Raw genomic sequence first — 230686 nt, 5'->3', positions numbered from 1 at the left:
GTATCAACGCAGCGCGGATGCGCAAAGGCAGGAACAAATGAAGAAAAGTTCACGCAAGGATGAGGTTTCGATCTCTGATGAAGCAATTCAGCTCTTGCAAGCACAGAATTCTGGTAATGATGCTGAACGTGCGCTTAAGATCGACAGTTTGAAGCAACAGGTCTCCGCAGGTACCTATCAAGTAGATGCAGCTAAGCTAGCAGAGAAACTCGCCCCTTACTTTAAGCAATCCTCCGAGAATTAGGTGAAACCATCCATGGCATTGACGACATTAATAGAACTATTGGAGCGGCTGGACGAAGTGCATAACCAAATGCTGGAGCTGGCCGCTGAGAAAAAACAGACGATTATGGACAACAAGGTGGATGCCTTAATCGACATCCTGAACCGTGAGTCCAAGCTAATGAAGCTGATTGGGCAGCTCGAGGAACAGCGAATCGCGGCAGCGTATACCGTTCTACAAGGCGTAGGTATTCGTTCCAACCTGAACCTGAACCTAACTGAGCTGTCCAGACTTATATTTGACCCTGAAGACAAGGCACGACTGCTGCATATTCAGCAGAAGCTTTCTGGCACTTTGCACCGCTTGAAAGAAGCAAATGAGCTAAATCAGAAGCTGATAGAGCAGTCGCTTACTTTTATAGATTATTCTTTGGATCTGCTGGTCGGAAGACCGAATCAGGATATCACATATCATCGTCCGTCCGATAAGGGCATTGGCGTAAATCGGTCGGGGATTTTTGATGCACGAGGCTAGAATTGTACTGATGAAGTGTTCTGCTGGAGCAGAACATAAGGAGGAGTAAGAAGCATGACATCCACATTTCACTCGATAGAGACCGCGAGACGTAGCCTTTTTACTCAGACCGCAGCTCTTAATACGACTGGACACAATATCGCAAATGCGAATACCGAGGGTTATACTCGTCAACGTGTTAATATGAAGGCCGCTTTACCTATTGAAGCGTACGGATTTAATAAATCTACCGTTCCTGGTCAAATGGGTACAGGGGTGGAATTCTCATCTATCGATCGGATTCGGGAAATGTTTCTGGATGATCAGTACCGTGGTGAGAATTCATCATTTGGAAACTGGAAACTTCAAGCAGATACCCTCTCTAAACTAGAAGCGATTGTTAACGAACCATCGGATACAGGTATTCGTACGGTGCTGGACAACTTCTGGAAATCCTGGTCAGATCTTAGTAAGAACCCTGAAGATCCTACTGCTCGTAAGATTGTAGTGCAGACTGCACAATCTTTGACAGATGCCATGAACTATATGAGCACACAGCTAAATAATCTGGATCGAGATCTAACCACTAATATTGAAGTTAAGGGAAAAGAAGCCCAAGGCTATCTAACCGCTATCGCTGACTTGAATAAATCGATCTATAAGATCGAAGGTATGGGCGATCAGGCGAATGATTTACGCGACCAACGCGATCTGATGGCAGACAAGCTATCCAAGATTGCTAATATTACTGTTGTGGAAACGGAAGCTGGTTATAACATTTCTCTGGGTGGACAGCCACTGGTAGAGGGTGGAGAAGTGACTGCAACCGTAGATAGTGCATTTCTTAATAATGCTTATGCCGCTGGAACTTTGAAGGGCGGCGAGGCTTACGGAATGATTTTCTCCAAAAATACTTATGTTACCGACTACAAGAAACAACTCAATGATATGGCTAGTACGATTGCTACTGGCAACGTTGAAATTACAATACCGGGAGGTTCCAATCTTCCTGAGGGTACGGTGTTGACTAATGATGCCAAGATTACTCAAGTGGATGGCACCGTGGTTACTTTAGCCGCTGGTCAGGCAATGCCAAAGGGAGCAACGATGTATGAGGACGCTAAGACCATTGTCAAAGGTTTGAACGGACTTCACAAGTTAGGTTATGCGATGGATGGAAGCGCTGGTCGTGATTTCTTTGTAACCTCTGGTGATGCTGGAACGATCAAATTGAATCCGGAAATTGCTGCGGATGTAAACTTATTCGCAACCTCGCTACGTACAACTGTTGATGCTGATGGCAACACGCAGGTTGTTAAAGGAAATAACACCTTGGCTCTTTTATTGACAAACCTCAAGGATAGTAAATTCACTACGCCGGACGGTAAAGTTAGCAATACTGTTGGTGGACTTCTAGGCTCTATGGTTGGCCAGTTGGGTATTCAATCGCAGGAGGCAGCGCGTCAAACCGATAACTCAGATTATCTGGTAGAGCAGGTTAACTCCCGCCGTCAATCTGTCAGTGGTGTATCGCTGGATGAAGAAATGTCGAATATGCTAGTATTCCAGCATGCTTATAGTGCCGCAGCGCGTTTTATGACTACTTTTGATGAACTGCTTGACAAATTGATTAATTCCACCGGCACAGTCGGCAGATAAAAGGAGATATAGCGTATGTTGAGAGTAACCTCTAACATGATGAATTCACAGCTTCTGCTTAACTTAAACCGTAATGCACGTACAATGAACGATACACAGTTACAGCTTTCAAGTGGACAAAAAATTAACAAGCCTTCCGATGATCCAGTAGGGATCACGTATTCCCTACGCTACCGTGCGGAGCTTTCCTCTAATGAGCAATATACAAAGAATGTAGATAGCGCGCTTTCATGGTTAGATTATAATGATACGGTCCTAGGTCAAGCGGGAGATGTTGTTCAAAAAATTCGTGAATTGACAGTACAAGCAGGGACAGGAACTAATCCGCAGTCCGCACTTGATAGTATCAATTCAGAAGTGTTGCAATTGAAAGAACAGCTTGTGGATATTGCTAACAGCACACTAAATGGTAAATATATCTTTAATGGTGAACAATATAATACCAAACCTTATGATTTTGCTAAAGGTGCAGATGGTACCTATGATGTAACTAAGCCGATTACTACAGATACTGGGCAGATTCAGTTTATTGTAGGTGAGGGTGTACGTATGCCTATTAGTACTAGTGGCAATGACGTATTTGGAAGAACTGGTGAAGCGGATAATTTATTTACCATTATTAATAATATTTCGGGTGCCTTAAAAGCGGGTGATATTACTGCAATATCTAATCAACTTACAAATATTGATACGCGCATGGAGAACCTATTAACGGTCCGTTCAGAAATAGGAGCCAAGACCAATCGGGTAGAACTAATGCAGGAGCGTTTGAGCGATTTGAATCTCAATCTTACTGATTTGCAGGCCAAGACGGAAGATGCCGATTACGAAGGTTTGATTATGCAGTCGAAGATTCAAGAAAATATCTATAACGCCTCATTATCTGTAGGTGCAAAGATTATATCTACAACTCTCGTGGACTTTATCAGATAACGGAGGTGGTTTTCGTTGCTTCAGCCGATATTGCAAATCCGTCAGACGCCTGCTGTGATTGGGATTGATGCTGATCCGGGTACCTATTCGATTTCTCAGCCTAAAGCTGAGGTCAATGTAAATACCACACCCGGACAACTAACGGTTCAATCCACTCGGCCTGAGCTTACCATAGATCAATCTCGTGCATGGGCAGCCTATAATGGCGGTAATTTGTTTGATATGAACAAACGAATCTATTCCGGCATTCAGCAGCTGTATCTTCAGGGTATAGCTAGAAAGGTTGAGCAGGGGAATCGGATGGCAGAGTTTTTTAAACCAGGTAATACGATTGCAGAAGTGTACGGCACTGATACCGAACCTAATTCATTTCCAGAGATTCGTGGACCAGCATCATATGATAATGTCGATATTCATTTTGAGACTAGAGCCCCCAAAATTAATTTTCGGGCCGCCCATGTTGATATACAGGTGGAAAGACGTAGTCCTGAGATTGAGTATACCCGAGGCAAGTTAAATATATATATGCAGCAATATGCAACCATACAGTTTTTTTTACCTGAAATTAACGTTCAATTGTAGGTCTTTAAGCTATAGATGTGCTGGGAAGCACCTCTATAGCTTTTGTGCTATATATGGTTTGGTAGTAGTATTTTTATGATGCCAGTTATTTTGAGGAGTGAACAACTTTGATTATAGAAACACTATCTTGGGGCGAGATTGATGTAGATGAGGAACAGTTATATCATTTCCCTAAAGGATTACCCGGTTTTGATGAAGAAACAGACTTCGCTTTGATTGCTGTGGAGGAGACACCTTTTTGGTACTTACAGTCTGTGAAGGAAAAGGGATTGTCCTTTTTGCTAAGTGATCCATTTGTTTTTTATCCATCTTATGAATTTGATCTTCCAGATGATGAGGCGGAAGAACTAGGGATCGACAAAGAGGTTGTCGTTCGTTGTATCATTACTCTGAAGGAACAAGTTGATCAGTCTACGATTAATCTTCTTGCACCCATTGTATTGAATCCAGTGAAGCATGCTGGGAAACAAATCGTTCTGCATAGAGCTCCTTATCATACTAAGCACAGCCTTTTGCTGGAACAGTCGGTTATCGATGGAAAGGACGGTGTATGATATGCTTGTACTTACCCGCAAAAAAGGTGAATCCATCGTTATTCAGGAGCAGATAGAGTTGACGATCCTAAGTGTGGAAGGTGATATAGTAAAGGTGGGCATCTCGGCGCCTAAGCATGTCGATATTTTCCGAAAAGAGGTATATCTTTCTATTCAAGAGGCTAATCGTGAGTCTGTTGCTCCTATACAGACTGATTTGAATGCCTTGATCCATCGATTTCGTGGAGAGAAGAAGAGCGATTAATAGACGTATTTAAATACGTAGAATCTAGAACCTAGGGCTGCCCAAATGCAGACTTAGGTTTTTTTTTTGGTTTTAGAAATATTTTTGAAAAAACTTCGAATTACTCTAAACTGTTGGGCATACGCCGTCGATATATGTAGTAGACGTTGAACCTGCAGGGCGGCCGACCTTAAAGGTTCGGCGTTTACCACATGGATGTGGAACTAACTTAATTTCAGGGAGGAAATATCAAATGATTATCAACCACAATATCGCCGCAATGAACACACACCGTCAGTTGGGTGTAAACACTGCCGCAACTAGCAAAAATATCGAAAAGTTGTCTTCCGGTCTTCGTATCAACCGTGCAGGTGACGATGCAGCTGGTCTCGCAATCTCCGAAAAAATGCGTGGACAAATCCGCGGTTTGGATCAAGCTACTCGTAACGCTCAAGATGGAATCTCTTTGATTCAAACAGCTGAAGGTGCATTGAACGAAACTCACTCTATCCTGCAACGTATGCGTGAGTTAGCGGTACAATCTTCGAATGATACGAACACTGATGCCGATCGTACAGAGCTTCAAAAAGAAGTTACAGCTCTTACGGCAGAAATTGATCGTATTTCTACTGATACAGAATTCAATACTCAAAACCTACTTAACGGTAAGTTTAGTGGTAAAAAAATTCACATCGGTGCGAACGCTAGTCAGACTTTGTCCGTGAGTATTACAACTATGGGAGCAAAAGCACTTGGCGTAGATGCTATCGATTTGTCAAAACAAAGCTTAGCCAATAAAGCTATCACTTCTATCACTAAGGCGATTTCACGTGTGTCTGCACAACGTTCATCTTTAGGTGCGATTCAGAACCGCTTGGAGCACACAATTAACAACTTGGGTACATCTTCTGAAAACCTATCGGCTGCTGAATCCCGTATTCGTGACGTTGATATGGCGAAAGAAATGATGAACCAAACTAAGAACTCTATCTTAGCTCAAGCAGCACAAGCAATGTTGGCTCAAGCCAACCAACAACCTCAAGGAGTTCTTCAACTTCTTAGATAATAGTTTGAGTTAAGATTATAATGAGGTAGATGGCGTAATCGCTATCTACCTTGTTTGCTAAAGAGGAGAATGAAAAATGACCTATTATATTAATGGAGAAAAGTTCAACCAGAAGGAAAGCCTCCAAGAAACTTATCAAGATGTGGTTTTGTATCTAAATCAAATTTCATCAATAATTGTGGATAATGCGGGAGTGCCTCTCGATGAATTGGATATTAAGGATCTTTTGAAAGGACATAACAATCCAATCTTTGAAACAAAGTTAATTATTGAGCATGAACAAGAAGTGCTTCAAAACGTGCATCAGTTTTCAAAAGAACTTTTATTAACAATTGAGAACTTGAATTTGAAAAGTATTGAAGATATATTGTCAGCGTTTTCTGAGTTGTCTGCTACATTATTAGAGTTATCGAATGTGGATAGTTATTTTAAGTTTAATAAGATTAGCAAGACAAATATAGAATTAACTGTGAGACAAGCGGAACAAAAAATAGTGGAAAATGATTACTCATCTATTACTGAGATTATCGAACTAATCTACTCAGAATGGATTGAGGATTTTATAGAGGAATTAGAAACCAGAAAGGGAATCAATCAGTGAGTATGTATGAAATAACAAGTGGAACAGCAGATGATGGAAGTCAGATATACATTTATAAATCAGAGGGTATAAATCTGCCGTTAAATTCTAAAATCTCTCCTAAGAGAGAGATAGCTAAACTTTTGAAAAAGGAAATATCAGAGAAGAATAAAATTACTTTTGTAATAGGCATTGGAAATGGTGAGATTATAGAAGCCCTTCATGCAGATTATCAAGATATTCCGAAAGTAATTATCATAGAGCCTTTCAATGAAGTTGTATTGAATGAATCTACATTGAATACAATTAAAATCAGTAAAAATATAGAATTCTACTATTTTAGAGACTTGCTGCCTATAATGATAACCACTATTATAGAGCAGTTTAGAGGTCTCTCTTCGCAAATCATTATTCATCCTAAATATGATCAAACGGAATCCCAATTCATAAATGATACTTTGAAATTAATAGAGAAAAGTTTAAGTCTGTATGTAATCAATAATAATACAGTGAATTTTTTTAAGAAAAATTGGATCATAGAGCCGATATTAAACGTAGTTTACACCTATGAAATGGATCCGATAGATAAGTTGTTGAGAGAGTTTCGAGGAAAAGGAGCTATACTAGTCTCTTCTGGACCATCCTTAACGGATAATATTGATCTTATCAAAAAAGCAAAAGATCATATGTATGTTTTTTGTGTAGGCTCTGCTTTAAGGGCGTTGTTGAAATATGATATTCATCCCGATTTTGTTGTTTCGATTGACGCTAGTTTAACAAATTATGAAGCTCACTTCAAAGGACTTAATTATGAAGGTATTGCTATATTTGATACGATGACTCATCATTTAATTTTGGAAAACCATCAAGGACCGGCTCTGAAAATGTTAAGTGAGATGGATGGTATTACGGGAAGTTTATTTCCTGAGATGACTCGATTCATATCCGTCGCTTCGGTCGCTATTTCTACCTTAAACCTAATTTATCAACTTGGATTTGAAGAAGTGTATTTAGTTGGGCAGGATTTATCTTTTATTGATAAGAAGTACTATGCCGAAGGTATAACAATACATGAAGGAGTTAGGATAGAAGAAGAATTGTGGGTAGATAGTAATGATGGGGCAAAGGTTTTAACTTCTGAAACATTATACGCACAGATAGATTCATTCAATCAATTAACGAATCTTATAAAGGACCATATCAAAATCTATAACGTTTCGGCAAAAGGTGCAAAGATTAACCATGTTCCATATATCCATTCTGAGAAGATTAATTATCAGAGGTTTGAAAAAAATGTTTCTTTCACTGTTAATCAAAACATAACGAAAATCAAAGGGAAAGAAAAAGCGATTGAAGTAATAAAAAATCTATATCAAATTCTTGATTTAGTAAAAGTAGAAGAAAGAAAAATGAAAAAAATACGTGAAAATGTAGTCAATATTTCCGATATAAGAACATTGTTGAAAAGCGTGAAGAAGCTTAGAAAAGAGCCGCTCGTTGAAGATTCTCTATTAAATCAGCTAATAGACGATGTTCAAAGAATTAATAATCATTTTGAATATAATTACAATGAGTCTCGGACGACAAATGATCAAAGAAAAGAAATGAGAGATAGTATTCACGTACTGTTTATCAAATTAAAGAATTATTTAGAGTTATTATTAAACGATGAAGAGATTCAAAAGTTTTATTCTAAAGGGTGAATGTAAATGAAGAATAAGGTATTAATAACAGGAGCGGACGGATTTATCGGCTCGCATTTAGTAGAAGAACTTATACGCCAGGGATATGATGTACGAGCTTTCGTCTATTATAACTCATTCAACTCGTGGGGATGGCTTGACTCATTATCAGGTGATGTTAAGAGAGAGTTAGATGTATTTTCAGGTGATATTCGTGATCCACATGGAGTAAAAGAAGCCATGAAGGGGTGCGATATGGTTTTGCATCTGGCCTCGTTAATTGCAATTCCTTATTCCTACCATTCTCCAGATACGTATGTAGATACAAATATAAAAGGAACATTAAATATACTTCAAGCAGCACGCGAGCTTGGTGTATCTAAAGTAATTCATACGTCAACTAGTGAAGTATATGGAACTGCTCAATATGTACCTATTAATGAAGAACATCCTTTACAGGGACAATCACCGTATTCTGCATCGAAAATTGGTGCGGATCAAATGGCGTTATCTTTTTATCGTTCGTTTGAAACGCCAGTAGCAATTATCAGACCGTTTAATACGTATGGGCCACGTCAATCTGCACGTGCTGTTATCCCGACGATTATCACACAGCTTGCATCGGGTAAGGAGAAGATCAAACTGGGTGCTTTAAGTCCGACGAGAGATTTTAATTATGTTAAAGATACTGTCAGTGGGTTTATTTCAATTATGAATAGTGAAAAAGCACTTGGTGAAGTGATTAATATAGGTAGTAATTATGAGATTTCAATAGGAGACACAGTTAAGGCTATTGCTGATGTAATGGACAAAAAACTTGAAATTGAAACAGATGAAGTTCGCTTTCGTCCTGAAAAAAGTGAAGTGGAACGATTGTGGGCAGATAATCAAAAAGCGAAAGAATTGCTCGGCTGGGAACCATCATACGGTGGAATAGAAGGATTTAAACGTGGATTGAAAGAGACAGTTGATTGGTTTACAGATCCCACGAATTTATCAAAATATAAGGCAGATGCATATAACATATGAACAAGCAGTGGCAGGAAATAATTCAGGGCATAAAAGAAATTTATGGTAATAAAGATTTTATTCCCTTACATGAGCCGACCTTCAGTGACAAAGAAGTTGAGTATGCAACGGACTGTATTCGAACAGGGTGGGTCTCATCTGTTGGTAAATATGTCGATGAGTTTGAGAAGAGGCTTGTAGAATATACAGGTGTGAAGCGAGCTGTTGCTGTTGTTAATGGTACTGCTGCTTTGCATATTGCGTTAAAAATTGCTGGTGTGCAGGCGAATGATGAGGTTTTTATGCCGGCGCTTACGTTTATAGCAACAGCAAACGCGGTTTCATACTTACAGGCAGTTCCTCATTTTATTGATGTTTCTGAAGAAACATTAGGCATTGATCCCAAAAAACTTGAAGAATATATTCGAGAGATTGGTGAGATACACAATAATCAGCTCATTAATAAAGTGACGGGCCGTGTAATACGGGCTATAGTTCCCATGCATACATTTGGTCATCCTGTAGATATTGATCCGTTAATTGATGTTTGTAAACGGTATAATCTTGTTCTTGTCGAAGATGCAGCGGAATCACTGGGTTCTTATTATAAGGGAAAGCACACGGGGGGATTTGGCCTTGTAGGCGCGCTCAGTTTTAATGGTAACAAAATCATGACCACTGGTGGCGGTGGAGCGATATTAACGAATGACGAACAACTTGCAGATTATGCAAAACATATTACTACAACTGCCAAAATACCGCATCGTTGGGAATACCGTCATGATGAGATAGGGTATAATTACCGAATGCCCAATATTAATGCGGCTCTAGGATGTGCTCAAATTGAAAAGATGGATGTATTTCTTGCGAAAAAAAGAGCGTTAACTCAAAGTTATAAAAAGTTATTTGAGCAAATAGATGGAGTAGATTTATTTGTAGAACCTGCTTTTGGAACGAGTAATTACTGGCTTCAAACCATTATCCTTGATTCGGAGCAACACAGTCGTGATGACGTGCTAGATTTATTGAATAAGGATGGAGCAATGGCAAGGCCAATTTGGACGCCAATGAATGAGTTAACTCCTTATATGCATTGCCCAAAAGGTGATTTGACAGTGACAAATGAGCTGAATAAAAGAGTTATTAACATTCCATCGACTCCTCTTTGAAAGGGGTAATCAACTATGAATAAACGTAAAATTTGTGTTGTCACTGGAACACGATCTGAATATGGGTTGTTGTATTGGTTGATGAAAGAAATCCATTCTGATGCTGAATTGGAACTACAATTAGTTGTTACTGGGATGCATTTATCTCCTGAATTTGGCCTAACTTATAAGCAAATTGAGGAAGATGGATTTACAATTGATAAAAAAGTAGAGATACTCTTGTCATCAGATACCTCTGTAGGTGTAGTTAAATCAATTGGAATTGCAACAATAGGATTTGCGGATGTACTTGATCAATTAAAGCCTGATTTAATTGTTATCTTAGGAGATCGATTTGAAATGTTGGCTGTGTCACAGGCTGCACTAATCATCGGTATCCCGATTGCACATTTACATGGTGGAGAGTTAACCTTTGGCGCATTTGATGACTCTATTCGTCACTCTATCACGAAGTTGGCTACGTGGCATTTCACTAGTACCGAAGAACATAAACAACGAGTAATTCAACTTGGTGAATCACCAGATCGAGTGTGGAATGTTGGTGCGTTAGGAATTGAGAATATTTTAAAGGTGCCACTTTTATCAAAAGATGAGCTATACAATCAGTTAAGTCTTGATAAAAACAAGTCACTTTTGCTTATTACATATCATCCTGAAACACATGGAGATAGGGATGGAATTCATCCGTTATTAAGGGCTTTAAGTGAATATTCAAATGTGAACTTGCTCTTTACAAAAGCGAATGCCGATAATGGTGGACGTTATATTAACGAAGAGATCGAAAAGTATACTAAACAAAATGAGACTGCCTTCTTGTTTGATTCGCTAGGGCAATTGCGATACTTGAGTGCAGTTAAACATGCTGATTCTGTTATTGGTAATTCATCCAGTGGGCTCATTGAAGTCCCCTATCTACAAACGCCTACTGTAAATTGTGGTAATAGGCAGGCGGGGAGACAAAGACCGTCATCGGTTTTTGATGTTGAGTTAGATGAAGGATCTATTAAAAATGGCATTGAACAAGCTCTGCAATATGCTGGGCCTTATGAACAGATCTTTGGTGATGGAAATGCTTCTCACAAAATAGTGGAAATTTTTAAAGAAATACCTTCCTATTTGATTCAGAAGGAGTTTTATGACTTATGAACAATCAAGTATATATAATCGCCGAAGCTGGTGTAAATCATAATGGTTCTCTTGATCTTGCTTTTAGACTAGTTGATGCAGCAGTGCAAGCTGGAGTAGATGCGGTAAAATTTCAAACCTATAAGACAGAAAATCTTGTCACCAAAAATGCAAAACAGGCAGAGTATCAAGTGGAGAACATTGGAGAAGAGACATCACAATTTGCAATGTTAAAGAAATTAGAACTTTCGTATGAAGAGTTTTTTCAAATTAAGGCTTATTGCGATGAGAAAAAAATTGAATTTCTATCTACACCCTTTGATCGTGAAAGTATCGATTTTTTAGTAGATGAACTCGCGATTCGTACTGTGAAAATTTCGTCTGGTGAATTAACAAACACACCGTTCGTTCATTATATTGCTACAAAACGTAAACCAATAATTTTATCAACAGGTATGGCAACTATTGAGGATATACATGAATCTTTGTCCTTCATTGCTTACGGTCTGGCGTATCCAACAGATGAAGTGAAAATAGAAGCTGTGCAAAAGTTTTACCCCTCCTCTGAGGCAAAGAAGTGGTTGAAGGATTATGTAACGGTATTGCACTGTACAACTGAATATCCAACTCCGTACGGAGATATTAATTTGCAGGCGATTGATCATTTAACAAGAGAGACCCAATTAGATGTGGGTTTATCTGATCATTCAGAGGGGATATACGTGCCTGTAGCTGCGGTTGCCCGTGGTGCTCTGGTTATTGAAAAACATTTTACAATAAGTAGGCTTTTGCCCGGACCAGACCACCTCGCATCCTTAGAACCAGATGAATTACAAGAGATGGTGAAGGCAATCCGCATTATTGAACTCTCATTAGGAGATGGAAATAAAAAGCCAACTATCAAGGAACAGATAAATCAAATCGCTGCTCGTAAAAGCTTAGTAGCTGCGAAGTCAATTATGATTGGAGATACTATTACTAAAGAAAATTTAACTGTCAAAAGACCGGGAAGTGGTATGGCTCCTTCACAATATTGGTCACTAATCGGTAAAAAGGCATCGAAAAGCTATAGTGAGGATGAACTAATTGATGAGTAAGCCTGTTATCCTTATTGGAAACGGTGGCCACGCCGCGGTCATAACTGATATTTTGTTACAGCAAAAACGCTCAATTATGGGTTTCACAGCACCGGAAAAACAAGAGAATCGTTTTGGACTTTCATATCTTGGCACAGATAAAGTCATTGACTCATACAATATTTCTGATATTGAACTTGTACTTTGTTTAGGTTCTATTGGAGTACCTTATATTAGAGCGGATATATTTCAGCAATTTAAAACAAAGGGTTATACATTTTCCTCAGTCATTCATCGAAATGCAATTATTTCTCCTTACTCAAAATTAGGTGAGGGTGTGCAAATTATGGCGAGTGCTGTTATTGAATCTTTTGCAAGTGTTGCCGATAATACTATTATAAACACATCTTCAAGTATCAACCACGACTGCTCAGTTGGAAGAAGTTGTCATATTGCGCCGGGAGTTACACTTTCTGGAAGCGTGATAGTCGGTGATTTAACACATATTGGAGCAGGATCGACAATTATTCAAAACGTTCAGATTGGAAGTCAAGTAATAATTGGAGCAGGATCGCTAGTTTTGCAAACGATAAAGGATAGAAGCAAGGCATACGGAACTCCCGCTAAGGAAGTGTAGAATAATGACAAAGTGGAGAAAAATTTTGATAAGCCCTCAAGTAACGATTTTGCAAACTATGAAATTAATTGATGATTCTGCACTACAATTCGCAATAGTCGTGGATGAAAACAGGTGTTTACTTGGGACGGTTACAGATGGCGACATTCGCCGAGGACTCCTAAAGGGTTTATCTTTAGATACTTCAATTCAAAAAGTCATGAATGAAACTCCTATATACGAAAACGCTGGAAAGAAGCAGTTTTATTATAAAGAAGTAATGAAAAAGTTGAAATTAAAGCAGCTGCCGATTGTAAATCAAGAAAAGCAGATTCTAGATGTTATTTTTGTGGATAATGTAGTAGAAACGTCGCAAAAAGAGAACACCGTTATATTAATGGCTGGCGGTCTTGGGACGAGACTTCGTCCTTTGACGGATCATGTGCCGAAACCTATGTTGAAAGTTGGAGACAAACCTATTTTAGAAACAATTATTGAAAGTTTTAAAGGTTTTGGATTTACTAATTTCATTTTGTCGGTAAATTATAAGAAGGAAATAATTAAAGATTATTTTCAAGATGGATCTCATCTCGATGTAAATATATCATATATAGAAGAAACAAAGAGGCTCGGTACAGCAGGTGCATTGTCACTTATAGTGGAGAAGCCCGAGCATCCTTTTTTTGTGATGAATGGAGATCTTTTGACTAAAGTTAACTATGAGCAGCTACTCAATTTTCATAGTGAAACCAATTCTGTTGCGACAATGTGTGTAAGGGAGTATGAGTATCAGATACCATATGGTGTTTTAGAGATGGAGAATCACCGCTTGTTATCAATTGAAGAGAAACCGATTCATAAAAGTTTTGTTAATGCAGGTATTTACGTTTTAAGTCCTGAGGTTTTAAAAAATATTCCTCAAAATGAATTTTATGATATGCCGGATCTTTTTAAGAAATTGATGAATGAACAAATAGAAGCCTCAGCTTTTCCCTTGAGAGAGTATTGGCTTGATATAGGGCGCTTGGATGATTATGAAAAGGCTAACTATGAATTTTGTGGAGGCTTAGTATGATAAATAATAAAAAAATACTAGCCATTATCCCCGCACGCGGTGGCTCAAAAGGGCTTCCAAGAAAAAATATTCGTGAATTAGCAGGGAAGCCTTTGATTGCATGGACGATAGAGGCTGGGCGAAAATCTAAATATATTGATAGGTTAATTGTATCATCAGAAGATTTCGAAATAATCGAAGTAGCAAAGAAATATGGAGCAGAGATCCCTTTTGTTCGCCCAAAGCATCTTGCAGAGGATGAATCCTTAGGATTGGATCCGGTGTTTCATGCATTGAGAGAGTTACCTGGCTATGATATTGTAGTTCTACTACAACCGACATCACCATTGCGCTTAACTGAGGATATTGATGCTTGTATTGAACAACTAATAGATTCAGGGGGGCCTGCATGCGTCAGTATGACGGAGACAGAAATATTACCCTATTGGATGTATACTTTGCAAGATAGCGGATTAATGAAACCTATTATTACAAAAAAAGAAATCGGAATTAGACGGCAAGATTTACCACCTGTTTATATTTTGAATGGTGCGGTTTATGTTGCAGAGACAGAATGGTTGTCTAGAGCAAAGTCATTTATAACAGAAGAAACCTCAGCGTTTATTATGCCTAATAACAGATCTTATGATATTGATACCGAAGAAGACTTCTTGTTGTGTGAGTGGAAGATGAACAAGGATTAGGTATATTGTTTTTTTGTGGAGCATTATGTTTAAGAATAATATATATCTAATCACCTTTTATGGCTTCTCTACGGAGAGGCTTGTTTTGTTTTTATGTTCAAAAAATAAGCTCCCATAAAGAAAACTACTAACCTTGACAATATTACCTATATTCAGACTCGACGATCCGGAGATTATAAGTTGATCCATTATCTAGAGAAACATATATTTCTATATTCTCAAGGATAAGTCCTAAAGTATCCCTGAAACTAGCCGATATATAAAGTATAATATGAGCGTTGTTGGAGGTCGGGGTATATGAATGTACAGTTTTCTTTTTCTGCTAGTTCTATGTCGGTCGGACAAAGCAGGCATGAGGTAACATCTAGCGCTGAATCGGAAAAGGTCCAAAGTAATCCGGTTACTATTCGAGATGCTAAAGATATCAGTCTGAAAGAGAAGCAAGGTGATAACATAACTGTTGCTGAGGAACAGCTTATCCGCACCATAGAGCGAGCAGTGAAATCTCTACAGGGGCCCCAAACCGCGCTAGCAATCAGTATCCACGAGAAAACGCATGATATTATTGTCAAAGTGCTTAATAAGGAAACCGGAGAACTTATTCGTGAAGTGCCACCAGAGAAGACTCTTGATTTAGTGGCTAAAATGATGGAAATTGCAGGTATTCTTGTAGACGAAAAAATATAATGTAGGGGGTACTAATTTGGTTACAAGAATTAATGGGTTTTCAGGGATGGACATAGATAGTATGGTCAAGAGTATGATGGCCGTCAAGCGTGCCCCCTTGGACAAACTATATCAACAAAAAGAAATTTTAAATTGGACCAGAGATAGCTACCGTGAGATTAGTAGTAAACTATATGATTTTAGAGTTAATAAGTTATCGGATAAATATAATTTGTCATCTGCATTAAACTCAAATAAAGCAATTGTTACTGGTAATACCGGTGCAGTAAAGGCCGAGTCGACAGCTACCGCGAACGGAATAGATATGGATGTCACAGTAAAGCAGTTAGCAACAAGTACTACGTTGGAGACAAATGGAGTAGGGCTAAATAAAACTGGGAAAACTACATTGGCAGAACTGGCAACAGGCAAAGCTTTCAGTGACCTTACTGATGCAGAAAAGGAAAAAGACTATACTATAAATATTAATGGTGTCAGCTTCAGTAGCTTGAATGATGCAACGAAATCTTTATTCACCGGAGCTACCTCTATTTCTACTTTAGTTTCAACAATTAATGCTGACAGTAAAGCCGGTGTAATAGCTAGCTTTGATGAGATTACAGGAAAGTTGGTAATTCGATCTAAGACAAGTGGTGCTCCGAGTAATGATCCGACAAGTGTAGATGGTAAAATAGTGTTAGGATCAGATAACACTATACTTAGTGATGTATTTAAGGGCATAAAGCAATATACCAATCAAGATGGAAGTTTGTCGGACACAAAACCTGGACAAGATGCTGTTATTAGCATAAATGGTTCAAACGATATAAAACAAAAGAGTAATACGTTCACTATAAATGGGGTACAACTAACACTACTCGCTGAAACTGGTACAAATGGAACCTCTAAGATCAGTAACCAATCCGATCCAGATAATTCTATTAAAACAATAAAAAGTTTTATCGAAGATTATAACAGTTTGCTTGGATTGTTTAACAAGAAAGTGAATGAAGCTAAATATAGTGATTTTACTCCTCTGACGGATGAACAAAAGAAGGAAATGAAAGAAAGTGAAATTCTAACTTGGACTCAGAAGGCCCAAAGCGGGCTTCTTAAAAATGATGACATCTTAAGATCAACCATATCGTCCATGCGTATGGTTATCTCTGAAAAAATGGGTAAGCTGAGTGAGTTGGGCATTACAACGGGGAGTTATTCTGAGGGCGGAAAATTAATAATTAATGAAGCGAAGCTCAAACTAGCGATTAGTAATAATCCTCAAAGTGTAATAGATTTATTCCAAGGTTCTGCTAGTCAGCCCAATGAGGGGCTTTTTGATAAATTAGGAGATACATTAGCTAAGCCATTGGAAAGTATCTCTATACGTGCGGGTACTAACAAGTATACTGCTGACGTCACTAGTACATTCAAAGAAGAGAGTGTTATGGGCAAAAAGCTCAAAGACTACAATACTCGAATAAACAACATGCTGACAATATTAACAAATACTGAAAAACGTTATTATAAACAGTTTTCAGCGATGGAGACAGCCATGAATAAACTAACGACACAATCTTCCAGTCTGTTCTCCAGTTAATATAATTATTATAAAGAGGGTGAGTTTTTTTGATTAGATCTCCATATGAGACATACCGCAAGTCTTCAGTCCAAACCTCAACCCCTGCGCAGTTGGTGATCATGCTGTATGATGGAGCGATCCGCTTTGTTAGAACGGCAATTGATGGACTTACAAAACAAGACTTTGAGAAAACAAATCTTAATTTCGGTAAGGCCCAGACAATTATGAGTGAGCTGATGTCTACATTAGATCATTCCTATGAAGTTTCTAAGAATTTGTTCTCACTTTACGAATATACAAATCATCTATTAATTGAAGCCAACATCCGCAAAAGCCCAGAAAAAGCGGAAGAGGCCATCGGCTACCTTACAGAACTTCGGGAAACTTGGCTACAAGCATCCAAAATCGCTGCAGGCCAGGGACAGGCTGAAAGTGCCCATGGATGAGTTAATTCAGAGCCTGAAGGAACTGACCTTAGGCATCACTGACAGACTCGATGAGACTACCTATGAGGAGTTAGAGCTTTTTGTCGAGGATCGTCAGGAGCTTGTCGATTCTATTGCAGAACAAGCCGAAATTTGTAAGTCGACGCCCGCACAAAAACAAGAAATTAATCGAATTCTGGAATACGATAATGTGATTTTAGATAGAATGAACGCTCTTCGTTTGGAAGCCCAAGACTGGTTGCAGAAGCGCAATCAGTCCAAGGTACAGCGTAGCGCATACGAGGCTGCTTATACTCCAGATAGTTTTCTAATGGATCGCAGAAAATAATTCATTTCGGTGTTTCACTATAGGAGTAGACGGGTATTAAATACCGTCTGCTCTTTTTTTGATCCTTACGCCTCAACTATTTCTTGATTATGGAAAATTAAACGTCCTATTTTACGTGGTAAATTATTGCATGTAAACATTTACTTTTCCAATTGACAATGAAGAAGTTACGGTGGTATAGTCGATTTGTGAGCAAGACTCACGTTCATCTGATGACGAAGGGAATGTTTAATCAATGGAAGGTAAAGTAAAATGGTTTAACGCAGAAAAAGGTTATGGTTTTATCGAGACTGCAGACGGTGGCGACGTATTCGTACACTTTTCCGCGATTCAAACTGATGGTTTCAAGACTTTGGATGAAGGCCAATCCGTAGAGTTCGATATCGTTGAAGGTGCACGCGGACCACAAGCAGCTAACGTAATCAAATTATAATCATACGGCTAAGCCGACCTACATATAAGTAGATGGTTAGCAATTTAGACAGCGCTAGCAAGGATCTTGGGATTTCTCCCAAGGTCCTTTTTTTGTGTGCTTGGGGCCCCCGCAAAGTACCTGAGTATGCATCAAAGTAAAGCTCCACTTTGTGGGGATATTTTGTGCTCTCAAAAGCCTCTATCAAGGCTGTTAATAGAAAGAAAATAGCGTACTTTGTAAATTTATAATATGGAAAATGTTAGAACTCTTCGAAATGTGGGTAATAGGTATACGTTGAGCTGTTTATCTTACCTCGACGCACACTATGTTAGCCTAGGCCAATACTTCCAAGAAGAGATTCATATAGCCTACGCTATCAAAACTTTTAGGAGGATGATTAGCAGGATGAAAAAGAAGTTGCGCGGTCTTATGACCGGAGTTTTAGGAGTTAGTATGTTATTAGGATCTCTTGGCAGCGTATCTGCCGCCTCCGTACCTAAGGATATTCAAGGTCACTGGGCCCAAGCTCAGCTACAGGAATGGCTAGATAGTGGATACCTTGGAGGATACCCAGACGGTACAGTTAAACCAAACAAGGCAATTACACGTGGAGAGTATGTGACTCTGGTAAATCGCCTGTTCGGTTTTAAAGAAAAAGCCACTGTAAGCTTTAAAGATATGAAAAGCACAAACTGGAACTACAGTGAAGTGGCTAAAGCCGTGGAAGCTGGCTATATCGGAGGATACGAGGACAATACGTTCCGTCCTAATAGTCCGCTCACAAGACAAGAGGCAGCAGTAATGGCTGCGAAATTACTTAAATTGAGCACCAATAGCACTACTAGCAAATTTAAAGACAACGCACAAATTGCAGCATGGGCAAAAGGTGCAGTAGCCGCTGCAGCGGATAAGAAGATTATTAACGGTTATCCGGATGGAACCTTCGGTCCTAAGAGATCGTTAACACGTGCAGAGGCTGTAGGTATCATCAACACCTCAGTCATCTATTACCCAGGTAGTGGTACAGGTGGTGGAGTAGTTCCTACCCCAACGCCAACGGCTACTCCGACACCAACCGCTACGCCAACGCCAACAGCTACTCCAGGTGGTAGTACAGGTGGTGGATCTGGCGGCGGTAACGGTGGTGACGGAAATGTCACAACACCAACCGTAAGTGGGGCAACCTATGGTAACGTTGGTTCGGTAACAGCCGATGTATACCTGACATCTTCCGTAACTGGCTCAGTGTACTATGTTGTAGCTCCTTATACTGCTAACGTAAGTGCACCGAGTGCATTGCAGGTAGAAAAAGGACAGATCAGCAATGGAACTGCAAGCGAACAACATGGTAGTGTTGCAACTGTAGCCAACACAACGGTTACATTCTCGGTTTACGGATTGAATCCTGGGACGGAATATGCAACATATATCGTAGCAGCGGATGCATCTGGCAATCTGTCTACTGTAACAACAGTTCGATTAACTACTGCTCAGGCAACAGCAAACTCGATTACGCTTTTTGAACCAGGACAAGTAGGTACAGTTACAGCAGATGTGTATGTTAAATATGGCGTGACTGGTGGCACTCCAACACCGGTAAGATATGTAGTATTGCCGGCAAATGAAAAAGCACCTAGCGCAACACAAATTTCTTTAGGGCAGAATAGTGCGGGTACAGCATTGACTGCTCCATGGACGAACACACTTACGTTCGCTCCTGGTGTAAAATATACGCATACATTGACTGGATTGACAGCCAATACTGCCTATAAGGTATACGTTATTAAAGGAACAGGTACACAATTGTCACCTGTAGAAATCATTCAAATTCATACCAAGTAACTTAATCTTATACTGTCTCAGTTTGGGAATATAAGAATGGAATTCGTACTATAATAACGACAGGTTTACAATTGGTCCGGTGAGGCGAATAGTTGCTCTTACCGGACTTGTTTTATTTGTGAACACAAGGACAATATTTGTTATCTAATTGTAAGGGCTGTAAGGAATTACTTTTTACTTAGCCTTAACAATTTGGTATAATGAAGGTGTAACTAAAGGAGGAGTGGCCATGCAATTCACCATTCGAGGTCAACAAATTGACGTGACCGACGCTTTGAGAGAGTATGTTGATAAGAAGCTCAGCAAACTTGAGAAGTATTTCGAAGCACCCCCTACCTCTGAAGGGTCTGTGACGCTTGGCGTAGTTCGCGGCCTTCATACGGTGGAAGTAACCATTCCGCTTGCTGGCGTGACGCTTCGTGCGGAAGATCGCAGCGATGACATGTATGCTTCCATAGATGCCGTTGTGGACAAGCTGGAACGTCAAATTCGCAAACACAAAACGAAGATCAATCGTAAGTTCCGTCAAGAGGGACTGAAGACGCTGTTTGTGGATGGAGCTAGTACCGCTGTTGCTGTAGAAGAACAAGATTATGATGATTTAGAAGTTGTGCGGAACAAACGCTTTACAATGAAGCCGATGGATGTGGAAGAAGCAATTCTTCAAATGAACATGGTAGGACATAATTTCTTTGTGTTTTCCAATATCGACACCTCGGAAGTAAGCGTAGTTTACAAACGTGATGATGGTAAATATGGACTGATTGAACAGGGCTAAGATACAATGATGCCAGTTATGCTCTAAGTATAAAGGGCCTCGAGAGTTAGTCAGAACCTAAGAAATTTAAACCGAGCCCCTATTCGCTTGCAGCGAATAGGGCTCTTGTGCGTATAAGCGACTATATTTGAAAAATGTGGCTGATACACCTTGTATTGCGGCATCTCTTACAAACTGTTACAATTTATGAAGCAGCGGAATCGAATTTATAAATGGCCCTTTCAATTTTGTGAGGATGGGCTCGGTTCCACCATCTGTGTTGCATGAAAGGGGTTAACCATGCTAGGACTTGTAAAGAAAATATTCGGAGACACCAACGATCGTGACGTTAAACGTCTCATGAAGACAGTCGATGTAATTAATGGATTGGAACCGGAATTTGTAAAGCTATCTGATGAACAGTTACAAGCTAAGACAGCAGAATTCCGTGCCCGTATTGAAAAAGGCGAAACTCTGGAAGAAATTCTTCCTGAGGCATTTGCAACCGTACGTGAAGCTTCCAAGCGGACACTTGGTATGCGGCATTTTGATGTGCAGTTAATTGGTGGTATGGCTCTGCATGAAGGCCGAATCTCCGAGATGAAGACTGGTGAAGGTAAGACACTAGTAGGTACATTGCCAGTGTATTTGAATGCTTTGCTAGGTAAAGGCGTACACGTAGTAACGGTCAATGACTATTTGGCTCAGCGCGACAGCGCACAAATGGCACAAATCTATAACTTCCTGGGCATGACGGTTGGGGTTAACCTAAGCGGTATGGACCATGCTGATAAACAAGCTGCTTATGCCTGCGATATTACGTATGGCACAAACAACGAATTTGGTTTTGATTATTTGCGTGACAACATGGTGCTTTATAAAGAGCAAATGGTTCAGCGCCCTCTGTATTTCTGTATTATTGATGAAGTGGACTCTATTCTTATTGATGAAGCACGTACACCTCTTATTATTTCCGGACAAGCTGAGAAGTCTACAGAATTGTATTTTTCAGCAGACCGTTTCGTGAAAAAGCTTAAGGCTGAAGAAGACTACACAGTTGATATTAAGGTGAAGTCTGTTGCCTTGACTGAAAAAGGTGTGGCTACTGCTGAGCGCGCTTTTGGTATTGAGAACTTGTATGATCACAGTCATGTAACTTTGAATCACCATATCGTCCAAGCCCTAAAAGCAAATGTAATTATGCGTCGTGACGTAGATTACGTTGTAAACGAGGGTGAGGTCGTTATTGTTGATGAATTTACAGGACGTCTAATGTCAGGTCGTCGCTATAGCGATGGGCTGCACCAAGCGATTGAAGCGAAGGAAGAAATCGAAGTACAGAATGAGAGTATGACTCTTGCAACGATCACATTCCAGAACTACTTCCGTATGTATCGCAAACTGGGCGGTATGACAGGTACAGCGAAGACTGAGGAAGAGGAATTCAAGAAGATTTATGGTCTTGAAGTTCTTCAAGTACCTACGAACAAACCAAATCAGCGCGTAGATATGCCGGATGTTGTCTACAAGAGTGAGAACGGTAAGTTCAAGGCTGTAGTGGAAGAAATTGTAGAACGTCACAAAAAGAACCAGCCGGTACTGGTTGGTACAGTGTCGATCGAGAATTCAGAGCTCGTATCTGAAATGCTGAAGCGCAAAGGCGTTAGACACCAAGTGCTTAACGCGAAGCATCACGCTGCGGAAGCAGAAATCATTACCCATGCAGGTCAGCCAGGTACAGTTACGATTGCTACCAACATGGCTGGACGTGGTACGGACATCGTGCTGGGTGAAGGTGTGACAGATCTTGGAGGTCTGCATATCATTGGTACAGAGCGTCATGAATCACGCCGGATTGATAACCAGCTGCGCGGTCGTGCGGGTCGTCAAGGTGACCCTGGTTCTACACAGTTCTACTTGTCGCTTGGCGATGAGCTTATGAAGCGTTTTGGTGCTGACAACGTTCTGACTATGATGGATCGTCTCGGATTCGAGGAAGATCAGCCGATTGAGAGTCGTATGATCACACGTGCTGTAGAATCTGCTCAGAAACGTGTTGAAGGTAATAACTTTGATATCCGTAAAGTCGTATTGCAATATGATGACGTGATGAATCAGCAGCGTGAAATTATTTATAAACAACGCCGTGAGATTCTGGAGTCCGATAATATTAAAGATGTCGTGCTTGAAATGATCAAGCCAGTAATTGAGCGTATCGTTCTTGCACACTGTAGCGATGATATTCCTGAGAACTGGGAACTGCAAGAAGTTGCTGATTACGTAAACAGCAAGCTGCTTGAAGAAGGTGCTTTGACCCGTGATATTCTATGGGGCAAGGAAGCAGAGGAAATCATCGAGTTCATTTTTGAACGTGTGCTTGAGAAATATGCTGCTCGTGAAGAACGCCTGGGCTCAGAACTCGTACGTGAATTCGAAAAAGTAATCGTGCTTCGTTCCGTAGATAGCAAATGGATGGATCATATTGATGCAATGGATCAATTGCGTCAAGGGATTCACTTGCGTGCTTACGGTGGTACGGATCCACTTCGCGAGTATCAATTCGAAGGCTTTGAGATGTTTAATACTATGACTGCTACGATTCAAGAAGAAGTAGCTACTTATATTATGAAGGCTCACATCGAGGCGAATCAGGAACGTCAATCCGTTATTGATGAAGACAAGATCTCTACAAACAGCGAACCTGTTGAGAAACGTCCGGTTCATGTTGAGGCTGTGACTGGCCGTAATGATCTTTGCCCTTGCGGAAGCGGCAAGAAGTACAAGAATTGCCACGGTCAAAACGCATAAGACAAACGTTTAGTAGCGCTCATATTCAGGTGTTGAAGATGTAAGTCTTTAACCCTGATCTCTATGGGTATACTAACCATAAAGAGCGGCTGGGCCCGGGGGTATCCCCCGTTTACGGCCCAGTCGCTTTTTTGGATATTTAGTATTCGAGCGAATGAGGAATGGAGAGAAGGTTTGGAACTGGAGAAGCGTAGCGCTCGCCTTTATCTTCAGATTCCAACCGCAAGTGCGGTTATCTAATCAAGGAATCTGAGGATAACAGCAATCGGAAGTCCAATCCTTCTCGGAATGGCTGAACATTCACTCATTACTAATTTTCCAATAGCGAAGACCGTAACAACCCATTTTGAAAGGTGAAGTGACCTATGATAGAACCAAATGTAAAGCAGGATCTGCGTGAAATAGGCAAGAAACTAACTGACCTTAGGGGGTCTCTTTGACTTAGATCTTAAGCAAGAGATGATTTCTAACTTTGAAGAGAAAATGGCGGCTCCAGGATTCTGGGATAATAGTGAGCAAGCGCAGAGTGTAATCGCTGAGATGAACGCTGTGAAATCTTCCGTAGATCAATACGAGAAGCTTCAACAGGAATACGATGATGCTGCTATGATGGCAGAGCTTGCGGATGAAGAGGGCGATGAGGATCTGGCAACAGAAATCGGAGAGACGATCCGTAGCCTAGGCAGTAAAGTGGATGAATTCGAGCTGCAATTGCTGCTTAACCAACCGTACGACAAGTTAAATGCTATTCTTGAGCTTCATCCGGGTGCAGGCGGAACAGAATCTCAAGACTGGGGACAGATGTTGCTGCGTATGTACACACGTTGGGCTGAGAAACGTGGATTTAAGGTTGAGGTGCTTGATTATTTACCGGGTGATGAAGCAGGGATTAAGAGTGTCACACTGCTCATCAAGGGTTTCAACGTCTACGGATATTTGAAAGCCGAAAAGGGTGTACACCGACTGGTGCGGATATCCCCGTTTGACTCTTCTGGCAGACGCCACACCTCTTTTGTGTCCTGTGATGTTGTTCCGGAAATTACGGATGATGTTGAAGTTGAGATCCGCACCGAAGATCTTAAGATCGATACGTATCGCGCGAGTGGTGCCGGTGGACAGCATATCAATACTACGGACTCTGCTGTACGGATTACTCACTTGCCGTCGGGCGTAGTGGTAACCTGCCAGAACGAACGTTCACAGATCAAGAACCGGGAACAAGCCATGAAAATGCTGCGTTCCAAGCTCTATGAGCGCAAGCTGCAAGAGCAGCAGCAGCAATTGGATGAGATTCGCGGCGAGCAATCGGAAATCGCTTGGGGCAGTCAGATTCGTTCCTATGTATTCCATCCGTATAACATGGTCAAGGATCACCGTACTTCCGTGGAAACAGGTAATGTGGGTGCAGTAATGGACGGAGACCTGGACGCATTCATTGATGGGTACTTGCGTAGCCAGATCAAGGTTGAGGCGGATTAAGGGATTTTTTCGGGAATATAGGAAAGTATAAGCTTACTCCATACTTTATCTTTATATTTTTTTAGGGGAAACGGATACCATTCTTTGATATGGATGGAATACCCGTTTCTTCTTACGTAGAGCAAGATGACACTTTAAGGAGCGCCATGAAATGCAAAAAATCAATTCTCGTAATAAACCCCCGCTGATTCCACTGAATGGACCCGTCCGTCATGTGGTGGATACAATGCTTATTCTGATCGGTTCGCTAATCACGGCATTGGGGTTTAATCTTTTTTTTCTGCCTAATCATATAGCTTCTGGTGGTGTATCGGGTCTTTCTGTATTGGCTGAAGCTTGGTTTGGGGCTGAACCGGCATTTACGCAATGGGCACTTAATATCCCGCTGTTTGTGCTCGGAGTAATCTTCCTGGGTAAACAATACGGCGTTCGCTCGTTGCTCGGGAGCTTTGTATTGCCGCTATTTATCTTGTTGACAAAAGATTTGCCTACACCGACAACCAATCCACTTTTAGCCTCCATTTATGGCGGTATCTGTGTGGGGGTGGGACTTGGCGTTGTGTTCCGCGGACGGGGCTCAACAGGTGGACTTACGATTTTGGCGCAAATCATTCAAAAGATATCTGGTCTCAGCTTCTCGGTTTCCGTTGTGTTGCTGGACGGGACGGTTATTGTGCTGGCTGCATTTATACTCGGCATGGAGCAGGCGCTGTATGCGCTGATCGGATTGTTTGTTACGGGTAAGGCCATTAATGCAATAGAGGTAGGCTTCCGTTATACGAAGGTTGCTTATATTATCTCGGATAAGACAGATGAAATATCTGCGGCGATATTAAATGATCTGGATCGTGGTTTGACGAAGCTGGACGCACATGGCGGGTACACTGGAGATGCACGTACTGTTCTGATGGTTGTGGTAGGTCAGAATGAAGTATCAAGGCTAAAGGCGATTGTCCAATCCGTAGATACAAGTGCATTTGTTATTATTACCGAAGCACATGAAGTGTTAGGCGAAGGATTTAAAAGAGAAGCGTAATCTCTCCTACGGGGGAGGCGACGCTTCTCTTTTTTTTTAAATGAGGTTATATTTAGGATGAATAAAGTTCACATATTGTGTTGTATTTATATTAATAGGGATGTATAATAATACATATTTCTAAGACGGTATGCATTATATTAAATAATTTATTCATGATAAGCAGGAAGTGGGGATGACAGTGGAAGGCAAGCTGAGGGCGGCGATTGTTGGATCAACGGGTTATGGAGGCGTAGAGCTGATTCGGCTACTACAAAGTCATCCTAAAGTAGAGATTACTTCGGTAATTTCCTCATCTAGTGCAGGGGATGCGATAGAGGAAGGGTTTCCTCATTTGACGGGCATTATTGACCGAAGGCTGGATGGCGTTGATCCGGCGCAGATGGCTGAGCGGGCGGATGTGGTTTTTACGGCTACGCCGTCTGGTGTAAGTGCAAAGCTGGTGCCGCAGCTGCTGGAAGTTGGACTTAAGGTCGTAGATCTATCCGGTGATTTCCGATTGAAGGATGGCGCAGAGTATGAGCACTGGTACAAACATACAGCTCCTGCTGATGAGTACCTAGAACAAGCTGTGTACGGACTTTGCGAGGTGTTCGGAGAGCGTGTGGCTGGGGTTGATTTTATATCTAATCCAGGCTGTTATCCTACGGCTACACTTCTTGGACTAATTCCTGCGATTCAGGCAGGCTGGATTAAGCATGACAGTATTATTATTGATGCGAAATCAGGGGTTACCGGAGCTGGACGCGGAACGAGCCTGATGGTGCATTATGCAGAGATAAACGAGAACTTAAAAACTTATAAAATAAATAAACATCAACATATACCAGAAATCGAGCAGACACTCACGGAGATTGCTGGAGAAAAGGTAACCGTAACGTTCACCACACATCTCGTGCCGATGAGCCGAGGAATCATGAGTACGATGTATGCAGGAATGACTGGCAATTATACGGAACAGGATTTTGTGGATTTATATCGTGAATATTATGCGGGCAGACCTTATGTGCGGGTGCGCGATGTAGGTGTGATTCCAGCGACAAAAGAAGTTAGCGGCTCTAATTATTGTGATATCGGATTTGCGACAGATGCTCGTACAGGGCGGGTGACCATAGTCTCCGTCATTGATAACGTTGTAAAAGGTGCGGCAGGTCAGGCAATACAGAACCTTAATTTGATGATGGGATGGGAGGAAACCCTTGGCCTCGGCTACACACCTGTGTATCCATAAGGATCAGCGGTACAAATAACATGAGCGAGATTGAATTATTTACTGCCTTGGAAGGTGGAAGCATTACCTCACCTAAAGGATTTAAGTCCGGAGGACTGCACTGTGGATTGAAAAAAACAGACCGCAACGATCTCGGAGTGATTCTTTGTGAGGTTCCAGCTACGGCTGCTGCCGTGTATACGACAAATGTTTTTCAGGCGGCTCCTCTGAAGGTGACGCGTGAAAGTCTTGTGAACGGAACGTTGCAGGCGGTAGTCGTGAACAGCGGAAATGCTAATGCCTGCACAGGCGAACAAGGCGAGTCCGATGCTTATGAGATGCGCGCTGCTGCGGCTCAACATTTGGGTGTAGAGGTTAATGATGTTGCTGTCGCCTCGACTGGTGTGATCGGTGAGCTGCTGAAGATGGATTGCGTACGTAGCGGTATTGCTGCAATACCAGAAAAGCTGGACGGTGGGGCTGCTGGAGCGGAGGAATTCTGTCAGGCCATACTTACAACTGATTTAGTTAAAAAAGAGGTTGCCGTGAAGGTGCTTGTTGGCGGTGTAGAAGTTATTATTGCTGGAGCTGCAAAGGGCTCCGGGATGATTCATCCTAACATGGCTACCATGCTCGGTTTTATGACTACAGATGCTGATATTTCAGCGGAAGATTTACACAGTCTACTTCGTTCTGCTACGAACGTTACTTTTAATATGATTACAGTGGATGGAGATACAAGCACGAATGATATGCTAGTCTCGATGGCTAGTGGGCTTGCAGGTAATGAGAAGCTGACTCGACTGCATCCGGATTGGGACGCTTTTGCCGCTGGATTCACGTATGTCTGCCAGACGCTTGCCAAGGCGATTGCACGTGATGGAGAAGGTGCGACTCACCTGATTGAGGTTCAAGTGAATGGTGCTGTTCATGACGAAGCTGCTGCAGCGATTGCCAAGACAGTGGTGGGTTCTAGCCTAGTGAAATCTGCTATTTTTGGAGCGGATGCGAACTGGGGACGGATCATTGCTGCAGTTGGACGCGCGGGTGTTCCAGTATCTCCGGAGCGTGTGAACATTTCGTTAGGTGATATCGAGGTGCTACTGCATTCGAAGCCGGTTGCTTTTGATGAGGAGAAGGCTTTGGCCTATTTGCAAAAAAGTGAAACTGTGCTGATCACTGTAGATTTGCATGATGGAACCGGAAAGGCTACAGCTTGGGGCTGTGACCTAACTTACGATTATGTGCGTATTAACGCTGCATACCGTACCTAATTTGTGGCGGCTTAAGCCCACAAGGGAAGGATACCGAACTTATGACGCTAAATAGCGAGCTTGAACTTATAGATGCATTAGATGGTAGTGGATTGTTTGTGATGAAATGCGGCGGCAGTACGCTGGCTGCTCTTCCTGATTCTTTTTTCGAAGATTTACGAGATTTGCAGCAGGAAGGCATTCAGCCTGTAATTGTTCATGGCGGAGGGCCAGCCATTTCAGAGAATCTAGCAAAGCTGGGCATTGAAAGCAGCTTCGTGAACGGTCTGCGAGTAACCACCGAGGCAGTACTAGATGTCGTAGAGATGACACTGGCAGGGAGTATCAACAAGGCGATTGTAAGGCGAATTCAAGGAAGTGGTGGTCTAGCTCTAGGGCTATCCGGCATCGATGGAAATATGATTACTGCTAGACCCGTAGCTAATAGCGCTGAAGTAGGGTTGGTAGGCGAAGTAATGGAAGTAAAAGCTGATATCGTAACAGGGATTATAGGTATGGGATATATTCCTGTCATTGCACCTATTGGTGTAGATGCTGCAGGTCAGCGCTACAATATTAACGCAGATACAGCAGCAGGGGCAGTCGCTTCTTATATAGAGTCTCCCCAAATGATCGTAGTCACTGATGTGCCTGGCATTATGAGTACGGTGGAGGGGCGAAAGGTTGTGCTTCCATCCGTTACCGTACAGGAAATCGAAGCTTTAATTGAAAGTGGAGAAATCTACGGCGGCATGATCCCAAAAGTACGGGCAGCTATCGATTGCATTCAAGGCAGCGTTTCAGAGGTTATTATTGTGGATGGAAAAGAACCGCGGGTGCTTAGCCGAGTACTACAAGGTGAAGCGATAGGCACACGTATTATTCGTTCGTAGAATCATAGATGAATATCATTTAGAGGTGCAGCCTGGTACACAGGAGCACAAGGTGGGAGAGTGACTTAGAATGAGCAAGCTTACACAAGTTGAATTGGATTCGCAAGCAGGGGCACAGCAGACCGATACAGTAGGATCAGGTACACCGGATGTTGCAGCAGGCAAGCTTAGCGCGGTATTCCCTTCTTACGCCAGATATGATCTCAGCTTAGTTAAAGGCAAAGGCACCTGGGTATGGGATGATAAGGGCAATAAGTATCTTGATTTCACAAGTGGATTAGCTGTGACCAGTCTAGGTCATGCTCCTGAAAAAGTCGGTGCGAAGCTAAAGGGTCAGATTGATACGCTCTGGCATGTCTCGAACCTGTTCCATATTCCTGGACAGGACAAAGTTGCAAACCTTTTGACAGAGAATAGCTGCGCTGATCAAGTGTTTTTCTGCAATAGTGGGGCAGAAGCGAATGAGGCTGCTATTAAGCTGGCTCGTCGTTACCACCAGAAGATTAAAGGTGTGGATCGTTATGAGGTTATCACATTTGAACAATCCTTCCATGGACGTACATTAGCCACACTAACAGCTACAGGTCAGCAAAAGGTAAAAGAAGGATTCCTGCCGCTTCCAGCAGGCTTCAAGACTGTGCCCTTGCATGATCTCCCGGCGTTGGAAGCTGCTATCGGTGATCATACCGCTGCTATCATGCTGGAGATGGTGCTTGCAGAGGGTGGCGTGCTAGAGGTAGAACCAGAGTTCTTGAACGCTGTAGTAGCCTTGTGCAAGAAACACGGATTGCTTCTGATTGTAGATGAAGTACAAACAGGAATGGGACGTACAGGCAAGTTGTTCGCTCATCAGCATTATGGAATTGAACCAGATATCTTCACTTTGGCTAAAGGGATTGCTAGTGGGTTCCCAGCGGGTTTAATGCTTGGCAAAGGATATTTGCGTGATGCTTTCTCACCAGGCAGCCATGCGTCCACCTTCGGGGGAACACCACTCGCAACAGCGGTTATGGCAGCGACAATTGAAACGATGCTGGAGGATGAGCTTCCACAACGCGCTGAAGAAATGGGTAAGTACCTGACAGGTCTTTTGAAAGAGAAGCTGGCGGATAGTTCTTTTGTGAAGGATATCCGTGGTAAAGGACTGTTGATCGGGATTGAATGTCAATCACCAGTGGGCGATATTGTTTTGGCTGGACAAAAGAAAGGCCTGTTGTTCGTGACAGCGGGTCCTAATGTCCTTCGTCTGTTGCCTAATCTATATGTAAGTAAAGAGGAGATCGACCAAGCGGTAGACATCGTCTCCGAACTCATTCATACTTATGCTAAACAAGCAAACGGGGAGGTAAGCTCATGAGTCAGGGCGTACAGAGTAACAAGCACACCATTGCGCAGCAACTGAAAGGCCGTGATTTACTGGAGCTGAACGATTACAGCCCGGAGGAAATTACGTATCTGATTGATTCGGCGATTGAGCTGAAGAAGAAGCAGAAAAATGGCGAAGAATTTCAGCCGCTGAAGGGAAAGACGATTGGTCTTATTTTTGAAAAATCCTCTACTCGTACGCGTGTGTCGTTTGAAGTTGGAATGTACCAGCTGGGAGGGCATGCCCTTTTCTTGAGCAAAAATGACATTCAGCTTGGACGCGGTGAAACGGTTGGCGATACAGCACAAGTAATGTCACGTTACCTCGACGGAATTATGATCCGTACCTTCGGCCATGACAAAGTAGAGGATCTGGCTCGTTATGCTTCTATTCCAGTAATCAACGGTCTGAGCGACCTGGCACATCCTTGCCAAGTGCTGGCGGATTACCAAACCATTTATGAGCACAAAGGAAAGCTCAAAGGCCTGAAGCTGGCTTACATCGGCGATGGCAACAATATGGCGCATTCCTTAATGATTGGCGGAGCTAAGCTGGGCGTGGACGTATCTATTGCCGGACCGGAAGGTTATGAGCCGGATGCAGCAGTTGTCGCAGAAGCTCGTGAGATCGCTAAAGAAACCGGAGCAAAGATTGTGGTCACTCGCAGCCCGCAAGAAGCTGTACAAGACGCTGACGTCATCTATACCGATGTGTGGGCGAGCATGGGCTTCGAAGAGGAGCAAAAGGCGCGTGAAGCGGCATTCAAGGACTATCAGGTCAATGAGGAGCTTGTAAAAGGCGCGAAGAGCGATTATCTCTTCCTGCACTGCCTGCCAGCCCACCGTGAGGAAGAGGTCAGCACAGGCGTGATTGACGGCCCTAACTCGGTCATCTTTGATCAGGCTGAGAACCGCCTGCATGCGCAAAAGGCTTTAATGGCTGCCCTAATTAGTTAAGGAATCATAGATAATTAGGATTGAACTTATATTGGTCTAAGATTATATAAAATACTATATAAGATGAACTTAATAAGTAGCGTTGGAATTCCGGTGCGGAGCAATGAAGTGAAAGTTTGGAACTGTAGGAGCGTTAGCGTTCGCCTTTATAATCAGATTTCATCTGCGAAGGCAGACTACAATCATAGAAATCTGATTATAACAGCGACCGGAAGTCCAAACATTTCACGCAGTTGCGCCTTATTACCGGAGTTCTATAAGCGCATTTTAGCGAATCTTATACCCCCCACACGAAAGGAAGTTGCCACACCATGGCTAAAGAAAAAATTGTACTCGCCTATTCCGGCGGACTAGATACATCCGTTATTTTGAAATGGCTTAAAGAAACTTATGATGCGGAGATCATCGCCTTCACTGCCGATATCGGCCAAAAAGAAGAGCTCGACGGTTTGGAGGAAAAAGCACTAGCAACCGGCGCTTCGAAAGTATACATCGACGACCTGCGCGATGAATTCGCTAGCGATTTCATCTACCCTATGTTCCAATCTGGCGCACTTTATGAAGGCCAGTACTTGCTCGGAACTAGTATTGCTCGTCCACTGATCGCTAAGCGCATGGTGGACATCGCCATCGCTGAAGGCGCAACGGCTATCGCACACGGTGCGACAGGTAAAGGGAATGACCAAGTGCGTTTTGAGCTTGGTGTAGCTGCATTAGCTCCGAACATCAAGGTGATTGCACCTTGGCGTCTGGAAGAGTTCCGCAATCAATTTCCAGGCCGTGCGGAAATGATCGCTTATGCGGAAGCTAATGATATTCCGGTACAAGCATCTGCGGCGAAGCCGTATTCGATGGACCGTAACCTGCTGCACATCAGCTATGAGAGCGGCGTATTGGAAGATCCTTGGTTCGATCCAAGCGCACCTGAGAACAAAGGAATGTTCCTACTGAGCAACGCTCCAGAGGATGCTCCGGATGAAGCGGAATATTTGGAACTCGATTTTGTTAAGGGAGACTGCGTAGCCCTGAATGGTGAGTCCTTAAACCCACTTCAAGTGATGGAGAAATTGAACGAGCTAGGCGGTAAACACGGTATCGGACGTGTGGATATGGTTGAGAACCGTTTTGTCGGCATGAAGAGCCGTGGTGTGTATGAGACTCCGGGTGGAACAATCCTGTTCGTCGCTCATCGCAAAATGGAGTCCATCACGATGGACCGTGAAGTGATGAACCTGCGTGACAGCCTGATCACTCGTTACAGCACTTTGGTGTATAACGGTTTCTGGTTCGCTCCAGAGCGTATTGCACTGCAGGCTCTTGTGACGCAAAGCCAACAAAATGTAACGGGTACTGTTCGTCTTAAACTGTACAAAGGCAATATCATTGGCGCTGGAGTGAAGAGCCCAGTCAGCCTATACAACCCTGAGATTGCAACGATGGAAGCTGATCCTACACAAGCTTATGATCAAGGGGATGCCACTGGTTTTATCCACTTGAACGCTTTGCGCCTTAAAGTTTCTACAGGTGTAAATGGAGCTTCTAAATAGTACGATAACATATACTTAAACGGGCAACCCCGAAGGCCGTTCCTCCCGTCAGGATAGGAGCGGCCCTCTGGCGTCCAAGAGGAGGAAACAACAGGTGAGCAAGCTTTGGGGCGGACGGTTTACTAAAGGAACGAACAAGCTGGTGGAGGAATATACGGCTTCCATTGGCTTTGATAAGGCTTTGGCCAAAGAGGATGTGCAAGGCAGTCTGGCACATGTCACGATGCTGGGCAAATGCGGAATCCTTCCACAAGAAGACGTGGAGACGATTAAGCAAGGTCTGAACAAAGTATTGGACAAGGTTAACGCTGGAGAGGTTGTTTTCTCCGTAGCGGATGAAGACATCCATATGAATATTGAAAAACATCTGATCGAGGAAATCGGTCCGGTCGGTGGTAAACTGCACACTGGACGCAGCCGTAACGATCAGGTGGCAACCGATATGCACCTTTACTTACGCGGCCGTGTAGTTGAGCTAGTTAGCTTGCTGCATGAGTTGCAGGAAGCTTTGATCGAGCAAGCCAAAGACAATGTGGAGACGATCATCCCTGGGTATACGCATTTGCAGCGGGCTCAACCGATCCTGTTTGCTCATCACTTGTTGGCTTACGTCTCCATGTTCCGCCGCGATGCAGAACGTCTGACGGACAGCTACAAACGGATCAACGTTCTGCCACTCGGAGCAGGAGCGCTTGCGGGAACGACCTTCCCGATCGACCGCCATTTTGTGGCGGAACAACTGGGTTTTGACAGTGTGTATGAGAACAGTCTGGATGCTGTCAGCGACCGCGATTTCATCGTGGAGTTCTTGGCAAATGCTTCGCTTATCATGACACATCTATCCAGACTCAGTGAGGAACTGGTGCTGTGGAGCAGCACGGAGTTCAGCTTTGTAGAACTGGATGATGCTTTCTGCACAGGCAGCAGCATTATGCCGCAGAAGAAGAACCCGGACGTACCAGAACTGGTACGGGGCAAAACAGGCCGCGTTTACGGCAACCTGATTGGCTTGCTGACCGTACTGAAATCTCTGCCACTCGCCTATAACAAGGATATGCAGGAAGACAAAGAAGGCATGTTCGATACAGTTACTACACTGACTGGTGCACTGCAATTGTTCGCGCCGATGATCTCCACCATGAAGGTGAACAAGGGACGTATGCGTGAAGCCGTGAACACGGACTTCTCGAATGCAACCGATATCGCCGACTTCTTGGTAGGCAAAGGTCTTCCTTTCCGCCAAGCACATGAAGTAATCGGAAAAACAGTGCTCTACTGCATTAACGAAGGCAAGTTCCTGCTGGATCTGACGCTGGAAGAGTTCAAGCAATTCTCACCGTTGTTCGATGAGAATATCTATGCTGTTCTCCAACCGGAAGCTGTAGTTAACGCTCGTAACGTTTATGGCGGCACAGCCACCGTTCAAGTGAAAGCTGCAATCGAACGGGCGGAGCAGGCATTGCACGAAGCTAATGAATGGGTAGTACAACACGGTGACGCTATATTGTAAGTAAAATTAAACATAAATCCCGCCTCGCATACCTTGTAAGGTTGTGCGGGCGGGATTTTTTATTTATAAGCATTTTTTTAGTTATTTATTAGAATAGCCATATATGCCATGGAGGTGTATTCATTTCTCTTAAGCAATTCAATAACCCTATTTAAGTACAAGGAGTCGTGCTCAACCGTCTTAGCAAAGGATTGAACTAATTTAATCACGTGGTTTACTCCGAAGTCTCCCTTATGATGACCTGCCATGCCAATCAAATGTAATTTGATTAAAGAATAATGAACCACAAGCAGAATATAGGAGTCGAAAATATCCGTATTATTTGTACTTGGGAATAGGTTCTTGTATACATAATTCACTAAATAATTCTCTAGTATATATTCATTAGGTGTCATAAAGGGGGCATAGTATTCACTGTACGCCAGTTGGTATCTTTTTGTAACTTCTTCAACTGTTGAATCTTTCGTATATTGAATCCCTTCAAGTAATTCACTAAAGCATTCTATATATCGATAACTCTGTACCCCTGTGTTCATACGAATATCAGTCAGTTCTTTTAAGAGCTGCATTTGAATAGTTGTTGATGTGGTGATACCTGCCAAAGCATCCTGGAAGCTTCCATCTTCGATCAAGCTACTGTAGGAAGAAATTTGTTGAGGGATATCATCTAGTCGTCCTTCTAAATGGTATCCCTGTATTTTCTGGTAGAACATTCCAAGGATTATTAATCTATGTGCTATGGAATAACTTCGATTCTGTAAGACTTGTATTGTGAAAATTCGCAGATCCCAAAAATAACCATCTATTTTTTTTGAAGACATTTCTCGGTTTGTATTTATTTGCTTATTCATAAAATTTCGGACGTTTATGGATTCTTCAATCTCATTAAATTGAATACCAATTGGGTTTAACAATACCAAACGAGCCACCTCAGGACATGACAACGTGGCCGATTTCTCCAATGTTTCATTAACCTGGTTTGTGGTTCGAGGGTAAGTACTACAAACATTAGACAGATAGTCCTCACCTAGAGTCTTATGAATAGAACATAATTTATCTTCATTTAGAAGGGGGCAAGCTGAATTAGAATCCATCACTATTTTTGCATAATTAATTTCTGATGCATTGGAACGTCTGCGTTTTATATGTTTGTTTAGTAGAGGTTTCATTTCTCTATCGCTTACGTTTTTATATTTCTTATAGGTTTTCTGATCAATATCTACTCGCCAGCCTACGCAGCAAGTATCTTCACAATCAGATCCAATGCAAGAGAACTTCTCTAAGTATTCTGGCACAAGAACAACGCGCTTTTTTTCTATCATGATAGTTTCTCCCTTAAAGTTTAGAATGCCATATAGGTTTATTATCGGCAGATATCATGATCAAATGAAGATGCACCCGAACTCTGAACTATACACTGTTCAATGGCAACCAAGCCAATACATCGCGGATTTTGGTATCCCAATAGCCCCATTCATGGTTGCCAGGACCTTCCTCCTAGGTTTAGTAATGGGGAGTGAAACACGGTGACGCTATTTTGTAAGCCGTATAAATACCAAATCTCGCCTCATACCATAATAGGTGGCAGGCGGGATTTTTTTAAATATAAGAAAGAATAAGTTTTACACCGATACTTTATGTCCAATATCTCTCACTTAAACGCTTACCATCCTTATAAGGACGCCGAAGGCGTTTATGCTTGTTATCTAAATAAGCTAATTACAACATAACTGGATTCGCAGTGTTCTTTACGGTTATCCTTAGATTAGGGATAGGAGGGCACGTAAGTATGAGTAGAGAGCAAATCCTAGACGAGCTTGGATCGCAATTAGAACTGGGGAATCATATTATTGGAGTAGCCACAGGTGCGGGAATAACGGCAAAGTATGCGAAGCAGGGTGGAGCAGACTTCCTTCTGATGTTAAACTCGGGTAAATTCCGCCAGATGGGGAGGAGCTCTCTCGCTGGGATTTTGCCATTTTGCAATAGTAATGATATGGTGATGGACTTTGCGTCTAGAGAGATCATACCTTTGGTAAGAGATATTCCTATTATTTTTGGCCTTAATGCAACCGATCCGACAAAAGATATGGAGACCTATATCAGTGAAATAAAGAATAAGGGATTTTCCGGAATTAATAATTACCCCACGGTTGGATTAATAGATGGTCAATTTGGTGAAGCGCTTGAAGAAGAAGGGAATGGTTATCTACTCGAAGTAGAAGCTATAAGAATAGCTCACGAAAAAGATTTGTTTACCATTGCTTTTGTATTTGACGAAATCCAAGCCGCTCAGATGATCGAGGCAGGAGCAGATATTATTTGTGCACATTTAGGCTTAACCGAAGGGGGATTATTAGGAGCCAAGAAGGTATTCTCTCTAGAAGCTGCCAAGGCTAAGGCGGACAAGATTTTTAACACATGCAATGCGCTAAAGCCAGATTTAATTAAATTGGTTTATGGTGGTCCTGTGAAAACGCCAATTGATGTGCAGTATATGTACAGTAATAATCAAAACTTGATGGGGTATATCGGGGGCTCTGCTTTTGAAAGAATTCCCTCGGAGAAGTCCATTACGAATATAACCAAAGCTTTTAAAGTGTCGGGGACGCTGGATGAAGATGATTTTATGGTCAAAATGTTAGACGGCATCACAAAGCACTATGATTATGTTGAATTTGTAAAAGAATACGTAGCTCAAAATTATATGAATGAGATCTTGTTTGCAGATTTAGCTAAGGTGGCCCATGTATCCCGAAGTTACTTAAGTAGTTTGTTTACCAAAAAAGTAGGCTGCAGCTTTCAAACGTATCTCGTACAATTTCGGATGGATAAGGCGGCAGAAATATTACATAGAGACCATATCCAGTTATCTGAGCTAGCGCCATTAGTTGGGTACCAAGACTATGCGCAGTTTAGCAAAATGTTTAAGAAGTATAAAGGGTTTTCTCCAAAACAATATAAATCTAACATAAACACAAAAACATAAGACATAAAAGCGTTTTCATTAATAAACCAAAGAAGTATGATTAACTCATAAGTTGATCATGCTTTTTTTGTTGTAGATATTTGAAGAGGAGGTTGAAGAAATGAAGACGATTGCCATTGCCGGAACTTTTGACACCAAGGGTGAAGAATATCTCTACATTAAAAATTTGCTGGAAAGCTTGGAGCTAGGTACGTTTACGATTCATACGGGGGTGTTTGAACCCACCTTTACACCGGATATCTCTAACCGAGAAGTAGCAGCAGCTGCGGGTGTAAGTATAGATGAGCTCGTTGCCAAGAAAGATAGAGCACTAGCAACAGAGTTATTAGCCAAAGGTATGGAAAAATTAGTCCCTGAATTATATAAGCAAGGCAAATTTGATGGAATTATCTCCTTTGGGGGCACTGGAGGGACTTCACTTGTAACCCCTGGTATGCGGGCATTGCCTATTGGTGTACCAAAAGTGATGGTTTCGACCGTAGCTTCAGGGAATACTGCTCCATATGTAGGCACTAGTGATATTGTCATGATGCCATCTGTAGTAGACGTTGCTGGACTGAACTCCATTTCAACAAAGATTTTTACCAATGCAGCTTTCGCCATCGCCGGTATGCTTAAATTTGAGAATAAACAAGTGATAGAGAAAAAACCATTAGTAGCTACAACCATGTTTGGGGTAACAACCCCCTGTGTGACGGCAGCCCGTAACTATCTTGAAGCTAGAGGATATGAAGTGCTTGTATTCCATGCAACAGGTGTAGGTGGCCAGTCCATGGAAGCGCTAATCGAGGCTGGTTTTATTGAAGGCGTATTGGATCTGACCACAACAGAATGGGCGGACGAAATTATTGGTGGTGTGCTAAATGCTGGACCTCATCGGTTAGAAGCTGCTGGAAAACATCATATTCCACAGGTTGTGTCGGTAGGTGCACTTGATATGTGCAACTTTGGCCCTTATGATACGGTACCCGAGAAATTTGCTGGACATAAGTTCTATAAGCATAACCCTACAGTTACTTTGATGAGAACAACGGTAGAAGAGAATGAAGCCATCGGCAAAAAGCTTGTCGAGAAATTAAATATGGCCAAAGAAAAAACGGTATTAATGTTGCCTCTTAAAGGGATATCCGGCATTGATGTCGCAGGGGAAGCCTTTTATGGCGTAGAGGAAGATCAAATGTTATTTGATACCTTGAGAAATGGTGTGAACAGAAATGTTGTCGAGGTTATCGAAATGGATTGTGCCATTAATGATGTAGAGTTTGCAGAAGCAGCAGCTCAGAAGCTAATAGATCTCATGAGCAAATAACACTAACACAGAACATTTAAATAATGATGGAGGCGTTACACATGAACAAAAATACAAGAACTGAAATCATGGCGAAGTTTAGAGAAGAAGTTGCAAATGGAAAGATTCTTTTAGGTGTTGGGGCTGGCACAGGGATTACTGCAAAAAGCAGTGAAGCTGGCGGAGCGGATATGCTGATTGTTTATAATTCAGGAAGATACAGAATGGCAGGTCGTGGATCACTCGCGGGGTTATTATCTTATGGAGATGCCAACCAAATCGTAGTCGAAATGGGCTCTGAGGTTTTACCTGTTGTGAAAAATACTCCCGTATTAGCAGGCGTATGTGGAACGGATCCTTTTAGAGTGATGGAGGTTTATTTAAAACAACTTAAGGAACAAGGTTTCAGTGGCGTGCAAAACTTCCCAACCGTTGGTTTGATCGATGGCGTATTCAGACAGAACCTGGAAGAGACAGGAATGGGATATGGTTTAGAAGTAGATATGATTAGAGCAGCACATGAATTGGATATGCTCACAACGCCTTATGTGTTTGATCCTGAACAAGCTAAAGCTATGGCAGAAGCAGGTGCAGATATTCTGGTGGCGCATATGGGCTTGACTACCAAAGGTACAATTGGAGCTAAGACCGCTCTGACATTGGATGATTGTGTAGAAAGAATTGAAGCGATTATTAAAGCAGGGAAAGCAGTAAATCCAGATATCATGGTAATTTGTCACGGTGGACCGATTGCAGAGCCAGAAGATGCGGCGTACGTAATTGAACGGACAGAAGGTATAGACGGATTCTTTGGTGCATCCAGTATTGAAAGATTTGCTGCTGAAAAAGGAATCACAGAACAGACTGGATTATTTAAAAAAATCACCAAATAAGCATAATTGCCTTCGGCGTCCTTATAAGGACGGTAAGCAATTAAGCGAGAAATATAAGGATAAAGTAGTATGAAACTTATACTCTATCCTTATATTTTAAAAGAACCCTCCGAAGAGGGTAATCTGGGTAGAACAGATATTAAGGTGCAGCTTATGGCTGCACCTTTTTGTTGTCTATTAGAAGAAGCTAGTTATTACTCAACGGTAGCCAAGCTAATATATCGCGGATTTTGGCATCCCAGTAGCCCCATTCATGGTTGCCAGGACCTTCATCGTAGGTGAAATCAAGGGAGGTTGCTCGGCATGCATCGCGGAATTTCAAGTTATCTGTGTACAGGAAATCTTCTGTGCCACAGCATTGATACAGCGCTGGTTTCGGTCCCGTGGAGCGGTTCACTTCCTCAAGCAGCCATAGAAGGTCTTCGGGCGTTCCGACGATATCTTCTGTTCCGAAGATCATTTCGTATTCTTTGCTTTTGACGGTAGGATCTTCCGCGTTCATAAAATTATGCGCCATATCAAGTGCTCCTGACAGACTCGCTGCCGCTGCAAAAGACTCCGGTTTACGCAGTCCCAGCTTGATCGCCCCGTAACCACCCATCGACAGTCCAGCTACAAAGTTCTCCTCACGTTTATCTGACAGTGGGAAAAACGAGCGCGCAAGCATCGGCAACTCTTCACTAATAAAGGTCCAATAACTGCCGCCAACCGCCATATCCGTGTAGAAACTGCGATGCACATTTGGCATAACTACAGCTATTCCCATCTCTGCTACATATCGTTCTATAGAAGTCCGGCGAAGCCAGATCGAATCATCGTCTGACAAACCGTGCAGCAAATACAGCGTAGGGTGAAGTTCACCTCTAGTTACGTTGCTCATCCCGATTTGTGTGGTTGTTTTTTGCGGCAAAATTACAGTCATTGAGGTATTCAATCCTAGTACTTCCGAATAAAATTTGCACTCTATTAAAGCCATTTCATCCATCCCCTCTCTTTTCAAATGATAGCACAGAGCAAAAGTGAGAGATATTGTAGAAATATCTGAATTATAAGGGTTTTGAGGATTGCTGTAGCTGGATATGAGAGAATATAATGGAAGTAGAAAATTAAGGAAAAAACGTGCAAATATGAAAGCATTCTCGTAGGCGGGAGGAATAAAGTAGGATGAAATCAGGCCTAAAGCAGGAAAAAGGTTTTACTTTGATCGAAGTGCTGGCCGCTATTGTGATTTTGTCGATAGTATCACTGGTGCTTACGTCTTACTTTACAAACGCCATGAGTTACTCTAAATCGAACCAGAACAAGACGATTATGGTCAATCTGGCGCGGAACGCGCTGTTTTATGTGGAGAAGCAGGATTTTGACAAGATGAAGGAATACTTTAAATCAGAAGAGAACAATTCGCTAGAAGCATCCAAATGTCAAAAGGTTATCGATGCAGACGATTCTGTGAAATGTGACGACTATAGACAACTCGTTGAAGATACTACCATCTTAAATCAGGTTTTAAACCCTTCAATTAATGGGGTGAACTATCGAATCGATATTGAGTACCAGCGTGAGTTACATAAAGAAATTTTAAGTGATTTGGATAAAAAGGATATGGCAGCATATCTATTGCCGGTATTGGTAAAAGTCAGCAGAGTGGATTCTTCTAATGGACCTCAGACCCAATCTGTTGTGGAGGGATATATTACTGATGAGAAAATTCGTTAAGCTTTTCCGCAGAGAAGGTGGCTTTTCATTAGTAGAGTTGATTGTGGCGTTATCATTATTTACGGTGGCTGCTGGAATTATTTCAGGGATCACGATGTTAGGCTTACGCAGCTATCATAAAATATCAATTGAAAACTCTCTACGGGATGAAGGCGATTTGTTGATGTCATCCATTATTACGGAGTTATATACATTTGCACCCGAGAAAGTTACCTCGGCGATCACCCAAAATGGCGAAGAGACGGATAGCTACATTACATTAGAACGGCAAGACGGTATGAAGTCACGAATTCAGATTGCCAATGGAGTTCTTACGATAGCTAACCCCGATGTAATTAATCCTCCAGAGGACGAAAGAACTACAATTCATTCCAAGTTAGCAGAAGGATCCAAAATTATTTTAGAGTGTCAGAACGCCGTTCCGTGTGACAGTGGTCTGATATCGATAGATTTATCACTAGTTCAGAGCTACAACGGAAGGGACTACCCATTGGAGTTGAAAAGCAAATTCGGATTCTAGGAGGAGTAGGAGGGATGAGGAATAACGAAAAAGGATCAGCTCTAGTACTAGTTATGTTTGTTGCTCTTCTACTTACAATACTCGGACTAGCTGTGCTCGGGGCGACGGTGGGCGGGGCACAACGAACGGAGACCAGAGAGAATGATGTGCAAAGTTTACACCTGGCGCAGAAGGGGCTGGATGAAGCGGTCGCTTACATACAGACGAAGCTGGATGGACGAAAGGATATTGATCCTGATCATATGGAGGATGAGATTAAAAATATTGTTAATGAGGTGAGCACCAAAATTGTTGGCGTCAGCAATGACGTAAGTACAGAGTTATCTGGAGCTGGCGGTACGATCAAAAGCATCACCTATGAGAAGCAGGATAAGCAAAAATACTATGTCAATATTGAAGCACAAGCCACAGTTAATGGCGTCATCAGACAGCTGAGACAAAAGATTGTCATTGATACCTATCCTGATTTTCTTAAATATGCTTTTGGATCGGAAAAAGTATTAACATTAAACGGAGCGCCTGGTCTCCATGGCAATATATATGCGGGTAAAGAGTTACACATCAGTGATACGGCCGTATATACATACAAGGGAGTGAAAGATCTAAAAGAAAGGACTCAATATCCTAGAGTGGAATTATTGAAAGACCAAACTATAGCCACTTCTACCGAGCCTCAACCTGAAGTGCATGTGCAATCCCTTGAAAGTATCAAATATTCTGGAAATGGAGTTATTGATGCAGCTGTGAATAAGAATAATGCCTCAAGCATTCTTCCTACTATTTTGGGTATTCATGAAGAACAGGTGTTTATCAAACCGCAGAAAAAGTTCATTCAGATCAATGTGTTGGGATCCTTTCTTGATAAAGTGGAGGAAGCGACAGGGTTGACTGGGAAAAAGTCTGAACTTGAGCATGCTATTAAGGATAATCAACTGGGGAATTATTTAAGCACAACAACATTAGATAAACTACCCGATGAGAATCCACCCTACACTGAGCCAGTACTTAAAGATAATCCAACAGAAGAAGAAAAGGATAATTACAAACTAGAGTACAGCGAATACTTAGAACAATTGAGAATGTATCAGAACTCCTTGTTGGATAAGGATTTGAATAATTCTACGATTTATAACGGTAATCTGCTTATCGATGGAATTGATTACAAACAGTTGAAGTTTAGTGATGAAGCTAAAACAGGTAATCCTTCCAACAAGCCCAAATGGCTTATTGTTAATGGTGATCTGGAGGTAAATAACTATAGCCCAGATATAACTAAATTTTTGGAGATTCAAGCTAATATTCTAGTTACAGGTAATGTTACTATTAAAGGTCAGGTGAAATTCAACTCTACTATGTTTGTTTTAGGGGAAACGAAAGTCGAGGACGCCGTGATCCAAGGCTTAAGTAGTAAGGAGTTAGTCCTTATATCTCAAGGAGATGTGCTCATTAATCGAATTGACACTTTTACGAATCCACCTAAGAAAAAGGATGAGCAGGATTCATTTTATATGAAAGCTTTTTTTTACACGGATAGTGATGCTAACTTGTACGGAGTGGGGTCAATCTTTTGGTTAAACGGAGGTTTTTTCGCTAAAGGGGATCTTACAGTAAACGCAGTACTAGGAGGCGTGACTGAGCCCTTAGATCCGGCACGCGGCTTTACTTTCGATAATCAGGATACGGATCGATATAATTCGGGTCACCGTTTTAAGATTCAATATAATCAGGATGTTTTTACTCATCAGCAGTCTAGCCTCCCGCGTGTACAGCAGGTAAATGTAACCGTGGGGCCTCTGGAACTTGTAAGTCATTAAGACTAGTTGAAAAAAGGGTATCCTTAAGCGATTGCTTAGGGATACCCTTTTTTGTTGGATGTTTCTTGTTGTTTAAATGTAAAGTTTAGTAACGATCGTCATTCTGAGGTGCCACAACCTTAACCGTAATATCTGCTTTTACTGTTGTACCTGTGCTTCCGGTATAAGTCACTGTGATGATTGTGGATCCCTTTTTAATGCCTGTAACAGTTCCCCTGGTATTAATATTGGTTCCATTATTGACGCTGGCAATTGCAGAATTGTCGCTTACCCAACTCAAGTTATCTTTGATTTGATCTATTGAGATGGAGGTTGGGAATGCCCATAAAATATCGGTTAACTGGAAAGTATGGCCTACCTCTAAAGTAATGGACTGATCCCGGAATCTTAATCCAGTTAAATCAACGATATTAACCATGTGTGTTGAAGTGATTTTTTGGAATGAAACCTTAATCAGCAGCCCTTCTTTAGCGGTATCACCAGCCGTCAATTTAGCGGTTGACCCGTCACTAGAAGGCGTAAGTGTAGCCATCTTGTTATCCGTTGATTGCACGAAATCCCAGATTAGCGTTGATGGATCGGAATCAGCAGGATTCCTAATTGCTTTTAGATCAATTTGCCCCCCTACCATTACCGTTATTGGACCTTCAATCGACAGTGACTTTAGCGGGTTAGTGATTACGATTGTCTTATCTGCAGTGATTGGATCACGATTACTAGAATTTACAGTGAGTTTCACCAAGTAAGTTCCTGACTGTGTAGCACTGAATACCTTTTTGGTATCATCACTTGGGTAGTCTGGATTGGTATTAATGACAGCATTGCTTGCTCCAGAGGTGACATTGGTGACCGACCAGGTATAGGTAATATTGGCCTCTGGTCCTTGATTATTTAGGTTGCCTTGCACATAGATAGCACTTAAAGGAATAGAATCGTGAATTTCACCAGTCCCATCTCCATCAATCGTTAAGGATCGTGGAGTTCGCTCAGCTACCGTTATGGTTGCTGTAGCCTGTTTGCCGCTACCATCTAGTGCAGCCACATGAACAGTTGCTGTGCCTTTGGTGAGGCCTGTGATGTAACCACTGCTTGAATCCAACTGTACATAATTAGTATCGGTAGTTGTCCACAGAAACGCCAGATCAGGGATATCTGAAGGAATGACTGTCGGAATTAAACGCATTCCTTCTCCGACATAGATGGTTCTGCTTTCTAATTGTAGAGCCTTAATTTTATATTCGGCTGTAAAGGTTAAGGTCTCAAACGAAATCGTAGTACGCGATAAATTAGCTGATGAAGGATCTGTTGGTGTTGGGACAGGTAGTGGATAGATCTCCGCTGGTAGGTTACCGGTAAAAGGGAAATGGTATAAAGTGGCACTACTCATATTCATTGAAGCTCCAATGATTGTTCCATACACCTGACCTCCATCAAAGTTAATGTTAGATCGTGGTGCCAGAATGGTTCCGTATACGTCGGCTTGGGAAATCCGCAAAGGCTTGGTGCCTGAGAAATTGAATAGCACACGACTACCGTTATTCCCGAGAGGGAAATGAAGGAATGGTTGGTCTGTACCATCTTCTTTTACGTTGACAATTATCGTTGATCCTTGCGGAACTTTAAGCTCGGAGCTGTTAAGCGTATTTAATACTGAAGTGGAAATATTAACAATATTGATAGATGAGCTACCTGTTACCGTAAGTTTTCCATATTCATGAGTCGTTGAAGTATTGGAAGGCAGCTTAGCAATAGCATCAGAGAGTCCAAGGAGATAACTCTCATGCTTGTTGAAATTGAGAAGTTCACCGTATGTGATAGTACCATTTTGAATAGAACCAGGTCGTTGGTCTTTAACGGTGCCCTTAACCAATATGTTTCCGTAAACCGTACCTTCAGGAAGAGAAACATCTCCGCCCGTGACAATACCGTATGGAACTTTGTCTTTGAATTGTTCATTTACTGTAATACCAGCGTTGTTGAAGTTGACTGTGCCCCCGGAAGCTAATGGTCCCTTAATAGTTCCTCCACGAAGTGAGGTTGTCTGAAGGATAAATGCGTTGTATTCACCTGTGATTCCCAGAGGTGGTAATGTGGCATGGATATCGACATAACTAAGCTTGGAGTCATTTAAAGTATAGGTTTGGGTCTGAGTCGGTTTAACTGTGATTTGGAACGTTATAGGTTGCTCAGAGTCTGGTTTATAGATTTGGGCGCCGTTCACCGTTTTTAATGAATAGGTTATGTTATTTAGATTGCGTGTCAATCTAAACCCACTGGTTGCATTTCCAGTGACGATCGTACCGGCTGGTAGTTCTCCTGAAATCTCCAGGTTAGGTGGAAGATTCTCGGTGAATACAATATCCGATATTAATTGTGTGTTAGAGGTCTGGTTGACCGTGCCTACTTTATCAAAAGGTACAGATTTTGGGGTGATGGAATAACTAAGAGTGACCGGTTCTCCCTTTTCTACTTTACCATTCACAACATTCTGAGAGAGAGAGCGTGTTACACTCAAATTGGTGTTCGACGGCAGGACATTTACTCTGATAGTTTTACTTGAGAGAGCTCCATTTTGGTCCCATGCGTTAATTTCGATATCGAGTGCGCCCCCATTTGGAAGCGGATTTTTAACCGTTCTATATATACTTTGCCCTGATTTAATGCTCGTTTTACTCATTTCAATGTCGGTAAAATACGTGCTCCCATTTTTAAAGCGAATTTCAGTTGTCAGATCACGATCGTTAAAGTCCAGATCAGTGACTGTATAGTCGACAAGTATTGTGTTTTGATAAGAAGGAATCGATGAGCCATTAGTCGGTGTATGCACCGTAATCTCAGGAGCATGATTCGCACCAATAAAAGCGCGATACATAGTATTAACGAACAATTTTTGTTCCCAAACTGGGAAATTTCTTAGATTGGCGGGAATATCACTTACTCCAAAAAAATGTCCTGTACCCGAGTAGGTAATATTGCCTTTGGAATATGTGTAATATTGATTCCAACTATCCTCGGTATCACGTTGGTATTGATTATATTCACCATTTGGTTTTATCTTCGTACCTGACGCTTCGCTTTGAATGTTATACCATGATACTACTTCGGGATCTTCCAGATTAAGCGTGAAGTACTGGTTATGTGTTGGTGCAATTTGTGGTGTGGAGATATCGATTTGCTGGTTGCTGTCGTCCCGCTTGCTTAGATAAAAAGGATATTGCATCAAAAGCCCGTCATTCACCGGCTTAACCTTGGTGGAAAGATTGATGGCATTATGGCCTAAGTTGGTCTCCGGATTCATCTGACCGGTAATCCCCATGAAATTATTGATCCAGTTCTTTTTATTTGCATCTAAATTAATGATGGTATCGTGAGTGAACAAGGCGCTTTGCTTGAAGGTACCAGTGAATTGTGTAATCGCGTTGGTTGCATTAGTGTTTAAGTTGGATTTCTTATAGTATTCGTCGACAAAACCAAAGATGAGCATGTCATAGGTGCCGTTTAATCCGTAGCTTTGTGTTGCAGCATATTTTTCATTCACATATGTGTTAAATTGGGTCATAGTTTTGACCGCTATATTAAGTTGATAATCGGTTGTATTCAGAAACAGAGGATCCATATTACTAGTGTTCAGGAGGCTGCTTTCCGTTAGAGTGTCAGGCATAACCTGAAGAATATTTACGATGGTCTTCTCTCCGCGATAACGAATTACCCCGCTGTCAAAATCCTTTAATTGCGATTTATGATAATCATTGATTTCTAGCTTCCAATAGAGTAAGCCGGAGTATGTTTTTGGCAAAGTGTATTCGATAGTTCCGCTGGATGTATTAAGCTCTGTTTCAGCAACGACCTGCTTTTCTCCCATTTTGATGGACTTATCAAGACCGATATATAGTTTGACTGAGAGCGGAGAGCTTTGTAAATTAGGTGCGTTAGTGATATTGAAATTAAAAGAAAGCTTCTCCCCAGGAACATAGATTTTGCTGTTAGTTGCATTAGGGTCATAGTTGGGAATTCTGTTCGTAATTTGAAGGCGGGGACGTTGCTTTAGATCATTTATGTACGTAGAGTTTTGTCTTTTTAAATCGGTAAAGATATTTGCGAGTCCAGCATCATCCACAAATTTAACTTTTGGGTTGGATGAGGAAAGACGGTAACTGTTAAAAGAGCTGTACAGTATACCTTGTTCTGCTTGTGGTTTTTTATCTTTGTCATTAAAGGGTTGGCTATGAAAGAAAACATATAATCCTTTATTAATAAATTCCTTCGTTATTTGATCTGCCTTCAGATGAGTGATATCGTTTTTCATATTTTTGGTGTCCAGTGCCTTAGCTCTATTTTCCTCCGAGGCTGGTTGCTGATTACTCACTTGTGCAGGATTGTAAGTCCCCTTCCCGATATAAATTGCATCATATCTTCCATCCAGATCATCCCGCAGCGCCACAAAGCGCTTCATACTCATTGTATCAATGGTAAGACCAGATATTCCCGTTTTTAGAGACGCAAGCTCACTAACTCCATTCTCCGTAACCTCAAGCATACGAATCTGATAATCATTTGAACTGGCTTCGACATTCGTGAAGTGATTTTTGAGTGGCGGAACAAGCAGAAGGAGAAGCAAGATCGTTACTGTAAAAAGATAGATCCTTTTGTTACTGGCAAATTTCATGTTCATCTCTCCCTGATTGTTAACTATTGGTAGATATGGTCGAAATGTATGTTGTATATGCTAGTTTCCGACAGCTTTTTCAGCTGATTTCATTGTAAAATTATCCAATCTATGTTATATACATTCTAGGACATTCAGCATTGATAGACAACATAAATCTATTGAAATATACCTATAAATTTATTACTAAAGTCCTAAGTCTATTGAAAAATACGCTAGTTTGACAAAAATGATGAATTCGTAATTATGGAAAAAATAATTTTCATATTTTGTAGAAATAGAACTGGTAATTTATCTTTGGTTATTCCTAGTATTATCCATTATTGAGGTCAGTGTAAAAGTATAACCAATAACGGCATACGGAGCTGAACGGACATGGCCATCGCGAAAAAGAGACTTGGCGATTTGCTGGTAGAAAATAATATTATTTCGCAGGAACAGCTGCTTGAAGCGCTTGTGGAACAGCGTAAAAGCAAGCGTAAGCTTGGCGACCTGCTAATCTCTCAAGGCTATATTACGGAGCAGCAGCTGATTGAAGTGCTTGAATTCCAGCTTGGCATTCCGCATGTCAGTTTATTTAAATATCAGATTGATCCTGCGATCACGCAGATTATTCCTGAAAGTATGGCAAAGCGATACCAAGTACTTCCCTTCTTAAAAGAAGGCGGTAAGCTGATGGTTGCGATGGCCGATCCGCTAGATTATTTTGCCATAGAAGATTTACGAATGAGTACAGGGTTCCGAATCGAACCTGCCATTTCCACTAGGGATGAGCTGCAGAGGGCGATTGCACGTCATTATGGAATGCGTGATTCTATGAATCAGATGCTAGTAGAGCTCCCTACACAAGAAGAAATAGAAGAAACGGAGATTACAGACGAGGACTCACCAATCGTTCGTTTGGTCAACCAGATGATTCAGCAGGCTGTTGCTCTGCGGGCGTCTGATATACATATGGATCCAGGTGAGAATAATCTAACGATCCGCTACCGCATTGATGGAACTTTACGGACAGAGCGGATCATTCCTAAGCAGATGCAGGGCTTTATCACTGCTCGTCTGAAAATAATGGCCCGACTGAATATCGCAGAACGCCGTTTGCCACAAGACGGGCGAATCAAAATGCAATTTGATTACAAAATGGTAGATATTCGTGTGTCCTCATTACCTACGATGCACGGGGAGAAGATTGTACTGCGGTTGCTAGATTTAAGCACAGGTGTCAAATCTGTAGATGCTTTGGGATTCAGTGAGGGGAATGCGGAAGCTTTTAAGGAAATGATTGCTCGTCCTTATGGGATTCTGCTAATCACTGGACCTACAGGTAGTGGAAAAACAACGACTTTATATTCAGCGCTGAATCAACTCAATGTAGAAAGTGCAAATATTATAACGGTTGAAGATCCAGTGGAATACCAACTTGAGGGTGTAAACCAGGTGCACGTAAACTCGGCTATTGGGTTAACCTTTGCCGCGGGATTACGTTCGATTCTCCGACAAGATCCGAATATTGTAATGGTCGGTGAGATACGAGATGCGGAAACTGCTGAAATTGCGGTTCGCGCCTCATTAACAGGTCATCTAGTGTTGTCTACTTTACATACAAACGATGCGATTAACTCCGTCTCTCGCTTGCGGGATATGGGAGTAGAGCCTTATTTAATTGCCTCCTCACTAATTGGTGTGGTAGCTCAGCGGCTCGTTCGCAAAATCTGCACCGACTGCAAAGAAACCTACAAACCGTCTGAGCAGGAAGCGATTATGTTGCGTAGCTTAGGGCTGCCAGCAGATGAATTACATCGTGGCCGAGGCTGCGGTAGCTGTAGCAGTTCTGGTTATCGTGGTCGAATAGCGATTCATGAGGTACTCAGCATTGACGATCATTTGCGGCAGCTTATTACGAACACTGCTTCAGTAGAAGAACTGCGTGTCGCAGGTAAAGCGCGTGGACTTGTACAACTGATGGATGATGGACTACTCAAAGTTAGTCAGGGAATCACGACGTTACAAGAGGTCATGCGCGAGACGGTCTCACATTAGGATATATAAGGTGTATTGCATTTTAATCTAGGGGGAGCAGCGGATGCCAACGTATACGCGGGATATTAGACAGCTTTTGCAGACGGCTTACTCCTCCAAAGCTTCCGACTTACATATCTCTGTAGGCTCGCCTCCGGTGATACGTATGGATGGAACGCTTCACCCACTTGAGGAAACACCAGTAACAGCTGATGAAGCTGCAGAAATGGCAGAAGCGCTGCTTAGCAGAGAACGAAACGAAGTGTTTCGGAATGCAGGTGAGGTGGATTTCTCTTATCCGCTGGATGGCGGCGTAAGATTTCGGGTGAATGTCTATCGTCAGCGGGGCGAGATTAGTATCGCTGCCCGGGCGATTGCTGCAGAGATTCCGAGTCTAGAACAGCTGTCGATGCCTCCGATTTTGTCCGCTTTGTCACTCAAACCACAAGGTTTGATTCTAGTTACAGGCCCTACGGGCAGCGGTAAATCCTCTACGTTAGCAGCTATGCTGAATTACATTAACAAGACCGAAAGCAAGCATATTGTGACACTTGAAGATCCTATAGAATTTCTGCATAGTCATGGAACCTGTTTAGTGGATCAACGTGAAGTGGGCAGCGACACAGCTAGCTTTGCGAGCGGACTACGTGCCGCGTTACGTCAGGATCCGGACGTTATTCTCGTTGGAGAGATGCGGGATCTGGAGACCATTACAGCAGCAGTTACTGCCGCGGAGACAGGTCATCTTGTGATGGCAACCTTACATACAACAGACGCACCACAGACAATTGATCGAATTATTGACGCTTTTCCGGGTCATCAGCAGGGACAAATTCGTTCACAGCTAGCCTCAGTATTACTGGCAGTTATCAGTCAGCGGTTGTTTCCAAAGGCAGGGGGACGTGGGCGGATATGTGCAACAGAGATCTTAGTGAATACACCTGCCGTAGCTAACCTCATTCGTACCGAAAAGACACATCAGATTAAAAATGTGATGCAAACCGGACGCTCGCAAGGTATGCATACGTTGGATATGAGTATCCGCGACTATTTATCACAGGGGTTCATTGAACCAGCAGCAGCTAAGTCGTTTATGGCGGAGGTGAGTAGCTGATGCCTCTTTTTGAATATCAAGTGAAGACAACCGCAGGCAAGTCCATTAAAGGAAAGCTAACCGCAACAGATAAGCCTACGGCAATGGAGGAGTTACGTAAGCGTGGCCTTACAGTATTCTCGCTGATCGAACGCAAAACAACGATTCTATCGATGGATATTTATATCGGTAATCCGGTCAAACCGCTTCATTTCATCATTTATTGTAGGCAGTTTGCCACGCTTATGCGTGCTGGAGTGTCGATTGTGGATGCAACGCGTATTTTGGCCGAGCAGACTGAGAGCAAACCGCTCCGTAAAGCACTTGTGGAAGTGAATTCAAGCCTGATGCGCGGGATATCGTTCTCACAAGCCGTTCAGGATCATAAAAAAATCTTCCCACAGTTATTCGTCAGCATGATCCGTGCCGGAGAGGAATCCGGTGATATTGAGGGTACGCTCGACAGACTGGCGATGTTTTTTGAGAAGCAGCATTCCACGACGGAGAAAATCAAGTCTGCGCTCACTTACCCGATTACCGTCGGGGTTATGGCGATTGGAGCGGTTATATACCTCCTATGGGCGATAGTTCCGCAGTTTGTAACGATGTTCGAATCGATGAATGCAGAGCTTCCGGCGATTACGAAGATGGTATTGGCGCTTAGCAAAAGCATTCAAGGTCAATGGTATTTCTGGATACTCGGCGTTCTTCTCCTAGTGATAGCTTTTCAGATTACAAAACGCACAGAAAAGGGTGCCTACGCACTCGATTATGCCAAGCTGAAGATTCCCGTGTTCGGTAAGCTGAATCAAAAAGGCTCGATTGCTCAGTTTACGCGAACTTTTTCATCTCTATATGCCAGCTCAGTTCCGATCCTGCAATCCTTGGTGATTGTAGAAGAGGTAGCAGGAAATAAGGTCATTGGGGGATTTATCCGAAGTGCAGGTGATTCGCTGAGACAAGGAAATCCACTATCTGAACCGTTGAAAAAAGCATGGGTCTTCCCGCCGCTAGTAACACAGATGATTGCGATTGGTGAAGAGACGGGGGCGCTCGACACCATGTTGTCTAAGGTAGCTGATTTCTATGAGATGGACGTAGAAAATACCGTCGATCGTCTGAAGTCACTGTTAGAACCATTGCTGATTGCATTTCTAGCAGGTGTTGTAGGTGTGATTGTGGCCGCTATTATGCTGCCGATGTTCAGCCTGTACGGTAATATGTGAACCTTGTGGTTCCTTGAAGATATTGAGAGGGGTGACGCCCGAGGGAGCGGGGCAGGGTCGCAGATCTTTTGCTAGCGCTAGACAAAGAAGGACGAGCATTGTAGCGGGATTCATGGAAACAAAAGATATAGGCTGTACCATCACATACCACTTAGAGGGGGAAATAAAATGTTAGCACAAGCCATTAAGAGAAGATTGAGCAAAGAGGAAAATCAAAAGGGGTTTACGCTGATCGAGCTATTGGCGGTTATCGTTATTTTGGGGATTATTGCGGTTATTGCGATACCGATGATCGGTAAGATAATTACCAATGCAAAAGAAGATTCTGACCTTGCTACAGCTCGTCAAGTCTATGATGCAGCGAGATTATACGTAATAGGTGAAGAAAACGGCGATTATACTGCAGGAGCAGTAGATGTTTCGAAGATTATAAGTGAGGGTTATTTAGATAAAATTTATCTTCCGAGTACAAAAGAAGTGATTAGTACTGGGTCTGTGAATTTTGATTCTAGTGGTCAATTAACGGATACTGCTGCTACTACTAATGATGCTGTTATCTTAAATTCGAGTAAGTTTAGCGCCGAAAGTGTGTTAAAAGCTGAGAAATAGATCTCAATTTTTACTTAATAACGATTTTATTTGGTGAAAATTATAGAAGATTAACAATTTCAAGAAAATGTTTTTTTGATAATAGAATTGCTTTAATATTAAGCAACCAGACCCTTAAGGAATCGGACTTCCCGATTCCTTTTTTAAAATCCAGAAAGCCAACAGAGGATATCCATGACAATATTCATCGCAAGTTATATCACATTACTGGGTCTGATTCTGGGCTCCTTCTATAACGTAGTGGCACTGCGTGTGCCAGCTAAGGAATCCTTGCTCAATCCACCGTCACATTGCCCGAACTGCAATACGCGGCTAAAGGCGCGGGATTTGTTTCCGGTGATAAGCTACCTGCTGTCAGGAGGCAAGTGTCGTTACTGCGGCACAAAGGTGTCGCCTTTATATCCACTAGGAGAAGCGGCAACGGGTTTGCTTTTTCTATGGGTGTATTTGCAGTTTGGGCTGACGGCGAAGGGGATTCTTGGATTCATTCTGGTGAGTCTGGCGATTATTGTGACGGTTGCGGATTTGAAGTACATGCTGATTCCGAACAAGGTATTGCTATTCTTTTTGCCGATACTGCTCATTCTTGTATTGCTCTATCCAGAGGGGCCGTTATGGCATCACTTGCTGGGAGCTGTGCTTGGGGGAGGGGCTCTTATCCCCTTTGTTCTATTAGGAGGGATGGGTGCCGGGGATGTGAAGCTATTTGCGCTGCTGGGCTTGGTGATTGGATTTCCGAATGTGATTTTGGCTTTTCTAATGGCTTGTCTGCTTGGAAGTGTGGTCGGAGGACTGCTGATGCTGCTCGGAATCATCAAACGCAAACAACCGGTTCCTTTTGGACCATGGTTAGCAATAGGGGCTTTAATTAGTTACGGATATGGTTCAGACATCATTGGCGCGTATCTCTCGCTCATCGGATAGGAGGACATCGACATATGCTTGGATTAGGCCCTAAAGTGGCCGGACTTTCAATTGAAGCTACCGGAATTCGTTATATTAGTTTTAAGAATAAACAGTCATGGGAAGTTCGCAAAAAACGGTATCTCCCGCTCCTTCCAGGCATGATCATAGAGAATCAGGTGGCGGATAGCGAGGCGCTTTATGATCGTGTAAGGCAGTGGGTGAGGAAGGAAGGGTTAAGGGGCAGCAAGGTTTCCTTGTCGATTCCACCTTCGCAGATCATTATTCGCAAAATGAGTATCCCAAGTACCAACGATAAGCAGGTTGAACAGCTCGTAAAGCTCGAAGTGGAGACGGGGCTGCATTTGCCATTTGAAAATCCTGTTTACGACTATGTGACGCTCGAAGTGGATGAGGAACATAGCCATTTGCTTGTATTTGCCGCTCCGCGGAAATCGATACAGGATTATGTAGAGATTTTGGAGCGTGCGGGTCTTCGAATAAGCAGTGTTGAAATTTCGGCTACCGCCTTGGCGCGAAGTATAGCAACTGGACATGGGGAAAGCTTTGCGGAAACGATGCTGATTAATCTAGAGCCATCCGTCATGGACGTTTATATGTTCAGAAATGGTAATCCGGTGTTCATTCGTACGATTAACTTGCTTGATTTGCACAAGGGTAGAAATGTTACGGCATTGGAGTTTATGGCAGACAGTGAAGTTTTGGCAGAAACAGCAGTTGCTGTGGAAGAGCAATTATCACCGGAGCAAATGGTGGAGATTACTGCGGAAATCTCGCGGATGCTCAGCTTCTACCAATATAGCTTGCACGATGGCTCGACTCGTATCAAAAACTTAGTTATAACAGGTGTCCCTTCCATTCGTAAACAGCTAGATCTAGAGCTTCAGCAGTCGCTGGCAGAACTCGACATTACACCGATAAGCCTAGACCAGATGGGTAAAGATGCTGTATCTGATCTTGAGTTAAATGATTACCGAGTAGCGGCCGGGACAGCTCTAAAAAGCACGATCAGCGTAGACACGATTGACCTACTGCCAAGAGAAGATCGGGAGACGTTATTATTCCCCTATGTGACCATGGGTCTTGTGGCGATCTGGCTGGTGGGAACGATTGGGACGGGGATTTATTTTTCGGCTAATAAGGGTCAAATCTCTAATGGTAAAGAGGAGCTGCAAGGCTTGCAGGATCGCAGTTTAATGCTGCAGGTAGAGCTTGGGAAGCTTAAAAACAGTGGACCTGGGCAGTTAGATCGGAAGACGGCAATCGCAGAGATTCAGAACAATAAGGTGATTGCTGTTCCCATACTAGATGAATTAGTCGAAGGGTTGCCACCGGGTTCTCTGCTCCGTGACATTAACTACACCTACCTGACATCGATTGACCTGACTGTAAATGTACCTACTATGGTAGATGCCTCTAATTATTTAAGACAACTGCGTCAGATGTCCTTTACAGTGGATGCTTCTATTTCGAAGCTGAACGAAGGAACTGTGGATCAGAGTGCGGGGCCAACGAATGCAGCCACTTCCTTAAATATGTATACAGCCATTTATAAAGTAAACTTATTAGCAAATAATCAACAGACAAATGGAACGGATGCAAGCCAAGAGGAGGTGAACAGCGATGGAACAGTTCAATAAGTATCGCTCTCCAATCGTACTGGGTGTATTGATTTTGTTCTTGATGCTGTTTGCCTTTTATATGCTGGGTGTTCAACCGACAAATAAAGAAATATCTGCACAGAACGCCGAGATCAGACAGCTGGAAAAAGAAGCAGAGATTCTCCAAACTAAAATTAATGAACTAAAAAGCAGCGCTACTTCTTTAGATTCGGAACAACAGGAGCTTCTGGCAGCACTCCCGAAAGGCGATGACAGCGAAGGCTTGATTGATGATTTACGAGCGGTTGGGATGTCCTCACAGGCACGCTTAAAGGATGTCAGCTTCATTTTGGATGAGGCTAATCCGATTCAGCAAATGACTGGTTCGGCTGAAGTGCTGTTCCCGACGGTCAAACAAGTCAAAATGACTGCTGTAGTAGAGGGCACCTATACAAGCATACGGCAGTGGATGGATGAGCTACAGGCGCTGGCACGTATAGTGAATGTAGACTCATTTAATTTCCAACAGTCCTATGAAGAGCGTTCTGCGAACACTCCAGAAAGTATCTTGACAGCTAACGTAGCTTTCACAGCTTATTATGAGGTTGTTACTCCTTCTTCGAATTAGATCTCTAACCGTTGTAATAACACTATTTCACGACTCCACTTTTCCTGTAAATCAGGAGGGTGGATTTTTTTCGTTACTATAAAATATAAATGCGTTTTCATTCCTCTGTTTATTGGGTATTTTAGCTTGCGGGGTGCATAAGCTGGAACAGTGGCTATCGCCTGTATTTTTCAGATAAAAAAGGAGGAATTCCGAATGAACAAAAAGTGGATGATTGGTTCGTTGGCCCTTTCCATAGGCCTGATCTCAGCAAGTGGGGGAGCTATGGCAGCTTCACCGTCAGCAGGAAGTACGGCAGTCAAGAAGGTGGCTGTGTCTGCGCCTGGGAAAGAGGGCCCTGCTACCATCAATAATTTGACGGTGAAGAGCATCATACCGCTCGTAGTCCATGCAAGAGCTCTTTATTTCTATAGTAATCGAGGCGGAAACATCTTCCCGATAGAAACCTTCACGTATAAAGCGCAGGAGTACCGTTATCTTTCCAGTGACATTGGCACAAAGACGAAGCTGATGAATTACATAAAAAAAGCCTACACTCACAATGCAGCGGCATATTATGTGCAGACTCAATTTTTGGAGTATAACGGAAGAATGTCGCAGGTTAATGCAGATGTGGGCAATTTATTAATGTATGAAAAAGCCACCGCCCGCATGCTCTCTAAAACTGCGACAACCGCTGAATTTGAACTGACCGTTCCTTATCCAGGTGCGCAGGAAAGCAGTGAGTCGGTGTATGTGAAACTGAAGAAAGTGGAGGGATACTGGAGAATCGACACTTCACCGGATATTCTTTTCTGAGGAAATGGGAAGGTATTAGAGGAAAGATGATGGTAGGGGCTATGAACTAACTGCGCTTCAGGTCAGAGATATAAACAACACCTGCGAATTTGCCTTTACGGGTAATGATGACACAGTCATTCTTCATAGGATCTGGGCGGCTCATAACATTAGCTAATACGGATTCAAGTGATGTGGAGATATCAAAAATGAGTGGAGTTTTATTCATAAGCTTCATGGCAGGCTCTTTGTAGAACAGATCTACTCCTGATCTTCCTGTGGCTTTTAAAAAGAAACGGTCGCACATTAACAATCCAAGCGGTTCATTCGTGGCGTTACAGACGACGATGCATTTGGATTCTGGGTGCTGGAACATTACGCGAAGGGCTTCTCTGCAAGTACGTGAGGCAAAAATAGCAGGTGCACTGCGGACAATATTAGAGAGATCATTTACAAGAGCTGTTGACATGGTATTCATCCTTTCTGATTATAGGTCTATTTCTAATGTACCCCCGAATCGTAAATTTTAAAGGCGAAGAAAGGTCATCTACAGGTAAAATAGATGAACAAGCAAAAACGGTCAGAACCTCACGAGGTCTGACCGTTTTTTTTTGTAGGTAATCTATTCACTTCGAACGCCATCCTCTACCAACTGCTTTCTAGGTGCTTCTGGAATAACAGATTTACTTACGCCTCCACGATTGATGGCGATTAACCGTTTTTGTGCGTAATACACGTCACGGGATAATTTCTTTACCTCAGTGGATTTACCGTCAACAATCCGGGTGCTGTAAGTCTCAACAACATATCCGGTCTTCCCATTTTGTATAACGCGTGAGCCTCCACGGGGGAGGGAAGGGTCGTTTACGTACTTGTCGACTGGAGGCAGCACCTCTACGATTTGTGAGTGGACCTTATATGTAACATTTTTCGGAAAAGTACCGAAGAGCTTGATCGATAGTGATCGACCTTGCACAGCAGCTTTAATGACTAGATATTTGCCAGTCGTATTGCGAAAACGGAAGTTGATATAGCCTTCAGCAAAGGTGGCATCCTGGCCTTTGGGTAGATAGTTGACCGGCAAGGAGTGATTGCGGCGCTCCACAATCTCCAGTCCGGTGCGCAAAGCGGCATTGTACAGCGTACTGGAAACTTGGCAGATTCCGCCGCCGACGCCGGCTTGTAGCTTACCGTTCACAATGACTGGTGCTTCGCGGAAGCCGTATTCTATTTTTGCTTTTTCAATAGCTTTGCCATAGTCAAAAACGGCTCCAGGTGGGAGCACGGTTCCGTTCACAGCTTTGGCTGCTGATTCGACGTTGTAGATTCGTCCAGGTCCACTTGCTCCGAGAGAGGTGCTGAATTGCATGATTTTTCGCTCAATGCCTTGCTCCTTTAGAGCGTTTAGAGTGATGTCCGGTTGTAATATGGTTAATGGAACTTCCAAAGTAATCCCCTTCTCTTGCAGCGAGAGTAGACGACTAAAACGAGTGGGGGCAGCGGCCCATAGTGAGGTCACCATTCCTGTCCAGTCCACCTCAAGGGAAGTCTTCTCAGGCGTATACACTACACGATCATCCCCGGTAATTCGCCGCGTAGCATCTACTGGATCTCCGAAGGATTCTCTCTCCCAAGCGGGACTTAGGATGGTCTGTAATTGAGCAATATCCAGATGGGCTTCAAGACTCCAATTCTGGGGGAAGCTGTAGCGGGCTTTTACACGATCCCATAGCCGCCCTTCCGTAAGATCTTGTAGACCTTGCTTAAAAGCAGCGGCTTCATAGGCCATTCCAGCTTGTTTAAGCTTGAGGGTAAGCTCAGAATTCCCTTCGACCTGCAACACAAGGGGGATAGATTCAAGGGCCTGTAGCTTTTTCTCCAGTTCGGAACGTACCTCTGAGATATTCAGCCCGCCCACCTCCCATCCGGCAAGGGTTGTACCTTTTGGAAGCGTGTTTTTATGGCCATATAGTTGAAGTCCCCCATAGATTAATGAACCGATAAGAATGAGTGCAATGACTATTATGAGGGTAAGATGGATTTTTTTCATGAATAATCTCCTTCCTGGATGGCTTCTGCGAGCGGCACAGTAGGTGCTTTTTATATGTATATGTACAGACATTACAAAACTTTCGAATAGTGGGGCAGTTACGGGGTACTCAATCGGTTACAGATTTGTTACAATAGATACATTGCGGAAATATTGAAGTTTATGGAAACTTAAGCTGTACCCTGTCGATTCACACAAGTGGAAAATGTCATAATTGGGAAGTGAGAAAATGATTGAAATGCAAGATGTATGGAAGACGTACCCTAACGGAACTCACGCACTGCAAGGAGTTTCAGTAAAAATTGACCGCAATGAATTTGTGTATGTTGTCGGTCCATCCGGCGCGGGTAAATCTACTTTTATGAAATTGATTTATAGAGAAGAAGTGCCAACTAAAGGTCAAATTTCTGTGGGAGGCTTTAACATAGGGAAGCTTAAACAACGTAAAATCCCATATGTGCGCCGTAATATCGGCGTTGTGTTTCAAGACTTTCGGTTATTACCAAGGATGACAGCGTATGAGAATATCGCTTTTGCCATGGAAGTTATTGAAGCCCCGAAGAAGGTCATCAAGAAACGTGTGAATGAAGTTCTCGATCTGGTTGGACTCAAAAATAAAGCAAATCGCGAGCCCTCACAGCTCTCAGGTGGAGAACAGCAGCGTATTGCAATTGCTCGGGCTATCGTTAATAACCCATCTGTTATTATTGCGGACGAGCCTACAGGTAACTTGGACCCTGAGACTTCATGGGGCATTATGCAGCTGCTGGACGAAATTAATTTTCGTGGAACAACAATTGTAATGGCTACCCATAATAGAGATATCGTGAATAAAATGCGCAAGCGGGTGCTTGCGATTGAGAACGGAAACATTGTGAGAGACCAGGCGAGAGGGGAATATGGCTATGAGTTTTAAGACCTTCTTGCGACACTTGCGGGAAGGCTTCAAAAGCGTATTCCGTAATGGCTGGATGTCGATTGCTTCGATCACTTCCATCGTCGTCTCTCTTTTTGTCCTAGGTGTATTTATTCTTCTTGTTCTTAATGTGAATGCTGTAGCGGATGAGGCAGATAGCCAGGTACAGATTAATGTGCATTTGGCACTAAATGTAGATCAGAAGTTGCGTGAGACTTTGCAGACTGAAATTGGCAATATGCCGGAGGTCAGCAAGATTACGTTCATCTCCAAGGATCAAGGACTTAAAGATCTCCGTGCAGATATGGGTGAGGACGCGGCTGAGCTTCTGGAAGGGTTCGATGAAGACAATAACCCTCTCCCAGATACGCTTAAGGTAGAAGTTGTCGAACCTACTACAGTATCATTTGTGGCTGAGAAGATTGAAGCACTCAACAAGACACATACTGATCAGCCCATTTACAAAGTGAAATATGGCAAGGGCTCAATAGAAACCTTGTTCAAAATAACACGCGCTGTACGAAACATTGGTTTTATTTTTGTAGCAGGTCTGGGGCTCATGTCTATGTTCCTCATCTCTAATACGATTCGGGTTACGATACTTGCTCGTCGTAAGGAGATTGGCATTATGAAGCTCGTAGGCGCGACAAATTATTTTATTCGCTGGCCTTTCTTTATAGAAGGGGCATTGATCGGTCTGATCGGATCGCTCATTACCTCCGTTGTCTTGTATTTGGGTTACAGCACTTTGGAATCGACCGTACAGGGAGATCCTATGCTCCAATTGCAGCTAATTCCGTTCGATAATATTTGGATGCTGGTCGTCGGTGTACTAGTTGGACTAGGCGTGCTGATCGGCGTCTGGGGAAGCACGGTTTCTATTCGTAGGTTCTTGAAAGTTTAATATTAAAAAGTGAAGGATGGGGAGTGCAAGTTGAAGAAGATTGCTGCCGGACTAGCCGTAATGTTACTAGCTGTCACTATATTCCAGCCCTCTGATGGATATGCCAAAAAAACAAGTGTTGCCGAAATCGATAAGCAGCTAAAGCAGCTGCAAAAAGAGGTGCAGGAAGCTAAGGCGCAGCAGGAGAAAGCGGCGTCCCAAACGCAGGAAGCACAGCATTATAAGAATAAGACGAATCTCAATCTGCAGTATGTCTTACAGCAAGTGGATCAAGTTAAGGGCAAAATGACCGAAATCTCTACCCAAATTTCCGATACAGAACAATCTCTGAATGTTACGGCAACGGAATTGGATAAAGCAGAAGCACGAGTCGCCTCTAGAGAGGAAGTCTTAGGATCCCGTGTTCGATTAATGTATACCGATGGAGCGGTTTCTTACTTGGATGTTTTGCTCTCCTCGACAAGCTTTGCTGATTTTCTGGATCGCGCGGATTCACTTAAGATGATTGTGGATCAGGATCAGGAGCTGTTAGTTCAACATAAGCTGGACAAGCAGACGGTGATAGAGAAGAAACAAGAGCTTGAAGGGCAATATGCCCAAGCCAAGCAGCTGTATACTTCTTTGGAACAACAGAGAAGTTTGCTGAAGGAGAAAGAAGCTGAGAAACAGGAGCTTATCGCATTCTATGATAAGCAAATTCAAGAAAGTGATGATTTAAGTGAAGAGCAGAATGAAAAGCTAGTCAAACTGGCAAGCGAACGCTCTGCGCTGGAAACGCAAAAGGATAAGATTAAGGCGGAGGAAGCCGCTCGCAGAGCAGCAGCGGCTAAGGCGGAAGCGGCTCGTAGAGCTGCGGCGGCTGCCAAGAAGGCTGCAGCTGCAGCTGCAGCTAGTAAGGGAAGCAGTAGTTCTAGCTCCAGCTCTAGTGATACGGGATATTCAGGTGGAGATGGGCCGTTTCTACTTCCTGTAGGATCCGCAAGAATCTCATCCCCTTATGGACCACGGACACATCCAATCACGGGTGAGAAGGGGAAAGTACACACCGGCGTCGATTTTGCGGTTCCACAAGGAACCAATATTCATGCGGCGGATTCCGGAACGGTTATCTTGGCTGAATGGTGGAGCGGCTATGGATATTGTGTAATTATTGATCATGGAGGCGGAGTTTGGACGCTCTACGGACATATACGTAAAGGCGGTCTTAGAGTTAGTGCCGGGGATAAAGTCAATCGCGGAGATGTGGTTGCTGAATCAGGTTCCACAGGTAATTCAACGGGTCCCCACCTTCACTTCGAAGTACGGATTGACGGTAAGATTGTAAATCCTATGCCTTATCTCTAATTTTTAACGAACTTATAACTCATATTATTTGATTGTACGGCATATACTGGAAGAGATACCGTACCTTTCAGGACGGACTTAGGATGTTGTTTACAAGATGGACAAGAAGGGACGGTGGGAACATCATGTTAAAAAAAAGCACCGCGGCGTTTATGATTATCGCCGCCCTGCTATGCGGTAGTTTAGTAACCTTGGGCGTGACGGGTTATACTCATGTCTTTGGACAAGCTGCAGGACAAGGATTAGCCTCTGCGTTGCAGGTTGCAGGTCTACAGCAGAAGGAATCCCAGAAGCTTGGGACTGCGCTCAGTTTGATTGAGAGCAATTACTACGAGACGGTAGATCGGGAGAAGCTGATAGATGGTGCTGTCAACGGTATGATGGAAGCGCTAGGCGATCCCTATTCCAACTATATGGGTAAAGAAACTGCTGAGAAATTTGAAGAGAGCATTGAGGGTTCCTTTTCAGGTATCGGTGCAGAAGTCTCTTCGGATAACGGTAAAGTAGTCGTGGTCTCCCCAATCAAGGGTTCACCTGCTGAAAAAGCAGGAATTCAGGCTAAAGATGTCATTTTGTCCGTTAACGGAGAATCGCTAGAAGGCATGGATCTAAATGCTGCTGTTGCGAAGATACGCGGACCTAAAGGCAGTAAGGCTACTTTGAAAATACAACGTTCCGGCTCTGTAGAGCCTCTAGAGTTCGCTCTTACTCGGGATGATGTGAAGCTTGAGACGGTATACTCAACTATGGAAAAAGACGGTGTAGGGGTAATCGAGGTCACTCAGTTCTCCCTAAATACTGCAGAACGATTCAAGGAAGAGCTTGGAAAGCTAGAGAAGCAAGGCATGAAGGGATTGGTCATTGATGTCCGTAATGATCCAGGCGGTGTCCTCCCGATTGTTATTGAGATGGCTGAAGAGTTCATTCCAGCTGGTAAAAACATAGTTCAAATAGAATACAAAGATAAAAAACGCGAAGTTAGCACCTCCAAGGGATCTAGCAAGGCTTATCCAGTGGTAGTGCTAATGAATAAAGGTAGCGCGAGCGCCTCGGAAATATTGGCGGGTGCCTTGCAGCAGTCAGCGGGAGCCAAGCTAATAGGTGATAATTCATTTGGTAAAGGCACGGTGCAGACAAGCTTTGACAAACAGCTTGGAGATGGCAGCTTACTGAAGGTTACCATTGCTAAATGGCTTACACCGGACGGCACATGGATCCACGGCAAGGGAATTAAACCGGATATCGCGGTAGCGCAGCCGGATTACTTCTCAGTGGCTCCGATTAACAAGAGCGTGACGCTGCAATATAACATGAACAACGGTGATGTAAAGAGTGCACAGACGATGCTGGATGGCTTAGGCTACAAGCCTGGACGCAAAGATGGCTATTTCGATACTGGCACTAAGAATGCAGTGAAGAAATTCCAGAGTGAAGCGAAACTTCAAGTCACAGGCATGATTGATGCCAAGACCGCGGAGGCGCTGGAGGTGGCACTGATCAAAGTGATCCAGGACCCTGCCAACGACAACCAACGGAATAGAGGGATTGCTGAGATTCAGAAGGAAATTAAGGCGGCAGCGTCGAAAAAGTAAGAAGGCTGAATTCAGCCTTCTTTTTTTCTAAATATAAGAATCGATCAAGGGTATAGCACACGCATGGTGTAGCTTAAAGCTGCTGATGGTTGACTACTTAGTAAGGATAACCGTCGAATAAACCTGCAATAATACATTTTTTTATGGTACGAAGATGGCCGAAGCGATAATTCCTGCGAATCTGCAGTAATACTTGCCCCATGGGGAGCTTTCGAGCTATAAGTGAGGTTATTCCTGTACATTTGCAGTATTCGCTCCTAATGAAGAGGATATCTGTACAAATGCTGCACTTTTACAGGCTTTCTCTGATCTAGCCAAAGTGAAAGGTATGAATGAATAAGAGGGATGAACAATTTCATTCTGGTATGTGAACAGGGGTTCATGAAAGTTTTTTGGTAGAGTAGGAAGGAGTGTGACGAACAGTTTGAATGTGATTCAGGAATGGTTAGGAAGCTTGGGCACTGCGTTCTTACACTTATTGATCCAGCCATATTACTATATTGCTATTATATTTATTGCGTTGTATTACCGTAGGCAGGTGGCATTAGAACGTAAGCTAATTCATGTGAAGTTACATAGCTGGGGTCAAGAAACGTGGCGAACGGTGTGGAGCGGGCTGGTGATGGGACTAGTGGTTTCTATTGCAGCCATATTGTTAGGAGTATCCTTATCAGGTACAGCTGTGGCCTGCATTTGGGTAGTCAGTATAGTGTTATCGCTATTGCGTGTACGGTATTTGTGCTTCGCTTATTCTATAGGTTTGCTAGGTGTGATTCAATTTGTACTGAATTTCTTTCCAAACGCCTTACATAGCGGAGCGGTTGGGAATATTACAACAGCCATACGGGAGATGGATATTCCCGCATTGCTAGTGCTAGCTGCGCTACTGCACATGGCGGAGGCGCTGCTGGCCCGCTGGCAAGGGGCGAAGCTTGCGACGCCCCTCTTCTTGAAGGGCAAGCGCGGCATGGTTGTCGGCGGCTATCAGCTGCAGGCTTTCTGGCCGCTGCCGCTGTTCCTGCTGATCCCTTCGGGCGCAGGAACGGAGCTGCCGTGGCAGCCGCTGCTGGGCGGCGGGCTTGGCATTGTCTCTCTGCCCGTCATCATCGGCTTCAGCGAGATGACGCAGGGCATGCTGCCCGGGCGCAAGGCGGCCCGCACTTCAGGACGGCTGCTGATGTACAGCTTCGTCCTGCTCGGCTTAAGCCTGCTTGCCGCTTGGTGGAGCCCGCTGACCCTGCTCGCGGCGCTCGCAGCGATGGTGCTGCACGAAGGGTTAAGCTGGTACAGCGCTCTGGAAGAGCGCAGCATCAGCCCCATCTTCGTGCATCCACCGCGCGGCCGCAAGGTGCTGGCCGTGCTGCCGGGCAGTCCCGGGCAGGAGCTGGGCATCCTGCCCGGCGAGATTTTACTGAAGGTCAACGGGGTCCTGTTGACCGATGCCGCGCAGCTACATGAGGCGCTGCGCATGAATCCAGCGTTCTGCAAGCTGGAGGTGCAGAACCGTGAAGGGGAGAGCAAATACCTTCAGAGCCCGATCTACGACGGGGACCATCATCAGCTCGGCATCATTCTGGTACCGGAGACAGATGGAGCGGTTACTGCGGAGGCGAAGCCTTCCAGCATCTTCAGCATCATCGCGATGAAGACAGGTACTCGCAGCCGGCATCTTCCGAACGGCCGACTCAAACGGAACAAAGCTACTGAAGCCAAGAAGGAATCAGCGGAAGGATAACTAAAGTTAAGCCCGGACTCTGGAAATAGAGTCCGGGCTTTTTTGTAGAACTTCTATCCACGCCCACCCTTCAAATAGAAAATAGCGATTTGCGTACGATCTCGCAGCTCTAATTTACTTAGAATATCCGTTATGTAATTTTTGACCGTACCCTCGCTAAGAAACAGCTGTCCGGCGATTTCTTTGTTGGTATGCCCCTCAGCGATAGAGGCGACAACGGCCAATTCCATTTTGGTCAGTCCGAAAGATTCCAGTGGCTGTACCTGTGGAGATTCAGGACGGGCCGCGGGCTGTAGAAATGTGGTTAGTTTGCGCGCGATATCAGGGTGGATTAGCATGTTGCCTTCATTAACTGTTTTGACGCCTTGTATGATACGGTCAGGAGGTATGTTTTTGAGCAAATATCCACTGGCACCGTTCCGCAGCGCCTCAATGATATACTCATCGTCATCGAAGGTAGTTAGCATCAGTATCGAAACCTGAGGAAAAGCCTGCTTAATTTTTTCTGTCCCTTCAACACCACCGCAGCCTGGCATCCGAATATCCATCAAAATCACATCCGCCATATCTCCCGCTTGGAGCAAATTCAAGGCCTCGTTTCCGTCACTTGCAGTTCCGATCACTTCAATATCGGGGTCCATCCCTATCAGTACTTGCAGACTTTGACGAATAAAAGGATCGTCATCTACAATTATCACCTTAATCATTAGCGTGGCTCCTTCTTCATAATATAGATTTCTTTTTTGCTTCAAGTCCTACGTTGCCTATACAATCTCTCCCTGCTTATAAATGGGCAACCGCGTAACAATGGTGAATTGAGGCTCCTGCCGCCATTCCAAGGTTCCGCCGATCAGATGTGTTCGTTCGAACATTCCTTTCATCCCGACCCCTCCACTTTCCGGCAGTTTGGTTAGTTTATTGCCTTCGGGAAGCGTCCCGTTGTTGCTGACCTCCATCGTAACTCCAGTATCACTAAAGTCGACTTTAATCGAAATCGCAGTTGCATTTCCGTGACGTAGGGCATTGGTTATGGCTTCTCGGGCGTTCTTATACAAGATCACCTGAATACTAGGATATAGCGGGTAAGGTATCCCATGCACTTGGTATGAGGTCTCGATTCCCGTATCGCGGCCGATCTCTTCTAGCAGCCGGTCTAACGCATGAGCTCCCTCTAATTGTGGCGTATAGTTGATACGCTTCACTGCAGAGCGCATATCGTCCATGCTGGCTGACAATTGATCTCGAATGAGCTCCATCATCTGCATTCCGCTTTCAGGGGAGGTGGGTAAGGTGAGTAGCGCGGCTTCCATCATCATTTTAATGCGGATGAGGCGGTGGCCGATATCATCATGGAGCTGGCGGGAGATTCGAACCCGTTCTTTGGACTGGGCTGCATCTTCTATTTGGGCGTTAAACTCCAGCAGTCGGTTGCGGGCTTCATCCAGCTCGAAATGCTTTTTTCGCAGCTCATCGTAAAGATTGAGGGTATTCTCACGGCCCCGACCCGCCCTCTGTAACAATTCGTTGAGATAGGCGATGAGCAGAAAAGTAATATTGATGAATGTGATTATAAGCTTTGGAGAATCCCAGAGCGCTATGTTCAAGGTAATCAGATGCACAACCGTAAACACGAGAGGTACTGCTTGGGGCTGAAGTCTAGAATAATAAAGTAATGCTGAAATGGCCGGGAAAATCATTATGCTGCCGTACTGGTAACATAACCAGGCAGTGAACAGTATTTCCACAATGCTTATTAAGGCATGAAAGGAACGGGGTAGCTTTGGCACCATGACCACAAGGAATAGAAGCATCAGAATATGCAACGTGAAGATTCCATAGTCTGCATATGGGTAGATGTAAATGCTAATACAAGCAGGAATTATGATGAGTAGGTATCGCAATAGGGTCAGTTCTCTAGTCACACCTAAGACATCCTTTATAGAGTTTCTTCTAATCTTAGCATATTCGCCTACTTCTTCAGGAGATGACTTAAGTCACCTTCAAAAGATGACTTTTCGTACCTCCGTGGTCAATTCCTTTAAGCTAAAATTGTAAATATAGAAGCGCAAAGACAGGAGCGATGAAAAGATGGCAATCGCCGTATTGACCGATGTGGTGAAACGATATGAAGGTAAATTAACTGTAGATCATGTGAACATGACGATAGAAGAAGGAGAAATCTTTGGCTTGCTAGGCCCAAACGGAGCGGGTAAAAGTACAACGATCAGTATGATCTGCGGCTTGCTTAAGATTGACGGGGGAGACATTGTTATCGACGGTCTGCCCGTTTCCTCGAAATCACTTGAGGTGAAGAAAAGAATTGGTTTGGTTCCACAGGAATTAGCCTTATACGACACGATGACAGCGGCGGATAACGTTACCTTTTTCGGAAGATTGTATGGTTTGCGTGGCAAGCTCTTGAAGGAACGGGTAGATGAGGCTCTTGCGTTCACAGGCCTTAGCGATCGTGCAAAAGAGAAACCCTCAACCTTTTCCGGAGGGATGAAAAGACGTCTGAATATTGCCTGTGCTATTATGCATCGTCCCAAGCTGATTATTATGGATGAACCTACGGTGGGGATTGATCCGCAATCTCGTAATCATATTCTTGAATCGGTTAAGGAGCTCAATCGACTCGGTTCAACGATTATTTATACCAGTCACTATATGGAGGAGGTTGCGGCCATTTGCGATCGAGTAGCCATTATGGATAAAGGGCATATCATTGCTTGCGGCACGGAAAAAGAACTGAGAGAACGCGTTGCCAAGGAAGAAAAAATCGTCATTAAAGCTGCTAATATCACATCGGAGCTTGTTCAGGAGCTGACGCTTCACCCTAGAATTAGACGCGTAGAAGCAAAGGATGAAGTAGTCGAGCTATATCTGCCTTCTTCACAAGGGGAGCTACAGGACATCCTTTTTATTTTTGCCAAGCATAAGGGGATTATCGGCTCGCTAAATATTGAAGAACCTGATCTGGAGACGTTGTTTCTAAACTTGACCGGAAGGACCTTAAGAGATTAAAGGGGGGATTATTCTGATGAATACTTGGACGATTATGATCTATGAGCTGCGAAGACTATTTAGCTCACGTTCTATGATATTAAATATGTTTTTGCTGCCCCTGTTATTGATCTTTCTCTTAGGTGCTTCGCTCTCCGGTGTCGTTGGTGACAAAGGCTCCACTACTATTGATGTTGTGCGAGTGGCTGTTGTTAATCTTTCTGGTGAGGGCTATGAGAGCTCGGTGATGATGGATAGCTTTTTGAAGTCAACAGAGCTTAAGGATATCATTACTCCGGTTATGGTGGGTAGTCGAGAGGCGGCAGAAAGCGGTCTGCGAACAGGAAAATATGGTTATGCGGTTGTTGTTCCTCCCAGCTTTGATAGTAAGGTACAGAGCGGTGAAGCCGCACAGCTGGAATTTATACTGGGCCAAAAAAGTACAGATAACAGGGTGGCAGGGACGGTCTTCGATAATTTTCTGAGGAATCTTAATTATAAACAGTCTGTGGCGATGACACTGGGTCCAGAAGCTTTGAACGTTATGGCACCTAGTTCCACCAGTAATGAGTCTTCCGTAAAGCTTGGAGAACTGAGCGAGGGAGGATATTCATATACTTCTTCCCAGTTCTATGCGGTATCCATGATGCTGATGTTTTTGCTGTATAGCGGCTTGACGGTATGTACTTCTCTTTTTAATGAAAAAGAAAATCATACCCTTTTCCGGATAAATTCAATGCCAGTCAAAGGCTCAGAACTGTTTATTGGCAAAATGCTTGGTGTGGGTGTTGTAAGTATAGTACAGTGCGCAGCGATTATTATTCTGACGAATGTGCTGTTCGGTGTGAATTGGGGAAATCGCCCGGGCTTGTTACTCCTATTTTGCTTGCTGATGATTGTGGCTTCAATGACCTTATCTATCGTTATTTCTATGTTCAGCAAGACTGGAGCAAGCGCAAGAAGTGTGGTTACGGTACTCACTGTAAGCATGACCTTCATTAGCGGGGGAATGGCACCACTTCCAGAATCGTGGGTGAACTCTATAGGGGCGTTTACGATTAATCATTGGGCAATGCAGGCTATTCTGAAAATGATGTTACATGCCGATGTATCGCAAATTATGCCGAATTTGGGAGTGTTATCGCTGATCTGCCTAGTGTTGTTCAGTGCAGCGGCTATTTCGTACCGGAAGGTGGGTTATCATGGATAAAATCTTAACGATTGCCTGGAACATGGTGAAACGAACCATTGGTACTAGGAAGGGGGTGCTCATCTATATTCTGCTTCCTTGTATTGTACTTGCAGGTATTGTTTCCGTTACTGGAACGATGGGAGAGAACCCAGCTGTTGTGCTGTATTCGAATATGGATAACGGGGCAGCAGGTAAGCATTTGCTCACTGAACTAAAGAATTCCGGAGAATATAAATTTGTAGAAAAGACTGACGAGACTGCTTTAAGAGAAGGCGTAGTCGATCAGAATGGAGAAGCGGGGATTCTAATTCCAGCAGGCTTCACTTCGGCACTACTTGCTGGAGAAGAGCCACAAATTAGTGTGTATGAGCTGAAGACGAATGAAACTTCCGTTATGATTAAATTAAAAGCGAGCACAATTGCTGATGAAATGAGGAGTACGGCCGCGATCATAGGGGCAGTTAATAACGGATCTAAGGACGTTGACGCACAATTTACTACGGTTATGCAAAGAGCGGAACAGCACAGTATTGGCAGCATTCGAACTGATTATAATCTATATCCTCGGGAGGGACTGGGAGTCGTTACGGGCTTAACGCTAATGTTTCTCATGAGCCTGGTCACGAGCTCTGTGTCTCTGATTATGGATGATCGGAAAGGCCGGACGATGATGCGAATGTTCAGTGCTCCGGTTCGTTCTTACGAGATTGCTATTGGCAATTTTCTGGGTAGCTTCATGGTCGGACTGATTCAGATCGTCGTAGTGCTCGCCTTAGGTCGCTGGGTGCTGCACTATGATTATGAAGTTCCAATCTATCTATATTTTCTTGTTCTTGCAGCATTTATGCTGGTGTCTATGGGGATCGCGAGTACAGTGGCAGGATTAATTCGTAATCCTAATAATGCTGGTATGCTGAATTCCCTTATCATCACACCGACTTGTATGCTTGGCGGCTGCTTTTGGCCTTTATCCATTATGCCGGACTATATGCAGAAGGCGGCTAACTTTGTTCCGCAAAAATGGGCCATCCAAGCGGTCGACATCGCTGCAACCGGTGGGGGCTGGAATGAGTTGTGGTTACCCTTTGCCATCTTAGGTCTTATGGCTGCTGTGCTACTGGCGATTGGTTCTGCCATTCTCCGCCCAAGTGAAGCTGGAATTAATGCTTAGAAAGCATAAGGCTAGATATTCATAGCTTGGGCTGTTACCTTCAGGTACAATAATAGGTATCAAATGTATTTGATTCTTATTATGTACAATAGAGGACATTTCTAGGAGGATGAACAGATGAGCAGCAATAAATTGGCTTGGACATGGCGGGTGAAGGAAGAATGTCTGGAAGAGTATGTAGCGATGCATTTAAATCCTTGGCCAGAAGTTTTGGAGGAGCACAGTAAAGCTGGTATTTCTAACTACTCCATCTTTCAGAATGGTAATCAATTTTTTTATTGCTTTGAATGTGAGGATACGGAAGCGGCTTTCGATTACATTGCTAAAAGTGACGCCTGCAACCGATGGAATGCCATTACTTCAAAGATGGTTGAAGGGTCATTTGATTTCAATGATGAGGTGCCAATGTTGCCTTTACGTGAAGTGTTCTATCTAAAATAGTGAAGCTGATTCTTTATTAACTAAAATTTGCATAAGGTAAAATATCGGCGTATCTTGTTTACAGTCTTTTATATTACGGTTATAATATATTTAATATTGTTTAATTGAATAATTTTTTGTTTTTTGGAGGAGCCTGTCAACAAGGGCTCCTCTTTGTCTTTTTTTGGCTTGGAGATGTCCCTAGTTGGCAGTTCTTATATACAACAAGGGAGTGGATGAAACATGGAGTTTGTTCTATATCTTATGCTGATTATACTATTCACCAAGCTAGCTGGTGATTTATCTGTACGACTGGGACAACCGTCGGTACTGGGTAAGCTAATTGTCGGTATCATACTGGGTCCTGCGGTACTGGGTTGGATTCAAAATGGAGAGTTTATTCATTATTTTTCGGAGATCGGTGTTCTATTGTTAATGTTTATAGCAGGGCTTGAGACTGATCTGGATCAACTGCGCAAGAACTGGAAGTCAGCTTTCGCAGTAGCCGTCGGAGGTATTGTTTTACCTTTTCTAGGTGGATTCGCCATCGGAGAAATGTTTGGTTTTGCTTATCATAATGCTATGTTTATGGGTGTCATTCTTAGTGCAACTTCAGTCAGCATATCGGTTCAGGTACTGAAGGATATGAATAAGTTGAATACACGTGAAGGTTCTACCATTCTGGGAGCCGCTGTAGTCGATGATATTCTGGTTGTTATTTTGCTCGCTGTATTAATGAGCTTTTTCGGCACAGGAGAATCAGTGTCCATTGGTCTTTTAATTACGAAAAAAGTGTTGTTCTTCGCTGTAGCGCTTGTTGTGGGTTGGTTCGTTGTGCCGCGGGTTATGAAATGGATGGCTCCGTTAAAGGTGACAGAGGCTGTTATTGCAGCGGCGCTAATGATTTGCTTTGCGTTCGCGTATTTTGCTGAAATTATGGGGATGGCAGGCATCATCGGTGCTTTTGCAGCTGGGATTGCTATTTCACAAACCTCCTTTAAGCACACTGTGGAATCTAAGCTTGAGCCTATCGCCTATTCGATTTTTGTTCCGGTCTTCTTTGTCAGTATCGGACTTAATGTTTCCTTTGAAGGGGTTGGCAGTCAACTAGGATTCGTCCTCTTGTTGACGGTGATTGCCATTCTGACCAAGTTGTTTGGTGGCGGCCTGGGGGCGCGTCTTACAGGATTTAATAACCATTCATCGCTTATTATTGGTTCAGGGATGATTTCGCGGGGTGAGGTTGCATTGATCATCGCGGCAACAGGTCTGCAAAGCGGATTGTTGCAGCAGCAGTATTTTACTTCCGTAATTATTGTTGTCATTGTAACTACACTTGTAACACCACCACTCTTAAAATATATGTTCCGCGATCCAGTGCGCGCTAAACAAAAATAATAATCATAGCAAAAGGGTGTCTCGAAAGCCATTTTACATGGCTTTTGGGGTGCTCTTTTTTTGTTTGCTCTAATTCCCTATCCTTCGGAAGGAGAAAGCCCCCCGTCTTAAGACTGAGTATAAAACCAGCCGTAGGGCTGTTTTGACTTCGACCAAAAATGTCTAAACTAAATCTCGGGATGGAAAATAATACATAATGGGGCAGTCATAAGAGGAGTACCAGAAATATACGGGGTGGAAGGGGAAACGATAATGAAATGGTTAACCAAATGGTCGTTCGGTAACAAGGCGGCGGTAGGGCTTTTAGTGGTAATGGCGCTTGTAGTGGGAGGGCTGAGCTACACTTCGCTACCGATGGAATTTATGCCAGAGGCAGATAATCCGCAAGTGACTGTAACGGTGCTCGGTCCGGGTCAGGATGCCCATGCGATGGAGACGAAGGTTACGAAGCCGATTGAGGCTGGGGCCGCATTTGTTAAGGGAAAGAAAGAAATACTGTCCACTTCCGGAGACGGATACGCACAGGTGAATATTTTTTATGACTCAAAAACAAATATGAAGGATGCAGCTGGGGAGGTGCAAAAGGTTGTAGATTCGTTGCAGTTCCCTGAAGGTGTGATGGCCCCTTTTGTACTTCAACTGAATACTTCCATGATTCCTGTGTCGCAGGTCACCCTTTCGTTTGACGAAGGTCTGACTAAAGAAAACCTTAAGCTTGCGGAAGAAACGATCATTCCAGAGATGCAACAAGCAGAAGGTGTAGCCAACGTCGCCTTATATGGGAAAGTAACTCCTCAAGTGCGGGTGAAGCTAGATCCAAAATTAATGGCTGAGAAAGGAATTACGACACCTCAAGTACTAGGGTTACTTCAGGGACGTAATATATCGGCATCCCTTGGAGAGCAGACGATTGGTGGTCAGACAGGTAACGTAAATGTGGTTTCTACAATTGATAGTATCGATACTCTAAAAAAGCTACCCGTATCCTCGGGTGTTAAGCTACAGGATATTGCTGTCATCGAATTGAAGGAAGATCAAGAGAGCGTTAGCCGCTCGAATGGGAAAGATGTTCTTTTCGCCATAGTAACCAAAGAAGCTAATGCGAATGCAGTAAGTGTCGGAGATCATATACAGGATACCGTAGCACATATTAACAAAACCATTCCAAATGCAGAGGCAGCGGTCGTATTCAGCACTTCAGATATGGTGGTTACCTCGGTCAATAGTATGATGCGTGAAGTATTGCTGGGCGCGCTGTTCGCGACGATCGTAATTTTACTGTTCCTACGCAACCTGCGGGCAACCCTGATTACGGCGGTTTCTATCCCGCTTTCTCTAGCAGTTACCTTATATCTGCTTGATATATCCGGCATAAGTCTGAATATTATTACGCTCGGAGGTGTGGCCGTTGCGGTAGGTCGCTTGGTTGATGATAGTATCGTAGTGATTGAGAACATTTACCGTAGGCTGCAAAAAGAACCCTTCTCACGTGAAATGATTATAAGCGCAACTGGGGAAGTGGCTAGAGCGATTACTTCATCTACGATTGCAACGGTAGCGGTATTTCTGCCGATGGGTCTTCTGCGTGGTAGTTTACAGGCGTTCCTACTTCCGTTTGCCTTAACGGTCACGTATTCACTGTTAACTTCACTCGTTGTAGCTTTGACGGTGGTTCCGCTGTTAAGCTCATGGCTGCTGAGAAGAACTTCAATGAAAGAACACGAGCCGTCTAAATGGTTCACCCGATTCCTCGATTGGAATTTGCGCCGGAAATGGATTACTTTATCGCTAGGTCTTCTCCTTCTGATTGGCTCTATCGCTGCTTATGTGACTATGCCAAAAGGTGCGCTTGATGCTTCAGATGCCAGCTATGTCTCTGTTCAGTTGAATTATCCGAAGGATGTTCCTGTCAAAGAGATTTTAGAAAAAGGAAAGCAGTTAGAGCAAGATTTGATGAAACAGCCTGAAGCGGAAACGGTGATCATGCAATCAGGGAACAGTGCAGATGCGGCGCAGTGGGGGTCCGTCAGCTCGGAGACCTTAGTGGACTATACCGTTGTGATGAAAAAAGGTGCGGATGCACAAGGCTTCATCGATCATGTCCGTGATGTGAAGGATTCCTACGCTGGGGCAACACTTGTTGCTAATCAAATGAGTATGATGGGTTCAAGCTCCACTAGCGAATATATTGATATCGTGGGTGATAATCTTACAGATATTACTGCTGTTGCAGCAGAAGTTACGAATAAGTTGAAGACTGTGGAGGGTATTCAGAAGGTCAGTAGTAATATGGAGGATACCAAACCTGTCTTTACATTTAAGGTAGATCCAGCACAGACCAATGCACAAGAAATTACCATGCAATTGTCGGCTATGCTGAATCCGATCCCTATGGGGCAAATCGAACTGGACGGTACACCTGCAGGAGTAGTGTTAGATCCTATGGCTGAGCCTAAGACAGAGCAAGATTTAAAGGCAATGACGCTCATGACTGCTGAAGGTCCAAAGCCGTTGTCACAACTAGCAACCTATGAGGTTCGGAATGAACCAGCACTGTTGTTCCATAAAGATGGGAAGCCATATGCGAGAATTACAGCGGAAGTGGATCCGAAGAAGGTGTCTGAAATCGGAGCGGATATTAAAAAGCAAACCGATAGTCTTACCCTTCCAAAGGGTGTGACTCTATTTGCAGGCGGAGCCTCGGTTGATCAGTCAGAGGATTTCGCTGACCTTGGTATGACAGCGCTGATCTCCATCGGGTTGGTATATCTGATCATGGTCCTCACCTTCAAAACCCTTCGTGCTCCGCTGGCAATCATGTTCTCCTTGCCTTTGGCTGCGATTGGGGCGATTGTTGGACTGATCGTATCCGGCGTAACACCTGATTTCACTGCCCTGTTCGGGGCTCTGATGCTAATTGGTATCGTCGTCACGAATGCGATTGTGCTTATCGACCGTATTAAGCAGAATGAAACGAATATGGGTATTCGCGAAGCCATTCTGGAAGCGGCCGGAACACGGATGCGCCCGATTCTGATGACGGCTATTGCTACCATTTGTGCCATGACTCCACTGCTGTTCGGCCATGCCGAGATGGGCAGCATCGTCTCGCAAAGTTTGGCGATTGTGGTCATCGGTGGCTTGACCGCGGCAACGCTGCTTACGCTGGTTGTAGTTCCAGCGATTTACGAGCTGTTCTACTTCCGTAAATCGGCTAAGGAGCGCAAGGGCGCGGCGAAAGTAGAAACTTCGACGCATGGTGCGTAATATCAAAAAGTTATAGTGATAAACAACTGAAACAGGCCCTTCTCAGACATTTTTAATGATGCTGGGAAGGGCCTTATTATTTTGAAAATGAGAATTTACTTGCGTATTTGTGCGAGAGATCTAAGTTTTGATTTTATAAATAATAAATATTTTCTATGGAAAACATTATGGACAAATTCAAATTTCATAAGGAATACATACCGCTACCCTCGAAATTAGGATATCATAACTCCAGATTTTTGCGAAGGTGCAGGCCGAGTAGATCATAGTGTTGATTTTTATTTACATGCAAAAACGCAGGCGACGATACTTGGTGTCGTGGCCTGCGTTTTTAATACTACTCATTAGCTGTTAACCGCAAGAACAATTCAATACCGGCTTACGCGCAGCCTGTGTCTCATCCAATCGGCTAATTTCTGTGGTATGAGGTGCGTTGATTACGATTTCCGGTGTCTCCTGCGCTTCTTTTACGATCTGGATCATCGTATTTATGAAGCCGTCGAGCGTTTCTTTACTTTCCGTTTCCGTCGGCTCGATCATCATACATTCCTCAACAGTCAGAGGGAAGTACACGGTTGGCGGATGGTAGCCGAAGTCGAGTAATCGTTTAGCAACGTCTAAGGTGCGTACACCATACTGCTTGAGGTTTTTGCCGGACATTACGAATTCATGTTTACATACGCCCGGATATGGGATTTCAAAATACGGCGCCAGACGGTGCATCATATAGTTCGCATTCAGCACAGCATTTTCGGATACCTCACGCAGTCCGTCTGGACCATAGGTGCGGATATAGGCGTAGGCACGAACGAGAATACCAAAGTTGCCGTAAAAAGCTTTCACGCGTCCAATCGATTCAGGACCGCCGAAGTCGAGTGAGAAGCTGCTATCTTCGTTTTTCACCACAGTTGGTTGTGGTAGGAACGGAATCAAGATTGATTTTACGCCGACAGGTCCGGCTCCAGGGCCACCTCCGCCGTGCGGGGTGCTCATTGTCTTATGCAAGTTCAGATGCACCACGTCAAAGCCCATGTCGCCAGGGCGGGTAATGCCCATAATAGCATTGGAATTGGCTCCATCGTAATAGAGTAAGCCGCCTGCTTCGTGCACGATCTCAGCAATTTCGACGATTTGGGTCTCAAACAAGCCGAGTGTGCTTGGATTGGTCAGCATCAATGCGGCTGTGTCACTGCCAACAGCTGCTTTGAGTGCTTCAAGATCAACCATCCCTTTATCTGTGGAAGGGATCGTGATCGTTTCAAGTCCTGCTGCTGAAGCACTAGCAGGATTGGTGCCGTGTGAGGAATCCGGCACGATAACCTTCGTGCGGGTCTCGCCGCGGCTTTCATGGTAGGCGCGGATCATCATGAGGCCGGTCCATTCACCATGAGCACCTGCGGCAGGCTGTAAAGATACAGCATCCATGCCGGTTAGTGCGGATAAGTCATTTTGCAGGGTATACATTAATTCCAGTGCACCTTGAATGCTTTCTTCTGGCTGGTAAGGGTGGATCTTAGCTAGGCCTACGATGCGGGCAACATCTTCGTTAATCTTCGGATTGTATTTCATCGTGCATGAACCGAGTGGATAGAAGCCGTTATCTACACCAAAGTTACGGCGTGACAAGGAAGTGTAGTGGCGAATGACATCCACTTCCGATACTTCTGGAAGCACGACGGGTTCGCTACGGAGTAAACCTGATGGAATCAGAGATTCTAAGCTTTCTTCCTGCGGCACATCGCATAGTGGCAAAGAATAGGCCGAACGGCCGGGACGGCTTAATTCAAAAATTAGACTTTGCTCCGGTTTCATAAACAGCCCTCCAGTGCGCTAGCGAATTGGTCGATTTCGTTTTTGCTTCTTTTTTCCGTAACGGCTACCAGCATATGTCCAGCAAGTTCAGGATAATCACGGCCCAGATCATAACCGCCTAGATAACCTTCCTTCAGCAGCTTCGAATTAATTGCACTTACGCTGCTTCCTTCCGGAAGCTTCACGACAAACTCGTTAAAGAATGGGGAGGAGAAGGTTAGTTCAGCCCCTGTTAGTTCGCTTAGTTTATTAGCGGCGTAATGGCTTTTACGAATGTTCAGCTCGCCTACTTCACGCATCCCTTCTTTACCCATTACGGACAGGTAGACGGATGCGCAGAGTGCGAGCAGCGCCTGATTGGAGCAAATATTCGATGTCGCTTTTTCACGACGAATATGCTGCTCACGAGCTTGGAGTGTCAGAACGAAGCCGCGTTTACCGTTACGGTCAACAGTTTGACCAACGATACGACCTGGCATGCGGCGCATTAAATGCTCTGCTACAGCGAAGAAACCACAGGTTGGACCGCCGAGGGAAGCTGGAATACCGAGTGGCTGAGCGTCACCGACTACGATGTCGGCTCCGAGCTTACCTGGTGTTTCTAGAATGCCAAGAGCGATCGGATTTGCACTGACGACGAACAATCCTTTAACGGCATGGATCAGCGGCTCAACGGAGCTAAGATCTTCGATGCTGCCAAAAAAGTTAGGCGATTGCATCAGTACTGCAGCCGTATCACCATCAATGGCCTCAGCAAGCTTAGCCTGATCGGTAACACCGTCTCTATAGTCAATCTCCACTACCTCAAGACCCCAAGCATTAGCCGATGTGCGTAACACTTGGCGCGCTTCAGGATGAACGGTGCGGGAGACAATTAATTTTTTGCGTTTGGTGGCACCAGCTGCAAGGACTGCTGCTTCGGATAATGCGGTTGCGCCATCATACATACTGGCATTGGCAACTTTCATACCGGTTAGTTCGCAAATGTAGGATTGGAATTCGAAGATCGCTTGCAGTTCGCCTTGGCTGATCTCTGGTTGGTAAGGAGTATAAGCAGTGTAGAATTCCGAACGGGAAATGACATGGTTGATCACCACGGGGATGTGATGGTCGTATAATCCGGCGCCGAGGAAGCTGGCGTGCGAATCGAAGTCAGCATTTCGGTCAGCGAGACCTTTCATGTGACGTAGCAGGGCGTACTCATCGAGCGGTTCAGACATCGGCATAGTGCCTTGATAACGGACGGCTTCAGGGATATCGGAGAACAGCTCATCTATGGACTGAATCCCGACGGTTTCCATCATCTCTACGCGGTCCTGTGCTGTCATGGGCAGATAACGGTGCTTCATTAAGGTTTCACTCCTTGGCTTTTTTAAAATATAAGAAAGTACAATTTTCACGTTATACTTTATCCTTTTATTTCTCGCTTAAAAGTTCACCGTCCTAATATGGACGCTAAAGGCGTTTATACTTGTAAAAAGGGGCCTTAATCACGACAGCTTTAAGCTGCTTGCCACGTATCTCTACGAAAACCTCTGTGCCTATTTCACTGTAAGCTGTATCAAGCAAAGCTAATCCCAGGTTGCGTTTCAGCGTTGGAGATTGGGTTCCGGTTGTGACCTCTCCGATTTTGATGCCGTCCGCATAGACTGGGTAATGGGAGCGTGGAATGCCTCGATCAATCATTTCTAGACCGACAAGACGGCGGGGGAGACCCGCTTCTTTTTGCTGTATCAACGCATCGCGTCCGATGAAATCCGCTTTGTCCAGCTTCACGAAGAACTGTACTCCAGCTTCAAGAGGCGTGATGTCAGCCGACAGCTCCTGACCGTACAGTGGCAATTTTGCCTCGAAACGAAGCGTATCCCGTGCGCCCAGTCCAGCAGGTGTTAATCCGTGAGGAGAGCCAGCTGCGAGAAGGCCGTTCCATAACGTTGCTGCCACATCCAGCGGAGCGTAAATTTCGAAGCCATCTTCACCGGTATAACCCGTACGGGAGATCAGTACTTCTACACCGCAGACGGTTGCGCGTTCGATGAAGTGGAAAGGCTTGAGCGTTGAGATCGGTGCATCAGTAACTTCTGCGAGTATGGTCTCTGCCAGCGGACCTTGCAAGGCGAGCAAAAGCGTCTCGTCAGAGACATTAGTGAGTGTGACTTCACCGAATTCAGAGGTCAGATGTTCTTGCAGCCACTGGAAGTCCTTATCGATGTTGGAGGCATTTACGACAAGCATATAACGGCCTTCACTTAGTCGATACACGAGTAAATCGTCGACCACCCCGCCGTTTGGATAACAGAGCAGCGTATATTGTGCCGCACCATCGGTAAGGCGGCTGACATCGTTGGTCGTCATTTTTTGTAAGAAGGCTTCAGCGCCGCTTCCGATCACCATGAATTCACCCATATGCGATACATCGAACAGTCCAGCCTGCTGGCGAACAGCCTCATGCTCCTTCACGATACCTGTAAACTGTACTGGCAGCTCCCAGCCGCCAAAATCAATGCACCTGGACTCCGCATAAGCGGAATAGAGATCATAAAAAGGCGTTCTTTTCAAAGCATCCATGTCGTCACTCCCCTAGTCTGATTACATACGAAAAAAAGGACAGGCAGAAGCAATCATGCATAAATGCACTAATCGCTTTCTGCTCTGTCCTTTGTACCTGAGAGTTACCCTGCGTAACTAACATGCAAGTTTCCCCGTTGGTGACCTGACGCACTCAGCCTCGCGTCTGATGCTCTCCAGAGGTACGTCCGACAAAGGTCCTTTTGCCTGAGAGATTCACCCCTGTTAGGGCTTACTCCTTCGGCGCCGTCTTCAAGTGAGACAGTCTCTCCCTATGCCATCATCCGCAACTGTATTTGTTTCTTATGTCTCCATTAAACGGGTATAGGAGGGCGCTGTCAACAAGAAAAAGTCAAAAAAACGACAAATTTATTTTACTTTTAGTAATATTGACATTATGCTCCGCGATCACTTAGGCTATAACTAAATTTAGAATTCCAATTTGGAAATGAGGCGGCTTGAAATGAGTGAGGTTTTAGATAACCTTCTTTACAGCGAAGAGCATGAGTGGGCACAGCAAGTGGAAGGACGCGTAGTACGTGTTGGGATTACGGATCATGCTCAGCATTTGTTAGGCGATATCGTATTTGTGGAATTTCCTGAAGTGGGTTCGGCCATTTCAGCTGGCGACAGCGTAGGCAGTATCGAATCCGTTAAGACCGTATCGGAACTCTATTCACCCGTCTCTGGGAAGGTTACCAAGATTAATGATGGTTTAGAAGCTAGTCCAGAGCTAATTAATGATAAGCCGTATGGTGAAGGTTGGATTTTTGAAATTGAAGTGGACGGAGAGTATGCTGATGCTGTAAAAGGACTGCTAGATGCAGCTGGATATCGTGCATTGGTAGGGGAGTAATTCTAATTTTTTTCTGAATATTAATTTCACCGCATGTGATATTTGTAGCAGCAAGTTTCTGTTTTTGGGGACTTGCTCTTTGGTGTTTCTATATAAATAGCGGTCGGGATCTTTGAGTTAAATCCTGGGACTGTTTGGAATTATGGGATTTTATTTAAAAGCGAATCTACTGATTGTGGAATTAGGGAAAACCTCCCTTATTTTAGACGAATATAGCGTGACACTAAGGGTTTTAGGGAATTCTTCCCTAAAATTTCAGTGAAAAGCGCTATTTCTGACTAAATAGGGTATTAATCAGGGAGGAATTCCCTAATTCTGCGCCTGGACAAGGGAATAGGCAGATAATCAGGGAGTATTTCCGTAATAAATAGTGGCGAGCCCATTTTGGTATGTTGATAAGCAGATTCGCTCCCGCACAGGCCTAGCTATTGTAACTAGCTCTGAGTAAAACATTTTTTAGGCACCCTCTTGAAGCTGCCGCAGCACAATGATCTCTACACGGCGGTTCTTTTGCTTACCTGCAGCTGATGTGTTCTCCGCGGTGGGCTGGGTATCAGCATACCCTGCATATTGAAAATTGTCGGGGTTCAACCCTTCATGATCTAAGAAAAAGCGAAGCACTGACAGCGCACGAGCACCAGATAGCTCCCAGTTGTCGTTATAGTGAGAAGCCGAAGATACTGGAGTATTGTCGGTATGTCCTTCAATGCTGATCTTTGCGCCGATATCGCTGAATAAGCCAGATAACTGCTGAAGAGCAGGCAGGGCTGGAGACTTCAGGTCTGCCTTACCTATATCGAAGAGAAAACGGTCACTGAGTGTGATTTCTATCCCCTGCGGTTTGTCGGCAACAAAAATTTGTTCTCCGAGATTATTTTCCTCTACATAGTTCGTAATCACACCCATTAATTCAGCAAGTTTAGCCTCTTGTTCTCGAAAAGCAAGTTCACGTGCCGAAGGTGTTTCGTTCTCCGTTTGTTCAGCAGATCCATCATTCGGTCTCGCAGTTGCAGCTGCATTCCCATTCCCGTCTGTACTTTCCGGTTTGTTCTCAGTTGATTTCCCAGCATCTAAAATGCCGTTCCCACCCTCAAGGACAGTGCTGCCAGATTTGAAGGTCTCGGATAACGAGCCTGTCACGATGTTATATTTGTCAGTATCCAGGCTGCTCATCGCATACAATATAACGAAAAAAATAAGTAAAAGTGTAATTAGATCAGCATAAGTAATCATCCAACGGTCGCGGCTTTCCCGAGCCTCTACACGCCGCTTGCGCCGGTCTCTTTGTCTCATAGAAGACCTCTAGTTTCCGCACGGTCATTCGTGTCCGTGTCTGAGATGAATGAGTTCAGTTTTTTACGCACCAGCAAGGGGTGATCCCCGTTCTGCAAAGAAAGAATGCCGACGAGCAGCATTTCCATACTATGTAGCTGGCTTTGACTGCGGGATTTGATTTTGGAAGCGATGGGTAAAAATATTAAATTAGCGATGGCAACACCGTACAATGTTGCGGTAAATGCCACTGCGATAGATGTGCCCAGATTTGACGGATCTGTAAGGTTGCCAAGTACACGGATGAGCCCCATCACCGTCCCGATAATTCCCATCGTTGGTGCATATCCACCTGCAGCTTCAAAAATCTTAGCATAGTTCTCATGCTTCAATTCTTTAGCATCCATTTCTAATTCAAGGATCTGTCTTACCTGCTCAGGATCAGTGCCGTCGACAATAAGAAGTAGACCTTCACGTGTAAAAGGGTCCGGATGTTCTTCAGCTTGTTTTTCTAACATTAGAACGCCGCCGCGACGGGCCACGGTTGCCATTGCAATAAGTTCTTCTGCTTTTTCTACATCACGATCAGGGTTGCTACCGAAAGCCATGCGTAATGCTGTTGGAATGGAGCGCAGCTTAGATGCCGGGAAACTGATCATAACGGCGGCAAACGTACCCCCGAACACAATCAAAGCTGCATTAAGCTGCAGCAGTCCTGAGAGGCTTCCGCCTTCCCAGAGATAGCCGCCGATTAACGCAGCCAGTCCAGCCAATAGGCCGATTATTGAGGTAATATCCATGCTTCAAGCTCCTAACATTTCTATGTATTATGGTTTGCAACGATCTAGGCAACACTGTATAATGAACGGGAACACATATTCTTATCTTCCATATTTTTTAATTATAAGAAAGTATAAGTTTCACGTTATACTTTAATCCTTATAATTCTCGCACAACAGCTTAACGTCTTTTAGAGACGCCAAAGGCGTTTTAGCTTGCCATCGTATGGAGAGAGAACATTCAGACAACAATTATAATATATTAATCTAGTTTAGACGATAGAGGGGAGACGGGCAAATGAGTGATATTGTCGTCAGTACAAAGACTTTTGAATTGGAGTCCGAGTATACACCCCAGGGCGATCAGCCTCATGCCATAGAGGAATTACTACAAGGCATCCGGCAGGGCAAGAAGCACCAGACGCTGCTGGGCGCGACGGGTACGGGTAAGACGTTTACCGTTGCACAAGTTATTTCCAAATTAAACCGCCCGACGTTAGTTATTGCGCACAACAAGACTTTGGCTGCCCAACTGGCGAGTGAGTTTAAGGAGTTTTTTCCGCATAATTCGGTAGACTATTTCGTCAGCTACTACGACTATTACCAACCAGAGGCGTATATTCCCTCCTCCGATACTTATATCGAGAAAGACTCCAGTATTAATGAAGAGATTGATAAATTGCGCCACTCCGCAACGAGCTCCTTGTTCGAACGGCGTGACGTTATTATTGTGGCGAGTGTGTCTTGTATTTACGGCCTCGGTTCGCCGATGGAATACGGAAGCTTGCTTTTGTCCTTGCGGGTAGGGATGGAGAAGCCTCGAAATGAGATTTTGAGCAGGCTAGTGGATATCCAGTACCAGCGTAATGATATCAATTTTGTACGCGGAACCTTCCGTGTACGTGGTGATGTGGTTGAGATTTTCCCGGCATCTCAGGGTGAGCATGCCATTCGGGTCGAATTGTTCGGTGACGAAATTGAGCGAATCACTGAGATTGATGTACTGACGGGTGAACTGATCGGGGAGCGCGATCATGTCGCTATTTTTCCGGCGTCTCACTTTGTTACCAAGGAAGAAACGATGCGAGTGGCACTGGTCAACATTGAAAAAGAGCTGGAAGACCGCTTAACGGTTCTTCGTGACGCAGGAAAGCTTCTTGAAGCTCAGCGTCTGGAACAGCGGACACGTTATGATATTGAGATGATGAAAGAAGTGGGCTTCTGCTCTGGGATTGAGAACTATTCCGGTCCGCTCACCTTCCGTGAACCAGGGGCAACTCCGTATACATTAATGGATTATTTTCCAGATGATATGTTGATCATTATTGATGAGTCCCATGTAACACTTCCACAGATTCGGGCGATGTATAATGGTGACCGGGCGCGTAAGACGGTACTGGTAGAGCATGGTTTCCGTTTGCCGTCTGCGCTGGATAACCGTCCACTCCAGTTCGAGGAATTCGAAGAAAAAGTGAAGCAGATCGTATATGTTTCAGCGACACCTGGACCCTATGAAATGGAGCACTGCGACACCATGGTGCAGCAGATTATCCGGCCTACAGGTCTTTTGGATCCGATCATTGAGGTTCGTCCTACAGAGGGACAAATCGATGACTTGATTAGTGAAATTCGTGATCGGGTGGAACGAGACGAACGTGTACTCGTCACAACGTTGACGAAGAAGATGTCGGAGGATCTGACGGATTACTTTAAGGAAATTGGGATTAAGGTTCGTTATATGCACTCTGATATCAAAACGCTGGAGCGGATGGCGATCTTACGTGATCTTCGTCTTGGTACATTTCATGTTTTAGTAGGGATTAACCTGCTAAGAGAAGGTCTCGACCTCCCAGAAGTATCGCTGGTCGCTATTCTCGATGCTGATAAAGAGGGCTTCCTTCGTTCCGAACGCTCCCTAATTCAGACGATTGGTCGTGCGGCCCGTAACTCCGAGGGTCGTGTAATCATGTACGGTGATCGAATCACTGATTCGATGGAGAAGGCGATGAGCGAAACGTCGCGTCGTCGCGCCATCCAAATCGCCCATAATGAGAAACACGGCATTACCCCAACCACCATTAATAAAAAGGTGCGTGACATCATCGAGGCTACGAAGGTTGCCGAGACTAAAGCGGATTACCTCATGGGTGTTGGTGGCAAGATGAATAAGAAAGAGAAACAAAGCCTGATCCAGCGTCTGGAAGCTGAAATGAAGGACGCAGCGAAGAACCTGCAATTTGAACGCGCGGCAGAGCTGCGTGACGCATTGTTGGAGCTTCGGGCCGAGTAATAAACCTTAAATGCATCACCGATATTTAAAATAAGTAATTGAACGGTGCTGTCCTGGCCGTTCTTTTTGAATAAATAGAAAACAGCTTTGATATTTGATTTATTAAGGAGAGGTTCCGTTGGCGAACGATAATATTGTAATTAAAGGCGCGAGGGCGCACAATCTCAAAAACATCGATGTGACGATTCCACGTGACCGTTTCGTCGTGCTGACGGGGCTGAGCGGCTCGGGTAAGTCTTCGCTTGCATTTGATACGATTTATGCTGAAGGGCAGCGGCGTTATGTTGAATCTTTGTCAGCTTATGCTCGTCAGTTCTTGGGGCAAATGGAGAAGCCGGATGTGGATTCGATAGACGGATTATCCCCGGCAATCTCTATTGATCAGAAGACAACAAGTCGCAACCCGCGCTCCACAGTTGGTACGGTTACTGAGATCTATGACTATCTCCGGTTGCTTTTTGCTCGAATCGGTCACCCTCATTGTCCTGAGCATGGAATTGAGATTACTTCCCAGACCGTTGAACAAATGGTAGACCGGATTATGCAGTATCCAGAGAAGACTCGTTTGCAAATCCTAGCGCCTATTATTTCAGGACGTAAAGGTGAACACAAAGGACTCTTCACAGATATTTCTAAGCAAGGGTTCGTACGTGTGCGTGTGGACGGTGAGCTAAGAGATCTGTCTGAGGATATTGAACTTGAGAAGAATAAAAAGCACACCATAGAAGTTGTTGTAGACCGGATCGTCGTTAAAGACGATGTGGAGACCCGGCTGACGGATTCACTGGAGACGGCACTTAAACTTTCGGGCGGTAAAATCCTTGTGGATATCATCGGTCAGGAAGAGCTTCTGTTCAGCTCTAATTTTGCTTGTCCGATTTGTGGTTTCAGTATTGAAGAGCTGGCACCACGTATGTTCTCCTTCAACAGTCCGTTTGGAGCCTGCACAGAGTGCGATGGACTTGGAATGAAGATGGTGGTCGATCCAGATCTGCTTATTCCTGATGCTGAGAAATCCATTGAAGAAGGTGCCTTTTTAGCTTGGACTGGAAGTACATCTAATTACTATCCGCAATTTCTGAAGTCCGTGTGTGAGCATTTTAATATTCCACAGAACGTTCCAGTGAGCAGCTTAACACCTGATCATATGAATAAACTACTGCATGGTACAGGTAGTGAGAAGGTTCGCTTCAAATATGAGAATGATTTTGGACAAAAGAAAGATGCGATGGTTGCTTTTGAAGGGATTATTCCGAATCTGGAGCGTCGTTACCGGGAGACCGCATCTGACGGTATTCGTGAATTTATTGAAGGATTTATGAGTGCTAAGCCTTGTCATGTCTGTAAGGGTAAACGTCTGAAGAAAGAAATTTTGGCGGTTACGATCAACGAACAAAATATTTCGGATATTACCGATCTCTCAATTGGTGACTGTCAGCATTGGTTTGAAGAAATAAAGTTAAGTGAGAAAGAGACAGCTATCGCCAATCTTATTCTTAAGGAAATCTGCAATCGTCTGGGATTCCTGGTGAATGTCGGATTGGACTATTTGACACTTAGCCGCGCAGCAGGCTCGCTATCTGGTGGTGAAGCACAGCGTATCCGGTTGGCAACTCAGATCGGTTCCAGTTTGATGGGTGTTCTGTACATTCTGGATGAGCCAAGTATTGGTCTGCATCAACGGGATAATGATCGCCTGATCTCTACGCTTGCTCATATGCGTGACCTAGGCAATACGTTGATTGTTGTAGAGCATGACGAAGATACGATGATGGCAGCGGACTATATTATTGATATCGGACCGGGTGCGGGTATTCATGGTGGACAAGTTATGGCGCAAGGAACACCGGAAGAGATTATGAAAGATCCGAATTCCTTAACCGGTGAATATTTAAGCGGTCGTAAGTTTATTCCAGTTACCGCTAAGCGTCGTGCTACCGATGATCGTTGGATAGAAATTCGTGGCGCTAAAGAGAATAACCTGAAAAATGTGAATGTGAAGATTCCATTAGGTGTGTTTACGGCGGTGACTGGTGTGTCGGGCTCCGGTAAATCTTCACTTATTAACGAAATTCTGTACAAGAGCTTGGCACGGCAGCTGAATAAGGCTGTGAAGGTGCGTCCGGGTCAGCACAAAGAAATTCGTGGCTTGGAAAATCTCGATAAAGTTATTGAGATCGACCAATCACCAATTGGGCGTACACCACGCTCTAACCCAGCAACCTATACTGGCGTATTTGACGACATTCGTGATCTGTTCTCGAAGACAAATGAGGCAAAGGTACGGGGGTTCCAAAAGGGACGCTTTAGCTTTAACGTAAAAGGCGGACGCTGTGAAGCTTGTCGTGGGGACGGAATTATCAAGATTGAGATGCACTTCTTGCCTGACGTATACGTTCCTTGCGAGGTATGTAAAGGTAAACGTTATAACCGGGAAACACTAGAAGTGAAATATAAAGGGAAAAACATTTCCGACGTACTGGAGATGACTGTAGAGGATGCTACAGAGTTCTTCGTGAATATCCCTCGTATTCACCGTAAAATGCAAACGCTGATGGATGTGGGTCTTGGCTACATTAAGATTGGTCAGCCAGGTACAACATTATCCGGTGGTGAAGCGCAGCGTGTGAAGTTGGCTTCTGAGCTATATCGCCGTAGTACAGGCAAGACACTCTATATTTTGGATGAGCCTACAACAGGTCTGCATGTGGACGACATTGGTCGTTTACTTGAAGTATTGCACCGCTTGGTGGATTCCGGAGAATCGGTTCTTGTCATTGAGCATAATCTGGACGTTATTAAGACTGCTGATTATATCATCGATATGGGACCAGAAGGCGGCAGTGGCGGCGGAACTGTACTGGCAACAGGAACACCAGAGAAGCTCATCACCGTTACGGAGTCATACACAGGTAAGTATCTGAAGCCGGTTCTGATTCGTGATACGGAGCGTACTGAAGCGCTTATGCTTGAGACGGCGGAAACTACCTAAGCTATAAATAGCTGGATAGTATAACTACTAAATAATAAAGGTCGCGGCAATTTGCCGTGGCCTTTATTGTTTGTTGTCCAAAATTATTATTTTGGGAAAACAATTGATCGGTACAATTGCTGGTAGTCAGCAGTAAATTAGAGCCTTTATCCGTTCTGATGTGAGTTTTCTAGTAAACGTTATATGACTCCTATAAAAAGAATACTAAATAATAGACGGGATAGGCATATGTAGGGCATGTCCGTCGTAAGATTTAATGAGGAACATGCTGTTGCTGTAAGTATACTTAATGGGTAATAGAATAACTGTAGGCTCGATGGTTCCTTGAAAAATAAATAACTAATTGTAATATACATTTTGATCTATTAAAAGCTTCAGCTACTAGATTGGGGAAGCAGCCTTAGAACTAAAATCAAACCGATAATCGGCTAATTTGAGGGGGGTTAATCCATAACTGATAATTCATTTCATCACCTTCAAAAAATAGAGCATTACTCGTTAGGTTTGTATCGCTTTCTCCAGAAAACACCAAACGTCAATGAACAAAATCATTAATATATCCGATTTTGCAGCGATAAAATATTTTTTTTGCGGCAAATACATAATTTTTCTACAAAACCTATTGCATCGCCCAAATGGTAGCGATAACATAGAAGAGGATATGGGGAATACTGGATCTTGCTTGACAACATTTTTGAGGAGGTAAGGTAATGCTACTTGCAGAAGTTGCCGCGCAAGGACCGTCTAAATTTCATACCTTTGATGTTTTTATGATTTTATTCACTATCCTAATTTTGGTTGGAGTCGTTCGGTTACTGAGAGCTCCCCAAAAGAACAAGTTCGCCATTGCTTTCGGAGCGGTTAGTTTGTTGGTTTTTATAATCTCTGACTATGCCATGGTGATGCATTGGTTAAGTTAACGGAAGAATTAAATTGAACAGCTTTGCACCAAAAGACTCCTTTAACGCCGTGGGCGCATTGAAGGTGTCTTTTTTTCAAATTATATAATGTAAAATTAATCCATTCGCAGAGAGAGGGTCTGGTGAAGGTTGATGAGGATTGGGGAGAAGCTGGTGAAGAAAGGAATGGGCTTGCTGCTGTGCGGTTTGTTGCTGTCAGGAGTATGGAGTGAGTCGGTTTATGCGTTGGGTGATACGACTAAGACGGTTAGCGCGGCGACCACAACCCAGAGAGACAAAATCAAAAATTCAACAGCAGCGGAAGACCCCGTACCAGGGATTATTAAAAGTATCACCCCCTCCGTAGTGGGCATTATCGGCAAAGACGATAGTGGGGGGGCTAGCGGACCGGATGATCGATACAATCTGACGCATGGTTCTGGCATTATTGTGAAATCGAATGGATGGATTGTAACCAATGCACATGTCATCAAAGATCTGCAGAATGCCTTGGTAGTGACGTCGGACTCCAAAACCTACAGCATTAAAGAAACATATCTAGATGAAGTTAGTGATCTGGCCCTGATCAAAATCAATGCAACCTCCCTTAAACCTGCAAAGTTTATTCCATCGACCGGCAAAACCGTTGTTGGTGAGAAGGTAGTGGCCGTCGGAACACCGATTAGCTTTTCTCTAAGGAATTCAGCGACCGTAGGGGTTATAAGTGGCCTTAACCGTGAAGTAGCTGCGGCTTATCGTCTGATCCAAAGTGACACAGCGATTAATCCCGGGAATAGCGGGGGGCCGCTAGTGAATATGAAGGGCGAAGTGCTGGGAATAAACAGCCTGAAATACTCAGCGGTGGGCGTGGAGAATATGGGCTTCTCAATACCGTCGGATACCGTGCAGTATATTATGAACCAGCTTTTTAAGTACGGTGAAGTAAAACACCCGAGTCTTGGATTGGAGTTAGAGCCGAGTTGGTCCTCGATTGTGGGCTTGCCAACGCTTGATCCCCTGACTGTAACCAAAGTGATTTCTGCTGAAGCACGCAAGGCGGGTGTTGCCGAAGACGACGTCTTGTACAGCATTGACGGCCACCGTGTGGTCTCACTAGTTGAGATTAATGAATTGTTTAAAAGCTATTCTCCAGGTACAACGGTACGACTGGTTATGCAAAGTGATGGGGATATCGTCATCCGTAAGCTGGTGCTCACTCAGGGTGATCCCCTATTAAGTGAAGAGGGTGCAGGAGCAGATGGAGACGAGCATACGGAAGAGTGATCAGAAAACTCGAGAGGGGGACGGAAAATGGGCTTTAAAGTTTTAAAACAAGGATTGTGTGCGATGCTGGCCTTATTATTGCTATTTTCTATATTACCGATACCAACCGCACGGGCAGCAGAAACAGATAAGCTGCAGCTGAGTCTTAAAGTTGGCAGTACTTCTGCTACGGTGAATGGCAAGAAGGTGACTATCGAGCGGCCTTATATGGAGAACGGAACGGTTATGGTACCGCTCGGGGTTTTTAAAAAGACATTTGGCAGCACGGTTTCCTTAGAAGGAAATGATGTAGTGAAAGTAACGTACGGCTCTCATACAGGGTTAATGACGATTGGTAGTATTAGTGCCTGGAAGGATGCGACTAAAGTTAAACTCACCTCCGCGCCTCGGATGGTTTCAGGTGTGTTGATGGTGCCGCTGCGTTTTGTGGCGAGTGTACTGGGTGCAACCCTCTCCCAGGGTAACGGTGGTGAGCTGATCATTACCTTAGCTCCTGCTGACAATGAAGGCGATGTGCCAGTGGATACTGGTATTGATAGCGATGTGGGGAAGACGCAAATTGGGAACAGCTATTATCGATGGACACTAAATTATCCGTCTGGACTGATTGCTGGAAATAGCGGTGGTGATGAGAGTGTGGCTACCTTCTCCAGTGCGGACAATCTTTATTATTTGGAGATTCATGCAAGTGATCAGGCAGTTGCTGTTGATGCAGATGGGCTATTAGAACAACTAGTCCGGGAAGTCGAGTTAGGCAGTGAACTGATATTAGACCGGGAGTCGTTCCCGAAAGCCTCTGTACCCTATGCACGATTGGTCAGTAAAGATTCTAGCGGAGCACTCTGGGAAAACAGGCTGATCTATGCTGAAGGTAGACTTTACGAGATTTATTTGACGGATGAGAAAGCCACTAATTATAAGGATTTAGCCAAATATGCGGGGTTACTGAGCTCTTTTCGGCCCTCTTTTGACACTAAAGATAACAAAATCCGTGATCTCTCTACCGTAAAGAATGGCTTAAGTGAAGCCTATAATGAGGACTATGGTATCTCACTACAGGTTCCTGCCGCTTGGACTAAGGATGACCAGCATTTTTATTATGAAAGCAAACATGGAAGTCATTTGAGTGTGGCGATTACATCGGCACCTGCTGGTTCTACACTAGAGAGCTGGGCTGAAGAGTTGAAGACAAAAACGCAGGAGAACTTTGTAGCGGACGCTTATGTTTTTAAGGATAGCATGAAGTCTGAAATCTCCGGCGTACCTGCGCAAATAAGTGAGACACAGCTGAATTTCGGCAACGGTTGGGCGACAGAATATCAGGCAATCGTGCTCAAGAATGGGTACCGTTACTATTTTGAATATGTGACACCTCCTGGACAAGAAGACGATAAGACCAAATTCAATGCTATTATATCCTCCATTGATATTGATTTTGATCTGTTGAAGGAGAACTTCGGGCGACTCGCTAGCGATGACTATAAGACAATCAAGAATAAAACGATAACCAAAGTATCCAAAAGATACGGCTATGCCATCGACATTCCACGTTTATGGACACCCAATCAAGATGTATTCGAGACACAGTTGGTAGAGTATTGGTTCATCGGAGGACGTTTCCAGATTAACTCGAAACCTGAAAGCTCAGTCGATTATGCGGTGAATATGCTCAAAGATTCTTATCAAAATAAAAATAATGATCCTAAAGGTCCTCGCATTGAAAGTATAGTGGAGTCTACCTTTGCCGGTGCTCCTGCTACGATCCTTACTGTGCATCAAATCAAGAATGGTGTTCCTGTCCGCAGTAAGCACGTTGTTTTTGGTAAAAATGAGGTGGTCTACACGATTACTGTTACGCTGAATGATGCCAATGCTACTGCAGAACAGCAAGCATTGTTGGATAAAACGCTGCAGTCGTTTCGGTTTACAGGGAATGAGTAGTTTAGAGGTGATTGGAGTTCATGACTAACTAATAGTAGAGTGTAATTCAATTAGATGAGAACGTCTTTGTAGCCAAAATGGCGTGGGGCGTTCTTTTCTTTATATAAATGTTGGTAAACACATGGCGCTGAGATGTGATATTTGATACAATTATCAAGTTAATCAACTAGAAATGACCCGCCACATGGCGGTTTGGGAGGATATAAATGAAAGAGCAACAAATACGCAGAGAAGACGTGGAGCTATTGGCACCTGCAGGTGACTGGGACTGCATGCGTGCGGCGGTAGCGAACGGAGCGGATGCTATCTTTTTTGGCGTAGAGAAGTTTAATGCACGGGCGAGAGCGAATAACTTTCGCATGGACGAGCTGACGGAAATTATGGCGTTTTTGCATAGCTATGGTGTGAAGGGTTTCCTGACCTTTAATATACTGGTTTTTGAAAATGAATTGTCTGATGCGAAAGAACTGATTGATGCTTGTGTAGATGCTGGCGTGGACGCAGTGATTGTACAGGATTTAGGTTTGGTCAAAATGATTCGTGAAATCTCACCAGACTTCCCGATTCATGGATCGACACAGATGACGATTACTTCCCCGGAGGCGGTTGAGTTCACTAAGCCTTTCAGTTTGGAGCGTGTGGTACTCGGTCGTGAGAACAATCTGAAGCAAATTAAGACGATTGGGGAACAAGCCCGTCTGCCGATGGAAGTATTCGTTCACGGAGCCTTATGTGTCTCTTATTCGGGTCAATGTCTAACTTCGGAAATGTGGGGTGGACGCTCCGCCAACCGCGGAGAATGTGCTCAAGCTTGCCGTCTGCCTTATGATCTGATGGTGGATGGAGAAGTTAAACCAATGGGTGATGTAACTTATTTGCTCTCCCCTAAGGATTTGGCAGCTATTGATCTTATGCCTGAGCTGATCGAGGCGGGTGTAACTTCTTTCAAAATCGAAGGGCGCCTCAAGAGCCCGGAATACGTTGCGAATGTAGTTAGTAAGTACCGTAAGGCAATTGATCGGTATTTTGATGGCGATATGTCCAAACCATCGAAGGAAGAAGTTCGTGAACTGCAACAAAGCTTCTCCCGCGGTTTCACGCATGGTTTCCTAGATGGAACGAACAATAAAAAGCTCGTAGACGGCACTTTCCCGAAAAGCCGTGGTGTATATCTCGGAACGGTTGAACAAATTCTTCGCGATGGTGTAGTCTGCCGCATTCACGCACCGCTTAAGCGGGGAGACGGAATCGTGTTTGATGCAGGGGATCCGACGAAAAAAGAAGAAGGCGGACGCGTATACGACCTTCGTCGTAAAGGTGTGAAGCTCGAAGGTGAAGCCGAAGAAGGCTGGATCATCGACATCGTAGCGGGTCGTAATGATGTGGATCTTCGTCGTTTAAATGTCGGTGACCGCATTTGGAAGACGAATGACCCTGCGCTAGACAAGGCGTTGCGTCAGACTTATGAGACTGAGAAGCCGTACCGGGTATTCCCGGTACATGTGCGAGTGCAGGGCTGCGTCGGCGAGAAGCTGACCACCTGGTGGACGGACGTTCAGAAGAACGTTACCGTCCGTGTGGACTCGGAGCTCGCGCTGGAAACAGCGCAAAAGCGTCCGATGGATGCCGCGCTGCTGGAAGAACAATTCGGCCGCCTGGGCGGAACCGTGTTCCAGCTTGATGCGCTAGAGTCGCATCTGCAAGGCGACGTCATCGTCCCTATGCGCGAGCTGAACAGCATCCGCCGCCAAGCGGTGGAGCTGCTTGCGGGCGAGCGCCCGAAACCGCCCGTGTACGTGAAACGGGCGATCGAGGTCTACGGCGACGCTACCCGCAGGGACGTCGCTCCGCAGCGCGCCGGTGAAGCGGAGCTCACCGCGCTGTGCCGCAGCCTGCCGCAGGTGCAGGCTGCGCTCGAGGCCGGCGTGAGAAACATCTACGCCGACTTCGAGTTTATCAAGCAGTTCCCGGCAGCGGTAGATGCGGTACGGGCTGCAGGGGCCAGCATCGCGCTGGCCACACCGCGCATTCATATGCCGGGCGAGAATGGCTACCACGCCAATATCCTGCGCTTGCAGCCGGATGCCGTGTTAGTACGAAACACCGGCGCGCTGTATTATTATCTGCGCCGCCGCCAAGAGCAGCCTGATGCCGTGCATCCACGCCTGATCGGTGATTTCTCATTGAATATTGCCAATCATAAGGCAGTGGATCTGTTCCTTGAGGCAGGCTGTGACATGGTAACACCGTCCTATGACTTGAACATTCAACAGATGGTCGACCTGCTTGAGCATAGCGATACTTCTCGTATGGAGATCGTAATCCATCAGCATTTGCCGATGTTCCACACAGAGCACTGTGTATACTGTACCTTCATGAGTGAAGGCACAGACTTTACGAACTGTGGCCGTCCATGTGAAGAGCATCGCGCTTCCCTGCAAGACCGTATTGGAATGTCACATCCAGTTCGTGTGGATGAAGGCTGCCGTAATACCGTCTATAATGCTGTTGAACAGTCCGGTGCGGAGTATTTGAATAATTTCCGTGATCTAGGCGTATCCTCGTACCGCGTGGAGTTCCTGGAAGAGACACCAGAGCAAGTGGCTGAGGTAATTAGCCTCTATAGTCGCGCACTGCGTGGTGAGATCTCTGGTACGCAGGTATGGAAGAGCTTGAAGGCTACCAACCAGTTGGGGGTTACACGGGGACAATTGGTTAACGCGAAGTAATAAAGGTTAAAGGAATAGGGCTAGGTGACTACCAGAGTAAATCTGGAGTGCTTAGCCCTTTTTTATAGATACGATCTCGTCCTCTTTGTTACTTGCATATACTAGATAATATATAGGTGAGAGTTAGCAAAGGGGGGGGATCTTGTAAAAGACTTATATAATTTCTCCCTCTCCGATTTGATTGGAATAGATATACAAATATAACAAACACTCTGACATTAATCTGTTATAACTGCTATAATTAAAGGAAATATGCCATTTTACTATACAGAGTATTTAAGATGGAAGAGTAACCGACAGAAGGAGTTAATGTGATGAAGATCCGTAAAGCCATTATCCCCGCTGCAGGTCTTGGTACCCGTTTTTTGCCTGCGACCAAAGCAATGCCTAAAGAAATGCTACCGATAGTAGATAAACCGACGATCCAATATATTGTCGAAGAGGCAGTTGCTTCAGGAATCGAGGATATTATTATCGTGACGGGGAAAGGTAAACGAGCGATTGAAGACCATTTTGATAATTCTTTTGAACTGGAATTTAACTTAGCTGAGAAACAGAAGTGGGAACTTCTTGAATCCGTTCGTAAATCCTCCGAAATGGCTGATATCCATTACATCCGTCAAAAAGAACCAAGAGGTCTTGGACACGCGATTTGGTGTGCTCGTAAATTCATAGGCAATGAACCGTTTGCTGTATTGCTAGGCGATGATATTGTTGAAGCGGATAAACCATGCCTCAAACAGATGATAGATGTTTATGATGAATATAAATCTTCAATTGTAGGCGTTCAACCCGTTCCATGGGAAGAAGTATCGCGTTATGGTGTTGTAGACGCTTCGCCTTTGGCAGAACGTGTCTACAAGGCAAATCGTCTAGTAGAGAAGCCTAAGAGAGAAGAAGCCCCCTCAAATCTAGCGATTTTGGGACGATATATCTTAACTCCACGTATCTTCGATATGCTTGGCGAGCAGCAGGTAGGTGTAGGTGGAGAGATTCAGCTTACGGATGCCATCTCCCGATTAAGTGAAGTGGAGCGGATTATTGCTTATGACTTTGAAGGTAAACGTCATGACGTTGGTGAGAAGATGGGCTTCATTCAGACCACCATTCATTATGCACTTCAGCATGAAGAGCTTAAAGATGATTTACTTCGATATATGAAAGAGCTTATAGATAGCGAAGTTGCTAAGGCAGGGCTTTAAATAGAACTCATATCATTGAAAAAAGCGTGCCGCTGTAATTACAGCGGCACGCTTTTTTGATTTCTTCCTTTTTTAGAATTGTGAATTTGCGATGGCCTCGATTTGTGCTGCTTCCGCGGGATCAGCTGCAATCAGTGAATTGTATATCGCCTGATCTTCGCCACCAGTTTTCGTCAGTGCAGCAAGGTACCAACGAGCAATCTCACGATTGGTTGCATCTGCGAAATCTTGGCTTAAGGCCGGTTTCAAGATGGAGATTGCTTTTTGTATCTGTCCAGACATATACTGCATTTTTGCTATCTTCAGTGTCACATCCGGAGTAAATGTTTTCGAAGGATCATTATCCGCAAGTACCTGATTATAGGCCAAAAGCCCAACGACAAAGCCCGCTTTCATGTTTTCTATTCTATCTGGATTATCTTGTTGTGCATAAGCTGCCTGCCCCAAATCAAATGAACGGCTGATTAGTGAACTGTACCAATTTATATCCCACGGAGTTTCACCGTTCATTATATCCGTGTAATTAGGATCCGAATTAAGCTTCAGAGTTGTCTTGGCTGCATCCTCTTGTCCGGATAAAAGTTGCATTCTACCAACGTTTAAAGCGATAGTTGGCGTTACTGAGAAAGGACGCCCTTGCAGTTGTTCTGGTGGAAGAGTCTTCAGATGTTCTATTCCAGAAAGAACGTGATTGTATGCTTCTTGAGCTTCATTGAAATACTCTTGTTTCTTTGTCTCATCCTTTTGGTTAAGGGCTTGCTGACCTAATGCAAAGGAACGGCTGATGAGAGTATCATACCAGTTGATATCCCAGTTGAACTTGTCAGCATTGTCCAGGTAAACATTATATGCAAGGTCACTTTGCTCCTTTAAATCATAGTAGCTCACCATTTGAGCTAAAAGATATTTGTTGTAAGGCTCATCTTTTAGTGCTCGAGTTAATACATTATGAGCCTCTTCAAGAAATTGCTCATCTTGCGTTTGATTGAATACCGTCATATCCAAAGCAGATAAGGAGATGGCGGATTCAGGATGATTAGGACGGGTTTTTAAAGCTTCAACCAATGGAGCTTTAATTTCTTCGTATGAAGTACTTACTCTAATTAGATTCTTACCCTTAAGAGCAGCATTACTGGAGCCAATATAGCTGATCGAGAGGAATATCAAGAATACCGTTCCTACGGTGAGAATAGCGGAATATCCAATCCGTAGTCCAGCTTTATTCCAACTTTTACGTAGCTGTTTACTATCCATGACAACTGCCATGCCCGCCAGTCCAAGGAAGACGAGTATTCCCATAAAGGCATAACTCATATTGAAATCTAGCAGGCTGTGCACAAGAATGGATAGAGCAATAATTAGGTAAAAGAAACCATTCTCAAAATCATTTTTATCGCGTTTAACATACCCACGAATATACTTATAGAAAATATATAAAATGAAGCCCATAAATACGATAAAGCCAAGAATCCCAACCTCGATCAAAAATTGAAGAAAGAAGTTGTGCACCTGGCGGCTAGTATAAGGGTTGTTCTGATAGTGCTCATATAGTGAGGACCAGCCTCCACCACCAGCACCAAGGATGGGATAATCTTTAACTACCTTCATGGCATCTTTATAAAAAGTAATTCGTTCAAGTACGCTATGTTGTTGGAAATTGATGTTCTCAAGACGAGTCTCCATATTATCAGGCAAGATGCTTTTTGCACTCGTACCGATAAGTAAGAAAGCTAAAATTGCTACTAGAGCGACAGATCCGAGCGGAATCCAAAGGCTTGTCCGTTTACGTGAAGACCAATTACTCAGCTTCTTATGCAGCCATGGAGCGACAAAACGCTGAATGACCCAAGATAGGCCAGCCACAACTAGTGAAGCTCCTAATAGATATGCCCAACCTTTTAAAGCGGAAGAAGAAGTGAAATTTGCGTTTAACTCTATTCCTAGATTAGTTACGGGTGTCGTAATGAGCAAAGATACAATACCGGCAACTCCTAAATGCAGAATCCAAAGGATTTGCTGTGCAGGTTTTAGGAATAGAAGCAGAAGTATGAATACTACAGGTAGCAGGACCAAGCCACCGCGAGACAATGTTAACAAGATCGACACAATGATCGGTACTAACATAAAGCCATGAGTCAAGGTTCCATACCATTTTTTAGAGCGAATAAGCGCGAATATTGCTACAAATAGAAAAGCCATCAAGAATGCAGCGTATGTATTCGCATATTGAAAGATCGAAGTCAAACGAAGTCCATTAGAATCAGTCATAACTGCATCTAAATAGATATCGTTCCGTACAGTGTTTGAGAACCAGCCCACAAGAGCGCCAGCTAATTTGCTGCTGCCTAGCCAATTTAAGAGTCCAAAACCTACAATGAAATATGCGATCACCAATATAGCATTTTGAATGACAACATTTACTTGCTTTTGCTTCAAGAGATAAAAGGCTATAATGAAGACTGCAACATACATGCTCTGAATAAACAGCATATTCATCGCCGTATATTGCGAAACTGCGACAAACAATGATAAAGCGTAGGTCAGAGGCAGTAAGATAGAAGATGAAGCTACTAAGTCCCTCTGTTCATCTAATTTGAATTTTTTGTAGTATAAGCCAAGGCAGACTAGCAGCAAAAGGCCGCTTAGTAGTGCTGATACATAGATTGGCTTCTCGAAGTCTAATTGTTGTCCGTTAAATAATCCCACTTGAAATGGGGCCCAACACAAAAATAAAATAAAAGCAACAACCAAGGCCCATATCGGACTTGCTATCTTTTCAACATTTCTCGACTGAGCGGCGTTTTTACCGTATACTGGTTTCGACACGTTATTATCTCCTTTTCCTGTAATTACATGAGTATTAATAGCATACATGTAGTATTTTACTACAAGACTAGTAAACAGTAACAGTTATTCCTAAAGAATATTAACAATAATTAATGAATGAGGCGATCAATTTTGAAAGGCATAATATTAGCAGGTGGTTCAGGTACTAGATTATATCCATTAACAAGAGCTATATCAAAGCAGATGCTTCCAATTTACGATAAACCTATGATTTATTATCCGCTATCAGTTTTGATGTTAGCTGGTATAAAAGAAGTTTTAATTATATCGACTCCTCGAGACTTACCTTTTTTTGAAAATTTACTAGGAGATGGTTCAGCCTTAGGAATGAAGTTGATGTATAAAGTTCAAAGTGAACCCAATGGATTAGCAGAAGCATTTATTCTAGGTGCAGACTTTATTGATGGTGATGCCGTATCTCTTGTGTTAGGAGATAATATCTTTTATGGTCTTAATTTCTCTAAGATATTGCAAGAGTCCTCTAAACTAGAAGATGGAGCCTTAATATTTGGCTGTTACGTAAACGACCCTAAAGCATACGGGGTGGTCGAGTTTGATCAGGATAAGAGAGTTATTTCAATTGAAGAAAAACCACAAAACCCAAGGTCGAATTTTGCAGTTCCTGGACTCTATTTTTTTGACAAAGATGTTGTGCAGATCGCTCACAATGTCGAACCTTCTGCAAGAGGGGAATTAGAGATAACTTCTGTAATTGAAAAATATCTGGAGCAGGATAAATTAAAGGTTGAACTAATGGGAAGGGGTATGGCGTGGCTAGATACAGGAACGCATGACTCCTTACTACAAGCTTCAAATTTTGTAGAGGCCATTCAGAAAAGACAAGGTCTTTATATATCTTGTGTTGAAGAAATAGCGTTTCGCATGAAATATATTGGGAAAGAACAGTTAATTGCATTGGCGGAGCCTCTTTTGAAAACTGATTATGGAAAATACCTAATTGATGTTGCGGAAGGTAATGTCTGAGATTGTTATATAATTAGCAGAGGGGCACTATATAGTGAGATTTAATAAAAAAAAACTTGCGAAATTCGGAATTGTTGGTCTATTAGCTCTATTTATTTTTTACGCATTTTTCATGGTTTTTATTCAACCATCTAACAAAATGGAATTGGATCTAACTGTAAAGGGTGGAGAAGAAGATTATTTCCAAGTGTATTTTATGCAGAATAATGAGCAGTTAAGTGAGGAACAGTCGGTAGTTGCGAATTATAATAAAGTAGGGGAGTTTGAACGACTCAAGTTCCCTTTAGATGATGATGTGCAAAAATTAAGATTAGATTTAGGTACGAAACCTGGAAATGTATTTATAAGCAATATATCTATTAGTTCACCCTTACACTCTTATGAAATAAACATGAAAGACATTAATTTAAAAAACAGTCATCAAGTAGAAAACTTGAAATATTATCAGGGGGATTTGTCTGTCTCAGTTTTAGGAGAAGATCCTTACATTGAATTTGTTCCTTCAAATGAGATAAAAGGAAAGATAATAGAAGATAATCAAATTATTCAGAAGTTTATTGCTTTTGGTATAGCGTTATTCACAACTATTATTTTTTTGGTGTATGTAAAATTACGTTTTGATATTAAGTATTTGTTTCAAGAGTTGTATCGGAATAAGAAAATGCTCTATTTTTTATCTGTAAATGATTTTAAAACAAAGTATGCAGGTTCATATCTAGGTGTGATTTGGGCATTCGTACAGCCGGTCGTTACTGTTTTAATATATTGGTTTGTTTTTGAAGTTGGATTTAGATCAGGTTCGGTACACAGTGTTCCTTTTATACTATGGCTAGTGGCAGGTATTGTTCCGTGGTTCTTTTTTGCTGAGGCTTGGGGAAGCGCGACAAATTGTCTGATGGAGTACAGTTACTTAGTGAAAAAAATAGTTTTTCAAATTAGGTTACTCCCCTTGGTGAAAATAACATCTTCTTTCTTTGTGCATTTGTTTTTTGTTATCTTGACCTTTATTATCTTTTTGCTATATGGTGTTAATCCTTCAATGTACGCTACTCAGGTAGTGTACTACTCATTGTGTACGATTTGTTTTGTCTTTAGTTTATCGCTCATTTCGAGTTCCCTCATAGTTTTCTTTAAAGATTTAGGACAGATTATTAGCTTGATATTACAGTTTGGAATGTGGTTAACCCCTATTTTGTGGAGTTCCACTATGCTTCCGGCTTCTTATCGTTGGATACTTAAAGTGAATCCTGTATATTATATTGTCGAAGGATATCGTGACGCCCTAATTAATAAGGTTTGGTTTTGGGAGCGATATAACCAATCCATTTATTTTTGGTTACTCACATCAATATTGTTCTTAATTGGTATTACAATTATGAAGAGAATGAAACCACATTTTGCAGATGTGCTTTAGAAAAGGTGAGGGATATGAGCAAAGAGTTGGCTATTAGAGCTGAGAATATAACAAAAGTGTACAAGCTTTATGAGAAGCCTATACATCGTTTGAAGGAGTCATTGAGTATTCGGAAAATGACTTACCATCGCCCTTTCTATGCACTTAACGATGTTAGCATGGAAATTTATAGAGGTGAAGTAGTTGGTATAATTGGGAAAAATGGATCTGGGAAGTCCACGATTCTAAAAATTATTACTGGAGTGTCATCACCTACCTCTGGAGGGGTTTATGTTAATGGGAAAATCTCTGCATTATTAGAACTTGGTGCAGGATTTAACTTGGAGTATACAGGTATTGAAAATATATACCTGAACGGTATGATGATGGGGTTTGGTCGAGAGGAAATGGATGCAAAATTAAATAGTATCTTGGAATTTGCAGATATAGGTGATTTTGTTTATCAACCAGTTAAAGCCTATTCAAGCGGTATGTTCGCAAGGTTAGCTTTCTCAGTAGCTATAAATGTAGATCCAGAAATATTGATAGTTGATGAAGCGTTGGCAGTTGGTGATCTGAAATTCCAAATAAAATGTATGGAAAAGTTTAGTGAGTTTCGAGATAAGGGCAAAACTATTTTATTTGTTTCTCATGATATAAATAGTATAAAGCGTTATTGCAACAGAGCTATTTGGTTGAATTCAGGAAGGATCGAAGCACAGGGTGACACCGACTTAATATGTGATCGTTATACCGATTATCTGAAATATGGCGAAAAATCTTCAAAGTCTAATGAAGATGAGGGGAATAAAGGAAAATTAAAACTGAATGATGATATGATCGGTGTTATTGAAGGGTTTCAGCTTATTGATACTAATGGTAAGGAAATTGATGAAATCGAATATAACTCCAATTTTAATTTGAAGATTGATTTTGAAATGAATACTGATGATTTAGATATAGTTATCGGGGTAGCCATTCATACTATCGATGATATCTACGTCTGCGGTGTTAATACTTTATTAGATAAAGAAAAAATTTCTTACAAAAAAGGTATGAATACAATTTACTTGGAATATGAAGAATTTAATTTATTAGGTGGTAGCTATTATTTTGATGTAGCAATTTTTGAAAACAATGCTCATGTACCTATTGATTATAGAGCAAGAATTAAAGAATTTTTTGTGAGAGCTGCGTATATAGGTGAAGGTATTTGTGTTCTTCCGCATAAATGGAAAATGGATGGTGATTAATAGTGAAATATGATTTCGATTTGGATATCTCGTCTAAAAACTCTTTGTCACTTATTATAAAAAAAATCAGACCAGGATCGACAGTATTAGAATTTGGTCCTGCTGCTGGAAGAATGACAAAGTATTTAAAGGAACAACTGAATTGTAAAGTCTATATTGTTGAGATAGACGAAGTTGCTGCAAAGAAAGCTTCAATTTTTGCTGAAGGTGTAGTAATAGGTAATATCGAAGATTTTAAATGGTTGGAGCAGTATGAAAATGTGAAGTTTGATCACATTATTTTTGCTGATGTATTAGAACATCTCTACAATCCTCAGATTGTTATGAATAAATGCGTAGAACTTCTAGAAATAGGAGGTTCTTTATTGATTTCAGTACCCAATATTGCCCATAATAGTGTCATTATTGATTTGTTGCACAACAAATTTGAATACAGAAAAACGGGTCTACTTGACGATACTCATATACGTTTTTTCACATATACCAGTTTACTAAATATGATATCTACCTGCAATTTAATGGTTAAGTGGGAAGATGCAATTATAAAACGCGTGGGTGAAACAGAATTGGGTAATTTTTTTGATGGATTACCAAATGGTGTTGTCAAATTCCTTAAAAATAGACCCTTATGTGATCTATACCAATTTGTTATGGAACTACAACCCCAGCAAGAAAATTCTGTAACAAGAAGGAATATTGTAACTAAGGGAGATTACTATTATTCACAATTATATATTGATTGCGGTAATGGTATCACAGAAGAACAAAGCTTAACGATAAGAGCAAATGGTTCTTCTCGAGAATATGAATTTGATTTAATAGGATTTGAGAGGATCGAAAGATTGCGATTTGATCCATTGAATGTGAATTGTATCATTACTATAGAGGAAATCGTTTGTATTGATAAAAATAGGGAACAACTAATAATAGACAAATATAGTAATAATGCAGATTTTTCAGATGGGAATACTTTCCTGTTTCTTCATGAAGACCCACAAATTCTTTTTGATTCACCCCAAATGGAATTAAGTAGAATTATCGTTAGACTGAGTTGTATAGATTATGAATTTAGTAAGCCGGATTGGTTATTGGGAAAACTTATCGAACTTACCGGATTAGGCAAGAAAGAAAAAGAGAATATGAAAAGAGATTTTGAATATAAAATACAGACAATAGAGAAAGAAAATACAGATCTTTTATTAGATATTTCAAACTTAAAGGTAAAAAATAGACAATTAGAAGATGCTATGGAAGAAGGCCTGAGAAAGAATAAAGAAAACATAGATGAATTATTGCATAGAATATCGAGTATAGAAGAAAGGTCAGACAAAGAATTAATCTTGAGGGAACAAGAAGAATTGAAGGTTAGACAAATAACTGAAGAATTGAATATGAAAACTGAAGAATTGAATTTGAAAGATAACGAACTCAATAAAATATATTCAACTATTCTAGGAAAACTAATCGCTAGAATGATTAAATAAACGAGATTGGTGTGATAAAAGTTGAATGAAGCTACAAATTTAGTACAGAATATTATCGAACGAAATCATATCAAGAAAAATATTTTAAGGCAAACGACTCTGCTAAATTCGTTTGAAGTTGAAAATGCATCTGTAAATACGCACGGAGTATTAGTTTCGGAAAATAATAACTCCGTATTTATTAACTTCAAGCTTAAAACCAGTAAAAAGTATTATAAATTAGTATATAATATTTCAAATCTAGAGACTACTGGAGAAGTTATATTACATGTGAAAGGCAATAATCAAAGGCATGAAAAGTATCATTTAGGAACATTTCATGGGACTCCTATTGTTTATTTCTTAAAGTGCGATTTCGATGCAGAAATTATTACGTTGGAAATAGCAGAGACATCGTCTTTTACTCTCGGTCAGTTGGAACTAATTCAAATATCCAATCCTGAGTACAAGGCGAAAAAATTGAAGCAATATACCGCTAAGTTACGAAGGGTTGTTAGTAAACAACCACATTTGAGAGCGAAATTCTTCAAAGAATTGAAGGAAAACGGGATAAAGCAAGCTATTCAAAAAACGAAGAGTAAACTTTATCAGAACGTGGATAGCTACAATAATATTCAAGTGAGCGGCCAGGATTTTAAAAGCGAAATCTCGTTAAAACAAAGTAATACTGTTTTATTTGTTTCTCATGATGCGCAAAATGCGGGGGCATCTATCCTATCTCTTAACATTGTAAAAACGTTAAAGAAGGTTTTTAATAAGGATGTTATCGTTCTGTTACTAAAAGGCGGTCCACTTGTTAGTGAGTTTTCCAAGTATGCTACCATAATAAATTTCAATCAGAATTCCCTTTCCTACTTGGAGAATGAAGAAGAAGTTAGCAAAATAATTACTGAGATTAAAGAAAAGGGAATAAACATTTGTATCTCTAACTCTGTTGTTTCAAATATACTTACTAAATTAATGTTTGAACATGGTATAAAGGTTATTTCACTTGTTCATGAATTACCCACATCTATAAAGACGTATGATTTTATAGAAGCCGCAAAATATGCTGTTCAATATTCTGACAAGGTCGTTTTTCCAAATAATTTTGTTAGAGATTCTTTCGCAGATTGTTTTCCAGTAGATGAGAAAAAGGTACATATAAGACCTCAAGGTATATATAACAAACGTAGAGGTACTTTGGATAAACTGACTGCAAAAAAGAAACTTTGTGAAAATTTGAAGATTGCATCAGATTCGACTATTCTGTTAGGCGGGGGATACGGTGATCTTCGTAAAGGATTTGATATTTTCTTCTCTATAGCGAAAGAAATGATTGTGGGGGGGAATGGAGAGAAACTACATTTTGTATGGGTTGGGCAAGTTGAACCAATACTCGAAAAGTGGATGAAACATGATGCGGAAATCTTAAAGGTAGACTCATATATCCACCAAATTGATTTTCAAACTAATCTTTCCCCGATCTTACAGGGAGCTGACTTATTCTTACTTCCTTCACGGGAAGATCCGTTTCCTTCTATTGTACTAGAGGCAATTGATAATGGTACGCCTACAGTTACTTTTGAGGGGAACGGCGGCATGGGGGAATTTATTAAAAGGTTAGGAGTTAGACCAGCCCCATACTTGAATACTAAAGATTTTGCGTCAGAGGTTTACAGGATTTTAAGCGATGAGCAGTTATATGAAAGTATAAAGCAGCTTGGGCTGGAATTAATCGAAAAAGAATTGAATTTTTCGGATTATGTAGACCAATTGTTACATATGACACAAGGTGAGAAGACATTTAGCAACGAGGTTTCCGTAATTATCCCCAATTATAACTATGAAGATTATATTGAAGATAGATTGAACTCTATTATTTATCAAACAGTGAAACCGAAAGAAATTATTTTTCTGGACGATATGTCTACCGATAATAGTGTACAAGTGGCAGAGAAGATACTTAAGAGATCTAATATTCCATATAAAATCATAAAAAATGAAGTGAATGTGGGTTGTTTTGGTCAATGGATCAGAGGAATTAAAGAGGCTACTGGAGACCTGATATGGATTGCTGAAGCTGATGATTTATGTGAAAGTAATATGTTGGAGAAGTTAATCCCATCATTTGATGATGACGAGGTGAACTTGGCATATTGCCAATCTGAAATTATAGATGGAAACTCTAATAAAGTTGGCTATGTTTATTCTGAGTATACAAAGGATCTGTCAATAACTAAATGGGATTCTTCTTATTGCATTGAAGGTAGAGAAGAAGTAGTCGAGGGATTGGCTATTAAGAATACCATACCTAACGCTAGCGCTGTATTATTCAGATCATCTGCACTTGAGGGACTGGAAGAAATGCTACGTGATTATAAAATTGGAGGAGACTGGTTAGCATATTTATATGCGCTAAAAATAGGGAAGATCTCTTATGTTTCCGATATATTGAATTATCATAGAAGACACTCTAGTAGCATTGTAAGTAGAAATGAGCAGAAACTTGAATTATTTGAAGAAATGTTAGCTATTAAATTATTTATTTTAGAGAACTTTGAGATCCCGGGATTTATAGTAGATAGATTTCTTCAACATATTTCAAATGAATATGCAAGGTTAGGATGTAAAGGCTATGAAAGTAAAAATATATTGAAAAACGATGTGTTAGCTGACAAGTTCTTGAACTTAGAAAATGAAGCTAGAAAGAAAGTTAATTCTATTAATTATTTACGCATCAAAAAAAGAATACTATTTGTTGCTCCTGATTTTGAGGTGGGTGGAGGACAAATGTTGGTCGTTAGATTAGCCAATTTTTTCGCCTCTTTTCAAGAGGTATATGTGTATAATGCTAGGCCCTGGTTAGAAGATTCTATGATGTCAGGAATGATTTCTGGAAATGTAAATGTTCTAAATAGTAATGGCAACCCGGATGAACTAAGATCCTATATTGATGACCTGAAAATTGAGGTTATAAATAGCCATATTTGGTGGTCCGACAAAATTACCTATCAGGCAATTCAAGGAAATCAAAATATTAATTGGGTGTTGGCTATGCACGGATGCTATGAGGCATTAATAGAAAATCCTGATTGGGATAATGACTTTTTAGCCATGGTTAAACCTGTCCTTGATCGAGCAACTAGTATTATTTATGCAACTAACAAAAACAAAAAAGTGTTTGAATCAGTTACTGTGAATAATATAAATAAGCTACACAACGTTTACTATGGATACCAACTACAAAATATCGGTTTGAAAGATAAGACGGAACTTGGTATTGGTAAAGATGATTTCGTTTTTGGTCTAGTTTCTCGTGCAATAAAAGAAAAGGGTTGGGAAGAGAGCATTAAAGCTATCATCAACTTAAACAAAGAACTTGAAAAAAAGGCTCATTTAATTTTAGTAGGACATGGCCAATATGCAGATGATATGAGAGAGAAATATAAAGATTATAAATACATTCATTTTATCATGGACTTGAAGAAACCATCTGAATGGATCGGATGGGTAAAAGTATTTGATGTGGCAATCCTTCCGAGTTACTTTATATCTGAAAGTCTTCCGAATTCTATTATCGAATATCTAGCTTATGATAAACCTGTAATATCTACTAATATTGGCGAAATTCCAAAGATGTTATACTCTGAAAACCAGAATAAATATGCTGGTATTATTCTTGAACTTAACAAGGAAAGAGAAGTTGAAGTTCAAGAACTTACAGATGCAATGCGAGTGATGGTTACTGATTTAGAGCAATATTCTGAGTATGGAAAAAATACGAAGTTATTATTCGAACAATTTAAAATGAGCAATTTTGCGTCTGCGTACTTTAGATTGTTCTGATTTTTTCCTTTTTATATAGAAAGGGAAACCAACGAAAGGGTTGTTTAACTTATGAATGTTTTTATATTGGGCGGTGCTGGATTTATTGGAGCGCATCTAACAAAAAAAATGTGTGAAAGTAATTATAATGTTACTGTGTACGATCGACACATCACCGATAAAAGTTTACCTGATGTTGAATTCAATGCAATAGAAGGGGATTTTTTGACGGAAGAACGCTTTGATAATTTATTGGAGAACCAAGATGTTGTTATACATCTGATAAGTACGGTATCTCCTTACTCTTCCATGCTAAATATATCAGACTCCTATAAGAATGATGTTATAAAAACCTTAGCGTTGCTTGAAGCAGTGAAGAGGAAGGGGATAAAAAAAGTGATTTTCTTGTCCTCGGGGGGAACTGTTTATGGAGATTTTAATGAAGTGGATCTTCTAAATGAAGATAGTAATTCTCACCCTTTGAATCATTATGGAATAATGAAACTTACAATTGAAAAAATCCTATTAATGTATAATCAACTTTATGATATGAATAATATTATTTTGCGTGTAGCTAATCCGTATGGTCCTGGACAAGATCCAGAGAAGAAGATTGGCGCTATTTCAGTGTTTTTAGATACCATCTTAACTGGTAATACTATTACCGTCTGGGGCGATGGATCAACGGTAAGAGATTACATTGAAATATCAGATGTGATTGAAGCAATTATGTCTACTGTGGAATATATTCATACAGAACATAGTGTTAAACCGATTTTTAACGTGGGGACAGGAATTGGTACAAGCATTTTAGAGATAATCAAACAGATTGAGATGATAACTAACGTAAAAGCACATGTGGATTACAAAAGCATGAGAGATATTGATGTAAAGCGGAATGTACTTGATCCAAGGAGAGCTAAAGAATATCTGAGATTCGAGTCCAAAATTAATGTTGATCAGGGAATAAGAAAACTGTTGTCTGAACGCGACAAGTTTTTAAGGGAATAAATTATGAATGTATCCATCGTTATTCCTAATTATAATGGCGAGAAATATTTAATTGACTGTCTTACTACTTTAAAAAAACAATCATATCAGGATTATGAGACTATATTGGTGGATAATGGTTCTACTGATAATAGTGTTAAGATCGCTCGTGATATAATGCCGAATATTATTTGCTTATTACTAGGAGAGAATAAAGGATTCAGCGCAGCGGTAAATCAGGGGATTCTAAATAGTAAAGGTAAATATGTTGCCTTATTAAACAATGATACTCTTTTAACTGAGACGTGGCTTGAAAATCTTCTTACTTGTATTGAAAGTAATGAAAATGCTTTCTCTTGTTCAAGTAAGATGCTCCAATTTCATGCTAATAATCTCATCGATAATGCGGGTGATGCGCTTACTCTTTTTGGATGGGCATATCAAGAGGGACATGGTAGCAATATTAGCAGATATCAAAATAATAGGCATATTTTCACTTCTTGTGCGGGTGCGGCAATATATAGACGTGAAGCTTTTGATAAAATAGGATATTTCGATGAGCATTTTTTTGCTTATTTAGAGGATGTAGACATTGGTTATAGAGCTCGTATAGAAGGTTATGATAATTTATTTTGTGCGGATTCGATTATTTATCACATAGGCAGTGCTACAACTGGAAATGGATACAACTCTGTGAAGGTAAGATTATCCGCTAGAAATAATGTGTACTTGCTCTATAAAAATATGTTAGGGATTCAGCTGCTTTTAAATGCTCCTTTCTTAATTATAGGACATATATTTAAATATCGATTTTATAAAAAAATAGGTTTTCAAAACGAATATATAGATGGAATTAAAGAAGGATTTGAAAAGAGAAGATTGATTAACAAAAGAAAATTCGAGTTTAGACATTGTTTTAATTACTTTGAAATTCAGGGTTGGCTTATTTCAAAAGGATTTATTTATGGATTTTTTAAAATTTGTAAAATAGTAAAAAGGGTTACATGATTCGAGTGAAAACTCCCTCTCAGTTGAGGTGGGAGTTTTACGCCTGCGATGTAACATAATTATTATTAATACTACCGACTAAACTGTAGCTAAACTTTATTTTCATTTTTTAATAATCCAATGTAGTAGATATAGCGAGAATACAGGTTATTTTCTTAAATCTAAGCTCTCACTAAAAAGAAGGTAAATTCTAGTTCCACTTACTTGGGGAATTAATCATTTATTTAAGCCTAAGGATTGTTGACTTGGAATTTTATCAAGTTAGTCGAAGGGGATAATTATAAAGATGCTAATCAAAAAGATGGAGAACTTATTTGAGAATAAAAAAGAATTAGCGGCATCAGCGGGTGCTTCAAGTATCCTGATTTCTTTATTGCTAGTACTCCCTATTATTAAAAGAATATTAACATATTCACCTGAAATTAAAGATTTTTCTAATCATATAATGTCTTGGGCAACAGCGTCTGATCTTAATATATCAACTCGCATTAATAGTTATTATTCCTTAATTATAGGCATACTAGTTATGTCAGCTTTACTTTTTCTCATAACCTGTAAAATGTTCTCCGGAAGATACAATGAAAAATCATCGCATCTATTTCTTTATATTAAACACCTCTCATTTATTGGTATAGCAGGAGTGGTGGGAAGTGTTTTATCGGCTAGTCAAGATTCCTCCCTTTATTTTCTGGGTGGAGCAGTCATATTAGGATACATATATATAAGGTTTAATGGTACCAATGATTTTGATATTACTAATTTACTATGGTGTATGTTGATTTCGATACCATTAAGTCTCTTTGTGACTGTGATTTCGAATAAGCTCCATATTATAGAGCATTTATTAGAGAGTAAATTCATGCAGAAATTAGGAATAGAAATAGATACTTTTTATTTTGTATTTATATGGTTTTTACTGTGTGTTATATTACTTTTTATTTTCCAAAGAGTCATAGGATTAATTAGTGGACAATACAATATAACAGTCAATGATTGTAGAAATATATTTATTCTAGCTAGCATACCTATCATATTTTCAGGGATTGTACAATCAATTATGCTTGAGATGCTAAATATATTGAATAAGAGATTCGATATTGTTTTTAATAAACCAATTGTTATGTATTCAGCGGTAATAATTTTCGCATTAACAATAATGTGGATTATTTCTACTAAACTATTAAGACAGAAGGCTGGTCAATTAAAGGCTAAAACAAATAAAACTCTTTATAATCTATATATTCCAGCAATATTGGTTACGTTTATACTTATGATTGTGCAGCCATATCGCATGGCGACGGTAGGTAATGAATATTTTGAAATGTCGAATCATGGGCTTTCGGTGGATCATCTTTTTAGATATGGGAGTATACCTTTAATTGAGAACTTTGATGCACATATGCTATCTAATCAAATTTTTGCATATATCTATTCTTTATTGAATGGTTATGAGCCGTGGGGAGCATTTCTCTATAATGGTTATATACAAATATTCGGGATTTTGGTCATGTTTTACTTATTGAAGTCTCTCATCGGAGAAATCAACTCATTTTTTTTCGTGTTAACTTTTCCTTTGTTAGATTATTTATTCAGCGAAACGTATTTGCTTTCAGGAATTTTACTGTTTAGCTTATATAAATATTTTAGAGAAACTCATTCACTTAAAAATAGCTTTGGGTTTTGGTTAACAGCTGGAGCATTGTGCTTATATAGATTAGATTTAGGTATGGCTGCAATAATCGGAGGTCTAGCAACGTTCCTTATTATATCCTTCACATATAAACGATATTCAGCGATTTTTAAATTTTTATGGTCTGGAATAATATCAGGATTTACGGCAATAGTTTTATTTGCGATGTTATGCTTATTCAAAGGGATAAATCCAAAAGAAAGAATTATTGAGTTTATTAAACTATGCCAATCTAATCAAAATTGGGCATATGCGAATGTTGGGGATAATAATCTAATAGCGTACACAATAAGTTATTACATTTTACCTCTATTTATAGCAGTGATTGTGCTATATTCTGTTTTGAAATATAGTTTATTGAAAAAAAATCTGTTACAAGTGAATCAGCAGAACTTTATAATGTTTATATATTTCTCAATATTCTTTCTATTTAATATTTCGAGAGGCATCGTACGACACTCTCTTGCAGAAGGTAGCTTAATTTACACCGTAGGGACGTTTTCTTTGGCAGCATTATCTTTTGTGGTTATGAGCAAGAATGGTATCGACAGGGTGGGGAGATTTTTAATCTCATCAATTGTTACAGTAGTAATAATAAATATAAATTTAACCGATTTTAGTGGTAGTGCTTCTATTGCATCAAAAGCACTTCTGTCTAAAAGCTACCAACAGCAATATGACAATTCAATTTCATTTGATGGTACACGCGTTAATGGTGAGCTACCCTCAGACGCTCAGCAACTGAAAGGAATACTTGATGTGACATTAAGTAAAGATGAAACATACTTTGATTTTTCATCAACTAATTATTTCTATGCTTTAGTCGGACGTAAGAATCCGATTTATGCAAATCAATCTCCACTTATGATTAGCGATGATAAAACACAAAAATTAGCCTTAAATGATATTAAGACTAAACAACCTCCGCTTGTTTTGATGCCCATTGCGGGAAAACTGTGGAGCCATATTGATAACATAGCAGTAGATTTTAAATACTATATGATATCAGAGTATATCTATGAAAATTATGAGCCTTTAATAAGGTTATCTAATTTTGATATTTATTCTTTGAAATCTAAAAAAGAAACTTTTCTCAGCAAATTAGAAGAAAGTAGTGTAATTAGGAATCTGATATATTCTAGTGATTTCGCAAATGCGAATTTAGAGGGAATATCGAATCACAATGCTATTACGGAAAAAGAAAACGGAGAATTTTTGCAAGTTCAGGGTACTGGAGACGATCCTTATATAGTTGGACAATTATCAAGTTTAATTGGTATTAAGTCTGCAGATATAAAATATGATGCGAGCAAACCAACAAGTATCAAGATTGATTTCGATGCGAACAAATCAGGAAATGTACAATTGTTCTATACGTTGAAAAGCGATGAGGATTTTTCTGAAGTTCAATCGCAGACCTATTATATCAATAGTATCGGGAAGAATAATATGGAAATCCATCTTCCATCAATGCCTTTTAAACTTAGGCTTGATATTAATAACACAGATGTTATGTTAAAAAAGTTAAACATCTCTCAGGGCTTAGAAATTATAAATGAGCAACCTGAAATTTGGACTAGAAATATCGGGAATATACCTATTCTTTGGGCAGAAAGAGATGGGAACGAAAATTATCAAAATGCACCATACCTTAATAAACCCATTATAAATACCACATATTTTTCATTAAATACGCAGGACATAATAAAGAATCAAACTACCTATTTAATATTACAAATAAAAAGCGAAGAAGACCGTAGTGCTTCAATTCAACTTGAATCTGATGGTAGTGAAGAAAAGGGGATATATGTATTTAATGTGTTAAAGGGGAGTCACGATTATGCAATTCGCCTAAGTACAGATTATAAATGGTGGAATAACGAAATAGAGGAAATTAAGTTTTTAGCAGATGGGGCTGTAACAATTAATAAATCATCTTTTTATATGGAAGGACAAAATAAATTTTATAATACTAAAGAGTAATCTATGATAGTTAATAGTAGAATAATATTACGTTGAGGAAGTAATTAAGTGTAATGCAAATGGATCGTAATAATGCTAGAATTGAAATGAAAATCAAATCATAGGAGATAATAATGTTACTTATATTGTTAGTTTTGGCCATGATTTTTAATATTTTCGCTCAAATTATTTTAAAGTATGGGATTAACCTAATAAGTCTTGATGGTCTAAATTTAAACTCATTATATAAAATGATTTCCTCTCCTTATCTATGGTCAGGGGCTATTATGTATGGAGTAAGCTTTGTGTTTTATATATTTGCTTTATCTCGTGGTGAGCTTGGGCGGATTTCACCAATATCCCAGGCACTTACGACAGTTGGGATAGTTACAGCATCCATTGTAATATTTCATGAACCACTTACTGGATTTAAGGTGATTGGCGTTCTGTTATTAATCGCAGGAACTATTGTTATATTTAAGTGAAGTAAGGGACTCAACTTTTTTTAGAAAGGGATTGACTTTGTTGGATTACGATTATGTTGTTTTTGGTGCCGGAATCTATGGGTTATATGCTGCTCATTTATTAGCTAAAAGAGAATTAAAGATCGCGGTAATTGAAATTGATGACAAACCTCTACAAAGAGCAAGTTATATAAATCAGGCAAGAGTTCATAACGGATATCATTATCCACGAAGTGTATCTACTGCAACGAAATCAGCGCATTATTATGAACGCTTTGTGCAAGATTTTTCTTTCGCTATTAATGATAGATTTAAGAAGATTTACGCAATTTCTGCTAATGATTCATTGACTAATTCTGAACAGTTCTTAAATTTTTGTAACTATGTGGATATTCCTGCAATTGAGGTGAATAGTAATGCTTATTTTAATCCAGGGACAGTTGAAGCAACGTTTGAGACGCTAGAGTATAGCTATGATGCAAATTTGATTCGTGAGTGGTATATAAATGAGTTAAGCAAATTCAAAAATGTTGAGATTATGTTTAGTAAGATTTTAGATACAGTTAGTGAATCGAATGGTCAGTTTGTTCTAAGATTTTCCGATAAGACAATTAGCACTACCGCAAATATCTTAAATGCAACTTATGCTAGTATAAATCAAATTCTCCGTAAGTTTGATTTCGAATTATTTACAACAAAGTATGAAATATGCGAAGTGATTATGACTGAAGTGACGGATAACATTAAAAATGTCGGTATAACTGTAATGGATGGTCCGTTTTTTTCTCTAATGCCTTTTGGAGAGAGTTCCTATCATTCATTAACTTCTGTAGGACATACTCCGCATGAGTCTTCTTTCAGTGCTCTTCCGGAGTTCTCTTGCCAGCAACATAACCCTAACTGTACTCCTAATCAATTATCAAACTGTAACTTTTGTTTAGCGCAACCTGATTCTGCTTGGATTAGAATGCATCAACTCGCTAAAAAGTATTTAATTCCAGAAATTAAGTTAACTCAAAGAAAATCTTTATTCGCTGTTAAGGCCCTAATTAGTGCATCTGAACTTGATGACTCTCGTCCGACTGTGATTAAGGAGTTCTCAGAGAGTCCAAGATTCATATCAGTGTTCTCTGGGAAGTTTAATACTATTTATGATTTGGAGGAAGTACTATGAAAGAACAGGTATTTGTTTCAGTCGTTCTTTATGCGTATAATAACGAACGAGAAATTGAACAATCACTTATCCAATTTGATCGCATAATGAGGAGTCATTTTAAGAATTACGAAATTATATTGGTTAATGATTATAGTAATGACAGCACATTGGAAAAGGCCCACAATGCAATTAGAACAATTTATGCTGATACTACTATCATTAACTTGTCAAGAAAGCATGGTGTAGAACGTGCTATGATGGCTGGTTTAAATAAATCCATGGGTGATTTTGTTTTTGAAATAGAGTCATTAACAATCGACTTTGATGTGGAACTTTTATACGACATGTTCAAAACCTCAACTAATAAAGGATTTGATATTGTTGTAGCTTCATCTGGCCAAGTAGGATGGAAGTCTAAAGTATTTTATCAACTATTAAATAGAGTATCCTATCTAAATCTATCACTTTCTACTGAAACGGTTAGATTGGTTACTCGTCGCGCACTTAATGCAATGCAGAACCTAAAAGAGAAGGTAAGGTATCGGAAAGCACTTTATGAACTTACCGGTTATTCAAAAACTCTGATTCAATATCAGTCTGTAAATAAGGCTCGAGGAAGGAAAATGAATCGTGAAAATGTATCACTTGCAATGGATGCGTTAGTTTCGTTCTCACACTTTGGTTTGAGGGCTGCTCATTTACTAACGGGTGTGTTCTTTCTCTTTTCATTGTTTATGGGCGGATATGCAATGTATAACTACTTCTTTAATCAGTCGGTAGTTGAAGGTTGGACAACCTTAATGATTTTAATTTCGCTTGGTTTTGCTGGTTTGTTTTTTATAGGTGGGATCATAGGTGAGTATACATCACGTATTTTAATTGAAATTCAGAATCGTCCTTTTTACAGCACAAAATCTGTGGAAATGTTTAAAGAAAAGAAACCTCGCTTGGAATTAGTAAAAGATTTAGGAAATACTTCAAATTAGTTAACGAGGAGGGTTTTCATGAATAAAACTTGTCTTTTGGGGTACACAGGCTTTGTTGGCACTACATTGCTTACACAGACTAATTTTAATGACCTATATAATTCTTCAAATATTAAATCTATAGAAGATAAAGAATATGGTCTTGTTGTCTGCGCTGCTGCACCTGCAGTGAAATGGAAAGCTAATCAGGCTCCTCTTGAAGATCTTGATAATATCAATAGTTTAATTGAATCTTTAAAAAAAGTAAAAGCAGAGATGTTTGTCCTTATATCTACAGTTGATGTGTATATGAATCCTATTAATGTTGATGAGGATTCGAAAATTGATCCGGAAACTATAGACCCTTATGGTCGCCATAGATATTATTTGGAACAGTTTGTAAGAGATAATTTTAAAAATTATTCAATAATTAGACTTCCTGGCTTATTTGGCAAAGGATTAAAGAAAAACTTTATATATGATTTAATTAACTCTAATACTTTGGAATTAACACATTACCAGTCAGAGTTTCAATTTTATAATATGTGTAATTTATGGAATGATATTCAGATTGCTCTGAATAACTCACTATCATTAGTTAATTTCAGCACTGAACCAGTAAGTGCCTCCGAAATTGCTCGGAATTCAACAGGGAATTTATTTTTAAATGAAACGGTTAAAAACCCCGTTTTTTATAATATGAAAAGTAAATATGCGAATTTATTTAATTCTGAAGCTGAAGAGGGATATATGAAGTCGAAAGAGGAAATTATTCGAGAGATATCCGTATTTATTGAATGTGAGAAGAGGCTGCTCCAATGAATCTATCTATTTCCAATATTGCATGGAATGTTGAAGAAGATAATGAAATTAAAACTCTTCTTAAGAGATTGGGCATTAATGGTATTGAGATTGCTCCGACTAAAATATGGGAGAACCCTTTAGCGTGTACATCAATAGAAATTGAAAAATATAAGACTTATTGGCAATCTAACGGAATAGAGTTAGTAGCTATGCAATCCTTATTATTCGGTCAGAATCATTTGAAATTATTCTCAAATTCAGAATCACGTCTAGAAATGATTGAATATCTAACTGGTATTATTTCTCTAGCCGGACAGTTAGGGATTCGTTCTCTTGTTTTTGGCTCTCCAAAGAATAGGCTTGTTGGTTCATTGACTAAAAAGGAACAGTTTGAGATAGCAATTCCGTTTTTTTATGAGTTGGGGACTATAGCTGCTAAGGAAAATGTGACTTTGTGCATCGAACCTAATCCAACACAGTATGGTTGTGATTTTATAACAAACACTGAAGATGGAATCGCTCTTGTTAGGGAAGTAGGGATCTCTGGATTTCAGCTACATTTAGATGCGGGCGCACTCTTACTAAATAATGAACTTGTTTCATCAGTTATAGAAAAAAGCATGCCATATCTGAATCATTTTCATATTAGTGAACCTTATCTTAATAGAATAGGTTCAGAGGATACACAACATAAAAGAATAGCAGATGCTTTGAAAATGCAAGATTATAAAAATTGGATATCGATTGAAATGAGAAGTGATTTATCTTCAAGCAATATTAAAAGTGTTGAGAAAGCACTAATATATGCTATGGAAGTTTATTCCTAAAAGAGGGGGCGAATTTTACCGTGGATAAGATAGATTGGCAAATACCGAAATTTACACTTTCAGAATTCAAACCCAAGGCTAGTAAGTATTGTGTTTGTATCCCAGTTATCAATGAAGGGAATAAAATTAAAAAGCAGTTAGAGAAAATTAAACTTGTCTCAGATGTTATAGATATAATTATCTTGGATGGGGGAAGCACAGATGGTTCCTTAGATGATGCGTTTTTAAAAGATATGAATGTAAGAGCGCTTTTAACAAAACAGGACACAGGAAAACTGAGTGCTCAGTTACGAATGGGTTTTGCATATGCCATAACCGAACAATATCAAGGAATTATCACAGTGGATGGCAACAATAAGGATGGCGTTGAAAGTATTCCTGATTTTATTGAGAAACTTGATGAAGGTTATGATTTTGTTCAGGGCTCTCGATATGTGCCTGGAGGCACTGAAGTTAATACACCTCTCTCAAGAAAATTAGCTATTAAACTAATGCATGCTCCTTTTATTTCATTAATGGCTGGATTTCATTATACTGATACGACGAATGGATTCAGGGCACATTCTACAAGGCTCCTTTTAGATGACAGATTAAAACCGTTCAGGGATGTTTTTGACACTTATGAATTGTTAGGATATTTATCTGTAAAAGCCCCTAAACTAGGGTATAAGGTGATAGAAATTCCAGTGTCACGGTCATATCCAAAAGGGAAAGTTCCTACTAAAATAAGTCCTTTACGAGGGAATTTGCTATTAATTAAAACTCTTTTGAATTTATATATGAATAAATATGACGCCCATCAAAATACTAGACAATCGGTTAAGGAATTATAAAAGGATATTTACCAGGGAAATCAAAATAGTTTTCTGTTATGATCCTTTAATGGTGGTTTTGAATACATTATATTAAATTATTACAAATTATTATTTAGGCTTAATGAAAATAATCTTAAAAATTCAGGAAATTAAAATGTAAGGAGGAAGCTATAAGTTATGAAGGTCACTCCTTTTAAATTACAAGGTGCAAGCTTATTGGAACCGGTGACCCACGGTGATACTCGAGGTTTTTTTATGGAAAGCTATAACGAAGAAATTATGCATAAGCTCGGCGTAAACAACAAATTCATCCAAGACAATCAATCCCTCTCTGCAGAGGTTGGTGTCCTGCGTGGTCTACACTACCAGTTGAACCCAAAGGCCCAAACAAAGTTAATTCGTGTCTTAACCGGCGCTATTTATGATGTAATCGTAGATATTCGTCGTAATTCTCCTACATTTGGTCAATGGGTCGGAGTAATACTTAGCGAATATAACAAACGCCAACTGCTTGTACCTAAAGGCTTCGCGCATGGCTTCTGCACGTTGGTCCCTAATACCCAAGTGTTATACAAGGTGGACGAATATTATTCCCCTGAGAATGATCGCGGCATATTATGGAATGATCCAGCGTTAGGTATTGATTGGCCGACTTCTAGTCCGATATTATCGGATAAAGATCAACGTCATCCTGTACTGATGGACGCGGAACTTAACTTCGAATTATAAACATAACATTTCATTGAACAAAAGGTGGGCTATAAATGAAACTGCTAGTTACCGGTGGAGCCGGATTTATCGGCAGCAACTTTGTATTATACATGCTGCAACAACATCCTGATTATCAAATCGTTAACGTAGACGCGTTGACATATGCAGGTAATTTGGAGAATTTGAAGTCAATTGAAAATCATCCGAACCACAAGTTCGTAAAAGCAGACATTACAGATGTACAGGCAATGGATGCTTTGTTTAGCCAAGGTGTTGATGTAGTGGTAAATTTCGCGGCTGAATCGCATGTGGATCGGAGTATTTTGGAGCCAGAAGTGTTTGTGAAGACGAACGTGCTTGGAACACAAGTACTTTTGGATGCGGCGAAAAAATACAGTGTTACTAAATTCGTTCAGGTTTCTACGGATGAGGTATACGGATCACTTGGAGCAACCGGTTTGTTTACTGAAGAAACTCCTTTGACTCCGAACAGTCCATATTCGGCAAGTAAAGCTGGTGGCGACTTGCTTGTACGTGCATACCATGAGACATTCGGACTGCCAGTGAACATTACCCGCTGCTCGAACAATTATGGCCCGTACCAATTCCCTGAGAAGCTTATTCCGCTTATGATCTCCCGCGCACTTGCGGATCAAGCGTTGCCTGTATATGGCGATGGGATGAATATCCGTGACTGGTTGTATGTTGAGGATCACTGCAGCGCGATTGATTTGGTTATCCACAAGGGCGTGAACGGTGAAGTATACAACATTGGTGGCAATAACGAACGTACAAATGTGCATATCGTGAACACAGTATTGCAGGAACTTGGCAAACCTGATTCACTGATTACTTATGTTCAAGACCGTCCGGGTCATGATCGCCGCTATGGAATTGATCCTACCAAGATTATGAACGAACTGGGTTGGAAGCCGAAACATACGTTTGAAACAGGTATTAAAGAAACCATCCAATGGTATCTCAATAACCGCGAATGGTGGACTCGCATTCAATCTGGGGAATACCAGAAGTACGCTGAATTACAATATGGCGATCGTTTGGGAGAATCTCTATAATGGTTCAACTGAAGGTACTTGTTACAGGTGCGGCCGGACAATTGGGTCAGGATGTTGTTTTACTACTCCAGCATCATGGTCACCAAGTGATGGGCTGCGACCGTCAAGAGATGGATATCACCGATCTGGATCAGTGTATCCAGGTTATTGGTGAGTATGGACCGCATGCTGTCATTCATTGTGCTGCGCATACAGCAGTAGATGCGGCAGAAAGTGACATCGATGCAGCTTATTTAATTAATGCAATGGGCAGTCGAAATGTAGCGCTAGCTTCTGAAAAAGCTGGAGCTAAGCTGGTATACATTAGTACGGATTACGTATTTGATGGTTTGGGAGTACAGCCTTACCATGAGTATGATAATACAGACCCTAAGAGTATATATGGTAAATCGAAACGTGCGGGTGAAGTGTTAGTTCAATCCCTTTCCTCTAAGTATTTCATCGTACGCACATCATGGGTGTATGGTAAATACGGGAATAACTTTGTCAAAACAATGCTAAAGCTTGGTCAAGAAAAGCCAATGCTTCAAGTAGTAGATGACCAAAAGGGTTCGCCTACCTATACAGTTGATTTAGCTCGTTTCTTGCTTGAGCTTATCCAAACTGAGAAGTATGGTGTATACCATGCGTCAAATAGCGACTCATGTACTTGGTTTGAATTTACACAGGCGATCTTTGCAGAGGCTGAGGATATTTTGGGTTTGAAATTCACCGCAAAGCTTGAACCTTGTGCTACGGAACAGTTCCCAAGACCTGCACCGCGTCCTCGGAATTCGGTGATGGAGCATTTGTCGATACGTACGAATGGATTTGAGGATATTCGACCTTGGCGTGAGGGCCTGAGAGATTTCCTCTTAGAGCTAAAAGAATAAGATAGTAGCAATTGAAACTCCCAAATCGTTTATAACGATACGGGAGTTTTTTGTATTCTTTCGTTATAATAAGAAGGGAGTGTGTAGTTAACAAGAAATTACAAAGTCGAGGATACTCATGAATAACAAAACAGTAAGTGTACATATCGTCACCTACAACAGTGCTGACGACATCATAGATTGTATAGAGGCAGTAATGGCACAGGATTATTTGGTCAAAAAAATTGTCGTAGTGGACAACGCTTCAACTGATGGTTCGGCGGATAAGGTCAGAACGTTCTATCACCAGTTTAACTCGGACTCACCCGCTGCATTCTTGGTGGGGCATGAAGCTATGAACTCCGCAAGGGAGATAAAGCAATATCCAACAATTGACCTTCTGGAGAATGAGCTTAACACAGGCTTCGCCCCAGCCCACAACCAGGCCATCTCGGCCACGAATACAGATTACGTGCTCGTCCTTAACCCTGACCTTACGCTGGCTCCAGACTATATCTCCAGACTAATCACACAGATGGAGAATAATCCACAGATCGGCAGCGCCACAGGCAAGCTTTTGCTGAAGGCGGATCATGGGCTGGTAGACAGCACAGGTCTCCGAATGAACAGAGCACGCCGTGCATTTGATCGCGGTGCGGGTGAGCCAGCTGACCAATGGACGCAATCGGGTCCTGTATTCGGTGTATCTGGAGCGGCTGCGATGTATTCTCGGCGGATGATCAACGACATAATTGTTGATGGCGAATTTTTTGATGCCGACTTTTTTGCTTATAAGGAAGATGTGGATGTGGCTTGGAGGGCAGAGTTATTCGGCTGGCGGGGATATTATGATGCTGAGGCGATCGGGTATCACGAACGTGGCTGGAAAACGTCTGGTCGTAACACGAAGCCGTTGTTCATCCGACGAATATCTTACATTAACCGCTACAAAATGATCTACAAGAATGAACAGACTCGAACTATGCTGAAGACAATCTTCATTTCTCTTCCCTATGAGCTTGCCGCACATGGCTATATGCTTCTGAGAGAGCCACAGTTAATTACAGCGTGGAAGTCCTTTTTCACTCAGCTTCCAGCGTTAAAAAAGAAGCGGGAGTATATACAAGCCGCGATAAAAGAGAGAAAGAAACACGAAAGCTAAACCACATATGGAAAAACCTCCCTGAAACGTCACCTCTTCTCAGGGAGGTTTTATGTTATAATTATTGTCGGTAGATTACTATATTTGTCAGGAGCGTTACGCAGTGAATGTAGATGTAAGCATACTTATTGTTAATTACAACACGTGTCGCCTGACGATGGATTGTCTCAGGTCGGTGTATGACTCAGCAACGAACTATTCCTATGAGATTATTTTAATAGACAACAATTCCAATGATGATTCGGTAGAGAAGATTAGTAGAGAGTTTCCAGGTGTAATGTTGATCGCAAATAACGACAATGTCGGTTTTGCCCGTGCTAATAATCAGGGGATGGAAGCTTCATCCGGACGGTATGTGCTGCTGCTGAATTCAGATACGGTGGTACGTAAGGATACGCTAGAGACGATGATCTCCTTTATGGATAGTCGGCCTGATGTAGGAGCGTCAGGGTGCAAGATTATTTTACCGGATGGCTCGCTAGATAAAGCTTGCAAGCGGGGGTTTCCTACACCGTCTGCTTCGTTCTATTATGCTTTTGGATTTAGTAAGCTATTTCCGGATCGTCCGAGGTTTAACGGTTACCAGTTAGGTTATCTGGACCCTGATCTTGATTACCCGATAGATTGTCTGGTTGGTGCGTTTATGCTGCTGCGGCGGGAGACGATTAACCAGGTGGGTGGATTAGATGAAGAGTTCTTTATGTACGGCGAGGATTTAGATTGGTGTTATCGTATTAAAGAGGCTGGTTGGAAGATTTATTATTATCCGAAGACTGCTATCGTGCATCTTAAAGGCGGTAGCGCCAGACGCAGACCGTTTAAGATCGTCTATGAATTCCACCGGGCAATGATTTTATTTCATCGTAAGCATTATAGTAAGAAGTACAACAGTATGATAAATGGAACAGTATATGCCGGCGTAGGTGTGAAGTTCGCACTTTCGCTTTTGCGGAATGCCTTAACTTCGCCTAAAACAGTCCCATCACCTGCTCAGAGTCTTAACTCCGCTAATGAAACAGGTGCACGTAACGAAAAGAATACTGAGGTGAATTTATGATTCGGCGTAATCAGAAATTTTTGACACAGCTCTATATGGTGGCTGACTTTCTTGTCATCCAGCTGTCCTTCCTTATAGCCTGGTGGCTAAAGTTTAGAAGTGGTTGGATGGAGTACGAAAACCCGTTGCCTGTAGAGTCGTACGCTTACTGGAGTATGATTTATGGCGGAATTGCAGTGTTAATCGGTATACTGCTGTCGCTGTATTTGCCGAAGCGTAAGAAACGGTTTGTCGATGAATTCATTAAGATTTTCCAAGTGCATATCATGGGCATTTTCATTCTGCTTGGTCTGATGTTTTTCGTGAAAGAAATAAATATCTCCCGAACATATCTAGCTCTTTACATGGGATTGAACATTCTTTCTATTATGCTGTACCGTTATGTACTGAAGAAGATGCTTAAGTCTTTTCGCGAAAAAGGCTTCAACCGACAGTTTGTACTTATCATCGGTGCAGGTACGCTAGGCAAAAGATTCTACAATAATCTAGAGCAATACCCTGAGCTTGGATATGAAGCGATTGGCTTCTTGGATGACTATCATACTTGGGATGGAATTGAAGAACAACGATATAAACCGATTCTTGGAACAGTTGACCAGTTGTCTGGAATGCTAGAGATGCTGCCTGTGGATGAGGTTATACTTGCGCTGCCACTTGATGCCCATTCGAAGTATCCTTCAATTATTGCGGCCTGTGAAAAAGCAGGTGTACGCACATTGATTATCCCTGACTTTTTCGACTACTTACCAGCGCGCCCTTACTTTGATAACTTTGCAGGCATGCCAATGATTAATGTTCGTGATATTCCACTAGATATGACGGGTAATAAGATGGCAAAACGATTGTTTGATATTGTGTTCTCATTGTTCGCAATTATTATGATTTCCCCTGTGATGCTTATCGTGGCACTTGGTGTCCGACTGACCTCTCCCGGGCCGATTATATTCCGGCAGGAACGTGTGGGGCTGAACCGTCGTAATTTTATGATGTATAAGTTCCGCTCCATGAAGATGCAGCAGGATGGTGAAGAGGATACAGGATGGAGTACGCGGGAAGATCCTCGTAGAACCAGATTTGGGACCTTTATCCGGAAGACAAGTCTGGATGAGCTTCCGCAATTTTTTAATGTGTTACTGGGTCATATGAGTGTAGTTGGCCCACGGCCAGAACGACCATTTTATGTAGAACAGTTCCGTGATGAAATTCCAAAGTATATGGTAAAACACCATGTACGTCCTGGAATTACAGGTTGGGCTCAGAGTAACGGACTCCGCGGGGACACTTCCATCGAGGAGCGGATCAAACACGATATTTTCTACATCGAGAACTGGTCTTTACTGTTTGACATTCGAATTATTTTCAAAACGATTCGCAACGGCTTCGTTAACAAAAACGCTTATTGAGACCTGAGCTTATTTAGATTTTAATAATACCCCGTTTTGCCACTGGCAGAGCGGGGTATTAATTTTCTAATCTAAACTTTGCAAAGGAAACTCACAACTATGAATAAGAAAAAGATTATTGCAACCGTAGTAATGATTGTCGCACTAATAATGACTCTTGTAATAACGTTGAACAAAGAGGAAGAGCAATCCGCGAGCGGTTTTGAAGCGCACAAAATCGTTGCACATGCCATGGGTGGCATTAACGGTCATACGTACACCAATGCATGGGAGGCCTTTGTTGCTAATTATGCACAGGGAACTCGCGTATTTGAAGTAGACTTGTTATTATCGGCTGATGATCAGCTAGTAGGTAGGCATGAGTGGTCAGGCAACATGAGTAAGCTTTTAGGTCAGTTGGATGTTCTTCCTGCTAATAAACAAGGGGTAGTACTAGATTATAAGGAATTCATGGACAGCCCAATCCTGAATATATACTCCCCGATCGATGTCGAGAAGTTGCTTGATCTGATGCAGCATTATCCAGATACTTATATCGTGACCGATACGAAAGAAATCAAACCTGAACTTATAAATAAACAATTTACATTGTTGGTAGAAGCGGCGCAGCGCCGGGATCCAGCCATATTAGATCGGATTGTTCCACAAATATATAATCAGTCGATGCTTGATGAGATCAATAAGGTGTATTCTTTTCCAGAATTGCTTTACACTCTGTACCAATCCAAGGATACGGATGAACAAGTTATTGAGTTTGTTAATAAAACAGGTGTGGATATTACCATGCCAGTTGGCCGAGCCAACAAGAGTTTTGTTAAAAAGCTGCAGAAGGCCGGAGCTCGTGTATATGTTCATACAGTAAATGAAGAAGCTGAAATTAGGGAGCTGGCCCGTATGGGTGTGGATGGTTTTTACACTGATTTTGTACCCGAAAAGGATTTGATTAACATCTCAGGTGTACGTTGAAATCTTACACTACTTATTACCATTAAAAAATACGAAAAAATGTTCGCATTTTTGTTCGCTTTAAATTGACACACCTGCTGTGCTGGCATAGACTAGATCTATATCTTTTGCGGCGGCAGGAGTGTCTTTGTCTTGCCCAAATGACTATTAAGGATGATTCTCATGAAATCAGTGCAGCAAATGATCAAACCTTGGCGGCATGTGTTTAAGCTAGACCCTGACCGGATGATTTCAGATGAGGATTTGGAGGCCGTTTGCTTATCTGGCACGGATGCCATACTGATAGGGGGCTCAACAGGAGTAACCTATGAGAATACAGTGGATCTCCTAGCAAGAGTAAAACAGTTTGAGTTACCTTGTGCACTTGAGGTATCCGAACTTGAAGCTGCTGTTCCCGGATTTGATCTTTATATGATCCCTATGGTGCTTAATACGCCTGATCCAGCCTGGATTGTAGGCCATCATCGCCGAGCTATTGAACGCTATGGATTTATGATTCCATGGGATTCGCTTCTAACGGAAGGTTATATTGTGCTGAATAGTGACTCTTCAGTTGCACGGATTACAGGGGCTGAGACGGCCATTGATGCTGAAGAAGCGGCTGCTTATGCTCAGGTTGCGGACAGGCTGATGTCACTGCCGATTGTTTATCTTGAATACAGCGGTAGGTTCGGGGATATGGAGACTGTGCGGACAGTACGCGAAATGGTGGATCACGCCCAACTTTTTTATGGTGGGGGCATTACTTGTGAGGCGGAAGCCGAGCAGGCAGCAGCTCTATGTGATACAGTAGTGGTCGGCAATATTATTTATAGTGATGTACAGCAGGCACTGCTAACAGTTGCGGCTGTAAAAAAGACAGTACAAGAGAAATTCGATTAAATTATAAGAAAGTATAAGTTTCACGTTATACATTATCCTTATATTTTTCGCATAAACACTTACCTTCCTTATAAGGACGCCAAAGGCGTTTATGCTTAGTGGTTATTTTTAGGACTACTTATGATTGGTGATTTTATATTTAGAAAGGAGCATGTTACACATGCAACTTATTAGCATACAAGACGCAGTAAGTCGACTGAATCCTCCACAAAGACAGGCTGTCGAAACTACTGAAGGACCACTTTTGATTATGGCTGGTGCGGGCAGTGGGAAGACGAGAGTGTTGACTCATAGAATTGCCTGGCTGATTGCCAATCGAAAGGCGCCACCTTGGGCGATTTTGGCGATTACGTTTACGAATAAAGCCGCGCGGGAAATGCAGGAACGTGTATCTAAGCTTGTCGGACCTGAGGGAAGAGATATCTGGGTATCCACCTTTCACTCTATGTGTGTTCGGATTTTGCGGAAGGATATCGAGCGGATTGGTTTTACCTCCAACTTCTCCATTCTGGACTCTACAGATCAGTTATCCGTAATACGTAACTGTATGAAGGAACTGAATATTGATACGAAGAAATTCGAACCAAAAGCTGTGCAGGCTATCATTAGCGCATCCAAGAATGAGCTGATCACTCCGGCGCAGTATGAGCAGAAGGTTGGCGATTATTTTGAAGGCTTAGTTGCAAAGGTATATAAGATGTATCAAAGGCGTCTAAGAAGCAATAATTCGCTTGATTTTGATGATTTGATTATGAAGACCATCGAACTGTTTAAGGAAGTTCCCGAGGTCCTTGATTTCTACCAAAAGAAATTCAAATACATCCACGTGGATGAGTATCAGGATACGAACAGAGCGCAGTACATGTTATGCCGCATGTTAGCTGACAGCCACCACCGGATTTGTGTGGTAGGGGATAGTGATCAGTCGATTTATCGTTGGCGCGGAGCAGATATTACGAACATTCTTAATTTTGAAGAGGACTATCCAGAAGCGAAGACCATCCTTCTAGAGCAGAACTACCGTTCAACTGCTAATATCTTGAATGCAGCCAATGGTGTGATCGCACTCAATAGTGGACGTAAGCCGAAGAAGCTGTGGACCGATTCCGAGGAAGGCGCCAAGATTAAGGTATACCGGGCGGACTCCGAGCATGATGAAGGTTACTTTGTAACCGGAGAAATCAGCAAAAATGTGAAACAGGGTCAAGCCTACCAGAATCATGCGATACTGTATCGTACGAATGCCCAGTCACGGGTAATCGAGGAAATTCTAATTAAATCTGATATTCCGTATCAAATCGTAGGCGGGATTAAGTTCTATGATCGTAAAGAAATCAAAGATCTGCTCGCTTATTTACGCCTGTTGTCTAACCCTGATGATGATATCAGCCTGACGCGTATTATTAATGTACCTAAGCGGGGATTAGGCGATACAACGGTTGGTAAGCTGGCAGCTGCGGCTGGTGAGCGTGGTGTTTCTATTTTCCGCGTACTGCAAACTGTTGATGATTTGGGCTTTGCTGGGCGGACGCGGAATATGCTAGTAGAGTTCTACGATATGATTGAAGCCCTGCACCGTATGGTGGAGTTCTTGTCCGTAACAGAACTGACGGAAAAAATACTGGAGATGTCGCAGTACCGTTTGGAGCTGCAAAATGAAAATACTCTCGAATCTCGCTCACGACTAGAGAATATCGATGAGTTCTTGTCCGTGACGATGGAGTTTGAAAAGAATAACGAGGACAAGTCGCTTGTCTCCTTCCTCACGGATCTTGCACTTATCGCAGATATTGATAGTGTGAATGATGATGAAGAGGACCGTAGTGACGCTGTAGTCCTGATGACGATGCACAGCGCCAAAGGTCTGGAGTTCCCAACGGTATTTATCGTCGGGATGGAAGAAGGCGTGTTCCCGCACAGCCGAGCCTTCCAAGACAACGATGAGCTCGAAGAGGAACGCCGGCTTGCATATGTAGGGATCACCCGCGCCGAGAAACAATTGTTTCTCTCTTGCGCGCGGATGCGTACGCTCTTTGGGCGGACGACGGCGAATCAGCCGTCCCGCTTCATTGAAGAGATTCCGGAGGAGTTGAAGGAAGATACCGCGAAGACGCAGGACCGCTTCCAACGCGGAGGCTCAGAGGTAGGCGGTGCTTACGGCGGACGCGGCTTCAGTGGCGGCAGTCGTGGGAACTTCGGCGGCCGAAGTGGAGCTGCTGGTACGGCGCCGATTGGTAGCGGAAGCACAGCGTCCGCAGCGACAAGCAAGAGCAGCGTGACCGTAACCTCCGGAGGCGCACAGCGCGCTACTGGAGCAGGGGCTGCGGCTGCTGGCGATTACAAAGCGGGTGATAAAGTTTCGCACGGCAAATGGGGCACTGGCACCGTTGTAGCTGTAAAGGGCACCGGGAATGATACGGAGCTGCAGATTGCTTTTCCGGCACCAGTGGGTGTAAAACGACTGCTTGCAGGGTTTGCGCCGATTACCAGGGTGGAATAATAGTAGGAAACGATTAACGAACGGATATTTAGAACACGCTAACCATTAGGAAACTTATTGACGGAGGGATGTACCTGCATGGATGCTATGCATGTGATGGAAGAGCTTGTTGCGGAGTTAAATAATTATAATTACCACTATTATACGCTGGATGCTCCGCTAGTCAGCGATAAGGAATACGATGTTTTATACGACAAGCTTGTAGCACTGGAGGCTGAGAGTGGCTTCGTACTACCGGATTCACCTACACAACGTGTAGGTGGAGAGCTGCTTAAGGGCTTCACGCCGCATAGGCATCTGGCTCCGCTTTGGAGTCTCGATAAAGCACAGAATATTGAACAGCTGCGGAGCTGGAATACGCGGGTACTTCGCTTAGTGAATGAGTACAATCTTAAGAACCCAGGCAACCCTCTACCTGATCCTTGTTATGCAGTAGAACTGAAGTTTGATGGCTTGACGCTGAATCTAACCTATCGGAATGGTGTTCTCGAACAGGCATCGACGCGTGGTAATGGTGTCATTGGTGAAGGAATACTTGCTCAGGTGAAGACCATCAAGTCTGTTCCATTAACGATTCCTTTTAAAGAAGGTGTTATTGAGGTTCAGGGTGAAGGGATTATGAATCTGTCTGTGCTCGCTGATTATAATACCCGGGCTGCAGAGCCGCTTAAGAATGCACGTAATGCGGCGGCAGGTGCACTGCGCAATTTAAACCCGAAGACTACTGCAGAACGTCGTTTGAATGCATATTTCTATAATGTAGGTTTTGGAGAAGGTGTAGAGTTCGCCGATCATCAGGAGATGATGGATTTTCTGCGGAATAACAAATTCAAAGTAAATCCTTATCTGACTTACTGTAATGATTTCGATGATGTGACTGAGCAGCTTGCCGGAATCGAGGAGAGTCGTTCAACTCTTGATTACCTCATTGATGGAGCGGTGATCAAGGTAACCGATTTCCGTATTCGTGAAGTTCTTGGTTACACTGACAAGTTCCCTCGCTGGGCAGTGGCTTATAAATTTGAAGCTGAAGAAACAACGACCGTGCTTGAGTCTGTTAGCTGGAATGTAGGACGTACAGGTAAAGTGACTCCTTTAGCTCGTGTTGAAGCCGTAGAGCTTGCTGGAGTTACCGTACAGAATTGCACATTAAATAATGTGGGCGATATTGAGCGCAAAAACTTGAAATTCGCCTTAGGTTCACGAGTGTTTATTCGGCGTTCTAATGATGTTATCCCGGAAATTCTCGGCAAGGTAACGGAAGAGAATGACGGAGGAGAAATTATTTTCCCTGAGGATTGCCCGGCTTGTGGATTTCCGCTAGAAATGCGCGGTGCGCATCTTTTCTGTAATAATAAGCTGAACTGTAGACCGCAAATTATTAGTCGGATCACCCATTTCGCTTCACGAGATGCGATGGATATTGAGACGTTTAGTGAGAAGACGGCAGGTCAGCTCTACGACGAGCTTAATGTTCATGACTCTGCGGATCTGTATGAATTGTCCTTTGAGCAGCTTGTACAGCTGAACCGTTTCGGGGAGAAAAAAGCACAGAATTTGCTGCAAGCATTAGAGGATAGCAAAGGGCGCGATCTCGCCTCATTTCTCTTTGCGTTAGGAATCCCTAACACAGGTAAAGCAACAACTAAGATGCTGGCTGATCATTTCCGCGATCTGGATGCTGTGATGCAGGCTAAAGCGGAAGAACTTGCCGAGTTGCCGGACATTGGCGGGATTGTCGCCGAGAGCATTGTTAACTTCTTCGCAGATCCTGTAGTCGTGGCGAACGTTGCTCGGTTGCGCGCGCTTGGGGTTGAAGCAAAAGCTCCTGAGGCACCACGTCCTGTTAGCGCGGATTCCTTCTTTAGCGGAAAAACGGTAGTGTTGACCGGTTCATTACAAAAGCTTACACGTGACGAAGCAGCAGAACGTCTGGAAGCGCTCGGAGCGAAGGTGTCTGGAAGTGTATCTAAGAAGACGGATTTGGTTATTGCCGGCGAGAAGGCAGGTAGTAAACTGGCCAAAGCACAGCAGCTGGGCATTCAGGTCATCGAGGATGAGGATGAGCTGATTCGACTGCTGGAGATGTAAGTATATTTTTACTAAATTCTAAAAGGGTACCAGTTCCATTTCGTTTAAGTACGAGTGGAGCGGGTACGCTTTTTTTGCGTAACCTACTTATTGTCGTTCGATTTTAAGTACATGTTTCTATTTTCGAGGAAAAACGTTCAATGGATCTGCTAATATAGAAGCTAAAGATAATTATTACTATATTTGAAAGGAACCCCCTCCTGTGAAGAGAGAAACGATATTGTTAGTAGATGATGAGAAGGAAATTGTAGAGCTGTTATCGATTTATCTCTGTAATGAGGGCTATCGACTGCTTAAAGCTTATGATGGGATGGAGGCACTGGCGTGTCTGCAGAAGGAAGAAGTAGATCTAATTATTCTTGATGTCATGATGCCTAAGATGGATGGATTAGCTGCATGTATGAAGATCCGTGAAGAGCGGAAGATGCCAATTATCATCCTTTCAGCCAAAAATACGGATATGGACAAAATCTCAGGACTTAGCATAGGAGCGGACGACTACGTGGGCAAGCCGTTTAATCCTTTGGAGATTGTGGCACGAGTTAAGTCACAGCTGCGTCGTTATCACGCTTTCAATAAAGATAGTAATAGCCTAGGGAATGACAGCAAACTGAGCTTTGAAGATTTAACTATAGATACGTCTAAGCATGAGGTACATATAGACCAGCAGAAGATTAAGCTGACCCCCCGGGAATTTTCTATTTTAGAACTTTTGGCAAGGCACCAAGGTCAAGTGCTCAGCTTAGAGCAGATATACGATAAGGTGTGGAACGAACCATTTTTAGATGGGGGTAATACTGTTATGGTACATATTCGTAACCTCCGCGATAAAATCGAAGTGGATTCGAAGCGCCCCCGTTATATACAAACCGTCTGGGGAGTTGGCTATAAATTAGATGGACCTTCCTGAAAGGATTAGGTGAGGCTTCTTGAATTCAAAATATATAACTACGATTCGTTGGAAGTTTATATACGCCTTTTTGCTTAGTGTGCTTTCCGGTGGATTACTGCTGTTTGCAGGTTACCAGCTCGTTAATTTCATGATCTATCTGAATCCAGTGTCAGAGTCGGCTCCCTATTCACGTATCTTACGCTGGATCATTAATCATATTGGCTCTATGCCACTGCTGACCGCAGCTGGTATTATCAGCTTTTTGCTGTTCTTTTTTATCTATACTCGTAAAATAGTACTGTATCTGGAGGAGATCACCAAAGGAATTCGGGAAATCACAAGCTCCGGGATGTCGCACCGAATTGAAGTCAGAACCACGGACGAGCTGGGAGTGCTGGCTGAGAATATTAATGAAATGGCTGAACGTTTGCAGCACTCCGTGGAAGAGGAACGTAAAGCAGTGAATGCAAAAAATGACTTGATCACAGGTGTCTCCCACGATTTACGAACCCCCCTTACCTCTGTCCTCGGTTTTCTGGAATATATCGAGCAAGATCGATGCCAGGAAGAAGTAGAAATACGATATTACGTGAGCATAGCCTACAACAAATCCCTTGTGCTGCGTAAACTGATCGACGATCTTTTTGAATATACACGCGTAAATAGTGGGGAATACCCTCTGGTTATGGAGCGATTAGATTTAAAAGCATTTATACGGCAGCTAGCGGAGGAGTCAGTTCCCGAACTAACAAAGGCTGAAATGACCTATGAGATCGATGACCAAGCTGGTGAGTTGTGGATAGAGGCTTCCCCTAAAGAATTAGTTCGTGCTTATGAAAATTTGATTACGAACGCGATCCGTTACGGTAGAAGCGGCGGGAAAGTGGAGATTGGTTTCAGTAAAAGGGGAAATGAAGCGGTTGTCCGCATTAGCAATTTTGGAGAGATGATTGCAGAGAGCGATATTCCGTTTATTTTTGAACGATTCTATCGAGCAGAGAAGTCTCGTTCACAGCATACAGGCGGTTCAGGCCTAGGTCTTGCCATTTCCAAAAGTATCGTCGAACGCCACAATGGCGTTATTTATGTAGAAAGCTCCCCGCTTCGGACGGATTTTATCACCTATTTCCCATTCTTCATAGAATCTTAAGAAAACTCTTGGCGGGTTCTTAAGATTTGGAAGATATCCTTGTGAGCACAAGGAGGGAATGACTATGCACAAACTTCGGACGGTTCGCATCCATTATCTTTATATTTTTATAGGGAGTGCTCTTTTGAGTGCTGCCTTTCTTTTTGCTGTCCAGCGGGCTGTTGCTTTGCTGTATTCTCATTATTCGGGGAAGTCAGGCGTCTTTTTTGTTCATCTTATCCATTGGACCATTAATCATATTGGAACAATCCCTAGCGTCATAATTCTATTTGTTCTATTCTTCAGTGGGTTGTTTATTCTCCGTTCACAGAAAATTGCCGATGATTTGCACACGGTACTGATTGGAACCTCAGAGTTAGCAGACAAGGGAGTAACAAAAGAAATCAAGGTCCTCTCTGGAGGAGAATTAGGCCAAATCGCCGCTAACCTGAATCGCATGCAAAGAATTGAAGTTCCGAATAGAGGCGTAGCAACAGAAACGATGCAGGACACACCAGCTGTAGCTTTATTGATAAGAACTCGGGCAATTCTCCGTGCTCTCCGTGAGGTAGAGGAGGCTGACAACACGGATGATGGGATGGAAGCCCAAGCACTTCTTGAAGCAGCGAGTGTTGAAGCCCGTAGTATGGAGCGGTTCTTAGAGAACCTGATTATAGAATCATGAATGCCGTTACCGAAAAAAAACAAAGTGTAGCCCATTCAGGCAAGGATGGCAGATGGATCGTGCGTACCCGGATACTCCGTCTGGGATATTTATTATTTGATGGGAGTATCATTGGAATAATAATAGCGCTCGTGGGTTTGCTTTACGTATTTCAATACGGCGGGCAAGTGGTTAAACAGCAAGAGGATAAACTTCAGCTGCCGGAATCGAGCATCATTAAGACCTCGGACGGGACGACATTACGAATGATCCCTTTACCGGGCTCGGGGTATAGACATTCAGCGGAGCTGGAGGAAATGCCTGCATTATTGATAAATACGTTTTTAGCGGTGGAGGACCGGCGCTTTTATAGCCACCAGGGATTAGATTATAAAGGAATTTCTCGCGCTTTTCTAAATAATATTGTGGATATGGATCTCTCCGAGGGCGGGAGTAGTATTACTCAACAGCTAGCTCGCAATCTTTATTTGAACAGGAACAAGAATGTCATACGTAAGCTAAACGAAGCATCCATTGCTCTTGCATTGGAGAGGCAGTTATCAAAACGAGAGATTTTAGGGCTTTACCTCAATCAGATTTACATGGGGCGTGGACAATATGGAGTAAAGGCAGCTGCGGAGCGTTACTTCGGCGTATCCAATTTGAAAAAACTAGAAATATGGCAAATCGCCACCTTGGCGGGAATCCCTAAAGGACCGTCTATTTATAATCCGGTAGACAATAGTACATTATCCAAAACAAGAAGGAATCTCGTTCTACAGATTATGTTAGATCAAGGACTGATTACTAAAGAACAAATGCTTGAGGCCAGAGATAAAAAGTATCAACCTCCCGCTGCGAACAAAGTAGAAGTCATTGGTGTGCATTATGTGGACGCTACGCTTAAGGAAGCGGCTCAGATCACTGGGAAGTCTGTGGAGGAGCTTCGAACGGGTGGCTATACTATCGTTACAGGGTTGAACATTAAAGCACAGCAGGCGCTAGAGCAGGCTTTTCTAAAGGGTTCTTCTTTCCCGCCTGACGGAAAAGATCAGCAGGTAGAAGCAGCTATGACCATAATGGATCATCGTACAGGTGAAGTGGTGGCACTAATTGGTGGGCGTGAACAAAATGAGGGGAGCTTGAACAGAGCTACAATTGATGCGCGGCAGCCAGGCTCCAGCTTCAAGCCGATCATTGATTATGGACCCGCGCTAGAGAGCGGGAAGTTTAGCCCGAATAGCATACTTTCTGATCGCAAATACGCTTATGGAAACTATGTACCTGAGAATTTGAACGGTGTGTATCAAGGTCAAATCACAATGAGTAGAGCGCTGCAAAAATCCGTGAATGCGCCAGCTGTTTGGCTTTTGAAGCAGGTTGGAATCTCTTCTGCACGGCAATTCGCAGCCAAATTAGGAATTGTACTGACAGAGGAGGATAACCATTTATCAATAGCTTTAGGAGGGCTTCATAATGGGGTATCGCCACTTAAAATGACACAAGCCTATGGTGTCTTTGCTAATGGAGGTAAATTCAATGAGGCTCATATGGTACGCACGATAATGGATTCAAAAGGGAAGGTTGTGTATTCACATCTCTCCAAATCACGGCAGGTAATATCGCAACGAACCGCAGAGGCAATGACGATGATGCTACGTAATGTTGTCAATGAAGGAACGGGCAAAAAAGCGCAAATGAACAGGCCTGTAGCGGGGAAAACCGGAACAACCCAATTGGATCTGCCAGGCGTAAGCAAGAAAGCTAACCGGGATTTGTGGTTTGTTGGTTATACTTCGGAATGGACAGCTGCAGTGTGGATGGGGTTTGATCGTACAAATAAGGATAATTATATGACAGAGGGCAGCGGGAAGGCTGCCGCTCTATTTTCTACAGTCATGAGTAAGGCGTTAAGTGGTTACTGATGTTTATTGAGCGGCCCATTCTTCTAGTTTCTCGTCTCTAGGAAGCAGGAGAGCAAGGAAACCCAAAAGTGGTAGGAATCCACAAGCTATAAACACTTTTGAAATACCAATGCTGTCAATTAGATTGCCGAGGACCAAGGAACCAATTCCGCCGAGCCCAAAAGCAAGACCAGTGATTAACCCTGAAACTGTTCCGATATTGCCTGGATAAAGCATCTGAGCGTAGATTACAGTAACGGAGAAGCTGGACAAAAGGATGAAGCCGCCAATCAGCAGGAGTATAGCTGCCCACATTTGGTTCACGAAGGGTAGAGCCAGCGCGAAGGGCACTGTTCCGACCATAGAGAGAAGAATGAGATTACGCCGTCCGAAGCGGTCAGCCAGTGGGCCTCCGAAGAATGTACCGACAGCTCCAGCTGCCAGATACATAAAAATATAGATTTGGGCCTTATCAAGCGTCATTTGATATTTGTCCATTAAATAGAAAGCGTAGTAACTTCCGATAGAAGCGCCGTACCAAGATCTTACAAAGACTAGGAACACAAGGATGATTGTTGCCGTTCGAATACTTTTGCGGCGGGCAGGATCAATTGCACGAGCTGTTGACTTCTTATGAAACGTATATCCTGCATCCAGCATCTCTCGATACCAGCGAGCGACATAGGTCTGGACGGCGATTCCGGCAGCCGCAACGATAGTGAAGCCAAGAGCGCCGATCTGCCCAAAGGGAATGAATATCCATTTCGTGAGCATTGGTCCTAAAGATTGTCCAGCATTGCCGCCGACTTGAAAAATAGATTGCGAAAGACCTTTCCGCTGACCGGCAGCCATATGAGCAACACGCATGCCTTCGGGATGAAAGGTAGCAGATCCGAAACCGATCAGCATGACGGAAAACAATACAAGAATATAGTTGTTGGCATAAGCCAATAAAAGTACGCCTAGAAATGTGCTGCACATACCCAGTGGTAACAATATAGGACGAGGCTTACGATCTGCCGCATACCCAATGACTGGTTGGATAACGGAGGACGTCATGTTTAAGGCAAAGGAGATCCACCCAATCTGAGCGAAGGAGAGCATCAAGTTATCTTTGAGAATAGGAAAGATTGCAGGGATGACTGCCTGAATAGAATCGTTAAATAAATGAACAAAGCTGACAGCCAGCAAAATCTTATAGATTGTTGCTTGCTGCAGATTACGCTGCTCCTTATCCGTGGTGTTTGTTTGGGTCGCAGCACTAGATGGATTGTTTTTCATTTAGACTCCTCTCGTACGTATCATTAGAAGTTAATATATGGGATTACGATAAATTCTATTTAGCCATAAATTAAGGATTATTGGAAACAATTTGTGTTGGTTTGTGCTAGTTTGAAAGTATTTATTCGAAGATTATTTTTATTTCAAAAAAAGCTTGCAAACATAAGAACAGCATGGTATATTATCTCTTGTGCTTATGACGCATCGAACAAATGAAACACAAACGATGAAAAAATAAGTTGACAAGAAATACGACAACATGATATACTCTAATTCCTGTGCAAGAGACAGTTGATGTCGGAATGCCGGGAGCAAGTTCTTTGAAAACTGAACAAATGGAACGCGTTAATTTTTAAAAGATTCATTTAATGAATCGTCAGTTTCAAAATGAGCATATCGCTCTTTTCAATACTAATTGGAGAGTTTGATCCTGGCTCAGGACGAACGCTGGCGGCGTGCCTAATACATGCAAGTCGAGCGGAGTTGTTTTGAAAGCTTGCTTTCAAAACAACTTAGCGGCGGACGGGTGAGTAACACGTAGGCAACCTGCCCCTTAGACTGGGATAACTACCGGAAACGGTAGCTAATACCGGATAATTTCTTTTTTCTCCTGAAGGAAGAATGAAAGACGGAGCAATCTGTCACTGAGGGATGGGCCTGCGGCGCATTAGCTAGTTGGTGGGGTAACGGCCCACCAAGGCGACGATGCGTAGCCGACCTGAGAGGGTGAACGGCCACACTGGGACTGAGACACGGCCCAGACTCCTACGGGAGGCAGCAGTAGGGAATCTTCCGCAATGGACGAAAGTCTGACGGAGCAACGCCGCGTGAGTGATGAAGGTTTTCGGATCGTAAAGCTCTGTTGCCAGGGAAGAACGTCCGGTAGAGTAACTGCTACCGGAGTGACGGTACCTGAGAAGAAAGCCCCGGCTAACTACGTGCCAGCAGCCGCGGTAATACGTAGGGGGCAAGCGTTGTCCGGAATTATTGGGCGTAAAGCGCGCGCAGGCGGTCATTTAAGTCTGGTGTTTAAACCTTGGGCTCAACCTGAGGTCGCACTGGAAACTGGGTGACTTGAGTACAGAAGAGGAAAGTGGAATTCCACGTGTAGCGGTGAAATGCGTAGATATGTGGAGGAACACCAGTGGCGAAGGCGACTTTCTGGGCTGTAACTGACGCTGAGGCGCGAAAGCGTGGGGAGCAAACAGGATTAGATACCCTGGTAGTCCACGCCGTAAACGATGAGTGCTAGGTGTTAGGGGTTTCGATACCCTTGGTGCCGAAGTTAACACAGTAAGCACTCCGCCTGGGGAGTACGGTCGCAAGACTGAAACTCAAAGGAATTGACGGGGACCCGCACAAGCAGTGGAGTATGTGGTTTAATTCGAAGCAACGCGAAGAACCTTACCAGGTCTTGACATCCCTCTGAATCCACTAGAGATAGTGGCGGCCTTCGGGACAGAGGAGACAGGTGGTGCATGGTTGTCGTCAGCTCGTGTCGTGAGATGTTGGGTTAAGTCCCGCAACGAGCGCAACCCTTAACTTTAGTTGCCAGCAGGTTAAGCTGGGCACTCTAGAGTGACTGCCGGTGACAAACCGGAGGAAGGTGGGGATGACGTCAAATCATCATGCCCCTTATGACCTGGGCTACACACGTACTACAATGGCCGGTACAACGGGAAGCGAAACCGCGAGGTGAAGCCAATCCCATCAAAGCCGGTCTCAGTTCGGATTGCAGGCTGCAACTCGCCTGCATGAAGTCGGAATTGCTAGTAATCGCGGATCAGCATGCCGCGGTGAATACGTTCCCGGGTCTTGTACACACCGCCCGTCACACCACGAGAGTTTACAACACCCGAAGTCGGTGGGGTAACCCGCAAGGGAGCCAGCCGCCGAAGGTGGGGTAGATGATTGGGGTGAAGTCGTAACAAGGTAGCCGTATCGGAAGGTGCGGCTGGATCACCTCCTTTCTATGGAGAATCGTCTTCTGCAATGAAGACATTCAAATCGGAAGTTAAACTTCCAAAATCATTTAACGCGTATCCATTTGTTCGGTTTTGATGGAATTTGCGGGGCCATAGCTCAGCTGGGAGAGCGCCTGCCTTGCAAGCAGGAGGTCAGCGGTTCGATCCCGCTTGGCTCCACCAACAAACTTCATCTTTTTGTTATGTCTAGAATATTTTTAAACTTGATCCTTGAAAACTGGATACCGAAACGAATTTGCGTTTTAGAACATCTTTTAGCAACTTGTGTAAACAAGTAAATGTTATTAGTGAGATTTTTCTTAGGAAAAATCAAGGTTAAGCTAATAAGAGCACACGGAGGATGCCTAGGCGCCAGGAGCCGACGAAGGACGTGGCGAACAACGAAACTGCCTCGGGGAGCTGTAAGCAAGCTTTGATCCGGGGGTGTCCGAATGGGGAAACCCAGCTGTGGTAATTCGCAGTTACTCATCTCTGAACACATAGGAGATGTAGAGGCAGACCAGGGGAACTGAAACATCTAAGTACCCTGAGGAAGAGAAAACAATAGTGATTCCGTCAGTAGCGGCGAGCGAACGCGGAACAGCCTAAACCTAAGAGCTTGCTCTTAGGGGTTGTGGGACGTCTCACATGGAGTTACAAAGGAATATGGTAGGTGAAGAGGTCTGGAAAGGCCCGCGATAGAGGTAAAAGCCCTGTAGCCTAAACTGTGTTCTCTCCGAGACGGATCCCGAGTAGTGCGGGGCACGTGAAACCCCGTATGAATCCAGCAGGACCATCTGCTAAGGCTAAATACTACCTGGCGACCGATAGTGAAACAGTACCGTGAGGGAAAGGTGAAAAGCACCCCGGAAGGGGAGTGAAATAGAACCTGAAACCGTGTGCTTACAAAAAGTCAGAGCCCTATTAATGGGTGATGGCGTGCCTTTTGTAGAATGAACCGGCGAGTTACGTTTAACATGCAAGGTTAAGTCGAGAAGACGGAGCCGCAGCGAAAGCGAGTCTGAATAGGGCGATTTAGTATGTGGACGTAGACCCGAAACCGTGTGATCTACCCCTGTCCAGGGTGAAGGTGCGGTAACACGCACTGGAGGCCCGAACCCACGCATGTTGAAAAATGCGGGGATGAGGTGGGGGTAGCGGAGAAATTCCAATCGAACTCGGAGATAGCTGGTTCTCCCCGAAATAGCTTTAGGGCTAGCCTCGGTATAAGAGTAGTGGAGGTAGAGCACTGATTGGGTGCGGGGTCCGCAAGGATTACCAAGCTCAGTCAAACTCCGAATGCCATATACTTATTGCCGGGAGTCAGACAGTGAGTGCTAAGATCCATTGTCAAAAGGGAAACAGCCCAGACCATCAGCTAAGGTCCCCAAGTGTGTGTTAAGTGGGAAAGGATGTGGAGTTGCACAGACAACCAGGATGTTGGCTTAGAAGCAGCCACCATTGAAAGAGTGCGTAATAGCTCACTGGTCGAGTGACTCTGCGCCGAAAATGTAACGGGGCTAAACACACCACCGAAGCTATGGCTAGATACGTATGTATCTGGGGTAGGGGAGCGTTGTATGTGGGTTGAAGGTGTACCGTAAGGAGCGCTGGACAGCATACAAGTGAGAATGCCGGTATGAGTAACGAAAAGATCAGTGAGAATCTGATCCGCCGAAAGCCCAAGGTTTCCTGAGGAAGGCTCGTCCGCTCAGGGTAAGTCGGGACCTAAGGCGAGGCCGAAAGGCGTAGTCGAAGGACAACAGTTTGAAATTACTGTACCACCGTAATCCGCTATGAGCGATGGGGTGACGCAGGAGGGTAGTGACGCGGACTGATGGATATGTCCGTCTAAGCAGTGAGGCTGATGTGTAGGCAAATCCGCACATCGTTAAGGCTGGGCTGTGATGGGGAGCGAAAATTACAGTAGCGAAGGTCATGATCTCACACTGCCAAGAAAAGCCTCTAGCCAGGAGAAGGTGCCCGTACCGCAAACCGACACAGGTAGGCGAGAAGAGAATTCTAAGGCGCGCGGAAGAACTCTCGTTAAGGAACTCGGCAAAATGACCCCGTAACTTCGGGAGAAGGGGTGCCCCGGTAGTGTGAATAGCACGAGGGGGCCGCAGTGAAAAGGCCCAAGCGACTGTTTAGCAAAAACACAGGTCTGTGCGAAGCCGCAAGGCGAAGTATACGGGCTGACGCCTGCCCGGTGCTGGAAGGTTAAGGGGAGTGGTTAGGGGTAACCCGAAGCTATGAACCGAAGCCCCAGTAAACGGCGGCCGTAACTATAACGGTCCTAAGGTAGCGAAATTCCTTGTCAGGTAAATTCTGACCCGCACGAATGGCGTAACGACTTGGGCGCTGTCTCAACGAGAGATCCGGTGAAATTTTAATACCTGTGAAGATGCAGGTTACCCGCGACAAGACGGAAAGACCCCATGGAGCTTTACTGCAGCTTGATATTGAATTTGGGTACGATCTGTACAGGATAGGTGGGAGCCGTAGAAATCGGAGCGCAAGCTTCGGTGGAGGCGCCGTTGGGATACCACCCTGATCGTATCTAGGTTCTAACCTAGTACCCTAATCGGGTACGGGGACCGTGTCAGGCGGGCAGTTTGACTGGGGCGGTCGCCTCCTAAAGAGTAACGGAGGCGTTCCAAGGTTCCCTCAGAATGGTTGGAAATCATTCGAAGAGTGCAAAGGCATAAGGGAGCTTGACTGCGAGACCTACAAGTCGAGCAGGGACGAAAGTCGGACTTAGTGATCCGGTGGTACCGCATGGAAGGGCCATCGCTCAACGGATAAAAGCTACCCTGGGGATAACAGGCTTATCTCCCCCAAGAGTCCACATCGACGGGGAGGTTTGGCACCTCGATGTCGGCTCATCGCATCCTGGGGCTGAAGTAGGTCCCAAGGGTTGGGCTGTTCGCCCATTAAAGCGGTACGCGAGCTGGGTTCAGAACGTCGTGAGACAGTTCGGTCCCTATCTGTCGTGGGCGCAGGAAATTTGAGAGGAGCTGTCCTTAGTACGAGAGGACCGGGATGGACGTACCGCTGGTGCACCAGTTGTTTCGCCAGAAGCATGGCTGGGTAGCTACGTACGGACGGGATAAGCGCTGAAAGCATCTAAGCGTGAAGCCCCCCTCAAGATGAGATTTCCCAATTAGTAAGACCCCTTGAAGACGACGAGGTAGATAGGTTGGAGGTGGAAGTGCAGTAATGCATGGAGCTGACCAATACTAATCGGTCGAGGGCTTATCCTATACTTAGAACGCAAATTCAATTCGGATTCAGTTTTCAGGCATCAAGCCTGAGCATTTACGATGTAAATGCCCGTTTGGTGGCGATAGCGGAGGGGTTCCACGCGTACCCATCCCGAACACGACCGTTAAGCCCTCCAGCGCCGATGGTACTTGGACCGAAGGGTCCTGGGAGAGTAGGACGTTGCCAAGCACAATTAGACCACTGTTGAGTAATCGACAGTGGCTTTTTTGCGTTTATTATAGGCTGTGGAAAACTTGTGGATAAACATTTGGATTTGCAGAAGAGTTACGCACATGTGGATAGATGATTGAAAGAGAAATAATCCCTAAATAGTGTGGATTAAATACATATTTATATGGATCTGTCAACAGAAAACCTAAGTAGTACACGGGTTGCTGTGGATATAACCGGGATTATGTGGATAGAGCTATTGATAAGTGGATAACTATTTTAACTTGGATGTGACAAGATTTCAAGACTATTTTTAAAACTGCATAGAGCTGTGGATAACTAAAAATAAAGTTATAAATAATGCAATAGATTAGCGCACAATTGACGCTCTTGTTATACTTATCCTAAAAGTAATTTTATAAAGGATGAGGTGAGTTTGTGGTAATAAGACAGTTACGTTCAGAAGAATTTGATGCAAGCATGAACTTGTCAGAATATGCTTTTCAGTACAAGCTTCCTAGTGAAAAAAGGGCAAGTGCTAAGGAAAGATTCAAGGCTGAACAGGTATGGGGTGCTTTTGAGGACGGAACATTGGAAGCTAAATTGACGATTATTCCTTTCCAAGTCTACATACAGGGCAGAGTGGTACCTATGGGTGGTATAGCAGGAGTGGCTACATGGCCAGAGAACCGCAGACAAGGACATGTGGCAAATCTATTGTCTCATGCGCTGCATACGATGAATGAGGCAGGTCAAACGCTCTCTTTTCTACACCCGTTCTTGATTCCGTTCTATCGTAAATTTGGCTGGGAAGTTTATTGTGAATATAAGAAATACTCTATTCCAGTAGCGAAATTTCCTAAAAAGGTTGAAGTTGAGGGCAAGGTTAAACGGGACATAAAGGATATCGAAGTATTGGATAGCCTATATACTCGATTCGCTGTCAGTTATAACGGGACACTTAAGCGCGATTTGGACTGGTGGGAGAACTCTGTTCTAGATGATGAAGGAAAGAGTGCAGTATTTTACTCCAAGAGTGGTGAACCAGAGGGATATGTGCTGTATAAGGTAGAGAACAGAGAACTGGTCATTGATGAATTTGTTTTTTTGAATGAACAAGCTCGGCAGGGGCTGTGGACATTTCTTGCGAACCATGATTCGATGGTGACCGGTGCATCCTTAAAGCTGGTGCCTTCGGATGACATATTACCTTTCTTGCTGCCAGATCCACGTATAGGACAAGAGAATTATCCTTATTTTATGGGGCGGATTGTTAATGCCAAGTCATTCATTGAAACTTACACCTTCAGAGGAAACAGTAGTCAAAAGAAGCAGCTTATATATATCGAAGATAAGTATGCACCTTGGAATGATGGGTTATGGGCATGGAATATCTCTAATGAGGGCTCGGCTACTTTGATTCGAGTGGAAGGGGAACGGGCGGAAGCAGACTTTAGCTGTGATATAGGCACTTTGACGGCCTTGATGCTTGGATACAAACGACCAACAGAGATGGCTCGTTATGGAAGTGTCTCTGGCCACGCAGCAGCACTGGAATGGTTTGAAGAAATTATTCCACAAGCACAGACAGCTTTATTTGATCATTTTTAAAAATATCAGAGAGTATAAGTTTCATGCTATACATTATCCTTATATTTCTCGCATAAACGCTTATCGCCCTAATAAGGATACCGAAGGCGTTTATACTTGACAAAAATTAGGCTCTCCCCTTCGAAAGAAGTTGGGAGAGTTCTTTATTTCCGAATACATTCGCTGAAAAAAGTGAAAAATAAGAGAATCCACTTGGAATTAGCACAGAATATGTTATAATATTAAAAAGTCAAAGAAAGTCAAAGTCAACGAAGCTTAATGACAGCGATCCGATCCTCTGAACACGTGGGATTATCCACAAATGTTTAAGTTCAATTAAAGACCATTGTCATTATGAATGCAAGTTGCAATCGGTATTATAAGATTTAAGCACTGGAGGATGAGTGATGCGCAATATCTCTGATATTATCGAACAATATCTGAAGAATATTTTGCATGAAAGTCCCGAAGGTACGGTGGAAATCCAGCGAAATGACCTGGCGGACCAGTTCTCATGCGTACCGTCACAGATCAATTATGTCATCAGTACACGCTTTACTCTAGAAAAAGGTTATGTGGTGGAAAGTAAGCGTGGTGGCGGGGGATATATTCGTATTCAACGTTTTGAATTACCGCCTAACGTGGCACTGCATGCCCATTTAAACCATACTATAGGTGGCGGGATTGATCAGAACGCTGCTGAAGGGCTGATTTATCAGCTGGAGGAAGCTGGTTTTCTAAGTAAGCGTGAAGCGTGCCTTATGCGCGCTGCTGTTTCTCGGGAATGCCTAACGGTTAAGATTCCATACCGGGATGAGATTCGTGCCAAGATTATGAAGGCGATGTTAATCTCTTTGTTAGGCAAATAATTGTCAACCATAAGGGAGGGGCTTTCGCTTATGCAATGCCAGGAATGTGGCGTCAAGCCGGCAACACTCCACTTCACTAAGATCGTGAATGGAGAGAAGACGGAGTTTCATATCTGCGAGAGCTGTGCACGGGAGAAGGGTGAACTCATTCCCGGAACGGCTGGAGGATTCTCCATCCACAGTCTGCTCTCAGGTCTGCTTGATCTTGAAGGTGCCGGCAAGGAGAAGTCGGCTGCAACGAAGACAACGCAGAGTCTGCAATGTGAGAATTGTGGGATGACGTACTCCCAGTTTAGTAAATTAGGCCGTTTTGGCTGTAGCTCCTGTTATGAATATTTTAACAGTGCACTGGACCCGCTTTTTAAGCGAGTGCATGGCAGTACTTCACATGTAGGTAAGATTCCGAAACGTGCAGGAGCTCAGATTGTGTTTAGACGCCAAATTGATGAACTCAAGCAGGAATTACAGCAAAGTATTACACAAGAAGAATTCGAGAAAGCAGCGGAGCTGCGAGATCAGATTCGTAAACTTGAAAAAGAAATAGCACAAGAGTAAAGTCTTTGATATATAGGGGGGATATGACATGTCAAGTCTCCGATTTACTGAACAAGCGCTTAGTGATTGGATGCGTTCTGGAGGTAGTCATTCTGAGATTGTAATTAGCAGTCGTATGCGTATTGCCCGTAATCTAGAGCATCTTCCGTTCCCAATGCTGGCTTCCTTAGAGCAATCGGAAGAAGTATTAGAGCTACTGGCTCCTGTGTTTCATGAGGAAGCAGCTGCAGATTTCGGATCTTTTCAACTCCTAAAGCTTGATGAAGTGAATGAACTGGACAAAAAGGTACTGGTTGAGAAGCATCTAATCAGTCCTAACTTGGCTAATGATTCGCGCAGTGCGGCTGTCTTATTAAATGAAGATGAGTCGGTCAGCATCATGATTAACGAAGAGGACCATCTGCGAATCCAGTGTCTGTTTCCTGGTCTTCAGGTTAGAGAAGCATGGGATCGTGCGACGGCGATCGATGATATATTCGAGGCAGCTGTCAATTACGCTTTTGATGATAAAAGAGGATATTTGACTAGTTGTCCCACCAATGTTGGTACTGGGCTTCGTGCCTCGGTAATGCTGCATCTACCAGCGCTTGTAATGACTCATCAGATCAATCGCATATTGTCTGCAGTGAACCAAGTGGGATTGACTGTAAGAGGAATTTACGGTGAGGGTAGCGAAGCAGTAGGGAACATCTTTCAAATTTCTAATCAGATCACTCTCGGTCAAACGGAAAGTGAAATTATAGAGAACCTTCACAGTGTAGTTACCCAGATTATTGAGCATGAGCGAAATGCACGTGAACGGTTGCTTGTTGATTCCGCCCTGAGAATAACAGACCGAGTGAAGCGTTCTTACGGAATTTTATGTTATGCAGCTCTTATGGAGCTTAAAGAATCTGCTCAACGCCTGTCTGATGTGAGACTTGGGGTTGACCTTGGCATTCTGGAAGGTCTTTCGATTTCAGTGCTTAATGAACTTAACGTTAAGACGCAGCCAGGATTTCTTCAAAAGATGTTCGGCGATGAGCTGAACGCTACTGAACGAGATATGTATCGGGCAAAACTGCTCCGAGAGACACTGGGAACACAACATTAATATAGATATTTATTATTCATGGAGGTGCAGGAGATATGATGTTTGGAAGATTTACGGAACGCGCACAAAAAGTGCTAGCGCTGGCGCAGGAAGAAGCTGTTCGTTTAGGACACAACAATATTGGTACAGAACATATTTTGCTCGGACTTATTCGTGAAGGAGACGGCATTGCTGCTAAGGCATTAATAGCTTTAGGGCTAGGTCTTGAAAAAATCCAGGACGAAGTGGAGACACTGATTGGCAGAGGTCAAGAACAGCCTACGAACATTGCTTATACTCCTCGCGCTAAAAAAGTGATTGAGCTGTCGATGGACGAAGCCCGCAAATTGGGTCATACGTATGTTGGCACTGAGCATATTTTGCTTGGACTTATCCGTGAAGGGGAAGGTGTCGCGGCTCGTGTGCTTAATAACCTCGGCATCAGCTTGAACAAAGCTCGTCAACAAGTTCTTCAGCTCCTGGGAAGCAGCGAGGCTGCCTCTAGTCATAGCGGGACTCCGGCTAACGTCAGCACACCGACCCTAGATGGTCTTGCGCGCGATTTGACCGCCTATGCTAAGGAGGGCAATCTAGATCCAGTTATCGGCCGTAGTAAAGAAATTGAACGTGTTATTCAGGTACTGAGTCGCCGGACTAAGAATAACCCGGTACTGATCGGTGAACCTGGTGTTGGTAAAACAGCTATCGCTGAAGGACTTGCACAAAAGATTATCAATAATGAAATCCCAGAAACACTTCGCGACAAACGCGTCATGACGCTCGACATGGGCTCAGTAGTGGCTGGAACAAAATATCGCGGTGAGTTTGAAGACCGCCTCAAGAAAATTATGGATGAGATTCGCCAAGCAGGTAATATCGTGCTCTTTATCGATGAGCTTCATACGCTAATCGGTGCTGGTGGCGCGGAAGGTGCGATTGACGCATCTAACATTCTGAAACCGGCGTTAGCCCGTGGAGAACTTCAGTGCATTGGTGCGACTACGCTTGACGAATATCGTAAATATATTGAAAAAGATGCAGCATTGGAGCGTCGTTTCCAACCGATTACGGTGGATCAACCTTCTCCAGAGGAAGCGGTCCAAATTCTTTTCGGACTTCGCGATCGTTATGAAGCGCATCACCGTGTGAAGATTACGGATGAAGCTATAGTGGAAGCAGTGAAGTTGTCCGACCGTTACATCCCGGACCGTTTCCTGCCAGATAAAGCGATTGACCTTATCGATGAAGCAGGATCTAAAGTAAGGCTTCACTCTTACACCATCCCGCCAAATCTGAAGGAACTTGAAATGCGCTTGGATGATATCCGCAAGGAGAAAGATTCCGCAGTGCAGAGTCAAGAGTTTGAAAAAGCGGCGGCCTTGCGTGATACAGAGCAAAAAATCCGTGAAGAACTTGATACGACTAAGAATCAATGGAAAGAAAAACAGGGTCGCACGGATTCAGAGGTTACACCTGAAGACATCGCACAGGTTGTAGCTAGCTGGACGGGTATACCTGTAAGCAAGCTGAAGGAAGAGGAGACCGACCGTCTACTTAACATGGAGGCTTTACTGCATGAACGAGTGATCGGTCAGGACGAAGCTGTTAAGGCAGTTAGCCGGGCACTACGCCGTGCGCGTGCGGGTCTTAAAGATCCGAAACGTCCAATGGGTTCCTTTATCTTCCTCGGTCCTACTGGTGTAGGTAAAACTGAGTTGGCTCGTGCATTGGCTGAAGCCATGTTCGGCGATGAGAATGCGGTCATTCGTATTGATATGTCGGAATACATGGAGAAGCACTCCACGTCCCGCTTAGTCGGAGCCCCTCCTGGATATGTTGGCTATGAAGAAGGTGGCCAATTAACCGAGAAGGTACGCCGTAAACCTTATTCTGTAGTGCTGCTTGATGAAATTGAAAAAGCGCACCCAGAAGTATTCAATATTCTGCTGCAAGTTCTTGAAGACGGTCGTTTGACTGACTCTAAAGGACGGGTAGTCGATTTCCGTAATACATTAATTATTCTGACTTCTAACGTAGGCGCACAAGCGATCAAGAAGAATTCGACACTTGGATTCACAGCTGTGCAAGATGCTGGAGCAGAATACGGTAATATGAAGGGCAAGGTTATGGAAGAGCTTAAGAAGAGCTTCCGTCCTGAGTTCTTGAACCGGATTGACGAAATCATCGTCTTCCATTCCCTCGATGAGAAGCATATTGCTGAAATCGTTACATTGATGTCTGATGAGCTGCGCAAGCGGCTGCGTGAATATGATGTTGATTTCGTTCTCACAGATGCGGCGAAGGCTTTCCTGGCTAAGGAAGGTTACGACCCAGCCTTTGGTGCACGTCCATTACGTCGTGCGATTCAGAAGCATATTGAAGACCGTCTTTCCGAGGAATTGTTGAGAGGAAATATCCAAAAGGGTGATTCGCTCAACATTGATGAAGTTGGCGGAGAACTTGTAGTGAATAAAGTGGATGCTCCTGTAGCTCCATTGCTTGAAAAAGAAGTAGAATCCGAATAAAAAAACGGAATAAAAAAAGCTTCCGCTCCTCAGTTTATAGAGGGGCGGAAGCTTTTTTAATATAAATTTATCACTTAAAAATATACATTTAGTACAAATTCCGAATGACCTTTCGTTAAAGGGGCAGAAATGGTAAACTTTCATTAGAAGAAAATATCCGCAATTTAAAAGTTCGGACCGTAAGGAGAACAAATGGCTAAACCAAAAACTAAATTTTTTTGCACCGATTGTGGATACGAATCGCCAAAATGGTTCGGAAAATGTCCCGGGTGCCAAGCTTGGAACTCCATGGTGGAGGAAACGGAAAGCGTAGTCAAAACACAGGGAATGAATGCCCCTATTTTTCATAGTAAAGAAAAGGCACAATCGATCATAAGTATAGAAAGTGACAAGGAACCGCGCATACTGACAGGTATAGGTGAGCTTAACCGTGTTCTCGGTGGGGGGATCGTACCAGGATCGCTGGTACTAGTAGGGGGAGACCCAGGAATCGGTAAATCTACGCTCTTATTACAGACGTCGCATGCTCTGACAACTCAGGGATTGCGAGTGCTGTACATTTCGGGCGAAGAATCGGTAAGGCAAACTAAACTACGTGCGGATCGCCTCGGTGCGTTGTCAGCTGAGCTATATGTACTATGTGAGACGAATATGGAAAGCATAGAAGAAGCGATTGAACAAATTCAGCCGCAATTTCTTGTTATCGATTCGATTCAGACTGTATTTATGCCAGAAGTAACTAGTGCGCCAGGCAGTGTGACCCAGGTTCGGGAATGTACGACAAGATTTATGCGTATCGCTAAGATTCGGGGAATTGCTACAGTTCTCGTTGGGCATGTCACCAAGGAAGGCGCTATTGCAGGCCCACGGATGCTTGAACATATGGTGGATTGTGTGCTGTATTTTGAGGGAGAGCGGCATCATACGTATAGACTCCTGCGGGCTGTAAAGAACCGCTTCGGTTCAACGAATGAAATCGGCATTTTCGAAATGGGTGAAGTGGGTCTAACAGAAGTAGAAAATCCATCGGAGCTCTTCTTATCGGAGCGTCCACTCGGCGTAGCCGGATCTACAGTCGTGGCTAGTATGGAAGGGACTAGACCGGTGCTTGTTGAGCTTCAGGCTCTTATCGCTGCCACTCATTTCCCCTCCCCACGCCGGGTGTGCACAGGTATGGATCACCAGCGGATGGCACTCATTATCGCTGTACTTGAGAAGCGGATGGGCATGTTCCTGCAAAATCAGGATGCATACCTTAATGTTGCTGGAGGAGTGAAGCTGGATGAACCGGCGATTGATTTAGCAGTAGCTGTTAGTATCGCTTCCAGCTTTCGTGATATTTCAACAAAACCTTACGATGTTTTCTTCGGTGAAGTAGGACTTACAGGTGAAGTAAGAGGTGTTTCACGCGCGGAAATGCGTGTGAAGGAGGCCGCGAAGCTAGGCTTCCGGCGGGTGATCATGCCAGAGAAAAGTTTGAAGGGCTGGAAGCACCCGCAAGATATCCAGATTATTGGCGTCAGTACCGTAGCAGATGCACTATCGGTCGCGTTAGATTAGGGGGCACAGGGATTATGAAAGAATATAACCAATTAGAGAATATGAATGATCTGCTCAGACTGGCGGCACCGGGGACACCCTTTCGGGAAGGTCTTGAGAATGTGCTGCGAGCTAAGACGGGAGCACTAATCGTCGTTGGGTATAGTCCTGAGGTGATGGAGGTAGTGGATGGAGGATTCTCCATTAACTGCGATTTTTCACCCAATTATTTATATGAGCTCGCCAAAATGGACGGTGCCATTATTCTTAGTGAGGATTTGAAACGAATTTTGTATGCAAATACACAGCTAATTCCGGATTCGTCCATCTCTTCAATCGAGACAGGCATTCGTCACCGGACCGCCGAGCGCGTAGCGAAGCAAACAGGTAAACTGGTTGTTTCTATTTCACAGCGCCGCAATATCATTACCCTGTATCAAGGTTCCATTCGGTATGCGTTAAAAGAAATCGGAGCTATTTTGGCTAAAGCTAATCAAGCGATTCAGACCCTCGAAAAGTACAAAGCGGTTCTTACACAAGGACTGACGAATTTGTCTGCTTCGGAGTATGAGGGAATCGTCACCGTAGCTGAAGTGGTCGGAGTGATTCAGCGGGTAGAGATGGTTCTACGCATAAAAATGGAGATCAAACGATATATAAATGAACTAGGCAATGAAGGACGCTTAATCAGCATGCAGATGGAAGAACTGGTTGGAAATACAGAGGAAGAAGCATGGCTCCTATACAGAGACTATGCTAAGGAAGAGCAAGAAGATAAAATTCGTGAAATTATTGCCGGTCTCAAACGTATTAGTGATGATGACCTAATGGATGACAACCATATTGCTCGATTGCTGGGCTACTCTTCTACGGCAATTTCTTCCGAAGAGGTGGTTACTCCGCGTGGATATCGTCTGCTCAACAAGATTCCGCGGCTTCCAAATGTGATCATTCATAATCTGGTGGAGCGGTTTGAAATGCTGCCTAATTTGATGTCTGCAAGCATAGCTGAACTGGATGAAGTGGACGGAATTGGGGAGGTGCGGGCTCGTAATATTCAGGATGGGCTCAAACGTTTACAGAAGCAAGTTCTTATTGACAGGCAAATGTAAATAACATACAATCACGTAATATTGGAGCTGTTTAAGGCCAATGTGAGAAAATTGAGGTGAAGAAATGATACAAAAATCAATTCCGAGTCTTTTTACCATAGGTAACTTGATGCTCGGAATGTTTGGTATCATGATGGCGTTTGACGGTAAAGTTAGCATGGCCGCTATCATGGTTATTATTGCTATGCTGTTAGACGGATTGGATGGCCGAGTTGCTCGTGCACTTAAATGTGAGAGTGAATTTGGTAAGGAACTGGACTCTTTGTCTGATGTCGTTTCTTTTGGAGTAGCACCGGCTGTTATTATGTACGTCTCAAGCCTGCATGATTTAAATTCTGCATTAGCCTGGACAGTAACTGCAATTTTCCCGGTGTTTGGTGCATTGCGCCTAGCTCGCTTTAATGTTCATCCAGGAGTTCCTGGTTATTTCATCGGATTGCCAATTCCTGCTGCTGGTGGTGTGCTTGCCACATTAGCTCTTTTTAATAAAGATGTTTCTGCTCCATTTATGATCGTGGCTACATTGCTCTTATCATATTTGATGGTCAGCACTGTTAAATATCCTAATTTTAAGAAGGTTGGATTACCTAAAAAAGTGGTTGTCGGAGCGCCAGTAGTCATTGTTGTTGCCGTGGCTGTTGCTGTTGTGTTCCCTGAACAAATTGCTAAGCTAATCTTCGTCTTACTTGGGATTTACGCGTTATATGGTTTTAAACAAAACATCGATCGATTGACAGCCAGACGCCGTCACCGTCGTAGAAGACGTTCTGAAGATAAAGTGTATCACTCGAAGAACGGTTAAAGCAGTCTTGTAGTAAGGTTGAACTAATATAATTATAGCTAGAGGCTTTGTCGTCCTTAGGGGATGGCAAAGCCTTTTTGCAATTCCAGCGCTACCCCAAGTTTATCGTCTTGAAAATTGGAACATACTGGTGAGGTATAGATCATTCAAGGATGAATAAAAAGGAGGTGCGTTAGGTTATGTGGAAAAAAGTGATATTGTCTTTTGCTTTAATATGTGGTGCTTGGTCTGGTTTTTCGCTATACCATGCGCTTGAAAGAGGATTCCCCAAGGGGATGGAAAAGCTGAGTGAAAGTTTACCTGTAGAAGGAAGCATTTTATTTACGGTGCTGGGTGCCATTATTTTTTTGTTTGCGGGGTCTTTATGCGCGGAATGGGGAGGTTCAAAACTGCGGGAGGCGGTTCTGTACTGTTCGCGTATACCAATGAATGAATTGGCTGCAGGTGCAGCTGGGCTTACAGGGGGACTTTTGCTATCTCTTCTGTTATATCCTGCTATGATTTGGCTTGGAAAAGCTGGGCAGTTGCTGCAGGTACCCGTTACGTTAGCTTTTGGATATATGGGGCTGCGGATCGGTCTGGAGAAAAAAGAGGAACTAGCTGCACTTTGGACAACTGGACGCTGGGGGCAAGCGGCTGAACCGGAAGGTCGTGGCCTGGAGGAGCATAAAATCCTCGATACAAGCGTTATTATTGATGGTCGGATCGCCGACATTTGCAAAACTGGATTTATTGAGGGAACGATTGTCATACCGGAATTCGTACTTGAGGAGCTCCAGCATATCGCAGATTCTTCCGATCTACTGAAACGTAATCGCGGACGGCGGGGACTTGATATTCTCAATAAAATCCAAAAAGAGCTCGATGTGAAGGTATTAATCTACGAGGGAGATTTTGAAGAAATCTCTGAGGTGGATAGTAAGCTGGTGAAGTTAGCGAAGGTACTGCGAGGTAAAGTAGTTACCAATGACTTTAACTTGAATAAGGTTTGCGAATTACAAGGAGTCTCAGTCCTGAATATTAATGATCTTGCGAATGCCGTGAAGCCCGTAGTGTTGCCTGGTGAGGAAATCGTAGTTCAGGTCATTAAGGATGGCAAAGAGCATGGACAAGGCGTAGCCTATTTAGACGATGGAACAATGATCGTTGTGGAAGGCGGACGGGAATATATCGGAACTACGATGGAGGTTCTCGTCACGAGTGTGCTTCAAACTTCAGCTGGACGGATGATATTTGCGAAGCCAAAGCTCTTGGAAAAAGCACAATAAGCGTAGATAAAGTGCATGGCAAATGTCCTATGGGTTGGAAATGCCCGCCAAACACGTTATGATGGGAATATACGTGAAAGACAGGAGCCTGAGTAATGTCAAACGGTGTGGGCGTCGTCATTGTGGCGGCAGGCAGAGGAACGCGAATGGGAACTGTAGAGAGCAAGCAATATCTGTTACTGCAGGGGAAACCAATCATCGTTCATACGCTGGAAGTATTTCAGCAGCACGAATTGATTTCTGAAATCGTGCTCGTAACCGGTAAGGAAGATATTGAGCGCTGCCGGGAATGGATACAGCTCTATAAGCTGGACAAGGTTAAGGCTATAGTACCTGGTGGATCTGAGCGTCAGCATTCCGTACATAAAGGATTGTTGAAACTTACGACACAGTGGGTAATGGTACATGATGGTGTTCGTCCGTTTGTGCAGCCGAATGAAATTGAGGCATGTTACGAGCGAGCGAAGCAGATCGGTGCTTCAGTTCTTGCTGTACCAGTCAAAGATACGATCAAACAGGTAGATAACGAAGGCAAAGTACTGTCTACGCCGGATCGGCGAAGTCTGTGGGCGATTCAAACCCCGCAGACTTTTCGTCTTTCTGAATTGCTGGATGCCTATGCGGCCGCGGAGCGGGATGGATTTCTAGGTACTGATGATTCCAGCTTGGCAGAGCGTGCTGGTATTCCGGTTTCTGTGGTAGAGGGAAGCTACAGAAATATTAAGATTACGACGCCAGATGATTTGGATTTTGCAGAATTCACAGAAAGAAACAGGGGAGAGGGACAATCATGATCGCTGTAGGACAAGGGTTTGATGTACATCAACTGGTTGAGGGAAGGCCTTGTATTATTGGAGGCGTTACGATTCCTTATGAAAAAGGATTAGTAGGACATTCCGATGCCGATGTGCTGCTGCACGCAGTAAGTGACGCGATTCTAGGCGCACTAGGACTTGGTGATATTGGCAGACATTTTCCGGACACAGATCCAGCGTTTAAGGACGCGGATAGCTTGAAATTATTAGAACAAGTGTGGGCACTTGCTAGCGAGCGAGGTTATAAGCTTGGAAATATCGATTCAACGATTATTGCCCAAAAACCAAAGATGGCGCCATACATTCCACAAATGACGGAGATTATCGCTCGTGCGCTTCACGCGGACCCGTCCAAGGTGAACGTTAAAGCTACGACTACTGAAAAGCTTGGTTTTGCCGGTCGTGGTGAAGGAATTGCCGCACAATCTATTGTCTGTCTACTCCAAGATGTGATATCATCTTGAGATGGTCTAAGTAGCAAATCTAAGTTTTAACCATATGAAGCGGAGGGAATATAATGACGGATCAAGTCCGGGTGCGTTACGCACCGAGCCCTACGGGACATTTACATATAGGTAACGCCAGAACGGCGCTGTTTAACTATCTGTTCGCCCGTAATAAAGGCGGTAAATTCATTATCAGAATTGAAGATACAGACGTGAAGCGCAATGTCGCAGGCGGCGAAGAGAGCCAGCTTAAGTATTTGAAATGGCTAGGCATGGATTGGGATGAGAGTGTTGATGTTGGCGGAGAGTACGGACCTTACCGCCAGACTGAACGTCTTGACCTATATCGTGTATATTGGCAGGATTTGCTGGATAAAGGTTTGGCTTACCGCTGTTACTGCACAGAGGAAGAACTGGAAGCAGAACGTGAAGAACAGACTGCACGTGGAGAAACCCCTCGTTATTCCGGCAAACACCGTGATTTGACGGAAGAACAACGCCTTGCCTTTGAAGCTGAGGGACGAGTAGCTAGCATTCGCTTCCGTGTACCAGAAGATCGTACGTACACGTTCGATGATATCGTAAAAGGTACTATTTCTTTTGATACGAAAGAAATGGGTGATTTTGTTATCGTGAAGAAGGACGGAATTCCGACCTATAACTTTGCGGTAGCTGTTGATGATTATTTGATGGCTATCACCCATGTACTACGTGGGGAAGATCATATTTCCAACACACCACGTCAGCTAATGATCTATGAGGCTCTTGGTTGGAAACCCCCAATATTTGGTCATATGACACTGATTGTCGGTGACAACCATAAGAAGCTTAGCAAGCGGGATCAATCTGTAATTACATTTATTGAGCAATATGATGAATTGGGTTACTTGCCTGAGGCTTTGGTTAACTTCATTTCTCTACTGGGCTGGTCGCCAGAGGGAGAAGAGGAGATCTTCAGTAAAGAAGAACTTATTTCTATTTTTGATGCGGACCGTTTGTCCAAAAGTCCGGCTGTATTCGATAAGCACAAGCTGGCGCATCTAAATAATCACTATATTAAGCATGCTGATCCTAAACGGATCTCGGCATTAGCGATTCCACATCTGCAAAAAGCGGGGAAAATACCGGCTGAGCTGAATGATGAGCAGCAGGCATGGGCAGAAAGCCTTGTAGCACTGTATCAAGAGCAGATGAACTCTGCCTCCGATATCGTAGAGCTATCTGAACTATTCTTCCGCAGCCATCTGGAGTTAGAAACAGAAGCGGCGCAGGTTCTGGCGGAAAGCCAAGTGCCTGAAGTCTTGTCTGCTTTCCTAGCTAAGGTTGAAGCTTGTCAGGATTTCAGTGCTAGTAATATGGCTGTACTGATCAAGGAAGTGCAGAAAGAAACAGGGCACAAAGGCAAAGCGCTCTTTATGCCGATACGTGTGGCTTTGACCGGACAAACGCACGGACGTGATCTTAATATAACGATTGCTTTGCTCGGCCAAAACCGTGTCATCGAACGTTTGAAATCACAAATTAAAGGAGCTTAAGGTAGTATTACTTATCATTAAGCCTCTTGTCAGTCCCTTATCTTTTACGCTAAGATAGAAACATATGATAATAGCTGTGATCAGGAGAAGTACGTCCATAAAGGCAATTGCCAGAGAGAATAACCGAGAAAGGAATACCCTTTCGGGCTGGGAGTTATTCATTTGTCCGGGGCAGAACATGCGCCTGTGAGCTGCACGGTTGAACGATCCTAAAGGCTCGTTAGATCGCGCCGGGTACATCGCCGTTAATGATGCCAAGTGGAACGAAGGAACTCTGCCGATGGTAACAACAGCAGTCTGTTTGATTCGTTCAAGCAGAGTGGAACCGCGGTTAAACGTCTCTGCAGCTTTATGCTGCAGGGGCTTTTTTTGTTTCAGGGTATCTTTTCTAATATAACAAACCAAGCAAACACCCACAGCATATGTATGATAAGAATGATGGATTGGAGACAATACCTTCCTTGTGTACCTGTAAACAGGAGATGGGGGAGTCAAGAAGAGAGGAACCGTGATGTTTAAGCATATTAAGTCGGACATTCGGGCGGTATTTGATAACGATCCCGCTGCCCGCAGCTGGTTCGAGGTTGTCTTCACATATGCAGGGTTGCACGCCATTTGGGGTCACCGGATTGCCCATTCTTTTTTCAAACGCCGCTGGTATACAATGGCCCGTATGGTCTCACAGTTTAGTAGATTTATGACCGGTGTTGAAATCCATCCCGGAGCTGTCATCGGAAATAGGCTGTTTATCGACCATGGTATGGGGATTGTTATTGGGGAAACCTGTGAAATCGGTGATGATGTTATTATCTATCAAGGTGTTACACTTGGGGGGACAGGGAAAGAAAAAGGTAAGCGCCATCCCACAGTTGGCAACAATGTAGTTATTGGTTCTGGTGCGAAGGTATTAGGATCGTTTCGTATCGGCGACAATTCAAATATAGGTTCGAATGCGGTTGTGCTGCGTGAAGTTCCAAATAACAGTACAGTAGTAGGAAATCCGGGCCGTGTAGTAAAACGTAACGGTGAACGTGTATCCGATCGCTTGGATCATACCAAGATGCCAGACCCGCTTGTAGATTCACTTCGCTTTCTGCAAAAAGAGATCGAAGAGATCAGAGAGAAGCTTGGCGAAGAAGATAAGCAAAAGACCGCGCAGCGGCTAGTCGAAACTCAGCAGTACATTGGTGATTACGAAATTTAAGCATATCCGGTACTTAAGGAATCGGGACAACAGAAAGGGTTGGAATAGGATGGCTTTACAAATTTACAACACAATGACACGCAGCAAGGAGCAGTTTGTGCCCCAAGAGTCGGGCAAAGTGAAAATGTATGTATGTGGTCCAACCGTTTATGGATATATGCATATCGGAAATGCTAGACCTATTATTGTCTTTGATATGGTCCGGAATTATTTGGAGCAACTCGGCAATGAGGTACGGTATGTTACGAACTTCACAGATGTAGATGATAAACTGATACGCAAAGCAGAAGAAATGAACACTTCAGTAGCAGAGGTTGCTGAGATTTTTATTAATGCTTATCGTGAGGATCTTGAAGGGCTTGGAGTAAAACCGGCAACATTGAATCCGCGGGTAACAGAAAGCATGGAGCTGATCATTGAATTCATTAAAGAGCTCGAGGAAAAAGGGTATGCCTACGAGAGTGGTGGCGATGTATACTACCGTACTTCCAAATTTGAAGACTATGGTAAGCTGTCCCGTCAGAATCTAGATGAATTACAGTTTGGTATTCGCGTGGAGGTAGACTCACGGAAAGAGAAACCTGAGGACTTTGTGCTGTGGAAAGCAGCAAAACCAGGTGAAGTGTACTGGCAGAGCCCGTGGGGAAATGGACGCCCAGGCTGGCATATTGAATGCTCGGCCATGGCAAGAGAGTTCTTGGGGGATACGATGGACATCCACGGGGGTGGACAAGATTTGCAGTTCCCGCATCATGAATGCGAATGCGCTCAGACAGAAGCTCTGACGGGTAAGCCACTCTCTAATTATTGGATGCATAATGGATTTATCAACATCGGTGATGAAAAAATGTCGAAATCATTGGGTAACGGATGGCTTGTGAAAGATATCCGTGGGCAATTTAAAGCTGGAACTATTCGTTATTTCATGCTATCGACCCATTATCGTAATCCGTTGAACTTCTCGGTGGATTCAATGACTTCAGCTGAAAAGAGCGTAGAACGTATCTCACTTGCAGAAAGTAACGTTAAGCATCGTCTTGAACTTGCTGCTGAAGGTGCTCAGGGTGAGGTCAGCTTAGAAATTAATGATAAGTTATCTGCTATTGTGGCCAATTTTCATGCTAGAATGCAGGATGACTTTAATACCCCTGATGCGATTACGGCTATGTTTGATTGGGTGAGTCTTGCAAACCATACCCTTGCGAATAGTGAAGCAGCCCCTGCTGATTTTGCTGCGCTCTTGCAAGCTTTTGGGGAAATGAATGCTGTGCTGCGTTTGACACCTGAGCATGAGGAAGAAGAGATCGCGAGTGAAGAAGTTGAACGATTGATCGCGGAGCGGGTTGAAGCGCGTAAAAATAAGAATTGGAGCCGGTCCGATGAGATTCGTGATGAATTAGGTCGCTTGGGCATATTGCTTGAGGATACTCCGCAAGGAATGCGGTGGCGGCGGAAATGAGTGAGGAACGCAAGTTTCAGAACGGGTGGTTTCCTTACGAGCCTTCCAAACCTGCGCGACTCCTCTCGCCAATTGTGCTTGCCTATGTAGGAGATGCCATTTACGAAGTGTCAGTTCGCCAGTATTTAGTATCTCTTCCGAATTTGCGCCCAAACCATTTGCATCGCTCTGCTACAGGACTTGTATCCGCTAAGGCGCAGAGTGCAATTCTTGGATTTTTGGAGCCAAGTCTCACAGAAGAGGAAAAAGATGTCGCCCGTCAGGGGAGAAATGCTAAATCGGGAAGCATTCCTAAGAATGCAGATGTGCTTGAATACCGTCATGCTACTGCTTTTGAGTGTCTGATAGGTTACTTGTACTACACAGGTCAACAGGAGAGAATACAAGAAATTGTGAACAGTGGAATACAATTTATGTTGAAACAGCCGTGATAAGGCTTTTGCGAAATAGAGAATAGGAGAAGTGAACATGGAAGAAGATTTGAAGACAGAAGAGGAAATATTGGCCGGGAAGCATTCAGTGCTTGAGGCGCTTCGTGCGGGTCGTACATTAAATAAAATATGGATTGCAGAAACGGCTCAGAAGCATCTGACCGCACCAATCGTCGCTGAAGCACGTAAAGCGGGGATTGTCATTCAGCATGTGGACAAGCGTAAGCTGGATCAACTTGCTCCTGGAGTTCAACATCAGGGGGTAGTTGCTCAAGCCGCGCCTTTTGCCTATGTCGAGGTAGATGATCTGCTGGCTGCAGCTGAAGCCAAAGGAGAGCCTGCATTCTTGATTTTGCTGGATGAGATTGAAGATCCTCATAACCTAGGGTCCATTCTGCGGACAGCAGATTGTACTGGAGTGCATGGAGTAATCGTACCTAAACGTCGTTCGGCTCAGATTACTGCTACCGTCTCCAAAACATCGGCGGGTGCCGTGGAATATGTTCCGGTTGCGCGGGTGACTAACCTAGGTCAGACCATTGATCGTCTGAAAGAGCAGGGAGTCTGGGTAGTAGGTACGGATGTGAATACAGATCAGAATCTGTTTGGATCCAATATTTTCACAGGACCGGTAGCTGTTGTAATCGGTAATGAGAATAAAGGGATGGGACGCCTGATTCGTGAAAAATGTGATGTATTACTTAAGCTGCCGATGGCCGGAAAGATCAATTCATTAAATGCCTCTGTCGCCGCAGGAGTCATTATGTATGAAGTGGTACGCCTTCGGCAACAGCAGGGATAACTATGGCCGACTGGCGCGATGTGCTGCTTGTGGACGGGTACAATATGATCGGTGGCTGGCCGGAACTAGCGGCACTGTCCCAGATTGGTATGCAGGAAGCACGCGACCGCTTGATGGATTTGCTGGCTGATTACCAGGCTTACTCAGGACGACGAGTTATTGCTGTGTTTGATGCATACCGCGTTCCAGGATTGGGTCGGTCATTTGTCCAGGGCAAAGTCCAGGTGTTTTTCACCAAGGAAAAAGAAACCGCAGATGAATGCATCGAGCGATTGGTTGGGGAATTTAGCAACCGACGTCGGCAGATCTATGTTGCAACGAGTGACTTTGTGGAGCAACATATCATTTTCGCCCAAGGTGCACTGCGGATTTCTGCAAGAGAATTGCACCTAGAAATTGAAGAGAACCAGAAACAAGTGAAAAAAGCTATCGAACCGGGAAGTATCAGTTCTACACGTCATTCTTTGGAAGACAAACTGCCTCCTGATGTGCGGAGTAAACTGGAAAATTGGCGTAGGCAGTGACAAGAGGAAAGATTTAGGTAATATTTTTATTCCATTTTATGCTATTCCAGATTGTTTTTGGACAAATCCGGTTGACGGTGTAAGGTAACATAATATATACTGATCCTATATTTCGCGAAGTAACGATGTGTCTTGCGTTGCAGCCGGGGGGATTCTTGGTGAGTGTCGACCTCAAGGAAATAATGCTATCCGAGTATGATTTCATAAGTGATGAAGATATTGTCGAGGCTTTCCGTGGTGGCGACAGTGGCGCATTGGAACACTTAATTAATAAATACCGTAATTTTGTACGTGCTAAAGCCCGCTCATATTTCTTGATCGGGGCAGATCGTGAAGATATTGTTCAAGAAGGAATGATTGGTCTCTATAAGGCTATTCGTGACTTTAAAGGTGACAAGCTCTCTTCATTCAAGGCTTTTGCTGAGCTCTGCATAACACGTCAGATTATAACTGCTATTAAGACGGCCACGCGTCAGAAGCATATTCCGCTCAATTCTTATGTTTCTTTGGATAAGCCCATTTATGATGAAGATTCCGACCGGACGCTTATGGATGTCATTTGTGGAACTCAGGTACTAGATCCAGAAGAGCTAATTATCAATCAAGAAGAATTCATTGGACTTGAAGATAAGATGGCGGAGATTTTAAGTGACCTAGAGCGTAAGGTTCTGATGTTGTATTTAGACGGACGATCTTATCAGGAAATTGCTGAAGATCTGAAGCGGCATGTGAAATCTATTGACAACGCTTTACAACGAGTAAAGCGGAAATTAGAAAGATATCTAGAAGTGCGTGACAATTAATGATATAATGAACACAAGAGGGCTCGTACATCGAGTTCTTTTTTTTAGTCTCATGAAATTGCTTAGATAGAATTAGGAGTTAACACCATAAATTTCTATTTGAGTCGATTTTAGTTGTTGCCGTTGAGGGTAGGTTTATACACAGTCGGAATGCCCCATAATGATAAGGAAGACAGCGAAGTGTGAGGAAGAGATAGACCCAAGGACAGGGTACGGCCATATGACTATAACACCCGAAATTACCCAGTGCAGAACGGAATTCTTTCGTTGACACAGACCTTGACATTATGCTAAAGTGTTTTAGGTAGGCCTAAATTCGCGGCTTTTTTTAGGATCAATATTTACGTCTTCTAATTGTATTGTTAGAAGGACGTCTCGGGAGGTGCACATCATGCGGGTAATTATCACTTTGGCTTGTACAAGTTGCAAACAAAGAAACTATGCGACTACCAAAAACAAGCGAAATCACCCCGACCGCATGGAGATGAAGAAATTTTGCAAGTATTGTAACTCGCAAACTCCTCATCGCGAAACCAGATAGTCTGTGGAGGTGTAGTCGGCATGAAACGTAGTTTCAAGTCTATGTTTTCCTTTTTCACTGAGAGCTGGAGTGAACTCAAAAAAGTTCGCTGGCCAAGTCGTAAAGAATTGACCAACTATACATTGATCGTTCTCGGTACAATTGTAGTTGTCGCTATTTACTTCTGGGTTCTGGACATCGGTATTTCCGCTGTGATTGAAGCGATTATTTAGAGAGGTCCCAGGTGGCTTGATATGGAAAAAAGATGGTATGTCGTTCATACCTATTCTGGGTATGAGAATAAGGTCAAAGCCAATTTGGAAAAGCGCGTTGAGTCCATGGGCATGGAAGACAAAATATTCCGCGTTCTTGTTCCTATGGAAGAAGAAATCGTAAACAAAGACGGTAAGAAAAAAACCGTTATGCGTAAAGTTTACCCGGGTTATGTTTTGGTGGAAATGGTTCAGACTGATGATTCCTGGTATGTTGTCCGCAATACTCCGGGCGTTACTGGATTTGTTGGTTCGACAGGCTCAGGGTCTAAACCAACAGCTTTGCTTCCGGAAGAGGTAGAACAAATTCTGAAGCATATGGGCATGGTTGAACCTAAAGCGAAGATTGATTTCGAAATCAAGGAATCCGTACGTATTATGGTTGGTCCGTTTGCGAATTTTGTGGGATCCGTGGAAGAAATTTTGGCTGACAAGAGCAAGATCAAAGTGCATGTGAACATGTTTGGACGGGAAACCCCGCTAGAGTTGGATTTCACTCAAGTGGAGAAAATATAACATAAGCTAAGGGTTTCTTGTGGGAGAGCGCCAATGGCGTTCGAAGACCACTATTTTTGCAAGGAGGTGTCACTCATGGCTAAAAAAGTTATTAAAATGGTGAAACTGCAGATTCCTGCAGGGAAAGCGAATCCAGCGCCTCCAGTAGGTCCGGCGTTAGGTCAAGCAGGTGTCAACATCATGGCATTCTGTAAGGAATTTAATGCTCGTACTGCCGACCAGGCTGGCTTGATCATTCCGGTTGAAATTACAGTATTTGAAGACCGTTCCTTTACGTTCATCACTAAAACTCCTCCGGCTGCTGTTCTGCTTCGCATCGCTGCTAAAGTAGAAAAAGGATCCGGCGAACCAAACAAGAAAAAAGTAGCAAAAATCGGCCGCGCTGCGGTTCGTGAAATTGCTGAAACAAAAATGCCAGACCTTAACGCTGCATCTGTAGAAGCTGCAATGCGTATGGTTGAAGGTACTGCTCGCAGTATGGGTATCACAATCGAAGACTAGTAGTTTTCGAAGAATCGGTCATTCGTGACCCGCAAGTATGTGGGAGGAATTTCCGCTAACACCACAAAGGAGGAACATTTTCATGGCTAAACATGGTAAGAAATACCAAGAAGCTGCTAAGCTGATCAACAGCGAAGCAACTTACGAGCCTTCAGAAGCTGTAGAGCTTGTGAAAAAGGCAGCGACTGCAAAATTCGACGAAACCGTTGAAGCAGCAGTTCGTCTGGGTGTAGACCCGCGTAAACAAGACCAAGCAGTTCGTGGTGTTGTTGTCCTGCCTCACGGCACTGGTAAAACACAACGCGTGCTTGTATTTGCAAAAGGTGAAAAAGCGAAAGAGGCAGAAGCTGCTGGCGCGGATTTTGTTGGTGATCAAGACATGATCAACAAAATTCAACAAGGCTGGTTTGAATTTGATGTCTGCGTAGCTACACCTGATATGATGAGTGAAGTCGGTAAACTGGGTCGTCTGCTTGGTGGTAAAGGTCTTATGCCTAACCCTAAAGCTGGCACAGTTACATTCGATGTTTCCAAGGCTGTGCAAGAAATCAAAGCCGGTAAAATCGAATATCGTCTTGACAAAGCAGGTCAAATTCATGCGCCAATCGGCAAAGTGTCCTTTGATGCTGCACAATTGAACGATAACCTTAAAGCTCTTATCGACGCTTTGAACCGTGCGAAACCAGCTGCTGCTAAAGGTGTATACCTTAAAGGCATCTCGATTTCTTCCACAATGGGTCCTAGCGCTCGTGTGAACACAACCGTCTTCAGATAAATAAGGGTTGACTCTTTGGGTCAATTTTGATAATCTATAACAGTTGTGAAACTTAAGGTATCAATCTTAACCTTGAATATGCTTACCGTAGACAGTAGGTGCCTTAGTGCTTAATTCCCTACCGAGGTGTTGTGATAGAAACAAGAAGTAACGAGCTCGCTCGTATAACTTTCGTTTTATCAAGCCTTCGTGATTCTGCGGAGGCTTTTCTAATGCCTGCGTAGGAGCGGTGATGCTTTCCTTGGAAAGGACGCCGACACATAAATTTTCAGGAGGTGTATACATTGGCAAATGCAAAAGTAATTCAAGCAAAACAGGATGCGGTTGACGTTGTTACTGCGAAACTGCAAAACAGTCTTTCGACTGTTGTAGCGGACTATCGTGGATTGAACGTTTCCCAAGTGACTGAACTGCGTAAGCAACTTCGTGAAGCTGGCGTTGAGTTTCAAGTCCTGAAGAACACATTGCTACGTCGCGCAACTGCTGCGGCTGAGTTGACTGAATTGGATGAAGTTTTGACTGGTCCAACAGCTATCGCATTCAGCACAACTGATGCAGTAGCTCCAGCTAAAATTTTGAACGATTTCGCCAAGAAAAACGACGCTTTGAAATTGAAAGGCGGCGTAGTAGAAGGACGTGTCATCGACGCGGACCAATTGAAAGCACTGGCTGAGCTTCCATCCCGCGATGGTTTGCTGTCCATGCTGCTTAGCGTACTTCAAGCTCCAATGCGCAACTTCGCGCTTGCAGTTAAAGCTGTTGCTGAAAAAGAAGAACAAAGCGCGTAAGCCTTTGGCTCTTACAGCATAAATCAATACCACAAACAAATTTAAATTATAAATGGAGGTTCAATCATGAGTAAAGAAGCAATCTTGGAAGCAATTAAAGGCATGAGCGTATTGGAACTGAACGACCTGGTTAAAGCAATTGAAGAAGAATTCGGCGTAACAGCAGCAGCTCCAGTAGCAGCTGGCGGTGCGGTAGCAGCAGTAGCTGAAGAGCAATCCGAATTTGACGTAATTTTGACAGGCGCTGGCGCTTCCAAAATCAACGTTATCAAAATCGTTCGCGAAATCACAGGCCTTGGCTTGAAAGAAGCTAAAGACCTTGTAGACAACGCACCAAAAGCAATCAAAGAAAAAGTAAGCAAAGACGAAGCCGAAGCTACTAAAGCAAAATTGGAAGAAGCAGGCGCAGCTGTAGAAGTGAAGTAATTCCTTCTATACTGAAAACCCCTTGAACTTGTTCAAGGGGTTTATTTTATAAAAATATAAGAAAGTATAAGTTTCACATTATACTTTATCTTTATATTTCTCGCTTGAACGCTTACCGTCCTTATAAGGACATCAGAGGCGTTTATGCTTGATAGAGTTAGTAGGGTTGTGTGAATACAAACTATTAACATAAAGGAAAGGGAGGATAGAGATGTCGCAACATTATTATTCGCAGCAACCGGAAGTGCGTCATGACAGACGTACCATCGACACCGTTCTAAGAGGCAAAAGCTTTCGTTTCACAAGTGATGCGGGTGTGTTCTCTAAAGGAGACATCGATTACGGTAGTCGAGTTCTCATTGAAGCTATGGATATTCCGGACGGTTCAGCAGTGCTTGATGTGGGTTGCGGATATGGACCGATAGGCATAAGTGCAGCATACCTAGCCCCCAAAGGGCAAGTTACGATGATTGATATTAATAGTCGTGCGGTAGAACTTGCGCGTGAAAATGCCCAGCACAATGGAATCCGGAATGTTACGGTAATGGAAAGCGATGTGCTCGGCGCATTGAATGAACAACAAAAGTTCGATGTGATTCTTACCAATCCTCCGATACGTGCAGGAAAAGCTGTAGTGCATCAGATTTTTGAAGAAGCTTATGAGCATTTAAATGAGGGTGGATTTCTGTGGATTGTCATTCAGAAGAAGCAGGGCGCTCCATCAGCGGTAGCTAAACTTGAAAGCTTGTTCTCAAATGTAGAAGAAGTGGGCAAAGATAAAGGTTATCGTATTATTAAAGCTCAAAAATAAAAATCAATAGGTTATTGACATGTGATAGTGATAATGGTATTATTATAAAATGTCAGTATTAAGATAGGCTCCATGTCTTTAGTTTGCTGAAAATGTCAAGCGATATATTGTCGCCGGCTAGCGCAAGCCGTACGGCAAGTTTTTTGCGAATTGGTTCTCTATGCTCTGGCGTAGCGAGTGTTACGCGGTAATAGATAATAGCGCATAAACTGTTGCTTGGTGACGTATAATATGTACGTTTTGGGCAAATCTACTGGATAAGGAGTATTTTGGTCATGGATAAGTGCGCTCTTTTTTCGAAGATTTCGATAAGGGCTTTTCTTTTATTTATGACTGAATCCTTGTAGTATGGTTCCATTATACGGTTCCAAACAAGGGTTCGCAATCAATTTTTAAGTGAGTAGACATGAGGGGTGAGTAAAGTTGGCAGGACATCTTGTTCAGTATGGTCGACGCACTCGGCGGAGCTATGCGAGAATTAACGAGGTACTCGAGGTCCCGAACCTGATCGAGATCCAACAAAAATCTTATGATTGGTTTTTGGAGGAAGGATTGCGGGAAATGTTTCAGGACATCTCGCCGATCCAGGATTTCACAGGTAATTTGGTACTAGAGTTCATTGATTACAGCCTGGGTGAACCAAAATATACGGTTGACGACGCTAAAGAGCGGGACGTGACGTATGCGGCTCCTCTGCGTGTAAAGGTGCGGCTCATTAATAAGGAGACCGGTGAGGTCAAAGAGCAGGAAGTGTTCATGGGAGATTTCCCGCTGATGACGGAGACCGGCACTTTTATTATTAACGGTGCGGAACGGGTTATTGTCAGCCAGTTGGTTCGCTCTCCAAGCGTCTATTTCAGCACAAAAGTGGATAAGAACGGCAAAAAAACCTACACCGCCACAGTAATCCCGAACCGCGGAGCCTGGTTGGAACTTGAGACCGACGCTAAGGATATTATGTATGTTCGTATCGATCGGACTCGTAAAATTCCTGTTACCGTGCTTTTGCGTGCTCTCGGTTTCGGTAGTGATGCCGAAATTCTGGAATTGCTTGGCAATGATGAATATATTCGCAATACGCTGGATAAAGACAACACGGACTCCACGGAGAAGGCGCTTATTGAAATTTATGAGCGTTTGCGTCCGGGCGAACCGCCGACACTAGACAATGCCAAAAGTTTGCTGGTCGCGCGTTTCTTTGATCCAAAACGCTACGACCTAGCTAATGTAGGCCGTTACAAAATCAATAAAAAGCTACACATTAAGAACCGTCTTTTCAATCAACGTCTTGCTCAGCCTTTGGTTGACGAAGCTACAGGGGAAATCCTGGCTGAGTCTGGTCAAATGGTCGATCGCAGACTGCTTGATGAATTGATTCCTTACTTCGAAAAGAATGTTGCCTTTAAGAACTACCGTGTTACTGGTGGAGTTATGGACAGCGAAGATATTCCTCTTCAAACGATTGACGTATTCTCGCCAATTGAAGAAGGTCGGGTTATTAAGCTGATCGCTAACGGCAACATCGACAAGTCTGTTAAGCACATTACTCAAGCTGATATTATATCCTCGATCAGCTACTTTATTAATTTGCTTCACGGAATTGGTAATACCGATGATATCGACCATCTGGGTAACCGTCGTCTGCGTTCTGTGGGTGAACTTCTGCAGAATCAGTTCCGTATCGGTTTGTCCCGTATGGAGCGCGTTGTGCGTGAAAGAATGTCGATTCAGGATGCTAATGCAATTACGCCTCAAGCTCTGATCAATATTCGTCCGGTTATCGCGTCCATTAAAGAGTTCTTCGGTAGCTCCCAGCTGTCTCAGTTTATGGACCAGACGAACCCACTTGCGGAACTTACGCATAAACGTCGTCTGTCTGCACTCGGACCTGGTGGTTTGACACGTGAACGCGCGGGCTTTGAAGTTCGTGACGTCCATCACAGTCACTACGGCCGGATGTGTCCAATTGAAACACCGGAAGGTCCGAACATTGGATTGATCAACTCCTTGTCCACCTTTGCTCGTATCAACGAATACGGCTTTATCGAAGCTCCGTATCGTTGGGTAGATCCAAAGACAGGTAAGGTAACTGAACAAATCGATTATCTGACTGCTGATGAGGAAGATAATTATGTAGTTGCTCAGGCTAACGTATTGATCGATGAAGATGGCTCCTTTAAGGAAGACATGGTAATCGTTCGTTACAATAAAGACTCTGACAACATTACAACAATGCCAAGTAATCGTGTAGATTACATGGACGTTTCGCCTAAACAGGTCGTATCCGTCGCTACGGCGCTCATTCCGTTCCTTGAGAACGATGACTCCAACCGCGCTCTGATGGGATCTAACATGCAGCGTCAAGCCGTTCCACTTCTAATTCCTAAAGCTCCGCTCGTCGGAACAGGGATGGAACATAAATCCGCTAAGGATTCTGGCGTATGTGTTGTTTCTAAATATGACGGTATTATCGAACGCTCTTCAGCTAATGAAATTTGGCTGCGCCGGGTTGAAACTGTCGAAGGCAAAGAAGTTAAAGGCGATATCGTTAAATATAAATTACACAAATTTATGCGTTCTAACCAAGGTACCTGTATTAACCAACGTCCTCTAGCTAAAAGAGGGGATATTGTTAAGAAGGGTGACATCCTGGCGGACGGTCCTTCTACAGAAATGGGCGAACTTGCTCTTGGTCGTAACGTAGTCGTTGCGTTCATGACTTGGGAAGGTTACAACTACGAGGATGCGATCCTGTTAAGTGAAAAGCTAGTTAAGGAAGATGTATACACTTCGATTCATATCGAGGAATACGAATCCGAAGCTCGTGACACTAAACTGGGACCTGAAGAAATCACACGTGATATTCCAAACGTGGGCGAAGAAGCTCTGCGCAATCTTGATGAGCGTGGAATTATCCGCATCGGTGCGGAAATCAGTGCTGGTGACATTCTAGTTGGTAAGGTTACTCCTAAGGGTGTAACTGAATTGACTGCAGAAGAGCGTCTCCTACACGCTATCTTTGGTGAGAAGGCTCGTGAAGTACGGGATACCTCTTTACGTGTTCCTCACGGTAGTGATGGTATTATCGTTGACGTTAAAGTATTTACACGTGAGAACGGCGATGAGCTGCCTCCTGGCGTAAATCAATTGGTTCGTGTGTACATCGCTCAGAAACGTAAGATTTCTGAAGGTGACAAAATGGCCGGACGTCACGGTAACAAGGGTGTCGTTGCTCGTATCCTGCCAGAAGAAGATATGCCGTTTCTTCCGGACGGTACGCCGGTACAGGTTGTTCTTAACCCTCTAGGCGTTCCTTCTCGTATGAACATCGGACAGGTGCTTGAGGTCCATATTGGTATGGCCGCATTGCGTCTGGGAATTCACATTGCAACGCCGGTATTCGACGGAGCACGTGAGTACGACGTATTTGATACGATGGAAGAAGCTGGCATGCAGCGTAATGGTAAGACTGTATTGTACGATGGTCGTACAGGTGAACGCTTCGAACGTGAAGTTACTGTCGGCGTCATGCATATGATCAAACTGGCGCACATGGTTGATGATAAGATTCACGCCCGTTCAACAGGACCTTACTCACTAGTTACGCAACAGCCACTGGGTGGTAAAGCTCAGTTTGGTGGACAGCGTTTCGGGGAGATGGAAGTGTGGGCGCTTGAAGCTTACGGTGCTGCATATACATTGCAAGAAATTTTGACTGTAAAATCCGATGACGTGGTTGGTCGCGTGAAGACGTACGAATCCATTGTCAAAGGTGAAAATGTACCGGAACCAGGTGTTCCTGAGTCGTTCAAGGTATTGATCAAAGAACTGCAGTCCCTGGGTATGGATGTTAAGATTCTTAGTGGTGACGAGCAGGAAATTGAAATGAGAGAATTGGACGATGAGGACGAGACGTCAGGCGACAAGCTGAGCCTCAATTTAGAAGGCGCAGAAGTCGGAGTAGAATAATCACGTTGGAGCTTTTGAGTTCCATTTTATAAAGGACCGCGCCCTCTTTTGATGTAACAGTCAGAGGAGGGCAAAGCGGTACTAAATCAGGATTAGGTTAAGGAGGGTTGCTCCTTGTTGGACGTTAACAATTTTGAATTTATGAAAATCGGACTCGCTTCTCCGGAGAAGATTCGTTCATGGTCCCGCGGAGAAGTTAAGAAACCGGAAACCATTAACTATCGAACATTGAAACCGGAAAAAGAGGGTCTTTTCTGTGAGCGTATCTTTGGACCTCAAAAAGACTGGGAATGTCATTGCGGTAAATACAAACGTGTCCGTTATAAGGGCGTAGTCTGCGACCGTTGTGGCGTTGAAGTTACTCGTGCTAAAGTTCGTCGTGAACGTATGGGTCACATTGAATTGGCTGCTCCGGTATCTCATATCTGGTACTTCAAAGGTATCCCAAGCCGTATGGGTTTGGCACTAGATATGTCTCCAAGATCACTTGAAGAGATTATCTACTTCGCTTCGTATGTTGTAACTGATCCAGGTGAAACACCGCTGGAAAAGAAACAACTTCTATCCGAGAAAGAATATCGTAGCTACCGTGAAAAATACGGTTACGGATTCCAAGCGGGCATGGGTGCTGAAGCTGTTAAGAAGCTTCTTCAAGACATCGACATCGAAAAAGAGCTGGAATTCCTCAAAGAAGAACTGCGTACGGCCCAAGGCCAACGTCGTAACCGGGCGATTAAACGTCTGGAAGTCATTGAAGCATTCCGTAACTCAGGCAACAAACCTGATTGGATGATCATGGATGTTCTTCCGGTTATTCCTCCGGAGCTTCGTCCGATGGTTCAATTGGATGGTGGCCGTTTTGCTACGTCTGATTTGAACGATCTTTATCGTCGTGTTATTAACCGGAACAACCGTCTGAAAAGACTGTTGGATCTTGGTGCGCCTGACATTATCGTGCAGAACGAGAAACGGATGCTACAGGAAGCTGTCGATGCTCTCATCGATAACGGCCGTAGAGGACGTCCGGTAACGGGTCCTGGTAACCGTCCATTGAAATCTCTCAGCCACATGCTGAAAGGTAAACAAGGACGTTTCCGTCAGAACTTGCTCGGTAAACGGGTTGACTACTCTGGTCGTTCCGTTATCGTTGTAGGACCGTACCTCAAGATGTATCAGTGCGGACTTCCTAAGAAAATGGCGCTAGAATTGTTCAAGCCTTTTGTCATGAAGGAATTGGTTAATAAGGGCCTAGCCCACAACATAAAGAGCGCAAAACGTAAAGTTGAGCGTGTAAGTCCTGAAGTATGGGATGTACTTGAAGAAGTAATCAGAGAGCACCCAGTACTTCTAAACCGCGCACCAACACTTCACCGTCTCGGTATCCAAGCTTTTGAACCGATTTTGGTGGAAGGTCATGCTATTCGTCTTCACCCACTCGTATGTACGGCTTATAACGCCGACTTTGACGGTGACCAAATGGCGGTGCACGTTCCTCTGTCAGCAGAAGCTCAAGCGGAAGCACGTATTCTCATGCTTGCATCCGGTAATATCTTGAACCCTAAAGACGGAAAACCGGTTGTAACACCTTCCCAGGATATGGTCCTTGGTACTTTCTACCTGACCATGGACAATAAGGAAGAAAAAGGATCAGGTATGATTCTGCGTACCGTAAATGAAGCTGTATCAGCTTACCAGCGCGGAACTGCAGGTCTTCATGCTCGTGTAGCTATTCCAGTTAAAGCACTGGGTAAGACTTGCTTTACGGAAAAACAACAAGGCGCAATGTTGATTACTACGATCGGTAAGATTATCTTTAATGAAATTTACCCAAGTAGTTTCCCTTATATCAATGAAGCGACTAAGACTAACTTGCTGCATGGCACGCCAGAGAAATACTTTATCTATGAAAAGGGCGCAGATATTCGCGAGCTGATTGAATCCGCTCCTGAAGCCAGCGCTGTAGGTAAAGAATACCTGGGTCTGATTATCGCACGTTGTTTTGAAACTTATCATACAACCAAAACCTCTATGATTTTGGATAAAATTAAACAACTCGGCTTTACTTACTCCACACGTTCCGGTGTTACCGTTGCTGTGTCGGATGTTATCGTGCCTGAGGAGAAAGTTACGATCCTGAAAGAGTCCGAAGCTAAGGTAGATGTGGTTGCTAACCAATATCGCCGTGGTCTGATCACTAATGACGAACGGTACGACCGCGTTATTGAGATCTGGTCGAAGACGAAGGATGATCTTACGAACATCCTGCTTAAATCGATGGACCGTTTCAACTCAATCATGCTCATGGTTGACTCCAAAGCGCGGGGTAACAAATCGCAGATCACTCAGCTGGGTGGTATGCGTGGTCTGATGGCAACACCTTCGGGTCGGATTTTCGAATTGCCAATTAAAGCGAACTTCCGTGAAGGTCTTACGGTCTTGGAGTACTTTATCTCCACTCACGGAGCGCGTAAAGGTCTTGCCGATACCGCACTTCGTACTGCTGACTCCGGTTACTTGACTCGTCGTCTCGTTGACGTAGCTCAGGACGTTATCGTCCGTGAGGAAGATTGTGGAACGGATAAAGGATTTACAGTTAGTCGTATTCAGGATGGTAAAGAGGTTATTGAGGATCTGTATGACCGTATTGAAGGTCGTTACTGCTTCGAGACTGTTCGTCATCCGGAAACAGGCGAAATCATTGTTCACCGCAACGATTTGATTGACTCCGATAAAGCGGAAGCAATCGTAGACGCTGGTGTAACTAAGCTACAAATCCGCTCTGTACTAAGCTGCCGTGCTCGTCATGGTGTTTGTAAGAAATGTTACGGTCGTAACTTGGCAACTGGTAAACACGTTGAGATCGGTGAAGCGGTTGGTATTATCGCTGCACAATCTATCGGTGAACCAGGAACCCAGCTTACAATGCGTACGTTCCATACCGGCGGTGTTGCCGGTGATGACATCACGCAAGGTTTGCCGCGTATTCAAGAGTTGTTTGAAGCCCGTAACCCTAAAGGTCAGGCTACAATCAGTGAGATCGATGGTGTAATCAAGGAAATCCGTGAAACTAAGGATCGTCGTGAAATCGAGGTTCAAGGTGAAGCAGAATCCAAGACTTATTCCATTACTTATGGATCACGTCTACGTGTCAGCGAAGGCCAAGAAATTGAAGCCGGCGATGAGTTGACAGACGGTTCGATTGACCCTAAAGAAATGCTGCGAATCAAAGGGATCCGTGGGGTACAAAACTACATTCTGCAAGAAGTTCAGCGTGTATATCGTAACCAGGGCGTTGAGATCAATGATAAGCACATTGAAGTTATGATCAAACAAATGCTTCGGAAGATCCGTATCATTGATGCAGGTGACACAAGTCTGTTACCAGGCGCGTTTGCGGATATTCATGAATATGAAGCTGCTAATAAGGAAGCCATCTTGTCAGGTAAAGAGCCTGCAGTTGCTAAACCGGTCTTACTCGGTATTACCAAGGCATCTCTTGAGACAGATTCCTTCTTATCCGCTGCATCTTTCCAAGAAACTACTCGTGTCTTAACAGACGCTGCTATCAAAGGCAAAGTAGATAAGTTGCTTGGACTCAAAGAAAATGTTATTATCGGTAAGTTGATTCCTGCAGGTACTGGTATGAATCGTTACCGTAATGTTAAGCTAAGTGATCCAAATGCAGAAAGCGCGCTTGAATCTTTAGAGCCGGTTCCTGCTGAATAAATTAGCAAACATGGTAGTGAACTCGTGTCATACCTAATCATAGGTGTGACACGAATATCTGCTGTGTATAATATTCATAAAAATTATTGCTGAATTTCTTGACACCATCTATTGATAATGCTAAAATGTCTAAGGTGCGTGAGTAGCCATGTTATCCTTGTTCATTGGAGGTAATGATTGTGACTGATGATAGAGGACTACAGGATGCTCAGGTCAAGATCGGTACCAAACAAACCGTCAAGGCGGTAGAGTTGGGCCAAGCTGCAGAAGTCTATGTGGCAGAGGACGGAGATCAAAGGCTTACTTCCAGGATAGTTATGCTTTGTAACAAACAAGGTGTTAAGATCACATACGTGGATACGATGCTGAATTTGGGCAAGGCCTGCGGAATAGAAGTTGGCGCTGCGATGGCAGCCGTCTTAAAACAATAGCTACGGAAATGTTTTTGTACTGGGGTGAACTCCAGCGGCAAGAACTTTTCATTTGTCTTTTTATGAACCGCCTGGGTCTGTGGGCTTAGAGTTCTTAAATCGGCTATCATTTCAGGAAGGGGGTGGCAACAACATGCCAACAATTAACCAATTGGTTCGTAAAGGCCGTCAAGCCAAAATCGAAAAATCTAAATCTCCCGCTCTTCAAAAAGGGTATAACGCCCTCAAGCGTGAGGCTACAAATTTGAGCGCTCCGCAAAAACGCGGTGTGTGCACTCGTGTTGGTACTATGACTCCACGTAAACCAAACTCAGCGCTTCGTAAATATGCCCGTGTTCGTTTGACGAACCGTCTCGAGGTAACAGCTTATATCCCGGGTATCGGACATAACTTACAAGAGCACAGTGTTGTATTACTTCGCGGAGGTAAAGTAAAGGACCTTGCAGGGGTTCGTTACCATATCGTTCGTGGTGCATTGGATACAGCAGGTGTAGCTAACCGGATGCAAGCTCGTTCTAAATACGGTGCTAAACGTCCTAAAGCTAAGAAATAAGAAAAAATTCTAGAATAATAAACATTTAAGAAAGGGGGATATCCATGCCACGCAAAGGTCCAGTTACTAAGAGAGACGTATTGCCAGATCCGTTGTATAATAGCAAGTTGGTTACTCGTTTGATTAACCGCATTATGCTGGGTGGTAAAAGAGGTGTCGCTCAAAGCATTCTGTACAATTCATTCAAATTGATTGAAGAACGTACGGGTAAAGATCCGATGGAAGTTTTCGAAGCTGCCATCAAGAATATCATGCCGGTTTTGGAAGTCAAAGCTCGTCGTGTCGGTGGTGCTAACTATCAAGTACCTATCGAGGTTAAACCAGAGAGACGTACTGCTCTGGGATTACGTTGGCTCGTAAACTACTCTCGCAACCGCGGTGAGAAGACGATGGAAGAGCGTTTGGCGGCTGAGATCATCGACGCTTCCAACAACACAGGCGCTTCTGTTAAGAAACGCGAAGATACACACAAAATGGCTGAAGCAAACAAAGCGTTCGCTCACTACCGTTGGTAGGATTAAGGTCATTCAAATAACTTATATTTTGAAGGGAGATCCATTTCATGGCTAGAGAGTTCTCCTTAAAAAATACACGTAATATCGGGATCATGGCGCATATTGATGCTGGTAAAACAACTACCACAGAGCGGATTCTTTTCTATACAGGCCGTACGCACAAAATCGGTGAAGTTCACGAGGGTGCTGCTACAATGGACTGGATGGAGCAAGAACAAGAGCGCGGAATCACGATTACGTCCGCTGCTACGACTGCTGCGTGGAAAGGTCACCGCATCAATATCATTGATACCCCAGGACACGTTGACTTCACTGTTGAAGTTGAACGTTCCCTGCGTGTATTGGATGGGGCAGTAGGTGTATTTAGTGCAAAAGAGGGCGTTGAGCCTCAGTCTGAAACCGTATGGAGACAGGCTGACCGTTATAACGTTCCACGTATTGCATATGTGAACAAAATGGACATTATCGGTGCGGATTTCCTTAACGTAATCGAAACTATGCGTGATCGCCTTCAAGCCAATGCAGTTGCTATTCAATTGCCAATTGGTGCAGAAAGTGATTTCACTGGTATTATCGACCTTGTTGAGCAAAAAGCACACATGTTCAGAGATGATCTAGGCCAAAACATCGAAGTAACGGATATTCCGGAAGAATATTTGGCCAAAGTTGAGGAGCTGCGTCTCGAGTTGATCGAGAAAGTTGCTGAACTTGATGAAGATCTGACTATGAAGTACCTGGAAGGCGAAGAAATTACAGTTCCGGAAATTAAAGCTGCACTGCGCAAAGGCGTAGTTGAAGTTAAATTGTTCCCTGTAATTGTTGGATCCTCCTACCGTAACAAAGGGATTCAGCTTATGCTGGATGCTGTTGTTGATTACTTGCCATCTCCTCTTGACGTTCCAGCTATCACTGGACATCTTGATGATGGAACTGAAGCAGTTCGTCATTCTTCGGATGAAGAACCGTTTGCAGCTTTGGCATTTAAAATCATGACTGACCCTTATGTAGGTAAACTTACGTTCTTCCGTGTATACTCTGGTATTCTAGAGTCCGGATCTTACGTAGTTAATGCTACTAAGAACAAGCGTGAACGTATTGGTCGTATCCTTCAAATGCATGCTAACAGCCGTCAAGAGATTTCCATCGTGTATTCTGGCGACATCGCTGCAGCAGTTGGTTTGAAAGACACCAGTACAGGTGATACACTGTGTGATGAGAAGCATCCAGTAATTCTGGAATCAATGAACTTCCCTGATCCAGTTATCGAAATCGCTGTTGAACCAAAAACAAAAGCTGACCAAGATAAATTGGGCGTTGCTCTCGGTAAGTTGACTGAAGAGGATCCAACTCTTCGTGCTCATACTGATGAAGAAACAGGCCAAACTATCCTGGCTGGTATGGGTGAACTTCACTTGGACATCATCATCGACCGTATGCGTCGTGAGTTCAAAGTAGAAACCAATGTGGGTAAACCACAGGTTGCTTACCGCGAAACGTTCAAGGCACCTGCTCGCGTCGAAGGTAAATTTGTACGCCAATCTGGTGGTCGTGGTCAATACGGTCACGTGTGGGTTGAATTTGAACCCCTCGAGCCAGGTACTGGTAGCAAATTCGAAAGTAAAGTTGTCGGTGGCTCGGTTCCTAGAGAGTACATCGCTCCTGCACTTGCGGGTATCGAAGAACAAATGAAAAACGGCGTACTTGCAGGCTTCCCGCTTGTAGACGTTAAAGCTACCATCGTTGATGGTTCTTACCATGATGTCGATTCCAACGAAATGGCATTTAAAATTGCCGGCTCGATGGCGCTTAAAGCAGCTAAAGACAAGTGTAAACCTGTCCTGCTTGAGCCAATCATGAAAGTAGAAGTAACTGTTCCTGAGGAATATATGGGTGATGTTATGGGTATGCTGAACTCCCGCCGTGGCCGTATCGAAGGTATGGATTCCCGTGGTGGAGCGCAAATTATCCGTGCTAAGGTGCCTCTTTCCGAAATGTTCGGATACTCTACAACTCTTCGTTCTGGTACTCAAGGACGTGGCGTATTCTCAATGGAGCTTTCTCACTATGAAGAAGTTCCTAAATCCATTGCGGAAGAGATCGCTGCTAAGAACAAAGGCGGAGAATAATTACTAGTTTTAACTTGCCGTCCGAGTATAATTACTCAGTCATCTAAGATAAACATATATGCGGGCGGCTCAAATATAAGGAACCCCACATTAAGGAGGAACTGTTCAAATGGCAAAGGCAAAGTTTGAACGTAACAAACCGCACGTTAACATCGGTACTATTGGTCACGTCGACCATGGTAAAACGACTCTGACTGCTGCAATCACTACTGTATTGTCCAAAACTTACGGTGGCGCAGCTATCGCATTCGATCAAATCGACAAAGCTCCTGAAGAGCGCGAACGTGGTATCACAATCTCCACTTCCCACGTTGAATATGAAACTCCTAACCGTCACTACGCTCACGTAGACTGCCCTGGTCACGCCGACTATGTTAAAAACATGATCACTGGCGCAGCGCAAATGGACGGAGCTATCCTGGTTGTATCCGCAGCTGATGGTCCTATGCCACAAACTCGCGAGCACATCCTGTTGTCCCGTCAAGTAGGTGTTCCATACATCGTTGTTTTCTTGAACAAATGCGACATGGTTGAAGACGAAGAGTTGTTGGAATTGGTTGAAATGGAAGTTCGTGACTTGCTGAGCGAGTATGACTTCCCAGGCGACGACACTCCAATCATTCGTGGTTCTGCTCGTGAAGCTCTTCAAAACCCAGAAGGCGAATATGCTAAGAAGATTGTTGAAATGTTCGAAACAATCGACGAGTACATTCCACTTCCAGAGCGTCAAACTGACAAACCATTCTTGATGCCTGTCGAAGATGTATTCTCCATCACTGGCCGCGGTACTGTGGCAACTGGTCGCGTAGAACGCGGAACAGTTAAAGTCGGAGAAGAAATCGAAATCGTTGGTATTCACGAAGAAACTAAGAAATCCGTAGTTACGGGCGTAGAAATGTTCCGTAAATTGCTGGATTCCGCTCAAGCGGGCGACAACATCGGAGCTTTGCTTCGTGGTGTAGACCGTACTATGATCGAGCGTGGCCAAGTATTGGCTAAACCGAACTCTGTTAAACCACACACTGAGTTCACTGCTCAAATCTACGTTTTGACTAAAGAAGAAGGCGGACGTCACAAACCATTCTTCACTGGTTACCGTCCACAGTTCTACTTCCGTACAACTGACGTAACTGGCATTATCAACTTGCCAGAAGGTACTGAAATGGTTATGCCTGGTGACAACATCACTGTAACTGTTGCTTTGATCTCCCCTATCGCTATTGAAGAAGGTACTAAATTCTCCATTCGCGAAGGTGGACGTACAGTTGGAGCAGGTAGCGTAGCTTCCATCCAAAAATAAATTCGTTTCTATCTGCGGGTAGACTCTGAATCATAGTGCCCCGGATTCTTCTTGCGGAGAATCCGGGGCTTTTTGTTATTTTATAGGATAAACCATTCTAAATTCGACAATATACGATAAAATAAGTATGAAATTTCGAATAATTCTACAAAATTCAACAAAATTCAACGATAAATTGTTTACAATTTTAATAATCATAGAGTAAAATGAAAGGAAGGTAATATTGTAAAAAAATAGTAATTGAGGGGAGAGTGATAACATGGGAAAATGTCCTTTTTCATTCATGCATGCTATAACATCACGTAATAATAACGAGGATTCTCACACCCCTAATTTGATAGAACATAAACACCAGACTAAGCGTACTGAAGATTTTTTTCATACTCTTGAGGGTTATGACGAACTCAATGAGCAAATGAGAATGATTGATCTATCTGAATCAGATTTGAACTTATTACGTAGGGTGAAGCCTAGCGTTGAAAAAAATATAGACTATATCATTGATCAATTTTATAATTCGGTATTAGGTGTGGATAAACTCGAAGCCATTATATTGGAGCATAGTAGTATCGAGAGGTTGAAAACAACACTCCGCGAGCATATCATTGAAATTTTTGATGGCAAAGTTGATGAAGAATACATAGCAAAGCGAATGAAGATTGCTAATATTCATAAAAGAGTAGGACTTGAGCCTAAATGGTACTTATCTGCTTTTCAAAATCTTCAGAACGTTTTTATACAAGTTATCTATAATGAGACACATGATGACAATACGCGTCTACATGTAGTTAAGACCGTAACTAAGCTGCTTAACCTTGAACAACAACTTGTCCTAGAGGAATACGAGAAGGAGAACGTCAAAGAGAAGGAACAGCAATACCTTTTGGTTAAAAATGAATTAAAGCAGAAAATTGCTGAATTCAGCAGCGAATTAATAGATTTTAGTATCGATACAAATGCCGCTGTGAAGCAGCTAGTAGCCAGTAGCAATGAAGTGAGTAGAACATTCCAACGTACAGCTACATCCGCTGTAGAGTCGCAGGGGTTGGCTACAGATGGACATGAGCATTTGGATAGCTTAACAGGACAGATTAATCTTATTTATCAAAGTACTAGTGAAATGGAACATTCAGTCTACGAATTAAGCAATTCCTCTAAACAAATTCAAAAAATCGTAAACTCAGTTAAAGATATTGCAGATCAAACTAAAATTCTTTCACTTAATGCAACGATAGAAGCCGCTAGAGCCGGAGTGCATGGTAGAGGGTTTAGTGTAGTTGCTCAAGAAGTTAGTCGGTTGGCAGAGGATACGAAGAATACTGTAATTCAGATCGTAGAGCTGACTTATAAATCGGGAAGTCTCACACAACAGGTCGTTGAGGAGATACGTAAGGTACAAGAGCTAACCAAAAGTGGGAGATATCAATCCGTTGAGACTAGTCTTTTGTTTTCCGAAATTGTAGAGGCGATGAGGAGTAGCACACAAGAGATTGTTATAGTAGAAGAAGAAATAAAAACATTGATTCAGACAATAGAGGGAATTGGGTCAGCAACAGCACAGACTGCGGAGTCAGCTGAGATTTTTAAGTCTGCCACTGCGAATCTTTAACCTATATAATAGTAATAAAGCAACGCATGAAAAAAATATGCGTTGTTTTGTTATTTTAGCTTGCAATACTGCTGCCTATTATATATAATAATAAATGTTGTTCTGAGACGTTGCGATGATGTGAGAGGTTACTGACACACCCGGCCCCTTTGCCATGAGGTCGACGTCAGAAAATTTTCACGGAGTATGTCCGATAATAAATTGGGCGATAGAAGGAGGGACTAAAATGGCAAAGCAAAAAATTCGTATTCGCTTGAAAGCATACGACCACAGAATTCTTGATCAATCCGCAGAGAAAATCGTTGAAACTGCAAAACGTTCGGGTGCTGGTGTATCTGGACCGATTCCGTTGCCAACTGAGAAGCAAATCATTACTATTCTCCGTGCGGTACACAAGTACAAGGATTCCCGTGAACAGTTTGAACAACGGACTCACAAACGTTTGATCGATATTGTGAACCCAACACCACAAACTGTGGATGCCTTGATGCGCTTGGATCTACCGTCCGGTGTAGATATCGAAATCAAATTGTAATTCTATTTTTAGCAACTTAGGAAAAGAAAAGAGGTGTCAACATTGAAAGGTATCTTAGGAAAAAAACTCGGTATGACTCAAGTGTTTACTCCAGAAGGTAACGTAATTCCTGTTACTGTTATCGAAGCAGGCCCTTGTGTAGTACTGCAAAAGAAAGACCTGAATATCGACGGATATGAAGCAGTGCAATTGGGCTTTTCTGATAAAAAAGAAAGTCGCTCCAATAAGCCTGAACAAGGTCACGCCAAAAAGGCAAATGCAACACCTAAGCGCTACGTTCGTGAAATTCGCGGTGTTGACCTCGGGTCTCTCGAGGTTGGACAAGAACTGAAGGCTGATATTTTTGCTGAGGGCGAATTTGTTGACGTAACTGGCACATCTAAAGGTAAAGGTTTCCAAGGTAATATCAAACGTTGGGGACAAAGCCGCGGACCAATGGCACACGGATCGCGTTACCACAGAAGACCGGGTTCCATGGGTTCTATCCAAGCTAACCGTGTTCCGAAGGGCAAACGCCTCCCAGGACATATGGGTCACACGACTATCACGGTTCAAAAGCTTGAAATCATCAAGGTTGACGTTGAACGTAACGTGTTGCTGGTTAAAGGCGCTATCCCAGGTCCTAAAAACAGCTTCGTGAAAGTTAAACAAACCGTTAAGAAATAATTACCTAAGAAAGGAGGAACATGAAATGCCAAAAGTAACACTTTTTAATATTAGTGGCAACGAAGTTGGTGAAGTAGAACTGAGCGATACAGTATTCGGTATTGAACCGAATGAGCACGTTCTACACGAAGCTGCGCTTATGCAAAGAGCTTCCCTTCGTCGTGGTACACACAAAGTAAAAGGACGTTCTGAAGTTCGTGGCGGTGGACGTAAGCCTTGGAAACAAAAAGGTACAGGTCGCGCTCGTCAAGGATCCATTCGTTCTCCACAATGGAAAGGCGGCGGCGTTGTCTTCGGACCAACACCACGTAGCTATTCCTGGAAATTGCCTAAGAAGGTTCGTCGTTTGGCGATCAAATCCGCTTTGTCCTCGAAAGTACTCGAGAATGACATTATCGTATTGGATAGCTTGACAATGAATGCTCCGAAGACGAAAGAATTCGCAGCAATCTTGAACAACCTGAAAGTGGAACGCAAAGCTTTGATCGTAGCTACTAGCTATGATGATAACGTAGCACTTTCCGCTCGTAACATCCCTGGGGTGAAATTCGTAGCGGCTGACGGCATTAATGTTCTTGACGTACTGACGTACGACAAACTGATCATCACTAAAGAAGCAGTTCTGAAGGTAGAGGAGGTGTTCGCGTAATGAAAGATCCTCGTGATATTATCAAACGTCCGGTGATTACGGAACGTACTTCCGACTACATGAGCGAAATGAAATACGCTTTTGAAGTGGATATCCGTGCTAACAAAACCGAAATCAAAAAAGCTGTCGAGGCTATTTTCAAAGTAAAAGTAACTAATGTGAACACAATGCGCGTGCCTGGCAAACTGAAACGTTATGGTAAATATTCTGGTTACACTCCAGAGTGGAAAAAAGCCATCGTTAAGCTTAGCCCGGACAGCAAACCGCTTGAATTTTTTGAAGCGGTAGAATAATACTCTTAAAGTAAGGAGGAAACTATAGTGCCAATCAAAAAGTACAAACCGACCTCTCCGGCAAGACGTCATATGTCTGTGTCTACGTTTGAAGAAATCACAACAAACCAGCCAGAGAAATCGTTGCTTTCTCCGCTGTTCAAACATGCGGGACGCAACAACCAAGGTAAAATTACGGTTCGTCACCATGGCGGCGGACACAAACGTAAATACCGTATTATCGACTTCAAACGGACTAAAGACGGCATACCAGGTAGCGTTGCTACAATCGAGTATGACCCGAACCGTACATCTAATATTGCTTTGATCCACTATGCTGATGGAGAGAAACGTTATATCATCGCTCCTAAAGGCCTAAAAGTTGGAGATAAAGTAGAGTCCGGCCCAACAGCCGACATCAAAATTGGTAACAGTCTTGCACTGGAGAACATCCCAGTGGGTACAGTTATCCACAACATTGAGTTGAAACCAGGTAAAGGCGGACAATTGGTTCGTGCTGCTGGTACAGAAGCTCAATTGCTTGGTAAAGAAGAAAAGTACTGTTCCGTTCGTTTGTCATCCGGTGAGGTTCGTAAGATCCTTAGCGTATGCCGTGCAACTATCGGTTCCGTAGGTAACGAAGATCATGAATTGATCAAAATCGGTAAAGCTGGACGTAGTCGCTGGCTGGGCCGTCGCCCTGAAGTACGCGGTGTAGTAATGAACCCGAACGATCACCCACACGGTGGTGGTGAAGGCCGCGCTCCAATCGGACGTAAATCGCCTATGTCTCCATGGGGTAAACCAACCCTTGGTTACAAAACGCGTAAGAAAAACAAGGCATCTGATAAATATATCGTTCGCCGCCGCACAAAATAAGACGCTTCTGGCAAGTTAATAAAGCGCGAAGCGTCGATTCGCGGTTTGAAGAACCGGATGAAGGGAGGATTCACACATGGGTCGCAGTTTAAAGAAGGGGCCGTTTATCGATGGCTACCTGCTTAAAAAAGTTGAGGAACTGAACGAGGCTGAAAAAAAGGTTGTAGTTAAAACTTGGTCCCGTCGCTCAACCATTTTCCCTCAGTTTATCGGACATACGTTTGGTGTATATGACGGCCGTAAACACGTGCCTGTATACGTAACGGAAGATATGGTAGGTCACAAGTTGGGCGAGTTCGCGCCAACACGTACTTACAAAGGCCACGCGGGTGACGATAAGAAAACAAGAAGATAATAATAAGGTCTCTGTTTGAAAGGAGGTTAAACAATGGAAGCAAAAGCACATGCAAGATCGGTGCGGATTTCCGCTCGTAAAGCGAAACTGGTTGTTGACTTGATTCGTGGTAAGCAAGTGGGGGAAGCAATTGCTATTCTTCGCCACACTCCGAAATCCGCTTCTCCGGTCGTTGAGAAGTTGCTTAATTCGGCAATTGCGAATGCTGAGCATAACTATTCTTTGGACGTGAACAGTTTGTTCGTTAGCGAGGTTTTCGTTAACCAAGGACCTACTATGAAACGTTTCCGTCCGCGCGCCATGGGCCGCGCAAGTCGGATCAATAAACGCACGAGCCACATTACACTGGTGGTATCTGAGAAATAAGGAGGGATAACACGTGGGTCAAAAGGTAAATCCAATCGGACTCCGGATCGGGATCATTCGCGATTGGGAATCTAAATGGTATGCAGGAAAAGATTTCGGTACTCTTCTGATGGAAGACGTCAAAATCCGGGAATACCTTAAAGGTAAGTTGAAGGATTCCGCTGTTTCCCATATCGAGATCGAAAGAGCGGCTAACCGCGTGAACGTTACAATTCACACTGCTAAACCAGGTATGGTTATTGGTAAGGGCGGAGCAGAAGTAGAAGTACTTCGCAGCGCAGTTACAGCAATCGCTGGTGGCAAAAAAGTACACATCAACATCAATGAAATCAAGCACCCTGAATTGGATGCAATTCTTGTAGCTGAGAGCATTGCTCAACAATTGGAACGTCGTGTATCGTTCCGTCGTGCACTCAAACAAGCGATTCAAAGAACAATGCGTTCTGGCGCAAAAGGGATTAAAACTCAAGTAGGCGGACGTCTTGGCGGAGCTGAGATTGCTCGTTCAGAAGGTTATAGCGAAGGAACAGTTCCACTTCATACGCTTCGTGCCGATATCGATTACGGAACGGCTGAAGCACATACAACTTACGGTCTTATCGGCGTAAAAGTATGGATCTACCGTGGAGAAGTTCTTCCCCCAGCTAAGAAACAAGCTGCTCAGGAAGGAGGCAACTAATCATGTTGGTACCAAAACGCGTAAAACACCGCAAGCAACAACGCGGACACATGAAGGGTATGGCAAAGGGTGGTACTGAATTGAACTTCGGCGAATTCGGCCTGGTTGCAATGGAACCATCTTGGATCACTAACCGTCAGATCGAAGCTGCTCGTATCGCAATGACACGTTATATCAAACGTGGCGGTCAAGTTTGGATCAAGATTTTCCCGGATAAGCCTATTACTCAAAAGCCTCTCGAGGTTCGTATGGGTAGTGGTAAAGGTAACGTTGAGAAATGGGTAGCCGTAGTTAAACCGGGCAAGATTATGTTCGAACTCGGAGGCGTGTCGGAAGAAATCGCTCGTGAAGCGATGCGTCTTGCCGCTCACAAGCTGCCTGTTAAGACTAAGTTTGTGAAACGTGAAGAATTGGGTGGTGAAGCAAATGAAAGCTAATGAACTTCGCAACTTAACCACTGCTGAGATTGAACAAAAGATCGCTGGATTCAAAGAGGAACTTTTTAATCTCCGTTTCCAATTGGCAACTGGCCAACTGGACAACCCGACTCGGATTCGTGACGTGCGTAAGGAAATAGCTCGTGCTAAAACCGTAATCCATCAAAGAGTGCTTGGGATTAGTTAAGTGAGACGGATCTCAGATCCGTATTCAGGAAGGAGGCTAACTAATGAGCGAAGAACGTAATGCACGTAAAGTGCTAATCGGTAAAGTGGTCAGTGATAAAATGGATAAAACCATCGTAGTCGCTGTTGAAACCTATAAGAAGCATAACTTGTACCACAAACGCATCAAGTCTACGAAGAAATTCAAAGCACATGATGAGGAAAACGTTGCGAAAATTGGCGATACCGTAAAAGTCATGGAAACTCGTCCGTTGTCCAAGGACAAACGTTGGAGACTAGTTGAAGTGGTTGAAAAAGCGGTTATCATCTAAGATAATCAAAAGAGTTTTTCCGGAAGGAGGAAATTATAATGATTCAACCATTTACACGCTTGCATGTGGCTGACAACTCTGGTGCGAAGGAACTGATGTGTATCCGCGTACTGGGTGGTACTGGACGCCGTACAGCAGCAATCGGTGATTTGATCGTTTGTTCCGTTAAACAAGCAACACCAGGCGGCGTTGTCAAAAAAGGTGATGTTGTTAGAGCGGTAGTTGTTCGTACGAAACGTTCCGTTCGTCGTAAAGATGGATCTTACATCGCATTCGACGAAAATGCAGCTGTTGTTGTTAAAGACGACAGAAGCCCTCGTGGAACACGTATCTTTGGACCAGTTGCTCGCGAACTTCGCGATAAAGACTACATGAAGATCGTTTCCTTGGCACCGGAAGTAATCTAATAAACACGAGCACCAATAAGTTGAAGGTTAGTTATAGGAGGTGTAATAAATGCCTAGAGTGAAAAAAGTTCTGGAATCCCATAACAATAAACTGCACGTGAAGAAAGATGATGTGGTGCTTGTGATTAGTGGTAAAGACAAAGGCAAAAAAGGCCGTGTCATCGCTGCTTATCCTCGTGAAAACCGCGTTCTGGTAGAAGGCGTCAATATGGTGAAAAAACACCAAAAGCCGAACCAGCTGAATCCACAGGGTGGAATTATTGAGCAGGAAGCTTCGATTCATGTGTCCAACGTAATGCACATCGATCCGAAGTCCGGCAAAGTAACACGTATCGGTTACAAAGTATTGGACAACGGTAAAAAAGTTCGGATTGCTAAAAGATCCGGAGAGATTATCGACTAATCTAGCCCTTAAGAAAGGAGGTTAAATCTTCATGGCAGCAAGAATGAAAGAACGTTATCTCAACGAAATAACACCTGCTTTGATGCAGAAGTTTAACTATACAACTGTTATGCAAGTGCCTAAGATCGAGAAGGTTGTCATCAACATGGGTGTGGGTGACGCTGTTCAAAACTCCAAAGTACTTGATGCTGCAGTTAATGACATGCAGTTGATCGCTGGTCAAAAACCAGTAATCACTAAAGCTAAAAAATCCATCGCTGGTTTCAAACTACGCGAAAATATGCCGATTGGGGTTAAAGTAACACTGCGCGGCGAGCGTATGTATTACTTCTTGGACAAATTGTTCAACGTAACGCTTCCACGCGTACGTGACTTCCGTGGTGTTTCCACTAAAGCCTTTGACGGCCGTGGTAACTACACACTTGGTCTTAAAGAACAATTGATCTTCCCCGAGATCGAATATGACAAAGTGGATAAAGTCCGCGGTATGGACATCGTTATTGTAACGACTGCTAAGACGGACGAGGAATCCCGCGAGCTGCTGGGTCAGCTGGGAATGCCTTTCGCAAAATAAAGTCGGTTAATCCATTTTCTCCGAAAATGTTTAGGAGGTGTCAGGCTAAGTGGCAAAAACTTCGATGAAAGTTAAACAACAACGTACGCCTAAGTTTAAAGTACGTGCATATACACGTTGCGAACGTTGTGGTCGTCCACATTCGGTACTGCAAAAGTTCAAAATTTGCAGAATTTGTTTCCGTGAATTAGCTTATAAAGGCCAGATCCCTGGCGTGAAAAAAGCAAGTTGGTAAGAAGTTTATAAACGGGAAGGAGGTTTACACACATGACTATGTCTGATCCTATTGCAGATATGCTTACTCGTATTCGTAACGCTAACATTGTGCGTCACGAAACGGTAGAAATGCCTGCTTCTACTATGAAGAAACAAATCGCTGACATTTTGAAGCGTGAAGGTTTCATCCGCGATGCGGAATTCGTTGAAGATAGCAAACAAGGGATTATCCGTATCTTCTTGAAATACGGCCCTAACCAAGAGCGTGTTATTTCTGGTTTGAAAAGAATCAGTAAACCAGGCCTTCGCGTATACACGAAGAGCAATGAAGTGCCTCGTGTACTCGGTGGTCTAGGAATCGCGATTATCTCCACATCTAAGGGAGTTATGACCGACAAAGAAGCTCGTCAATCAAAATCTGGCGGAGAAGTTGTCTGCTACATTTGGTAATAAACGTCACAAGATAAGGAGGTGCAACACATGTCTCGTATTGGTCGTAAACCAATCGCAGTACCTAGCGGTGTAGATGTCACTTTGGACAACGCCGTTATTACAGTAAAAGGTCCAAAAGGTTCTTTGACTCGTGAGCTTCATAAAGACATGAAGGTTACAGTTGAAAATAACGAAATTACCGTTGTTCGTCCGTCGGATAACAAATTGCATCGTTCACTTCACGGCACAACCCGCTCCGTTGTCAACAACATGGTAGCAGGCGTGACTGAAGGTTTCTCGAAATCTCTGGAATTGGTTGGGGTCGGATATCGTGCAAGCAAATCCGGAGATAAAGTCGTTCTGAACGTTGGTTACTCCCACCCGGTTGAAATTACACCGGAAGCAGGTATTGAGTTTGAAGTTCCTGCGAACACGAAGATCATCGTTAAAGGTATCGATAAAGAACGCGTTGGCGCATATGCTGCTAAAATTCGTTCCGTTCGTGAGCCAGAACCGTATAAAGGTAAAGGTATCAAATATGAAGGCGAGCGTATCATCCGCAAAGAAGGTAAAGCTGGTAAGAAGAAATAACCAGTTTGAACTTAATTGTAAGATACCCCGTGCATCTTAAAGTGAAGCTGTTTACGGCAAACTGAAGGGAGTGAAAGGGAAGTCATGATTACAAAAGAAGATAAAAACAAGGCTCGTCTCAAAAGACACCTGCGTGTTCGTAAGAAGATCCAGGGAACTACTGAGCGTCCACGTTTGAACGTATTCCGTTCTTCAAAACACATCTACGCTCAACTGATCGATGATGTTAAAGGGGTTACTATCGTATCCGCTTCTACACTTGATAAAGAACTGAGCGCTAACATCGGTAATGGCGGCAGCGTTGAAGCTGCAGCGAAAGTTGGCCAATTGGTCGCTGAGCGTGCTAAAGAAAAAGGCTATGCAGTGGTCGTATTCGACCGCGGAGGTTACTTGTACCATGGACGAATTCAAGCATTGGCTGACGCAGCTCGTGAAGCTGGTCTTGAATTCTAGAATAATTCTTAAAAGGAGGTTAACGACTTGCGTGTAGATCCGAACAGTTTAGAACTGACAGAAAGAGTTGTACACATTAACCGTGTAGCAAAAGTTGTAAAAGGCGGACGCCGTTTCAGCTTTAGTGCACTCGTTGTTGTGGGCGATGGCAATGGCTACGTCGGTGCTGGTATCGGTAAAGCCGGCGAAGTTCCGGATGCCATCCGTAAAGGCATTGAAGACGCCAAGAAAAACCTGATTCACATTCCAATCGTAGGAACTTCGATTCCCCATCTCGTTACTGGCCACTTCGGCGCAGGACGCGTGTTGCTGAAACCAGCATCAGAGGGTACTGGCGTTATCGCTGGCGGTCCAGTTCGTGCGGTATTGGAATTGGCAGGCGTTGGCGACATTTTGACAAAATCACTGGGTTCTTCGAATTCCATGAACATGGTCAATGCAACTTTGGAGGGACTTTCCCGTCTGAAACGCATTGAAGAGGTCGCGAAACTTCGCGGCAAATCTGTCGAAGAATTGCGCGGTTAAGGAGGGGAACGTCAATGGCAAAATTGCAAATTACCCTCGTACGTAGTGTAATCGGACGTCCAGAAACACAACGTGTTACTGTTAAGACGCTCGGCCTACGTAAACTCAACACGACAGTGGTTCACAATGACAGTCCTGCAATTCGCGGAATGATCAACAAAGTGAGTCACTTGCTATCTGTAACTGAAATTGAAGGCTAATCGCCTCGTATAAATTAACAAACATAAGGAGGTGCAAACGATGAAGTTACATGAACTTGCTCCAGCTCCTGGTTCCCGCAAAGAACGCAATCGCGTTGGTCGTGGACCAAGTAGCGGAAATGGTAAAACTTCCGGTCGCGGTCACAAAGGTCAAAACTCACGTTCTGGCGGTGGTGTTCGTCCGGGCTTCGAGGGTGGACAAAATCCGCTCTATCGTCGTCTGCCTAAACGTGGTTTCGTCAATCCTACCCGTAAAGAGTATGCGATTGTGAACCTTGAAGATCTGAATAGCTTTGCAGAAGGAACAGAAGTGACTCCGCAGTTGTTGCTTGAAACTGGTGTTGTCAAGAATTCCAAAAGCGGCATTAAGATTCTCGGCAATGGTGAGTTAACCGTTAAATTGACTGTACAAGCAAATAAGTTCTCTCAATCTGCGGTAGAGAAAATCGAGGCTGCCGGCGGTAAAACCGAGGTGATCTAATGTTCAAGACGCTTAAGAATATCTGGCATGTGGAAGATTTGCGCAAAAAGATCCTGTTTACCTTGTTCATTCTGATTATCTACCGTATCGGTTCGTTTGTACCGGTTCCTGGTGTGAACAAAGATGTACTGGAAACAGCAAATCAAAGCGGTGACGCTTTGATGGGACTTTTGAACACCTTCTCGGGCGGAGCGCTCAAAAACTTCTCGATATTTGCGATAAGTATTTATCCGTACATTACAGCATCCATCATCGTGCAATTGCTGTCGATGGATGTTGTTCCTAAGTTTGCTGAATGGGCTAAACAAGGGGAGCACGGTAAAAAACAACTAGCGCAAATCACTCGTTATGGTACTGTGATTTTGGCCCTGATCCAAGGTTTTGCTACGTCGATAGGGTTTAACCGGATTTATGGAACTCAAATGATGCCGAATGCGACATTTGCTGACTACTTACTGGTTGCCATTATCTTGACGGCTGGTACTTCTTTCCTGATGTGGCTTGGTGAACAGATTACCGAAAAGGGAATCGGGAACGGGATTTCGATCCTGATTTTTGCGGGAATCGTCGCCGCCATCCCGGGATATATCACGAGTACGGCTAACTCAAGCTTTATTCAGCCGGATCAAGTGTTCCTGAATATTCTTAAAGTCGTTATTGTGCTGATTGTGATTGTAGCGATTATTACAGCAGTTATCTTCGTACAGCAAGGTATTCGGAAGATTCCTGTTCAATACGCTAAACGCGTAGTCGGCAACAAAATGTACGGTGGACAGAATACGCACATTCCGCTGAAAATTAATGCGGCTGGTGTAATTCCGGTTATCTTCGCCGTATCACTGCTTCAGTTCCCAGTTGTTCTCTCCAGTTTCTGGTCAACACATGCCTGGGCTCAATGGATTGCCAAGTATTTGGCAACTGATGCACCACTTGGTATGCTTCTGTATGTAGTGATGATCATCGGGTTCACGTTCTTCTATACGTTCGTGCAGATGAATCCTCAGCAGATGGCTGATAACATGAAGAAGAATGGTGGTTACATTCCAGGTATCCGTCCTGGTAAAGCTACTGAGAAATATTTGACTAGAGTAATGTCTCGTCTGACTATGTCCGGCGCATTGTTCCTGGCTTTGATCTCTGTATTGCCGATGTTCTTCGGTGCTTTATCTGGATTGCCTAAAGAAGTTCGAATTGGTGGTACTTCACTACTAATCGTAATCGGTGTGGCATTGGATACTATGAAGCAGATCGAGAGCCAATTGATCAAACGCCATTACAAAGGCTTCATCAATAAATAGGCGATAGGTTCCGGTGAAGCGTAATTTTTTATTCTTCCCGGCACCTATTGTGCTGTTTCTTGCTTGGTGGCGAACTTTTGGGGGGAGAGAGAAATCGTGAACATTTTATTCATGGGCCCTCCTGGGGCAGGCAAGGGAACACAAGCGGCTGAGATCATAAAAGAGTTTGGCATTCCGCATATTTCGACAGGAGATGCTTTCCGTTTGGCAATCAAACAAGAGACTCCAGTAGGATTGAAGGCTAAATCATTTATTGATCAAGGTTTGCTTGTACCAGATGATGTGACCATTGGTATAGTTGAAGAACGGCTGCAGCAGTCCGATTGCGAAAAAGGATTTCTATTGGATGGTTTTCCAAGAACTCTTTCGCAAGCGGAAGCGCTGGATGAAATTCTAAGCCGTTTGAATACTTCTTTGGATCATGTCATCAACTTGAATGTTGACCGTGGACTGTTGATGGCGCGTCTTACTGGACGTCGTATCTGCACAGTTTGCGGAGCATCCTACCATTTAATCTTCAACCCGCCGAAGCAAGATGGCATTTGCGACATTGATGGCGGTGAATTGTATCAACGTCCGGATGACAACGAAGAAAGTGTAGGCAAGCGTCTGGATGAGTATGATAATAAGACAGCGCCGCTGCTTGCGTTTTATGATAATAAAGGTCTTTTGCGTCAGGTAAATGGGGAAAACGAAATCAATGTCGTTTCTTCTGAAATCGTATCTTTATTGCGGGGTTAATGTAATGATCATTTGTAAATCCGAACAGGAACTTGCCTTTATGAGGGAAGCTGGTCGAATTGTTGCCGAGAGTCACCGTCTTATTGCTGAGGCCATTGAGCCTGGCATTACAACGGGCGATCTCGACAGAATCGCCGATCAATACATTCGCAGTCAAGGTGCTGTGCCGTCTTTCAAAGGCTACAACGGTTTTCCTGCCAGCATTTGCGCTTCAGTCAACGAACAATTAGTGCATGGATTTCCAGGTAAACGCAAACTGATCGAAGGCGATATTGTAACGCTGGATATCGGTGCAGAGTACCGCGGTTATCACGGTGATTCCGCCTGGACCTACGGTGTGGGCAGCATTTCCGAAGAGGCTCAGCGTTTGCTGGACGTTACGGAAGGCTCCTTGTACGCGGGACTGGCGTTAGTTAAGCCGGATGTGCGCTTGTTTACAATCTCCCATGCTATCCAGCAATACATCGAAGAGGCTGGTTTCTCAGTCGTACGTGAGTATGTTGGTCATGGTATTGGGGCAAAACTGCATGAAGAACCGCAAATTCCGAATTATGGCATAGCGGACCGCGGACCACGTCTGAAACCGGGTATGGTACTCGCGATTGAGCCGATGGTAAACGTAGGAAAGAGACATGTCAGAACGCTGGAAGATAACTGGACTGTCGTTACGGTGGATGGCTCCCTATGTGCTCACTTTGAGCATACAGTAGCAGTTACTCCGGACGGCATGGAAATTTTCACAAAACTGAATGCGTAGGTGATCTCCACTTGAATACTGTGAGCAGCCCGCAGGTTGGTCAATTAGTGAGAATTCTCAAAGGCAAAGATGCCGGAGAGGCAGCCGTTGTTATCGCAGTTGTTGATAGCAGATTTGTATACATTGCAGATGGAGACAAACGTAAGTTTGATGGGCCAAAGAAGAAGAATATTCTTCATCTTGAGCTCATACCCTTCATCAGCAGTGAGGTTGTGAACAGTTTGGAAGAAACTGGGCGGGTAACAAACGGAAAGCTGCGTTACGCAGTCATGAAGTATGCTGGCCCAACCGGAATAAGTGCTTATGAGAAAGGAGACTAACTGTGGCTAAGGAAGATGTCATTGAAGTAGAAGGTACTGTCCTTGAACCGTTGCCAAATGCAACGTTTAAGGTTGAGCTTGAGAACGGTCATCAAATACTTGCCCATGTATCCGGTAAATTGCGGATGCACTTTATCCGTATTTTGACCGGAGACAAAGTGGTCGTGCAGTTATCGCCTTATGATTTATCAAAAGGTCGTATAACTTACCGTAAATAGATGGGAACTACGAAAAAAGTTTTGCTTCGCAAAACTTTGAGGAGGTAATTAACATGAAGGTAAGACCTTCTGTAAAGCCCATTTGCGAGAAATGTAAAGTAATCCGCCGCAAAGGGACTGTTATGGTGATTTGCGAAAATCCGAAACACAAACAAAAACAAGGTTAAGAAGGGGGTGTAGCGTAAAATGGCTCGTATAGCTGGAGTGGATTTGCCACGTGACAAACGCGTTGAGATCGCCTTGACTTATATTTTCGGAATCGGTAAAACGACTTCTCAGAAAATTCTTAATGAAACAGGCATTAGCGCTAATACACGTGTCCGTGATTTGACGGAAGATGAAGTCAGCAAACTGCGTGAAACGATCGACAAAACGGTTAAGGTTGAAGGTGACCTGCGTCGTGAAATTTCCTTGAATATTAAACGTCTTACTGAGATCGGCTGTTACCGCGGTGTTCGTCACCGTCGTGGATTGCCTGTTCGCGGTCAACGTACTAAAACCAATGCCCGTACCCGGAAAGGCCCGCGTCGTACGGTAGCAAACAAGAAGAAATAATAAGGGGGGATAAGAGACAATGGCTAAACCGAAAAAAGTCGTACGTACCAAACGTCGCGACCGTAAAAATATCGAATCCGGCGTGGCACATATTCGTTCCACGTTCAATAACACCATCGTTACCATCACAGATCCTCACGGAAATGCAATTTCCTGGGCAAGCTCCGGCGGCCAAGGATTTAAAGGTTCCCGTAAGTCGACTCCATTCGCAGCGCAAATGGCAGCTGAATCAGCAGCTAAAGCAGCTATGGAGCACGGCATGAAGTCGGTTGAGGTTATGGTTAAAGGACCGGGCGCGGGCCGCGAAGCAGCCATCCGTTCCCTTCAAGCTGCAGGGCTTGAAGTTAACCTTATTAAAGACGTAACTCCGGTTCCTCACAATGGATGCCGTCCGCCGAAACGTCGTCGCGTATAGTGAAATCAGTATTGTAAATGTGGTATAATTCTGACGCATCTGCTAATAATAGGTGTTTAGGCATACTACATGATGCACCTGATGGGGTGACAGTTTCATATAGGAGCGACGTTGAAGGAGGGGTAAACTCGTGATAGAAATCGAAAAGCCGAAGATTGAGACCGTAGAAGCTAATGATGAAGGTACCTATGGGAAATTCGTAGTTGAACCGTTGGAACGTGGGTATGGCACGACTCTGGGGAATTCACTTCGCCGGATATTGCTTTCTTCGCTTCCAGGAGCCGCAGTGACTTCGGTCCAAATTGACGGCGTTCTGCATGAGTTCTCGACCGTTCCAGGCGTAATGGAAGATGTGACGGAGATCATTCTGAACCTTAAAGCCTTGTCCCTGAAGATTCATTCAGACGAGGAAAAAGTGTTTGAGATTGATGCTGAAGGGGAAGGCATCGTTACCGCAGGTGATATCCGTGCGGACAGCGATGTTGAGATCCTCAACCCGGATCTTCACATTGCAACGCTGGGACCTGGTGCGAGACTTCACATGCGTATTTTTGCAGGCCGTGGTCGCGGCTACGTCCAAGCGGACCGGAACAAACGCGACGATCAGCCAATTGGCGTTATCCCGGTTGACTCCATCTACACTCCTATTTCACGCGTTAACTACGGCATAGACAATACACGTGTTGGTCAAGTGACCAACTACGACAAATTGACGCTTGAAATTTGGACAGATGGCAGTATTAGACCGGAAGAGGCTGTAAGCCTCGGAGCCAAAATTTTGAACGAGCACCTCGTATTGTTCGTAGGTCTTACGGACGAAGCGAAAGACGCCGAAATTATGGTTGAAAAAGAAGAAGACAAAAAAGAAAAAGTGCTAGAGATGACAATCGAAGAGCTTGATCTTTCTGTCCGCTCCTACAACTGCCTCAAACGTGCTGGTATTAATACCGTACAAGAGCTTACCACGAAGACTGAAGAAGATATGATGAAGGTGCGTAACCTTGGTCGTAAATCTTTGGAAGAAGTTCAGGAGAAGCTTGAGGAACTTGGTTTGGGACTACGTACAGAAGAATAACTACAGATTGTTACAGTAAAGGAGGGAAAACACATGGCATACCAAAAATTGGGCCGTGATTCCAGTGCGCGTAAAGCGTTATTTCGCGACATGGTAACGGATCTATTTTTATACGAGCGCATCCAAACAACGGAAGCTAAAGCGAAAGAAGTTCGTTCTATCGCTGAAAAGTTGATCACTAAAGCTAAAAAAGGCGATCTTCATGCTCGTCGTCAAGTAGCTGCATTTGTTCGCCGCGAGACTGTTGATGGTGAACAAGATGCAATTCAAAAATTGTTCTCTGACATCGCTCCTCGTTACACAGAGCGTCCAGGTGGATACACTCGTATCCTGAAACTCGGACCTCGTCGTGGGGACGCTGCGCCTATGGTTTATCTTGAATTGGTAGACCGCGCGTAGTATCACAAGTATTGATTTCCGATGCTTCCCTTTCATCCGGCCCTCTTTGGAGTAAAGATGGGGGAAATATCAGCGTTATTGTGCTGCAGAGGCGCAAGACTCTGCTGTACTAATAACCGTGGGAATCACCTTGGTTCAATTGAAGGAGCTCCCGCAGGGGCTCTTTTTTTTGAAGTAATGGAGTGAAGTGTTAATGGATGCCGTCCTTCTAGGGACGGCAAAGCCATTTCTTCCTCTTGAATAAGATCAGACAGTGCTTCGATCGACGTTTCTGCTGAACGGTTTAAAAAGGAGAACGGAATGCGTAATCTATTGATGAAGGTCAATTATGACGGAACAAATTATGATGGCTTTCAGACCCAGCCTCAGGGCAATACGATTCAAGATCGGCTGGAGCAAGCGATACTCCATCTGACAGGTGAGGAGCTTAAGATTACTGCTTCTGGTCGCACAGATGCCGGAGTACACGCCTACGGTCAGCCTTTTAACTTTACGACCTCCTCTCGAATCCCACTTGAACGTTGGTGTCTGGCGCTTAATGCCCGGCTGCCACAAGATATCGTGGTTACTGAGGCTAGGGAAGTACCGCTGACGTTTCACTCTCGTAGAGGAGCTAAGCGTAAAACTTACCGATACACGATTAACGGCAACAGGTTTCCAGACCCGTTTCAACGGCGCTGGCAGCTTCATCATCCGGTGAGGTTGGACATTCCTGCGATGCAGCAAGGCTTAACGCATATTTTAGGGACACATGACTTCACTTCGTTTGCTTCACGGAGGTCTACTAAGGCCTCTCATGTACGAACGATCTTTGAAGCTCATATGGAAGTAGACCGCAGCATGTGCCGACCCTCTTCATTAGATCAGGGAGTGATCCAAACTTATATAACGGGTAGTGGATTTCTTCAGCATATGGTTCGCATTATTATGGGGACTTTGATCCATGTGGGGGAAGGTAAAATAGATGCTGATCATGTTGCTGAGATATTGGCGGCATGTGATCGTTCTGCTGCTGGTCCAACAGCTATGGCCAAGGGGTTGGCTTTGTGGAGTGTAGAATATGACGAGACTGAAAGTGAATCTTTTTTTCTATAAATTTCTTCCTGAATAATAGGCTGAATGTTTAAAAATCACTTGCACTTGTTATGTTTATACTGTAATATAAAAGTTGTGTTTTCTTGATGGCTATCCCACAGCCCCGATCAAGGAAATGCCAAAAAAATGCTTTGCTTAACTCACATAATTGTAATTCAATGAGAAACAAGATATACGAAACAGAAGATTTTCGTACGAGAACAAGGAGGAAACATTCATGCGTACCACCTATATGGCGAAGCCGAACGAAGTTGAACGCAATTGGCACATTATTGATGCCGAAGGCAAGACACTCGGTCGTTTGGCCAGCGAAGCCGCTGCTTTGATCCGTGGCAAACACAAACCGCAATTCACTCCACACGTTGATACAGGAGATTTCGTTATCGTAATCAACGCTGAGAAGATTCACTTGACCGGTAAGAAATTGCAAAACAAGAAATACTACCGTCACTCGATGCACCCAGGTGGCTTGAAAGTTACTAATGCTGAAACTTTGCTGAATACTAAACCAGAACGCGTAATTGAATTCGCTGTTCATGGTATGATTCCTAAGACTCGTCAAGGGGACCACATGAAGCTGAGATTGAAAGTATATGCAGGCGCCGAGCATCCACATGCAGCACAAAAACCTGAAGTTTACGAACTTCGCGGATAAGAATAGAGGAGGACAGTTTCATGGCACAAGTACAATACTATGGGACAGGTCGTCGTAAACATTCGGTAGCACGTGTTCGCCTTGTACCGGGTGAAGGACGCATTGTCATTAACAAACGTGAGATGGACGAATATTTCGGTGTGGAAACACTGAAAATGATCGTAAAACAACCTTTGAACCTGACTGAAACACTAGGCAACTACGATGTAATCGTTCTTGCACATGGTGGCGGTATTTCCGGTCAAGCTGGAGCAATTCGTCACGGTATCTCCCGTGCATTGCTTAAAGTTGACCCTGAATATCGCGGTGCACTTAAGAAAGCCGGCTTCCTGACTCGTGACCCTCGTATGAAGGAACGTAAGAAATACGGCTTGAAGGCTGCACGTCGTGCGCCTCAGTTCTCGAAACGTTAATATTTATCAAGAATTCAACCCTTGGCCTTTACGGTCGAGGGTTTTATTTTTTTTAGCAGCCCCTTTCGAACAAGAAATGGGCTTTTTTTGCATTCATTTACTAATTCTGAGGGTTGAAACTCATTGACTTCCTCAGTAAAAGTTATATACTATTTCATATAGAAATAGTTGGTTTTATTACTTCTTTTACCTCATTTATTCATACGATTAATATTTTGGATGGAGGAATACCTTAATGAACCTGCTCGAGAAAGAAGATTTGATCAGAATAAAGGCCGAAGAATTAGAGAGTGCTTCACCCGAGGATATTATCCGCTGGGCTGTAGAAACATTTCCTAACATTACTTTTGCCTGCAGCTTTGGTGCCGAAGATGTAGTGCTTGTTGATATGCTTCACAAAGTTAGTCCATCTACTGATGTCTTTTATCTCGATACAGATTATCATTTTAAGGAAACCTACGAAACCAGAGATTTGATGGCAGACAAATACGGATTAGAGTTTGTACGAGTGTCTCCGCAACTCACCACGCAGGAGCAAGCACTTCAATACGGTGATGCGTTATGGACGGTTGACCCAAATCAATGCTGTGGTATTCGTAAAGTTGAACCATTGACTCGTATATTATCTCAATATGAGGCATGGATTACTGGAATTCGTCGCGATCAAGCGCCTACCCGTGCAAATGCTAAAAAGGTCGAGTATGATTATAAATTTGGTTTAGTGAAGTTTAATCCTATTGCGGATTGGACGTCAGAAGATGTATGGAACTATATTCGTGAAAATGACGTAATCTATAACCCTCTACATGACCGTAACTATCCAAGTATCGGCTGTGAGCAATGTACACGTCAGGTTATGCCAGGTGAAGATCCGCGTGCTGGCCGTTGGTCTGGATCAGAGAAGACAGAGTGCGGATTGCACAAGTAAGACATATTCCTGTGGGAACATAGAAGGAGAGACTAAGATGACTTCAATACGTCCGCATGGCGGAGCTTTGGTAAACCGTGTAGTAGAGGGTACTGAAAGAGAAGAATTGCTAAATCTCGCACGTGACAGCAAGGCGATTGTCTTGAATACCTGGACTTTATCTGATTTGGATCTTATAGCTGTAGGTGCATTTTCGCCATTAACTGGCTTTTTAAATGAGCAAGACTATCATTCAGTAGTAAAAAGCATGCGTTTAGCAGATGGAACAGTGTGGAGCATTCCAATAACACTGGCTGTAGAAGATGATGTGGCTGCCAGTTTATCAATTGGGGATAAAGTTTCTTTAATCGGTGAAGACGATGGCGAGATTTACGGTTTATTGGATATTGAGAGTATTTATACTGTAGATCAAACGATTGAAGCACAAAATGTCTTCAAGACAACAGATCCTGAACATCCTGGTGTGAGTAAGCTGTTGGCTCGTCCTGCAACTTATGTTGGAGGGCCGATTACAGTCTTGAACCGCCCACAGCCAGAGAAGTTCGGTGAATTTTATTTTGATCCTGCGGATACGCGGAAGATATTTGCTGAAAAGGGCTGGAGAACGGTTGTAGGCTTCCAAACACGCAATCCGGTCCACCGAGCTCACGAGTACATTCAAAAGTGCGCTATGGAGGTTGTAGACGCTCTATTCCTAAATCCACTTGTTGGTGAGACGAAGTCAGATGATGTACCGGCAAATGTACGGATGAAGAGCTATCTGGCGCTTTTGGAGAACTATTATCCTGAGGATCGTACCTTCCTTGGTGTTTTTCCGGCGGCAATGCGTTATGCAGGCCCTAGAGAAGCAATTTTCCATGCAATGGTTCGTAAAAATTACGGCTGTACCCATTTCATCGTCGGTCGTGACCATGCTGGGGTAGGTGATTATTATGGCACTTATGAAGCACAGGAAATTTTCTCGAATTTTAGTGCTGAAGAACTTGATATTACTCCATTATTTTTTGAACATAGCTTCTTCTGTAAAAAATGCGGGAATATGGCATCCAGTAAAACTTGCCCTCATCCTAGCGACGATCACATGACATTGTCGGGTACGAAGGTACGTGCTTTGCTCCGTGATGGCCAATGTCCTCCGCCAGAATTTACACGGCCTGAGGTTGCGCAGATTCTGATTGAAGGTATGACACAAGAAGTTACAGCTTAATCATTAACAGCTAGTACTATTTGACCTTCTTGTCCCATATAGATGAGTATTATCTATCGGGACGAGGGGGTCTTTGTTATGTCTGGCCGAAAGCAGAGTAAAGTCTCGGTCTGGATTTCATGGAGCAGTATCAAAAAAAGTATGCTTGGCGTGATGCTGCTAGCTATAATGATCGGAATTATTGCGTATGACATGCCTACCGCTAAAACACTAAATTATTGGAGTCTGCCCTTGTCAGGAAAAGTTATTGCTCTCGATGCGGGACATGGTGGAGCTGATGGAGGAGCGGTTAGCCGGGAAGGGCTAATTGAGAAAGATATTAATCTCGCGGTATCGCTTTATTTGCGTGATTATCTGCAGCAGGCAGGGGCTATTGTAGTAATGACTCGTGAAGGTGATTATGATTTGGCTCAGGAAGGTACTAAAGGCTATTCTAAGCGTAAGACAGAAGATCTTAAACAAAGAGTAAGAAGTATCGAAGAAAAAGGCGCAGACCTTTTTATAAGCGTTCACATGAACAGTGTCCCTTCCAATCGTTGGAGTGGAGCACAGACCTTTTACTACCCCAATCACAAGGATAATAAAGCTATAGCGGAGTTTGTGCAGAGTGAGCTGAAGACTACGCTGGAGAATACGGATCGTGTGGCTAAGACAGTGAATACTGTTTATCTGTTAAAAGCATTGAAAATACCAGCGGTACTTGTAGAAGTTGGCTTCTTATCACATCCTCAGGAATCTGCTCTACTTGGAAATGATGTCTATCAGCGTAAGGTTGCGACTAGCATTTATCGGGGGATTCTTCGGTACGCCTCAGAGTAGTCAGGACTACTCATGGGGAGACAGGTAATGCTATAATAGACAAAAACTCCGGAGAATTCTCAACCGGAAAGGAAACAGAGGTGCTTCCCATGCTGACTAAGGAACAAATTCAGGAAATACTGCAGCCATTAACAGACTCTGAAACTGGAAAAAGCCTTGTGGAACTACAGCTGATCCGTGACATTATGATTAAAGAAGACCGTATTTCTTTATCTATCATATGTCTGAATCCTGAAGAGCAAAGTCGCATGGATCTAGAACAACAGGTTCGTGAATTGCTTGAAGCGGGTGGGGTTTCTAATGTACATATCCGGCTTCGTGATGCAACCGATTATGAACGTGCTATACTTCGCGGAGAGAGCGTAGAGGATTTCGATGAACCTGGGAAACTTAAAGGACATGCTGCAGGCCTTGATGACCATGAATTAATTAGCGAGAGCTCTGGCGTGAACTTTATCGCTGTGGCCAGCGGCAAAGGTGGAGTTGGTAAGTCAACCGTAACGGTGAATTTGGCCGTAGCCCTTGCAAGAAAAGGGAAAAAAGTTGGTCTTATCGATGCTGATATTTATGGTTTCAGTATTCCCGATATGATGGGGATCGAAGAGGGACCAGTTGTAGAAGAGGGAACGATTATTCCTGTGGAACGTTTTGGAGTGAAGGTCATGTCTATGGGCTTCTTTATTCGTGAGAATAGTCCAGTTATTTGGCGGGGACCTATGCTGGGTAAAATGCTTCGCCAGTTCTTCAATGATGTTGGTTGGGGTGAACTTGATTATATGCTGCTTGATCTTCCCCCAGGTACTGGTGATGTGGCACTTGACGTGCATCAGATGCTACCTCACAGCAAAGAGATTATAGTTACGACACCTCACGCTACCGCAGCGTTTGTGGCGGCTAGAGCGGGCTCTATGGCTCTACAGACAGATCATGAGATTATTGGAGTCATTGAGAATATGGCTTATTATGAGTGCACTGACTGTGGTAAGAAAGATTATATCTTTGGCAGAGGCGGAGGAGCGAGGCTTGCCGAGACGCTTCATACGGAGCTGCTTGCACAAATACCGCTAGGTGCACCGGACAACCATATTTCCGAACCGGATTTCTCACCTTCTGTATACAAAGAAGAGACACCATCAGGACAATTATTTGCAGAAATTGCTGATAAACTTATTGCCAAATATGAGCACTAACTCTTGTGCATAAAAAAGAGGCCTTCCCACACGTATTAGTGGGATAAGGCCTTTTTTTTTAAGAACTTGAATCATCGCCGCTGCCGCCGCCACTGCTTTCCTGTTTGTCGCCACCTTCGCTACCCTTTTCTTTTTTCTCTTTTGGTTCAAGTTCTTCTTGTACGACTTTTTTAAGTAAATTCAATACTTCCATGCGAAATAATGGAGTTTGCATGGATTCCTGCATGGTCTTCATGGATTGTTTACGGTAATCAGGTGTTTTAGTGAGATTTAAAAACATTGTCATCATTTCTGGAGACTTCATAATTTCTTCGACTGATTTCTGATAAGTGGGATCCTTAATTAGCTGTAGGTGTAGTTCCTTGCTTTGTGATTGAATGGCTTTAGCAAAATCGCCCGCGAATTTGGGATCAGTCATTATCTTCTCGATTTCCTTCTGATATTCCGGTGCAGTGAGAGTATTTTTAACAGCGAGCTTGATCTCCTCTGTTGTTTGAAGTGGCATCATCTTCATGCTCATTCCACTGGTACCGCTAGAGCTGGAGCTTGATAATGATTCCTCAACCGCTTTTTTACCCTCATCGCTTTTCAATATATCTAAAACCATGGTCTTCGTTTCTTTATAACTGCCTTGTCCGGAAGAAGAACTGCTCTGCTCACTTCCGCAAGCCGTTAAGGCCATAACAAAGCTCAATGCCAAACCCACAGATCCGATAAATCTCCATTTCATTGGCGCTGCCCTCCTTTATAGGATTCTCTAGATGTATTATGCCGAATTAGATCACATTTATGTTGTGGGTGTAATGGTGTTTTGTCGGTATCCTTGGTAAAATAAATCTGACAAGAGGAGGTGAATTGGCTGAGTATAAAAAAATGGTTTCATTTATTTTGGACTACCCTCCTTATAGGAGCGGGTGGGGCTGTAATCGCTGGTCTGGCACTGCAATTCGTAAATGGTAAGATTGATTTCAAAAGTGTCGGGGATTTCTTTTTATACCCGCTGATTCTGCTTGGCTACGGTATGCTTGTAAGCGTTTATTCGCAACTTGGTTTTTTTGCCTATTTGATTTTGAATTATATGGGCAACGGCGTTTTTCCACAAAAGGTTTGGAAATACATACAACTAGTGCTTTCTGTGCTCGCATTGCTTGAACTGATTTTTTTGCGTACCGTCGTTGGTGGGGAAAGAAATGTTATGTCTGATCTAATATTAGGAATCGTTATTTTGCTAGCAGCTATTATTGTGTCTTATTTCAAAGTAAAAAGTACAAACATCTCAGCTTTGATTCCAACCCTCTTTTTTATGACAGCTATTTCAATTGTGGAAGTTATTGGCGTGCTCCGTATAGGTGTTGATAGTGCAACGGTATTTATTGTTGTTCCGCTTATCGCTTGTAATGCATTCCAAATTTTGATGCTACACCGTATTCTGAAGCCGGCAGCCGGATAATGAATGGGGAAGGCACTAAACAAAGAACCCCGTGCTCTGATCTCAGAAGACGGGGTTCTTTGCTCTAACTGTATCTTAACGATTAAAATCTGATTGTAGAGGTTAATCTTAAAGAACGATACGCTCACAAAACTAAGCGTATGCTTTCGAAGTAAGTTTTGTACGAAGCGTCCCGATGATGTATATGTTTTACAAAACATAGTAGATGCTTCCGAAGCGAGTTTTGTACGAAGCTCCTCAATGATGCATATGCTTTACAAAACTTTTAGGAGGGGAATATATGGACATCAAGCGCTATATGATAAAAGACACAAAAGAAATCCGGCTTAACAAGCTGGATCCGGACGACACAGGTGTTTTTAAATCCAAAAAAGAAGTAGAAGCCAAAACAGAAGAGCTTAAAGCACGTTTGGCAGAGCTCCAAGATATTTTGTTTGCTCAGAAAAAGCATTCGCTGCTTGTTATTCTGCAAGGAATGGATTCCAGCGGTAAGGATGGCACGGTTAAGCATATTTTTTCAGGCATTAATCCACAAGGGTTTATAGTGACCAGCTTCAAGAAACCATCTCTAGAGGAAGAGGCTCATGATTTTCTATGGAGGGTTCATCAGAAGACACCTCCTAAGGGATATATCTCTGCATTTAACCGCTCGCATTATGAAGATGTATTGGTACCACGGGTACACGGAGGGTTAAAAAAGGATGACTTGAAGCGTCGCTTTCGTTACATACGGCAGTTCGAAGAAATGCTGGTGGAAGAGGGGACGACAATTATCAAGCTTTTTCTGCATATTTCTAAAGAGAAGCAGCTGAAGAAGATTAAGGAACGGCTTGAAGATCCCAAAAAACATTGGAAATTCGATGCAAGTGATCTCCAGGAGCGGGAGTATTGGGATGATTACCAAGAAGCATATGAAGATGTTTTCAAGGAATCTAGCATAGATAAAGCACCCTGGTACTGGATACCCGCCAATCATCAATGGTACCGCAACTATTTGACCTTATCCATCGTTGTAAAGACACTGGAGAGTCTGGATCTGAGCTATCCGAAGCTGAATACCCCCACACCTGACATATCGGAACTCATTTCTCCACGTCATTAATCCTTTGGACAGATCAACATCCATTACGGCACCAGAGATTGAATATGTTTTTACAGCCCAGCTGCGTCCTCAATGGCATTACTCAGTGAAGCTGAGTCGCGTACTTCTTTACCTTCGGTGTTGCTTTGACTAATCAGCTCAGAGACGGTAACGAATTCATAACCTTGTCTGCGGAGCTCGTCGATAATGAGTGGAAGTGCTTCATGTGTTTGTTTACAGGAATCACTGGCATGTAGAAGGACGATATCACCTGGATGCGCTTTTGTCGTTACACGCTTCACGATATTGTCTACGCCGATGTTCTTCCAGTCCAGGGAGTCTGTATCCCATTGAATGACCTTGTAGCCGAGATCGCTGGCAACCTGAAGGACTCTTTTGTCAAAATCACCATTAGGCATACGAATCAAATTGGGTTCAGTGCCGGTTAATTCGGTAAGTACGGTGTGAGCCGTTGAGATCTGTGTACGAATTTCTTCGTTGCTAAGTGTGCTGTAATTGACGTGTTTATGACCATGACTTCCAATTTCAAAACCTGCATTCTTGATGTTAGTTACAATGTCTGGGTGAGTCTTACTCCATGGAGACGATAGGAAGAAGGTGGCTTTGTCCACTTTCTTGTCTTCAAGTACCTTCAAAATTGGTTCGGGTCTTTTCTCCCCCCAGCTAATATCGAAGGTCAGGGCAATCAGCTTCTTCTCTGTTGGTACACTGTAGATCGCGGAAGGTCCGGATTCAGAAAAAACGGTTATGTTTCCCCTCTCGACATAGACAACTCCAGCAGCAAGAAGCACAGCGGCGAAGATATAGATGAATCGTTTAATCTTTTTGCCGCTGAATACATAAAAAGAATTCATAATGACAGCGCTCCTCTCCCATGCGAAATGCTTGTTTGTTCTAAATGTATGCTCGTACCGCAAGGTTATGACCTAAGAAACAGAGATCACAATTTCAGGAGGGTATTTATGTTGTCGTTCTTCACGTTTATTAAAGATCTAAAAACGATCCGGAAGGCTTTATTGCTATCCTGTCTGCTCTTCGCATTAGGAGCGGTTATAGGGTGGGTAGCTACTAGCAGTCTGGAAAAACTATTGGTTCAGCAATTAGAGGGGCTCAGTGAAATCAGTGGCAACCTTAGAGATTCTTCTAATCCGCAATGGAGCTTCTTTGTATTTATATTTTTGAATAACAGCATCAAGGGTGTTCTTATCATATTTTTAGGAGCGTTGTTCGGTATACTGCCAGCCATATTCTTATTTATTAACGGAGCGGTTATCGGCTATCTGATTCATTTATCAGCACTGCAAGGACAGGATTTATTCGATCTAATAGTAAAAGGACTGCTGCCACATGGGATTATAGAGATTCCAGCAATCATTATTGCTTGTGCATTTGGACTTCAGTTCGGCGGGAAAGTAGTTGCAAGTCTGTTTAGCTCATCCACTAAAAAAGTGAACAGAGGTGTTGAGTGGTCTTCGTTCATGCGTCAAACACTTACGGCATCTATTTGGACAATAATCCTGTTATTTGTTGCAGCCATCATTGAAAGCACAATAACTTTTTCTCTTTTATCATAAAACTTCCGAGAATGGAGCATAACAGTAAAGCTATTCATCCAAGGATTGCCTAAAGGTCAGAAGTATATAATCGTGACGAAACCATAAAGGGAATTTTTAATAATTATGGTTATAAAAAGAGTACTCCGGTTAATCTAGTGTAAGAGGATCTTAAGGCAGCTTTCTCCATGAGATGGACTAACTAATTATGTACAAGGGGTTTTTGGTTTTAGTGAATGTGTTACTTGCAACTTCATGAAGGAGGCCAAGCATATGTTGGGAATGTTGTTCAACGAAAAAGAATGCAAGGAACTGGATTATGTTTTGCGGAAAGAACTTGATGAGATGCTGTTAGATTTGAGCGATCAGCGCTTGGACCAAAATATCAGGCATGCCATCGCCAATAGATATAAGACTGTATTTCGTATGTATGCTCGTTTTGCTCCTCAGAAAGAGCTTTCCAAGTATGCGTGGGGTGGACGTTCTTCTCAGTATAAACACTAAGGATAAGCGGTAAATGCAAGAGTCTTATATGAATTTAAGATTTTTTAATAAAATAGCTTGACTAAAAAGGAGTGCTCGTGATAAATTATATCTCGCGCTCCTTTTGCTTGTGTAAAAGGGAAGCGGAAGGCAAGAAAAGTTGAAAAAAACTTTTTCGAAAAAAAGACTTGCCAAACAACGAAACACTGTGATATATTATAAAGGTCGCCGCTGACAAACAACGACGACGAAATGAGAGACATTGATCTTTGAAAACTGAACAACGAGTGAGTAGGGAATCACGAAAGTGAAATCCAAAATTAGAGAATTAATTTTCTCGTCAGATGTTTCAAAATGAGCATATCGCTCTTTTCAATACTAATTGGAGAGTTTGATCCTGGCTCAGGACGAACGCTGGCGGCGTGCCTAATACATGCAAGTCGAGCGGAGTCATTTTGAAAGCTTGCTTTCAAAGTAACTTAGCGGCGGACGGGTGAGTAACACGTAGGCAACCTGCCCCTTAGACTGGGATAACTACCGGAAACGGTAGCTAATACCGGATAATTTCTTTTTTCTCCTGAAGGAAGAATGAAAGACGGAGCAATCTGTCACTGAGGGATGGGCCTGCGGCGCATTAGCTAGTTGGTGGGGTAACGGCCCACCAAGGCGACGATGCGTAGCCGACCTGAGAGGGTGAACGGCCACACTGGGACTGAGACACGGCCCAGACTCCTACGGGAGGCAGCAGTAGGGAATCTTCCGCAATGGACGAAAGTCTGACGGAGCAACGCCGCGTGAGTGATGAAGGTTTTCGGATCGTAAAGCTCTGTTGCCAGGGAAGAACGTCCGGTAGAGTAACTGCTACCGGAGTGACGGTACCTGAGAAGAAAGCCCCGGCTAACTACGTGCCAGCAGCCGCGGTAATACGTAGGGGGCAAGCGTTGTCCGGAATTATTGGGCGTAAAGCGCGCGCAGGCGGTCATTTAAGTCTGGTGTTTAAACCTTGGGCTCAACCTGAGGTCGCACTGGAAACTGGGTGACTTGAGTACAGAAGAGGAAAGTGGAATTCCACGTGTAGCGGTGAAATGCGTAGATATGTGGAGGAACACCAGTGGCGAAGGCGACTTTCTGGGCTGTAACTGACGCTGAGGCGCGAAAGCGTGGGGAGCAAACAGGATTAGATACCCTGGTAGTCCACGCCGTAAACGATGAGTGCTAGGTGTTAGGGGTTTCGATACCCTTGGTGCCGAAGTTAACACAGTAAGCACTCCGCCTGGGGAGTACGGTCGCAAGACTGAAACTCAAAGGAATTGACGGGGACCCGCACAAGCAGTGGAGTATGTGGTTTAATTCGAAGCAACGCGAAGAACCTTACCAGGTCTTGACATCCCTCTGAATCCACTAGAGATAGTGGCGGCCTTCGGGACAGAGGAGACAGGTGGTGCATGGTTGTCGTCAGCTCGTGTCGTGAGATGTTGGGTTAAGTCCCGCAACGAGCGCAACCCTTAACTTTAGTTGCCAGCAGGTTAAGCTGGGCACTCTAGAGTGACTGCCGGTGACAAACCGGAGGAAGGTGGGGATGACGTCAAATCATCATGCCCCTTATGACCTGGGCTACACACGTACTACAATGGCCGGTACAACGGGAAGCGAAGCCGCGAGGTGAAGCCAATCCCATCAAAGCCGGTCTCAGTTCGGATTGCAGGCTGCAACTCGCCTGCATGAAGTCGGAATTGCTAGTAATCGCGGATCAGCATGCCGCGGTGAATACGTTCCCGGGTCTTGTACACACCGCCCGTCACACCACGAGAGTTTACAACACCCGAAGTCGGTGGGGTAACCCGCAAGGGAGCCAGCCGCCGAAGGTGGGGTAGATGATTGGGGTGAAGTCGTAACAAGGTAGCCGTATCGGAAGGTGCGGCTGGATCACCTCCTTTCTATGGAGAATCGTCTTCTGCAATGAAGACATTCAAATCGGAAGTTAAACTTCCATTATAGAACCTTCGGGTTCGAACACTCACTCGTGTTCAGTTTTGAAAGAGTAAGTCTCTTTCATATACGTTTGGTGGCGATAGCGGAGGGGTTCCACACGTACCCATCCCGAACACGACCGTTAAGCCCTCCAGCGCCGATGGTACTTGGACCGAAGGGTCCTGGGAGAGTAGGACGCCGCCAAGCGGACAACCATTCTTTGGTTGATTCACAATGTTATATATGTTATATGGGCTTTTAGCTCAGTTGGTTAGAGCGCACCTCTGATAAGGGTGAGGTCGGTGGTTCGAGTCCACCAAGGCCCACCATATAACTTTATATCTTTTATGGGGCCATAGCTCAGCTGGGAGAGCGCCTGCCTTGCAAGCAGGAGGTCAGCGGTTCGATCCCGCTTGGCTCCACCATAAGTTTTAATTCAATACCTTCTTTAAACATTGATCCTTGAAAACTGGATACCGAAACGAATTTGCGTTTTAGAACATCTTTTAGCAACTTGTGTAAACAAGTAAATGTTATTAGTGAGATGATTCCAAAAGAAATGTCATTGTATGATATTTTCCTGCGGAAAAATCAAGGTTAAGCTAATAAGAGCACACGGAGGATGCCTAGGCGCCAGGAGCCGACGAAGGACGTGGCGAACAACGAAACTGCCTCGGGGAGCTGTAAGCAAGCTTTGATCCGGGGGTGTCCGAATGGGGAAACCCAGCTGTGGTAATTCGCAGTTACTCATCTCTGAACACATAGGAGATGTAGAGGCAGACCAGGGGAACTGAAACATCTAAGTACCCTGAGGAAGAGAAAACAATAGTGATTCCGTCAGTAGCGGCGAGCGAACGCGGAACAGCCTAAACCTAAGAGCTTGCTCTTAGGGGTTGTGGGACGTCTCACATGGAGTTACAAAGGAATATGGTAGGTGAAGAGGTCTGGAAAGGCCCGCGATAGAGGTAAAAGCCCTGTAGCCTAAACTGTGTTCTCTCCGAGACGGATCCCGAGTAGTGCGGGGCACGTGAAACCCCGTATGAATCCAGCAGGACCATCTGCTAAGGCTAAATACTACCTGGCGACCGATAGTGAAACAGTACCGTGAGGGAAAGGTGAAAAGCACCCCGGAAGGGGAGTGAAATAGAACCTGAAACCGTGTGCTTACAAAAAGTCAGAGCCCTATTAATGGGTGATGGCGTGCCTTTTGTAGAATGAACCGGCGAGTTACGTTTAACATGCAAGGTTAAGTCGAGAAGACGGAGCCGCAGCGAAAGCGAGTCTGAATAGGGCGATTTAGTATGTGGACGTAGACCCGAAACCGTGTGATCTACCCCTGTCCAGGGTGAAGGTGCGGTAACACGCACTGGAGGCCCGAACCCACGCATGTTGAAAAATGCGGGGATGAGGTGGGGGTAGCGGAGAAATTCCAATCGAACTCGGAGATAGCTGGTTCTCCCCGAAATAGCTTTAGGGCTAGCCTCGGTATAAGAGTAGTGGAGGTAGAGCACTGATTGGGTGCGGGGTCCGCAAGGATTACCAAGCTCAGTCAAACTCCGAATGCCATATACTTATTGCCGGGAGTCAGACAGTGAGTGCTAAGATCCATTGTCAAAAGGGAAACAGCCCAGACCATCAGCTAAGGTCCCCAAGTGTGTGTTAAGTGGGAAAGGATGTGGAGTTGCACAGACAACCAGGATGTTGGCTTAGAAGCAGCCACCATTGAAAGAGTGCGTAATAGCTCACTGGTCGAGTGACTCTGCGCCGAAAATGTAACGGGGCTAAACACACCACCGAAGCTATGGCTAGATACGTATGTATCTGGGGTAGGGGAGCGTTGTATGTGGGTTGAAGGTGTACCGTAAGGAGCGCTGGACAGCATACAAGTGAGAATGCCGGTATGAGTAACGAAAAGATCAGTGAGAATCTGATCCGCCGAAAGCCCAAGGTTTCCTGAGGAAGGCTCGTCCGCTCAGGGTAAGTCGGGACCTAAGGCGAGGCCGAAAGGCGTAGTCGAAGGACAACAGTTTGAAATTACTGTACCACCGTAATCCGCTATGAGCGATGGGGTGACGCAGGAGGGTAGTGACGCGGACTGATGGATATGTCCGTCTAAGCAGTGAGGCTGATGTGTAGGCAAATCCGCACATCGTTAAGGCTGGGCTGTGATGGGGAGCGAAAATTACAGTAGCGAAGGTCATGATCTCACACTGCCAAGAAAAGCCTCTAGCCAGGAGAAGGTGCCCGTACCGCAAACCGACACAGGTAGGCGAGAAGAGAATTCTAAGGCGCGCGGAAGAACTCTCGTTAAGGAACTCGGCAAAATGACCCCGTAACTTCGGGAGAAGGGGTGCCCCGGTAGTGTGAATAGCACGAGGGGGCCGCAGTGAAAAGGCCCAAGCGACTGTTTAGCAAAAACACAGGTCTGTGCGAAGCCGCAAGGCGAAGTATACGGGCTGACGCCTGCCCGGTGCTGGAAGGTTAAGGGGAGTGGTTAGGGGTAACCCGAAGCTATGAACCGAAGCCCCAGTAAACGGCGGCCGTAACTATAACGGTCCTAAGGTAGCGAAATTCCTTGTCAGGTAAATTCTGACCCGCACGAATGGCGTAACGACTTGGGCGCTGTCTCAACGAGAGATCCGGTGAAATTTTAATACCTGTGAAGATGCAGGTTACCCGCGACAAGACGGAAAGACCCCATGGAGCTTTACTGCAGCTTGATATTGAATTTGGGTACGATCTGTACAGGATAGGTGGGAGCCGTAGAAATCGGAGCGCAAGCTTCGGTGGAGGCGCCGTTGGGATACCACCCTGATCGTATCTAGGTTCTAACCTAGTACCCTAATCGGGTACGGGGACCGTGTCAGGCGGGCAGTTTGACTGGGGCGGTCGCCTCCTAAAGAGTAACGGAGGCGTTCCAAGGTTCCCTCAGAATGGTTGGAAATCATTCGAAGAGTGCAAAGGCATAAGGGAGCTTGACTGCGAGACCTACAAGTCGAGCAGGGACGAAAGTCGGACTTAGTGATCCGGTGGTACCGCATGGAAGGGCCATCGCTCAACGGATAAAAGCTACCCTGGGGATAACAGGCTTATCTCCCCCAAGAGTCCACATCGACGGGGAGGTTTGGCACCTCGATGTCGGCTCATCGCATCCTGGGGCTGAAGTAGGTCCCAAGGGTTGGGCTGTTCGCCCATTAAAGCGGTACGCGAGCTGGGTTCAGAACGTCGTGAGACAGTTCGGTCCCTATCTGTCGTGGGCGCAGGAAATTTGAGAGGAGCTGTCCTTAGTACGAGAGGACCGGGATGGACGTACCGCTGGTGCACCAGTTGTTTCGCCAGAAGCATGGCTGGGTAGCTACGTACGGACGGGATAAGCGCTGAAAGCATCTAAGCGTGAAGCCCCCCTCAAGATGAGATTTCCCAATTAGTAAGACCCCTTGAAGACGACGAGGTAGATAGGTTGGAGGTGGAAGTGCAGTAATGCATGGAGCTGACCAATACTAATCGGTCGAGGGCTTATCCTATACTTAGAACGCAAATTCAATTCGGATTCAGTTTTCAGGCATCAAGCCTGAGCATTTACGATGTAAATGCCCGTTTGGTGGCGATAGCGGAGGGGTTCCACGCGTACCCATCCCGAACACGACCGTTAAGCCCTCCAGCGCCGATGGTACTTGGACCGAAGGGTCCTGGGAGAGTAGGACGTTGCCAAGCGGATATTCCCTGATAGCTCAGTTGGTAGAGCACTCGACTGTTAATCGAGTTGTCACAGGTTCGAGTCCTGTTCGGGGAGCCATGCTCTCATAGCTCAGCAGGTAGAGTGCTTCCATGGTAAGGAAGAGGTCACCGGTTCGAATCCGGTTGAGAGCTCCACAGATTTGCAAGGCCCGTTGGTCAAGGGGTTAAGACACCTCCCTTTCACGGAGGTAACATGGGTTCGAATCCCATACGGGTCACCAACTTTTACTTGTACTTACCCTTAGAGGGTCCCATAGATATGGAGGCTTAGCTCAGCTGGGAGAGCATCTGCCTTACAAGCAGAGGGTCGGGGGTTCGATCCCCTCAGCCTCCACCATAATCTTCCTGAGAGATTATGGGCAACATAGAGGTACCATCAATGGGGATTAGCCAAGTGGTAAGGCAACGGACTTTGACTCCGTCACTCATAGGTTCGAATCCTATATCCCCAGCCAAGTGCGAGCCATTAGCTCAGTTGGTAGAGCACCTGACTTTTAATCAGGGTGTCGAAGGTTCGAGTCCTTCATGGCTCACTTTTATTATTATATGCGCGTGTGGCGGAATGGCAGACGCACCAGACTTAGGATCTGGCGTTTCACGACGTGGGGGTTCAAGTCCCTTCACGCGCACCACTTATTGCGGACGTGGCTCAGCGGTAGAGCATCGCCTTGCCAAGGCGAGGGTCGCGGGTTCGATTCCCGTCGTCCGCTCCATAATTTTTGCGCCCTTAGCTCAGCTGGATAGAGCGTTTGACTACGAATCAAAAGGCCGGGAGTTCGAATCTCTCAGGGCGCGCCATTTTTTTATTAAGCAATCATAATATTTTAACGGGATGTAGCTCAGCTTGGTAGAGCACCTGGTTTGGGACCAGGGGGTCGCATGTTCAAATCGTGTCATCCCGATTTTCACCTTTGCGGGTGTAGTTCAATGGTAGAACTTCAGCCTTCCAAGCTGATAGCGTGGGTTCGATTCCCATCACCCGCTCCATAATTTTATAGTAACGGGATGTAGCTCAGCTTGGTAGAGCACCTGGTTTGGGACCAGGGGGTCGCATGTTCAAATCGTGTCATCCCGATACTCAGCTTAATCGCTGCTCAAAAGCTCTTACTTCGGTAAGAGCTTTTTTTGTTATGTATAGAATTAAAACACGCATAAATCATATAACATATGTTCTATCATTCTTCCAAAAGAAATTGTACTTCTGGTGGAATACCAATCCGTAGGTAATAACTTTTCCATGACTCTTCTTGCTCAGGATTACTGCCTGTGGATAGTAGCTTTACAGCAAAGACATTAGCTTGACGTTCAAGCTTCCCAGGAGAGAAGTAGGAGCTTTCCTCTAGAAAAAAGCGGTTAATCCCCTTATGAAGACGATCATGTCCTAATTCATGCGCACAAACGAAGCGCTGCCACTCAACTGGCAACTCATTATGAATGACGATAAATCTTCTTCTTAATTTTCGGTAATATAATCCCTTTGTGCCTGTCCCAAGGTTCATGAAGCGAATATGAATACCTAGCGCTGAGGCCAGCTCGAACGGACAGTTGGTTTTATATTTTTTAATCAGATTATTGATCAGTTCATCCATATTCTTCACCTGCAGCATGTTAGTGTAGTTATTAAGTGTTGTTGGATTTCTTTCTCTTGTTCATCTGTTTGGCTTCCCAGAATAAGCCGGTCAGTACATCTTTTATCCTCTGTTTGTCATCCTTGTCTAGTGGAATCCCATCAAACATCAGCTCTCCATCATCCTCCAGCATTTTACGGAAGTCACGTTTATCCTTGCTTGTAGCCCACTCTGGGACAATCTCTTCGCTTGGAAGAGCCTGTTCCTGCAAATACCCCGCTTGATCCATTAGCTCCTCGTACGGGACTCCTGTAGCCTCTGCTATTTTGCGTAATGTAGTTGGCTTAGGAACACCTCTTAGACCATTTTCAATCCGTGAAATCTGTGATCCGCTAATACCTGCTGCTGCTGCCAATTGATTAATAGTAAGTCCCTTAGTTTCGCGAAGTTGCTTCATATAATCCCCAAAATCCTGTTTCATCTCAACCACTCCTTATAGACTGAAGCTTATGTTATTAATATAAGTCATTTTTGCCAATTGGTAAACAACAAAGCGTATATTATTGCCAAAAGGCAAGATAATGGAGGGAAAGCTATTCTTTTTCGCCCAAAACAGACTCAAACGGGGTTTTACGAGATTGGTAGAGAAGTGGTATATTATAGAAAAATACGAACAGAATACGAACACTTTTATATTTTAGCACATTGCTTAGGAAACTTCCGCAATTTAATCTCATTCTGTTAAAACCTAAAGGAGTGCATAAAATGATGAACTTATCTGCTTTACCGGAGCTAGACCGTCGCCGAACCCAGGTCGCTATAGAGAGCATGTTGGAGAAATACCGTATTTTTAAGACCGTTACATTTGAGGCTAAGGAAGCCAGTACTACTTATTCGTATACAGAAAGATTTCATGGTCCTACGAATACTGTTACTGATCAGACTGCTGCGATAGCTTCTTATAATGTGGATATACCGGCTGCCAGAAGGGCTTTTTGCTCGGCGATAGACTCTGTGGTAGAAAGACTCGATACGAGGGAACAGCAATTAGTAAGAGAGCGTTATATGAAAAGAGACGAAACGTACGATTATACGATTTACAATCATGTGTTTGATCCACCGGTAAGTAAGGATACTTACGTGAAGATACGCTCGAAGGCTTTTTATAAGATGGCTTTGGCTTTAACGGATCTCGGTCTACTGTCCCTTAACACTTTAATAACAGCACCTAGAGTGAAGAAAGAGAAGATTAGTATTACTTAAGAGATATAGACGGTTACTAAAGACTGTGTCGTCCGAGCGGATGATGCGGTCTTTTTTTTATGATTTTATATTCCTCCGAAAAACCGCTCTATACCATCCCAAAGCTAGCTTAAACCTCGTCGGTATACCCTCTCTGCAAGGCAAATAGGGGTGTATATTTATAACATGGCAAATGAAGCAAAAAGAACACCGCAAGAGCATGAATGCTCTGCTAATAGTTCAACCCTAGTGGTGATGAGAACAAATCTAGCGGTGAAAGATTCTTTTGGCATTGGCCTAGTGTAGAAGGGTATTATCCAACATCGGATAGTATCCTTTTTGTTCTTAATTTTAGTAGAGGGGGTGTCTTCTTAATGTTAATGCAATTGAAGGTTAACACCATCAAAGATCGGCGATCCGCCGCAGATCAGAAAGGAATGGAGTGATGTCGGTACAACAATTACGAGAACACATTACGAGTGCGCTGGAGAGGTACTTTCCAGATGTGCCTGTATATGTGGAGGGGGAGAAACCTCAGACGGCTTATTTTTATCCCGGACTGATCTCAGCGACTCTGGATCGGCAGCGGGAAGGCCGATATTTAGCGGTCTATCGCTTCGGTATCCGTTATGAACAAGGCAGTCTGCTGGAAGCTGAGAGAATGGCAGATAAGCTGAGTGAGGCAATGGCAGGGATGGAGCAAGAGGGTGGCTCCTTTCGTGTAGCTAGGCAAGCCTGGGAAGCTGGGGTAGAGGGGCATGGGCCGCTTTTTATAACGGACTATATGGTGTATTTGCAAAGTGAGAAGCCTGACCCCATTAAGATGGGACAAATGATAGGAGGAGAAAGACTGAAATGAGCACAAAGGTGAGTAATGGAGAACGTTTTGGTAAAGAGCAGATTGTGAATTCATCGCTTTTTACGGTTAAGGAAAAGGATGTGCTGAACGTTATTTTGCAGGATGACAAAAGTTATACGATCGAAGAAGCGAAGCAATCTATGGGATTGTTTATGAATAAGGAGGTTTTGAACTAATGGCAGGCGGAACATGGACAACTCAAAACAAAGTGCGCCCAGGGGTGTACGTAAATGTAGCATCGAATCAAGGTGCCATCGGCAAAATGGGAGAACGCGGGATTACTGCTTTGGCACTTGCCTTATCTTGGGGAGAACCTGGAGTGATCATGGAGATTACCCCGCAGGACGACGTGAATAAGCTGCTAGGTTATGGTTTGGAACATCTAACATTGCTGCCAGTACGCGAAGCGCTGAAACGTGCGGGAACATTACTGCTCTATCGATTGAATGAAGGGGTTAAAGCGGCGGTCACTAACAATGGTCTACAGGTTACGGCTAAATACGGCGGTGTACGCGGAAACGATCTTTCTGTTGTTATTGAAAAGAATATTGAGAATAATGCTCTTTTTGATGTGAAGACACTGCTGAATGGAACTGAACTGAATAAGCAAACGGTTGGAACGGCTGAAGAGTTGGTCGCTAACGATTATGTACAATTCCAGAAAAATGGCGCAGAAGGCTTGAAGCTAACCGCAGGGATGCCGCTTATTGGCGGAGCTAATGGTACGGTGACAAATGGTGCGCACAGCGATTTCTTGTCTGCTCTTGAGGTGCTTGAGTTCCAAACGGTTGGACTAGTATCGCAGGATAGTACGCTTAAGGCGCTGTATAGCTCTTGGGTAAGACGACTACGGGATACGGAAGGTAAGAAGGTGCAGGCTGTACTATCGGATTATGCTACTGCGGGTCATGAGGGTGTGATCAGCGTGAAGAATGGGGTAGTACTGAGTGACGGAACTATGATTGATAATAACAATGCTGTTGCTTGGGTGGCCGGTGCTACGGCTGCTGCTGCGGTGAATCAATCGCTGACTTATCAGGGATATGACGACTCCGTTGACGCTGATGTGCGGCTTAGCCATTCTGAGACGACTGCAGCTTTGCTGCGAGGTGAATTGCTCTTTACTTACAGTGGAGGGCGAGCTGTGGTGGAGCAAGATATTAACACGTTTACGGCATTTTCTCCGGATAAAGGCAAAGCGTTCTCCAAAAATCGTGTGCTACGCGTGCTGGATGGGATTGCGAATGATCTGAAGCGTATTTTTGAGAACTACTACATTGGTAAGGTAGCGAATAATGAAGATGGACGGGCTCTGTTCTGGTCACAATGTGCGACTTATATGAATGATCTGCAGGATATGGGTGCGATTGAGGGCTTTAACGCGCAGACAGATGTTGTCGTTGTGGCTGGTGCGGATAGTGATAGTATCGTGCTGGATGTGGCTGTGAAACCGGTAGATTCCGTAGAAAAAGTATATATGAAAGTGAAGGTGGTTTAAGATGGCATTTTTAAAAGCTAGTGATACGATTTCCGGCCAGGAGGGCCGTGCGTATGCCGTGATTGGTACGCAAGCTGAAGAGATGTTCTATGTGAAGACGCTTGAAGCTACGGTAGAAAAAACAAAGGCAGAGGTGAAGACTCTAGGCCGCCGTGGTGTTCAGCATAAAGCGACTGGATGGTCGGGCAGCGGTTCGATGACGATTTTTTATATGACTAGCCGTTTCCGCCAGATGATGCTCGATTATATGAATACAGGTGTCGATCAATATTTCGATATTGAGGTTACGAATGAAGACCCATCGTCCAGTGTGGGAGCACAACGCATTATTTTAAAAGGAGTGAACCTTGACAGTGTCATCATGGCTTCTCTTGATACAGAATCAGATGCGCTGGAAGAAGAAGTGAGCTTTACCTTTGAAGACGTGCAGATTGTGCAAGCTTTTGGCGCTCCGGCCGGCTCCGGAAACTAATAAAGACAACTAGATAGGAGCAAGTAAGGCCCGGGCGTGCAGGTGAGCGGCGGGTCTCTTCTCTGTCTAGTTAGTAGTACTAGAAGAAACTAAATCATTTTAGGAGGAAGACAATGAGTGAATTAAGTTTGTTTTTTGCGCAAAATGTAGCATGTGACACGACCGAGGAGTTTGTGGTATCGCAGCGTTTTAAGGATAAGGAAGGGAACGCAGTTGCCTGGAAGCTACGCAGTATGAACGAGGATGAGAATCAGGAATGCCGTAAAGCAGCTACTCGTAAGGTCAAAGGTAAGAACGGAGTATATACCTCCGAGATTGAACCGAATGATTATATGGCTAAGCTTATGACCTCAAGTGTAGTGCATCCAGATCTGAAAAATGCTGAGCTACAGCGTTCTTATGGCGTTCTTGGTGCCGAAACGCTGCTGCGTAAAATGCTGCTTCCAGGTGAATTCGCGGCACTGGGTGAACGGGTACAGGCCTTGAATGGCTTCGGTACAGATATGAACGAGCTGGTGGATGAAGTAAAAAACTAATCAACGAGGGCGACAGTGAAGCGAACTTAGCTTACTACGCCCTCCACGAGCTTCATATTTTACCGCATGAGCTGATGAAGCTGTCTTCGCGCGAACGTGCCGCAATTTATGCGATGATTGCTGTTCGTGTGGAGAAGGAGAAGCGGGATCAGGCACGGAGTAAGGCGAGGAAGAGATAGGGGGTGAATGAATGGCAGGTATGCAAAACAATATAGCTGGAATCCAGCAAGTCTCCAATCAATGGATTAATGATATAACCAATCAAATTACAACTCAGGTTTCTGCAAATATTTCAAATTCCTTTTCCGCAACTTTAAACCGAATCAGTATGAAAATAGTCAATAAGCCCGTGTACAACATCACTAACAATTACAGTGCAGCTTATACCAGGATTCAAGCTTCTATTGGAGGCGCAGTACAGGCTCAGGAGAGACTGAACGATGCGGCAGAACAAGGAGCAGCAGGTGCTGAGCAGCAGGCGGGTACATGGGAAAAGATCACCGGTGCTTTTGGGAAAGCCAAAGGTGTGCTGGAAAAAGTTAAAGGAGTTATGGAAAAGGTGCTTGCGCCTGCAGCTGAACAGCAAAAATGGGAGGATCTTTTTAAAGCGAAAACCGGAAATGCTGATGTTGGTGTGGCAATGTTTGATAAGTTCAAGAAGAGGGCACTAGATACCGGGCAGGATGTAAACAAGTCCATGGAAAGTGTCTTGTCGTTTTATCCTAAAACTCAAAATACGGATCAGCTAGATAAGCTTATGGATTATTCCACAAGGCTAAGCATGATGTCTCCGGAGGGTAAAGATATTGGTGATACTTCATCGGCGATTACTTCTGCTTTTGAGGGGGATTCTAGTGATTTAGCATCCATGCTTCAGGTGGATAAAGAGGATCTGGGTGGACTTGATCTAGTGGCCGGAACGGGCAATATGGAAGCCTTTTTGAGTACTTTGGGAGATATTATGACAACGTCAGGGATGACGAGTGATTCGCTACAAACCATGATGGATTCACCCGTTAATCAATGGCAAGCTCTTCTTGGAAACTATAACAACTCTCTGGCTGGTATGGGAGAAGGTGCTCTTGCGGCATTGTCACCACTATTAGGCATTCTTAACCAGGCATTTTCAGATGGAAGCTTTCAGCCAATTATCGATGGGATAGCGATTGGACTGTCGATACTTGCACAAGTATTCTCGCAGGTCGTACAAGGTGCATTGTATCTCTGGAGTGTTCTTAGCAACCCTGTTGTTTTGCCGATTGTTTTGGGTGTTGTTGCTGGAGTTATTGCCTTAGCAATCGCGATGAATGCCTCAACAATTGCAACTAGAATTTCATCTATTGCTACCGGAATTGCTACCGCAGCCCAAGGCATTTTCAACGCTGTGATGAGTGCTAATCCAATTGCACTTGTAATAGGGCTTATAGTTGCACTTATAGTAGCATTTTTAGGGATTGTGGCAGCCCTTCAGCCTGTGAGGGACTTTTTGGCGAATATGTTCAGGGGACTGGGACAGCTCGTTGCAGAATTTGTGGGCTTTGTTATCGATCTTTGGACCGGATTTGTTAATGGTATTATTGGCGCTGTGAACTTTTTGCTAGATAGTATAAATAAAGTAGTTGGAGCTGTTGGCAAATTTATTGGTATAGAGTCGGAGATCAATCTTCATATTGAAGAGGTTGATAGCAGTCAATTCAAAAAGGATTTGCAAATGGACATTGGAGCTTCTTTTAATTCAGGGGCAGAAAAAATCCAGAATTTTGATATCAATAAGTTTAAAGAAAAATTAAATGTAGGTGGAAATAAGAGTAATAACACCACATTAAATCAGTGGAATACTACCCATTCAGGGGATTTGTCAAAACCTTTGCAAACGCCTACCGTACCTGAAATTCCAGTAGTTCCTACGATGAATACACCTTCAGCTACGGGTTCTTTTCAAAATGCAGGAACTCCAGGTAATCTAAACACCGTAAACCGCGTGAAGCAACTCGACTCCATCAACGACACTGTAGACATCTCTAGCGATGATCTGAAAATGCTGAGGGAGCTGGCGGAGATTCAGGCGATCCAGAATTTTGTGCAGCTGACGCCGACGGTGCAGGTAACAACTGGAAATATCAACAATGCTGGAGACATTGATACGATTATCAACAAGATCGGGCAAAAGCTGAACGAAGAGTTTGTCTCTACAGCGCAGGGGGTGTATACGTAACGTGGAAGAGTACGGGATTTTTCTTGGTTTTAATAATCAGGCGGAAGCATTCCGGCTACCAGTCAACCCGGAGACCTTAGAGATCAAAGAGAGCGGGGATGGAAAAAGCTATACCATTATAGATTTGGGTGAAATCAATACGATTGCTTATCCGAAGCTTACGGAGATTACAATTGAAAGTATTTTTCCGGCACAAAAGTATCCGTTCGTATTGGTGCAAGAAGACGGGTTGAAGAGACCTTTTGAATATGTGGAGCTGATTAAGAAGTGGATGACTAGTCGCAGACCTATTCGTTTTGTATTCTCTGGGGTGAGTTATGCTGATGACTTGAAAAAAGCTGATGGGAAGCTAAACAACCCTCAGAAATGGTTAAAGGAATCATCGACTAGTGAGGATAAATCCATAGAAATTGATTTCGGTGTGAACATGGCTATGAGTATTGAAGGTTTCTCTTGGAAGCTCAGTGCGGGTACATCAGGGGATATTGAATATTCTTTATCTCTCAAAAAGTATGTATTCTATCAAGCGGTAGCAGTTAAGGTTGTCAAAGATGAAGTGAAGGTAGAACAGAAGCGGGCTAATGAAAAGCCCAAACCTAAAACGTATATCATGAAATCTAAAGACAATCTATGGAAAATCGCTAAAGAAATTCTTGGAGATGGCAAAAGGTGTGGAGAAATCCAGAAACTTAATGGCATTAAAGATAGTGAGCTGAGGAAGCTTCCAATCGGTAAGGTCATTAAGCTACCGTAGGAGGCTGTTATGGAGCTACTTGTAAAGAATAAGGAAGGACATTTATGGGATATTTCAGGTATCGTCTCCGATATTACATGGAAAACTGCTCGTTCAGGCAAACCATCAACGCTAGAGTTAACACTTGTGGACAGTGGTATCTATCAGCATCCCAAGTTTAGCATCAGCAACGGTGATATTATTCAGTTCAGCAAAGATAATGTGGATGTATTCTACGGGTTTGTGTTCAGCATTGATACAGGCTCGGATCAGGAGATTAAGCTGACTGCTTATGATCAGATTCGTTATTTACTAGGCAATGGTAGTTATGTTTTGCAGGATGTCACGGCTAGCGATGTTATTACTAAAATAACCAAGGACTACGGCCTGAAGACAGGTGTGCTGGAGAATACAGAGTACCGAATTCCCTCATTAATTGAAGATGACAAAAAGCTGCTGGACATCATTATGGGAGCGATCGGCAGTGAGCTTCAGTATAAGGGGCGGCTGATGGCTTTTTACGATGACTTTGGTAAGCTGACGCTTCGTAAACCGGAGTCTATGCTGCTTAATCTGGTGCTGGGAGCGGGGCAGTATCTGTACGACTATTCGCTCAAAAAAAGTATTGATGATGATACGTACAACACCATTTTTCTATACAAGGATAACGAGAAGTCTGGTAAGCGTGATTTCTTTCCGGTTAGCGATAAGGATAATGTGAAACGCTGGGGTATCCTGCACTTGTATCAGAAGGCCGATGACAAAGCGAATGCTGCACAAATTCAGGAGAAGGCAAATAATCTGCTAAAAATGCACAACCGTGAAAAGCTTAGTCTCTCCGTACAGGCGATTGGTGATATGCGCGTAAGGGCTGGTAATTTCATTTATGTCCTGCTTGATGAATTCAAGACTCAGGTGTTTCTGGTGGATCAATGCAGTCATAAGATTTCCGGTGGGGAGCATACGATGTCCCTCGATATAAAGGTGGTGTAGAAATGATGTTGGATATTATAAAAAAAGCAAGCTTAGGAGCCGTGGGAAATACAAATCCCGTGGCTTTTTCTTATGGGACGGTAACGGAGGCAGCTCCTTTGCAGATCCAGGTGGATCAACGTTTTACTTTATCGGGGAATGCGCTAGTGCTGCCTGAATCGGTAATGGAATGTAAAGTCGAGCTAGAGGGAAGAGAAGTGGTAGTACGTCGAGGACTTGCCTCTGGTGATCGGGTTCTGATGGTTCGGATGCAGGGTGGACAAAGCTATATTGTTCTGGATCGGCTGGTGAGTCCGATATGATTCCTGCGATTGGAAAAGCTGGACCGATAACTGCCCTTCTTGAAGGTGAGGTTAACCTTGAGCGTGGGGAAAGCCCCAGTCTAACCTATCGAATGGATTGGGACAGAAAAAGGATCACTGGGCAAGCGGATGGAATTGAGGCAGTACAGCAGGCAGCGGCCAAAATTCTGCGAACCGATAGATTTGAACATCTGATTTACAGTTCGGATTACGGAACAGAGTGGCAGCTGGTTCTGGGTAAGGATCGGCTGTTGGTCAGAGCTGAAATCAGACGTGTCATTAATGAGGCCTTACTTCAGGATGAACGAATCCTTAGCTTAGAAAATATTGAGGTTTCTTTTACCGGAGAAAACTTAACTTTTGACTGCAAGGTGGTCACACGTTACGGAAATTTTCAGCTGAGAAAGGAGTGGAATGAGGATGTATGAGGATCAGACGTATGAGGCTCTTTTAGAGCGGATGCTGGACCGGGTTCCGTCAGGTCTGGATAAACGCGAGGGCAGCATTATTTATGACGCGCTCGCTCCGGCAGCAGCAGAGCTCGCGCAGATGTACATTGAGCTGGATGTGAATAATAATCTGTATTTTGCAGATACGGCGACCGGAGAGTACTTGGAGCGAAGTATATCCTGGTCAGGAATTGTAAGGCGTGAAGCGAGCAAGGCGCAGCTAAAAGGAATTTTTTATAAAGCGGATGGGGGATTTGTGGATGTTCCTCTCGGTAGCCGCTTCTCACTCGATATGCTGAATTATATGGCTGTGGAGAAGCTATCTCCTGGAGTGTATCGGTTAGAGAGTGAAACCGCTGGAGAAGAAGGAAACCGATATTTTGGTTCTTTGCTGCCAGTGGATTATATTTCAGACCTTGCGCGCGGAGAAATAGCTTCTCTTCTGATCCCTGGGGAGAACGCCGAAAGTGATGAATCGCTACGCCAGCGTTATTTGGATTCAGCCAGACGCCCAGCTACTAGCGGCAATAAATATCACTATATGGAGTGGGCGATGCAGGTTGTTGGGGTGGGAGGTGCACGTGTTTTTCCGTTATGGAACGGTCCTAAGACGGTGAAGGTGATTGTTGTGGACGCTGAGAAAAAACCTGCTTCTGAGTTATTGGTGACTAAGGTTCAGCATTACATTGATCCGGTCTCTGGAGCGGGTGAGGGGCAAGCCCCCGTAGGTGCTGTTGTAACTGTGGCGTCGGCGAAGGGCAAAAGTATTAGTGTAAGCGCAAAAGTAACCATTGCTTCAGGTTATGCGCTGCAAGCTGTAAATGAAGAATTTAAGGCGATTCTTGAGAGCTATCGCAAAGAGAAGGCTTTTTCAGCAACCTATATTAGCCAGTCTGTAATCGGTGCACTATTGCTAGCTACTGAGGGAGTTGCGGATTACAGTGAACTGAAGCTGAACGGTGGAGCGGGCAACGTAATGTTGAACGAAGAAGAAATACCTTTGTTCGGTAATGTTTTACTGGAGGTGTAGCATGGGTTATCCGGAGAAAGTTGATATTTTTCAAGAAAAGCTTAATAAAAAAGCAAATGGTGGCAGCTATGTTATTGAAGAGAGATTACCGCTTGTAAATGGCATGTATAGTGGTGCGCTTGCGCATGACAACATCAATAATCAGACCATCGCGGTGTACACAGGGTCACAGTATTCCGGGATCGAGCTACGTAATTTTACGGTGTCTTTTCCGGATGAAGCGCCATGGCGGCGGTTGATTAAGATTTTTGCCGATGTGCCCGAGGTTTATGTGACTTACGAAACCCCCGGGGATACCGTTGAAGCAGAGGATATTAACGGTTTGCAGGAAAGTCTTACTGCTGTTCAAACTGAAATAGAGCGTTATAAGAGCAAGGGTCAGATTGACGGAGGATCATTCAGAAGAGAGGTGTAAAATGGCACAGACTATACAAATAAAGCGGGGAACAAAGGCTGAGCTAACGAGTTATGGCGTGTTGAAGGCGGGTGAGCTTGGTTTTTGCAGTGATACTAAGGAAGTTTATATTGGTGACGGCACGTCTAACTCCATAGTCGGAAGGGCGTTGTCCGGGCCAGAAGCCTCGCGTCCGGTTGCAGGATCCGTTGGCCGTTTGTATTACGTGACTACAGGTTCGAATAGCGGATATTTATATTTTGATGATGGGGCAGCTTGGCGGCGGGTGAATGCGCAGAAGCTTAGCGATCTGACAGGTACAATTGATGATATCGCTGATGGAGCAACCTATGCGAAGGTGCTTAAAGCGGATATTAGTGCGGGGCATATCAATAAAGTATCAGATGGCACGAACGCAAAGACCGCGGCTGAGATTAAGACTCATATTGACGATGTGACCAAGCACCGGGTGATCAATGATGCTGGAACTACGATTACAGACTTGTGGTCAGCGCAGAAGATTAAAAATGAAATTGAGCTGGCCAAGCATAACATCGAACCGCAAGCGTCGGTAAAAGATCAGAACCTGCTGGGTCCACCAGCCAGTCCGGTTGAGGGTGATCGATACATTATTCCAGCTGGAGCAACCGGGGTATGGGCGGGGAAAACGAATCAAATCGTGGAGTACCAATCTGCTGCTTGGGTATTTTATGTTCCTGCCGTCGGCTGGACCGCTTACGTCGATGATGAGCAGAAGATTTATAGCTGGAATGGCAGCGCATGGGTTCGTACGGGTGGTGCATTACAGACCATTACAGCTGGAAACGGACTGATTGGTGGTGGTCAGGCCGATGCTGTGACGCTGAATATTGGTGCAGGCAATGGGATCACGGTTACTGCAGACGCGATTGCGGTTACAGCTGGAAAAGGGATCACTGTAGATGGAGCCGGTGTAGCTGTAAGTGTGGATGGAAGTAGCATCATTTATGATGCTGCGAATGGCAATAAACTTACCGTAGCCAGTATTGATGGCGGAACATTCTAGGGGGCGGGACAATGGCTCTAAAAACATTGATTCAAATACGCCGCGGCTTGGAAAGTGCGATTGGAGCACTGGCTATTGGTGAGCTTGGCTATTGTACAGACAGTGGGAAGCTATATATCGGTTCTGCTGCTGGGAATGTCTTGCTAGTTGCGGCACAAAGTACCGGGGACATGCTGAAAAGTATTTACGATACGAATAACAATGGTAAGGTGGATTTCGCGCAACAAGCGGATAGTGTAGCTTGGGCGGGGGTAGCGGGTAAACCAGCAGTGTTTCCTCCAGCGGCGCATACACATGATTATTTGCCCAAAGGCCCCCTAACCTGGAATCAACTGAAGGGGGTGTAGGAGATGAGCTATGGCAACTCTCTATTCAGTGAATTATTGTATTCCGCAGATGAAGATTCGAACCATCCGGGAGAAATTGAGGCGCCTGATTTAATGCAGTATTTGCCGGATTATTATAAGGATGTTCGCGAAATGGAGAAGCTTCAGGAGACCCTTGGGCTTGAAATTGGTGGGCTGAAAGCTGGCACTGTAGATGTATTGGATCAGGCGTTTGTTGAAACGGCAACAGTGAGCCTTGGACGTTGGGAGGCTGAGCTTGGACTAAATATCGATTCATCTAAGTCATATGCTACACGCCGAGAGATGATTAAAGCGAAGCTGCGTGGAAACGGGACGACAACGCCAGAGATGATCCAGCGGACAGCGTCCGCTTTTTCAGGTGGAGTGGTTGAAGTTAAGGAAGTGCCTGATGAGTATCGTTTTGAGATTCATTTTGTAAGTACGCTGGGTATTCCTCCCAATATGGCAGGGTTGATTCAAATCATCGAAGAGATTAAACCTGCACATTTGGCTTATGAATTTGTGTTCAGCTATACGTGGTGGGACTCCGTTAAGGCTTTGACCTGGGAGAATGCTCAGAGTAAAACATGGAACGAATTAAGAACTTATAGATAGGAGAGTGACACATGCAAACGACAGGTAATTTGGGGTTAAAGAAGCCCGAGGGAACAGACATTGTTGATATCGCAGATCTGAACGGGAATATGGATATCTTGGATAATGCCGTTAATGGCAAGGTTGATAAAGTTACTGGGAAACAGCTGTCGACTAACGATTACACCGCAGCTGAGAAAACTAAGCTGGCGGGTGTTGCTACGGGAGCGAATAATTATTTGCATCCTAATCACACAGGGGATGTCACTAGTACTGGTGATGGAGTTACGGCTATTGCGGCTGGAGTGATTGTGAATGCAGACGTTAATGCTGCGGCTGGGATTGATGCTTCGAAGATTGGGACAGGCGTGGTCTCAAACGCAGAGTTTGGGTATTTGGATGGGGTGACTAGTGGGATTCAGTGGCAATTAAATAATAAGCTGCCAGCAGGTGGTGGTACAATGATCGGTGATATTTCTATGGACCCTCTCTATATCAATGCAAATTCTCCATCTCGACTTATTCGTTTCTCTTTCAGGAACACGCTTAATGTGCTGAAAGAGAAATTATTTGGTGTAAATGCAGCGGGACAGCTAAACCTAACTGTACCGGGTGAGGGAGAGTATATTGTCCCCTTGGCTACTTCCGCAGACATTACCTACTATGTCCGTACAGATGGTAATGATAGTAATAACGGTCTTGCCAATACAGCGGCAGGGGCGTTTAAAACCATTGGTAAAGCTATTAGTTCGATTCCGTCGGTTGTAAATCATGCAGTGTATATCAATATCGCATCCGGAACATATGCTGAAACGTTAAATATGGGTGGTTTCAGCGGAGCGGGTAAAATATATATTAACAACGGAATTAGCGCCCTCAGTACAAGCTATAACATACAGTCGTTGCGAATAATTAATTGTGGTGTAGTTGTGTCTATCTCTGGATTGAACGCCCAAACAACAACGACAAACGCATTCATGGTTGAAAATTGTCTTACCGTGGAGTTTTACTACTGCCAAGCTACAGCAGCCACAGTCACATATCACGGTTTTGTGGCGCACTCATCTAAGGTTTACACATACGCATGTCGGGCATCTAATAGATATGTTGGATTCTATGCAGGGCAAAATTCAAATTTCTTGGTTTGGAGTACGGACGGAACGGCTAATAAAGTGGCTTTAATGGGCGCTGAAGGTGGGCTTTTATCGTACAACGGGACTTATCCAACCGCTTCAACCCTCAAGGATATAGCCTATCAGAACAGCGGAAGTGTAACATCGGGAGTTCTTAACCCATGGGGAGATAATACGACGGGCAACCGCAGTGCGTTCAGGGCTTGGAATCAGAGTACGCAAACTGTTTCGGCGACGACATTCACAAAGCTAAGTTTCCCTAACTCAAATATGGACAATTTAGGAAACTATAACGTCTCCACAAGCAGGTTTGTGGCACCTCAAGGCGGCATATACCTGATAGCGGGAGCGGTCAGCTTTTCAGGAATGCCCGTGGGTACTTATTTAACCTTATCCGCATTCATAAACGGTTCCAGAGGGGTGGACCTTGGAAGTTACACGCCTAACTCCAATCCCGGAACTATGTTCACTCAAGGCGCGTCAGCCGTATACTTGGCGGCTGGTCATTATGTGGAATTGTACACATATGTAACAAGCGCCGGAACAACAATAGCAACGGGCTTCGGGGAATTAAACCACTTCACAGTAACCAAAATAGCTTAAGGAGGGAATGACAGTGAATATAGCACTAGCAATAATGTATCTATACCCTGATGCAGAACCAATGCGGGATTACATGGTGCAGGACAACGGACCGGAGCCAGTACTGCTACCCGGAGCCGAAGAAAAAGGCCGTGTCCGCTATGAGATCAAGCCCCTAGAAGAGGACGAGGACCCGGTGGAGGGCGTTCACTACCGTTACGGTATTGACTATAACCTATTGGTCGAGGGTGAAGAATACGACCTTGTAGAGCGCGGCCCATACATTGCCGCCTGGAAACTAGATGCACCACAACCAACAGAAGCAGAACTCGAAGCTGCATGGGAAGCCTACCTAGTAGCCGAAGCCAACAAGCCGCCAGAGTTAAGCGAGGTTGAGCAACTACGCACAGAGAATACAGCTTTGCAGAATCGGCTACAAGACGTCGAAGTCATTATGGCTGAATTACTCAGCATATAACCGAAAGGAGTTGAGTTGTAATCATGACTATGGATTCACTAACAGCCGCTAAAATCCGCTTGATGACCAATGCCTGCATCACTCGTTATGATCGTAAGGAAGGTCCGATAGAGGATATCATTTCTTCCTATAACATGCAGCCGGATAATGATATTTTGGTTAAGGATCAGATTATCCAGAAACGATCAGATATTCATTTTGCTGAAAATAATACGACCGAGCAAGCAGCATCAGCTAAGTAACTAGCACGCCCACACAGGAGCGTGTTTTTTTGTGCCCTCGGTGGTGCCGGGGGCTATCTTGCATCAACATCATTACAGAAAGGAGCGGACGAATGAAAGAGGGGGATATTGCGCAATTGGAGAAGCTGCTGC

General features: G+C 43.6%; 209 protein-coding genes, 15 tRNA genes, 7 rRNA genes, 1 pseudogene, 1 riboswitch and 1 other annotated feature (2 of these 234 only partly in view). Of the genes and pseudogenes, 213 read left to right on the top strand and 19 right to left on the bottom strand.

Going from position 1 to position 230686, the window contains the following annotated elements:
* From flgM to argH, 34 genes are all read left to right on the top strand, one after another.
* Positions 1 to 244 carry the 3' portion of a flagellar biosynthesis anti-sigma factor FlgM gene (gene flgM, locus MKX41_RS22535; RefSeq protein ID WP_042192418.1) on the top strand. 41 nt of this gene lie to the left of the window's left edge, so only the last 244 of its 285 coding nucleotides appear in the window; its start codon lies off the left edge, out of view; it ends in the stop codon at positions 242 to 244.
* Positions 245 to 256: 12 nt separating this feature from the next.
* Positions 257 to 757: a flagellar protein FlgN gene (locus MKX41_RS22530; protein WP_340973210.1), complete on the top strand. Its 501-nt coding sequence runs from the start codon at positions 257 to 259 to the stop codon at positions 755 to 757.
* Positions 758 to 811: 54 nt separating this feature from the next.
* A complete protein-coding gene (gene flgK / locus MKX41_RS22525) occupies positions 812 to 2395 on the top strand; it encodes a flagellar hook-associated protein FlgK (RefSeq protein ID WP_340973209.1) in 1584 nt (527 codons plus the stop codon).
* Between the two features lie 15 nt (positions 2396 to 2410).
* Positions 2411 to 3328 (top strand): flagellar hook-associated protein FlgL, encoded by a 918-nt coding sequence (gene flgL, locus MKX41_RS22520; protein ID WP_340973208.1) that lies wholly within the window; start codon positions 2411 to 2413, stop codon positions 3326 to 3328.
* 15 nt (positions 3329 to 3343) lie between these two features.
* Entirely contained in the window at positions 3344 to 3910 is a 567-nt protein-coding gene (locus tag MKX41_RS22515; RefSeq protein WP_223178937.1) for a DUF6470 family protein, read from the top strand.
* Between the two features lie 107 nt (positions 3911 to 4017).
* Positions 4018 to 4464, top strand: a complete 447-nt coding sequence (gene fliW, locus MKX41_RS22510; RefSeq protein ID WP_340973206.1) for a flagellar assembly protein FliW — start codon at positions 4018 to 4020, stop codon at positions 4462 to 4464.
* A 1-nt stretch (position 4465) separates the two neighbouring features.
* Complete coding sequence (gene csrA / locus MKX41_RS22505; RefSeq protein ID WP_149645331.1) at positions 4466 to 4708, top strand: carbon storage regulator CsrA; 243 nt, start codon at positions 4466 to 4468, stop codon at positions 4706 to 4708.
* Between the two features lie 232 nt (positions 4709 to 4940).
* On the top strand, positions 4941 to 5753 hold the full coding sequence (locus tag MKX41_RS22500; protein ID WP_149645330.1) for a flagellin N-terminal helical domain-containing protein: 813 nt from the start codon (positions 4941 to 4943) through the stop codon (positions 5751 to 5753).
* A gap of 76 nt (positions 5754 to 5829) precedes the next feature.
* Positions 5830 to 6354: a hypothetical protein gene (locus MKX41_RS22495; RefSeq protein WP_340973204.1), complete on the top strand. Its 525-nt coding sequence runs from the start codon at positions 5830 to 5832 to the stop codon at positions 6352 to 6354.
* A 2-nt stretch (positions 6355 to 6356) separates the two neighbouring features.
* Positions 6357 to 8036 carry a motility associated factor glycosyltransferase family protein gene (locus MKX41_RS22490; protein WP_340975029.1) on the top strand — a complete coding sequence of 560 codons (1680 nt, stop codon included), beginning with the start codon at positions 6357 to 6359 and terminating at the stop codon, positions 8034 to 8036.
* A gap of 6 nt (positions 8037 to 8042) precedes the next feature.
* Positions 8043 to 9044: an NAD-dependent 4,6-dehydratase LegB gene (locus MKX41_RS22485; protein WP_340973202.1), complete on the top strand. Its 1002-nt coding sequence runs from the start codon at positions 8043 to 8045 to the stop codon at positions 9042 to 9044.
* A complete protein-coding gene (locus MKX41_RS22480; RefSeq protein WP_340973201.1) occupies positions 9041 to 10192 on the top strand; it encodes a LegC family aminotransferase in 1152 nt (383 codons plus the stop codon). The genes MKX41_RS22485 and MKX41_RS22480 overlap by 4 nt, the downstream gene beginning before the upstream one ends.
* 15 nt (positions 10193 to 10207) lie before the next feature.
* Positions 10208 to 11338: a UDP-N-acetylglucosamine 2-epimerase gene (gene neuC / locus MKX41_RS22475; RefSeq protein WP_340973200.1), complete on the top strand. Its 1131-nt coding sequence runs from the start codon at positions 10208 to 10210 to the stop codon at positions 11336 to 11338.
* Complete coding sequence (gene neuB / locus MKX41_RS22470) at positions 11335 to 12414, top strand: N-acetylneuraminate synthase (RefSeq protein WP_340973198.1); 1080 nt, start codon at positions 11335 to 11337, stop codon at positions 12412 to 12414. Before neuC ends, neuB begins: the two co-directional genes overlap by 4 nt.
* Positions 12407 to 13030, top strand: a complete 624-nt coding sequence (locus MKX41_RS22465; protein ID WP_280787268.1) for an acetyltransferase — start codon at positions 12407 to 12409, stop codon at positions 13028 to 13030. Before neuB ends, MKX41_RS22465 begins: the two co-directional genes overlap by 8 nt.
* A gap of 4 nt (positions 13031 to 13034) precedes the next feature.
* The gene (locus tag MKX41_RS22460; protein ID WP_340973197.1) at positions 13035 to 14084 is read left to right on the top strand and encodes a nucleotidyltransferase family protein; all 1050 of its coding nucleotides are present in this window, start codon (positions 13035 to 13037) and stop codon (positions 14082 to 14084) included.
* Entirely contained in the window at positions 14081 to 14767 is a 687-nt protein-coding gene (locus tag MKX41_RS22455) for an acylneuraminate cytidylyltransferase family protein (protein WP_340973196.1), read from the top strand. The genes MKX41_RS22460 and MKX41_RS22455 overlap by 4 nt, the downstream gene beginning before the upstream one ends.
* A gap of 297 nt (positions 14768 to 15064) precedes the next feature.
* Positions 15065 to 15454: a flagellar protein FlaG gene (locus MKX41_RS22450; RefSeq protein ID WP_149645320.1), complete on the top strand. Its 390-nt coding sequence runs from the start codon at positions 15065 to 15067 to the stop codon at positions 15452 to 15454.
* 16 nt (positions 15455 to 15470) lie between these two features.
* Complete coding sequence (gene fliD / locus MKX41_RS22445) at positions 15471 to 17030, top strand: flagellar filament capping protein FliD (protein WP_340973193.1); 1560 nt, start codon at positions 15471 to 15473, stop codon at positions 17028 to 17030.
* 29 nt (positions 17031 to 17059) lie between these two features.
* A complete protein-coding gene (gene fliS, locus MKX41_RS22440) occupies positions 17060 to 17458 on the top strand; it encodes a flagellar export chaperone FliS (RefSeq protein WP_149645318.1) in 399 nt (132 codons plus the stop codon).
* Entirely contained in the window at positions 17451 to 17786 is a 336-nt protein-coding gene (locus MKX41_RS22435) for a hypothetical protein (protein WP_340973191.1), read from the top strand. Before fliS ends, MKX41_RS22435 begins: the two co-directional genes overlap by 8 nt.
* Positions 17787 to 18021: 235 nt before the next feature.
* Entirely contained in the window at positions 18022 to 18219 is a 198-nt protein-coding gene (locus tag MKX41_RS22430; RefSeq protein WP_019915069.1) for a cold shock domain-containing protein, read from the top strand.
* 387 nt (positions 18220 to 18606) lie between these two features.
* Complete coding sequence (locus MKX41_RS22425; RefSeq protein ID WP_339267531.1) at positions 18607 to 20043, top strand: S-layer homology domain-containing protein; 1437 nt, start codon at positions 18607 to 18609, stop codon at positions 20041 to 20043.
* A 229-nt stretch (positions 20044 to 20272) separates the two neighbouring features.
* The gene (gene hpf / locus MKX41_RS22420) at positions 20273 to 20821 is read left to right on the top strand and encodes a ribosome hibernation-promoting factor, HPF/YfiA family (protein ID WP_042131328.1); all 549 of its coding nucleotides are present in this window, start codon (positions 20273 to 20275) and stop codon (positions 20819 to 20821) included.
* A 279-nt stretch (positions 20822 to 21100) separates the two neighbouring features.
* Positions 21101 to 23608, top strand: coding sequence for a preprotein translocase subunit SecA (gene secA, locus MKX41_RS22415; protein WP_042192370.1), 2508 nt, complete (start codon positions 21101 to 21103; stop codon positions 23606 to 23608).
* A gap of 365 nt (positions 23609 to 23973) precedes the next feature.
* A protein-coding gene (prfB, locus tag MKX41_RS22410) for a peptide chain release factor 2 (RefSeq protein WP_143759238.1) occupies positions 23974 to 25087 on the top strand; the annotation gives its coding sequence in 2 pieces (ribosomal slippage) (positions 23974 to 24045 and positions 24047 to 25087; 1113 coding nt in all).
* A 151-nt stretch (positions 25088 to 25238) separates the two neighbouring features.
* Positions 25239 to 26123, top strand: a complete 885-nt coding sequence (locus MKX41_RS22405; RefSeq protein ID WP_076285679.1) for a YitT family protein — start codon at positions 25239 to 25241, stop codon at positions 26121 to 26123.
* Between the two features lie 175 nt (positions 26124 to 26298).
* Positions 26299 to 27354: an N-acetyl-gamma-glutamyl-phosphate reductase gene (gene argC / locus MKX41_RS22400; protein ID WP_445671323.1), complete on the top strand. Its 1056-nt coding sequence runs from the start codon at positions 26299 to 26301 to the stop codon at positions 27352 to 27354.
* Positions 27355 to 27374: 20 nt separating this feature from the next.
* Positions 27375 to 28607, top strand: a complete 1233-nt coding sequence (argJ, locus tag MKX41_RS22395; protein ID WP_340973186.1) for a bifunctional ornithine acetyltransferase/N-acetylglutamate synthase — start codon at positions 27375 to 27377, stop codon at positions 28605 to 28607.
* A 41-nt stretch (positions 28608 to 28648) separates the two neighbouring features.
* Positions 28649 to 29479 carry an acetylglutamate kinase gene (argB, locus tag MKX41_RS22390; RefSeq protein WP_340973184.1) on the top strand — a complete coding sequence of 277 codons (831 nt, stop codon included), beginning with the start codon at positions 28649 to 28651 and terminating at the stop codon, positions 29477 to 29479.
* A gap of 70 nt (positions 29480 to 29549) precedes the next feature.
* Positions 29550 to 30836 carry an aspartate aminotransferase family protein gene (locus MKX41_RS22385; protein WP_340973182.1) on the top strand — a complete coding sequence of 429 codons (1287 nt, stop codon included), beginning with the start codon at positions 29550 to 29552 and terminating at the stop codon, positions 30834 to 30836.
* The gene (gene argF / locus MKX41_RS22380) at positions 30833 to 31801 is read left to right on the top strand and encodes an ornithine carbamoyltransferase (RefSeq protein WP_340973180.1); all 969 of its coding nucleotides are present in this window, start codon (positions 30833 to 30835) and stop codon (positions 31799 to 31801) included. The genes MKX41_RS22385 and argF overlap by 4 nt, the downstream gene beginning before the upstream one ends.
* A 311-nt stretch (positions 31802 to 32112) precedes the next feature.
* Positions 32113 to 33348, top strand: coding sequence for an argininosuccinate synthase (locus tag MKX41_RS22375; protein WP_042192353.1), 1236 nt, complete (start codon positions 32113 to 32115; stop codon positions 33346 to 33348).
* A gap of 94 nt (positions 33349 to 33442) precedes the next feature.
* Positions 33443 to 34858, top strand: coding sequence for an argininosuccinate lyase (gene argH / locus MKX41_RS22370; protein WP_340973178.1), 1416 nt, complete (start codon positions 33443 to 33445; stop codon positions 34856 to 34858).
* A 77-nt stretch (positions 34859 to 34935) separates the two neighbouring features.
* On the opposite strand, the gene fliB is transcribed toward argH, so the two are convergent.
* Together fliB and MKX41_RS22360 are read right to left on the bottom strand one after the other, a co-directional pair.
* The gene (gene fliB / locus MKX41_RS22365; protein ID WP_340973176.1) at positions 34936 to 36180 is read right to left on the bottom strand and encodes a flagellin lysine-N-methylase; all 1245 of its coding nucleotides are present in this window, start codon (positions 36178 to 36180) and stop codon (positions 34936 to 34938) included.
* An 88-nt stretch (positions 36181 to 36268) separates the two neighbouring features.
* Positions 36269 to 36355 (bottom strand): annotated as a pseudogene (locus tag MKX41_RS22360) (esterase family protein); the annotation flags it as partial.
* Between the two features lie 292 nt (positions 36356 to 36647).
* Between MKX41_RS22360 and MKX41_RS22355 the strand changes: the two are divergent.
* The 3 genes from MKX41_RS22355 (at position 36648) to MKX41_RS22345 (ending at position 40028) form a co-directional block, all read left to right on the top strand.
* Entirely contained in the window at positions 36648 to 37847 is a 1200-nt protein-coding gene (locus tag MKX41_RS22355) for a phosphoenolpyruvate hydrolase family protein (RefSeq protein WP_340973174.1), read from the top strand.
* Between the two features lie 100 nt (positions 37848 to 37947).
* Positions 37948 to 39156, top strand: a complete 1209-nt coding sequence (locus tag MKX41_RS22350; RefSeq protein ID WP_042131317.1) for a Tm-1-like ATP-binding domain-containing protein — start codon at positions 37948 to 37950, stop codon at positions 39154 to 39156.
* Positions 39157 to 39197: 41 nt separating this feature from the next.
* Positions 39198 to 40028, top strand: a complete 831-nt coding sequence (locus MKX41_RS22345) for a phosphoenolpyruvate hydrolase family protein (protein ID WP_076297888.1) — start codon at positions 39198 to 39200, stop codon at positions 40026 to 40028.
* A gap of 187 nt (positions 40029 to 40215) precedes the next feature.
* Here the strand turns inward: MKX41_RS22345 and MKX41_RS22340 are convergent, their stop codons facing one another.
* On the bottom strand, positions 40216 to 41004 hold the full coding sequence (locus tag MKX41_RS22340; protein ID WP_340973172.1) for an alpha/beta hydrolase: 789 nt from the start codon (positions 41002 to 41004) through the stop codon (positions 40216 to 40218).
* Positions 41005 to 41192: 188 nt separating this feature from the next.
* Between MKX41_RS22340 and MKX41_RS22335 the strand changes: the two genes are divergently transcribed.
* The 3 genes from MKX41_RS22335 to MKX41_RS22325 are packed head-to-tail and all read left to right on the top strand — an operon-like array spanning position 41193 to position 44078.
* Positions 41193 to 41744, top strand: coding sequence for a type IV pilus modification PilV family protein (locus MKX41_RS22335; protein ID WP_340973170.1), 552 nt, complete (start codon positions 41193 to 41195; stop codon positions 41742 to 41744).
* Positions 41728 to 42264 (top strand): PilW family protein, encoded by a 537-nt coding sequence (locus MKX41_RS22330; RefSeq protein WP_340973168.1) that lies wholly within the window; start codon positions 41728 to 41730, stop codon positions 42262 to 42264. The genes MKX41_RS22335 and MKX41_RS22330 overlap by 17 nt, the downstream gene beginning before the upstream one ends.
* Positions 42265 to 42278: 14 nt before the next feature.
* Positions 42279 to 44078, top strand: a complete 1800-nt coding sequence (locus tag MKX41_RS22325) for a hypothetical protein (RefSeq protein WP_340973166.1) — start codon at positions 42279 to 42281, stop codon at positions 44076 to 44078.
* A gap of 85 nt (positions 44079 to 44163) precedes the next feature.
* Here the strand turns inward: MKX41_RS22325 and MKX41_RS22320 are convergent, their stop codons facing one another.
* Positions 44164 to 48744 (bottom strand): DUF5057 domain-containing protein, encoded by a 4581-nt coding sequence (locus MKX41_RS22320; protein ID WP_340973164.1) that lies wholly within the window; start codon positions 48742 to 48744, stop codon positions 44164 to 44166.
* Positions 48745 to 49119: 375 nt separating this feature from the next.
* Here MKX41_RS22320 and MKX41_RS22315 point away from each other — a divergent pair, with 375 nt between their 5' ends.
* The 8 genes from MKX41_RS22315 (at position 49120) to MKX41_RS22280 (ending at position 57642) form a co-directional block, all read left to right on the top strand.
* Positions 49120 to 50784, top strand: a complete 1665-nt coding sequence (locus tag MKX41_RS22315; protein WP_340973162.1) for a GspE/PulE family protein — start codon at positions 49120 to 49122, stop codon at positions 50782 to 50784.
* Positions 50785 to 50827: 43 nt separating this feature from the next.
* Complete coding sequence (locus MKX41_RS22310; protein ID WP_340973159.1) at positions 50828 to 51877, top strand: type IV pilus twitching motility protein PilT; 1050 nt, start codon at positions 50828 to 50830, stop codon at positions 51875 to 51877.
* Entirely contained in the window at positions 51877 to 53082 is a 1206-nt protein-coding gene (locus tag MKX41_RS22305; RefSeq protein ID WP_340973157.1) for a type II secretion system F family protein, read from the top strand. The genes MKX41_RS22310 and MKX41_RS22305 overlap by 1 nt, the downstream gene beginning before the upstream one ends.
* Positions 53083 to 53250: 168 nt before the next feature.
* On the top strand, positions 53251 to 53691 hold the full coding sequence (locus MKX41_RS22300; RefSeq protein ID WP_340973155.1) for a type II secretion system protein: 441 nt from the start codon (positions 53251 to 53253) through the stop codon (positions 53689 to 53691).
* A 174-nt stretch (positions 53692 to 53865) separates the two neighbouring features.
* Entirely contained in the window at positions 53866 to 54615 is a 750-nt protein-coding gene (locus MKX41_RS22295) for a prepilin peptidase (protein WP_340973154.1), read from the top strand.
* Between the two features lie 14 nt (positions 54616 to 54629).
* Positions 54630 to 56255, top strand: a complete 1626-nt coding sequence (gene pilM / locus MKX41_RS22290; RefSeq protein WP_340973150.1) for a pilus assembly protein PilM — start codon at positions 54630 to 54632, stop codon at positions 56253 to 56255.
* Positions 56239 to 56844, top strand: a complete 606-nt coding sequence (pilO, locus tag MKX41_RS22285; protein WP_340973149.1) for a type 4a pilus biogenesis protein PilO — start codon at positions 56239 to 56241, stop codon at positions 56842 to 56844. Before pilM ends, pilO begins: the two co-directional genes overlap by 17 nt.
* A 195-nt stretch (positions 56845 to 57039) precedes the next feature.
* Positions 57040 to 57642, top strand: coding sequence for a DL-endopeptidase inhibitor IseA family protein (locus MKX41_RS22280; protein WP_340973148.1), 603 nt, complete (start codon positions 57040 to 57042; stop codon positions 57640 to 57642).
* Between the two features lie 46 nt (positions 57643 to 57688).
* On the opposite strand, the gene MKX41_RS22275 is transcribed toward MKX41_RS22280, so the two are convergent.
* Complete coding sequence (locus MKX41_RS22275) at positions 57689 to 58090, bottom strand: hypothetical protein (protein WP_340973146.1); 402 nt, start codon at positions 58088 to 58090, stop codon at positions 57689 to 57691.
* Positions 58091 to 58243: 153 nt separating this feature from the next.
* Entirely contained in the window at positions 58244 to 59671 is a 1428-nt protein-coding gene (locus MKX41_RS22270; protein WP_340973144.1) for a VanW family protein, read from the bottom strand.
* A 229-nt stretch (positions 59672 to 59900) separates the two neighbouring features.
* On the opposite strand from MKX41_RS22270, the gene ftsE reads away from it, so the two are divergent.
* From ftsE to MKX41_RS22245, 5 genes are all read left to right on the top strand, one after another.
* The gene (ftsE, locus tag MKX41_RS22265) at positions 59901 to 60587 is read left to right on the top strand and encodes a cell division ATP-binding protein FtsE (RefSeq protein WP_042192319.1); all 687 of its coding nucleotides are present in this window, start codon (positions 59901 to 59903) and stop codon (positions 60585 to 60587) included.
* A complete protein-coding gene (ftsX, locus tag MKX41_RS22260; protein WP_042192317.1) occupies positions 60577 to 61491 on the top strand; it encodes a permease-like cell division protein FtsX in 915 nt (304 codons plus the stop codon). Before ftsE ends, ftsX begins: the two co-directional genes overlap by 11 nt.
* A 30-nt stretch (positions 61492 to 61521) precedes the next feature.
* A complete protein-coding gene (locus MKX41_RS22255) occupies positions 61522 to 62835 on the top strand; it encodes a murein hydrolase activator EnvC family protein (protein ID WP_339243708.1) in 1314 nt (437 codons plus the stop codon).
* Between the two features lie 125 nt (positions 62836 to 62960).
* Positions 62961 to 64427 carry a S41 family peptidase gene (locus tag MKX41_RS22250; RefSeq protein ID WP_042192313.1) on the top strand — a complete coding sequence of 489 codons (1467 nt, stop codon included), beginning with the start codon at positions 62961 to 62963 and terminating at the stop codon, positions 64425 to 64427.
* 424 nt (positions 64428 to 64851) lie between these two features.
* Positions 64852 to 66162 carry a PDZ domain-containing protein gene (locus MKX41_RS22245; RefSeq protein WP_340973142.1) on the top strand — a complete coding sequence of 437 codons (1311 nt, stop codon included), beginning with the start codon at positions 64852 to 64854 and terminating at the stop codon, positions 66160 to 66162.
* A 53-nt stretch (positions 66163 to 66215) separates the two neighbouring features.
* Here the strand turns inward: MKX41_RS22245 and MKX41_RS22240 are convergent, their stop codons facing one another.
* Both MKX41_RS22240 and MKX41_RS22235 read right to left on the bottom strand, forming a co-directional pair.
* Complete coding sequence (locus MKX41_RS22240; protein ID WP_340973140.1) at positions 66216 to 66869, bottom strand: response regulator transcription factor; 654 nt, start codon at positions 66867 to 66869, stop codon at positions 66216 to 66218.
* A 57-nt stretch (positions 66870 to 66926) separates the two neighbouring features.
* Complete coding sequence (locus MKX41_RS22235) at positions 66927 to 68084, bottom strand: sensor histidine kinase (protein WP_340973138.1); 1158 nt, start codon at positions 68082 to 68084, stop codon at positions 66927 to 66929.
* A gap of 166 nt (positions 68085 to 68250) precedes the next feature.
* Between MKX41_RS22235 and MKX41_RS22230 the strand changes: the two genes are divergently transcribed.
* From MKX41_RS22230 to MKX41_RS22205, 6 genes are all read left to right on the top strand, one after another.
* Positions 68251 to 69186, top strand: coding sequence for an ABC transporter ATP-binding protein (locus tag MKX41_RS22230; RefSeq protein ID WP_339243702.1), 936 nt, complete (start codon positions 68251 to 68253; stop codon positions 69184 to 69186).
* A gap of 16 nt (positions 69187 to 69202) precedes the next feature.
* Entirely contained in the window at positions 69203 to 70375 is a 1173-nt protein-coding gene (locus MKX41_RS22225; protein WP_340973135.1) for an ABC transporter permease, read from the top strand.
* Positions 70368 to 71528 (top strand): ABC transporter permease, encoded by a 1161-nt coding sequence (locus MKX41_RS22220; protein ID WP_076285708.1) that lies wholly within the window; start codon positions 70368 to 70370, stop codon positions 71526 to 71528. The genes MKX41_RS22225 and MKX41_RS22220 overlap by 8 nt, the downstream gene beginning before the upstream one ends.
* 117 nt (positions 71529 to 71645) lie before the next feature.
* The gene (locus MKX41_RS22215) at positions 71646 to 71969 is read left to right on the top strand and encodes an L-rhamnose mutarotase (protein ID WP_042192298.1); all 324 of its coding nucleotides are present in this window, start codon (positions 71646 to 71648) and stop codon (positions 71967 to 71969) included.
* A 222-nt stretch (positions 71970 to 72191) separates the two neighbouring features.
* Complete coding sequence (locus MKX41_RS22210; RefSeq protein ID WP_340973133.1) at positions 72192 to 73346, top strand: cation:proton antiporter; 1155 nt, start codon at positions 72192 to 72194, stop codon at positions 73344 to 73346.
* A 252-nt stretch (positions 73347 to 73598) separates the two neighbouring features.
* Positions 73599 to 76613, top strand: a complete 3015-nt coding sequence (locus MKX41_RS22205; protein ID WP_340973131.1) for an efflux RND transporter permease subunit — start codon at positions 73599 to 73601, stop codon at positions 76611 to 76613.
* A gap of 351 nt (positions 76614 to 76964) precedes the next feature.
* On the opposite strand, the gene gcvPB is transcribed toward MKX41_RS22205, so the two are convergent.
* The 3 genes from gcvPB to gcvT all read right to left on the bottom strand — a co-directional run bounded on the left by gcvPB (position 76965) and on the right by gcvT (position 80993).
* Positions 76965 to 78425, bottom strand: a complete 1461-nt coding sequence (gene gcvPB / locus MKX41_RS22200; RefSeq protein WP_076286983.1) for an aminomethyl-transferring glycine dehydrogenase subunit GcvPB — start codon at positions 78423 to 78425, stop codon at positions 76965 to 76967.
* Entirely contained in the window at positions 78422 to 79774 is a 1353-nt protein-coding gene (gcvPA, locus tag MKX41_RS22195; protein ID WP_340973129.1) for an aminomethyl-transferring glycine dehydrogenase subunit GcvPA, read from the bottom strand. Before gcvPA ends, gcvPB begins: the two co-directional genes overlap by 4 nt.
* Positions 79775 to 79880: 106 nt before the next feature.
* Positions 79881 to 80993 (bottom strand): glycine cleavage system aminomethyltransferase GcvT, encoded by a 1113-nt coding sequence (gene gcvT / locus MKX41_RS22190; RefSeq protein WP_340973127.1) that lies wholly within the window; start codon positions 80991 to 80993, stop codon positions 79881 to 79883.
* Positions 80994 to 81178: 185 nt separating this feature from the next.
* Positions 81179 to 81277: riboswitch (glycine riboswitch) on the bottom strand.
* Positions 81278 to 81456: 179 nt separating this feature from the next.
* Here gcvT and gcvH point away from each other — a divergent pair.
* On the top strand, positions 81457 to 81849 hold the full coding sequence (gcvH, locus tag MKX41_RS22185) for a glycine cleavage system protein GcvH (RefSeq protein ID WP_076286985.1): 393 nt from the start codon (positions 81457 to 81459) through the stop codon (positions 81847 to 81849).
* Positions 81850 to 82305: 456 nt separating this feature from the next.
* Here the strand turns inward: gcvH and MKX41_RS22180 are convergent, their stop codons facing one another.
* Together MKX41_RS22180 and MKX41_RS22175 are read right to left on the bottom strand one after the other, a co-directional pair.
* Positions 82306 to 83142: a flagellar motor protein MotB gene (locus tag MKX41_RS22180; protein ID WP_340973123.1), complete on the bottom strand. Its 837-nt coding sequence runs from the start codon at positions 83140 to 83142 to the stop codon at positions 82306 to 82308.
* Positions 83139 to 83921 (bottom strand): flagellar motor protein, encoded by a 783-nt coding sequence (locus MKX41_RS22175; protein ID WP_076286986.1) that lies wholly within the window; start codon positions 83919 to 83921, stop codon positions 83139 to 83141. Before MKX41_RS22175 ends, MKX41_RS22180 begins: the two co-directional genes overlap by 4 nt.
* Positions 83922 to 84198: 277 nt before the next feature.
* Between MKX41_RS22175 and uvrB the strand changes: the two genes are divergently transcribed.
* The 7 genes from uvrB (at position 84199) to galU (ending at position 97237) form a co-directional block, all read left to right on the top strand.
* The gene (gene uvrB, locus MKX41_RS22170) at positions 84199 to 86190 is read left to right on the top strand and encodes an excinuclease ABC subunit UvrB (protein WP_340973121.1); all 1992 of its coding nucleotides are present in this window, start codon (positions 84199 to 84201) and stop codon (positions 86188 to 86190) included.
* 118 nt (positions 86191 to 86308) lie between these two features.
* Positions 86309 to 89182: an excinuclease ABC subunit UvrA gene (uvrA, locus tag MKX41_RS22165; protein WP_340973119.1), complete on the top strand. Its 2874-nt coding sequence runs from the start codon at positions 86309 to 86311 to the stop codon at positions 89180 to 89182.
* A gap of 710 nt (positions 89183 to 89892) precedes the next feature.
* Positions 89893 to 90102, top strand: coding sequence for a hypothetical protein (locus MKX41_RS22160; RefSeq protein WP_042192275.1), 210 nt, complete (start codon positions 89893 to 89895; stop codon positions 90100 to 90102).
* 129 nt (positions 90103 to 90231) lie between these two features.
* Entirely contained in the window at positions 90232 to 91365 is a 1134-nt protein-coding gene (locus tag MKX41_RS22155) for a S1C family serine protease (protein WP_445670743.1), read from the top strand.
* A gap of 27 nt (positions 91366 to 91392) precedes the next feature.
* A complete protein-coding gene (locus MKX41_RS22150) occupies positions 91393 to 93306 on the top strand; it encodes a stalk domain-containing protein (RefSeq protein WP_340973116.1) in 1914 nt (637 codons plus the stop codon).
* 206 nt (positions 93307 to 93512) lie between these two features.
* Entirely contained in the window at positions 93513 to 96035 is a 2523-nt protein-coding gene (locus MKX41_RS22145) for a U32 family peptidase (protein ID WP_340973113.1), read from the top strand.
* Between the two features lie 314 nt (positions 96036 to 96349).
* Positions 96350 to 97237, top strand: coding sequence for a UTP--glucose-1-phosphate uridylyltransferase GalU (gene galU, locus MKX41_RS22140; protein ID WP_149645276.1), 888 nt, complete (start codon positions 96350 to 96352; stop codon positions 97235 to 97237).
* A 72-nt stretch (positions 97238 to 97309) separates the two neighbouring features.
* Here the strand turns inward: galU and MKX41_RS22135 are convergent, their stop codons facing one another.
* Complete coding sequence (locus MKX41_RS22135) at positions 97310 to 100063, bottom strand: O-antigen ligase family protein (RefSeq protein ID WP_340973110.1); 2754 nt, start codon at positions 100061 to 100063, stop codon at positions 97310 to 97312.
* A 132-nt stretch (positions 100064 to 100195) separates the two neighbouring features.
* Here MKX41_RS22135 and rfbA point away from each other — a divergent pair, with 132 nt between their 5' ends.
* The 28 genes from rfbA (at position 100196) to MKX41_RS21995 (ending at position 136995) form a co-directional block, all read left to right on the top strand.
* Positions 100196 to 101068: a glucose-1-phosphate thymidylyltransferase RfbA gene (gene rfbA, locus MKX41_RS22130; protein ID WP_340973108.1), complete on the top strand. Its 873-nt coding sequence runs from the start codon at positions 100196 to 100198 to the stop codon at positions 101066 to 101068.
* A 34-nt stretch (positions 101069 to 101102) separates the two neighbouring features.
* Positions 101103 to 102482 (top strand): ABC transporter permease, encoded by a 1380-nt coding sequence (locus MKX41_RS22125; RefSeq protein WP_340973106.1) that lies wholly within the window; start codon positions 101103 to 101105, stop codon positions 102480 to 102482.
* 14 nt (positions 102483 to 102496) lie between these two features.
* Positions 102497 to 103714, top strand: a complete 1218-nt coding sequence (locus MKX41_RS22120) for an ABC transporter ATP-binding protein (RefSeq protein ID WP_340973104.1) — start codon at positions 102497 to 102499, stop codon at positions 103712 to 103714.
* A 2-nt stretch (positions 103715 to 103716) separates the two neighbouring features.
* Positions 103717 to 105198: a class I SAM-dependent methyltransferase gene (locus tag MKX41_RS22115; protein ID WP_340973102.1), complete on the top strand. Its 1482-nt coding sequence runs from the start codon at positions 103717 to 103719 to the stop codon at positions 105196 to 105198.
* Between the two features lie 21 nt (positions 105199 to 105219).
* Entirely contained in the window at positions 105220 to 109026 is a 3807-nt protein-coding gene (locus MKX41_RS22110; protein WP_340973100.1) for a glycosyltransferase, read from the top strand.
* Between the two features lie 51 nt (positions 109027 to 109077).
* Positions 109078 to 110016: an NAD-dependent epimerase/dehydratase family protein gene (locus MKX41_RS22105; protein WP_340973098.1), complete on the top strand. Its 939-nt coding sequence runs from the start codon at positions 109078 to 109080 to the stop codon at positions 110014 to 110016.
* A 3-nt stretch (positions 110017 to 110019) separates the two neighbouring features.
* Positions 110020 to 111003: a glycosyltransferase family 2 protein gene (locus MKX41_RS22100; RefSeq protein WP_340973096.1), complete on the top strand. Its 984-nt coding sequence runs from the start codon at positions 110020 to 110022 to the stop codon at positions 111001 to 111003.
* Between the two features lie 286 nt (positions 111004 to 111289).
* The gene (locus tag MKX41_RS22095) at positions 111290 to 114676 is read left to right on the top strand and encodes a hypothetical protein (RefSeq protein WP_340973095.1); all 3387 of its coding nucleotides are present in this window, start codon (positions 111290 to 111292) and stop codon (positions 114674 to 114676) included.
* A gap of 113 nt (positions 114677 to 114789) precedes the next feature.
* On the top strand, positions 114790 to 115140 hold the full coding sequence (locus MKX41_RS22090; RefSeq protein WP_340973094.1) for a hypothetical protein: 351 nt from the start codon (positions 114790 to 114792) through the stop codon (positions 115138 to 115140).
* 40 nt (positions 115141 to 115180) lie between these two features.
* Positions 115181 to 116293 (top strand): FAD/NAD(P)-binding protein, encoded by a 1113-nt coding sequence (locus tag MKX41_RS22085; protein ID WP_340973093.1) that lies wholly within the window; start codon positions 115181 to 115183, stop codon positions 116291 to 116293.
* Positions 116290 to 117261 carry a glycosyltransferase gene (locus MKX41_RS22080; RefSeq protein ID WP_340973091.1) on the top strand — a complete coding sequence of 324 codons (972 nt, stop codon included), beginning with the start codon at positions 116290 to 116292 and terminating at the stop codon, positions 117259 to 117261. The genes MKX41_RS22085 and MKX41_RS22080 overlap by 4 nt, the downstream gene beginning before the upstream one ends.
* An 18-nt stretch (positions 117262 to 117279) precedes the next feature.
* Positions 117280 to 118062 carry an NAD-dependent epimerase/dehydratase family protein gene (locus tag MKX41_RS22075; RefSeq protein ID WP_340973090.1) on the top strand — a complete coding sequence of 261 codons (783 nt, stop codon included), beginning with the start codon at positions 117280 to 117282 and terminating at the stop codon, positions 118060 to 118062.
* Positions 118059 to 118871, top strand: a complete 813-nt coding sequence (locus MKX41_RS22070; protein ID WP_340973088.1) for a sugar phosphate isomerase/epimerase family protein — start codon at positions 118059 to 118061, stop codon at positions 118869 to 118871. Before MKX41_RS22075 ends, MKX41_RS22070 begins: the two co-directional genes overlap by 4 nt.
* A gap of 20 nt (positions 118872 to 118891) precedes the next feature.
* Positions 118892 to 119704: a glycosyltransferase family 2 protein gene (locus MKX41_RS22065; RefSeq protein WP_340973087.1), complete on the top strand. Its 813-nt coding sequence runs from the start codon at positions 118892 to 118894 to the stop codon at positions 119702 to 119704.
* Between the two features lie 159 nt (positions 119705 to 119863).
* Positions 119864 to 120415 (top strand): dTDP-4-dehydrorhamnose 3,5-epimerase, encoded by a 552-nt coding sequence (rfbC, locus tag MKX41_RS22060; RefSeq protein WP_340973086.1) that lies wholly within the window; start codon positions 119864 to 119866, stop codon positions 120413 to 120415.
* A 35-nt stretch (positions 120416 to 120450) separates the two neighbouring features.
* Positions 120451 to 121473 carry a dTDP-glucose 4,6-dehydratase gene (rfbB, locus tag MKX41_RS22055; RefSeq protein ID WP_042192239.1) on the top strand — a complete coding sequence of 341 codons (1023 nt, stop codon included), beginning with the start codon at positions 120451 to 120453 and terminating at the stop codon, positions 121471 to 121473.
* 8 nt (positions 121474 to 121481) lie between these two features.
* A complete protein-coding gene (gene rfbD, locus MKX41_RS22050) occupies positions 121482 to 122345 on the top strand; it encodes a dTDP-4-dehydrorhamnose reductase (RefSeq protein ID WP_340975024.1) in 864 nt (287 codons plus the stop codon).
* A 118-nt stretch (positions 122346 to 122463) separates the two neighbouring features.
* Positions 122464 to 123486, top strand: a complete 1023-nt coding sequence (locus MKX41_RS22045; protein WP_340973085.1) for a glycosyltransferase family 2 protein — start codon at positions 122464 to 122466, stop codon at positions 123484 to 123486.
* Between the two features lie 157 nt (positions 123487 to 123643).
* A complete protein-coding gene (locus MKX41_RS22040; protein ID WP_445671347.1) occupies positions 123644 to 124543 on the top strand; it encodes a glycosyltransferase family 2 protein in 900 nt (299 codons plus the stop codon).
* Entirely contained in the window at positions 124540 to 125946 is a 1407-nt protein-coding gene (locus MKX41_RS22035; RefSeq protein ID WP_340973081.1) for an undecaprenyl-phosphate glucose phosphotransferase, read from the top strand. The genes MKX41_RS22040 and MKX41_RS22035 overlap by 4 nt, the downstream gene beginning before the upstream one ends.
* A gap of 99 nt (positions 125947 to 126045) precedes the next feature.
* Entirely contained in the window at positions 126046 to 126912 is an 867-nt protein-coding gene (locus tag MKX41_RS22030; RefSeq protein WP_340973079.1) for a phosphatidylinositol-specific phospholipase C/glycerophosphodiester phosphodiesterase family protein, read from the top strand.
* Positions 126913 to 127074: 162 nt separating this feature from the next.
* On the top strand, positions 127075 to 127794 hold the full coding sequence (locus MKX41_RS22025; protein ID WP_445671322.1) for a heptaprenylglyceryl phosphate synthase: 720 nt from the start codon (positions 127075 to 127077) through the stop codon (positions 127792 to 127794).
* 160 nt (positions 127795 to 127954) lie between these two features.
* The gene (gene pcrA / locus MKX41_RS22020; RefSeq protein WP_340973077.1) at positions 127955 to 130294 is read left to right on the top strand and encodes a DNA helicase PcrA; all 2340 of its coding nucleotides are present in this window, start codon (positions 127955 to 127957) and stop codon (positions 130292 to 130294) included.
* Positions 130295 to 130372: 78 nt separating this feature from the next.
* Positions 130373 to 132385 carry an NAD-dependent DNA ligase LigA gene (ligA, locus tag MKX41_RS22015; RefSeq protein ID WP_340973074.1) on the top strand — a complete coding sequence of 671 codons (2013 nt, stop codon included), beginning with the start codon at positions 130373 to 130375 and terminating at the stop codon, positions 132383 to 132385.
* 202 nt (positions 132386 to 132587) lie between these two features.
* Positions 132588 to 133295: a response regulator transcription factor gene (locus MKX41_RS22010; RefSeq protein ID WP_076297845.1), complete on the top strand. Its 708-nt coding sequence runs from the start codon at positions 132588 to 132590 to the stop codon at positions 133293 to 133295.
* A 19-nt stretch (positions 133296 to 133314) separates the two neighbouring features.
* The gene (locus tag MKX41_RS22005; RefSeq protein ID WP_076286910.1) at positions 133315 to 134427 is read left to right on the top strand and encodes a sensor histidine kinase; all 1113 of its coding nucleotides are present in this window, start codon (positions 133315 to 133317) and stop codon (positions 134425 to 134427) included.
* Between the two features lie 64 nt (positions 134428 to 134491).
* Positions 134492 to 135091: a hypothetical protein gene (locus MKX41_RS22000; protein WP_340973071.1), complete on the top strand. Its 600-nt coding sequence runs from the start codon at positions 134492 to 134494 to the stop codon at positions 135089 to 135091.
* Entirely contained in the window at positions 135088 to 136995 is a 1908-nt protein-coding gene (locus MKX41_RS21995) for a transglycosylase domain-containing protein (protein ID WP_340973070.1), read from the top strand. The genes MKX41_RS22000 and MKX41_RS21995 overlap by 4 nt, the downstream gene beginning before the upstream one ends.
* Before the next feature lie 3 nt (positions 136996 to 136998).
* Here MKX41_RS21995 and MKX41_RS21990 read toward each other — a convergent pair whose 3' ends face one another.
* Entirely contained in the window at positions 136999 to 138255 is a 1257-nt protein-coding gene (locus tag MKX41_RS21990; RefSeq protein ID WP_340973068.1) for an MFS transporter, read from the bottom strand.
* A gap of 412 nt (positions 138256 to 138667) precedes the next feature.
* Between MKX41_RS21990 and MKX41_RS21985 the strand changes: the two genes are divergently transcribed.
* The 76 genes from MKX41_RS21985 to MKX41_RS21610 all read left to right on the top strand — a co-directional run bounded on the left by MKX41_RS21985 (position 138668) and on the right by MKX41_RS21610 (position 203545).
* Positions 138668 to 140225, top strand: a 16S ribosomal RNA gene (locus tag MKX41_RS21985).
* Positions 140226 to 140326: 101 nt separating this feature from the next.
* Positions 140327 to 140402: transfer RNA gene (locus MKX41_RS21980), tRNA-Ala, on the top strand.
* Between the two features lie 151 nt (positions 140403 to 140553).
* Positions 140554 to 143482 (top strand): 23S ribosomal RNA (locus tag MKX41_RS21975).
* A gap of 73 nt (positions 143483 to 143555) precedes the next feature.
* Positions 143556 to 143672 (top strand): 5S ribosomal RNA (gene rrf / locus MKX41_RS21970).
* The 16S, 23S and 5S rRNA genes sit together here with 1 tRNA gene alongside, the layout of an rRNA operon.
* Before the next feature lie 420 nt (positions 143673 to 144092).
* Positions 144093 to 145265 carry a GNAT family N-acetyltransferase gene (locus tag MKX41_RS21965; RefSeq protein ID WP_340973066.1) on the top strand — a complete coding sequence of 391 codons (1173 nt, stop codon included), beginning with the start codon at positions 144093 to 144095 and terminating at the stop codon, positions 145263 to 145265.
* A 386-nt stretch (positions 145266 to 145651) separates the two neighbouring features.
* On the top strand, positions 145652 to 146113 hold the full coding sequence (locus tag MKX41_RS21960) for a CtsR family transcriptional regulator (RefSeq protein WP_042131251.1): 462 nt from the start codon (positions 145652 to 145654) through the stop codon (positions 146111 to 146113).
* Between the two features lie 30 nt (positions 146114 to 146143).
* On the top strand, positions 146144 to 146668 hold the full coding sequence (locus MKX41_RS21955; RefSeq protein ID WP_042192214.1) for a UvrB/UvrC motif-containing protein: 525 nt from the start codon (positions 146144 to 146146) through the stop codon (positions 146666 to 146668).
* 28 nt (positions 146669 to 146696) lie between these two features.
* The gene (locus MKX41_RS21950) at positions 146697 to 147761 is read left to right on the top strand and encodes a protein arginine kinase (protein WP_042192210.1); all 1065 of its coding nucleotides are present in this window, start codon (positions 146697 to 146699) and stop codon (positions 147759 to 147761) included.
* A 35-nt stretch (positions 147762 to 147796) separates the two neighbouring features.
* Entirely contained in the window at positions 147797 to 150265 is a 2469-nt protein-coding gene (clpC, locus tag MKX41_RS21945; RefSeq protein ID WP_042131248.1) for an ATP-dependent protease ATP-binding subunit ClpC, read from the top strand.
* A gap of 192 nt (positions 150266 to 150457) precedes the next feature.
* On the top strand, positions 150458 to 151825 hold the full coding sequence (gene radA, locus MKX41_RS21940; protein ID WP_042131247.1) for a DNA repair protein RadA: 1368 nt from the start codon (positions 150458 to 150460) through the stop codon (positions 151823 to 151825).
* A 14-nt stretch (positions 151826 to 151839) separates the two neighbouring features.
* Positions 151840 to 152916, top strand: coding sequence for a DNA integrity scanning diadenylate cyclase DisA (gene disA, locus MKX41_RS21935; protein ID WP_042131246.1), 1077 nt, complete (start codon positions 151840 to 151842; stop codon positions 152914 to 152916).
* 64 nt (positions 152917 to 152980) lie between these two features.
* Positions 152981 to 153718 (top strand): CDP-diacylglycerol--serine O-phosphatidyltransferase, encoded by a 738-nt coding sequence (pssA, locus tag MKX41_RS21930; RefSeq protein ID WP_042192208.1) that lies wholly within the window; start codon positions 152981 to 152983, stop codon positions 153716 to 153718.
* Between the two features lie 179 nt (positions 153719 to 153897).
* Complete coding sequence (locus tag MKX41_RS21925; protein WP_042131244.1) at positions 153898 to 154986, top strand: PIN/TRAM domain-containing protein; 1089 nt, start codon at positions 153898 to 153900, stop codon at positions 154984 to 154986.
* Between the two features lie 95 nt (positions 154987 to 155081).
* Entirely contained in the window at positions 155082 to 155780 is a 699-nt protein-coding gene (gene ispD / locus MKX41_RS21920; protein ID WP_076286858.1) for a 2-C-methyl-D-erythritol 4-phosphate cytidylyltransferase, read from the top strand.
* Positions 155777 to 156265, top strand: coding sequence for a 2-C-methyl-D-erythritol 2,4-cyclodiphosphate synthase (gene ispF, locus MKX41_RS21915; protein ID WP_340973057.1), 489 nt, complete (start codon positions 155777 to 155779; stop codon positions 156263 to 156265). Before ispD ends, ispF begins: the two co-directional genes overlap by 4 nt.
* A 53-nt stretch (positions 156266 to 156318) precedes the next feature.
* Positions 156319 to 157782, top strand: a complete 1464-nt coding sequence (gltX, locus tag MKX41_RS21910) for a glutamate--tRNA ligase (RefSeq protein ID WP_339267428.1) — start codon at positions 156319 to 156321, stop codon at positions 157780 to 157782.
* A 511-nt stretch (positions 157783 to 158293) separates the two neighbouring features.
* Positions 158294 to 158986: a serine O-acetyltransferase gene (cysE, locus tag MKX41_RS21905; protein ID WP_042192199.1), complete on the top strand. Its 693-nt coding sequence runs from the start codon at positions 158294 to 158296 to the stop codon at positions 158984 to 158986.
* A gap of 49 nt (positions 158987 to 159035) precedes the next feature.
* Positions 159036 to 160445, top strand: a complete 1410-nt coding sequence (cysS, locus tag MKX41_RS21900; protein ID WP_076286855.1) for a cysteine--tRNA ligase — start codon at positions 159036 to 159038, stop codon at positions 160443 to 160445.
* Positions 160442 to 160876 (top strand): Mini-ribonuclease 3, encoded by a 435-nt coding sequence (locus MKX41_RS21895; protein WP_042192194.1) that lies wholly within the window; start codon positions 160442 to 160444, stop codon positions 160874 to 160876. The genes cysS and MKX41_RS21895 overlap by 4 nt, the downstream gene beginning before the upstream one ends.
* Positions 160877 to 160913: 37 nt before the next feature.
* Entirely contained in the window at positions 160914 to 161678 is a 765-nt protein-coding gene (rlmB, locus tag MKX41_RS21890; RefSeq protein WP_340973054.1) for a 23S rRNA (guanosine(2251)-2'-O)-methyltransferase RlmB, read from the top strand.
* A 2-nt stretch (positions 161679 to 161680) separates the two neighbouring features.
* On the top strand, positions 161681 to 162202 hold the full coding sequence (locus tag MKX41_RS21885) for an NYN domain-containing protein (RefSeq protein WP_076286854.1): 522 nt from the start codon (positions 161681 to 161683) through the stop codon (positions 162200 to 162202).
* Positions 162203 to 162360: 158 nt separating this feature from the next.
* On the top strand, positions 162361 to 163005 hold the full coding sequence (gene sigH, locus MKX41_RS21880; protein ID WP_036680496.1) for an RNA polymerase sporulation sigma factor SigH: 645 nt from the start codon (positions 162361 to 162363) through the stop codon (positions 163003 to 163005).
* A gap of 391 nt (positions 163006 to 163396) precedes the next feature.
* Positions 163397 to 163546 carry a 50S ribosomal protein L33 gene (rpmG, locus tag MKX41_RS21875; protein WP_076099620.1) on the top strand — a complete coding sequence of 50 codons (150 nt, stop codon included), beginning with the start codon at positions 163397 to 163399 and terminating at the stop codon, positions 163544 to 163546.
* Between the two features lie 20 nt (positions 163547 to 163566).
* Positions 163567 to 163758 carry a preprotein translocase subunit SecE gene (gene secE / locus MKX41_RS21870; protein ID WP_036680497.1) on the top strand — a complete coding sequence of 64 codons (192 nt, stop codon included), beginning with the start codon at positions 163567 to 163569 and terminating at the stop codon, positions 163756 to 163758.
* A gap of 21 nt (positions 163759 to 163779) precedes the next feature.
* Positions 163780 to 164313 carry a transcription termination/antitermination protein NusG gene (nusG, locus tag MKX41_RS21865; RefSeq protein WP_036680499.1) on the top strand — a complete coding sequence of 178 codons (534 nt, stop codon included), beginning with the start codon at positions 163780 to 163782 and terminating at the stop codon, positions 164311 to 164313.
* Between the two features lie 75 nt (positions 164314 to 164388).
* On the top strand, positions 164389 to 164814 hold the full coding sequence (gene rplK / locus MKX41_RS21860; protein ID WP_042131235.1) for a 50S ribosomal protein L11: 426 nt from the start codon (positions 164389 to 164391) through the stop codon (positions 164812 to 164814).
* An 82-nt stretch (positions 164815 to 164896) separates the two neighbouring features.
* Positions 164897 to 165589 (top strand): 50S ribosomal protein L1, encoded by a 693-nt coding sequence (gene rplA, locus MKX41_RS21855; protein WP_036680504.1) that lies wholly within the window; start codon positions 164897 to 164899, stop codon positions 165587 to 165589.
* 67 nt (positions 165590 to 165656) lie between these two features.
* Positions 165657 to 165809 (top strand) — a sequence feature (ribosomal protein L10 leader region).
* 64 nt (positions 165810 to 165873) lie between these two features.
* Positions 165874 to 166377, top strand: a complete 504-nt coding sequence (gene rplJ, locus MKX41_RS21850; protein ID WP_042192187.1) for a 50S ribosomal protein L10 — start codon at positions 165874 to 165876, stop codon at positions 166375 to 166377.
* 66 nt (positions 166378 to 166443) lie between these two features.
* The gene (gene rplL / locus MKX41_RS21845) at positions 166444 to 166803 is read left to right on the top strand and encodes a 50S ribosomal protein L7/L12 (protein WP_036680508.1); all 360 of its coding nucleotides are present in this window, start codon (positions 166444 to 166446) and stop codon (positions 166801 to 166803) included.
* A gap of 211 nt (positions 166804 to 167014) precedes the next feature.
* Complete coding sequence (locus tag MKX41_RS21840; protein WP_042192184.1) at positions 167015 to 167614, top strand: class I SAM-dependent methyltransferase; 600 nt, start codon at positions 167015 to 167017, stop codon at positions 167612 to 167614.
* Between the two features lie 423 nt (positions 167615 to 168037).
* Positions 168038 to 171583 carry a DNA-directed RNA polymerase subunit beta gene (gene rpoB, locus MKX41_RS21835; RefSeq protein ID WP_042131231.1) on the top strand — a complete coding sequence of 1182 codons (3546 nt, stop codon included), beginning with the start codon at positions 168038 to 168040 and terminating at the stop codon, positions 171581 to 171583.
* A gap of 114 nt (positions 171584 to 171697) precedes the next feature.
* Positions 171698 to 175309, top strand: a complete 3612-nt coding sequence (rpoC, locus tag MKX41_RS21830) for a DNA-directed RNA polymerase subunit beta' (protein ID WP_042192182.1) — start codon at positions 171698 to 171700, stop codon at positions 175307 to 175309.
* Positions 175310 to 175488: 179 nt separating this feature from the next.
* Positions 175489 to 175740, top strand: coding sequence for a ribosomal L7Ae/L30e/S12e/Gadd45 family protein (locus tag MKX41_RS21825; protein ID WP_042131229.1), 252 nt, complete (start codon positions 175489 to 175491; stop codon positions 175738 to 175740).
* A gap of 133 nt (positions 175741 to 175873) precedes the next feature.
* Positions 175874 to 176293, top strand: coding sequence for a 30S ribosomal protein S12 (rpsL, locus tag MKX41_RS21820; protein WP_036680518.1), 420 nt, complete (start codon positions 175874 to 175876; stop codon positions 176291 to 176293).
* A 44-nt stretch (positions 176294 to 176337) separates the two neighbouring features.
* On the top strand, positions 176338 to 176808 hold the full coding sequence (rpsG, locus tag MKX41_RS21815; RefSeq protein WP_036680520.1) for a 30S ribosomal protein S7: 471 nt from the start codon (positions 176338 to 176340) through the stop codon (positions 176806 to 176808).
* Positions 176809 to 176855: 47 nt separating this feature from the next.
* Positions 176856 to 178934 (top strand): elongation factor G, encoded by a 2079-nt coding sequence (fusA, locus tag MKX41_RS21810; RefSeq protein ID WP_042192180.1) that lies wholly within the window; start codon positions 176856 to 176858, stop codon positions 178932 to 178934.
* Positions 178935 to 179043: 109 nt separating this feature from the next.
* The gene (tuf, locus tag MKX41_RS21805) at positions 179044 to 180234 is read left to right on the top strand and encodes an elongation factor Tu (RefSeq protein WP_042192178.1); all 1191 of its coding nucleotides are present in this window, start codon (positions 179044 to 179046) and stop codon (positions 180232 to 180234) included.
* A gap of 259 nt (positions 180235 to 180493) precedes the next feature.
* Positions 180494 to 181843 carry a globin-coupled sensor protein gene (locus MKX41_RS21800; protein WP_340973043.1) on the top strand — a complete coding sequence of 450 codons (1350 nt, stop codon included), beginning with the start codon at positions 180494 to 180496 and terminating at the stop codon, positions 181841 to 181843.
* Positions 181844 to 182069: 226 nt separating this feature from the next.
* On the top strand, positions 182070 to 182378 hold the full coding sequence (gene rpsJ, locus MKX41_RS21795) for a 30S ribosomal protein S10 (protein ID WP_017692074.1): 309 nt from the start codon (positions 182070 to 182072) through the stop codon (positions 182376 to 182378).
* A gap of 42 nt (positions 182379 to 182420) precedes the next feature.
* Entirely contained in the window at positions 182421 to 183044 is a 624-nt protein-coding gene (gene rplC / locus MKX41_RS21790) for a 50S ribosomal protein L3 (protein ID WP_076286852.1), read from the top strand.
* A gap of 25 nt (positions 183045 to 183069) precedes the next feature.
* Entirely contained in the window at positions 183070 to 183693 is a 624-nt protein-coding gene (gene rplD / locus MKX41_RS21785) for a 50S ribosomal protein L4 (protein WP_042192174.1), read from the top strand.
* Complete coding sequence (gene rplW / locus MKX41_RS21780; protein WP_036680537.1) at positions 183693 to 183986, top strand: 50S ribosomal protein L23; 294 nt, start codon at positions 183693 to 183695, stop codon at positions 183984 to 183986. Before rplD ends, rplW begins: the two co-directional genes overlap by 1 nt.
* Before the next feature lie 27 nt (positions 183987 to 184013).
* On the top strand, positions 184014 to 184844 hold the full coding sequence (gene rplB / locus MKX41_RS21775; RefSeq protein ID WP_042192171.1) for a 50S ribosomal protein L2: 831 nt from the start codon (positions 184014 to 184016) through the stop codon (positions 184842 to 184844).
* Between the two features lie 76 nt (positions 184845 to 184920).
* Positions 184921 to 185199, top strand: a complete 279-nt coding sequence (gene rpsS, locus MKX41_RS21770) for a 30S ribosomal protein S19 (protein ID WP_036652940.1) — start codon at positions 184921 to 184923, stop codon at positions 185197 to 185199.
* A 33-nt stretch (positions 185200 to 185232) separates the two neighbouring features.
* Positions 185233 to 185565, top strand: coding sequence for a 50S ribosomal protein L22 (rplV, locus tag MKX41_RS21765; protein ID WP_036680546.1), 333 nt, complete (start codon positions 185233 to 185235; stop codon positions 185563 to 185565).
* A 13-nt stretch (positions 185566 to 185578) separates the two neighbouring features.
* Entirely contained in the window at positions 185579 to 186244 is a 666-nt protein-coding gene (gene rpsC / locus MKX41_RS21760; protein ID WP_042192169.1) for a 30S ribosomal protein S3, read from the top strand.
* 2 nt (positions 186245 to 186246) lie between these two features.
* The gene (gene rplP / locus MKX41_RS21755; protein WP_042131224.1) at positions 186247 to 186681 is read left to right on the top strand and encodes a 50S ribosomal protein L16; all 435 of its coding nucleotides are present in this window, start codon (positions 186247 to 186249) and stop codon (positions 186679 to 186681) included.
* A complete protein-coding gene (rpmC, locus tag MKX41_RS21750) occupies positions 186671 to 186868 on the top strand; it encodes a 50S ribosomal protein L29 (RefSeq protein ID WP_019908232.1) in 198 nt (65 codons plus the stop codon). The genes rplP and rpmC overlap by 11 nt, the downstream gene beginning before the upstream one ends.
* Before the next feature lie 43 nt (positions 186869 to 186911).
* Positions 186912 to 187178 (top strand): 30S ribosomal protein S17, encoded by a 267-nt coding sequence (gene rpsQ, locus MKX41_RS21745; RefSeq protein WP_042131223.1) that lies wholly within the window; start codon positions 186912 to 186914, stop codon positions 187176 to 187178.
* 38 nt (positions 187179 to 187216) lie between these two features.
* Positions 187217 to 187585 (top strand): 50S ribosomal protein L14, encoded by a 369-nt coding sequence (rplN, locus tag MKX41_RS21740; RefSeq protein ID WP_036680556.1) that lies wholly within the window; start codon positions 187217 to 187219, stop codon positions 187583 to 187585.
* A 49-nt stretch (positions 187586 to 187634) separates the two neighbouring features.
* On the top strand, positions 187635 to 187988 hold the full coding sequence (gene rplX / locus MKX41_RS21735) for a 50S ribosomal protein L24 (RefSeq protein WP_076286851.1): 354 nt from the start codon (positions 187635 to 187637) through the stop codon (positions 187986 to 187988).
* A 31-nt stretch (positions 187989 to 188019) separates the two neighbouring features.
* Complete coding sequence (gene rplE / locus MKX41_RS21730) at positions 188020 to 188562, top strand: 50S ribosomal protein L5 (protein ID WP_042131222.1); 543 nt, start codon at positions 188020 to 188022, stop codon at positions 188560 to 188562.
* A gap of 49 nt (positions 188563 to 188611) precedes the next feature.
* The gene (locus MKX41_RS21725) at positions 188612 to 188797 is read left to right on the top strand and encodes a type Z 30S ribosomal protein S14 (protein WP_013312154.1); all 186 of its coding nucleotides are present in this window, start codon (positions 188612 to 188614) and stop codon (positions 188795 to 188797) included.
* Positions 188798 to 188829: 32 nt separating this feature from the next.
* On the top strand, positions 188830 to 189228 hold the full coding sequence (rpsH, locus tag MKX41_RS21720) for a 30S ribosomal protein S8 (protein WP_036680560.1): 399 nt from the start codon (positions 188830 to 188832) through the stop codon (positions 189226 to 189228).
* A gap of 30 nt (positions 189229 to 189258) precedes the next feature.
* Entirely contained in the window at positions 189259 to 189801 is a 543-nt protein-coding gene (gene rplF / locus MKX41_RS21715) for a 50S ribosomal protein L6 (RefSeq protein ID WP_042192166.1), read from the top strand.
* Between the two features lie 84 nt (positions 189802 to 189885).
* Positions 189886 to 190254, top strand: coding sequence for a 50S ribosomal protein L18 (gene rplR / locus MKX41_RS21710; RefSeq protein ID WP_042131220.1), 369 nt, complete (start codon positions 189886 to 189888; stop codon positions 190252 to 190254).
* A gap of 27 nt (positions 190255 to 190281) precedes the next feature.
* Positions 190282 to 190779, top strand: coding sequence for a 30S ribosomal protein S5 (rpsE, locus tag MKX41_RS21705; protein WP_036652980.1), 498 nt, complete (start codon positions 190282 to 190284; stop codon positions 190777 to 190779).
* 14 nt (positions 190780 to 190793) lie between these two features.
* Positions 190794 to 190979 (top strand): 50S ribosomal protein L30, encoded by a 186-nt coding sequence (gene rpmD / locus MKX41_RS21700; RefSeq protein WP_036680567.1) that lies wholly within the window; start codon positions 190794 to 190796, stop codon positions 190977 to 190979.
* Positions 190980 to 191019: 40 nt separating this feature from the next.
* A complete protein-coding gene (gene rplO / locus MKX41_RS21695) occupies positions 191020 to 191460 on the top strand; it encodes a 50S ribosomal protein L15 (RefSeq protein WP_036680569.1) in 441 nt (146 codons plus the stop codon).
* Positions 191460 to 192758, top strand: coding sequence for a preprotein translocase subunit SecY (gene secY / locus MKX41_RS21690; protein ID WP_042131218.1), 1299 nt, complete (start codon positions 191460 to 191462; stop codon positions 192756 to 192758). Before rplO ends, secY begins: the two co-directional genes overlap by 1 nt.
* Before the next feature lie 96 nt (positions 192759 to 192854).
* Positions 192855 to 193499: an adenylate kinase gene (locus tag MKX41_RS21685; protein ID WP_042131217.1), complete on the top strand. Its 645-nt coding sequence runs from the start codon at positions 192855 to 192857 to the stop codon at positions 193497 to 193499.
* 4 nt (positions 193500 to 193503) lie between these two features.
* Positions 193504 to 194256, top strand: coding sequence for a type I methionyl aminopeptidase (gene map / locus MKX41_RS21680; RefSeq protein ID WP_042192159.1), 753 nt, complete (start codon positions 193504 to 193506; stop codon positions 194254 to 194256).
* 11 nt (positions 194257 to 194267) lie between these two features.
* Positions 194268 to 194576 carry a KOW domain-containing RNA-binding protein gene (locus MKX41_RS21675; protein ID WP_042192158.1) on the top strand — a complete coding sequence of 103 codons (309 nt, stop codon included), beginning with the start codon at positions 194268 to 194270 and terminating at the stop codon, positions 194574 to 194576.
* Positions 194577 to 194578: 2 nt separating this feature from the next.
* Entirely contained in the window at positions 194579 to 194794 is a 216-nt protein-coding gene (infA, locus tag MKX41_RS21670) for a translation initiation factor IF-1 (RefSeq protein ID WP_036652996.1), read from the top strand.
* Positions 194795 to 194847: 53 nt separating this feature from the next.
* Positions 194848 to 194961: a 50S ribosomal protein L36 gene (rpmJ, locus tag MKX41_RS21665; RefSeq protein ID WP_003322638.1), complete on the top strand. Its 114-nt coding sequence runs from the start codon at positions 194848 to 194850 to the stop codon at positions 194959 to 194961.
* 19 nt (positions 194962 to 194980) lie between these two features.
* Positions 194981 to 195349, top strand: coding sequence for a 30S ribosomal protein S13 (gene rpsM / locus MKX41_RS21660; protein WP_036680583.1), 369 nt, complete (start codon positions 194981 to 194983; stop codon positions 195347 to 195349).
* A gap of 19 nt (positions 195350 to 195368) precedes the next feature.
* A complete protein-coding gene (gene rpsK, locus MKX41_RS21655) occupies positions 195369 to 195764 on the top strand; it encodes a 30S ribosomal protein S11 (RefSeq protein WP_019908251.1) in 396 nt (131 codons plus the stop codon).
* Between the two features lie 130 nt (positions 195765 to 195894).
* Positions 195895 to 196839, top strand: coding sequence for a DNA-directed RNA polymerase subunit alpha (locus MKX41_RS21650; protein WP_036680585.1), 945 nt, complete (start codon positions 195895 to 195897; stop codon positions 196837 to 196839).
* A gap of 33 nt (positions 196840 to 196872) precedes the next feature.
* On the top strand, positions 196873 to 197238 hold the full coding sequence (gene rplQ / locus MKX41_RS21645; RefSeq protein WP_019908254.1) for a 50S ribosomal protein L17: 366 nt from the start codon (positions 196873 to 196875) through the stop codon (positions 197236 to 197238).
* 300 nt (positions 197239 to 197538) lie between these two features.
* On the top strand, positions 197539 to 198333 hold the full coding sequence (gene truA / locus MKX41_RS21640; RefSeq protein ID WP_042192157.1) for a tRNA pseudouridine(38-40) synthase TruA: 795 nt from the start codon (positions 197539 to 197541) through the stop codon (positions 198331 to 198333).
* Between the two features lie 217 nt (positions 198334 to 198550).
* Positions 198551 to 198988, top strand: coding sequence for a 50S ribosomal protein L13 (rplM, locus tag MKX41_RS21635; RefSeq protein ID WP_036680589.1), 438 nt, complete (start codon positions 198551 to 198553; stop codon positions 198986 to 198988).
* A 20-nt stretch (positions 198989 to 199008) separates the two neighbouring features.
* Complete coding sequence (rpsI, locus tag MKX41_RS21630; RefSeq protein WP_025706574.1) at positions 199009 to 199401, top strand: 30S ribosomal protein S9; 393 nt, start codon at positions 199009 to 199011, stop codon at positions 199399 to 199401.
* 235 nt (positions 199402 to 199636) lie between these two features.
* On the top strand, positions 199637 to 200329 hold the full coding sequence (locus MKX41_RS21625; RefSeq protein ID WP_042192155.1) for a phosphoadenylyl-sulfate reductase: 693 nt from the start codon (positions 199637 to 199639) through the stop codon (positions 200327 to 200329).
* A 37-nt stretch (positions 200330 to 200366) separates the two neighbouring features.
* Complete coding sequence (gene sat / locus MKX41_RS21620) at positions 200367 to 201536, top strand: sulfate adenylyltransferase (RefSeq protein WP_042192153.1); 1170 nt, start codon at positions 200367 to 200369, stop codon at positions 201534 to 201536.
* A gap of 78 nt (positions 201537 to 201614) precedes the next feature.
* Positions 201615 to 202355, top strand: coding sequence for an N-acetylmuramoyl-L-alanine amidase CwlD (gene cwlD, locus MKX41_RS21615; RefSeq protein ID WP_042192151.1), 741 nt, complete (start codon positions 201615 to 201617; stop codon positions 202353 to 202355).
* Between the two features lie 89 nt (positions 202356 to 202444).
* The gene (locus tag MKX41_RS21610) at positions 202445 to 203545 is read left to right on the top strand and encodes an Mrp/NBP35 family ATP-binding protein (protein WP_076300967.1); all 1101 of its coding nucleotides are present in this window, start codon (positions 202445 to 202447) and stop codon (positions 203543 to 203545) included.
* Between the two features lie 58 nt (positions 203546 to 203603).
* Here MKX41_RS21610 and gerD read toward each other — a convergent pair whose 3' ends face one another.
* Positions 203604 to 204275 (bottom strand): spore germination lipoprotein GerD, encoded by a 672-nt coding sequence (gerD, locus tag MKX41_RS21605; RefSeq protein ID WP_042192146.1) that lies wholly within the window; start codon positions 204273 to 204275, stop codon positions 203604 to 203606.
* 129 nt (positions 204276 to 204404) lie between these two features.
* Here gerD and MKX41_RS21600 point away from each other — a divergent pair, with 129 nt between their 5' ends.
* Together MKX41_RS21600 and MKX41_RS21595 are read left to right on the top strand one after the other, a co-directional pair.
* Entirely contained in the window at positions 204405 to 204995 is a 591-nt protein-coding gene (locus MKX41_RS21600) for a KinB-signaling pathway activation protein (RefSeq protein ID WP_042132517.1), read from the top strand.
* A 280-nt stretch (positions 204996 to 205275) separates the two neighbouring features.
* Positions 205276 to 206097: a PPK2 family polyphosphate kinase gene (locus MKX41_RS21595; RefSeq protein WP_042192144.1), complete on the top strand. Its 822-nt coding sequence runs from the start codon at positions 205276 to 205278 to the stop codon at positions 206095 to 206097.
* A gap of 50 nt (positions 206098 to 206147) precedes the next feature.
* Here MKX41_RS21595 and pdaB read toward each other — a convergent pair whose 3' ends face one another.
* Positions 206148 to 206951: a polysaccharide deacetylase family sporulation protein PdaB gene (gene pdaB / locus MKX41_RS21590; RefSeq protein WP_042192142.1), complete on the bottom strand. Its 804-nt coding sequence runs from the start codon at positions 206949 to 206951 to the stop codon at positions 206148 to 206150.
* A gap of 108 nt (positions 206952 to 207059) precedes the next feature.
* Here pdaB and MKX41_RS21585 point away from each other — a divergent pair, with 108 nt between their 5' ends.
* The 20 genes from MKX41_RS21585 (at position 207060) to MKX41_RS21490 (ending at position 214917) form a co-directional block, all read left to right on the top strand.
* On the top strand, positions 207060 to 207671 hold the full coding sequence (locus tag MKX41_RS21585; protein ID WP_340973027.1) for a stage II sporulation protein M: 612 nt from the start codon (positions 207060 to 207062) through the stop codon (positions 207669 to 207671).
* 252 nt (positions 207672 to 207923) lie between these two features.
* Positions 207924 to 208154 (top strand): hypothetical protein, encoded by a 231-nt coding sequence (locus MKX41_RS21580; protein ID WP_036680631.1) that lies wholly within the window; start codon positions 207924 to 207926, stop codon positions 208152 to 208154.
* Between the two features lie 358 nt (positions 208155 to 208512).
* A 16S ribosomal RNA gene (locus MKX41_RS21575) occupies positions 208513 to 210070 on the top strand.
* Positions 210071 to 210194: 124 nt separating this feature from the next.
* Positions 210195 to 210311, top strand: a 5S ribosomal RNA gene (gene rrf / locus MKX41_RS21570).
* A 45-nt stretch (positions 210312 to 210356) separates the two neighbouring features.
* Positions 210357 to 210433, top strand: a tRNA-Ile gene (locus MKX41_RS21565).
* A 20-nt stretch (positions 210434 to 210453) separates the two neighbouring features.
* Positions 210454 to 210529: transfer RNA gene (locus MKX41_RS21560), tRNA-Ala, on the top strand.
* 170 nt (positions 210530 to 210699) lie between these two features.
* Positions 210700 to 213628 (top strand): 23S ribosomal RNA (locus MKX41_RS21555).
* A gap of 73 nt (positions 213629 to 213701) precedes the next feature.
* A 5S ribosomal RNA gene (rrf, locus tag MKX41_RS21550) occupies positions 213702 to 213818 on the top strand.
* Between the two features lie 6 nt (positions 213819 to 213824).
* Positions 213825 to 213900, top strand: a tRNA-Asn gene (locus MKX41_RS21545).
* 1 nt (position 213901) lies between these two features.
* Positions 213902 to 213977, top strand: a tRNA-Thr gene (locus MKX41_RS21540).
* Between the two features lie 11 nt (positions 213978 to 213988).
* Positions 213989 to 214063: transfer RNA gene (locus MKX41_RS21535), tRNA-Glu, on the top strand.
* 40 nt (positions 214064 to 214103) lie between these two features.
* A tRNA-Val gene (locus MKX41_RS21530) sits at positions 214104 to 214179 on the top strand.
* 43 nt (positions 214180 to 214222) lie between these two features.
* Positions 214223 to 214297 (top strand) — tRNA-Gln (locus MKX41_RS21525).
* Positions 214298 to 214302: 5 nt separating this feature from the next.
* Positions 214303 to 214375, top strand: a tRNA-Lys gene (locus tag MKX41_RS21520).
* 15 nt (positions 214376 to 214390) lie between these two features.
* Positions 214391 to 214474: transfer RNA gene (locus tag MKX41_RS21515), tRNA-Leu, on the top strand.
* A 6-nt stretch (positions 214475 to 214480) separates the two neighbouring features.
* Positions 214481 to 214555 (top strand) — tRNA-Gly (locus tag MKX41_RS21510).
* 8 nt (positions 214556 to 214563) lie between these two features.
* Positions 214564 to 214640, top strand: a tRNA-Arg gene (locus MKX41_RS21505).
* Positions 214641 to 214670: 30 nt separating this feature from the next.
* Positions 214671 to 214744, top strand: a tRNA-Pro gene (locus MKX41_RS21500).
* Between the two features lie 11 nt (positions 214745 to 214755).
* Positions 214756 to 214829 (top strand) — tRNA-Gly (locus tag MKX41_RS21495).
* Positions 214830 to 214843: 14 nt separating this feature from the next.
* A tRNA-Pro gene (locus tag MKX41_RS21490) sits at positions 214844 to 214917 on the top strand.
* Between the two features lie 100 nt (positions 214918 to 215017).
* Here the strand turns inward: MKX41_RS21490 and MKX41_RS21485 are convergent.
* Together MKX41_RS21485 and MKX41_RS21480 are read right to left on the bottom strand one after the other, a co-directional pair.
* The gene (locus MKX41_RS21485; protein ID WP_042132516.1) at positions 215018 to 215431 is read right to left on the bottom strand and encodes an ImmA/IrrE family metallo-endopeptidase; all 414 of its coding nucleotides are present in this window, start codon (positions 215429 to 215431) and stop codon (positions 215018 to 215020) included.
* 31 nt (positions 215432 to 215462) lie between these two features.
* Entirely contained in the window at positions 215463 to 215891 is a 429-nt protein-coding gene (locus tag MKX41_RS21480; RefSeq protein WP_042192135.1) for a helix-turn-helix domain-containing protein, read from the bottom strand.
* A gap of 287 nt (positions 215892 to 216178) precedes the next feature.
* On the opposite strand from MKX41_RS21480, the gene MKX41_RS21475 reads away from it, so the two are divergent.
* The 20 genes from MKX41_RS21475 to MKX41_RS21380 form a co-directional block, all read left to right on the top strand.
* Entirely contained in the window at positions 216179 to 216673 is a 495-nt protein-coding gene (locus tag MKX41_RS21475) for an ArpU family phage packaging/lysis transcriptional regulator (protein WP_042194591.1), read from the top strand.
* A gap of 424 nt (positions 216674 to 217097) precedes the next feature.
* A complete protein-coding gene (locus MKX41_RS21470; RefSeq protein ID WP_340973021.1) occupies positions 217098 to 217511 on the top strand; it encodes a phage tail terminator family protein in 414 nt (137 codons plus the stop codon).
* Positions 217508 to 217687 (top strand): hypothetical protein, encoded by a 180-nt coding sequence (locus MKX41_RS21465; protein ID WP_340973020.1) that lies wholly within the window; start codon positions 217508 to 217510, stop codon positions 217685 to 217687. Before MKX41_RS21470 ends, MKX41_RS21465 begins: the two co-directional genes overlap by 4 nt.
* Positions 217687 to 219009 (top strand): phage tail sheath family protein, encoded by a 1323-nt coding sequence (locus MKX41_RS21460; protein WP_340973019.1) that lies wholly within the window; start codon positions 217687 to 217689, stop codon positions 219007 to 219009. Before MKX41_RS21465 ends, MKX41_RS21460 begins: the two co-directional genes overlap by 1 nt.
* Before the next feature lies 1 nt (position 219010).
* On the top strand, positions 219011 to 219481 hold the full coding sequence (locus MKX41_RS21455; protein WP_042192125.1) for a phage tail tube protein: 471 nt from the start codon (positions 219011 to 219013) through the stop codon (positions 219479 to 219481).
* A gap of 113 nt (positions 219482 to 219594) precedes the next feature.
* Positions 219595 to 220017, top strand: a complete 423-nt coding sequence (locus MKX41_RS21450; protein ID WP_042131197.1) for a phage tail assembly chaperone — start codon at positions 219595 to 219597, stop codon at positions 220015 to 220017.
* 190 nt (positions 220018 to 220207) lie between these two features.
* On the top strand, positions 220208 to 222232 hold the full coding sequence (locus tag MKX41_RS21445; RefSeq protein WP_340973016.1) for a hypothetical protein: 2025 nt from the start codon (positions 220208 to 220210) through the stop codon (positions 222230 to 222232).
* 1 nt (position 222233) lies between these two features.
* The gene (locus tag MKX41_RS21440) at positions 222234 to 222986 is read left to right on the top strand and encodes a LysM peptidoglycan-binding domain-containing protein (RefSeq protein ID WP_076300990.1); all 753 of its coding nucleotides are present in this window, start codon (positions 222234 to 222236) and stop codon (positions 222984 to 222986) included.
* A gap of 9 nt (positions 222987 to 222995) precedes the next feature.
* Positions 222996 to 223958 carry an XkdQ/YqbQ family protein gene (locus MKX41_RS21435; protein WP_339243621.1) on the top strand — a complete coding sequence of 321 codons (963 nt, stop codon included), beginning with the start codon at positions 222996 to 222998 and terminating at the stop codon, positions 223956 to 223958.
* Between the two features lie 5 nt (positions 223959 to 223963).
* Positions 223964 to 224260, top strand: a complete 297-nt coding sequence (locus MKX41_RS21430; RefSeq protein WP_340975020.1) for a DUF2577 domain-containing protein — start codon at positions 223964 to 223966, stop codon at positions 224258 to 224260.
* A complete protein-coding gene (locus MKX41_RS21425; protein WP_340973013.1) occupies positions 224257 to 224688 on the top strand; it encodes a DUF2634 domain-containing protein in 432 nt (143 codons plus the stop codon). The genes MKX41_RS21430 and MKX41_RS21425 overlap by 4 nt, the downstream gene beginning before the upstream one ends.
* On the top strand, positions 224681 to 225739 hold the full coding sequence (locus tag MKX41_RS21420) for a baseplate J/gp47 family protein (RefSeq protein WP_340973012.1): 1059 nt from the start codon (positions 224681 to 224683) through the stop codon (positions 225737 to 225739). Before MKX41_RS21425 ends, MKX41_RS21420 begins: the two co-directional genes overlap by 8 nt.
* Before the next feature lies 1 nt (position 225740).
* Positions 225741 to 226154, top strand: a complete 414-nt coding sequence (locus MKX41_RS21415) for a hypothetical protein (RefSeq protein ID WP_042192112.1) — start codon at positions 225741 to 225743, stop codon at positions 226152 to 226154.
* Between the two features lies 1 nt (position 226155).
* The gene (locus tag MKX41_RS21410; protein ID WP_340973009.1) at positions 226156 to 227178 is read left to right on the top strand and encodes a DUF2793 domain-containing protein; all 1023 of its coding nucleotides are present in this window, start codon (positions 226156 to 226158) and stop codon (positions 227176 to 227178) included.
* Between the two features lie 11 nt (positions 227179 to 227189).
* Entirely contained in the window at positions 227190 to 227525 is a 336-nt protein-coding gene (locus tag MKX41_RS21405; protein WP_076300996.1) for a hyaluronate lyase N-terminal domain-containing protein, read from the top strand.
* Between the two features lie 3 nt (positions 227526 to 227528).
* On the top strand, positions 227529 to 228140 hold the full coding sequence (locus tag MKX41_RS21400) for a putative phage tail protein (protein WP_340973007.1): 612 nt from the start codon (positions 227529 to 227531) through the stop codon (positions 228138 to 228140).
* 11 nt (positions 228141 to 228151) lie between these two features.
* Positions 228152 to 229855 (top strand): hypothetical protein, encoded by a 1704-nt coding sequence (locus MKX41_RS21395; protein WP_340973005.1) that lies wholly within the window; start codon positions 228152 to 228154, stop codon positions 229853 to 229855.
* Positions 229856 to 229868: 13 nt separating this feature from the next.
* Complete coding sequence (locus tag MKX41_RS21390) at positions 229869 to 230312, top strand: XkdW family protein (RefSeq protein WP_340973003.1); 444 nt, start codon at positions 229869 to 229871, stop codon at positions 230310 to 230312.
* A 23-nt stretch (positions 230313 to 230335) separates the two neighbouring features.
* Positions 230336 to 230554, top strand: coding sequence for a hypothetical protein (locus MKX41_RS21385; RefSeq protein ID WP_339267381.1), 219 nt, complete (start codon positions 230336 to 230338; stop codon positions 230552 to 230554).
* A gap of 92 nt (positions 230555 to 230646) precedes the next feature.
* Positions 230647 to 230686 carry the beginning of a hypothetical protein gene (locus MKX41_RS21380; protein WP_076301001.1) on the top strand. Its footprint extends 242 nt past the window's final position, so only the first 40 of its 282 coding nucleotides appear in the window; it begins with the start codon at positions 230647 to 230649; its stop codon lies off the right edge, out of view.

The organism is Paenibacillus sp. FSL R5-0475 (assembly GCF_038004585.1).
Taxonomy (GTDB): domain Bacteria; phylum Bacillota; class Bacilli; order Paenibacillales; family Paenibacillaceae; genus Paenibacillus_AQ.
This window is presented reverse-complemented; position numbering and strand designations above follow the sequence as displayed.

Coding starts and splice junctions, on each gene's coding strand:
- MKX41_RS22175 (WP_076286986.1), bottom strand. CDS start 83,921: ATGGATATTACCTCAATAATCGGCCTATTGGCTGGACTGGCTGCGTTA.
- rplA (WP_036680504.1), top strand. CDS start 164,897: ATGGCTAAACATGGTAAGAAATACCAAGAAGCTGCTAAGCTGATCAAC.
- rplO (WP_036680569.1), top strand. CDS start 191,020: ATGAAGTTACATGAACTTGCTCCAGCTCCTGGTTCCCGCAAAGAACGC.
- MKX41_RS22295 (WP_340973154.1), top strand. CDS start 53,866: ATGACAATATTCATCGCAAGTTATATCACATTACTGGGTCTGATTCTG.
- MKX41_RS22340 (WP_340973172.1), bottom strand. CDS start 41,004: ATGGCTTTAATAGAGTGCAAATTTTATTCGGAAGTACTAGGATTGAAT.
- rplK (WP_042131235.1), top strand. CDS start 164,389: ATGGCTAAAAAAGTTATTAAAATGGTGAAACTGCAGATTCCTGCAGGG.
- rlmB (WP_340973054.1), top strand. CDS start 160,914: ATGGAAGAAGATTTGAAGACAGAAGAGGAAATATTGGCCGGGAAGCAT.
- MKX41_RS22430 (WP_019915069.1), top strand. CDS start 18,022: ATGGAAGGTAAAGTAAAATGGTTTAACGCAGAAAAAGGTTATGGTTTT.
- hpf (WP_042131328.1), top strand. CDS start 20,273: ATGCAATTCACCATTCGAGGTCAACAAATTGACGTGACCGACGCTTTG.
- MKX41_RS21470 (WP_340973021.1), top strand. CDS start 217,098: ATGTCGGTACAACAATTACGAGAACACATTACGAGTGCGCTGGAGAGG.
- argF (WP_340973180.1), top strand. CDS start 30,833: ATGAGTCAGGGCGTACAGAGTAACAAGCACACCATTGCGCAGCAACTG.
- MKX41_RS22035 (WP_340973081.1), top strand. CDS start 124,540: ATGATTCGGCGTAATCAGAAATTTTTGACACAGCTCTATATGGTGGCT.
- secA (WP_042192370.1), top strand. CDS start 21,101: ATGCTAGGACTTGTAAAGAAAATATTCGGAGACACCAACGATCGTGAC.
- MKX41_RS22355 (WP_340973174.1), top strand. CDS start 36,648: ATGAGTAGAGAGCAAATCCTAGACGAGCTTGGATCGCAATTAGAACTG.
- gcvPB (WP_076286983.1), bottom strand. CDS start 78,425: ATGAAACCGGAGCAAAGTCTAATTTTTGAATTAAGCCGTCCCGGCCGT.
- flgK (WP_340973209.1), top strand. CDS start 812: ATGACATCCACATTTCACTCGATAGAGACCGCGAGACGTAGCCTTTTT.
- ligA (WP_340973074.1), top strand. CDS start 130,373: ATGGATGCTATGCATGTGATGGAAGAGCTTGTTGCGGAGTTAAATAAT.
- MKX41_RS22145 (WP_340973113.1), top strand. CDS start 93,513: ATGAAAGAGCAACAAATACGCAGAGAAGACGTGGAGCTATTGGCACCT.
- fliB (WP_340973176.1), bottom strand. CDS start 36,180: ATGATAGAAAAAAAGCGCGTTGTTCTTGTGCCAGAATACTTAGAGAAG.
- MKX41_RS22480 (WP_340973201.1), top strand. CDS start 9,041: ATGAACAAGCAGTGGCAGGAAATAATTCAGGGCATAAAAGAAATTTAT.
- MKX41_RS21425 (WP_340973013.1), top strand. CDS start 224,257: ATGATTCCTGCGATTGGAAAAGCTGGACCGATAACTGCCCTTCTTGAA.
- MKX41_RS22045 (WP_340973085.1), top strand. CDS start 122,464: ATGAATAACAAAACAGTAAGTGTACATATCGTCACCTACAACAGTGCT.
- MKX41_RS22495 (WP_340973204.1), top strand. CDS start 5,830: ATGACCTATTATATTAATGGAGAAAAGTTCAACCAGAAGGAAAGCCTC.
- secE (WP_036680497.1), top strand. CDS start 163,567: ATGAAACGTAGTTTCAAGTCTATGTTTTCCTTTTTCACTGAGAGCTGG.
- MKX41_RS21465 (WP_340973020.1), top strand. CDS start 217,508: ATGAGCACAAAGGTGAGTAATGGAGAACGTTTTGGTAAAGAGCAGATT.
- pilM (WP_340973150.1), top strand. CDS start 54,630: ATGCTTGGATTAGGCCCTAAAGTGGCCGGACTTTCAATTGAAGCTACC.
- MKX41_RS21475 (WP_042194591.1), top strand. CDS start 216,179: ATGAACTTATCTGCTTTACCGGAGCTAGACCGTCGCCGAACCCAGGTC.
- MKX41_RS21480 (WP_042192135.1), bottom strand. CDS start 215,891: ATGAAACAGGATTTTGGGGATTATATGAAGCAACTTCGCGAAACTAAG.
- MKX41_RS22040 (WP_445671347.1), top strand. CDS start 123,644: ATGGATTGTCTCAGGTCGGTGTATGACTCAGCAACGAACTATTCCTAT.
- ftsE (WP_042192319.1), top strand. CDS start 59,901: ATGATTGAAATGCAAGATGTATGGAAGACGTACCCTAACGGAACTCAC.
- MKX41_RS22030 (WP_340973079.1), top strand. CDS start 126,046: ATGAATAAGAAAAAGATTATTGCAACCGTAGTAATGATTGTCGCACTA.
- gcvPA (WP_340973129.1), bottom strand. CDS start 79,774: ATGAAGCACCGTTATCTGCCCATGACAGCACAGGACCGCGTAGAGATG.
- MKX41_RS22280 (WP_340973148.1), top strand. CDS start 57,040: ATGAACAAAAAGTGGATGATTGGTTCGTTGGCCCTTTCCATAGGCCTG.
- MKX41_RS21400 (WP_340973007.1), top strand. CDS start 227,529: ATGAGCTATGGCAACTCTCTATTCAGTGAATTATTGTATTCCGCAGAT.
- rpsG (WP_036680520.1), top strand. CDS start 176,338: ATGCCACGCAAAGGTCCAGTTACTAAGAGAGACGTATTGCCAGATCCG.
- MKX41_RS22090 (WP_340973094.1), top strand. CDS start 114,790: ATGTTACTTATATTGTTAGTTTTGGCCATGATTTTTAATATTTTCGCT.
- MKX41_RS22120 (WP_340973104.1), top strand. CDS start 102,497: ATGAGCAAAGAGTTGGCTATTAGAGCTGAGAATATAACAAAAGTGTAC.
- pdaB (WP_042192142.1), bottom strand. CDS start 206,951: ATGAATTCTTTTTATGTATTCAGCGGCAAAAAGATTAAACGATTCATC.
- rpsS (WP_036652940.1), top strand. CDS start 184,921: ATGGGTCGCAGTTTAAAGAAGGGGCCGTTTATCGATGGCTACCTGCTT.
- MKX41_RS22305 (WP_340973157.1), top strand. CDS start 51,877: ATGCCTCTTTTTGAATATCAAGTGAAGACAACCGCAGGCAAGTCCATT.
- MKX41_RS22220 (WP_076285708.1), top strand. CDS start 70,368: ATGGATAAAATCTTAACGATTGCCTGGAACATGGTGAAACGAACCATT.
- MKX41_RS21960 (WP_042131251.1), top strand. CDS start 145,652: ATGCGCAATATCTCTGATATTATCGAACAATATCTGAAGAATATTTTG.
- MKX41_RS22310 (WP_340973159.1), top strand. CDS start 50,828: ATGCCAACGTATACGCGGGATATTAGACAGCTTTTGCAGACGGCTTAC.
- disA (WP_042131246.1), top strand. CDS start 151,840: ATGAAAGAATATAACCAATTAGAGAATATGAATGATCTGCTCAGACTG.
- MKX41_RS22490 (WP_340975029.1), top strand. CDS start 6,357: ATGTATGAAATAACAAGTGGAACAGCAGATGATGGAAGTCAGATATAC.
- rpmG (WP_076099620.1), top strand. CDS start 163,397: ATGCGGGTAATTATCACTTTGGCTTGTACAAGTTGCAAACAAAGAAAC.
- MKX41_RS22150 (WP_340973116.1), top strand. CDS start 91,393: ATGGGCTTTAAAGTTTTAAAACAAGGATTGTGTGCGATGCTGGCCTTA.
- rplD (WP_042192174.1), top strand. CDS start 183,070: ATGCCAAAAGTAACACTTTTTAATATTAGTGGCAACGAAGTTGGTGAA.
- pssA (WP_042192208.1), top strand. CDS start 152,981: ATGATACAAAAATCAATTCCGAGTCTTTTTACCATAGGTAACTTGATG.
- rfbC (WP_340973086.1), top strand. CDS start 119,864: ATGAAGGTCACTCCTTTTAAATTACAAGGTGCAAGCTTATTGGAACCG.
- MKX41_RS22345 (WP_076297888.1), top strand. CDS start 39,198: ATGAACAAAAATACAAGAACTGAAATCATGGCGAAGTTTAGAGAAGAA.
- rplF (WP_042192166.1), top strand. CDS start 189,259: ATGTCTCGTATTGGTCGTAAACCAATCGCAGTACCTAGCGGTGTAGAT.
- gcvT (WP_340973127.1), bottom strand. CDS start 80,993: ATGGATGCTTTGAAAAGAACGCCTTTTTATGATCTCTATTCCGCTTAT.
- MKX41_RS22435 (WP_340973191.1), top strand. CDS start 17,451: ATGGATGAGTTAATTCAGAGCCTGAAGGAACTGACCTTAGGCATCACT.
- MKX41_RS22500 (WP_149645330.1), top strand. CDS start 4,941: ATGATTATCAACCACAATATCGCCGCAATGAACACACACCGTCAGTTG.
- ftsX (WP_042192317.1), top strand. CDS start 60,577: ATGAGTTTTAAGACCTTCTTGCGACACTTGCGGGAAGGCTTCAAAAGC.
- MKX41_RS22325 (WP_340973166.1), top strand. CDS start 42,279: ATGAGGAATAACGAAAAAGGATCAGCTCTAGTACTAGTTATGTTTGTT.
- pilO (WP_340973149.1), top strand. CDS start 56,239: ATGGAACAGTTCAATAAGTATCGCTCTCCAATCGTACTGGGTGTATTG.
- MKX41_RS21610 (WP_076300967.1), top strand. CDS start 202,445: ATGCTGACTAAGGAACAAATTCAGGAAATACTGCAGCCATTAACAGAC.
- MKX41_RS21585 (WP_340973027.1), top strand. CDS start 207,060: ATGTTGTCGTTCTTCACGTTTATTAAAGATCTAAAAACGATCCGGAAG.
- cwlD (WP_042192151.1), top strand. CDS start 201,615: ATGTCTGGCCGAAAGCAGAGTAAAGTCTCGGTCTGGATTTCATGGAGC.
- MKX41_RS21950 (WP_042192210.1), top strand. CDS start 146,697: ATGTCAAGTCTCCGATTTACTGAACAAGCGCTTAGTGATTGGATGCGT.
- MKX41_RS21430 (WP_340975020.1), top strand. CDS start 223,964: ATGTTGGATATTATAAAAAAAGCAAGCTTAGGAGCCGTGGGAAATACA.
- MKX41_RS22095 (WP_340973095.1), top strand. CDS start 111,290: ATGCTAATCAAAAAGATGGAGAACTTATTTGAGAATAAAAAAGAATTA.
- MKX41_RS22465 (WP_280787268.1), top strand. CDS start 12,407: ATGAGTAAGCCTGTTATCCTTATTGGAAACGGTGGCCACGCCGCGGTC.
- argJ (WP_340973186.1), top strand. CDS start 27,375: ATGAGCGAGATTGAATTATTTACTGCCTTGGAAGGTGGAAGCATTACC.
- rpmJ (WP_003322638.1), top strand. CDS start 194,848: ATGAAGGTAAGACCTTCTGTAAAGCCCATTTGCGAGAAATGTAAAGTA.
- tuf (WP_042192178.1), top strand. CDS start 179,044: ATGGCAAAGGCAAAGTTTGAACGTAACAAACCGCACGTTAACATCGGT.
- MKX41_RS21990 (WP_340973068.1), bottom strand. CDS start 138,255: ATGAAAAACAATCCATCTAGTGCTGCGACCCAAACAAACACCACGGAT.
- map (WP_042192159.1), top strand. CDS start 193,504: ATGATCATTTGTAAATCCGAACAGGAACTTGCCTTTATGAGGGAAGCT.
- gcvH (WP_076286985.1), top strand. CDS start 81,457: ATGAGTGAGGTTTTAGATAACCTTCTTTACAGCGAAGAGCATGAGTGG.
- MKX41_RS22275 (WP_340973146.1), bottom strand. CDS start 58,090: ATGTCAACAGCTCTTGTAAATGATCTCTCTAATATTGTCCGCAGTGCA.
- MKX41_RS22315 (WP_340973162.1), top strand. CDS start 49,120: ATGGCCATCGCGAAAAAGAGACTTGGCGATTTGCTGGTAGAAAATAAT.
- flgL (WP_340973208.1), top strand. CDS start 2,411: ATGTTGAGAGTAACCTCTAACATGATGAATTCACAGCTTCTGCTTAAC.
- cysS (WP_076286855.1), top strand. CDS start 159,036: ATGGCTTTACAAATTTACAACACAATGACACGCAGCAAGGAGCAGTTT.
- MKX41_RS21800 (WP_340973043.1), top strand. CDS start 180,494: ATGGGAAAATGTCCTTTTTCATTCATGCATGCTATAACATCACGTAAT.
- MKX41_RS22485 (WP_340973202.1), top strand. CDS start 8,043: ATGAAGAATAAGGTATTAATAACAGGAGCGGACGGATTTATCGGCTCG.
- truA (WP_042192157.1), top strand. CDS start 197,539: ATGCGTAATCTATTGATGAAGGTCAATTATGACGGAACAAATTATGAT.
- MKX41_RS22210 (WP_340973133.1), top strand. CDS start 72,192: ATGGAGTTTGTTCTATATCTTATGCTGATTATACTATTCACCAAGCTA.
- rplN (WP_036680556.1), top strand. CDS start 187,217: ATGATTCAACCATTTACACGCTTGCATGTGGCTGACAACTCTGGTGCG.
- MKX41_RS21405 (WP_076300996.1), top strand. CDS start 227,190: ATGGCTCTAAAAACATTGATTCAAATACGCCGCGGCTTGGAAAGTGCG.
- MKX41_RS22350 (WP_042131317.1), top strand. CDS start 37,948: ATGAAGACGATTGCCATTGCCGGAACTTTTGACACCAAGGGTGAAGAA.
- MKX41_RS22075 (WP_340973090.1), top strand. CDS start 117,280: ATGAATAAAACTTGTCTTTTGGGGTACACAGGCTTTGTTGGCACTACA.
- MKX41_RS21840 (WP_042192184.1), top strand. CDS start 167,015: ATGTCGCAACATTATTATTCGCAGCAACCGGAAGTGCGTCATGACAGA.
- ispF (WP_340973057.1), top strand. CDS start 155,777: ATGATCGCTGTAGGACAAGGGTTTGATGTACATCAACTGGTTGAGGGA.
- rpsQ (WP_042131223.1), top strand. CDS start 186,912: ATGAGCGAAGAACGTAATGCACGTAAAGTGCTAATCGGTAAAGTGGTC.
- MKX41_RS22025 (WP_445671322.1), top strand. CDS start 127,075: ATGAAATCAGTGCAGCAAATGATCAAACCTTGGCGGCATGTGTTTAAG.
- rplR (WP_042131220.1), top strand. CDS start 189,886: ATGATTACAAAAGAAGATAAAAACAAGGCTCGTCTCAAAAGACACCTG.
- rpsJ (WP_017692074.1), top strand. CDS start 182,070: ATGGCAAAGCAAAAAATTCGTATTCGCTTGAAAGCATACGACCACAGA.
- MKX41_RS21625 (WP_042192155.1), top strand. CDS start 199,637: ATGAACCTGCTCGAGAAAGAAGATTTGATCAGAATAAAGGCCGAAGAA.
- galU (WP_149645276.1), top strand. CDS start 96,350: ATGAAGATCCGTAAAGCCATTATCCCCGCTGCAGGTCTTGGTACCCGT.
- MKX41_RS22080 (WP_340973091.1), top strand. CDS start 116,290: ATGAAAGAACAGGTATTTGTTTCAGTCGTTCTTTATGCGTATAATAAC.
- MKX41_RS22180 (WP_340973123.1), bottom strand. CDS start 83,142: ATGAGACAAAGAGACCGGCGCAAGCGGCGTGTAGAGGCTCGGGAAAGC.
- ispD (WP_076286858.1), top strand. CDS start 155,082: ATGTCAAACGGTGTGGGCGTCGTCATTGTGGCGGCAGGCAGAGGAACG.
- gltX (WP_339267428.1), top strand. CDS start 156,319: ATGACGGATCAAGTCCGGGTGCGTTACGCACCGAGCCCTACGGGACAT.
- csrA (WP_149645331.1), top strand. CDS start 4,466: ATGCTTGTACTTACCCGCAAAAAAGGTGAATCCATCGTTATTCAGGAG.
- MKX41_RS22455 (WP_340973196.1), top strand. CDS start 14,081: ATGATAAATAATAAAAAAATACTAGCCATTATCCCCGCACGCGGTGGC.
- MKX41_RS22100 (WP_340973096.1), top strand. CDS start 110,020: ATGAATGTATCCATCGTTATTCCTAATTATAATGGCGAGAAATATTTA.
- argC (WP_445671323.1), top strand. CDS start 26,299: ATGACAGTGGAAGGCAAGCTGAGGGCGGCGATTGTTGGATCAACGGGT.
- neuB (WP_340973198.1), top strand. CDS start 11,335: ATGAACAATCAAGTATATATAATCGCCGAAGCTGGTGTAAATCATAAT.
- clpC (WP_042131248.1), top strand. CDS start 147,797: ATGATGTTTGGAAGATTTACGGAACGCGCACAAAAAGTGCTAGCGCTG.
- MKX41_RS22330 (WP_340973168.1), top strand. CDS start 41,728: ATGAGAAAATTCGTTAAGCTTTTCCGCAGAGAAGGTGGCTTTTCATTA.
- MKX41_RS22335 (WP_340973170.1), top strand. CDS start 41,193: ATGAAATCAGGCCTAAAGCAGGAAAAAGGTTTTACTTTGATCGAAGTG.
- rpmD (WP_036680567.1), top strand. CDS start 190,794: ATGGCAAAATTGCAAATTACCCTCGTACGTAGTGTAATCGGACGTCCA.
- MKX41_RS22160 (WP_042192275.1), top strand. CDS start 89,893: ATGCTACTTGCAGAAGTTGCCGCGCAAGGACCGTCTAAATTTCATACC.
- rpsL (WP_036680518.1), top strand. CDS start 175,874: ATGCCAACAATTAACCAATTGGTTCGTAAAGGCCGTCAAGCCAAAATC.
- MKX41_RS22230 (WP_339243702.1), top strand. CDS start 68,251: ATGGCAATCGCCGTATTGACCGATGTGGTGAAACGATATGAAGGTAAA.
- MKX41_RS21455 (WP_042192125.1), top strand. CDS start 219,011: ATGGCATTTTTAAAAGCTAGTGATACGATTTCCGGCCAGGAGGGCCGT.
- MKX41_RS21595 (WP_042192144.1), top strand. CDS start 205,276: ATGGACATCAAGCGCTATATGATAAAAGACACAAAAGAAATCCGGCTT.
- MKX41_RS22530 (WP_340973210.1), top strand. CDS start 257: ATGGCATTGACGACATTAATAGAACTATTGGAGCGGCTGGACGAAGTG.
- MKX41_RS22215 (WP_042192298.1), top strand. CDS start 71,646: ATGAGCAGCAATAAATTGGCTTGGACATGGCGGGTGAAGGAAGAATGT.
- nusG (WP_036680499.1), top strand. CDS start 163,780: ATGGAAAAAAGATGGTATGTCGTTCATACCTATTCTGGGTATGAGAAT.
- MKX41_RS22375 (WP_042192353.1), top strand. CDS start 32,113: ATGGCTAAAGAAAAAATTGTACTCGCCTATTCCGGCGGACTAGATACA.
- MKX41_RS21995 (WP_340973070.1), top strand. CDS start 135,088: ATGAATGCCGTTACCGAAAAAAAACAAAGTGTAGCCCATTCAGGCAAG.
- rpmC (WP_019908232.1), top strand. CDS start 186,671: ATGAAAGCTAATGAACTTCGCAACTTAACCACTGCTGAGATTGAACAA.
- MKX41_RS21415 (WP_042192112.1), top strand. CDS start 225,741: ATGGGTTATCCGGAGAAAGTTGATATTTTTCAAGAAAAGCTTAATAAA.
- MKX41_RS21445 (WP_340973016.1), top strand. CDS start 220,208: ATGGCAGGTATGCAAAACAATATAGCTGGAATCCAGCAAGTCTCCAAT.
- rplE (WP_042131222.1), top strand. CDS start 188,020: ATGGCAGCAAGAATGAAAGAACGTTATCTCAACGAAATAACACCTGCT.
- MKX41_RS21580 (WP_036680631.1), top strand. CDS start 207,924: ATGTTGGGAATGTTGTTCAACGAAAAAGAATGCAAGGAACTGGATTAT.
- MKX41_RS22300 (WP_340973155.1), top strand. CDS start 53,251: ATGTTAGCACAAGCCATTAAGAGAAGATTGAGCAAAGAGGAAAATCAA.
- cysE (WP_042192199.1), top strand. CDS start 158,294: ATGTTTAAGCATATTAAGTCGGACATTCGGGCGGTATTTGATAACGAT.
- MKX41_RS21885 (WP_076286854.1), top strand. CDS start 161,681: ATGGCCGACTGGCGCGATGTGCTGCTTGTGGACGGGTACAATATGATC.
- rplM (WP_036680589.1), top strand. CDS start 198,551: ATGCGTACCACCTATATGGCGAAGCCGAACGAAGTTGAACGCAATTGG.
- rpsI (WP_025706574.1), top strand. CDS start 199,009: ATGGCACAAGTACAATACTATGGGACAGGTCGTCGTAAACATTCGGTA.
- rpsK (WP_019908251.1), top strand. CDS start 195,369: ATGGCTAAACCGAAAAAAGTCGTACGTACCAAACGTCGCGACCGTAAA.
- MKX41_RS22460 (WP_340973197.1), top strand. CDS start 13,035: ATGACAAAGTGGAGAAAAATTTTGATAAGCCCTCAAGTAACGATTTTG.
- argB (WP_340973184.1), top strand. CDS start 28,649: ATGACGCTAAATAGCGAGCTTGAACTTATAGATGCATTAGATGGTAGT.
- rplX (WP_076286851.1), top strand. CDS start 187,635: ATGCCTAGAGTGAAAAAAGTTCTGGAATCCCATAACAATAAACTGCAC.
- MKX41_RS22000 (WP_340973071.1), top strand. CDS start 134,492: ATGCACAAACTTCGGACGGTTCGCATCCATTATCTTTATATTTTTATA.
- gerD (WP_042192146.1), bottom strand. CDS start 204,275: ATGAAATGGAGATTTATCGGATCTGTGGGTTTGGCATTGAGCTTTGTT.
- MKX41_RS21410 (WP_340973009.1), top strand. CDS start 226,156: ATGGCACAGACTATACAAATAAAGCGGGGAACAAAGGCTGAGCTAACG.
- MKX41_RS22425 (WP_339267531.1), top strand. CDS start 18,607: ATGAAAAAGAAGTTGCGCGGTCTTATGACCGGAGTTTTAGGAGTTAGT.
- secY (WP_042131218.1), top strand. CDS start 191,460: ATGTTCAAGACGCTTAAGAATATCTGGCATGTGGAAGATTTGCGCAAA.
- neuC (WP_340973200.1), top strand. CDS start 10,208: ATGAATAAACGTAAAATTTGTGTTGTCACTGGAACACGATCTGAATAT.
- MKX41_RS21450 (WP_042131197.1), top strand. CDS start 219,595: ATGAGTGAATTAAGTTTGTTTTTTGCGCAAAATGTAGCATGTGACACG.
- rplQ (WP_019908254.1), top strand. CDS start 196,873: ATGGCATACCAAAAATTGGGCCGTGATTCCAGTGCGCGTAAAGCGTTA.
- MKX41_RS22270 (WP_340973144.1), bottom strand. CDS start 59,671: ATGAAAAAAATCCATCTTACCCTCATAATAGTCATTGCACTCATTCTT.
- rplW (WP_036680537.1), top strand. CDS start 183,693: ATGAAAGATCCTCGTGATATTATCAAACGTCCGGTGATTACGGAACGT.
- MKX41_RS21395 (WP_340973005.1), top strand. CDS start 228,152: ATGCAAACGACAGGTAATTTGGGGTTAAAGAAGCCCGAGGGAACAGAC.
- rpsM (WP_036680583.1), top strand. CDS start 194,981: ATGGCTCGTATAGCTGGAGTGGATTTGCCACGTGACAAACGCGTTGAG.
- MKX41_RS21955 (WP_042192214.1), top strand. CDS start 146,144: ATGCAATGCCAGGAATGTGGCGTCAAGCCGGCAACACTCCACTTCACT.
- rplP (WP_042131224.1), top strand. CDS start 186,247: ATGTTGGTACCAAAACGCGTAAAACACCGCAAGCAACAACGCGGACAC.
- rplL (WP_036680508.1), top strand. CDS start 166,444: ATGAGTAAAGAAGCAATCTTGGAAGCAATTAAAGGCATGAGCGTATTG.
- MKX41_RS22405 (WP_076285679.1), top strand. CDS start 25,239: ATGCAAAAAATCAATTCTCGTAATAAACCCCCGCTGATTCCACTGAAT.
- pcrA (WP_340973077.1), top strand. CDS start 127,955: ATGCAACTTATTAGCATACAAGACGCAGTAAGTCGACTGAATCCTCCA.
- radA (WP_042131247.1), top strand. CDS start 150,458: ATGGCTAAACCAAAAACTAAATTTTTTTGCACCGATTGTGGATACGAA.
- rplV (WP_036680546.1), top strand. CDS start 185,233: ATGGAAGCAAAAGCACATGCAAGATCGGTGCGGATTTCCGCTCGTAAA.
- MKX41_RS22450 (WP_149645320.1), top strand. CDS start 15,065: ATGAATGTACAGTTTTCTTTTTCTGCTAGTTCTATGTCGGTCGGACAA.
- MKX41_RS21385 (WP_339267381.1), top strand. CDS start 230,336: ATGACTATGGATTCACTAACAGCCGCTAAAATCCGCTTGATGACCAAT.
- MKX41_RS22070 (WP_340973088.1), top strand. CDS start 118,059: ATGAATCTATCTATTTCCAATATTGCATGGAATGTTGAAGAAGATAAT.
- MKX41_RS21420 (WP_340973012.1), top strand. CDS start 224,681: ATGTATGAGGATCAGACGTATGAGGCTCTTTTAGAGCGGATGCTGGAC.
- MKX41_RS22240 (WP_340973140.1), bottom strand. CDS start 66,869: ATGATTAAGGTGATAATTGTAGATGACGATCCTTTTATTCGTCAAAGT.
- MKX41_RS21925 (WP_042131244.1), top strand. CDS start 153,898: ATGTGGAAAAAAGTGATATTGTCTTTTGCTTTAATATGTGGTGCTTGG.
- MKX41_RS21435 (WP_339243621.1), top strand. CDS start 222,996: ATGGAGCTACTTGTAAAGAATAAGGAAGGACATTTATGGGATATTTCA.
- MKX41_RS22225 (WP_340973135.1), top strand. CDS start 69,203: ATGAATACTTGGACGATTATGATCTATGAGCTGCGAAGACTATTTAGC.
- MKX41_RS22385 (WP_340973182.1), top strand. CDS start 29,550: ATGAGCAAGCTTACACAAGTTGAATTGGATTCGCAAGCAGGGGCACAG.
- MKX41_RS22320 (WP_340973164.1), bottom strand. CDS start 48,744: ATGAAATTTGCCAGTAACAAAAGGATCTATCTTTTTACAGTAACGATC.
- sat (WP_042192153.1), top strand. CDS start 200,367: ATGACTTCAATACGTCCGCATGGCGGAGCTTTGGTAAACCGTGTAGTA.
- MKX41_RS22105 (WP_340973098.1), top strand. CDS start 109,078: ATGAATGTTTTTATATTGGGCGGTGCTGGATTTATTGGAGCGCATCTA.
- MKX41_RS22205 (WP_340973131.1), top strand. CDS start 73,599: ATGAAATGGTTAACCAAATGGTCGTTCGGTAACAAGGCGGCGGTAGGG.
- MKX41_RS22250 (WP_042192313.1), top strand. CDS start 62,961: ATGTTAAAAAAAAGCACCGCGGCGTTTATGATTATCGCCGCCCTGCTA.
- uvrB (WP_340973121.1), top strand. CDS start 84,199: ATGAGTGATATTGTCGTCAGTACAAAGACTTTTGAATTGGAGTCCGAG.
- MKX41_RS21895 (WP_042192194.1), top strand. CDS start 160,442: ATGAGTGAGGAACGCAAGTTTCAGAACGGGTGGTTTCCTTACGAGCCT.
- rfbB (WP_042192239.1), top strand. CDS start 120,451: ATGAAACTGCTAGTTACCGGTGGAGCCGGATTTATCGGCAGCAACTTT.
- fusA (WP_042192180.1), top strand. CDS start 176,856: ATGGCTAGAGAGTTCTCCTTAAAAAATACACGTAATATCGGGATCATG.
- MKX41_RS21460 (WP_340973019.1), top strand. CDS start 217,687: ATGGCAGGCGGAACATGGACAACTCAAAACAAAGTGCGCCCAGGGGTG.
- rpsH (WP_036680560.1), top strand. CDS start 188,830: ATGACTATGTCTGATCCTATTGCAGATATGCTTACTCGTATTCGTAAC.
- MKX41_RS21485 (WP_042132516.1), bottom strand. CDS start 215,431: ATGGATGAACTGATCAATAATCTGATTAAAAAATATAAAACCAACTGT.